At 31.8% G+C, this 164,726-nt stretch carries 152 protein-coding genes, 5 tRNA genes and 1 riboswitch; of the genes, 98 read left to right on the top strand and 59 right to left on the bottom strand.

What is annotated here, in order from left to right:
- Positions 1–726 precede the first annotated feature (726 nt).
- The 11 genes from thrS (at position 727) to HNP35_RS22015 (ending at position 12,611) form a co-directional block, all read left to right on the top strand.
- Complete coding sequence (gene thrS, locus HNP35_RS22065; protein WP_184167065.1) at positions 727–2,673, top strand: threonine--tRNA ligase; 1,947 nt, start codon at positions 727–729, stop codon at positions 2,671–2,673.
- A gap of 22 nt (positions 2,674–2,695) precedes the next feature.
- Positions 2,696–3,247 carry a translation initiation factor IF-3 gene (gene infC, locus HNP35_RS22060; protein WP_184167516.1) on the top strand — a complete coding sequence of 184 codons (552 nt, stop codon included), beginning with the start codon at positions 2,696–2,698 and terminating at the stop codon, positions 3,245–3,247.
- Between the two features lie 127 nt (positions 3,248–3,374).
- The gene (rpmI, locus tag HNP35_RS22055) at positions 3,375–3,572 is read left to right on the top strand and encodes a 50S ribosomal protein L35 (RefSeq protein WP_007810722.1); all 198 of its coding nucleotides are present in this window, start codon (positions 3,375–3,377) and stop codon (positions 3,570–3,572) included.
- Between the two features lie 173 nt (positions 3,573–3,745).
- Positions 3,746–4,090, top strand: a complete 345-nt coding sequence (gene rplT / locus HNP35_RS22050; protein WP_008464948.1) for a 50S ribosomal protein L20 — start codon at positions 3,746–3,748, stop codon at positions 4,088–4,090.
- A 155-nt stretch (positions 4,091–4,245) separates the two neighbouring features.
- On the top strand, positions 4,246–4,818 hold the full coding sequence (locus tag HNP35_RS22045; RefSeq protein WP_184167068.1) for a Crp/Fnr family transcriptional regulator: 573 nt from the start codon (positions 4,246–4,248) through the stop codon (positions 4,816–4,818).
- Positions 4,819–4,897: 79 nt separating this feature from the next.
- Entirely contained in the window at positions 4,898–5,332 is a 435-nt protein-coding gene (locus HNP35_RS22040; protein WP_184167071.1) for a carboxymuconolactone decarboxylase family protein, read from the top strand.
- A 421-nt stretch (positions 5,333–5,753) separates the two neighbouring features.
- A complete protein-coding gene (locus tag HNP35_RS22035) occupies positions 5,754–7,226 on the top strand; it encodes a tetratricopeptide repeat-containing sensor histidine kinase (RefSeq protein WP_246453643.1) in 1,473 nt (490 codons plus the stop codon).
- A gap of 68 nt (positions 7,227–7,294) precedes the next feature.
- Complete coding sequence (locus HNP35_RS22030; protein WP_184167077.1) at positions 7,295–8,908, top strand: tetratricopeptide repeat protein; 1,614 nt, start codon at positions 7,295–7,297, stop codon at positions 8,906–8,908.
- A gap of 92 nt (positions 8,909–9,000) precedes the next feature.
- Positions 9,001–10,752: a hypothetical protein gene (locus HNP35_RS22025; protein WP_184167080.1), complete on the top strand. Its 1,752-nt coding sequence runs from the start codon at positions 9,001–9,003 to the stop codon at positions 10,750–10,752.
- A 9-nt stretch (positions 10,753–10,761) separates the two neighbouring features.
- Positions 10,762–11,430, top strand: a complete 669-nt coding sequence (locus HNP35_RS22020) for a response regulator (RefSeq protein WP_184167083.1) — start codon at positions 10,762–10,764, stop codon at positions 11,428–11,430.
- A 377-nt stretch (positions 11,431–11,807) separates the two neighbouring features.
- The gene (locus tag HNP35_RS22015; protein WP_184167086.1) at positions 11,808–12,611 is read left to right on the top strand and encodes an endonuclease/exonuclease/phosphatase family protein; all 804 of its coding nucleotides are present in this window, start codon (positions 11,808–11,810) and stop codon (positions 12,609–12,611) included.
- A gap of 1 nt (position 12,612) precedes the next feature.
- Here the strand turns inward: HNP35_RS22015 and HNP35_RS22010 are convergent, their stop codons facing one another.
- From HNP35_RS22010 to tgt, 9 genes are all read right to left on the bottom strand, one after another.
- Positions 12,613–13,872 carry an asparagine synthetase B gene (locus HNP35_RS22010; RefSeq protein ID WP_184167089.1) on the bottom strand — a complete coding sequence of 420 codons (1,260 nt, stop codon included), beginning with the start codon at positions 13,870–13,872 and terminating at the stop codon, positions 12,613–12,615.
- Positions 13,873–14,222: 350 nt separating this feature from the next.
- Positions 14,223–14,888 carry a response regulator transcription factor gene (locus HNP35_RS22005; protein ID WP_184167092.1) on the bottom strand — a complete coding sequence of 222 codons (666 nt, stop codon included), beginning with the start codon at positions 14,886–14,888 and terminating at the stop codon, positions 14,223–14,225.
- Positions 14,889–15,004: 116 nt separating this feature from the next.
- Complete coding sequence (locus HNP35_RS22000) at positions 15,005–15,796, bottom strand: sensor histidine kinase (RefSeq protein WP_184167095.1); 792 nt, start codon at positions 15,794–15,796, stop codon at positions 15,005–15,007.
- A gap of 650 nt (positions 15,797–16,446) precedes the next feature.
- Positions 16,447–16,827, bottom strand: a complete 381-nt coding sequence (locus HNP35_RS21995) for a hypothetical protein (protein WP_184167098.1) — start codon at positions 16,825–16,827, stop codon at positions 16,447–16,449.
- Positions 16,828–16,962: 135 nt separating this feature from the next.
- Positions 16,963–18,507: a replicative DNA helicase gene (dnaB, locus tag HNP35_RS21990; RefSeq protein ID WP_184167101.1), complete on the bottom strand. Its 1,545-nt coding sequence runs from the start codon at positions 18,505–18,507 to the stop codon at positions 16,963–16,965.
- Positions 18,508–18,647: 140 nt separating this feature from the next.
- Positions 18,648–19,601, bottom strand: a complete 954-nt coding sequence (locus HNP35_RS21985; protein ID WP_184167105.1) for an acetyl-CoA carboxylase carboxyltransferase subunit alpha — start codon at positions 19,599–19,601, stop codon at positions 18,648–18,650.
- A 112-nt stretch (positions 19,602–19,713) separates the two neighbouring features.
- Positions 19,714–20,604: a DMT family transporter gene (locus HNP35_RS21980; RefSeq protein WP_184167108.1), complete on the bottom strand. Its 891-nt coding sequence runs from the start codon at positions 20,602–20,604 to the stop codon at positions 19,714–19,716.
- The gene (locus HNP35_RS21975; protein WP_184167111.1) at positions 20,591–21,679 is read right to left on the bottom strand and encodes an LptF/LptG family permease; all 1,089 of its coding nucleotides are present in this window, start codon (positions 21,677–21,679) and stop codon (positions 20,591–20,593) included. Before HNP35_RS21975 ends, HNP35_RS21980 begins: the two co-directional genes overlap by 14 nt.
- 87 nt (positions 21,680–21,766) lie before the next feature.
- Complete coding sequence (gene tgt / locus HNP35_RS21970; protein ID WP_026727521.1) at positions 21,767–22,897, bottom strand: tRNA guanosine(34) transglycosylase Tgt; 1,131 nt, start codon at positions 22,895–22,897, stop codon at positions 21,767–21,769.
- A 242-nt stretch (positions 22,898–23,139) separates the two neighbouring features.
- Here tgt and HNP35_RS21965 point away from each other — a divergent pair, with 242 nt between their 5' ends.
- From HNP35_RS21965 to HNP35_RS21955, 3 genes are all read left to right on the top strand, one after another.
- Positions 23,140–23,442, top strand: coding sequence for a hypothetical protein (locus HNP35_RS21965; protein WP_184167114.1), 303 nt, complete (start codon positions 23,140–23,142; stop codon positions 23,440–23,442).
- A 228-nt stretch (positions 23,443–23,670) separates the two neighbouring features.
- Complete coding sequence (locus HNP35_RS21960) at positions 23,671–24,519, top strand: transketolase (RefSeq protein ID WP_184167116.1); 849 nt, start codon at positions 23,671–23,673, stop codon at positions 24,517–24,519.
- A 73-nt stretch (positions 24,520–24,592) separates the two neighbouring features.
- Positions 24,593–25,546 (top strand): transketolase family protein, encoded by a 954-nt coding sequence (locus HNP35_RS21955; RefSeq protein WP_184167119.1) that lies wholly within the window; start codon positions 24,593–24,595, stop codon positions 25,544–25,546.
- 147 nt (positions 25,547–25,693) lie between these two features.
- On the opposite strand, the gene HNP35_RS21950 is transcribed toward HNP35_RS21955, so the two are convergent.
- Positions 25,694–26,896 (bottom strand): FKBP-type peptidyl-prolyl cis-trans isomerase, encoded by a 1,203-nt coding sequence (locus HNP35_RS21950; protein ID WP_184167122.1) that lies wholly within the window; start codon positions 26,894–26,896, stop codon positions 25,694–25,696.
- A 79-nt stretch (positions 26,897–26,975) separates the two neighbouring features.
- Between HNP35_RS21950 and HNP35_RS21945 the strand changes: the two genes are divergently transcribed.
- Entirely contained in the window at positions 26,976–27,371 is a 396-nt protein-coding gene (locus HNP35_RS21945; RefSeq protein ID WP_184167125.1) for an RNA-binding S4 domain-containing protein, read from the top strand.
- A 132-nt stretch (positions 27,372–27,503) separates the two neighbouring features.
- Positions 27,504–28,004: a phosphoribosyltransferase domain-containing protein gene (locus tag HNP35_RS21940; protein ID WP_184167128.1), complete on the top strand. Its 501-nt coding sequence runs from the start codon at positions 27,504–27,506 to the stop codon at positions 28,002–28,004.
- Here the strand turns inward: HNP35_RS21940 and HNP35_RS21935 are convergent.
- Complete coding sequence (locus tag HNP35_RS21935; protein WP_184167130.1) at positions 27,996–28,514, bottom strand: shikimate kinase; 519 nt, start codon at positions 28,512–28,514, stop codon at positions 27,996–27,998. The genes HNP35_RS21940 and HNP35_RS21935 overlap by 9 nt on opposite strands.
- A gap of 126 nt (positions 28,515–28,640) precedes the next feature.
- Between HNP35_RS21935 and HNP35_RS21930 the strand changes: the two genes are divergently transcribed.
- From HNP35_RS21930 to HNP35_RS21870, 13 genes are all read left to right on the top strand, one after another.
- Positions 28,641–28,713, top strand: a tRNA-Lys gene (locus HNP35_RS21930).
- 40 nt (positions 28,714–28,753) lie between these two features.
- Positions 28,754–28,826: transfer RNA gene (locus tag HNP35_RS21925), tRNA-Lys, on the top strand.
- 43 nt (positions 28,827–28,869) lie between these two features.
- Positions 28,870–28,952, top strand: a tRNA-Leu gene (locus HNP35_RS21920).
- A 195-nt stretch (positions 28,953–29,147) separates the two neighbouring features.
- Positions 29,148–30,023 carry a hypothetical protein gene (locus HNP35_RS21915; protein ID WP_184167133.1) on the top strand — a complete coding sequence of 292 codons (876 nt, stop codon included), beginning with the start codon at positions 29,148–29,150 and terminating at the stop codon, positions 30,021–30,023.
- Between the two features lie 215 nt (positions 30,024–30,238).
- Positions 30,239–30,311: transfer RNA gene (locus HNP35_RS21910), tRNA-Lys, on the top strand.
- Between the two features lie 172 nt (positions 30,312–30,483).
- Positions 30,484–31,512 (top strand): hypothetical protein, encoded by a 1,029-nt coding sequence (locus tag HNP35_RS21905; RefSeq protein ID WP_184167138.1) that lies wholly within the window; start codon positions 30,484–30,486, stop codon positions 31,510–31,512.
- A 105-nt stretch (positions 31,513–31,617) separates the two neighbouring features.
- A complete protein-coding gene (locus tag HNP35_RS21900) occupies positions 31,618–32,118 on the top strand; it encodes a tetratricopeptide repeat protein (RefSeq protein ID WP_246453641.1) in 501 nt (166 codons plus the stop codon).
- 213 nt (positions 32,119–32,331) lie between these two features.
- Entirely contained in the window at positions 32,332–33,231 is a 900-nt protein-coding gene (locus tag HNP35_RS21895) for a MerR family transcriptional regulator (protein WP_184167141.1), read from the top strand.
- Positions 33,232–33,270: 39 nt separating this feature from the next.
- Positions 33,271–34,737 carry a phytoene desaturase family protein gene (locus tag HNP35_RS21890; protein ID WP_184167159.1) on the top strand — a complete coding sequence of 489 codons (1,467 nt, stop codon included), beginning with the start codon at positions 33,271–33,273 and terminating at the stop codon, positions 34,735–34,737.
- 2 nt (positions 34,738–34,739) lie between these two features.
- Positions 34,740–35,579: a phytoene/squalene synthase family protein gene (locus HNP35_RS21885; RefSeq protein ID WP_184167162.1), complete on the top strand. Its 840-nt coding sequence runs from the start codon at positions 34,740–34,742 to the stop codon at positions 35,577–35,579.
- Between the two features lie 234 nt (positions 35,580–35,813).
- On the top strand, positions 35,814–36,254 hold the full coding sequence (locus HNP35_RS21880; protein WP_184167177.1) for a sterol desaturase family protein: 441 nt from the start codon (positions 35,814–35,816) through the stop codon (positions 36,252–36,254).
- A 15-nt stretch (positions 36,255–36,269) separates the two neighbouring features.
- Positions 36,270–36,740, top strand: a complete 471-nt coding sequence (locus HNP35_RS21875) for an SRPBCC family protein (RefSeq protein ID WP_184167180.1) — start codon at positions 36,270–36,272, stop codon at positions 36,738–36,740.
- A gap of 161 nt (positions 36,741–36,901) precedes the next feature.
- A complete protein-coding gene (locus tag HNP35_RS21870; RefSeq protein WP_184167183.1) occupies positions 36,902–38,197 on the top strand; it encodes a cryptochrome/photolyase family protein in 1,296 nt (431 codons plus the stop codon).
- 291 nt (positions 38,198–38,488) lie between these two features.
- Here the strand turns inward: HNP35_RS21870 and HNP35_RS21865 are convergent, their stop codons facing one another.
- Together HNP35_RS21865 and HNP35_RS21860 are read right to left on the bottom strand one after the other, a co-directional pair.
- The gene (locus HNP35_RS21865) at positions 38,489–39,793 is read right to left on the bottom strand and encodes an ABC1 kinase family protein (protein WP_184167186.1); all 1,305 of its coding nucleotides are present in this window, start codon (positions 39,791–39,793) and stop codon (positions 38,489–38,491) included.
- Entirely contained in the window at positions 39,793–40,452 is a 660-nt protein-coding gene (locus tag HNP35_RS21860; protein WP_184167189.1) for a TetR family transcriptional regulator C-terminal domain-containing protein, read from the bottom strand. The genes HNP35_RS21865 and HNP35_RS21860 overlap by 1 nt, the downstream gene beginning before the upstream one ends.
- A 98-nt stretch (positions 40,453–40,550) precedes the next feature.
- On the opposite strand from HNP35_RS21860, the gene HNP35_RS21855 reads away from it, so the two are divergent.
- Entirely contained in the window at positions 40,551–41,462 is a 912-nt protein-coding gene (locus HNP35_RS21855) for a TIGR01777 family oxidoreductase (RefSeq protein WP_184167192.1), read from the top strand.
- A 3-nt stretch (positions 41,463–41,465) separates the two neighbouring features.
- Here HNP35_RS21855 and HNP35_RS21850 read toward each other — a convergent pair whose 3' ends face one another.
- From HNP35_RS21850 to rmuC, 4 genes are all read right to left on the bottom strand, one after another.
- Positions 41,466–42,032, bottom strand: coding sequence for a YceI family protein (locus tag HNP35_RS21850; protein WP_184167195.1), 567 nt, complete (start codon positions 42,030–42,032; stop codon positions 41,466–41,468).
- A gap of 209 nt (positions 42,033–42,241) precedes the next feature.
- A complete protein-coding gene (locus HNP35_RS21845; RefSeq protein WP_184167197.1) occupies positions 42,242–42,637 on the bottom strand; it encodes a VOC family protein in 396 nt (131 codons plus the stop codon).
- A 41-nt stretch (positions 42,638–42,678) separates the two neighbouring features.
- Positions 42,679–43,227, bottom strand: a complete 549-nt coding sequence (locus HNP35_RS21840; RefSeq protein ID WP_184167200.1) for an acyl-CoA thioesterase — start codon at positions 43,225–43,227, stop codon at positions 42,679–42,681.
- A gap of 108 nt (positions 43,228–43,335) precedes the next feature.
- On the bottom strand, positions 43,336–44,709 hold the full coding sequence (gene rmuC, locus HNP35_RS21835) for a DNA recombination protein RmuC (protein ID WP_184167203.1): 1,374 nt from the start codon (positions 44,707–44,709) through the stop codon (positions 43,336–43,338).
- 186 nt (positions 44,710–44,895) lie between these two features.
- Here rmuC and HNP35_RS21830 point away from each other — a divergent pair, with 186 nt between their 5' ends.
- The 5 genes from HNP35_RS21830 to HNP35_RS21810 are packed head-to-tail and all read left to right on the top strand — an operon-like array spanning position 44,896 to position 48,970.
- Entirely contained in the window at positions 44,896–45,771 is an 876-nt protein-coding gene (locus tag HNP35_RS21830) for a protease complex subunit PrcB family protein (RefSeq protein WP_184167206.1), read from the top strand.
- A gap of 7 nt (positions 45,772–45,778) precedes the next feature.
- The gene (locus tag HNP35_RS21825) at positions 45,779–46,177 is read left to right on the top strand and encodes a hypothetical protein (RefSeq protein WP_184167209.1); all 399 of its coding nucleotides are present in this window, start codon (positions 45,779–45,781) and stop codon (positions 46,175–46,177) included.
- 51 nt (positions 46,178–46,228) lie between these two features.
- A complete protein-coding gene (locus HNP35_RS21820) occupies positions 46,229–46,780 on the top strand; it encodes an RNA polymerase sigma factor (RefSeq protein ID WP_184167212.1) in 552 nt (183 codons plus the stop codon).
- Positions 46,777–48,396 carry a hypothetical protein gene (locus HNP35_RS21815; protein WP_184167215.1) on the top strand — a complete coding sequence of 540 codons (1,620 nt, stop codon included), beginning with the start codon at positions 46,777–46,779 and terminating at the stop codon, positions 48,394–48,396. The genes HNP35_RS21820 and HNP35_RS21815 overlap by 4 nt, the downstream gene beginning before the upstream one ends.
- Positions 48,397–48,442: 46 nt before the next feature.
- Positions 48,443–48,970 carry a MepB family protein gene (locus HNP35_RS21810; protein ID WP_184167217.1) on the top strand — a complete coding sequence of 176 codons (528 nt, stop codon included), beginning with the start codon at positions 48,443–48,445 and terminating at the stop codon, positions 48,968–48,970.
- Positions 48,971–49,019: 49 nt separating this feature from the next.
- On the opposite strand, the gene HNP35_RS21805 is transcribed toward HNP35_RS21810, so the two are convergent.
- The 3 genes from HNP35_RS21805 to HNP35_RS21795 form a co-directional block, all read right to left on the bottom strand.
- A complete protein-coding gene (locus tag HNP35_RS21805; protein ID WP_184167220.1) occupies positions 49,020–52,427 on the bottom strand; it encodes a T9SS type A sorting domain-containing protein in 3,408 nt (1,135 codons plus the stop codon).
- A 283-nt stretch (positions 52,428–52,710) separates the two neighbouring features.
- Positions 52,711–53,463, bottom strand: coding sequence for an SDR family NAD(P)-dependent oxidoreductase (locus HNP35_RS21800; RefSeq protein WP_184167223.1), 753 nt, complete (start codon positions 53,461–53,463; stop codon positions 52,711–52,713).
- A 155-nt stretch (positions 53,464–53,618) separates the two neighbouring features.
- Complete coding sequence (locus HNP35_RS21795; protein WP_184167226.1) at positions 53,619–53,993, bottom strand: hypothetical protein; 375 nt, start codon at positions 53,991–53,993, stop codon at positions 53,619–53,621.
- 152 nt (positions 53,994–54,145) lie between these two features.
- Between HNP35_RS21795 and HNP35_RS21790 the strand changes: the two genes are divergently transcribed.
- From HNP35_RS21790 to HNP35_RS21775, 4 genes are read left to right on the top strand one after another with little or no spacing between them, the layout of a single operon-like run.
- Complete coding sequence (locus tag HNP35_RS21790) at positions 54,146–54,352, top strand: hypothetical protein (RefSeq protein ID WP_184167229.1); 207 nt, start codon at positions 54,146–54,148, stop codon at positions 54,350–54,352.
- Between the two features lie 45 nt (positions 54,353–54,397).
- Positions 54,398–54,970 (top strand): pseudouridine synthase, encoded by a 573-nt coding sequence (locus HNP35_RS21785; protein ID WP_184167231.1) that lies wholly within the window; start codon positions 54,398–54,400, stop codon positions 54,968–54,970.
- Positions 54,971–54,992: 22 nt separating this feature from the next.
- A complete protein-coding gene (locus HNP35_RS21780; RefSeq protein WP_184167234.1) occupies positions 54,993–55,451 on the top strand; it encodes a tRNA (cytidine(34)-2'-O)-methyltransferase in 459 nt (152 codons plus the stop codon).
- A 55-nt stretch (positions 55,452–55,506) separates the two neighbouring features.
- Positions 55,507–56,316: a hypothetical protein gene (locus HNP35_RS21775; RefSeq protein WP_184167237.1), complete on the top strand. Its 810-nt coding sequence runs from the start codon at positions 55,507–55,509 to the stop codon at positions 56,314–56,316.
- On the opposite strand, the gene HNP35_RS21770 is transcribed toward HNP35_RS21775, so the two are convergent.
- The 3 genes from HNP35_RS21770 to HNP35_RS21760 all read right to left on the bottom strand — a co-directional run bounded on the left by HNP35_RS21770 (position 56,313) and on the right by HNP35_RS21760 (position 59,377).
- Positions 56,313–57,089 carry an ABC transporter ATP-binding protein gene (locus tag HNP35_RS21770; RefSeq protein ID WP_184167240.1) on the bottom strand — a complete coding sequence of 259 codons (777 nt, stop codon included), beginning with the start codon at positions 57,087–57,089 and terminating at the stop codon, positions 56,313–56,315. The two genes, HNP35_RS21775 and HNP35_RS21770, sit on opposite strands and share 4 nt — an antisense overlap.
- A 115-nt stretch (positions 57,090–57,204) precedes the next feature.
- A complete protein-coding gene (locus HNP35_RS21765; RefSeq protein ID WP_411268075.1) occupies positions 57,205–58,233 on the bottom strand; it encodes an iron chelate uptake ABC transporter family permease subunit in 1,029 nt (342 codons plus the stop codon).
- 1 nt (position 58,234) lies between these two features.
- Positions 58,235–59,377, bottom strand: coding sequence for an ABC transporter substrate-binding protein (locus tag HNP35_RS21760; RefSeq protein ID WP_184167243.1), 1,143 nt, complete (start codon positions 59,375–59,377; stop codon positions 58,235–58,237).
- 93 nt (positions 59,378–59,470) lie between these two features.
- On the opposite strand from HNP35_RS21760, the gene HNP35_RS21755 reads away from it, so the two are divergent.
- The 7 genes from HNP35_RS21755 (at position 59,471) to HNP35_RS21725 (ending at position 66,888) form a co-directional block, all read left to right on the top strand.
- Positions 59,471–59,833, top strand: coding sequence for a DUF5522 domain-containing protein (locus HNP35_RS21755; RefSeq protein WP_184167246.1), 363 nt, complete (start codon positions 59,471–59,473; stop codon positions 59,831–59,833).
- Between the two features lie 78 nt (positions 59,834–59,911).
- Entirely contained in the window at positions 59,912–60,418 is a 507-nt protein-coding gene (cobU, locus tag HNP35_RS21750) for a bifunctional adenosylcobinamide kinase/adenosylcobinamide-phosphate guanylyltransferase (RefSeq protein WP_184167249.1), read from the top strand.
- Between the two features lie 116 nt (positions 60,419–60,534).
- Positions 60,535–62,214 (top strand): nicotinate-nucleotide--dimethylbenzimidazole phosphoribosyltransferase, encoded by a 1,680-nt coding sequence (gene cobT, locus HNP35_RS21745; protein ID WP_184167252.1) that lies wholly within the window; start codon positions 60,535–60,537, stop codon positions 62,212–62,214.
- A 180-nt stretch (positions 62,215–62,394) separates the two neighbouring features.
- The gene (locus tag HNP35_RS21740) at positions 62,395–63,180 is read left to right on the top strand and encodes an adenosylcobinamide-GDP ribazoletransferase (protein WP_184167255.1); all 786 of its coding nucleotides are present in this window, start codon (positions 62,395–62,397) and stop codon (positions 63,178–63,180) included.
- Positions 63,165–63,698 carry an alpha-ribazole phosphatase gene (gene cobC / locus HNP35_RS21735; protein WP_184167258.1) on the top strand — a complete coding sequence of 178 codons (534 nt, stop codon included), beginning with the start codon at positions 63,165–63,167 and terminating at the stop codon, positions 63,696–63,698. Before HNP35_RS21740 ends, cobC begins: the two co-directional genes overlap by 16 nt.
- Positions 63,699–63,767: 69 nt before the next feature.
- A riboswitch (cobalamin riboswitch) is annotated at positions 63,768–63,974 on the top strand.
- Positions 63,975–64,002: 28 nt separating this feature from the next.
- Entirely contained in the window at positions 64,003–65,856 is a 1,854-nt protein-coding gene (locus HNP35_RS21730; protein ID WP_184167260.1) for a TonB-dependent receptor plug domain-containing protein, read from the top strand.
- A gap of 3 nt (positions 65,857–65,859) precedes the next feature.
- Complete coding sequence (locus tag HNP35_RS21725) at positions 65,860–66,888, top strand: YncE family protein (protein ID WP_184167263.1); 1,029 nt, start codon at positions 65,860–65,862, stop codon at positions 66,886–66,888.
- Between the two features lie 83 nt (positions 66,889–66,971).
- Here HNP35_RS21725 and HNP35_RS21720 read toward each other — a convergent pair whose 3' ends face one another.
- Positions 66,972–68,420: a S41 family peptidase gene (locus tag HNP35_RS21720; RefSeq protein ID WP_184167266.1), complete on the bottom strand. Its 1,449-nt coding sequence runs from the start codon at positions 68,418–68,420 to the stop codon at positions 66,972–66,974.
- 165 nt (positions 68,421–68,585) lie between these two features.
- Here HNP35_RS21720 and HNP35_RS21715 point away from each other — a divergent pair, with 165 nt between their 5' ends.
- The 4 genes from HNP35_RS21715 to HNP35_RS21700 are packed head-to-tail and all read left to right on the top strand — an operon-like array spanning position 68,586 to position 70,627.
- Positions 68,586–69,095 (top strand): RNA polymerase sigma factor, encoded by a 510-nt coding sequence (locus HNP35_RS21715; RefSeq protein WP_184167269.1) that lies wholly within the window; start codon positions 68,586–68,588, stop codon positions 69,093–69,095.
- The gene (locus HNP35_RS21710) at positions 69,082–69,543 is read left to right on the top strand and encodes a hypothetical protein (RefSeq protein ID WP_184167272.1); all 462 of its coding nucleotides are present in this window, start codon (positions 69,082–69,084) and stop codon (positions 69,541–69,543) included. Before HNP35_RS21715 ends, HNP35_RS21710 begins: the two co-directional genes overlap by 14 nt.
- Positions 69,544–69,558: 15 nt before the next feature.
- Positions 69,559–70,086 carry a DUF4252 domain-containing protein gene (locus tag HNP35_RS21705; RefSeq protein ID WP_184167275.1) on the top strand — a complete coding sequence of 176 codons (528 nt, stop codon included), beginning with the start codon at positions 69,559–69,561 and terminating at the stop codon, positions 70,084–70,086.
- A 1-nt stretch (position 70,087) separates the two neighbouring features.
- Positions 70,088–70,627, top strand: coding sequence for a DUF4252 domain-containing protein (locus tag HNP35_RS21700; RefSeq protein ID WP_184167278.1), 540 nt, complete (start codon positions 70,088–70,090; stop codon positions 70,625–70,627).
- Positions 70,628–71,184: 557 nt separating this feature from the next.
- Here HNP35_RS21700 and carB read toward each other — a convergent pair.
- Both carB and rpmH read right to left on the bottom strand, forming a co-directional pair.
- A complete protein-coding gene (carB, locus tag HNP35_RS21695) occupies positions 71,185–74,040 on the bottom strand; it encodes a carbamoyl-phosphate synthase large subunit (protein ID WP_184167296.1) in 2,856 nt (951 codons plus the stop codon).
- Positions 74,041–74,185: 145 nt separating this feature from the next.
- A complete protein-coding gene (gene rpmH, locus HNP35_RS21690; RefSeq protein WP_008464848.1) occupies positions 74,186–74,347 on the bottom strand; it encodes a 50S ribosomal protein L34 in 162 nt (53 codons plus the stop codon).
- Between the two features lie 169 nt (positions 74,348–74,516).
- On the opposite strand from rpmH, the gene HNP35_RS21685 reads away from it, so the two are divergent.
- Positions 74,517–75,032 carry a DUF2892 domain-containing protein gene (locus HNP35_RS21685; RefSeq protein ID WP_184167299.1) on the top strand — a complete coding sequence of 172 codons (516 nt, stop codon included), beginning with the start codon at positions 74,517–74,519 and terminating at the stop codon, positions 75,030–75,032.
- 61 nt (positions 75,033–75,093) lie between these two features.
- Here HNP35_RS21685 and HNP35_RS21680 read toward each other — a convergent pair whose 3' ends face one another.
- Entirely contained in the window at positions 75,094–75,591 is a 498-nt protein-coding gene (locus HNP35_RS21680) for a hypothetical protein (protein WP_184167302.1), read from the bottom strand.
- A 139-nt stretch (positions 75,592–75,730) separates the two neighbouring features.
- Entirely contained in the window at positions 75,731–76,390 is a 660-nt protein-coding gene (locus tag HNP35_RS21675) for an alpha/beta hydrolase (protein ID WP_184167305.1), read from the bottom strand.
- 291 nt (positions 76,391–76,681) lie between these two features.
- On the opposite strand from HNP35_RS21675, the gene HNP35_RS21670 reads away from it, so the two are divergent.
- A complete protein-coding gene (locus HNP35_RS21670; RefSeq protein ID WP_246453638.1) occupies positions 76,682–76,984 on the top strand; it encodes a GNAT family N-acetyltransferase in 303 nt (100 codons plus the stop codon).
- Here HNP35_RS21670 and HNP35_RS21665 read toward each other — a convergent pair.
- The 3 genes from HNP35_RS21665 to HNP35_RS21655 form a co-directional block, all read right to left on the bottom strand.
- On the bottom strand, positions 76,981–78,411 hold the full coding sequence (locus tag HNP35_RS21665) for an anion permease (protein WP_184167308.1): 1,431 nt from the start codon (positions 78,409–78,411) through the stop codon (positions 76,981–76,983). The genes HNP35_RS21670 and HNP35_RS21665 overlap by 4 nt on opposite strands.
- A gap of 21 nt (positions 78,412–78,432) precedes the next feature.
- Positions 78,433–79,578 carry a porin gene (locus HNP35_RS21660; protein WP_184167311.1) on the bottom strand — a complete coding sequence of 382 codons (1,146 nt, stop codon included), beginning with the start codon at positions 79,576–79,578 and terminating at the stop codon, positions 78,433–78,435.
- A gap of 234 nt (positions 79,579–79,812) precedes the next feature.
- Positions 79,813–81,447, bottom strand: coding sequence for an ABC-F family ATP-binding cassette domain-containing protein (locus tag HNP35_RS21655; protein WP_184167314.1), 1,635 nt, complete (start codon positions 81,445–81,447; stop codon positions 79,813–79,815).
- A gap of 249 nt (positions 81,448–81,696) precedes the next feature.
- Between HNP35_RS21655 and HNP35_RS21650 the strand changes: the two genes are divergently transcribed.
- Complete coding sequence (locus HNP35_RS21650; protein WP_184167317.1) at positions 81,697–82,140, top strand: PepSY-like domain-containing protein; 444 nt, start codon at positions 81,697–81,699, stop codon at positions 82,138–82,140.
- Positions 82,141–82,256: 116 nt separating this feature from the next.
- Here the strand turns inward: HNP35_RS21650 and HNP35_RS21645 are convergent, their stop codons facing one another.
- Positions 82,257–83,432 (bottom strand): GlmU family protein, encoded by a 1,176-nt coding sequence (locus HNP35_RS21645; protein WP_184167320.1) that lies wholly within the window; start codon positions 83,430–83,432, stop codon positions 82,257–82,259.
- Positions 83,433–83,594: 162 nt separating this feature from the next.
- Positions 83,595–83,849, bottom strand: a complete 255-nt coding sequence (locus tag HNP35_RS21640) for a type B 50S ribosomal protein L31 (protein WP_007804523.1) — start codon at positions 83,847–83,849, stop codon at positions 83,595–83,597.
- A 245-nt stretch (positions 83,850–84,094) separates the two neighbouring features.
- On the opposite strand from HNP35_RS21640, the gene HNP35_RS21635 reads away from it, so the two are divergent.
- The 5 genes from HNP35_RS21635 to HNP35_RS21615 all read left to right on the top strand — a co-directional run bounded on the left by HNP35_RS21635 (position 84,095) and on the right by HNP35_RS21615 (position 90,320).
- Entirely contained in the window at positions 84,095–84,628 is a 534-nt protein-coding gene (locus HNP35_RS21635) for a DUF4199 domain-containing protein (RefSeq protein WP_184167322.1), read from the top strand.
- A gap of 27 nt (positions 84,629–84,655) precedes the next feature.
- A complete protein-coding gene (locus HNP35_RS21630) occupies positions 84,656–85,612 on the top strand; it encodes a glycosyltransferase family 2 protein (RefSeq protein ID WP_184167325.1) in 957 nt (318 codons plus the stop codon).
- A gap of 85 nt (positions 85,613–85,697) precedes the next feature.
- Entirely contained in the window at positions 85,698–87,425 is a 1,728-nt protein-coding gene (locus HNP35_RS21625) for a phospho-sugar mutase (RefSeq protein ID WP_184167328.1), read from the top strand.
- A 237-nt stretch (positions 87,426–87,662) separates the two neighbouring features.
- Positions 87,663–89,492, top strand: a complete 1,830-nt coding sequence (locus HNP35_RS21620; protein ID WP_184167331.1) for an ABC transporter ATP-binding protein — start codon at positions 87,663–87,665, stop codon at positions 89,490–89,492.
- 126 nt (positions 89,493–89,618) lie between these two features.
- A complete protein-coding gene (locus HNP35_RS21615; RefSeq protein WP_184167334.1) occupies positions 89,619–90,320 on the top strand; it encodes a DUF2971 domain-containing protein in 702 nt (233 codons plus the stop codon).
- Between the two features lie 450 nt (positions 90,321–90,770).
- Here the strand turns inward: HNP35_RS21615 and HNP35_RS21610 are convergent, their stop codons facing one another.
- Genes HNP35_RS21610 through HNP35_RS21595 form a run of 4 tightly spaced genes read right to left on the bottom strand, consistent with a single transcriptional unit; the run spans position 90,771 to position 96,324 of the window.
- Positions 90,771–91,490, bottom strand: a complete 720-nt coding sequence (locus HNP35_RS21610) for a hypothetical protein (protein WP_184167337.1) — start codon at positions 91,488–91,490, stop codon at positions 90,771–90,773.
- Positions 91,491–91,520: 30 nt separating this feature from the next.
- Positions 91,521–92,171: a hypothetical protein gene (locus tag HNP35_RS21605; RefSeq protein WP_184167339.1), complete on the bottom strand. Its 651-nt coding sequence runs from the start codon at positions 92,169–92,171 to the stop codon at positions 91,521–91,523.
- Positions 92,168–94,633, bottom strand: a complete 2,466-nt coding sequence (locus HNP35_RS21600) for a TonB-dependent receptor (protein ID WP_184167342.1) — start codon at positions 94,631–94,633, stop codon at positions 92,168–92,170. Before HNP35_RS21600 ends, HNP35_RS21605 begins: the two co-directional genes overlap by 4 nt.
- A gap of 11 nt (positions 94,634–94,644) precedes the next feature.
- A complete protein-coding gene (locus HNP35_RS21595; RefSeq protein WP_184167346.1) occupies positions 94,645–96,324 on the bottom strand; it encodes a M23 family metallopeptidase in 1,680 nt (559 codons plus the stop codon).
- A gap of 180 nt (positions 96,325–96,504) precedes the next feature.
- Between HNP35_RS21595 and HNP35_RS21590 the strand changes: the two genes are divergently transcribed.
- From HNP35_RS21590 to rny, 3 genes are all read left to right on the top strand, one after another.
- The gene (locus tag HNP35_RS21590; RefSeq protein ID WP_184167349.1) at positions 96,505–96,795 is read left to right on the top strand and encodes a hypothetical protein; all 291 of its coding nucleotides are present in this window, start codon (positions 96,505–96,507) and stop codon (positions 96,793–96,795) included.
- Positions 96,796–96,800: 5 nt separating this feature from the next.
- Positions 96,801–97,094: a cell division protein ZapA gene (locus tag HNP35_RS21585; protein ID WP_057117751.1), complete on the top strand. Its 294-nt coding sequence runs from the start codon at positions 96,801–96,803 to the stop codon at positions 97,092–97,094.
- A gap of 209 nt (positions 97,095–97,303) precedes the next feature.
- The gene (rny, locus tag HNP35_RS21580) at positions 97,304–98,863 is read left to right on the top strand and encodes a ribonuclease Y (RefSeq protein ID WP_091497308.1); all 1,560 of its coding nucleotides are present in this window, start codon (positions 97,304–97,306) and stop codon (positions 98,861–98,863) included.
- A 69-nt stretch (positions 98,864–98,932) separates the two neighbouring features.
- Here rny and HNP35_RS21575 read toward each other — a convergent pair whose 3' ends face one another.
- The 5 genes from HNP35_RS21575 to HNP35_RS21555 all read right to left on the bottom strand — a co-directional run bounded on the left by HNP35_RS21575 (position 98,933) and on the right by HNP35_RS21555 (position 103,597).
- Positions 98,933–100,381 (bottom strand): sensor histidine kinase, encoded by a 1,449-nt coding sequence (locus HNP35_RS21575; RefSeq protein WP_246453636.1) that lies wholly within the window; start codon positions 100,379–100,381, stop codon positions 98,933–98,935.
- A 222-nt stretch (positions 100,382–100,603) separates the two neighbouring features.
- Complete coding sequence (xerD, locus tag HNP35_RS21570) at positions 100,604–101,500, bottom strand: site-specific tyrosine recombinase XerD (RefSeq protein WP_184167355.1); 897 nt, start codon at positions 101,498–101,500, stop codon at positions 100,604–100,606.
- Positions 101,501–101,604: 104 nt separating this feature from the next.
- Positions 101,605–102,186, bottom strand: coding sequence for a porin family protein (locus tag HNP35_RS21565; RefSeq protein ID WP_184167358.1), 582 nt, complete (start codon positions 102,184–102,186; stop codon positions 101,605–101,607).
- 142 nt (positions 102,187–102,328) lie between these two features.
- Positions 102,329–102,901 (bottom strand): porin family protein, encoded by a 573-nt coding sequence (locus HNP35_RS21560; RefSeq protein WP_184167360.1) that lies wholly within the window; start codon positions 102,899–102,901, stop codon positions 102,329–102,331.
- A 183-nt stretch (positions 102,902–103,084) separates the two neighbouring features.
- Positions 103,085–103,597 carry a hypothetical protein gene (locus HNP35_RS21555; RefSeq protein WP_184167363.1) on the bottom strand — a complete coding sequence of 171 codons (513 nt, stop codon included), beginning with the start codon at positions 103,595–103,597 and terminating at the stop codon, positions 103,085–103,087.
- Between the two features lie 283 nt (positions 103,598–103,880).
- Here HNP35_RS21555 and HNP35_RS21550 point away from each other — a divergent pair, with 283 nt between their 5' ends.
- From HNP35_RS21550 to HNP35_RS21540, 3 genes are all read left to right on the top strand, one after another.
- Complete coding sequence (locus tag HNP35_RS21550) at positions 103,881–104,438, top strand: porin family protein (protein ID WP_184167366.1); 558 nt, start codon at positions 103,881–103,883, stop codon at positions 104,436–104,438.
- Between the two features lie 113 nt (positions 104,439–104,551).
- Positions 104,552–104,965 carry a type II 3-dehydroquinate dehydratase gene (gene aroQ, locus HNP35_RS21545; RefSeq protein WP_184167369.1) on the top strand — a complete coding sequence of 138 codons (414 nt, stop codon included), beginning with the start codon at positions 104,552–104,554 and terminating at the stop codon, positions 104,963–104,965.
- Between the two features lie 171 nt (positions 104,966–105,136).
- Positions 105,137–107,626 (top strand): DUF5686 and carboxypeptidase regulatory-like domain-containing protein, encoded by a 2,490-nt coding sequence (locus tag HNP35_RS21540; protein ID WP_184167372.1) that lies wholly within the window; start codon positions 105,137–105,139, stop codon positions 107,624–107,626.
- A 154-nt stretch (positions 107,627–107,780) separates the two neighbouring features.
- On the opposite strand, the gene HNP35_RS21535 is transcribed toward HNP35_RS21540, so the two are convergent.
- The 4 genes from HNP35_RS21535 to HNP35_RS21520 all read right to left on the bottom strand — a co-directional run bounded on the left by HNP35_RS21535 (position 107,781) and on the right by HNP35_RS21520 (position 111,176).
- Positions 107,781–108,659, bottom strand: coding sequence for a cation diffusion facilitator family transporter (locus HNP35_RS21535; protein ID WP_184167375.1), 879 nt, complete (start codon positions 108,657–108,659; stop codon positions 107,781–107,783).
- An 87-nt stretch (positions 108,660–108,746) separates the two neighbouring features.
- The gene (murA, locus tag HNP35_RS21530; protein ID WP_091497287.1) at positions 108,747–110,060 is read right to left on the bottom strand and encodes a UDP-N-acetylglucosamine 1-carboxyvinyltransferase; all 1,314 of its coding nucleotides are present in this window, start codon (positions 110,058–110,060) and stop codon (positions 108,747–108,749) included.
- A gap of 89 nt (positions 110,061–110,149) precedes the next feature.
- Entirely contained in the window at positions 110,150–110,875 is a 726-nt protein-coding gene (locus tag HNP35_RS21525; protein ID WP_184167378.1) for a DUF4290 domain-containing protein, read from the bottom strand.
- Between the two features lie 4 nt (positions 110,876–110,879).
- Positions 110,880–111,176: a DUF493 family protein gene (locus HNP35_RS21520; protein ID WP_035649758.1), complete on the bottom strand. Its 297-nt coding sequence runs from the start codon at positions 111,174–111,176 to the stop codon at positions 110,880–110,882.
- A 263-nt stretch (positions 111,177–111,439) separates the two neighbouring features.
- Between HNP35_RS21520 and HNP35_RS21515 the strand changes: the two genes are divergently transcribed.
- The 7 genes from HNP35_RS21515 to HNP35_RS21485 all read left to right on the top strand — a co-directional run bounded on the left by HNP35_RS21515 (position 111,440) and on the right by HNP35_RS21485 (position 117,986).
- A complete protein-coding gene (locus HNP35_RS21515; protein ID WP_184167381.1) occupies positions 111,440–112,351 on the top strand; it encodes an alpha/beta hydrolase family protein in 912 nt (303 codons plus the stop codon).
- 16 nt (positions 112,352–112,367) lie between these two features.
- A complete protein-coding gene (locus tag HNP35_RS21510; RefSeq protein ID WP_184167384.1) occupies positions 112,368–112,979 on the top strand; it encodes a hypothetical protein in 612 nt (203 codons plus the stop codon).
- Between the two features lie 423 nt (positions 112,980–113,402).
- Positions 113,403–113,936, top strand: coding sequence for an AAA family ATPase (locus HNP35_RS21505; protein ID WP_184167387.1), 534 nt, complete (start codon positions 113,403–113,405; stop codon positions 113,934–113,936).
- A gap of 65 nt (positions 113,937–114,001) precedes the next feature.
- Positions 114,002–115,897 carry a RecQ family ATP-dependent DNA helicase gene (locus HNP35_RS21500; protein ID WP_184167391.1) on the top strand — a complete coding sequence of 632 codons (1,896 nt, stop codon included), beginning with the start codon at positions 114,002–114,004 and terminating at the stop codon, positions 115,895–115,897.
- Positions 115,897–116,844, top strand: a complete 948-nt coding sequence (fmt, locus tag HNP35_RS21495; RefSeq protein ID WP_184167394.1) for a methionyl-tRNA formyltransferase — start codon at positions 115,897–115,899, stop codon at positions 116,842–116,844. Before HNP35_RS21500 ends, fmt begins: the two co-directional genes overlap by 1 nt.
- A 180-nt stretch (positions 116,845–117,024) precedes the next feature.
- The gene (locus HNP35_RS21490) at positions 117,025–117,297 is read left to right on the top strand and encodes an HU family DNA-binding protein (RefSeq protein WP_008464760.1); all 273 of its coding nucleotides are present in this window, start codon (positions 117,025–117,027) and stop codon (positions 117,295–117,297) included.
- Between the two features lie 128 nt (positions 117,298–117,425).
- Positions 117,426–117,986: a YqgE/AlgH family protein gene (locus tag HNP35_RS21485; RefSeq protein ID WP_184167397.1), complete on the top strand. Its 561-nt coding sequence runs from the start codon at positions 117,426–117,428 to the stop codon at positions 117,984–117,986.
- Here HNP35_RS21485 and HNP35_RS21480 read toward each other — a convergent pair.
- Positions 117,983–118,819, bottom strand: coding sequence for an aminotransferase class IV (locus HNP35_RS21480; RefSeq protein WP_184167400.1), 837 nt, complete (start codon positions 118,817–118,819; stop codon positions 117,983–117,985). The two genes, HNP35_RS21485 and HNP35_RS21480, sit on opposite strands and share 4 nt — an antisense overlap.
- Before the next feature lie 54 nt (positions 118,820–118,873).
- Positions 118,874–119,266 carry an START-like domain-containing protein gene (locus tag HNP35_RS21475; protein ID WP_184167403.1) on the bottom strand — a complete coding sequence of 131 codons (393 nt, stop codon included), beginning with the start codon at positions 119,264–119,266 and terminating at the stop codon, positions 118,874–118,876.
- A gap of 155 nt (positions 119,267–119,421) precedes the next feature.
- Between HNP35_RS21475 and HNP35_RS21470 the strand changes: the two genes are divergently transcribed.
- The 9 genes from HNP35_RS21470 (at position 119,422) to HNP35_RS21430 (ending at position 136,725) form a co-directional block, all read left to right on the top strand.
- Positions 119,422–119,495 (top strand) — tRNA-Met (locus HNP35_RS21470).
- A 367-nt stretch (positions 119,496–119,862) separates the two neighbouring features.
- Positions 119,863–120,360 carry a hypothetical protein gene (locus tag HNP35_RS21465; RefSeq protein WP_184167406.1) on the top strand — a complete coding sequence of 166 codons (498 nt, stop codon included), beginning with the start codon at positions 119,863–119,865 and terminating at the stop codon, positions 120,358–120,360.
- Between the two features lie 123 nt (positions 120,361–120,483).
- Positions 120,484–121,212: a DUF6577 family protein gene (locus HNP35_RS21460; RefSeq protein ID WP_184167409.1), complete on the top strand. Its 729-nt coding sequence runs from the start codon at positions 120,484–120,486 to the stop codon at positions 121,210–121,212.
- Positions 121,205–123,214, top strand: a complete 2,010-nt coding sequence (gene mads2 / locus HNP35_RS21455) for a methylation-associated defense system DNA methyltransferase MAD2 (protein ID WP_184167413.1) — start codon at positions 121,205–121,207, stop codon at positions 123,212–123,214. The genes HNP35_RS21460 and mads2 overlap by 8 nt, the downstream gene beginning before the upstream one ends.
- A gap of 6 nt (positions 123,215–123,220) precedes the next feature.
- Positions 123,221–124,588, top strand: a complete 1,368-nt coding sequence (gene mads5 / locus HNP35_RS21450) for a methylation-associated defense system restriction endonuclease subunit S MAD5 (RefSeq protein WP_184167416.1) — start codon at positions 123,221–123,223, stop codon at positions 124,586–124,588.
- The gene (gene mads6 / locus HNP35_RS21445) at positions 124,573–129,036 is read left to right on the top strand and encodes a methylation-associated defense system protein kinase MAD6 (RefSeq protein WP_184167419.1); all 4,464 of its coding nucleotides are present in this window, start codon (positions 124,573–124,575) and stop codon (positions 129,034–129,036) included. Before mads5 ends, mads6 begins: the two co-directional genes overlap by 16 nt.
- 2 nt (positions 129,037–129,038) lie before the next feature.
- Positions 129,039–130,598: a methylation-associated defense system protein MAD7 gene (gene mads7, locus HNP35_RS21440; protein ID WP_184167422.1), complete on the top strand. Its 1,560-nt coding sequence runs from the start codon at positions 129,039–129,041 to the stop codon at positions 130,596–130,598.
- Positions 130,599–130,609: 11 nt separating this feature from the next.
- On the top strand, positions 130,610–136,030 hold the full coding sequence (gene mads8, locus HNP35_RS21435; protein ID WP_184167425.1) for a methylation-associated defense system ATP-binding protein MAD8: 5,421 nt from the start codon (positions 130,610–130,612) through the stop codon (positions 136,028–136,030).
- Positions 136,030–136,725 carry a PP2C family protein-serine/threonine phosphatase gene (locus HNP35_RS21430; protein WP_184167428.1) on the top strand — a complete coding sequence of 232 codons (696 nt, stop codon included), beginning with the start codon at positions 136,030–136,032 and terminating at the stop codon, positions 136,723–136,725. Before mads8 ends, HNP35_RS21430 begins: the two co-directional genes overlap by 1 nt.
- A 204-nt stretch (positions 136,726–136,929) precedes the next feature.
- Here the strand turns inward: HNP35_RS21430 and HNP35_RS21425 are convergent, their stop codons facing one another.
- The 4 genes from HNP35_RS21425 to HNP35_RS21410 form a co-directional block, all read right to left on the bottom strand.
- A complete protein-coding gene (locus HNP35_RS21425) occupies positions 136,930–138,222 on the bottom strand; it encodes a tyrosine-type recombinase/integrase (RefSeq protein WP_184167431.1) in 1,293 nt (430 codons plus the stop codon).
- A complete protein-coding gene (locus tag HNP35_RS21420; RefSeq protein ID WP_184167434.1) occupies positions 138,219–138,599 on the bottom strand; it encodes a hypothetical protein in 381 nt (126 codons plus the stop codon). The genes HNP35_RS21425 and HNP35_RS21420 overlap by 4 nt, the downstream gene beginning before the upstream one ends.
- Before the next feature lie 311 nt (positions 138,600–138,910).
- Complete coding sequence (locus tag HNP35_RS21415) at positions 138,911–139,474, bottom strand: hypothetical protein (RefSeq protein ID WP_184167437.1); 564 nt, start codon at positions 139,472–139,474, stop codon at positions 138,911–138,913.
- A 25-nt stretch (positions 139,475–139,499) separates the two neighbouring features.
- The gene (locus HNP35_RS21410; protein ID WP_184167440.1) at positions 139,500–140,294 is read right to left on the bottom strand and encodes a hypothetical protein; all 795 of its coding nucleotides are present in this window, start codon (positions 140,292–140,294) and stop codon (positions 139,500–139,502) included.
- Positions 140,295–140,721: 427 nt separating this feature from the next.
- Here HNP35_RS21410 and HNP35_RS21405 point away from each other — a divergent pair, with 427 nt between their 5' ends.
- Positions 140,722–141,981, top strand: a complete 1,260-nt coding sequence (locus HNP35_RS21405) for a hypothetical protein (protein WP_184167442.1) — start codon at positions 140,722–140,724, stop codon at positions 141,979–141,981.
- Between the two features lie 71 nt (positions 141,982–142,052).
- Here HNP35_RS21405 and HNP35_RS21400 read toward each other — a convergent pair whose 3' ends face one another.
- From HNP35_RS21400 to HNP35_RS21390, 3 genes are all read right to left on the bottom strand, one after another.
- A complete protein-coding gene (locus HNP35_RS21400) occupies positions 142,053–142,439 on the bottom strand; it encodes a hypothetical protein (RefSeq protein WP_184167445.1) in 387 nt (128 codons plus the stop codon).
- A gap of 3 nt (positions 142,440–142,442) precedes the next feature.
- Positions 142,443–142,652 (bottom strand): hypothetical protein, encoded by a 210-nt coding sequence (locus HNP35_RS21395; RefSeq protein ID WP_184167448.1) that lies wholly within the window; start codon positions 142,650–142,652, stop codon positions 142,443–142,445.
- A 98-nt stretch (positions 142,653–142,750) separates the two neighbouring features.
- A complete protein-coding gene (locus HNP35_RS21390) occupies positions 142,751–143,641 on the bottom strand; it encodes an FISUMP domain-containing protein (RefSeq protein WP_184167451.1) in 891 nt (296 codons plus the stop codon).
- Positions 143,642–143,873: 232 nt separating this feature from the next.
- Between HNP35_RS21390 and HNP35_RS21385 the strand changes: the two genes are divergently transcribed.
- The 8 genes from HNP35_RS21385 (at position 143,874) to HNP35_RS21350 (ending at position 150,317) form a co-directional block, all read left to right on the top strand.
- On the top strand, positions 143,874–144,116 hold the full coding sequence (locus tag HNP35_RS21385; RefSeq protein WP_184167454.1) for a helix-turn-helix domain-containing protein: 243 nt from the start codon (positions 143,874–143,876) through the stop codon (positions 144,114–144,116).
- Positions 144,117–144,163: 47 nt separating this feature from the next.
- On the top strand, positions 144,164–144,481 hold the full coding sequence (locus HNP35_RS21380) for a hypothetical protein (protein ID WP_184167457.1): 318 nt from the start codon (positions 144,164–144,166) through the stop codon (positions 144,479–144,481).
- The gene (locus tag HNP35_RS21375; protein ID WP_184167460.1) at positions 144,468–145,154 is read left to right on the top strand and encodes a hypothetical protein; all 687 of its coding nucleotides are present in this window, start codon (positions 144,468–144,470) and stop codon (positions 145,152–145,154) included. Before HNP35_RS21380 ends, HNP35_RS21375 begins: the two co-directional genes overlap by 14 nt.
- Positions 145,155–145,598 (top strand): hypothetical protein, encoded by a 444-nt coding sequence (locus tag HNP35_RS21370; RefSeq protein ID WP_184167463.1) that lies wholly within the window; start codon positions 145,155–145,157, stop codon positions 145,596–145,598. It begins immediately after the preceding gene.
- Between the two features lie 171 nt (positions 145,599–145,769).
- A complete protein-coding gene (locus tag HNP35_RS21365; RefSeq protein WP_184167466.1) occupies positions 145,770–147,731 on the top strand; it encodes a DUF5131 family protein in 1,962 nt (653 codons plus the stop codon).
- A 208-nt stretch (positions 147,732–147,939) separates the two neighbouring features.
- Positions 147,940–148,344 carry a hypothetical protein gene (locus tag HNP35_RS21360; RefSeq protein ID WP_184167468.1) on the top strand — a complete coding sequence of 135 codons (405 nt, stop codon included), beginning with the start codon at positions 147,940–147,942 and terminating at the stop codon, positions 148,342–148,344.
- A 303-nt stretch (positions 148,345–148,647) separates the two neighbouring features.
- Complete coding sequence (locus tag HNP35_RS21355) at positions 148,648–149,256, top strand: hypothetical protein (protein WP_184167471.1); 609 nt, start codon at positions 148,648–148,650, stop codon at positions 149,254–149,256.
- A 332-nt stretch (positions 149,257–149,588) separates the two neighbouring features.
- The gene (locus HNP35_RS21350) at positions 149,589–150,317 is read left to right on the top strand and encodes a hypothetical protein (RefSeq protein WP_184167474.1); all 729 of its coding nucleotides are present in this window, start codon (positions 149,589–149,591) and stop codon (positions 150,315–150,317) included.
- Between the two features lie 60 nt (positions 150,318–150,377).
- Here the strand turns inward: HNP35_RS21350 and HNP35_RS21345 are convergent, their stop codons facing one another.
- From HNP35_RS21345 to HNP35_RS21330, 4 genes are all read right to left on the bottom strand, one after another.
- Entirely contained in the window at positions 150,378–151,067 is a 690-nt protein-coding gene (locus tag HNP35_RS21345) for a hypothetical protein (RefSeq protein ID WP_184167477.1), read from the bottom strand.
- Complete coding sequence (locus HNP35_RS21340) at positions 151,057–151,584, bottom strand: hypothetical protein (protein ID WP_184167480.1); 528 nt, start codon at positions 151,582–151,584, stop codon at positions 151,057–151,059. Before HNP35_RS21340 ends, HNP35_RS21345 begins: the two co-directional genes overlap by 11 nt.
- A 733-nt stretch (positions 151,585–152,317) precedes the next feature.
- Positions 152,318–152,953: a recombinase family protein gene (locus HNP35_RS21335; RefSeq protein ID WP_184167483.1), complete on the bottom strand. Its 636-nt coding sequence runs from the start codon at positions 152,951–152,953 to the stop codon at positions 152,318–152,320.
- 285 nt (positions 152,954–153,238) lie between these two features.
- The gene (locus HNP35_RS21330; RefSeq protein ID WP_184167486.1) at positions 153,239–153,658 is read right to left on the bottom strand and encodes a hypothetical protein; all 420 of its coding nucleotides are present in this window, start codon (positions 153,656–153,658) and stop codon (positions 153,239–153,241) included.
- Between the two features lie 407 nt (positions 153,659–154,065).
- On the opposite strand from HNP35_RS21330, the gene HNP35_RS21325 reads away from it, so the two are divergent.
- The 9 genes from HNP35_RS21325 to HNP35_RS21285 all read left to right on the top strand — a co-directional run bounded on the left by HNP35_RS21325 (position 154,066) and on the right by HNP35_RS21285 (position 164,357).
- Complete coding sequence (locus HNP35_RS21325) at positions 154,066–154,965, top strand: helix-turn-helix transcriptional regulator (protein WP_184167489.1); 900 nt, start codon at positions 154,066–154,068, stop codon at positions 154,963–154,965.
- Positions 154,965–155,441, top strand: a complete 477-nt coding sequence (locus HNP35_RS21320) for an exonuclease domain-containing protein (RefSeq protein ID WP_184167492.1) — start codon at positions 154,965–154,967, stop codon at positions 155,439–155,441. The genes HNP35_RS21325 and HNP35_RS21320 overlap by 1 nt, the downstream gene beginning before the upstream one ends.
- Before the next feature lie 22 nt (positions 155,442–155,463).
- Positions 155,464–157,029: a DUF262 domain-containing protein gene (locus tag HNP35_RS21315; RefSeq protein WP_184167495.1), complete on the top strand. Its 1,566-nt coding sequence runs from the start codon at positions 155,464–155,466 to the stop codon at positions 157,027–157,029.
- A gap of 10 nt (positions 157,030–157,039) precedes the next feature.
- On the top strand, positions 157,040–159,364 hold the full coding sequence (locus HNP35_RS21310) for a DUF262 domain-containing protein (RefSeq protein ID WP_184167498.1): 2,325 nt from the start codon (positions 157,040–157,042) through the stop codon (positions 159,362–159,364).
- A gap of 79 nt (positions 159,365–159,443) precedes the next feature.
- The gene (locus HNP35_RS21305) at positions 159,444–160,706 is read left to right on the top strand and encodes a PD-(D/E)XK nuclease family protein (protein WP_184167501.1); all 1,263 of its coding nucleotides are present in this window, start codon (positions 159,444–159,446) and stop codon (positions 160,704–160,706) included.
- 136 nt (positions 160,707–160,842) lie between these two features.
- Complete coding sequence (locus tag HNP35_RS21300) at positions 160,843–161,073, top strand: hypothetical protein (RefSeq protein WP_184167503.1); 231 nt, start codon at positions 160,843–160,845, stop codon at positions 161,071–161,073.
- A gap of 79 nt (positions 161,074–161,152) precedes the next feature.
- Complete coding sequence (locus HNP35_RS21295) at positions 161,153–161,878, top strand: hypothetical protein (protein ID WP_184167506.1); 726 nt, start codon at positions 161,153–161,155, stop codon at positions 161,876–161,878.
- A 231-nt stretch (positions 161,879–162,109) separates the two neighbouring features.
- Entirely contained in the window at positions 162,110–163,381 is a 1,272-nt protein-coding gene (locus HNP35_RS21290; protein WP_184167510.1) for a hypothetical protein, read from the top strand.
- Between the two features lie 10 nt (positions 163,382–163,391).
- Positions 163,392–164,357: an HNH endonuclease gene (locus HNP35_RS21285; protein ID WP_184167513.1), complete on the top strand. Its 966-nt coding sequence runs from the start codon at positions 163,392–163,394 to the stop codon at positions 164,355–164,357.
- The last annotated feature ends 369 nt before the right edge of the window (positions 164,358–164,726 follow it).

The following is a 164,726-nucleotide window of genomic DNA, read 5'->3' as shown; positions in this document are numbered from 1 at the left end:
GCGGGTGCAAAAGTAGAACCTTTTTCCAGTTATCCAATACTTTTTCCAAGCTTTTTTCAATCTTTTTTCGATCTTTTTCTTAACCTGCTGATAACTCATTCTTTACAGTTTCATTTTTTTTGATGACTTGTGGGGTTTTTCTGAACCATGGTGCGGTTTCTTTATTTTTGCTCCTGCTTTTGCCTGCAGTTCTGCGGAGTTTTTATCTTTTTTGGCGCTTTTCTAAACACCTATCAGGTTTTGGAAAGCCGTATTTGCACCGATTTGATCTCGCAAAGACGCTAAGGCGCTAAGTTTTTTTCCTTTCTTCTTCTCTATTTCCTGCCCAAACCTGCCTGCTTCCCAGAATTTCTTCTGAAAACCGGTGCCCTAGCCCCGATAGGAGCGGAAATCCTTTTTGTGGTGGGGTTCACCACAAAAAGATTGCAGCGGATAGCGGGATCAGCTCCTCATTAAAATTACAACACTTAAATCCCAAATTCCAATAGACAATATGCAATAGACGCACTGCGGTGCGCCTCTACAGTAAAACTGGATTTTATGCCATACTATATATGTAGAAAAAACAAACCCGACTGCATTTGGAAAACTGTCGAATTCCAATGAGTAAAATCTACTATTATATATTGTATCATTTTATACATATATATAATAGAGTAATCTTCTTAATATATATTGTGTGTATTTTTCTAATACGTTATATTTGCATTCACAAAATTATAAACAATGATCAAGATTACTTTACCCGATGGGTCAATTAGAGAGTTCGCTTCAGGCGTAACTCCAATGGAGGTCGCTAAAAACATTAGCGAAGGTTTTGCAAGAAATGTTATTTCTGCATCTTTTAATGGTACAACTATTGAAACCGAAACTCCATTAACGACCGACGGTAATCTTATTTTATATACTTGGAATGATGCTGAAGGTAAAAAAGCTTTCTGGCATTCAACTTCACACGTAATGGCTCAAGCTCTTGAGGAGTTATATCCTGGAATTAAATTAACTTTAGGACCTGCAATTGCTAATGGGTTTTATTATGACGTGGATTTTGAAGATCAGAAAATTTCTGAAGCTGATTTTAAAAAGATCGAAGATCGTATTCTTGAAATCGCAAGAGGAAAGTTTGATTTTAAAATGCGTCCGGTAACTAAAGCGGAAGCTTTAGAAATGTATAAAGACAACGTTTACAAGACTGAATTGATTTCAAATCTTGAAGATGGAACTATTACATTTTGCGATCACGCTACTTTTACTGATTTATGCCGTGGAGGACATATTCCGAATACTGGAATTATCAAAGCTGTGAAAATCATGAGTGTTGCAGGTGCTTATTGGAGAGGTGACGAAAAGAACAAGCAGTTAACTCGCGTTTACGGAACTTCTTTCCCTAAACAAAAAGACTTAACTGAATATCTTGAACTTCTTGAAGAAGCAAAACGTCGTGATCACCGTAAACTAGGAAAAGAACTTGAATTGTTTGCCTTCTCTCAAAAAGTAGGTCAAGGGCTACCTTTATGGCTACCAAAAGGAGCTGCACTTAGAGAGCGTTTGGAGCAATTCTTAAAAAGAGCACAAAAGAAAGCTGGATACGAGCAAGTTGTTAGTCCACATATTGGACAAAAGGAACTTTATGTTACTTCTGGACACTATGCAAAATATGGAGCAGACAGTTTCCAGCCAATTCATACTCCTGCGGAAGGCGAAGAGTTCTTATTAAAACCAATGAACTGTCCTCACCACTGCGAGATTTACAATGTGAGACCTTGGTCTTATAAAGATTTACCGAAGCGTTACGCTGAATTTGGTACTGTATATAGATACGAGCAGTCTGGAGAATTACATGGTTTAACTCGTGTTAGAGGATTTACTCAGGATGATGCGCACATTTTCTGTACTCCAGAGCAATTGGATGAAGAATTCAAAAAAGTAATTGATCTTGTATTATATGTATTCGGATCTTTAGGTTTTGAAAACTTTACAGCTCAAATTTCATTGAGAGATCAGGAAAATAGAGAAAAATACATTGGAACAGATGAAAACTGGGAAAAAGCTGAAAATGCTATTATCAACGCAGCAAGAGACAAAGGACTTAACACTGTTGTTGAATATGGTGAAGCTGCTTTCTATGGTCCAAAACTAGATTTCATGGTAAAAGATGCATTGGGAAGACAATGGCAACTAGGAACAATTCAGGTTGATTATAACCTTCCTGAACGTTTTGATTTGACTTACAAAGGCGCTGATAATGAATTACACCGCCCTGTAATGATCCACAGAGCTCCTTTTGGATCTATGGAACGTTTTATAGCAATTTTACTTGAGCATACAGCAGGAAATTTCCCACTTTGGCTAATGCCGGAGCAGGCTATAATCTTGTCTTTGAGCGAGAAATACGAAAATTATGCTAAAAAAGTTTTAGATTTGCTAGAAAATCACGAAATTCGCGCCCTAATTGACAATCGAAACGAAACAATTGGCAAAAAAATTAGAGATGCAGAAATGCAAAAAATCCCATTTATGCTGATTGTAGGTGAAGAGGAAGAGAAAAATGGTACAATTTCTATTCGCCGTCACGGACAAGAAGGAAAAGGTAATATTACCGTTTCTATTGAAGAATTTGCTTCGATTGTAAACGAGGAAATAAAAAAGACATTAAAAGTATTTACAGTTTAACTTAAATTAGAAAGTCATAGCAATAAGAAGCAACAGAGGTTTTCAACCTCGAGTAGAAAAAAAAGACGCACACAGAATAAACAATAATATTCGTGGTGTACAAGAAGTAAGACTAGTGGGTGAAAACATCGAACCAGGTGTTTTTAAACTTGCTGACGCTTTACGATTGGCAGATCAATTTGAATTGGATTTGGTTGAAATTTCACCAAATGCTGAGCCGCCAGTTTGTAAAATTATGGATTATAAGAAATTTGTTTACGAACAAAAGAAAAGAGATAAAGCATTAAAAGCTAAATCTTCTCAGGTTGTTGTAAAAGAAATTCGATTTGGTCCTCAGACTGACGAGCATGATTACGAATTTAAAAGAAAGAATGCTGAAAAATTCTTAAAAGAAGGAGCTAAATTAAAAGCTTTTGTATTCTTTAAAGGTCGTTCTATCATTTATAAAGATCAAGGTCAAATTTTATTGTTGCGTCTTGCTCAGGATTTAGAAGAACATGGTAAAGTTGAAGCTATGCCTGTTCTTGAAGGAAAGAGAATGATTATGTTCATTGCTCCTAAAAAGAAAAAATAATTATTTGCTATAAGCAGTAAGCAGTAAGCTTTAAGCAAAAAAACAAACATTTGCCTAAAGCTTACTGCCTAAAGCCTAAAGCTTAAAAAATATAAGTAAGTAAGAATAAATTAAAACACTAGGAAAAATGCCTAAAATGAAAACAAAATCTAGCGCTAAGAAACGTTTTAAAGTTACTGGCTCTGGAAAGATTAAAAGAAAGCATGCTTTTAAAAGTCACATCTTGACTAAAAAATCTAAAAAACGTAAATTAGCTTTGACTCACTCAGCGCTAGTTCACTCAACAGATATGAAAAGCATTAAACAACAATTAAGAATTATCTAATAAGTCTAAAGTTAGAAAGTCTTAAAGTCTAAAGTTTTTTCTTTTGACATTTGACTTTTGACATTTGACTGTAGAATTCTTTAGGTTAAAAAATTATTTATATAACCTTGGAGTATGGCTTTAAGTTCCTTTGATTCAATTCAGGACGCCTGCTACAAAAAAACATTAAAATTATGCCAAGATCGGTAAATTCAGTTGCTAAAAGAGCAAGAAGAAAAAAAATAATGAAGCAAGCCAAAGGTTTCTTTGGTAGACGTAAAAACGTTTGGACAGTTGCTAAGAATGCGGTAGAGAAAGCGATGAGCTACGCTTACCGTGACAGAAAACAGAATAAAAGAAATTTTCGTTCATTATGGATTCAACGTATTAACGCTGGAGCTAGATTAGAAGGAATGTCTTATTCTCAATTCATGGGGAAAGTTAAAGCTAACGGAATCGAATTGAACAGAAAAGTTCTTGCAGATTTAGCTATGAACCACCCAGAAGCTTTCAAAGCTATTCTTAATAAAGTAAAATAAAACGTTTTATAAACTCAATTTAAGATTACTTACTTATTATAAAAAAACCATTCGCCGCGGCGAATGGTTTTTTGTTTTTATTTACATTACTAAAACTTCGTCGAAATAGTTTCAATTAAATAATTAAAGTAAATTTACAGAAACAAAACTTTTCTATGCACGACGCAATTCTCAATCACATCCAAAAGTTTATCCATCTTGAACCTTCAGAAATTGATTTACTGGAATCATGTTTAAGCATTTCACAAATCAAAAGAAAAGATCATGTTTTACAAGAAGGACAAGTCTGCAACACAATGTATTTTATTGTAAAAGGATGCATGCGTCAATATATTATTAATCCTAGAGGAACAGAACAAACTCTTCAATTTGGAGTTGAAAATTGGTGGATAACAGATTATTTAAGCTATCATAATCACACACAATCTCATTTCTATATCCAAGCTGTTGAAACATCTGATGTAATTGCTATTGAAAAATCAGTTTTGGAATCTATATTAATTCAAATTCCAAGTCTTGAAAAATACTTTAGAATTGTAGCTCAAAAAGCATTTGGTGCCGCACAAATGAGAATTAAATTCTTATTTACTATGTCTGCTGAAGAACGATATAATCATTTTAAAAATCAGCAACCTGATTTCGTACAGCGTGTTCCGCAATATATGCTTGCCTCCTATTTGGATTTTTCTGCCGAATTTATGAGCAAAATTAGAGCGGGAAAAGTCTAATTTGTATTTCTTGAAGTAGTTCAAGTTTTTAGAAGTATTGATTACTGACCTTTGTAATGAACTTTTAAAACATATAAAAATGAAATCAAGAATTGTTATCCCGAATGTTGCCCCAGAAGCTTACAACGCATTGTTGAGTTTAGAAAAATATATTTCTTCAACTTCACTAACTCCCGTTCATAAAGAATTAATCAAAATCCGTGCTTCGCAAATTAACGGTTGTGCATTTTGTATCAACATGCATACTGCAGATGCAAGAAAACATGGTATTTCTGAACAAAGAATTTATCTAACAAGTGCTTGGCGTGAAGCTGATGTTTACACTGAAGAAGAGAAAGCAATCTTAGCTTTAACTGAACAAGTAACCTTAATTGGCAATCATGTTTCTGATGAAGTTTATCAGAATGCTGCACAATTATTTGACGAAAAATATCTTGCCGAAATCATTCTTGCTATCATCACCATTAACTCTTGGAATAGACTTGCAATTACAACCGGATTGAGAGCTTCATAAATTTTATAAGGATAAATTTTACAAGCTAAAAAAGATGTAAAGCCCTTGTTTACAAAGGGCTTTTTGTATTTATCTATAAATGAGAGCCAAAAAATATTGAATTTAAAAATAATTAAAAATACCGTATTTATACGCTTTTGAGATTTCCAGAAATATTTATTTTTGGCGCATGATACCCAAAAGAATACCATTTCCCTTTTACCTACTAGTCACATTTTTAGTACTTTTCTCTTGTCAAAAGAAAAAAAATATTTCAGAAATCAAGACTAATAACAAAGCTGAAATTAGCCGATTAATAGGTATTGCGGATACTTTTTTTGACAATAAGAAATTTGACAGCGCTTTTTATTATTATAATGAGGCAATAATCAAATGCTCACCTTCAAATGATACAGAGAACTATATAAGTTCACTAAATCGCATGGCAATTATCCAAGAGACTCATGGAGATTATGCCGGAAGCGAAGCAACCATTACGAAAGCACTTCCTTATACTAAATTGGTAAAAAATCAACTTCATGTTTGGAATCTCTACACTACTTTAGGACTTAATTACTTAAATACATTTGATTATAAAAATGCTCTTTTGTATCATCAAAAAGCTTTAGAGTTAAATGTGAAACTGGAGAAAAAACTAGCTTCAAAAAATAATATTGCTACTACATTAATTCAAAGCAAAAAACATAACGAAGCGCTTGATCTTCTACTTCCATTAGAAAATAAAAATGAAGCAAATAAAGACCTGGAATTTTATGGCGCTTTACTAGACAATATTGGCTTGTGCTATCAACAAATTGACAATTATGAAATTGCTTCAGATTATATGCAAAGAGGCTTGGAAATTAGAAAAAAGCTAAACAATCCTTTTGGTTTGGGAAAAAGCTATCTTCATTTAGCAGAATTAAATGAGATTAAAAACCCTTTATTAGCCAAAAAATACATGAATTTGAGCTATAAGGAATTTTCCCAAATAAATCATACTGACGGTCGATTATCTGCTTTAAAGATGATTCTTAAAAATAGTTCTGGTTCAGAGCTTAAAGCAAATTCAGATATCTATATCAATTTAATTGACAGTACATATGAAATTACTCAAAAAGCAAAAAACCAATTTGCTAGAATAAAATACAATTCTAAACGAGAAAAAGAAGAAAACCTTAGACTAAAAACACATAAAGCCGAAAATGAATTAAAGCTTGAAAGGCAAAAAAACAGAAATATTATTTCTTACATCATTATTGTTATAAGCTTATGCCTAATTTTAATTTTATATTATTATCTGACTTCTAAAGCAAATCGCGAAAAAATAGAAGCTGCATACAACAGTGAAACCAGAATTTCTAAAAAATTGCATGATGAATTAGCAAACGACATCTATCATACAATGGCTTTTGTTGAAAATAGAAATTTGTCCGTTACTGAAAACAAAGAGCATTTATTAAACAATTTAGATGCTATTTACTCTAGAACAAGAGATATTTCGAAAGAAAGCTGCAGCATTGTTACCGATCAAAATTACATTTCATCTCTGAAAGAAATGATTTCTGGTTTCAGCACTTTAAATATTAATATCATTTTAAATGGGCTTGACAGTATTATATGGGACGATGTCAATAAAAATAAAAAAGTTACTATTTACAGAGTTTTACAAGAATTACTTGTCAATATGCGTAAATACAGTGAGGCAACATTGGTGGGAATTAATTTTAAAGAAACTGAAAAAAACATCTTAATTAATTATACTGACAATGGAAAAGGCATCAACACCGAGAAAATTATATTTAAAAATGGTCTATATAATGCAGAAAATCGAATTCATAAAATAAAAGGGAAGATTGATATTTCTTCCAGTCCAAATCAAGGCTTTAAAGTTTTCATCAAACTTCCACTTTAATTTTAGAATTGCTTTTTTAAAACCCAAAAATGAAAATTTACTCTTTATCCAAAATTTTGTTCATTTTAATGGCTTTATTTTTTCTTATCGCCTCTTGCGAAAAGAAAAAACAGATCTATACTAAAAAAACAGAAAACACGGCTGAAATATATCAATGGGTAAAAAAAGGCGAACGATTAAGCGATTCTTTGCAAGATGATAGTGCCATTTTTTGTTTTAATAAAGCCCTTGCGCTTTGTGTTCCTAAAAAAGATTATGCTAATCAATACGTTTACATTTTAAAAAAGAAAGGAGATATTTATAATAGAAATGAAGATTATTACACAAGCGAAAGTATTGCTTCGAAAGCTCTTCCGTATTTAAAATATACTTCGAGACCTCGATTTTCTCAAATGATTTACAAGTTAATAGCTGATAATTATTATGGTATGTACGATTATGACAATGCTTTAATCTATCATCAAAAATCACTAGAGACTGCTATCTCTCAATTTAGAAAAGAACAACTAAAATGTGACATCGCGTTTATTTATCTGCAACAAAAAAAATTTTCAATGGCAATAAATCTATTAGAAGAGCTTGCGAAGAAAAAAACAGAAGACAAAACCGATTCTTTAAATACCGAGTATCAACATGCTTTTGTGTTATACAATCTAGGACTTTGCTATCTGCGAACTGACAATCCAAAAAAAGCTTTAGATAATCTCAATGAAAGCTTAAATATAAATCTAAAAGCAAATGATGAATCTTATGTTGTCGGCAATTATCATGCACTTTATTTGTACTACAAAAAATACAACAATCCTAAACTCAAAAAGTTTTATGCGAGTAAAGGATATTATGCTGCAAGCAAAGCAAAGTACTACGAATTGAATGCAATAAGTGAAATAATCGAAGCAGAAGAAGGTGAAAACCTAAAAAAATATGTTGATCTGTATATTAAACTTAATGATAGCATAATGCTAAGCAAGAGAAAAGCAAAAAACCAATTTGCTACCAGCATATACGATTCGCAAAAAGACAAAGAAGAAAATTTAGAACTTAAATCACGAAAAGCTGAAACTGAAGTGCAGCTTGAAAAACAAAAAAATAGAAGTTTTATATCCTATATTATCATTTCAACAAGTATTGTCTTTTTAGTGTTTTTAGTTTTTTACATAACCACGAAAGGGAAAAGAGAAAAAAACGATATTGTTTTAGAAAGTGAAATTCGAATTTCGAACAAATTGCAAGAGGAACTTTCAAAAAATGTTTTTCAAACTTTTCTATTTGCTAAAAATAATGGTCTGGAAAACGATGATAATAAAGAAAAATTAATTTCTGACCTGAACGATATTTATATAAAAACAAGAAAAATTTCTAAAGAAAACAGTAAAATCCCGACAAACGAAAAATACCTTTCCGCATTAAAAGAAATGATTTCGGAATACAAAACACAAGATGTAAATATTTTACTGAATGGTTTTGATACTATTTCTTGGAATGCAATCAATAAAAATAACAAAATAGTTCTTTTTAGGATTGTACAGGAATTATTTCTCAACATGAAAACTCATAATTCTGCCAGTTTAGTTAGCATCACTGTTAAATCTCAACATAAAAATTTAGATCTTGTTTACATTGATAACGGAAGCGGAATAAAAACAATAATACATTTTTTAAAAAAGGTTTACAAAATATAGAAAATCGAATCAAATCAGTTAACGGACAAATAGACATTCATTCTTTAAACAACAGCTTTAAAGTTTTTATTAAACTACCGATTTAAAACCAAATGAAAATTTCTCTTTTTATTAAAATTTCAATTTTGATTTACACACTACTTCTTGTCACATCTTGTGAAAAGAAGAAAGAGAAAATCGTGGCAAAAATTGATAATACAGCAGAGATAAAAAGACTAACAATTATTGCCGATGCCGATTTTGACAAAAATGAATATGAAAAGGCTTACAAGAATTATCAAACAATAGTACAGCTTTCTGATCCTGAAAAGAACAGAATAGATTATGTAGATGCCCTAGTTTCTATTGCATTAATCCAGCAATTTGAAGGCAATTATCTGAAAAGCGAAATCACAGCAACCAAAATATTACCGCATCTTAAATATCTAAAGAAGCCAAGATTTGCATGGGAAACCTATAAAATTTTCTCAGATAATTATTTAGCGACAAAGGATTATGAAAATGCTTTAATCTATGCAAAAAAAGCATATGCTCTAAATGCAAGCCCAAGAAGAGATGCAAATGCCTTGGCTAATATTGCACTGGTCTACATGCATCTGGGAGAACACAAAAAAGCTATAGAAATTTATAAAAAAGTAACAACTACTGGATATTATGGAAACAAGAATAAGGCTAACACTTTAGAAGGTTACGAATTAATGGATTATGGTATAATGATAAGCAATATAGGTATTTCATCTTTTCAGTTACATGACCCAAAAACTATAGATTACTTTAACGAAGCACTAAAAATAAGGCTTAAATCTAACGATAGACAAAAACTTCCAGATAGCTATTCTAATCTTTCCGATTATTATCTAGATAAAAACCTTCCTTTAGCAAAAAAATATGCTGAAACTGCATATAAATTAGCTTGTGAAATAAACATTTACAGCGCAAAAAGATATGCTATGCTTTGTCTTATAAGGACGAGCGAAGGAAATGATTTAAAGAAATACACCAATCTTTATATCAATTTTACGGATAGCATGACCAAATCAAGATTGATAGAAAAAAATCAATTTGCTAATATAAAGTACAACTTTAAAAAAGATATTGATGAAAACTTACGACTTAAAACTCAAAAAGCTGAAAATGAGTTGCAATTAGAAAGACAAAAAAACAGGAGCTATATTTTATACTTCATCATAATTATAAGCATTTTTAGTTTGGTTTTTATAGTTTTTCATATCACTGCAAAAGGAAAAAGAGAAAAAAATATAGCTGCTTTTAAGAGCGAATTACGTATTTCTCAAAAACTTCGAGCTGAATTAACAAATGAAGTTTTGATGTTATTTACAAAAATTCAGAATTCTAACATTGAAATTAGCCCTCAAAAAGAAGAACTACTAAACAGCTTAGATCATCTTTATGCTAAAACCCGAAAGATTTCTAAAGAAAATAGCATTATTCTAACCGATGAACATTACGTTTCTGGTTTAAAAGAAATGATTTCAGACTATGCCAATAGCAATTTAAATATTATTATAAATGGTATAAATAGTATTTCGTGGACAAAAATAGATCGAATTAAAAAAATTACTGTCTTTAGAATCTTTCAAGAATTATTTGAAAACATACAAAAGAACAATAATGCGTCTTTAGTAAGCATCAATTTTAAAAAAGATGAAAAAAATATTGAAATAATATACATTGATAATAGTACAGAAATCAAGGAAGAATCTATCAAATTAAAAAAAAGACTACAAAATGTGGAAAACCGTATTAAAACAATAAAAGGAACTCTTAATTTTGAATCAAATCAAGAGAGTGGTTTTAAAATAAGTTTCACATTCCCATTATAAAACAATAATATGTTTAAGAAAGTTTTAGTTGCAGAAGATTTAGATAGTATAAGTATTGCAGTAGTACAAGTACTTGAAGACCTAAAAGTTCCAGTAATAGATCACGTAAAATACTGTGACGAAGGTCTGCTTAAAATAAAAAAAGCAGCACTAGATAATGAGCCGTATGATTTATTAATCACCGATTTATCATTTAAGTTAGATCACAGAAAAGCTACTCTTACTAGTGGAGATGAACTTATTGAGGCTGTAAATAAAGTACAGCCCAATTTGAAAAAAATTGTTTTTTCTATCGAAGACAAGAGTTATCGCATTAAATCTCTTTTTAATGATTTGGGAATTAACGCATATGTTTCTAAAGGAAGGAATAGCATTACGGAACTGAAAAATGCAATCGAATCAACATTCAATAATGAAGAAAAAATACTTTCTTCTGATTTGTCTTTTTCATTTAATGACAAAAGTTTAATTGAAATAGAATCTTACGATATCTCAATATTAAAACTTTTATCACAAGGTTATATTTTAGAAAGTATTTCGAAAGAATTCAAAAATTTATCAATTACCCCAAACGGAACGAGCAGTATCGAAAAAAGAATCAATAAGTTAAAAATATATTTCAAGGCTAATAATAATGTCCATTTAATTGCTATTGCAAAGGATTTTGGACTAGTATAAAGATTTCGCTTACGGGTTTCCGTAAGGAATAGCCACTTAATAAATTTAAATTTGTTCAAATCTATTACCTACTAATGAGACCAAAAAATAGAGTGGCAATTTTATTGTCAAAAATTAATACAACCCAAAATAAAATCGTTATGAAAACAATGTTACTTTGTCTTTTTTTATCAATAAGTTTTGCTTTTGTATCAGAAAAAACCGGCTGGCTAGAAATTGATTGGAAAATAATATTTATTCCGGCATTACTAGTTTTGCAAATTATAATCATCGGAACTGCCTTAAAAAACAGATATAAAAAACACTAACTAAATTGTGATTAGACTGAAATTACAGGAACGAAAAATGCCTATATTTGATTTTTATTAAATTTTTGCATGAAAAACGTTCTCTGCCTTTTCTTTCTATTCTTTACATTTTTATCTTTTTCGCAAACCAAAGTCCTATCCTGGAATTTGGAAAATTTTGGCAAATCAAAATCAGCCTCTACACTTAATTATATTGCAAAAAAAGCTTCGGGCTATGACATAATTGCAATACAAGAAGTTGTTGCCGGATCTGGTGGTGCTCAAACCGTAGCTAAACTTGCGCAACTATTAAATGAAAAAGGTTTTAAATGGGAATATACAATTAGTAATCCTACTACAAGCAGCAGTTATAAAACTGAACGCTATGCTTTTATTTGGAAAACGAGTAAAGCAAAATTAAAAAACCAACCTTGGTTAGAAAAACAATATAGCATAGAAATTGATCGCGAACCTTACTATGCAACGTTCGAAATCAACAAAAAAAGCATTACACTCGTTAATTTTCACGCTATTACAAAAAAGAAACAGCCAGAAACCGAAATCAAATATTTTAAATTTCTGCCCGCTGTATATCCTAATTTAAACTTGGTTTTCTTGGGAGATTTCAACTGCCCTGAGACGCATTCTGTTTTTAATCCGTTAAAAAAAATGGGATATGCATCCGTTTTAAAAAACCAAAAAACCACTTTAAAACAAAAATGTAAAAATAATATCTGCCTTGCATCTGAATTTGATAATATATTTTACAAAACTTCAAGTCTTAAAGTTCTCAATTATGGTGTAATTAAGTTCTACGAAGATTTTGAATCACTTCAAGAAGCCAGAAAAATTTCAGATCATATTCCAATCTGGTTTGAGTTTTCTTTAAATTAATTTATGTTTTAAGTTTCTTTTTTCTAGCAGCCGGAAACAAAACATTATTTAAAATCAATCGATACCCTGGTGAATTTGGGTGCAAATCTAAAACTGTTGGCGGGTCTCCAACTTGGTGCTGAAAATCTTCAGGATCATGACCTCCAAAAAAAGTAAACATGCCTTTGCCTTTTTCTCCATGTATATAACGAGACTCTCCATTTAATTCACAAGTTCCCATAATCAAAACATTAGATTTTATCAAAGCAGTATCAAATGAAGTAGTTTGCCCCATAAAGCCTTTTACCAATTGTGTATGATTTTGGCAAAGCATACTCGGAATTGGATCCCATTTTGCAGAAAACTCCATTAGAGTAAAATAATCTTTCTCCATCGCAACACGTCTTTTAGTAGTCATATCGATATCTGAAAACTCATAAACTTCAGGCCTTCTTTCTAAAGTAAAATTTTTAAAAGCAAATGAATTATTGTAATTCAGTTTTGACTGATAATTAGATTCGCTTGGATCTCCGTCAAACATTGTTTCACAAATATCAACTCCATCTGCTGCAAGCGCTATATCAAAGCTATCTGTTGCAGAACACATTGCAAACATAAAACCTCCACCAACGACAAAATCTCTAATTTTTTTTGCAACAGCCCCCTTTTCTTGAGAAACTTTAGCATATCCTAATTTAGCAGCAAGTGCTTCAGAATCTCTTTTTTGATCAATATACCAAGGAGTATTTTTATATGCGGCGTAAAATTTTCCGTATTGTCCCGTAAAATCTTCATGATGCAAGTGAAGCCAATCGTACATAAGCAGTTGATCACTTAAAACTTCTTCATCATAAATTGGTGTAAATGGAATTTCAGCATAAGTCAAAACCAAAGTTACGGCATCATCCCAAGGCTGTTTTCCTTTTGGCGTATAAACTGCAATTTTAGGTGCTTTTTCTAAAATTACCGATTCCATATTCTGAGAAGGGCTTGAAATTTCATTTAGAATTTCTGCCTGTTCACTGTCTGAAATAATCTCAAAACTAACTCCGCGTATTTTACACTCTTTTCTAATTTCTTCTGCATCCGGAAGCAAAAATGAACCGCCTCTATAGTTTAAAAGCCAGCTTGCTTTATAGTCACGACTTAAACACCAATATGTTATGCCATAAGCTTTTAAATGATTCTGTTGCGTTGATTCGTCCATCGGAAGTAAAATAAACGACGCACGAGTACTAAGTGTAACTAAAAGTATTAAAATGCAGAATAAACTCTTATTCATCCGAAAAATTATTTTAGTAAAGATATAAAGGAAGAATCTAAAAAAAGAATGAGAAGAATATTTTCTAACCTAATAGAATGTTAAATATATAAACAGGGGTAAATACCTGATTTACAATACTTCAAAAAACAGGTAAAAACACCTATAGTGTCATTAAATATTCTCTCTACATTTGCTATCCCAGGTCATCAAACTAATCAATGTAAAAAACAAACCACCATGAAGTTTAATGATAGTAATAATCAAGATAAGGGTATGAATGTAATTCAGAAAATAGGTTTATGCGTTTTAGTATTAACAATTATTGTTTATTATGTATTGTCAATCCAGTTTTTGACAGCATAAAAAAATTAAATTGTTAAATCGGCTAGTTCATTTTGAATGGCATAGACTACTAAACCAGCGATATTTCGCGATTCTGTTTTAAGCAGAAGATTATTTCTGTGCCCTTCAATAGTTCTAGGACTTAAAAAAAGTAGTTCTGCAATTTCAGCAGTAGTTTTCTGTTGGCAGATTAACTGAAGAATTTCAATTTCTCGAGGTGAAAGAAAATTAGTTTCTAGTCCGCCTCTAGAGTTTTTAGGAGACACTATAGTTTCCTGAATTGTTTTTAGAACATTTTCATTGTAATAAAAACCTTTTGCCGCTACTTCATTAATTGTGAGAATTAAATCTTTTGGAGTTGTATTTTTTATCAAATAAGCCACAGCTCCTACTTGAATCATATTGGCTATAAACGACTTCGTATCATAACTTGTCAGCGCTATAATCTTAATTTCTGGAAATGATTTTCTAATTATTTTCGTGGCTTCGACACCATTTAAAACTGGCATCTTCAAATCCATAATAATTATATCGGGCTTTATTTCATTATTATTAAGTTGAGAGATAAGTTCTTCTCCATTTGAAGCCTCAAAGAGAACATCTATATTTTCTTCTCTTTGTAATAAAAAAGAAATTCCTTTTCGAAACAAAATTTCATCATCGACTAGAGCAATTTTAATAGCGGGATTCATCTTATTTGATTTTGGTAGTTTGTTTTGGTCTGCCGAATTTACGAAATTATGGTTTACAAAAAACGTGATTACCTTATTTTATTGACTAAACACTTGTTAAAAATCACTTATTAAAGTTAAAAGGTAAAATTAACTGCTATTCCATTATCAATTTCTGATGTAATTTTGATAGTTCCTTCCAAGAAAGATATGCGGCTATCAATATTTTTCATTCCAAGACCTTTTTGATTCTCTGCATTTGCGCTATCAAAACCAATTCCGTTATCTTCGTAATTACAATTATTTACTCCATCTTTTTCGGTAAACGAAATCCAGACTTCTGTTGCTTTTCCATGTCTAAGCGAATTATTCATTAATTCTTGCAAAATCCTGAAAACATGCAAATGCCTATCTATGTCTTTTTCGTCAAAATCAATTTCGTTTTTATAATGTGTTTTAACCGATTTACTGGTTTCAAATTCTTCACACAGTTCTTCTATACCTGCATTTAAACCAAATTTTTCAAAAACAGGAGGCAATAGATTATGAGCTATTTTTCTAGAATTATCTAATGCTTTGGTCGTCAAATTGATTATATTCTCTGTAATTTCTGCTGTTTCAGCTTCTGTAAGATTAGGAGCAGTAAGCAAATGGCTATTTAGGGAAACTATATTCAATTTTGAACTAATATCATCATGTAGATCTTGCGCAATTCTTTTACGCTCTTCTTCCTGTGTAAAGATTATGGCATGCAATTGCTCTTTTTGATATTGCAAAACCAAATCTTTCTTTTCTAATTCTTTCTGAATAATTTTCTTTCTAGAAAAATAAAAGAATACGATTAAGACAACCGACAAAATCATTAAAAAAAGAGAAGTGTACAAAATAATTGCAACAATCTCTTTTTCTGGTAATGAATGTACATCCATAATTTTGTAAAATAATTCTAAGTATCTGGGTTATTTGGAGAAGCTCTTTTTCCACTCGTACAAAATGAAAAAGTAATAAATAATAATTAAAAAAGCATTAAGTTGCCAACTCAAAAATTTAAATTCATTACTCAAATTATGAGTTAAATTTCCAATAAAATAAAGCACCGTACTTGCTAACAAATAAAATACTACCCCAATACTTGCATAATAATATGTTTTACTTTCGGTTAACATATTGTAGAAATGTATTAGTGCATAAACCACAATCAGCAATGATGTTAATGCAATTGCAAACAAATTGAATCGTAAAAACTGACTCCAATCCATCATAAATTGAAGTCCCAATATAAGCAATGCAAGGCCTATACTAATTAAAACAAAACTTTTTTGGCTTTTTAAAGTAAACAAGGAATTATAAAACAGTCCTAATAAGATCAACTGACCGATAATAAATATATTCGACAAAAATAAATTATTCGTGTGCAGATGATACATAATTTCCATAGAGTATTGCATTACACATGAAAATGCAAGATACCCGAGAAAAAAAACGTTAACTTCTTTTTTTCTAAAAAAACTAAATGAATAGAAAATCAGGTTAATTAATAAAATTAAATAACCTGAATATATCAAAAAATCAGACATTCTTATGGATTTAAAGGACTTTCTGGATCTCCATAAGGTGGAACTGGACGAGTACCATCATAAACTAATGGAACACCACCTTCAACACCTTCTTCTCCTTTTTCTTCTTTGAACACATCAACATAGATTCCTTTTTCAGCGTCCCATTTTGCTCCAACAAGTATTAAAGTTTGTTCGCCGGCTTTATTAATTCCTTTGTAAGCGCGAACAGCTTGAATATCTTGATCCATAACTAACTTTAAAGATTCTAAAGGAATTAAGTAACCGTCAACTTGTTTTTTTCTTCCTTCTTCAGTTGTCATGTCTTTGCGGTATTTATCTGCCCATTGAATACCCTCAGTTAAAGTAATTACAACACTTCCTAAATCTAATTTTTGACTCATAATTTAATTTGTTATTGGTTAATAATTTAAAAAATTTCGTTCTTTTATATTTGGTTACGCTAAACTAGTCAATTTTATTAAAGAATTAACTTTCAAACAAAAAAAAAGCCTTAAAAATAAGGCTTTTATAATTTATTAAAATGGAACATCACTATCGTCATCGTCATCATTAAGATTGCTTCCAAAAGCTTCATTAGCCGAAGGCAGATTATTAGTAATAAACGGGTTATCATCATGATTCATTTTTGAAGGTAAATCATCGTAACTTCCCGAAAATTCATCAAGATTATCAAATTTTCCTAAGTGTCCTAAAAATTTCAAACGAATATTTTCAATACCACCATTACGGTGTTTTGCAATCATAATTTCAGCCTGACCCGCAGTTGGAGAGGCCTCTTCATCATCCCATTCCTCAATTTTATAGTATTCTGGTCTATACAAGAACGAAACGATATCGGCATCCTGCTCAATTGCTCCAGATTCACGAAGATCGGATAACAAAGGACGTTTACTTGATCCACGGGTTTCTACAGCACGCGAAAGCTGAGAAAGTGCAATAACTGGAACGTTAAGTTCTTTTGCCAAAGCTTTTAAGTTTCGGGAAATTGTTGAAATTTCCTGCTCACGATTTCCGCCTCCTTTAGCATTTCCTCCTGCAGTCATCAACTGCAAATAGTCAATAATGATAATTTTAATACCATGTTGCGATGCTAAACGACGGCATTTTGCTCTTAAATCGAAAATAGAAAGTGATGGTGTATCATCAATAAACAATGGCGCTTTCTCTAAATCTTTTACTTTCGTACTCAACATTGTCCATTCATGCGCCTCTAATTTTCCGGTACGTAATTTTTCTGATGACAATCCAGTTTCAGAAGAAATAAGCCTCGTAATTAACTGAACAGATGCCATCTCTAGAGAGAACAATGCTACTCCATGCCCATATTGAATAGCAATATTTCTTGCCATCGAAAGGACAAACGCTGTTTTTCCCATCGCTGGTCTGGCCGCGATAATAATTAAATCACTCGGTTGCCATCCAGATGTTAGCTTATCTAAATTATGAAAACCAGTTTCTACACCACTTAATCCCTCTTTTTTAGAAATCTCTTCAATTTTCTTTTTAGCTTGTAAAACTAAACTCTGTGCAGTTTCAGAACTACGCTTGATGTTTCCTTGTGTAACTTCGTATAATTTAGATTCAGCTTGATCCAATAAATCAAAGACGTCTGCACTTTCATCATATGATGCTTCAATAATTTCTGAAGAAATTCTAATCAAACTTCTTTGAATAAATTTTTGAAGAATAATACGAGAGTGAAATTCGATATGCGCCGAAGAAGCAATTTTCTGCGTAAGCTGAATCAAATAAAAATCTCCACCTGCCAAATCCAACTTTCCGTTTTTCTTTAACTGAGTCGAAACTGTCAAGATATCAATTGGCTGTGTTTCGGTAAAAAGTTGCAGAATCGCTTCAAAAATATGTTTGTGTGCATCTTTATAAAAAGCTTCTGCCTGCAAAATATCAATTACATCATCTACCCCTTTTTTATCAATCATCATCGCACCTAGCACAGCCTCCTCCAAATCAAGAGCTTGCGGTGGCAACTTACCTTTTTCTAAGTTGATAATTGTGGTTTTGTCGACCTTTACAGGGCTAAAGTTTTTGAAATTTTCCATATAGCGAAAGTAGCAAAATTTAAAAAAAATCTGCTATCGAGTTATAACTAAAAATTGTTTATAAATAATATTATTTTGTTCATAACCAAAAAAAAATCCGAAACTGTAAGGCTTCGGATTGTAAGTTGTTTTTGATGAATTTACTCCTTATACTCGCCCATATTACTGTATTTGTCCATTCTTTGGGCAATTAAGTCGGCTGTTGATAAGTCTTTCAATTCATTATATCCTTTAGTGATGTATTCTGCTACTGTTTTAAAAGTAGTTTCTCTGTCATAATGCGCTCCACCTAGTGGTTCAGGAATAACATCATCAACTAATTTTTGTTTTTTCATGTCAGAAGAAGTCAATTTTAAAGCTTCTGCTGCACGTTCTTTATATTCCCAGCTTTTCCATAAAATAGAAGAGCAAGATTCTGGAGAAATTACAGAATACCAAGTATTCTCTAACATGTAAACACGATCTCCAACACCAATTCCTAAAGCTCCTCCTGAAGCACCTTCTCCAACAATAATGGTAATAATTGGCACTTGCAGACGAACCATTTCGAAAATATTTCTAGCAATTGCTTCTCCTTGTCCTCTTTCTTCAGCTTCAAGTCCTGGATATGCACCCGGAGTATCTACTAAAGTTAAAACTGGAATTCCGAATTTCTCTGCCATTTTCATCAAACGTAAAGCTTTACGGTATCCTTCTGGATTAGCCATACCAAAATTACGGTATTGACGTGTTTTTGTATTAAAACCTTTTTGCTGACCGATAATCATAAACGATTGTCCGTTTATTTTACCAAGACCGCCAACCATCGCTTTATCATCTTTAAAACCTCTGTCTCCATGAAGTTCTAAAAAAGTATCACCGCAAATTGCTTTGATATAATCTAAAGTATAAGGTCTATTTGGATGTCTTGACAATTGTACTCTCTGCCAAGCCGTAAGATTTTTGTAGATATCTTTCTTCGTTTGCTCTAATTTCTTGTTGATTTCCTGACAGGTAGGCGTTACATCAACATTAGATTCTTTCCCAATAACAACACACTTTTCTAACTGTTCTTCAAGTTCTTTAATGGGAAGCTCAAAATCTAAATATTCCATGGATTTTTGAATTTTGTTTGTAAATCGAACCGCAAATATAAAAATATTATATCATTGGCGAAGTTAATTGTTATTTAAAGTATAAAAATGCATTTTAAAAATAAGGAAACTATTACAAGTTTTCTTTCTTATTCTGATAATGTTTGAAAACACCATTTAGAATGACGGTGATAATAATTATGACCGCTCCTATATAAAATTCGACACTCATTTTTTCTTTTCCGCCTAAGATAAAATACGCCAAAACAATTCCGTAAACTGGCTCTAAATTAGTAGTTAACATTACAGTATAAGGTGTCAATCGTTGCATAACTTTTACCGAAGCTGTAAAAGCGTAAGCTGTGCAAATTGAGGCTAAAATCAATAGCAAAACCCAGTTATTTAAAGACATTTGGAAGAAATCTGCATTAAATTTCCCTTGAAATAAAAAATAAATTGTGATAAAGAAAACCCCAGCTCCAAATTCGTAAAATGTAATAACCGAAGGCTCGTGATCTGAAATCAATTTTCCATTCATTAAAGTAAATAAAACACCTAAAATGATGGCTGCCAAAGCATAGTAAACTCCAGAGAGATATTTTATTTCAACTTGAAGAATCAATCCTAAACCGGCAATAATTACCAGTCCAAAAAGCACTTCATACCAAAGCACTTTTCTTCCATAAAATAATGGTTCTAATAACGAAGCAAAAAATGCTCCTAAAGAGAATATGGAAAGTGTTATAGAGACATTAGAAACATGAATGGCTTTAAAAAAGAAAATCCAATGAAGGGCAATTAATAATCCGACAAAAATTAATTTAAAAAATTCTTTTATCGGAACTTGAAAAGACTGTTTTTTGAATGCAATAAATCCGCCAAGAAAAATCATGGCAATTAGCATTCTGTACCAAACCAAATTTTCGGCATCTATAGTAATTAAAGCGCCTAAAATGGCTGTAAAACCCCAGATAAAAACAATTAAATGAAGATTTAAATAACTTTTTAAATTATCGTTTCGCATTACGTAGTAGGTAAACTGCTAAAATTCCGAAGACAATATTCGGGAACCAAACAGCTAATAAAGGTGAAAAGGTAGATTTTTCGGCAAGGGTACCAAATATTTTATCAAAAAATACAAATGAGAAAGCAATGGCAATACCAATTGCTAAGTTCATCCCCATTCCGCCTCGTCGTTTCATAGAAGAAACGGCAACAGCAATAATGGTTAAAATAAATGCAGAAACTGGCACACTGTATTTTTTGTAAAGAACAACTAAATATGTGTTGATATTTCCAGAACCTCTTTTTCTTTCTTTTTCAATAAAATCTATTAATTTACCTAGAGTCAAAGTTTCGGCGATATAAACCACTGGAGTTAAATCTGCCAATTCAAATTTGAAGGCAACATTTTTTTCTGGAACTTTTTCAATGACATCATTTAATTCGCCAAGAGTTCTTTTTGTATAATCGTATAAAACGTAAACTTTTTTCTTTGGATCCCATTTTATGCGACTTGCAGTAATTTTATAGGTTAGCCTTTCTTTTTCAAAATGTTCTAAAGAAAAATTGAAAGCAGTCTTGGATTCTTCATTAAAACTATTTACAAAAATAAAATCATGGTCGTTGATCTGTCTATAAACGTTTGTGTTCTCACCTCGCATGAGCTCTTTTCCATTTCCTTTTAAATAAGTATATCGAAAATTATTATATCCTTCACTCGCAGCAGGAACGATAAAAAATCCCATTAGCAACACAAAAAGAGAAACAATTGTTGCTCCTATAATATAAGGACGTAAGAAACGAGTATACGAAATTCCCGAACTTAAAACGGCAATAATCTCTGTATTATTTGCCAATTTTGAAGTAAACCAAATTACCGACAAAAACAAAAATATCGGGAAAAGAGAATTGATAAAATAGATGGTAAAATTGTAATAATAGAATGCAATATCTCCAAATGGAATTTTGTTTTCCAGCATTTTATTCACTTTTTCAGAAACGTCAATAACGATTCCGATTGGCGCAAATAAAAGAAGCATCACAGAAAAAGTCCCAAGATATCTTTTTAAGATGTATTTATCTATTATTGAAAGCATATAGTTTTTTGTTTTTTATTGTTTCAGGTTTCAAGTTTCACGTTCTCTACAGAACCTGAAACTTGAAACCTGAAACTTGAAACTCTTTTATAGTCTTTGACTCATATTTTTAACCATCATTTCTTTCCATGGTCTAAAATCTCCGGCTAAGATATGTTTTCTTGCTTCACGAACCAACCACATATAAAAACCAAGATTATGAATCGTAGCAATTTGTTTTCCTAAATATTCATTGGCCGCAAATAAATGACGTAGATATGCTTTAGAATACTCGGTATCAACAAAAGTGTGCCCCATTTCATCTATTGGAGAAAAATCAGCTTCCCATTTTTTATTTTTGATGTTGATTGTTCCGTTTGCTGTAAACAACATTCCATTTCTAGCATTACGCGTTGGCATAACACAATCGAACATATCAATTCCTAACGCAATATTTTCCAAAATATTTATTGGAGTTCCAACTCCCATTAAATAACGAGGTTTGTCTTCTGGAAGAATCTCGCAAACAACTTCAGTCATAGCGTACATTTCTTCTGCTGGTTCTCCAACCGAAAGTCCACCAATTGCATTTCCTTGCTGCCCAGCATTTGCAATATATTCTGCTGACTGGCGGCGTAAATCTTTATAAGTACTTCCTTGAACAATCGGGAAAAATGTTTGCTCATACCCATATTTATAAGGCACTTTTTCTAAATGATTGATACAACGATCTAACCAACGATGTGTCATGTGCATAGAACGTTGTGCATATCTGTAATCGCAAGGATACGGCGTACACTCATCAAAAGCCATAATAATATCGGCTCCAATGGTACGCTGAATTTCCATTACATTTTCTGGAGTAAAAAAGTGATAAGAACCATCTATATGTGATTTGAACTTTACACCTTCTTCTTTAATTTTTCTATTTGAAGAAAGAGAATAAACTTGGTATCCTCCTGAATCGGTCAAAATATTACGATCCCAATTCATAAATTTATGCAATCCACCAGCTTTTTCAAGAATTTCGGTTTGCGGACGTAAATATAAATGATAGGTGTTTCCAAGAATAATATCCGGATTAATCTCTTCTTTAAGTTCACGCTGATGCACTCCTTTTACAGAAGCAACCGTCCCAACAGGCATAAAAATAGGAGTTTCTATAACTCCATGATCTGTAGTAATACTACCCGCTCTAGCTTTAGACTGCGGATCTTTTTGTAATAAATCAAACTTCATCTGTGTCTTTTTTCAGAGCGCAAAGATAGTTTAATTTCAGGGAAATTTTAGTAATTAGAAAATTTGTCCATTAGAAAATTAGCTAATGTTTTCTTAATATCTCATTTTAACAACCACGAGAATTTACTTTTTAAAATAATAATGTAAAAACTGCAATATCAAACAAAGAAAGTATAACATGATAAAACTTGATGTTTCGTAATTTTAGATAAAACATTCTCACAATTAAAATTATAGAAATCATGATAAACGCTGATGAAAAATTAGATCAAATCAAGGATGATCAAATTGAAAAAAATCTTGAAAACATGAATTATCCTGCAAACGAAGATATTTACAATCAAGACAACAAACTGGAAGACATTAATCCTGAAGAAATTTCAGGCGAACGCATCATTAATCAGAACAATCACGAATGGAAACAAAACAGCGATAAAATCGGCAACGATTTAGATGTTCCAGGTTCCGAATTAGATGACGAACAAGAAGATATTGGCTCAGAAGATGAAGAAAATAATTTCTATAGTGAAAGCGACACTAATTAAAATGCAGCCATTTTACAAACAAACTAGAAGTCCTTTTTATTAAGGGCTTTTTTTATTTTTGAACTAAATCATTTTTGTTTAAAAATGTCTCAATCCGATTTATTTTTCTCATTTCATTAAAAAAAAGAATGAAAAATTTAACAATTGAAGCAAACTAAAGCAAAAAATGATTTGTCTTCCCGCAAAATAACCTTTACTTTTGCTTCAGTTTAAACTTTTACATATAAAATGAAGCCTAACACACAACAATTAAGCGATTTAACGATCCAAGTAAGAAGAGATATTCTTAGAATGGTACATGCTGTAAACTCTGGACACCCAGGTGGTTCATTAGGTTGTACTGAATTTTTGGTTACACTATATCAAAATATTATGGACCGAAAAGAAGGTTTTGATATGAACGGAATTGGAGAAGATTTATTCTTCCTTTCAAACGGACACATCTCACCTGTATTTTATAGCGTTTTAGCAAGAAGCGGTTATTTTCCAGTTTCAGAATTGGCTACTTTCAGATTATTAGATTCTCGTTTACAAGGACACCCAACAACTCACGAAGGTTTACCTGGAGTTCGTATTGCCTCTGGTTCATTAGGACAAGGTTTATCTGTAGCTCTTGGAGCAGCACAAGCTAAAAAATTAAACGGAGATAATCATATTATCTATACACTACATGGCGATGGAGAATTGCAAGAAGGTCAAAACTGGGAAGCAATTATGTACGCATCTGCTAAAAAAGTAGACAACATTATCGCAACTGTCGACCTTAACGGAAAACAAATCGACGGAACAACTGACGAAGTTTTAGCAATGGGAAGCCTGCGTGCAAAATTTGAAGCTTTTGATTGGGATGTTTTAGAAATTAAAGAAGGAAACAGTATCGACGCTATCCTTGCTGGTTTAAATGACGCAAAATCAAGAACAGGAAAAGGAAAACCAGTTTGTATTTTATTACATACAGAAATGGGTAACGGTGTAGACTTTATGATGCACACTCATGCTTGGCACGGTAAAGCTCCAAACAACGATCAGTTGGCAGCTGCTTTAGCTCAAAACGTTTCAACTCTAGCCGATTATTAAAAAATGCTTTAAGCTTTAAGCAGTAAGCTTTATGCCTATTGCCTACAGCCTATTGCATATAGCAAAATATACAATGAAAAAATACGAAAATACAGGAAGTAAAGATACTCGTTCAGGTTTTGGAGCGGGAATGACTGAACTAGGTCAAAAAAACGAAAATGTTGTAGCATTATGTGCTGATTTAATTGGTTCATTAAAATTTGATGAATTCAAGAAAAATCACCCAGAGCGTTTTTTCCAAATCGGAATTGCAGAAGCAAATATGATTGGAATTGCTGCAGGATTAACAATCGGAGGAAAAATTCCTTTTACAGGAACTTTTGCCAACTTCTCTACAGGAAGAGTTTATGATCAAATTCGTCAATCTGTTGCTTATTCAGATAAAAACGTAAAAATCTGTGCTTCTCACGCTGGTTTAACTTTAGGAGAAGACGGAGCAACTCACCAAATCTTAGAAGATATTGGTTTAATGAAAATGCTTCCAGGAATGACTGTAATCAACACTTGCGATTACAACCAAACTAAAGCAGCAACTTTAGCATTGGCAGATCACCACGGTCCTGCTTATTTACGTTTCGGACGTCCAGTTGTACCTAACTTTACTCCTGCTGACGAACCATTCGTAATTGGAAAAGCGATTATGCTAAACGAAGGAACTGATGTAACAATCGTTGCAACTGGTCACTTAGTTTGGGAAGCTCTTATTGCTGCTGAAGCATTAGAAGCAAAAGGAATTTCTGCTGAAGTAATCAACATTCATACTATCAAGCCTCTTGATGAAGAAGCAATTCTAAAATCAGTTGCGAAAACAAGATGTATTGTTACTGCAGAAGAGCATAATTACCTTGGAGGTCTTGGAGAAAGCATTTCAGGTGTGTTAGCTTTAAAAAATCCAACTCCACAAGAATTTGTAGCTGTTAATGATAGTTTTGGTGAATCTGGAACTCCTGAGCAATTAATGGAAAAATACAAATTAAACAATCAAGCAATTGTTGAAGCTGTAGAAAGAGTTATCAAAAGAAAATAATTTTTACATTTTCATACTTATAAAAAAACCTCGAAAAGCAATTTTCGAGGTTTTTTATTTGAATCAAAATTAATTCAAAAGATTATTTAAAAGCATAAAAAAAAACCCCGAAGTTTAATTCGAGGTTTTCTTTATAAATGTGTAAACTTATTTCTTTTGATAAGGATAAGTATTGTCAAGATAAATTCTTTTTCTTCCTTGCGCTGTATAATCTTCAGGAACAAATGAACGAGGATTTGTAATAGACTCTTCAAGCTTATCATTCTTAAGCGGACCTGTTGGTCTTCTAGGAACTCCCCAAATTTCAGTTTCATCATAATTTGGAGTCGCAGGATTGTCTCCAATCGGATCATATGGATAATATTTACTTAAACCTGAAAATGCTGCATCTGTTGGCTTTGTAATCTCATAACGTGTAAAGAAACCGTCTCCATCATCATCTTTATCTAAGAAGTCTGGAATTCCGTCTCCATCTGTATCATCTGGATTAACTGGCGAATTTGGATACAAAGTAGTGTTTCTAAAATCGCGAACATATCCATCTCCATTAAGATCTTCTTGATAATCATAAATACCATCTGGATCCTCTAAAAATTGACCATTAGAATAGCCATTATTTTCATGATCCATTCTTTTATAATCGTATAATTTAATACTGAAAATTAGAGGTGAATAAGCTGGAATTGAACTTCCAGATGGAGGATAAGCATAATATCCTAAACCAGAAGGTATAAATAAAACCCCTGCACCAAAATCTTTATAACTTGCTGTACCGTCAGCATTGTATGTTGTAGTTCCTGTTTTGAACTGGGGAAAAATTTCACTCCAACCCATAACTGTACCATATAAATCCAAACTTCCTTTTGGATATATTACTTGCTCGAAAAAAGTAGTAGTTAAATGAGACGGCTCTGTGTCTGTTTTGTCAACACGTTTTAAATATTGCCCATAGTATGACGTTACAACTCCATCTGTATTCATTGGCGAAGTACCCACACCTTCTCTTAGAACCAAATAATACATTTTATATAAGATTCCATGATAATCAACATTTCTAACCAATAACTTAGGAAACGTAGCATTGTTTAAATACGACATAATAGGTGTCTGTGTCGCAGGATCTGTAATTTTAGTAAAAGTAACATCCTGATCAGTTTGCCCTCCAGGATTCTGTGTTACAGTTATATAATTGGTGTTTAAATATTCTTCAATATCTGCATTATCTGTATTAAATTGTTCTTGATAATCTCTCAAAGGAGCAACTTCTGCTTCATCATCATCCTTTTTATTACAAGAAACGATGGCAATACCAGCAAGTAATAAAACAAAATAATATTTAAATTTATTCATTATTATCTTTTTTTTAGGTGCGCAAGATACAATATTGATTTATTTTTGTAAAGAATTTAACTTCTATTTTAGAAAAATTATGAGAATAGATAAATACTTATGGTGCGTTCGATATTATAAGACCAGAAACATGGTTACTGAAGCTTGTAAAAAGAATCACATCACTGTAAATGGGCAGATTGCAAAACCGTCAAAAGAAGTTTTTCCTACAGACAGAATTACTTTTAGAAAAGATCAGATTACACAGATAATTACTGTTTTAGATATTCCAGAAAGTCGCGTTGGCGCAAAACTGGTAGACATTTACCGTAAAAACGAAACTCCGCCAGAAGCATACGCGCATTTAGAATTATTAAAACTATCTAAAGAACACTATCGTAAAAGCGGCACAGGGCGTCCAACTAAAAAAGATCGTCGCGACATTGATGATTATGGAGATGAAATTTACGAAGATGACGAAGATGAAAATATATAAACATTTAAATCCCAAAATTCAAATTCTAAATCCCAACTAACAAAACTAGAAAGTACAATTATTTAAAATTAGAATTTGGAATTTAAAAAATTGAATTTTCTATAAATTTGTACTTTAGCAAAAAATTAAATCATGAGCAGCAATATCATCCTTACCCATCAAGAAATTGAACATAAAATAAAGCGTATTGCTTATCAAATCTACGAAACTTTTGTTGACGAAGAAGAAGTTGTTATTGCAGGAATTGCCTCTAACGGATTTGTTTTCGCCGAAAAAATTGCTTCAGCACTAAGCAGCATTTCAACTTTAAAAGTTTCCATCTGCGAAGTCACTGTAAACAAACAAAATCCGCAAGATGCAATACAAACTTCATTAACGCCCGACGAATACAAAAACAAAGGCTTAGTTTTGGTTGACGATGTATTAAACTCGGGAACAACATTAATATATGCTGTTCGTCATTTCTTAGACGTTCCGCTTAAGAAATTCAAAACAGCAGTCTTAGTTGACCGAAATCATAAAAAATATCCAGTAAAAGCAGATTTTAAAGGAATTTCACTTTCTACATCATTATTAGAACATGTCCAAGTTATTTTTAATTCTGAAAATGGAGATTACGCTTCTTTAAGCTAAAATTCCTAAAATATCCTGAACCGTTTCTTCGACAGATTTACCATCTACAACAACTTTATGCTGTGCTTGATTGTAATAAAAACTTCTGTCGAATAAATGTTTCGCGATAAATTCTCTCATTTCTTCTTCGTTCATGTTGGCAATCAATGGTCTTTTACTCTTATTATAGACCAATCTATTATATAAAGTATCAATAGATGCCTTTAAATATACCGAAGCTACATTTTCTCCTTTTAATAATTCGTGATTATTTGCATAACACGGAGTTCCCCCTCCCAATCCGATTATTACATTTTCTGGAGAATTGAGTAATTCTACAAACATTTCGTGCTCCAATTTTCTAAAATACACTTCTCCGTGTTGAGAAAAAATCTCGTTTATAGATAAATTTGCTCTTTTTTCGATGCATTCATCCAAATCTAAAAACGGAATTTTGGTAATTTTTGACAAATTTTGGGCGATTGTAGACTTTCCGCAACCCATGTAACCTAACAAGACAATTTTTCTCATATTAATAAAACCTTATAAACTAAGCAATTGGAGATTTTTCCAAAAAAAAGACAAATTTATGATAAAATTGCTTGGAAACTTCAAAAAAAACTCCTTATATTTGCACCCGCATTCAAGAAATTAAATGACTCGATAGCTCAGTCGGTAGAGCACATCACTTTTAATGATGGGGTCCTGGGTTCGAGCCCCAGTCGGGTCACAAATTTTGTGATAAACAAATTAAATTTCTTGAAAGCAATGACTCGATAGCTCAGTCGGTAGAGCACATCACTTTTAATGATGGGGTCCTGGGTTCGAGCCCCAGTCGGGTCACAAAGGTCGGGTAATTTATTTTACTCGACCTTTTTTCATTTTAGGCCATGTGGAGAAACGGTAGACTCGCCATCTTGAGGGGGTGGTGCTCGCAAGGGCGTGAGGGTTCAAATCCCTCCATGGTCACTAAACAAACTACAAATCCTGCAAAAGATTTTTTTTTGCAGGATTTTTTTATGGCTTCAAAATTTCTCCTTTGATCCACTAAGTTCAGCAGGCTCATCACTCCAGCAATACTTATTTAGCAATTCATACAATTCACAATAAGAATATTAATAATATATTTGTTTTAATACCAAACAAAATAGTAACGTAAGTAAAATGATAAGAAAAATATTTTTAATCTTAATCTTTGCAATTACTCCTTTAAGCATTCTTGCAAGTCCACAAATGCCTGATTTTATCATTTACAAAAAAGACACTATTGCAACTTACAACCTCATACTCGAAAAGTATTTACAGAAAAAAGACACAGCAAACACCAATACATTATTTGGATTAAGCTTTCGAGGCAATTCTTCTTTTAATTGCTGGAGAGGCTATCAAGCCATTTATAAAATAGAAAACGATAGTTTATTTATTGTTGACATAATTAATTGCGGAGAACTCATTAATAGAAAAATCGACAAAACTCAATCTTTAGAAAAACTCAAATCGATCTTTGGAGAGAAATTAAAAAACGACAGAGTTCATATTGACTGGTTTGAAGGGATTTTAAATTTCCCAAGAACAAATGAAGTATTACGATGGGATGGCGTTTTCTATAAAATATTCGAAAAAGAAAAATTGATCACCATTTCAAATGGAGTTGTTTTAAAAACTGAAGATGTAAGCAACTATATTGATGATCCTAAAAGAAAAAACAGAAAAGACCAAAAAAAGATTTCTGACATTTTCTTCAAAAAGCTTAAAAAAGAAAAATGGCAAGACAAAAGTGGCGCAGACTGCGGTAGCAAATATCTTGTTACAATTGACTCGAATGGAAACGTTTCAAAAGTACGAATGGCGTACACAGACAAAGAAATCGAAGAGTTTTTTAAAAAAGACGAATTAGACTTTTGCACAAGCAAAATACTTAATGCCTTGAAATCTTTAAAATTTGATATAATAAAAGACAAAGGGAAACCGATATCAGAAGAGATTTATATCCAAATTTTCTTAAACACTAATGGCAAAATTGAAAATTGGACTAATTAAAACGTATTCATGAAAGAGAAATCTGTAAAATCTTTAAAAAGCACAACTTAACTTGAACACTTTACCTAAAAGCCACAAAAAAACAAAAGACTTATTAGACTGTAAAATAGAGTTTTATCATCCTTCTTAAAATTTATTGCAAAATTCATTTCAAAAAAGGCTTAACAAGCTAAATAAAGTACTTATATTTGCACCCTCATTGAAGAAAACAAAAAGACTCGATAGCTCAGTCGGTAGAGCACATCACTTTTAATGATGGGGTCCTGGGTTCGAGCCCCAGTCGGGTCACAAAAGGTCAGGTAATATTTTACTTGACCTTTTTTATTTTCTAATCATAAACAAAAAAGAATTGCTGGTTTAGAATTACGAAAAGCTTTTATTGAAGTTGTAAGAATAAATACTTAGTTTTGAAAGAATTCTAACTTTACACCTCTTTAAATCTATTACTTCTTCTTAATTAATGAAAAACACTTTAGCATTCTTTTTACTTTTATTGCATCAGCTAAGCTTCTGTCAATATAGCAAAATCAATAAAAACCTATACACCCCTCAACCGCAAAACATCGAATTCAAAAAACAAGTTAAAAAAATAATTCTCAAGGATTATGCTATTGACTACAAGAAAGACACTATAAAAAATATATCTGAAGTCAGTTTTTCTATAAAAGGAAAAATAGAAACCGTAAAAAACAGCAATAAATTCTTGGGAGATTCATGGCAAATTGTCGAATTGGACGATTTGGAAAGAATCAAAACAATATCTTATCAAGAGGAAGCAAGTTTTAAAACTTTCGCTAGACAATATTACAGCACAAAAACAGTATTTCCTGACTCTACTATAATTGACAGAGGAAATTCTCAAGAAAAATACATTAATTATTTCGCTAACAATTTAGTCACTAAACAGGATCATTATGTCAACAATAAATTGCAAGACTACAGAACTTACAAATACAACAATCAAAACCAACTGATTGAAGATTTATACAACAATCCCAAAAACCCAAGCGGCAAAACACTTATTGTTAATGAGAATCAATTGTCTTTTTTTCCCGAACAACAGACACTTTATGAGTATCAAAAAATAAAAGATACTTCAATTGTTATAAAATCTACCGATGCAGGCGCCAGAAAAGAAGTTACAAAAAGCTTCAAGAACAGCAAATTCTCTTTTGAAATAGAAGAGATATTCGAGAAAGGCTTCCTATACAGCTCTACATCGACGTACAAATACAAAGACTCTACTGTAACTAACAGCAATTACTACTTTGGAAACAAACAATTAAGCCGATATTATAATTACTACGTTTATCCTCAAAAACTAATCAACAAATGGAAGTCTGACATAACTGCAAAAGAAGAAGATTTAGAAATTACAGACATTACTATTGAATATGATAAATTTAAAAACTGGATTAGAAAAACTTACACAAAAAATCAGTCCGTAATTAGAACTGTAAATCGGCAAATTGAGTATTATAATCCTTAATATTTTTAATTTACTAACCTTAATTTTATCGAGAAGATTCTCTTACAAAACAAAACTTTCTTAAATTCGTTTGGAAATAATTAATCACTAATCCCAAATTAGTTTATGAAAAACCTACTAATAGCATCAATCATGATGCTTACCTGCTCTACTTGGGCGCAATCTGCAACTGCTTATTTTGACAAAGCAATGAAAAAGGCCGAAGCTGGAAACACCAAAGGCGCTATCGCCGATTACACAAAGGCTATTAATATGAATACTAAATTTGCCGAAGCTTATTACAACAGAGGTGTAGCAAAATTCAAGTTAAACGACCTAAAGGGTGCTCAAACAGATTTTAGCAAAACAATTGACCTTGACAGCATGAATGCTGATGCTTTTACAGGAAGAGCAAACGTCAATTACAAATTACAAAATTTTCAAGGCGCAATAGACGATTGCACTTCTTCATTAGGTTTAAACCCGAAAGATTATATCGCTTACAATCTTAGAGGTCTTGCCTACAACTCTATAGGAGATAAAAAAAACTCCTGTAAAGATTTTACAAAAGCGATAGAATTAGGAAGTCAAAGTGCCGCCAAAAATAAAGCCACTTTCTGCAAATAATTTCAAATTAAGAATAAGCAGTTTGTGTAGATTTTATTCTTACAGACTGCTTACTTTTTTATCAAAGTAATAATTTTCTTAAAAAATAATATACTTTTTTTATTGTAAAAATATATTTTAAATACCAAAACCACCAAATCTCTATCTTTTTAATGTAGTTTTAAGGATACATCTAAGATTTTGTTTTACATTTGTTGACCTTAATTGCAAAAAATGATAAACAATATTAAAACTGTTTTCAGTATTAAAGATCTGGAGAACTTATCTGGAATTAAAGCACATACCATTCGCATCTGGGAAAAAAGATATAATATTCTTGAACCAATGCGTACTGATACGAATATCCGATTTTATAATCTTCATAATTTACAGAAGCTTTTAAATATTACATTATTGCATGAATATGGATATAAGATTTCTAAAATTGCAACATATCCAGAAGAAAGAATACCGCAATTGGTACGCGAAATAATTTCTAAGAAAAATTCGCAAAACTATGCCATCACCTCTTTCAAAATGGCGATGATGAATTTTGACCAAGAATTATTCTTCAACACTTTTGATTGGCTTATTTCTGAAAAGACTTTTAAAGAGGTTTTTAAAGAACATTTTTTGCCGCTTTTAAAAGAACTTGGATTATTATGGCAATCGGAAACAATTACGCCAGCAAATGAACATTTTATGAGTCATTTGATTAAACAAAAAATCCTAATTTATACCGAAGCGCTTCAAATTAGAAAACCTACCAAAACAGATAGAATTTTTGTTTTATCGCTTCCACTAAACGAAATTCACCAAATTGGATTATTGTATCTGCAATATGAAATTTTAGACAAAGGATACAAAACCATCTATTTGGGAGAAAGTATGCCGATTGAGAATTTACAGGATTTAACCAAACATTTTGAAAACATTACATTCGTTTCATTCATGACTATTCAGCCAGACAGAAGCGTAATCAATCAATATGTAAAATCAATGGGGCAAAAATTACTGCAAAAGAACAATGAAATCTGGCTTATGGGGCAAATGGTAGAACATATAGATCAGAAAGTTTTACACGAAAGAATTCGAATTTTTGATTCTATGGAGGAAACTATTAACATGATCTAATTTTATTTTGTTTAAGTTTTTCTTATATTTGTTAAACAAATGAGAAAAACTATCCAAATAATAGGTTCTGGCTTCTCTTCTTTAGCGGCCGCGTGTTACCTTGCCAAACAAGGAAACGAGGTTACTATCTATGAAAAAAACTCAACTATCGGAGGTCGCGCAAGACAATTCAAAAAAGACGGTTTTACTTTTGACATGGGCCCAAGCTGGTATTGGATGCCAGATGTTTTCGAACGTTTTTTTCAAGACTTCAATAAAAAACCTTCAGATTATTATGAGCTTATAAAATTAAATCCTGCCTATCGGGTTTATTTTGGAATTAATGATTTTATTAGCATTTACGATAATCTCGAAGAAATAAAATACACTTTTGAAACCATCGAGAAAGGCAGCGGTCAAAAACTGCAAAACTTTATCGATCACGCTAAAAGCAATTATGATATTGCTATTAAAGATTTGGTATATCGTCCAGGAATTTCTCCTCTCGAGTTAATTACAAAAGAGACAGCATTAAAACTCAATCAGTTTTTTAAAAATGTGAGTGCTGATATCCGCAAGAATTTTAAAAACGAACGCTTAATTCAGATTTTAGAATTTCCTGTTTTATTTCTGGGGGCAAAACCTACCAAAACTCCTTCTTTTTATAATTTTATGAATTATGCCGATTTTGGTTTAGGAACTTGGCATCCAAAAACGGGAATGTTTGATGTCGTTCGCGGAATTGAAAAATTAGCTCTAGAACTTGGCGTTACAATCAAAACCAATTCACCAATTGAGAAAATAATCGTTGAAAACAAAACAGCAAAAGGAGTTGTTATAAACGGCGAAATCATAAAAGCAGATATAGTTTTAAGTGGTGCCGATTATCAGCATTCCGAAACTTTACTCGAAAAAGAGCACAGAATGTACTCTGAAAAATATTGGGAAAATAGAATTTTTGCTCCTTCTTCTCTCCTATTTTTTGTTGGTTTTGATAAAAAAATAGAAAACGTTTCGCATCATGCTTTATTTTTTGATGTCGATTTCAATCAGCACGCTGTTGATATTTACGATAATCCAAAATGGCCTGAAGCTCCTTTATTTTATGCCAATTTCCCATCGAAAACGGATAAAACCGCTGCTCCAGACGGAATGGAATCTGGATTTTTCTTAATTCCGCTTGCTCCCGGAATTGAAGATACCGAAACACTTCGAGAAGAATATTTTGAAAAGATAATCACTCGTTTTGAACAACTTACACAACAAAAGATAAAAAATAACATTATCTTTAAGAGAACATTCTGCAAAAATGATTTTGTAACAGATTATAATGCATACAAAGGAAATGCTTACGGAATGGCAAATACATTATTGCAAACGGCTTTTTTAAGACCAAAATTAAAAAGCAAAAAAGTCAAGAATCTGTTTTTTACAGGACAATTAACTGTTCCTGGCCCAGGTGTTCCGCCTGCTTTAATTTCAGGAAAACTAGCAGCTGAATTAATTCAAAAATCACTAAGATCTTAAAAATGAAATCACTATTCGACGCCGTTTCTTTCAAATGCAGCAAATTAGTAACTAAAAGTTACAGCACTTCATTTTCGCTTGCTGTAAAAATGCTTTCGCCAAGTATTCGCGATGCCATTTACAGCATTTATGGATTTGTTCGTTTTGCTGACGAAATCGTAGATTCTTTTCACGAATATGAAAAAGAATATCTTATCGATGATTTCGAAAAAGAATATTACAAAGCAATGGAATTAGGCATTAGCTTAAACCCAATTTTAAATTCGTTTCAGCATACTGTCAAAGAATATAATATTACAGACGATTTGGTTCAGGCTTTCTTAAAAAGCATGAAAATGGATCTGATAAAATCAAACTATCAAACACAAGCAGAATACATCGACTATATCTATGGTTCTGCCGATGTTGTTGGGCTAATGTGCCTGAAAGTCTTTGTTTCTGGAAAAGAACATAAATACGAACAATTGAAAAATGAAGCTATGCGTTTGGGTTCTGCCTTTCAGAAGGTAAATTTCTTGAGAGATTTGAAAGATGACAATACGATCTTAAACCGAACATATTTTCCGGGAATTAATTTGAATAATTTCAACGAAGATTCTAAAACACAAATCATTAAAGAAATTGAAGAAGATTTTAGAATTGCCTATCAAGGAATTGTAAAACTTCCGATTGAAGCTAAATTCGGCGTTTATACAGCTTACATTTATTATAGAAAATTACTCAAAAAACTCAAAAACACGCCTTATTATGAAATTGGAAATTCTAGAATACGAGTTTCTAATTATACAAAAGCGGGACTTTTGGCGCAGTCTTTTGTGACTTATAAATTGAAGTTGGTTTAATTTAAACCAAACGTTTGTCATCCTGAGCGAAGTCGAAGGACCACGGGAAGCTCGACAAAGATTGTCGTCTAAGATTGCGGAGCTACTTGCGGTCCTTCGACTTCGCTCAGGATGACAAAAAATGCGTTAATAATCATTTATAAAAACAAAAACTTTTTGAGTCAACAATTTATAATTTGCAGTTCAACTCAAAAAAAATTAAATAATACTTTTATTAATTCAACATTATAAAGAATGATTTCTTTCTTAATATTTTTAGGCGTTTTTCTCTTCATGGAATGTGTTACTTGGCTCACCCACAAATACGTTATGCACGGATTTATGTGGTATTTTCACGCCGATCATCATCAGCCAAAATATGAAAACACTTTTGAGCGCAATGATATTTTCTTTGTCATTTTTGCCACTCCGAGTATTATCTTATTTTATTTCGGCGTTCAAGGCGGATTTAATTATTTGTTTTTCATCGCATGCGGTATTACACTTTATGGTGTTTGCTATTTTTTAATTCACGATGTGTTAATTCATCAGCGTTTTAAATGGTTTAAAAACACCAAAAACAAATACTTAATCGGACTCAGAAAAGCACATAAAATTCATCACAAACATTTACAGAAAGAAAAAGGAGAATGTTTCGGAATGTTGTTCGTGCCTTTTAAATATTATAAAATGTAAATTGACTTTAAGGAGATGAAATTATACAAAATAGTAACCATACAGCATATTAATGCAAGTGTAGAAGACTGTTGGGATTTTTTCTCAAGCCCAAAAAATCTCCAGACTATTACACTCGATAATATGAGTTTCGAAATTCAGGATTTTGATGATAAACGCATGTATCAAGGACAGATAATTACTTATACTTTAAAACCGCTTTTCGGAATAAAAGTTTCATGGGTTACCGAAATTACGGCTTGTAAAGAAAATGAGTATTTTGTAGATATTCAGCAATTTGGTCCATACAAATTATGGCATCACAAACACTTTTTTGAGCGCACGCAAGATGGCGGAACCAAAATGACAGATGTTGTTCATTACGCCCTTCCTTTCGGAATCTTAGGTCGAATCGCGAACCAATTAGTAGTAAAAAACAAACTTAAAAGCATTTTCGATTATCGATATAATAAAATCGAAGAGTTGTTTAATTCGAAAAATGCTTAAAAATTCAAACACATAGAAACATAGTTTTTTTAATTGAAAAAAGGCGTTTCACTTATATAAACACACATAGCTATGTGTGAAGAAACGAGTTTCTTTTTAATTAACTTTCTAAAGAAAACTAAAACTTATGTCTCTATGTGTTTAAAAAATAACACTCAACAATGACAAAACAAAAAGTTTCCTTTTTCTGGTTCAGACGTGATTTACGTTTAGAAGACAATACGGGATTATTTCACGCTTTACAATCTGATTCACCAGTAATTCCGTTATTTATTTTTGATGAAGATATTTTGGAACATCTTCCAAAAAATGACGCTAGAGTAACTTTTATTTATGATTCGCTTGCAAAAATAAATTCAGAATTAGAGAAATTAGATTCTTCAATCTTAATCAAAAAAGGAAAAACAAAAGATGTTTGGAGATCACTTATTGATGAATTTGACATTCAAAATGTATTCTTTAATAAAGATTATGAACCTTTTGCCATTAAACGTGACACAACAATTTCGGCTTTATTGAAAGAAAAAAACATCGAATGTTTTTCATATAAAGACCATGTTATTTTTGAAGAAAAAGAAATCACAAAAGCAGATGGACTTCCTTACACGGTTTACACTCCTTATAAAAATAAATGGTTGGAGAAATACCACTTTTCAGGTTCAGCTCCAGAATATGATGCTGTTCCGTTTCAATCTAATTTTACTAAAAAGCAATTCAAATTTCCCGATTTATCTGAAATTGGTTTTGAAAGAAGTGCTATCAAAGTCCTTCCGCATAATTTAACACAAATTGCCAATTATAAAGAAACTAGAGATTTTCCAGCTTTAGACAGCACTTCTTATCTTTCACCACATTTGCGTTTTGGTACAGTCAGCATTAGGAAATTAGTGAATTGGGCAAACCGAAAAAATCATACTTTTTTAAGTGAATTAATTTGGAGAGAATTCTTTATCCAGATATTATTTAGTTTTCCAAATTGCGTCAATCATAATTTCAAGTCCAATTATGACGGAATTCAATGGCGAAATAACGAAGAAGATTTTAAACGCTGGTGTTCGGGTACAACAGGTTACCCGATGGTAGATGCAGGAATGCGTCAGTTAAACGAAACAGGATATATGCACAACCGCGTTCGTATGGTTGTAGCGAGTTTTTTGTGCAAACACTTACTGATTAACTGGCAATGGGGCGAAGCTTATTTTGCCGAAAAATTATTAGATTTTGAATTGGCTTCTAATGTCGGAAACTGGCAATGGGCTGCAGGAACGGGTTGCGATGCTGCGCCTTATTTTAGAGTTTTCAATCCAGAGATTCAGCAAAAAAAGTTTGACGAAAAAGGAGAATACATTCGCAAATGGATTCCAGAATTTGATTTCGGATATGCAGAACCTATGGTCGATCATGCTTTTGCCAGAGATCGAGCGATTGCGACTTATAAAGCTGGGATTTTGAAATAAAGTTATTTTGTTTCAGGTTTCAGGTTTCAGGTTTCAGGTTTCAGGTTTTTACTGGACGGTTTTTTTTACGCAGATTTATACGCAAACTTGTCATCCTGAGCGAAGTCGAAGGATCGCAATCCGAATCGACAATCTTTGTAGAGCTACTTGCGGTCCTTCGACTTCGCTCAGGATGACAGCTTAAACAAAAAAACTTTGTCAAAGTTTTAAACTTTGACAAAGTTCTATACATAAAGTTGAGCCAACTTGAAACTTGAAACTTGAAACTTTAAACCAGAAACAAAAAAACTTCTAATACTTCAAATAATTCTCAACCACAATTTTCGCTTTCAAATCGAACATTAAATTATAAAGTCCGAAGAAAGTACGGTTCATGTAGATGAAGTGTTTAGAACCACGATTTCCATTCATTTTTTTCAAATTGGTATCGGCTGAGAAACGTTTTCCTAATTCTGCAATTGCGTTGAAAAATTCTTCATCGGCAAAATCGAAAGTTTCGTTTTGGAAAGGTTTCGTAAAAAGCGATAATAATTCATGAAACATTTCAGTAAAATATTCAATTTCAGCAGGCGTGTCGTCTAGTCTAAGAATTTCTAATTCGAATAATTTATCATTGAAAAGCTTTGCGTCAGTAATTACATTTTTATTAATTAATTCGAAATACGGCGTATAAAATTCTTCTGGAATTTGCTTCATACAACCGAAATCTAACGCAATTAACTGGTTTTGATCATCAACCAAAAAATTCCCTGGATGCGGATCGGCGTGTACTTTTCGCAAAACATGAATCTGGTACATATAAAAATCCCAAAGCGCCTGACCTAACTTATCTCCTATTTCTTGATCTGTATTTTTGGCTGTGAATTCAGAAAGATGAATTCCTGTCATCCAATCCATTGTAATAATTTTTTCGGATGAAAACTCAGGATAATAATTCGGAAAAGTGATATTCTCAATTTTACTGCAAGCGTCAACGACTTCCTGACTTTGTTTCAACTCTAACAAATAGTTTGTCTCTTCTATCAGTTTATCTTCAACTTCTTTAAAATATTTATCAGAATCCTTTCCTTGCAAATTAAACATTCGAATAGCAATTGGTTTCACCAAAGCCAAATCTGAAGAAATACTGTTGGCAACACCAGGATATTGAATCTTAACTGCCAGTTTTTTGTCATTTTTCTTTGCCAAATGCACTTGACCAATACTTGCCGCATTTACCGAATTCGGATTGAATTCATCAAAAATTTCATAAGGCGTTTTACCAAAATTGCTTTTGAAAGTTTTTAAAACTAAAGGAGCAGAAAGTGGCGGAACAGAAAACTGCGAAAGTGAAAATTTCTCTACATAAGCTTGCGGAAGAAAATTCTTGTCCATACTTAACATCTGCGCTACTTTCAGAGCACTTCCTTTTAAGCTTTTCAATCCATCATAAATATCTTCAGCATTATTTTCGTTCAATTTATCGCGGCTCAAATCTGGATTAACTATTTTTTCGGCATAATGCTTCACATAATTTACTCCGATTTTAGCACCTGTTTGAACCAATTTTCCAGCTCTTTCAATTTTTGAGGTCGGAATATAATCGATCGTTTTCATTATCTGCTGTGTACTTTTTCTTTAAACAAAAATTTTCCAAAATCTATCAGATGATTCATTGGCGCCACATTCATCAATTCAAATGAAGCATTTACCGATTTCTCGATAAAAATGTCTGTTTTTTCAAAAGCAGCAGATTCATCTTCCATCCAGAATTTAATCGTTAACATTAATTGTAACCAAGAAGATTCTTGAATGGCTTTTTCCTGAAATTTCTGAAATCTCTCTTGTTCCAGTCTATAATCATCAGTTAAGATTTCAGCAACATATTCTTTGAAACTATTTCGAAGTGTAGTTAACTGCACTAAGTTTTTTAATGGATTTCTATCAATTTTAAGTGTTTGAAGTACATAACTTCTATTGGCAGTCAGAATTTCGAAGAAAGTAAAATAGAAGCTCAGCATTTTGTTTTTCATGTCATATTGCTGATACTCTTCATTTTTGTGAAGAAGATTTACAGTGTTTTCAAAAAACAATCGAAATATTTCTTTTTCTAAACCTTCTAATGTTCCAAAAAAAGCATAAAACTCAGCTTCGGTAAAATCATTTTCTTTGGCAAAATGATAAACCGATTTTGGTTTTTGACCTTTTTCTAAAACCTCATCCATATATTTTGAAACGATATCATCTTTGGTAATTACCTTCTTTTTAGTCGTCATCTTATTAAAATTTAGAATTTGGTATAAAGGTAAACATTGTTTAACTACCTTTACTCATAACCAAACGCAATACACTGTTAAATATATTATAAACTATTATGTTTCAAAACGTTCTATTAACTGGAGGAAGTGGCTTCATCGGGAAACATCTAACAGATGTTTTAATTGAAGCTGGATTTTCTGTATCCGTTTTGAGTCGTTCCGATAAAGAAGATACTGCAAGAGTAACTTTTTACAAATGGGATTTAAAGAAGAATTATATTGACGAAAATGCCGTTTTAAATGCCGATTATATAATTCATCTTGCTGGCGAAGGAATTGTAGAAAAAAGATGGACGAATAAAAGAAAAAAAGCCATTTTAGAAAGTCGCACAAAACCAGTCGATTTGATTTTTTCTGTTTTAGAAAAACACAATAAAAAACTCGAAGCTTTTGTTTCAGCATCGGCAGTTGGAATTTACGGAGCTTTTACCAGCCATAAAATATGCAAAGAAGAAACGCCTCCAGCAAATGATTTTTTAGGAACCGTTTGCCAAAAATGGGAAAGTGCTGCAGATAAAATTGGCTCTTTAAATATTCGAACTGTCAAAATAAGAACGGGCATCGTTTTAGGAAAAGACGAAGGTTTCTTGAAAAAAATGACTCCATCCTTTAAATCTGGTTTTGGCGCCATTCTAGGTTCTGGAAAGCAATATTTACCTTGGATTCATGTCGAAGATTTATGCCAGATTTATTTAAAAAGCCTCCAAGACACAAGACTTGAAGGCCCTTATAATGCATGTATTACCGACAATACTACAAATTCAAGACTTTCTAAAATAATAGCCAAAATCTACGGATATACCATTTGGCTTCCTAAAGTTCCTCCTTTTGTTTTAAAAATACTTTTGGGAGAAATGAGCATTGTCATTCTGACTGGACAACGAGTTTCCTCAGAAAAAATTCAGAAAACGGGTTTTGAATTTTACTGTAACGATCTCGAAAAAACTTTAATAAATTGCCTGAAGTAGGTTTTATTTCAACGTCAGCAGCATTTCTTCTGTGCGAATAATGCCCGTCAGTTCTGTATTTGCCGTTTGTGAAATTTTAGAAGCGATTGCTCCAGGAATTTTGATGTTAAAATCTGAAACTAAGATTGGAAAATCTGAAATAATCTGAATTCCGTTATCTACTTTTTTGATAAAAGCGTTTACTACGATTTCTTTTGCCTTCCCTCGTAAATAAAGTTTTCCTTTAATTTCATACTTCTTTTCGATTTCATCAATATCTTTCAAATCGAACTTTTGTATTTTTCCTTTAAATACGGCTTTAGGATAACGATCACTTTCCATATAATTTTCGTTAAAATGCTCTTGCATTAAATCGAGTTTAAAACGAAAATCTTTGATGGCAACAGTACAGATAAAAGTACTGGATTTAGGTTCCAAAAGAATAGAAACCTGTCTGTTTACAGCTTTTACTTCTTCAAACAAAGGAACAGAAGCTTCAAAATTTACAGTTCCTGAATTGGTAAAAAATTTGTCTTGGGCAAGGACAGAAATAGCGGTAAAAAATAAAAATAATAAGGTAGTTGTTTTCATAATCGTCTACAGTTAAACAATTATGTCATTCTATTTATTTTAGTGAATAATATAGAACGGCAGTACTCAGTGAAAAAATTCCGTAACCCAATTGTTATACTTAAAGTTACGGAATTTTTACTTGTAAAGTTTTATTAGTACTGCTAAATATTTGTGAATATTTTTGTGTTGTAAAATGAGGATTGTGAAATGTAAAACTCTTTCGAAAATTAGCTTTTTACCTCTGTACAAATTTCAATTAAAAAGCCATTTAAATCCCTTACGTATGCAACAATTTGTCCCCACGGTTTTTCTACAGGCTCAGAAACAATAACTGCTCCAAAAGAAGTTGCTTTCTGCAAAACTTCAGGTACGTTTTCTGTTATAAATCCGATTTCGATTGCAAAAGGTTTGTCTTCTAAACTACTTTCTATAAAACCATCTTTTAAATTGCTTTCTGCTAATTTTTTAGAAGCAAATGAAAGTGTCGTTTCACCCGTTATTAATTCGCCATAATCGTTATCGGGCGAAACAAATTTTCTCGAAAAATCGAATGCGTTTTCATAAAACGAAATCGACTCTTCGACATTTTCAACGTATAAAATGGTATATCCAAACTTTATCATAATTTCTAGTATTTAATGTGTAATACATAAATATAAGAAAATTAGCTTATTTCTAAAAGAACATTATATTTTTCTAAACTCGCTAAATCTTCTATCGAATTAATGCTAGCCAATTTTTCATGTTCTTCTACTTCTTTTCGAACTTCGATATGTTTGATTGCTTTTCTAAAACGGCGAACTTCTTGCAGATTAGACAAAATTAATCCAGGAACCTGAACACTTTTTCCTTCTTTGTCTTTAGCAACCATTGTAAAATATGACGAATTACAATGTTTAATTACGCCAGTTTGAATATTTTCTGCTTCAACGCGAATTCCGACAACCATAGAACTTCTCCCAACATAATTTACAGAAGCTTTCATTGTTACTAATTCTCCAACTTCAATTGGTTTTAAAAAGTTTACAGTATCTACTGAAGCCGTAACGCAATAATTACCACTAAATTTAGATGCCGAAGCAAAAGCGATTTGATCTAATAATTGCAAAATATATCCTCCGTGAATTTTACCACTAAAGTTGGTATGCGACGGAAGCATTAATTCTGATATGCTAACTTTTGACGAAGAAACGGGTTTAAAATCTGTACTCATGTTTTTGTTTTTGGTATTTTTTTGATTAGTTGTATTCTGTATTCTTTTCGGTCTTTTTCTATGTTCTTTCTTCTATACTCTTTCTTCTATACTCTTTCTTCTTTTAATCTAATTCAATAATTCATTTTCATCTGAATTTATAGCTCTTGCAATAATATTTTCTGGAAGCGATTTCTTAGCCTTCGCTCCCATTTTTTTTAATCTTTCTACGCTTGAGATTAGGTTTCCTTTTCCGTCGACTAATTTATTCATAGCGCTTTCGTATTCTGTTTTGGTATCTTTAATTTTATTTCCAATTCGAACTAAATCAGAAACAAAACCTTCAAACTTATCATATAATGCGCCGGCTTGTCTTGCAATCTCGAAGGCATTTTCCTGCTGTTTTTGATTCGTCCACATGCTGTCAATCGTTCGTAAAGTAGCCAAAAGTGTACTTGGCGTTACAATTACAATATTTCGATCAAAAGCTTTGGCATATAAAGTCGGATCTTCATTTAAAGCAATGGCAAATGCGGGTTCCATCGGAATAAAAAGCAGAACAAAATCTGGACTTTCGATTTGATATAAATCGTGATAATTTTTGTTTCCTAGCTGTTCTACGTGTCTTTTTATAGAAATTACATGTTCTTTTAGTAATTCTATTTTCAACAAATCAGATTCTTCATTTACCCATTTTTCATATGCCACAAGCGAAACTTTAGAATCGACAATCATTTTCTTTCCGTCTGGAAGATTTATTACAACGTCTGGAAAAACACGATTTCCTTCGGCATTGGTAAAACTTTGCTGTACCTCGTATTCTCTTCCTTTTTCAAGACCAGATTTTTCAAGAACACGTTCTAGAACCAATTCGCCCCAATTTCCTTGCATTTTAGAATCGCCTTTTAGTGCTTTTGTTAGGTTTAAGGTTTCTTTGCTCATTTGCGCGTTCATTTCACTCAAACCAATAATCTGCTGACGAAGGGCCGCATGATAATCAATACTTTCTTTGTGAGTCTGATCTACTTTTTGCTCAAAAATGTGAATTTTATCCTGAAGTGGCAGCAGAATATTTTTCATGTTCTCGCTGTTTTGTTCGGTAAACTTTGCCGATTTTTCTTCGAGAATTTTATTGGCTAGATTTTCAAATTCTTTGGTAAATTTTTCCTGAAGCTCATTGATTTCGTTTTTTTGTTCTTTATGTCTTTCCCATAAATTTTCAAAATCAACTTCTTTTTTAGAAAGCTGAATTGCTAAACTGTCTTTTTCTGTTCGAATGTTTTCTTTCTCTGCATTATTCAATTGCAATTGTTTCTGAAAATTATTTTTTTCACTTTCAAATTGCTCTTTCTGCATTTGCAACTGACTATTTATTGCCTGTAATCTTTCTTCAGAAATGGCTTTTTCTGCATGGTTTTTAGACGCAGAAAGCAATTTTCCTACGTATATCCCAATAAATAACGCTACTATAAAACCCAACAAAAACGGTAGATAATCCAACATAACTAAGTTTATTTTACGTAAAAGTACGCAATAATACGTAGTACTTAGTTTTAAAAATAAAAATTTCACGAATTCAGAATTAATCCAAACTAAACCAACATTTTATTTTTAAAAAAAAATTTACACCTCAACGCAACCTTTTTTTAAAACCCTTATCTACAAGATATAACCTATTACAAAATATTCATGAAAAAATTAATGCTTGGCTTGTTTGTAGCCTTCGGAATTAGTGCTTGCTCATTAGGAGACGATACTAAATATGCAGATTGCGGTGCTAGTACACTTGTAGAATTTACAGGATTCCCTTTATTATGTAACTATAGTGTAAAAACTCCTCCTACTACAGCTGCAGTAACTGTAGTTGGTAGTCAGACAAAAATGGATGATTTATTCTCAAAACATGCAAATAGCTGTAATGTTTCAAGCGATCCCAATATTGATTTTACAAAAAATTATTTAGTGGGAGTTTTTGCTGGACCAAAACCTACAACGGGTTACTCTATAAAAATTACATCGATTGTAGAAGATGCTTGCCAAGTTGTTGTAAATTATTACGAAAAAGCGCCTGGAGCTAATGAAAATGTTTCACAAACACCAACTAACCCATTTGATGTCGTTTTAATTCCAAAAACATCAAAACCATTTATTTTCTTTAAAAGAGAAGAAAGTTCAAATAATATAATTGTGGGAAGTTATTCTAATCAATGTACTGGTGCAGATTGCCAAAAATTCTTCCAGATCAATGATTACAATACTTTAAAATTCTTAAACGTTGAGGCTGGACAATACGATTTTAGCCAATATAAATATGTCCCAACTATTAAAAGAGGAGAATATACTTTATTGCTAAAAGATGTTCCAGCAGAGATTTTAGCTCTTAATGGACAAACTAAAACATACGGTACTCCAAACGAATCTGCTCAAGGTGGAGTTTATTTTGAATTGAATCAAAACGCTGTTATTACTCGAGTTTATATTGATAACGCTGATACTGCAGATCAAACTGCAGCTATTAAAGCTTTCAAAAAAATAATTCAAGATAAAATTACTAGCTTAAAATAATCCAATTATGAAAAAACTTTTGTTATCATTTATCGTTTGCTTTCTATTTACGACAGGTTATTCTTTAGATGCTTCTAAAGTGGCTTCAGGATCAATAGTAAATACTTGGACTTGGGAAAAATCTATTGGAGGAAATACAAATCCGTATATGGCAACGCCTAAAACAATTGGATTTAATAAGAAAATCGCCTTTACTCCTAATGGAAGAGTAATTACTTATAAAAATAATGTTGAGATTAGAAATAGTGCTTATCAAGTAGAAAAAGGAATTGGTATTTTAGATCAGTCAGAACACGATCTAATTTCGTTCGAGGGTAAAACTTACATCATAGAAAACCTTGACAATCAAAACCTAACAATTGTATCAAACGATGAAGATGGTGCTCGAACTATTTTTAAAAGATAGTTTTGTAAACTATTATAAACTATTTTTGCAAAATCAAATTTGAACCATTTCTTGAAAGACGACGTAGAAAAATATATCAAACTGTGCATGAAAAATGACAGAGAGGGACAACTGAAAATATATCAGTTGTTCTCTCCTGTTTTGTATGGAATATGTTTGAAATATATGAAAAATGAGGACGATGCCAAAGACGTTTTTCAGGAAGCTTTTGTGATTGTTTTTCAGAAAATAAGCCAATATAAATTTGAGGGAAGTTTTGAAGGATGGATGAAACGGATTTTCATTAACAAGCTCATCGAAACTTTAAATAAAAAGAAGAAAGAAAGTTTTTTTCTAGATGTATTTGATCCCGACACCGATTTTGTCGAAGAGGAAGAACTAGAAGTTATTCCGATGGAACAAGAAAAACTACTAGAATATATTCGGGATTTGCCAGATCAATATCGAACGGTTTTCAACTTGTATGTTTTCGAAAAAATGAAACACAAAGAAATAGCCGAATTATTGAAAATCTCCGAAGGAACATCAAAATCAAATTTAAACCGCGCCAAACACATTTTACAAAAGCGAATTTTGAGTATCAAAAATTTTAAGACAGCATGAAGAAGCATAAAATAGAAGATATTTTTTCATCAATGGAAGACTTTTCGAGTGTTCCGCCTCCAGAATTGTGGGGTCAGATTGAAGAAAAACTAGATAAACCTAAAAAGAAGAAGAGAGCTATTCTTTGGTGGTCGGCTGCTGCATGCTTATTATTGGGGCTGCTTCTGCCTTCAATTTTATATTTTACTGGTTCGCCTCAAAACAACAATTTAAACAATGGCGGTTTTGATACTAATAGCGTAGTTCTAGACAACAATAAAAATCAGCATAACAAAACAACATCTGATGAAAATGCTGATAAAACTTTAGATACAACAGCAAATGAGGTTGTATCAACAAAAGAACAATTAGATAATCAACAGCCAAATCAAAATCAAGAAAATGCTGTTGCTCATTCGGATTCAAAAAGCAAGGAAACAAATAGCAATTCTAAATCAGAGGATAAAATCAATAGAAATACTCCAAATCAAAATTTCTCCAATCAGAATTTTATTGCTTCAGAAGAAAAAACAACGGTTAAATCTTCTGCGAAATCTCCTTTAGAAAAAAACAAAAAAACAGCAAACAAAGGAATTTCGGAAGAAAGGATTGCTTTTGGTAAACCAAGTAAATTTAATTCGACAGCTCAAAAACAGCTTTCAAATTCGATTTTTGATGAACAGTTTATTCCAAAAAACAACAAAAATTTAGCTCTTAACAACAATAATGCTTTTGTAAACAACGGTAATTCTAAACAAAACTTGAATAATCCTAAAAACAATAATGCTGAAAAAATAGCAAACACTGTTGGAAAAGAGAATTCAAAATTTGGAATGCCTTTAACTAAACAAGATTCTGTACAACTTGCAGAACTTCAAAACTTAGAAAAAGGTATTTTGCCTTTAGAAGAGAAAAAGGATAAGAAAGAGAAAAAAGATAAAAAACTGGATTTAAAAGACAGATGGGCTTTGGCAGTTTTTGCTGGTGTAGCAAGTTCTGAAAACACTAAAAACGAAAAAACTTTAGGCAACGTAAACGATTCTAAACAATCGAATTCATACGGAGTTAAAACCAAATATAATATTAGCAACAAATGGGCTGTTAGTTCTGGATTTAAATTGAATGAATTAGGACAAAGTGTTGCCAACGTATCTTATGTAAGTGCCAAAGGAAATACTCTTTTTGTACCTGGAGTTGCTGCAAGTAATAATGCGGCTTCTGTAGCGGGAAATTCAGAATATATTTTAATCTCAAACAGTACGAAAGAAGCTCTAAAAAGTGATAATATACAAAGTGGAAAACTGGATCAGAATTTAAGATATATCGAAATGCCTCTTGAGGTTTCTTATTCTGTTTTTAATCGAAATAAAGCCAGTATAAATGTAAATACTGGTGGTTTTGTTGGTAAGTTAATATCAAATAATGTTGCTTTAGACGGTCATAATATCGGACAGAATGTAACTGCAAACGATTATGTTTATGGTTCAACTTTAAGTAGTACGGTTCAATATCGCGTCTATAAAAAAACAAATGTTTTTGTAGAACCGGCAATGAATTATTATATTAATCCATTAAACAATCAGTCTTTCAACCAGTTTCAGTGGGGTTTAAATTTTGGTTTAAATGTTTCTTTCTAAGTTTAATTTGTAGTACTTTTCAGAAAAAAAATAAAATTCATTTTTCATGGACATTACAATTTCTGAAATAAATTCAAAATCAATTTCAAAAGACTTATTTAATGCTAAAGAAATTATTTTTGATAAAGTTGGTTTTGAATTAACTAATCTTCAAAAAGAAGATGAAAGTGACGAATACAGTGCTTTTCGTTTTTCTTTAAACAACAAAAAAATCTGTTACAGAGAAGCCAAAATAACACCAACTAAAACGGGCCAATTTGTTACTTTATGGAAGCGTAATACTTCTGGAATTATTGAACCTTTTGATTATTCTGATGCAATTGATTTTGTAATTGTAAGCGTTAGAAAAGATCAAGATTGGGGACAATTTATTTTTCCGAAAAGTATTTTACTAGAAAAAGGTGTTTTTTCTACCGCAACAAAAGAAGGAATTAGAGCAACAAGAGTTTATCCGCCTTGGGACGAAACGACAAGTAAACAAGCTCAAAAAACACAAAAATGGCAATTGGATTACTTCTTTCATTTTACAAATAATGAAATTGATTTCGATCGACTAAAAAAAATATTCGCATAAAAAAAGGCAGTCTTTAAATGACTGCCTTTCCTTTTATGGTGAAGATTTATTATTTTTTGATAATCTTATCTTTAAAAATCACCTTGTTGTTTTCGGTAACTGTGTAAATATAGAATCCAGAAACTAAATTGTGAACAGACATAACTGCTGTACTAATTTCAGATTCGCTTTGTACGCTAATCGGATTTCCAATTACATGTCCGTTGATATCATAAAGTTTAATTTTTAAATCTCTTCCTTGTGCTGTTTGCAAATCAAAATTAACAACATCGGTTGCAGGATTTGGATACGCACGAACAACATATTTGTTTTTACCTCCAAAATCAGGAACAGCCAAAACATCTTGTTTCAATTCGAAACGAGCAATTACAGGTCCGTGATCTGAAGTTGTTGTCGTATAACTTGCTATATCATTTCTTGGGTCATAAACTGCTGTTGAATTTGCAATATAATCATCAAACAATTCATTAGAAATTGTAATATGATCTAAGAATCCGCCTGAGCTTAAGAAACTGTACGCACCAGCTTGACTGATTTCTAAAGTCAAAGCTTTGTAATTATTAGTATCATTTACAAAAGCTTCATAAGAAGAAGGCTGACCAGCAATTACAGAAGCTTTTACGTCATCATTATAATCTCCCAAAAGAATGATATTTGAATCTGCATAATGTGCATCTAAACTATCTTTTAGAACTTGCGTATCGTATTTACGCATGTTGTAACGTGAAATATCTGTTCCGCTATTTGCACGTGCGTGAAGATCAATTAACTTAATTTCATTTTTAACTCCATTCAGATTCGTTTCTAAAGTTACCATATAAGGCAAACGTCCAGACGAGAAGAAACTGCTGCTAGATCCGCCAGGATAATTAGCTAGCGTTTTTGTACCAGCGCGTAGTTCATCGTAAAACTCTTTAAACATTACACGCGTTTTCTTCAATGTAGTTGTTTTTGTATTATAAAGAACAACTAATTTTTGTGGCGGGAAAGTCGGATCTGAAGTTGGATCCCATGAATAAGACCAAGAAGTTGAAACTGATTTTTCGAATGTCTTACCATTTACGTTTATTTTTGTAATTAAAGCATCAATCTGAGCATCGCTAGAAACCTCTTGAACAACATAAACGTCTGCATCTAATTTGTTCATCACTTTAGAAACATTTTCCAACTGTAAAGTTTTGTCTGCTGGACCATAAGCAGAAGTTGGAGCGCCGAAAAATTCTAAGTTATAAGTCACAACATCAAAAGTATCTGCTTTTGGTAAAGAAGAACCTGTTAGTGAACCAATTTGTTTGTTTAATGAAGTTCCAGTTACCGTAAGTACACCAGAAATTTTCAATTCTTTTGTTGTTGGAATAAATCTTGCGTAAAGTGTAGTTCCGGCAGCAGCTGTCGCAGAAGGAACTACTATGCTTGAAGCAAATGAAGCATTATCTAATGATAATTGATATGAAGCTGGAGCCGTAAGAGTTAAATCTCCGTAACCATCAGCTTTAAATGCAAAAGACTGGCTCGCAGAAACTGTATTTTGAGCTACATCTCCAAAATCTAAAACTGGATTTGAAGCTACGTAACCTGATTCGTTTGTAATAGCAAAATCATCAAAAGACCATTCAGAAGCGTTATTAGTTCCGCCAGCTGTAGTTTCGTAAACCCAAGCCAAATAAGTATGATCTGTTTTGTAAGCTCCTAAATTGATGAACTCCGATTTTACATAACTTCCTGTAACGGTTGGAAAATTACCATCAATTTCTGTCCAAGTTGCCGAAGTAGGATCGCTTACACCATCGTAATTTGTAGAAACCATTAATTTTAAAGATGGTCCAGCATAGAATTTACGAGTGTAAAAAGACAATAATGGAAATTGTCCAAAAGAATCTAAACGTAATTTTGGAGAAATTAACCAATCTTTACTTGGCACATTTGTATCTGAGAAACCATTCATAAGAACTGCACCAGTTCCAGAATTTACATTTCGCGTTACATTGGTGTAAGTCCATTTATTTAAAGGTCCAGAAACATTGTACTGTGTCCATCCGCTGTTTGAAAGCACATTCGGATCATCAAAATTTTGGATATAAGGATTCGTTCCAATTCCAGAAACAGCAACTGTTTTGCTCAAAGCGCCAGTAGCTTCTTGTGTTATTGTTCCTGATAAAATACCCGCAGCACTTGGTTTAAAGCGAACATAAACTGTCGGTGTTGCATTTGAAGCAAAATCTACTGCATCATAAGAAACAGAAGATTGGAAAGTAGTATTGTCTTTTGAAACTGTAAAATTAGCCGTTGCCGTTACAATTACCGGAGCACTAATATTTGTTCCCTTAATTTGATAATTTAAACTAGCTGAATCTAAATTTTGTTCTACACTTCCAAAATTAAGTGATGCGGTTGTAGTTCTTATAGAAGGCACTAAAGCATTCGCAGTTGTAACCTCTAATTTGTTAACTGTTGTTTGAAGATTTTCAGAAATGTCTTCAGAAACAGAATAAACAATATAACCTGTATTTAAAGTTAATCCAGTAAAGATTTTTGAATACTCTAAAGATTTGTCAGCAATTGTCAATGATCCTGACTGTAAAGCTGCAACTCCTGTAGCATCAAAACCAGCTTTTACTTGTGCTGGAGTAGGTTGTGCGCTTCCTGAAGCAGTTAAAACGAAATATGTTTTACCTGTTTCATTAATTTTATTGATAAAATCAAAACCATCAGATAAAATTTCGACAGCTTTTGGATAACCTGATTCATTAACTGGAGGAGTTGAATCTCCTCCCACTTTTATATTATCAATTGCAAAAGACGGTCTAGAACCTCCTCCTCCGTTTTGTTTGCTAATCCATCTAATTTGCACTAAAGGCTGATTATCGCAATCTGCGGGCAAAGTAACGTTTATAGTCTGCGGATTTTGTGGAGTTGTTACTCCTGAACCTGTTTGCAAAGTAGTTCCGCTTACATAAGATGTTGTTGGTAAAGTCGTAAAATCACTTGTTTGCCCAACTCTATATTGCAGCACCATTTCGTTTATACGAGTGTTATTAGTTCCATCATAAGGATTACGAATAACCATCGCATCATACTGAATTTGAACAGCACTTTGACCAGTTGTAGAAAATGCGAAAGCAATAGTTAAATCTAAAGATCCGCTATTTAAGAAACCTATTTTCCCATTATAATTATGAAAATTTCCACTAGTAATTGATGCTGAACTACTAGCTGTAAGAGCTCTGTCTGCAACTAGGGTTGCACTAGTATTAAATGCAGAACCTGGAGAAGTAGAAGCTGTCCACCCTTGAAATCCATCTGGATACGCTGTAGCCGTCGCTGCTAGCGTATTAAAATTCTGTGTGTAAGGTAATGCTTGTGGAGTTGGCATTGTCTGGGCAAAAAGATTTCCAGAAAAGCAACCTAACAAACATAGAAAAGCCAGAAGCTGGCGCGAAAAGTAAAGTTTTTTCATACTGTTAAAGAATAGAGTTTTTAGAAGTCAAATTTATCGCCTTTAAAGTTAAGCCAATATTATAAAACCTTAAACTTAACGTTTGCTTATTTATCAATATTATTCAAAAAACCTTAAGACAATATTAAAGTTACTAAAATAAAATCAATCAAAAAGAAGAAACACCAAATATTATTCAAAACAAAACTATTAGAGAAACTCCTTTAAAAACTCTATATTTCTTACAAAAAAAAGCAGCAAACTTTCGTTTACTGCCTTCTCACTTTGTTATGTAGTCTAAAAATTATACTGCTGTATAACCTCCATCGGCTATAAAATAACTTCCTGTTGTGAATGATGATTTATCCGAATTTAAGAAAACTACCAACTCGGCAATTTCTTCTGGAGTTCCTAAACGGTTCATTGCCGATTTAGCGGCAACCGCATTCATCATATCTTTATTTAAATTATCTTTTAAAAGAGCTGTTTCTATATAACCTGGTCCGACAGCATTACATCGAATATTTTTCTGAGCATATTCAACTGCAATATTTTTAGTCAAACCAACAACACCATGTTTACTTGCTGTGTAGGCAACACTGTTTGGAGCTGCAACCTGACCATGAATTGAAGCGATGTTGACAATACTTCCTCCTCCATTTTTTTCCATTTGCTCTAATTGATAACGACAAGCGTAAAAAACACCGCTTAGATTAAGCGCTATTACTTTGTCCCAAGCTTCTGGTTCGTATTCTCCAGTTGGTTTTGCAGGCCCACCCATTCCTGCGTTGTTGCAAGCAATGTCAAGTCGACCGTATTTCGAAACCGTAACCTCAACCATATGTTTATTATCAGCGGCACTCGACGAATCTCCCTTTACAAAAAAAGCTTCTCCGCCTTTGTCTTTTATATATTTTACGGTTTCTTCACCGTGATCTACATTAATATCAGATACTACTACTTTTGCTCCTTCTCGAGCGTATGCTTCTGCAACTGCTCGTCCGATTCCTGAACCGCCTCCAGACACAAAAGCTACTTTATTTTCTAAAAGTGCCATTTTTTATATATTTTAAATTGATACCTCTAATTTACGAAGAACATCAATGAAAACGGCACTTTAGAGCAAGTTTACAATAAGATTAACGCTTACCGCTAATGTTTTGTTATTTGATATTAAAATGACTTTATTCTGATGAAAATTTCGTATTTAAATTACTCGTCTTCGTCCAATTTCATGTTTCCGCGATCTTCATGATTGTCTGGATGAGAGTTTGGATATCGGTTTGGAGTAATATCAGAATTGCGATCTTTATTTTCTACCGTTTTATTGGCTTCTTCTTCAGTTGAAACACCTCGATTTGCATTTGGATTTTTAGAATCCGTTTTAGAAATTTTAGATTTAATATCCTCATTTTCGTTTCTAGCTCTTTCCACAATCTTTTTATCTCCATCTTTATCAGACACCAATTCTTTATTGAGTTTTGCGTCTTTTAAATCTTTATCGTGCGAAACGTTTTTTCCTTTAGATTCATCAATATTTTTTTGCGTTCCGTTTATCTTTTTTGTTCCTAATTTATTCGTTTCCATGGCATTTTTCTTTTGAGTTTCTTACCTAATATTACGAATTATAAATCTTAAAACTAAGCGGTTTAACATTGCTTTGGGTTTATAACAGTTCATTTTTCATAATTCACTATCTTTATTTACAACATTTTACGATTTAATTTAATTCTTAGCTTATGAATTTCTTCAAAATCAAAACCAGCTGGTCAAACGCCGAATTCATTTTAATCAAAATTTGTATGGCTTCTATTTATATTTCTGTTGGAAGCTATTTTCATGATTTTTTTCAAAACTATTATTGGGCTTTACTTGAGATTTTTGCTTTTAGCGCCGTATGGTTTATATATCAATGGCTGAAAAAAATGAAAGCGCAAAAGCAATAATTGGTTTCATTTTAAGAAAGAGACTATCTTTGCAAAAAATTAAAAATGCACAGACACTTCATTCTTTTTAAACCGTACGGCTATTTGAGCCAATTTATTTATGAATTAAAAAGAAAGAAAAAGCTTTTGGGCGAATTGCATGATTTTCCAGAAGGAACAATGGCAATTGGAAGACTCGACGAAGATTCTGAAGGTTTGCTTCTACTGACTACCGAAGGAAACATGAGCGAACTCGTGCGAAGCAAAAAAGTCGACAAAGAATATTATGTTCAAGTGGACGGCTTAATTACTCCTGAAGCTATTGAAAAATTACAAAAAGGTGTAGAAATTGGACTTGACGGAGGAAAATATAAAACAAAACCCAGCAAAGCTTTTATTGTAAATGAAATTCCCGATTTTGGAGTAAGAGCCAAAAAAATCAGAGACGAACGTCATGGTCCAACTTCTTGGGCTTCAATCACGGTAAGAGAAGGGAAATTTCGCCAAGTCAGAAAAATGACTGCAGCTGTAGGTTTTCCAACATTGCGTTTGGTTCGTGTACGAATAGGAAATGTATATTTGCAAAACTTAAAAGCGGGCGAGGTTTTAGAAGTTTCGGATTTTCGATTAAACGATTAAACAAATTAACAAATAAACGATAATGCTAAATATAGTTCTTGTAGAACCTGAAATACCAAATAATACTGGAAATATCGGAAGATTGTGCGTAGGCACAGAAAGCCGATTGCACTTAATTCATCCATTCGGATTTGTTATTAATGATAAAAATCTAAAACGTTCCGGATTGGATTATTGGGTTCATCTTGATGTTACCGAATATCAAAACGTTGAAGAATGGATTGCACAGATTCCAGATCATTCTCGCGTATTTTTAATGAGTTCACATTCTGAAAAATCGTATTTGGAAAATGAATTTCAAGATGGCGATTGGCTGGTTTTCGGGAAAGAAAGTGTTGGGTTAAGTAAGGAATTCATGGCGAGATTCGAAAATCATTTAACAATTCCGATGTCACCACTTATTCGTTCTTTTAATATTGCCAATTCTGTCGCTTTTGTAGTTGGCGAAGCTAAAAGACAAATTGGATTACAGAAAATTTAATTGTTTATTTGCTTAATCGGAATAATAATACAAATTAAACTCCTTCTTTAAGCATATGAAAGAAAACATTACTGTAGAGCAAGCATTGAGCAAAGGCAGATGGCAATTAAAACATTTGCCAATGATTGTTACTTTTAGCATTATCTTCGTTTCAATTTACCTTACTTATGCTAAAATAGTAGAAGGATGGATTATTCTTCCTATTGGCTTTCTTTCTGGATTTATATCTGGCTGGCTAGTATGGAGCTATTTTGCAGCTAATTGGAAAATATGGGCTTACGAAAATGTTAGAAATGTTCACGAATTACAGAGAAAAGCTGTTGAAGAAAAATTGATTTGGGAAAAAGGAAACTGGTTAGAAAAAACAGAATTTAAAAACGATCTGCAAAAACAAAAATTAAAACAGTTAGATAAGAAATTTCTAGAAAAAGACATCTTCAAGGATGACATTTCAGTTCCTAATGAAACCCTAATATACTATTCGAAAACTTCAATAATTTTTTCATTAATTATTTATGTAATTATCGGCTTAACAGGTATTTTTCTTGTATTTATAAAACAATATTTTGGACTATTATTTATAGGTTTGAGCTTATACCTAATATACGGAGAAATTAAAAAACTATCCGACAATAAACCTCAGATTATAATTAATGCTCAAGGAATACAATTGAAAGACGATGAACTTGTTTCATGGAAAGATATATACAATGACAGCGTTTTTTTAGATAGAAACCAAAAAAATGCAAAACAGTATTTGGCTTTTAATGATGAAAAAATTGAAATTAACGACTTAGATATAGCGCTTGAGGATTTAGAAAATCTACTTCATGTTTATAGAGTCCGTTTTGAAAAAAGTCTTTAATTCACAATAAACTTCCCTTTTTCAGCATCAAAAACAATATTTTCATCTTTAAATAAATTGCTGAAACTTCCATTCGAAATCAAATTACAAGGCTGATCTTGTGTAATATTTTCTGGCGTCATCATAATCATTTCGTCACTTAACTGAATAGCAAGATCAATATCATGCGTAGAAAACAAAATGCACTTTTGAGTTTCTTGTGTTAGTTTCTTCAATAATTTAAATAAAGAAACTTTATGCAGTAAATCTAAATGAGTTGTTGGTTCATCTAAAATAATTAGCGGCGTATCTTGTGCCAAAGCTCTTGCAATTAAAACTTTCTGCAATTGTCCATCGCTAATTTGAAAATGTTTTTTTGAAGCTAAATGCTCAATTTGCGTTAATTGCATTGCTTCTTGAACTTTTACAACATCTTCATTTGACAATTTATCAACCCAATTGGTATAAGGCTGACGACCTAAAGCAACTAATTCAAAAACCGACAAATTACTTGGTGGCAATTTTTCGGTTAAAACCAGACTTAAATTCTGTGCTAATTCTAAAGGTTTATAATTCGAAATCTCTTTTTCATTCAAATAAACATTTCCCGACAAAGGCTTTTGAATTCCAGTAATCGTTCTCAATAAAGTCGATTTTCCAATTCCGTTTGCTCCGATTAAAGTAATTAGTTTTCCTGCTTCTAAATTCAAATTCAGATTCTCAGCAATATTCATAACACCTTTCTTGGATTTATATCCGATATTTAGATGCGATGTAGTTAGAATTGATTTCATTTTTAAAGGTTCTAAGATTCTGAGATACTAAGGCTCTAAGTTTTTTTTATCTAAATAATTAAAAAATCTGTGCTAATCTTTATATCCCGATCGCTATCGGGAGTGGCTAAACAAATTATTGAAAATTTCTTTTTCTAACTAAAAGCCAAATAACAACCGGCGCACCAATTATAGATGTAATGGCATTTATAGGAAGCGTAACATCTAAACCAGGCATTTGCGAAACAATATCACAAAACAACATTATAATTGATCCAAAGAATAAAGTACTCCAAAACAATATAGTGTGATTACTGGTTTGAAAAGTCAATTTTGCAATATGTGGCACAGCTAAACCAATAAATGCAATCGGACCCGCAAATGCAGTAATTGCTCCAGATAAAATACTAGTTGCAAAAATGATTATTAATCTTGCCTGTTTAAAATTCAAACCCATGCTTTTGGCGTAATTTTCTCCAAGAAGTAATGCATTTAAAGGTTTTATGCTTTTGGCACTTAAAAGCAATCCGATTACAACACAAGTTGTTAAAATTCCGATTGTAGCCCACGAAAGATTCCCAAGACTTCCCATTGACCAAAAAGTAAATTTTTGAAGCTGTTCTGCTGTACTGAAGTAAGTTAGAACACTCACAATTGCTGTGGTAAAACTTCCAAACATTAATCCGACTATCAAGATTGCCATAGTATCGCGCAAACGCTGTGAAACCAATAAAACGAGTAATAAAACTAATGTACTTCCAAAAGTAGAAGCCAAAACAATTCCATACGAAGACAATGCAATTGCACTTAAAAACGAAGGCAAAAACCCAGCTCCTAAAATTACAAAGGCAACTCCTAAACTCGCGCCAGAACTCAATCCTAAAACGTAAGGTCCAGCAAGTGGATTTCGGAACAAAGTCTGCATTAAAAGCCCGCTGATTGATAATCCACTTCCGACTAAAACTGCTGTAATTGCTTTTGGCAAACGGTAATTAATAATAATATATTCCCAAGTCGATTTTGTGGCATGACCTCCAGTCAGACTTGCCACAACATCTTTTAGCGGAATAGTAACCGATCCTAAACTAATGCTTGCAAAAAACATCAATAAAAGACCTAAAGTCAAAACTGCAAATAAAATGGTATTTCGTTTTTTATTTGCCAAATTAATTCAGTTTTGATGCGAAAGTAAATTCGTAACTCGCCAATAAATCAGGATGAAAAATCTTGATATAATCTTTCAACACCAAATCTGGACGGCTTGGCGCTAGTTCGTAATAAACTGTTCCGCCTGTTGCACCTAGTTTTCCTTCAAAATTATAAACACTTTTATTTTTAAAAGCATCAAATTCTCCGTAATGCGGGTTTGCTTTTTGTAGTTCGTCAAGACTTTTAAAAGATCCCGAAGCAATCCAAACATTAGCTGTTTTGGCTTTGTCTAAAACTTTTTCGAATGATAAACCTTCGCTTCCACTTCCCTTTAAATCTGCCCATAAATAAGTTGCTTGAGCATCTTTCATAAACTGTGCGACCCAGCTATTTCCTTTGGCAACATACCAAACATCTTCGTACATTGAACCATACAATACTTTAGATGTTGCAGGTTTATCGGCAACTAATTTCTTAGCCTGATTGTAACTTTCTACGATTTTATCAAAAAGTTCTTTTGCTTTATCTTCTTTTCCGAATAAAGCTCCGTAAAGTTTTATCCATTCTGCTTTTCCAAGAGGAGATTGTTCCATCCAATCACCTTGAATTAGAACATTTAAACCACTTTTTTTCAGATTATCCAACATCGGATTGTTATTATCAACTCCAAAAGTGACAATTAAATTTGGTGCCAATTCTATTAATTGCTCGATATTCAATTTTTCATTTTGTCCAACGTTTTTCACAGAACCTTTGTCAATTAAAGCTCTGGTTTTTTCCGAAGAAATATAATCGGTATGCGGAAAACCAACTAATTTGTTTTCTACTTCCAACATTTCTAAAAATGGAATATTAGTTGTTGAAGTAACCACAACAGACTCTAGCGGAACCTGAATTGAAGTATAAGATTGAAGACTATCTGGAACTTTTGCGTCTTTTTCTTTTAAGATATATTTGAAATCTTTATCTGCATTTGGCCATGGATTTGAAACAGTTACAACAGAATAATCGTCATATTTTACGATTGAAAGTCCTGATGCATATTCGATACTATTTTTGGCATTTATTGTTTTTACAGGTTCTGTTTTTTCGTTCTTCTTACATCCTGTAAGGATAAAAAAAACTGCTGCAAAAATCATTTTAGGGAATATTTGTCTCATGGTTTAGGTTTTGGATGGCACAAAGGTAAAGTATTTTCTATTTTTTTTGTTTACCTTTATTCTTACAAATTTAAACAATTGTATCTTTACAACATGAATACCACAAAAATGAAAATTTGCTCAAGCTGTGATTCTGAATTCAGCTGTGGAGATATATCTGTAGAAACCAAATGCTGGTGCAATGATTACCCGCCAATATTTAATCTTTCTGAAGGAGGCGATTGCCTTTGTCCAATTTGTTTCAAAGAAGCTTGCGAAGATAAAATTGATGCTTATGTCGAAACCATAACTCCGCAAAACGCACCTAAAAACAAAGCCATTTCTTTACCTAAAACTGAAAATTTAATTGAAGGAATCGATTATTACATTGAAGACGGAAAATATGTTTTTAAAACTTGGTTCCATCTCAAAAGAGGAACTTGCTGCGGAAATAACTGCCGACATTGCCCTTATTAATTGTTAATTATAAATTGTTAGTTGTTAATTATTAACTTGGCAGACATATTCTAACTTATAATTTACAAACGAATTAAAATGATTTTTTTAATAACTGGTGGCGAACGCTCTGGAAAAAGCAGTTACGCTCAAAAACTAGCTTTAGAACTTTCCAATTCGCCTTTATATATTGCAACAGCAAGAAAATGGGATTCTGATTTTCAAAACCGAATTGATAGACATCAAAAAGAAAGAGACGAACGTTGGACAAATATCGAGGAAGAAAAATATTTAAGTAAAATTGATTTTTCAGAAAAAACCGCTTTAATTGATTGCGTTACACTTTGGCTGACAAACTTTTTTGTGGACACTAAAAACAATGTTGAATTAAGTTTGGAAGAAGCCAAAAAAGAATTTCTTGCAATTGCTAATCAAAAAAACACTAATATCATTATTGTGACCAATGAAATCGGAATGGGTGTTCATGCAGAAACTCATATCGGAAGAAAATTTGTCGAACTTCAAGGTTGGATGAACCAGTTTCTTGCCGAAAATGCAGATGAAGTGGTTCTGATGGTTTCTGGAATTCCAGTTAAAATCAAATAAAAATATCCAAATTATAAATTCCAAATTCCAAAACTATACTGAGCTTTGGAATTTGGAATTTTCTTTTTTAGAGTTTGACCTTGGAATTTGGGATTTAAAAATTGTAATTTTATAGCATGAGCAATCTAGACGACATATTAAAATCACGCCGTGACACCCGACATTTTACAACCGATGAAGTTCCTGACGAAGTAATTCAGAAAGCTTTGCAGGCAGGTCATTGGGCGCCTTCTGTCGGATTGACCGATGCGACTAGATATTTCCTCATAAAATCTAATGAAGTAAAAACTTCGATTAAAAATCTGTTTTTAGATTATAACAAAAAAGCGGCTGAACTTACCGATAACGAGAAACAAAAAGAATTGTACAATTCGCTAAAACTGGAAGCAATTGAAGAAGCGCCAATCGGACTCATAATTGCTTACGATCGCTCGGTTTTGAACCAATTTACGATTGGCACAATTGGCAGTAATGAAGCCGTAAAATTCAGTTCGGTTTGTGCTGCGCAAAATATTTGGCTTTCGTTAACAGAACAAGGTTACGGAATGGGCTGGGTTTCTATTCTAAATTATTATCAGTTTAAAAAAATCCTCGATTTGCCTGAAAATATAGAGCCTCTTGGCTATTTCTGCATCGGAAAACCAGCTACCAATTACAATAATCAGCCAATGCTCCAGCAATTGAATTGGAAACAGAAATCGGAAGCTCCAATCTGCAAAGAAATTACTGAAATCCATAAAATAAATATTTCTGATTTTGATTTAAAATCGAAAACTGAGATCGAAAATAAAACTGATTTCAATATTCGTTTACAAGAAAAAATAGATTCTAAAACCAAACCTGTTGGTTCTTTGGGAACGTTAGAAACTCTAGCTTTTCAAATGGCAACGGTTTTTGAGACTTTAAATCCGAAAATTGAAAAACCAAACATAGTAGTTTTTGCTGCAGATCACGGAATTGCTAATCATGGCGTAAGCGATTATCCGCAAGATGTGACGCGACAAATGGTAACTAATTTTCTTGATGGCGGTGCAGCAATAAATGTTTTCTGCAAACAAAACGACATACAATTATCTATTGTTGATGCTGGCGTAAATTATGATTTCCCAACAAATACAAAATTAATTAATGCGAAAATTGCAAAAGGAACCCAATCGTTTCTTCATGTTTCTGCTATGAGTGAAACTGAAGTTCAATTGTGTTTGGATAAAGGGAAATCGATTGTAGAAAATATTGCAAAATCTGGTTCTAACTGCATTGGTTTTGGCGAAATGGGAATTGGAAATACTTCTACCGCTTCTGTTTTAATGAGCCTTTTAACAGGATTCTCGATTGAAGAATGTGTTGGAAAAGGAACTGGAGTTTCGGATGAAAAACTAATTCAAAAGCAAAATATTCTAAAAAAAGCTATAGAAAATTATTCCGGTCAAGCCGAATTGATGTCACAACTTGCTTATTTTGGAGGTTTTGAAATTCTTCAAATGGCTGGCGGAATGCTGTCGGCGTTTGAAAACAAAATGCTCATTTTAGTTGATGGTTTTATTTGTACTGTCGCATATTTGATAGCTTTAAAAATAAATTCGAACATTTCAAAAAATGCTGTTTTCTGTCATTGCTCTGCTGAAAAAGCTCATATAAAACTCTTAAATTATCTCAATGCAAAACCAATTTTAAATCTCGATTTACGCTTAGGCGAAGGAACAGGATGTGCTGTCGCTTTTCCTATTTTAAAATCGGCTGAAGTTTTTTTGAATGAAATGGCGAGTTTTGAAAGCGCAGGAATAAGTAAGAAATAGTATTCAATATCAGTTTTCAAAAAAAATGTTCCCTATTATATTTATTCGCATTTTTGTCATTTCGACGAAGGAGAAATCTTCGCAAGTAGCTCCATAACGAAAAGCCAATCTTTGTAGAGTTTCTTATGGAGATTTCTCCTTCGTCGAAATGACATACTAGATCTAAAAAAATCATCTTAAATGAAAAAAGAACTCCATATTTTCTTTACCTGTTTAATGTTCTACACAAGAATTCCATGTCCCAAAAACATTACACATCAGCCAGATTATTTAAATAAAGCCACCAGATATTTTCCCTTTATTGGATGGATTGTTGGGAGTATTTCATTTTTAGCTTTTTATCTTTTTTCATTTTTTCTTTCCACAGAAACCGCTGTAATTTTTGCTATAATAACTTCTGTTTTAACAACTGGAGCTTTTCATGAAGACGGATTTGCTGATGTATGTGATGGTTTTGGCGGCGGTTGGACCAAAGAAAAAATTTTAATTATAATGAAAGATAGCGCTATTGGAGCGTATGGCGCAATTGGATTGGTTTTGCTTTTCCTGGTAAAATTTAAATTGCTTTCAGAATCCATTTCACTTTTTACAACTAACTTTTTTCTCATTTTTCTACTATTTATTTCTGCTCATTCTTTGAGCCGATTGGCAGCAATCAGCATTATTTTTACTCATGAATATTCTCGCGAAGATGCTTCGAGCAAAAGCAAACCTATAGCCAAACAATATACTTGGAAAGAAGTTTTTGGTTCATTTTTCTTTGGATTAGTTCCTTTATTAGCATTCTCTTGTTTTGATCCTAAATTGTTTCTGGCAGTAATTCCAGTTTTCATAACAAGATATTTTCTTGCGAGATATTTTCAGAAATGGATTGATGGTTATACAGGCGATTGTTTGGGCGCAACACAGCAAGTTTGCGAAGTTGTCTTTTACTTAAGTACTTTATTTTTATGGAAGTTTATCTAGTTCGCCATACCGAAACTATTTGCAAGAAAGGTGTCTGTTACGGACAATCTGATGTCGATATTGCTGAGCCTTTTGATGAAATTTTCAGTCGAATTGTTTCAGAATTGCCTTCTGAAGCTATTATTTTTTCAAGTCCTTTAAAACGTTGTACGCTTTTAGCAAAATATATTCGAGAAAATATAAATACCATTTCGTATCAAGAAGACGATCGACTAAAAGAAATGAATTTTGGCGACTGGGAATTAAAAAACTGGAACGAAATTCCGCCAGAAGAACTTAATCCTTGGATGGAAGATTTTGTCAATATTAAAGTTTCAAATGGAGAATCTTTTGTCGAATTACACGAAAGAGTCGGTGATTTTTTATCAAATGAAATTTCAAAAATAAAAGAGCCAATTGTTATCGTTGCTCATGCCGGAATTATAAGAAGTATTTTATGTCATCAAACTTCACTTCCTTTAAAAGATGCATTTAATAATAAAGTTGATTTTGGAGAAGTTATTAGAATCGAGCTATAAATATTCAATTTGTTTGATTATTAAATCTTAAAAGTGAAACAAATTTGAATATTCAATATTTTTAACTTTATCTTTGCAGCAAATTAAGGTTGTGTTTTTAAATTAAAAACACATTAAAAGGGAATCAAGTAATTTCTTGAGCTGTACCCGCAACTGTAAGCTTAGTTCTAAAACGAATGCTTGTTGTAAACTACAAAGCCACTGCCACGCCATGCGTGATGGGAAGGAAAACAACAAGACGCAAGCCAGGAGACCTGCCTTTATAACAAATTATCGAGCTCTCGGGAAAAAGAGTGTAGAAATTATGACTATAAAACTAAAGGTTGTTTTTTGTTTTCTATTGTTGTGCCAGATTACTTTGGCGCAGAAAGATTCTATTAATACTCTGCAAGAAGTCCTAATTTCAGATAAAAATTTAAAAAAATATTCGGTTTCGCAATCTGTTTTAAAACTAAATGATTCTGTAATTAGTAAAAATGAAGCTCTCCTAACCGATTTATTAAATTTCAATTCTACTCTCTACTTTAAAGAATACGGACGCGGAATGCTTTCTACAGTTTCTTTTAGAGGAACAACTTCTTCACAAACTGCAGTGATTTGGAACGGAATCAACATTAATTCCCAAATGAATGGAAGCACCGATTTCAACACTATTTCGGGTTCAGATTATAATTCTATAAGTGTAAAAGCTGGAGGCGGAAGTGTCATTTACGGAAGTGGAGCAATTGGCGGAACAGTACATTTAAATAACGATTTGGTATTTTTTAATCGTTTTGAGAATAATTTAAAACTAGATTACGGTAGTTTTAATACTATTGGGATTAATTATAAAACTTCTATCTCTAATAAAAAATGGAGCACTCAAATCGGATTTTCTAAAAATAGCTCCACAAACGATTATAAATATCTCAATCGCTATACTTGGAGAGGTGAACAACGTTGGAACCAAAACGGACAATATGATATTATAACGCTGAGTGCGAATGTTGGATATAAATTTAACGAAAACAATATTTTAAAACTTTACAGCCAGACTTCCAACACAGACAGAAATACTTCATTAATTACTGAAACAGAAACCAAAAGCAAATACATCAATGGTTTTAATAGAAATTTACTGGAATATGACGGGAATTTCGGAAAGCTGAAAACCAATTTTAAAACTGCTTATATTTTCGAAAACTACCAGTATTTTGCTGATAATAGCACTAAAGATTTTACTTACGGAAAAACCGAAAATCTAATTACCAAGTTAGATTTAGATTATGACTTGTTTGAATCTACCCATGTTAACGGAATTGTAGATTACAGCAGAACCAATGGTTACGGAACGAGTTTCGGCAATCATGTTCGCGAAATCAGCTCGGCTTCATTGCTTGTGAGACAGGATATCGGCAACAACTGGAAAAACGAAATTGGTATTCGAAAAGAATTTACAAGCAATTATAAATCGCCGCTTTTATTCAATTTAGGTTCTTCGTATAAATTTAATGAATGGTACAATTTAAAATTGAATGTTTCTAGGAACTTCAGAATTCCGACTTACAATGATTTGTACTGGGACACAGGAGGGAATCCAGATCTAAAACCTGAAAGTTCCTATCAGGCAGAAATTGGAAACGTATTCACTTTCAAAACCTTTACTTGGACACAGCAATTTTATTATATGAAAATAAAAGATATGCTACAGTGGGTTCCAGGAGCAAACGGAATTTGGACACCTCAAAACCAAGACAAAGTAAATAGTTACGGAACTGAAACATTATTAAGCTGGAAAAAAAGCTACGGCAAAAATAATTTTGTTGCAAATGCTACTTACGCTTATACAATATCGCAAGACGAAGCAACCAAAAATCAATTGTTTTTTGTTCCGTTTCACAAAGCCACCGCTTCTGTTTCTTATTCTAGAAATAAATTAAGCGCTTATTATCAAACGCTTTACAATGGTTTTGTTTATACAAGAGCAGATAATAATCCTGACGAAATCATAAACGATTACCTGATTTCGAATATCGGAATCGATTATGATCTTAAATTTTTAGACTCTTTCAAATTAGGCTTTCAGGTTTTAAACCTTTTCAATAAAGATTACGAAAGTCTAGAAAACAGACCTATGCCGGGTCGCAATTTCAATATGTATTTAACCTTAAAATTTTAAAATATGAAGTTTAGTAAATTACTTTTAATAGCGTTAAGCATTTCATTATTCGTTTCTTGTTCGAGCGACGACGATGACACTCCAAAAGGTGCTTATGACAATGGTTTTTTTATTTTGAATGAAGGAAGTTCAAACGTTGGTTCTGTTTCATTTTCAAGTGATGATTTCACTACTTTCACAAAAGACGCTTATACAGCTGAAAACGGAAGCGATTTAATTGGGAAATTTGTTCAAAATATCTTTTTTGACGGAGATAAAGCATACATCATTTCTGGTGGATCTAATGTGATTAACGTTGTAAATCGTTACACTTTTAAATTAATTGCAAAAATCGATTCTGGACTTGCAAATCCAAGATACGGTGTTACAAAAGATGGAAAAGCTTACGTAACAAATGCAAATACTTATTCGTATATCAATCCAACAACTGGAGATACTGATGATTATGTTGCTGTAATTAACTTGGCTACAAATAAAGTAGAATCAAAAATTGAACTAAACGCAACTGCAAACAGATTGATTTTAGAAAACGGTAAATTATACATTACAGAACCAAACAGCAGCAGCAAATTATTGATTGTAAATATCGCTACAAAAGCAATTGAAACTGTTGAAGTTGGTTACAGCGCAGATTGTTTAGAAGAAGAAAACGGTACTTTATACATCTTAAGAGCTCCTTATTCTGGAAGCGGCGAACTTGTAAAAGTTAAAATGTCTGATAAATCTGTTTCTAAAATTGCTTTCCCAGCTGGAACTGGTTTTATGGATATTGAAGATAAAACAATTTACTATACAGCCGGAAGTTCAGTTTACGCAATGGCAATCGACGCAACTGTCGCTTCTACGAATGCAATTACAACAACTCCTGCTGGATACATCTACGGATTTGCAGTAAACGACAAGCGTATTTTTGTTGCAGATGGCGGAAATTTCACAGCAGACAGCAAAGCTTATGTCTACAACTTAACTGGAACTTTATTAAAAGAATTAACTGTTGGCGTAGGACCAAATGGTTTTTACTTCAACGATTAATTTTAGAATTAGTTATTTGTTTTTTAATAGAAAAGGCTTTCACAAATGTGAAAGCCTTTTTTTAATATATTTTAAATTAATGCTTAAAATGCTTTTGGAGCTGTTTTAAGATACATTCCATGTCTCAATCCGTTTAAGATTTTTGAGTCTGTTACATAAGGACGTAAAGGTTCAGAATCTGTTTGGATTTTCTTAGCCGCATTTCCAGTGATTTTCGAAATAGCATTACTTAGCAAAGGTTCTGTCGCCTCTCCTAAAACACCGTAATTCAAAACTGATTCATATTGTTGGTAAGTTGGCACCAAACCTTGTGTATAATCTCCAAAATTAGCAGAATTTGTAATTTTAAGAACCAAAGGTTGCATTGCATATTTATGATTTGGATTGATTCCTTTTTTAGTCGTCAAAGTTTCTGAATCATAAACAGTGAAAGATCCAACATTTTTCCCAACTGTAGTTTCTCCAATTTGAACAACATTAATATAAGGTTTTAAGCCATTAATGATTAATTCACTTGCCGAAGCCGTACTTGCAGTTGTAATAACGTAAACAGTAGTCATATTTAAGCTGTTTAAATTTTTAACAAATCTTACATTCAAATCTTCCATATCTGCTGCAGACAAACCTTGCATTTGTTTGCTATTGAAAGTCATTTTCGAGAAAATCTGCGTATCAAATTGACCTGTAATCATACTAGCCAATTTAGCAGACGTTGCAATAGAACCTCCTCCATTATAACGAAGATCTAGAATAAAATCGGTAACGCCTTGTCCTTTCAATGTACCAAAAGCTTGATTCAATCGGTCGTCATATTCAGAATAAAAACCGTTGTACATTAAATAACCAATTTTATGACTTCCAGAAACAAAAACTTTATTGATAAAAATTGGATTTTCTTCTAAAACAGTTTTTGTCAAAGCAACTGATTTTCCATTCAAAACAAATGCACTTCCGTTATAATCTGCTAAGTTCAAAGTATAACTGTCACTATTTATCAATAACGACTCGTAATTAGAAACCGTCAGTTTAGTTCCGTTAACGCTTGTAAACAAATCACCACGTTTGATTGCTTTTGTTGAAGCATCAGAATTTGGAATAATATAACGAACATATCCAACCAAATCATTTGATCCTGAAGCAACTCGGCTTAATCTAAAATCAACTCCATTGTTTTTTGATATTCCGCTTAATTCTTGTTCCAAAACAGTATAATCATCAACAATCCAGCTGAAACGGTCAATTGCGTCTCCGTTTGGATATTTGCTTTCTGGTTTATTCAATAAATCTTCAAATAAATCTTCTGGTTTTGCATAACCTTTCAAAAAGTTATTGAAATCATTTTCAGTCGCAAAACGATTATCAGCTAAATTAGGAACATCAGCCTGCCATAAATAAACTGCGTTTAATCCTTTCCAGATAAAACTATTAATCTGCACATCTGCTGGAGCGGCAACATCATCATTATCTTCACATGATTGTAAAGAAAAAGCGAATAAAAAAAGAAAAAGTGCACTCTTTAAAATTGTTTTCATATCGTTTGGTTTCTATATTCTATAAACGTAAAAGTAGTATCTTTAGTTTTAGCTTTATCATAAAAGCAGTATTTTTTTTACATATAAAAAATTTTTCTTTTTTGTTGTAACAAATAGAATTGTGTCTCGTCTTGAATATATAAGCTAACGATTAACCATCAGATAATGAACCAAGTTGTATTTATAGAATTAATAAATCCTTTTAAAGACAAAGTTTTTCGTCTGGCAAAAAGATTGCTCACAAGTACTGAAGAAGCAGAAGATGCCACACAGGAAGTAATGGTGAAATTATGGAACAAAAAAGAAAGCCTACAAAGCTTTAATAGTGTTGAAGCACTAGCTATGACAATGACCAAAAATTATTGTCTGGATCAGTTAAAATCTAAAAGAGCCAGTAATCTTCAAATTGTTCATAATAATTTTACAGATCGTGAGCCAAGATTAGATAAAAAAATTGAAGATGAAGATACTTTAGAATGGGTTGAAAAAATTATAAACGATATGCCCGAACAAATGCAACTGTTAATTCAACTCCGGGATGTCGAACAATATGAATTTGAAGAAATAGCCAAAATCGTCAATATGAACGAAACCGCTATTCGGGTGGCACTTTCGAGAGCAAGAAAAAAAATTAGAGAATCAATGACAAATACACACCTTTATGGAACCAAATAAAATAGAAGATATATTAGAAAAATACTTTGAGGGAGAAACTTCTATTGCTGAAGAAAATCAATTGAGAGAATACTTTTCTTCACCAAATGTTGCGCAGCATTTGGAGCAATACAAACCAATGTTTGGCTATTTCTCTCAAGCAAAAGAACAGAAGTCGACGCATGAGATTCCACTACAAACTAAGAAACGCAACGTAGCGTGGTTATCTATTGCTGCCTCAGCTGTTGTTTTACTGGGAATTGGAACCTACTTTTTCGTAAGCGAACAAAAAGATACCACTGCAGTAGCTTCGCAAACAGAATTAGGAACCTACGATGATCCCGAAGAAGCGCTAAAAGCAACTCAAAAGGCTTTGGCATTATTATCAAACAATGTTAATGTAGGTATCGAAAGTGTACATTACATTAAAGAATACGAACAATCAAAAAACAAAATTTTTAAACAGTAATTAAATTCAATAAAAATGAAAAATTTCATCATAACTCTAGTTTTCGCATTCGTTACAAACGTTTTTTATGCACAAGGTGCTTTTGACAAATTTGACGGTCAAGACGATGTAACTTCTGTAATCGTAAACAAAAAAATGTTCGATTTAATGAGTAAAGTAAAAGTTGATGCTTCTGATAAAGAAACACAGCAATATATTTCACTTATTAAAAAATTGGATTATTTAAAGGTGTTTACCACTAAAAACCCAAAAATCGAAGCCGACATGAAAGCTTCTGCCGATAAATACATCAAAACTGCCGGTCTTGAAGAATTAATGCGAGTAAATGATAGCGGCAAAAACGTCAAAATCATGGTAAAATCTGGCGCAAGCGACACGCAAATTAAAGAATTACTAATGTTTGTTGACGGTGCAAAAAACGACGAGACGGTTTTATTATCTCTAACAGGTAATTTTGACTTGAACGAAATCTCTGTTTTAACAGACAAAATGAATCTTCCAGGCGGTACAGATTTAAAGAAAGCTTCTAAAAACAAAAAATAACATGAAAGCGACTGTTTTTATCTCGACCTTATTCTTCTTACTGACTTTGGTAAGCTGTAATTCTGAACCTACGCTTCAAAAATATTTTGTTGAGAATTCGGAGAAAAAAGATTTCATTGCCTTAGACGTTTCTCCAAATATTTTAAATGTTGATAAAACAAAATTATCAGCTGAACAAAATGAAGCTTTAAATTCTTTTGATAAAATGAATATTCTAGCTTTTAAAGCGGATAAAAATAATCAGGCTGAGTTTGAAACAGAAAGAACAAAGGTAAAAGCCATTTTAAAAGATTCGAAATATCAGGAATTAATGAAATTTGGCTCAGGCAAAGACGGTGCTTCTGTAAGCTATGTTGGAAGCGATGATAATATTAAAGAATTTGTCATTTTTGCCAACAGAAAAGAAAATGGTTTTGCTGTAGTTAGAGTTTTAGGCGAAGACATGAACCCTAATAATATCATGACTTTAATGTCGATTTTACAAAAATCAAAAATAGACATGGAGCAGTTGAAACCTTTACAAGAATTGCTTAAAAAATAAAAACATCTTATTTATAATTAAGAAAGCTCCAAAATTGGAGCTTTTTTGTTTTTTAAAATATTCCACATAGTATATCTGTAGAGACGCACCACAGTGCGTCTTATGCGCAACAGAAATAAATACCGGACGTAGACGCACTGCGGTGCGTCTCTACGGAAAATTGGAATGATTTTCAAATTACCTTTAAAAACAAAAAAAAGATTCTAAAAAATAGTATTTTTCTTATTTTTAAAATCAACTAATTATAAAAATATGGGAAAAACATTTTACGACTTCAATTTAAGTTTTCTAATATGGCAAGTATTAACCGTTCTTTTTTGGATTGCTGTAATTTATTTACTCTACAAAATCTATAAAAAGAAATAAATTAATTCTAATCACACACCGCACATCTGTAGAGACGCACCGCAGTGCGCCTTATGCGCAACAGAAATAAATATTGGACGTAGACGTACTGCGGTGTGCCTCTACAGAAAATTGGGACTAATTTCAAATTAACCCAAAAACAAAAGGGCTCCAATAAAAATTGAAGCCCTTCCTTATAATAGAATCTGAGATTATTTACTCAAATACATTTTTCTTCTAGAGTACAATTCGTAGAATTGATCGTCTTTCAAGTCATCAATAAACAAGATACTTTCTCCTGTCGATTTCATTTCTGGTCCTAACGCTTTGTTTACGTTCGGGAATTTACTGAAAGAGAAAACAGGTTGTTTGATTGCATAACCGTTTAATTTCGGGTTGAAATCAAAATCAGTTACTTTATTGTGACCCAACATTACTTTTGTAGCGTAGTTTACATAAGGTTCTCCATAAGCTTTTGCAATAAACGGAACCGTTCTAGAAGCTCTTGGGTTTGCCTCGATGATGTAAACTGTATCATCTTTAATTGCAAACTGAATATTGATTAAACCAACCGTTTTTAAAGCTCTAGCAATTTTATGCGTATGATCTTTAATTTGCTGCATCACAAATTCTCCTAAGTTGAAAGGAGGCAATGTTGCGTTACTATCTCCAGAGTGAACTCCACAAGGCTCGATGTGCTCCATAATTCCAATGATGTACACATTTCCATCAGCATCACAGATTGCATCAGCTTCAGCTTCGATTGCTCCAGCTAAATAGTGGTCTAAAAGTAATTTGTTTCCTGGAATTGCTTTCAACAAGTCGATAACGTGCTCTTCTAATTCTTTTTTGTTGATCACAATTTTCATTCCCTGACCTCCTAATACATAAGAAGGACGAATTAAAAGTGGGAAATCTAAAGTATCCGCTAATTTTGAAGCTTCATCAGCAGTTTCAGCGATTCCGAATCTTGGGAAAGGAATATTTAACTCAGTCAATAAGTCTGAGAAACGTCCTCTATCTTCTGCTAAGTCAAGTGCGTCAAAACTAGTTCCGATGATTTTTACACCGTATTTAGATAATTTATCTGCTAATTTAAGTGCTGTCTGACCACCTAACTGAACAATTACACCTTCTGGTTTTTCGTGTTGAATAATGTCATAAATATGCTCCCAGAAAACTGGCTCGAAGTACAATTTATCAGCCGTATCAAAGTCAGTAGAAACCGTTTCAGGATTACAGTTAATCATGATCGTTTCGTAACCGCATTCTTTAGCTGCTAAAACTCCGTGTACACAAGAGTAATCAAACTCAATTCCTTGTCCAATTCGGTTTGGTCCAGAACCTAAAACGATCACTTTCTTTCTATCTGTTACGATACTTTCGTTGTCTACAAAACGTTCTCCATTTGCTTTTTCAATTTCAGCCTCAAATGTTGAGTAGTAATAAGGTGTTTTTGCTTTAAACTCTGCCGCACAAGTATCAACTAGTTTGAAAACACGGTTGATGTTCATATTTGTACGTAAAGTATGCACTTCGCTTTCCAAACAGCTCATCATGTGAGCTAATTGTCTGTCTGCGAAACCTTTTTGTTTTGCTTCAAGCAATAATTCTTTTGGAAGGTCTGCAACTTTGTAGTTTGAGATTTCTTTTTCTAAAGTATAAAGCTCTTCATATTGTCTCAAGAACCACATATCGATTCTTGTAATTTCATGAATGGTGCTCAATGGAATTCCCATTGCAATTGCATCGTAGATTACGAAAACTCGATCCCAACTTGCATAAGTCAGTTTCTCGATAATTTGTTCGTAATTTTTATACCCTTTTCCGTCAGCACCTAAACCATTTCTCTTAATCTCTAAAGATTGAGTTGCTTTGTGAAGTGCCTCTTGGAAAGAACGTCCAATTCCCATAACCTCACCTACAGATTTCATCTGAAGACCTAAAGTTCTGTCTGAACCTTCAAATTTATCGAAGTTCCAACGTGGTATTTTTACGATTACATAATCTAAAGTTGGTTCGAAAAGAGCCGAAGTAGATTTTGTAATTTGGTTTTGTAATTCATCTAAGTTGTATCCTAAAGCTAATTTCGAAGCAATTTTAGCAATTGGGTAACCCGTTGCTTTTGATGCTAAAGCAGAAGAACGAGATACACGAGGATTGATCTCGATTGCTACGATATCTTCTTTTTCGTCTGGCGAAACTGCGAATTGTACGTTACATCCTCCAGCAAAATTTCCGATACTTCTCATCATTAAGATAGCGTAGTCACGTAATTTTTGGAAAGTTGTATCTGATAATGTCATCGCTGGCGCAACTGTAATCGAATCTCCAGTATGGATTCCCATTGGATCCATATTTTCGATAGAACAGATAATTACAACGTTGTCATTTTTATCTCTTAAAAGCTCTAACTCGTATTCTTTCCATCCCATTAAAGCTTTATCAATTAAAACTTCGTGAATTGGAGAAGCTTCTAGTCCGCGAGTTAAAAGCTCATCAAAATCTTCTTTTTTGTAAACCACAGCCGCTCCAGTTCCTCCTAGCGTAAATGAAGGACGAATTACAAGCGGGAAACCAAATTCCTGAGCAATTTCTTTTCCTTCTAAGTAAGAAGTAGCCGTTTTTGCAGGTGCAGTTGGCACATTAATTCTTTCTAAAAGCTGTTTAAACTGCTCTCTGTCCTCAGTAATATTAATTGCGTTAACATCAACACCGATTAATTTTACTCCGAAATCTTGCCAGATTCCTTTTTCTTCAGCTTCCAAACACAAGTTCAAAGCAGTCTGACCTCCCATTGTTGGTAAAACCGCATCAATTTGTGGATGTTCCTTAAGAATTTCAATAATCGATTTTGTCGTTAAAGGTTTCAAATAAATATGATCGGCCATAGATGGGTCGGTCATAATAGTCGCTGGGTTTGAGTTAATCAAGATAACCTCAATTCCTTCTTCACGAATCGAACGAGCAGATTGTGATCCTGCATAATCAAATTCGCAAGCTTGGCCAATAACAATAGGTCCTGAACCTATAATTAAAACTGATTTTATTGATGTGTCTTTAGGCATTTTTTATGTATTGTGTAGTTATTTACGATTTTAAAAAACTGTTCTAGTACGCTATAAACTAGAAAGTTGAGAAAATTTTTACCGACAAGGTATAAAAAAAGGCGATACTAAAAAAGTAATCGCCTTATGTATGTTTATACAAACATTATTTTTTGTGTCTAGGCTCGCTAGAAACAGTTAATTTATGTCTTCCTTTTGCTCTTCTACGCGCTAGAACTTTTCTTCCATTCGCAGAAGCCATTCTGTCCATAAATCCGTGCTTATTTCTTCTTTTTCTTTTCGATGGTTGAAATGTTCTTTTGCTCATTGCTTTGTATCTTTAAAAATGGTATCTATTAACTCTTTATTATGGCTTTGGATATCGTTATTCAAAAACCGAGTGCAAATATACAAAGACTTTTTTTTCTGGCAAGCACTTTTATAAAAATATTTTTAATTCCTTTTACTATCTTTGCAATCACAAATTTACATTAATTATGTTTCACAAAAATATTAAACTTATTTTGGCCGGACTTCTTGTAGTGGCGGGCATTTGGCAATTTACAGAAAGTAATATCGGGAATGGCGTTTTCCTTATTTTATTAACTGCAATTCCAATTTTTCTTTATTTTAAAAACGAATTCATCCTTTTAGCCTTCCTTAAATTAAGAAAACAAGACTTTGAAGGCGCTAATAAATGGTTATCATATATCAAAAATCCGGAAGGTGCATTAGTTAGAAAACAACAAGGATACTTGAATTATTTACAAGGTATCATGTTATCTCAGACTAATATCAACCAAGCAGAGAAACATTTTAAAAAAGCAATCGAGCTTGGACTATCAATGGATATGGATTTAGCTGTAGCTAAATTAAACCTTGCAGGAGTTGCAATGTCACGCAGAAGAAAGCTTGAAGCTACTAATTTATTAAACGAAGCTAAAAAATTAGACAAGCAAGGAATGCTGAAAGAGCAAATCACGATGATGAAAGAACAAATGAAGAAAATCTAAATTTTCTAAATTACAATATTATAAATCCCAAATTCCAAAAAGGAGTTTGGGATTTTTTTTATTATTTAAGGGAATCAATACGTGGCACAAATTTCACTTCCGAAATAACCATTTTATTAATTTCTTTTAGATCTATTTTCTTATTTGTTTTAACAAATTGGAGATTAAGCTTAATTCTTTCTAATGTTTCTCCAAAAGACCAAAATTGATTAGGGCCGGAAAAACCATGAATCTTAACCTTTCTACATTCTTCTTTGTTCTTTAATACAAATGCGTTCGTCTCCCCATCATCAACTTGACTTTCATAAGTTTCATTTTTAGGAAAAGTTATAGTATCTAATATATTTTGTATTCTCTCTTTCTGATCTTTATTCAAAATTGCAAAAGAAGTTTCTTCTTTAAATCCATATGAATCTACGCAGTAAAGTGTATCTGAAGAATTAAACTTCAAATAATAAGATTCATGGATATTCCATTTAAAGAAAGTAAAATCGTAATCTTTCTTTGGAGATTTACATCCTACCAAAATTAACACCAAAACAATTATACTAATTCTCATATTTTCTTCATGAATTACTTTGTAGAGCCACTTGCGATCCTTCGACTTCGCTCAGGAGGACAAGCATGATGTTTACTCTACGTACATCTTTGTCAAAGATTTGGAATTTGGAATTTTTAAAATTGGAATTTTATTTTAACTAATCCTCCAATATAATAGAAGGTAGATTCTCATTCAGCCATTTATATTTATTAAGAATCATAATATGAGTTCCTCCTTTGACTAAAATACATTTATCAATATATTTAATTGGAAAAACGTCATCTTTATCTCCATGAATATGAATTACATTTTCGTCAATTTTATCTCGATCCCAAAGAATTACGCTTTCTACAGCCCATTGCAAATAGCCTAAATCACGAACCGACAAAAATTTCTCGTAAAGTTTGATTCTTTTATTGACTTTTTCTCCAAAAGAAAATTTAGCTAACTTTTCAATATTCAAAATTAATTGCATCGGAATTAGTTTGTAAGCTTTTGTTCGCTTCCCTATTTTCATTCTTCTAGGAAATTCAAGATTACTTCTAACACTAGAAATAACAATTACTTTTCTCGTTTTAATGTGTTTGGAAATTTCTTGCACCAGAATTCCACCAAAAGAAACACCTATTAAAACCGGATTTTCATCTTTTATTTTTTCACTAATTCTAAGCGCGTAATCCGATAAAGATTCTTTTTGCTTTGGAATTTCCCATTCTAAAAGATGTGTTTCAAAAATAGTTTCATCCAATTTTATTCTTTCAAAAATAGATGAACTTGCCGCCAGACCTGGCATAAAATAAACTGGAATTTTACTCATAACATTCAAATGAAATTACCATTGCGATATTTATTTTAAAAAAAATAAAGTTACCTTTTTAATTTCATGATAATCAAATTTCAGACCTAATTATTATAGTAAATCAAAAAAAATCAAATTAGAAACAATTGTTTAAAGTTTACATCTTGAAAAAATAATTTATTATTGAAAATCAAATGATTACCTTTGCATTTCGGAGTTTTTCTGCTTTTAATAAGTTATAAAGAATTTTCTTTCAGAATTATTTCGTTTCCCAAATTCACCATTTACCAATAATCTAACAAATAAATTATGGAAGCTTCTGCAACTATGGAAATCAAGGACAATACTTTTGCACGCCAATTTGAAACTGTCATTCCTGAAGGAATGTTGGCAGTTGAATATTCATTTCAAGAAAAGAAAATCTTTTTGACAAAAATCAACAAACCAGAATCTTACGAAAACGAAGAGACAATAAACACCTTACTTAAAAACGTTTTGGATTTAAGTGCCGAAAAAAACTACAGAGTGGTTCCTATTCACCCAAAAATCGTTTCGTTTTTCAAAAAAAATCCTAGATACAAAGAACTTCTTCCTCCAGGAATTAGAATCTAAAAATCTCCAATAATACGGAGCCACAATCCTCCGATTACCATATAGATAAGAAGCATAGTCAAACCGGTTACAAGCCCTTTTACCCACCAGCTTTTTAAGTCAACATAGCCGCTCCCAAAGAATACGGGTGCCGGACCATGACCATAATGCGTTAAAGTTCCGTAAAGCGAACCTATAAAGCCAAGCATAAAAGCCAATAACAATCCCGGAATTCCCAACGAAACCCCAACTCCTAGCAAAGCCGCATACATTGCTGCTACGTGCGCCGTTGCACTAGCAAAAAGATAATGGCTAAAGAAATAAACCAAAACAATTATAGGAAAAGCCATTTGCCAGCTTAATCCGCCAATTTGTGCTTTTACCAAATCACTAAACCAGGCAATAAAACCTAATTCATTAAGCGAACTGGCCATCATTACTAAAACTGAAAACCATACTATAGTATCCCAAGCTCCTTTTTCGGCTTTGACATCATCCCAAGTTAAAACTGAAGTTAAAAGTAAAATCACCAATCCGATGAAAGCTGTTGTTGTCGCATCGATTGAAAATAAATCTCCCGTCATCCAAAGAAAAAGCAGAATAAAGAACGTCAAAAGCATCATCCATTCATTTCTAGTTATGGCTCCCATTTCTTTTAATTTTTCTCTGGCAATCTGCGGAGCATCACCTGTCTTTTTTAATTCTGGCGGATAAATTTTATATAACACAAACGGAATTACAAAAAAAGCACACAATCCTGGAACAATTGCCGCAACTGCCCAAGACATCCAAGTAATTTTAATCCCTAAATTCAAAGCAAATTTTTGACACATCGGATTACTGGCAGTTCCAGTCAAAAACATAGACGATGCAATCAAATTCATATTATAACTATTCAAAGTCAAATACGAACCTAATTTTCTATGCGTTTCTGGCTGATCTGGCATAGAACCAAAACTCATTGACATAGATTTCATGATAGGATAAATAATTCCTCCTCCTCTAGCGGTATTACTTGGAACGGCCGGCGCCAGAACCAAATCGGCTAAACCTAGACCATAAGCCAATCCTAGAGAACTTTTTCCAAATATTCTAATGAACAGAAAAGCAATTCTGTTTCCTAAACCTGTTTTTATAAAACCTCTCGCAATAAAGAATGAAATTCCAATCAGCCAGATTACTTTATCCCCAAAACCTTTTAATGCCAACGTAATGGATTTGCCCGGATCTCCTGGCGCTAAAACCTGTGTAAAAGCCGTCAAAGCAATTGCAATCATACACATTGTTCCCATTGGAGCTGCCTTTAGAATAATTCCTAAAATGGTTGCCACAAAAATAGCAAACAGGTGCCAAGCTTCAATAACAACGCCATTTGGAGCTGGAATAAGCCAAATTGCAATTCCAACAGCAAGCGTAATCAAGGTTTGAGGAATCTGTACTTCTTTCATAATAAAGGATTTTTATATTAATTAAAGTCGGAGCTGTAATTGGATTAAAAATAATTCATCATTATAAGTCGATGAATCAGGCACATTTCTATCAAATCGATCAATTTCAAATCCCATCTCGATTCGGCCTGTGTAGGCTTTTCCAAATTCTAAACTGATCATTGGCGTATAAGTCTGCCTTACATTTGAATTTACTTTATAACTTGGATCAAAAGTTTCGTAACGACATGACAATTCAAATGCGGTTAATTTTTTATAATTTACTATATATCTTAAATTAGGCAGGAAATAAACACCTCGCATTTGATAATTAGAAACGTCTCCCACTCTATTTTCTGCAGGAAGAGAAAAGTATAAATTATGATTGGTTCCTTGTTTGTATTCAATTTGAAGATCAAAACTCATTCGGTCTGTCAGTTTAAAGTCACTGGTTATATCTGCTCCAACAGCAAAAACATTTTCTTTGAACACTTTTCCGAAACCACCGTTTAAACCCAGATTTATTTTATGCTCTTTTGATAATTCGAAAACCCAGCGTGTAGAATACTGTTTGCCGTTATCTTTATCCATTTCAACATTTTTTCCATTTCCATTTAAAACAGAAACCGCATAATTCACAGGAATTTTACCAATATCAAAAGCTCCGGTTGCCGAAGCTCCAATCTGGAAACTGGTCCAGCCATTTTTTCCAAATTCATAATATTGGTTGGAAAAATCGAAAGATTTAATGATATCAACCGGAACAAGCTCTTCTATACCGAATGCCGGACGAAACTGACCTCCTGTTAAAGCAATGTATTTACTAAAAGTATATTTTCCATAGGCATTTTCAAGAACTTTACCCTTGGTATCTGATTTGAAATCGGCTAAATTGACTAGGATTACAACTTCTGTAGCTTCGCTCAATTTTGTATTTAAACCGACACGCATTCTTTTAATATCAAAAGACTGCTGTGTAACATCTCCCGTAGAATGATGAACTCCTAAAACATCAACATTATCGCCAAAGCTTTCCAGATATCTTGCCTGCAAAAGCCCTTTGATCTGATATTGTGGGTATTTCACTTCATCTTCTTTTTTTTCTCCATCATTTACATCAATTTGAGCTTGAAGATAAATTGGAGACAGAAAGAAAAAAATAATCGGAACTAGTAGAATTTTACTCATAGACTTCAAATAGATAAAATGTTATTTTTATACAACTGAATTCAAAATCAGCATTACACTTTCCGAGAATCAGAAAGCCAACTACTTACAGTCAACACGAAATGGGATTACTAAAATAACAAAAAAATGCGTGGCCTGTAAAAAAAATTGCATTAAAATTCTGTTATCAAAAAAACCAAATAAAAAAGGCACAAGAATTAACTTGTGCCTTTTCAGTTATTTAAGTCGAAAAAATTACTTTTCTATTTCTCTCATAGAATCCATTTTTTTATGAGCAAGGAAACCTGCCACATCTTCGAAATGTTCTTTTACTCGTTTATTTCCGAATTCAAAAACCTTAGTTGCTAATCCGTCAAGGAAATCACGGTCGTGAGAAACTAGAATTAATGTTCCGTCAAAATCACGTAAAGCATCTTTGATAATATCTTTGGTTTTCATATCCAAGTGGTTTGAAGGCTCATCCAGAATCAACAAGTTAACTGGCTCCAACAATAATTTGATCATTGCCAAACGTGTTTTCTCTCCTCCAGAAAGCACTTTTACTTTTTTAGTAATATCGTCTCCCTGGAACATGAAAGCTCCTAAAATATTTTTGATCTGCGTTCTGATATCTCCAACTGCAATACTATCGATGGTTTCAAAAATAGTTGCATTTTCATCTAAAAGCGCTGCTTGATTTTGAGCAAAATATCCAATTTGGGCATTATGTCCGATATCAACACTTCCAGAATCAACACCGATTTCTTTCATGATTGCTTTAATCATGGTAGATTTTCCTTCACCATTTTTTCCAACGAAAGCTACTTTTTGGCCACGTTCAATTACGATGTTCGCATCTTTAAATACAACATGATCTCCATAAGATTTAGACATTTCTTTCACAATAACCGGATATTGTCCAGAACGTGCAGCCGGTGGGAATTTTAATCGTAATGCAGAAGTATCTACTTCATCAACTTGAACGATTTCTAGTTTTTCCAACATTTTCACACGTGACTGAACCGCGTCTGTTTTAGAGAAAGTTCCTTTGAAACGCTCAATAAATGCACGATTTTCTGCAATCATTTTTTGTTGTTCATCATAAGCTTTTTGCTGATGAATACGACGATCTTTTCTTAATTCTAAGTAATGTGTATATTTTGCTTTATAATCGTAGATTCTTCCCATTGTAACCTCGATAGTACGATTTGTAATATTATCAACAAACGCTCTATCGTGAGAGATTACTACAACTGCTTTTGCCTGATTCAATAAGAAATCTTCTAACCATTGAATACTTTCGATATCCATGTGGTTTGTAGGCTCATCCAGCAAAATTAAATCCGGTTTTCTTAAAAGAATTTTAGCCAATTCGATACGCATTCTCCAACCTCCTGAAAATTCAGAAGTTTGACGCGTAAAATCTTCACGTTCAAAACCTAAACCAACTAAAATCTTCTCAACTTCAGCTTCATAATTCACTTCTTCGATTGCATAAAATTTCTCGCTTAAGTCAGAAACTCTCTCGATTAATTTCATGTATTCGTCACTTTCATAATCGGTACGAACTGTCAATTGTTCATTGATTTCGTCGATTTCAGCTTTCATTTTAAAAATCTCACTGAATGCTTTTGAAGCTTCTTCCATAACAGTAGCTCCATCTTCAGTTAACAAATGCTGAGGCAAATAAGCCACTACAGCCTCTTTTGGAGCCGAAATGCTTCCAGTTGAAGGTTTGTTTACACCAGCAATTATTTTCAAAAGTGTAGATTTTCCTGCACCATTTTTACCCATAAGGGCAATTTTATCATTTTCATTAATAGCAAAAGAAACATCGCTAAAAAGTGTAGTTCCACCAAACTGAACCGAAATATCGTTAACTGTAATCATTTGTTTTTTCTGTGAATTTGTTTTATTGGTTCATCGTTTAATCGACTGCCCTTTTTTTTGTGCTGCAAAGATAGATTTAATTAGATAATGTGCCAATTTGAAAATTAGATAATTTTGAGAATCTGTTAATTTGAGAATGTGACAATTAGATATTTTTTTAAACCTGTTTAAAAATTGAAACCTAACCCATTTTCTCTTGTTTCAAAATTTTAATCTTACCTTGTATAGAAATTTATAAATCAGCAAAATATGAAAGCGAAATTAAAACTGACCGTTTACTTAATTACGGGATTATTATTTGGAATTTCTGCGAATGCACAAAAAACTGTAATTAAAAAGGAAGCACTACCGGCAAATGCTCAAACTTTCCTAAAAACTCATTTTGGATCAAAAAAGCCGAGCTACATATTAGAAGACAAAGAAATGTTTTCTACAGAATACAAAGTTCAATTTGACAAACAGCTTGAAATCGAATTTGACAAAAAAGGAAACTGGAAAGAAGTGGACGGCAAAAACGAAAAAATACCAAAATCTATTATCCCGAAAAAGATTGCTTCATACATCAAGACCAATTTTCTTAAAGAAAAAGTAACCAAAATAGAAATAGGAACTTCAGGTTACGAAACAAAACTGACTAATGGTTTAGAATTGAAATTTAACCTGAAAGAGGATTTTATCAAAATAGACAAATAAGTTGAATTTGAAAATTAGAAAATTCTCAAAAAATTAAATACAACAAAACCCGACAGGTTCCAAAAACCTATCGGGTTTAAAAATTATCTAATTATCAAATTGACTAATTATCTAATTTAGTCTTTTCTCCATTTTTTTGTTTCTTCGAAAATATGTTCCATAATAGCCGCTTCCGTAGCATCGAACTCTATATTTCTTCTTGACATTACTAAACGAGCCGTTTCAAAAGCTTTTTTAGTTACGTAAGTTGTAAAACCTGCTGCTCCGCCCCAAGAGAAACTTGGAACAAAATTTCTTGGAAATCCTGAACCAAAAATATTAGCGCTTACACCAACAACGGTTCCAGTATTAAACATCGTATTGATACCGCATTTACTGTGATCTCCCATCATTAAACCGCAAAACTGAAGTCCTGTTTTTGCAAAACCTTCTGTTTCGTAGCTCCATAATTTTACTTCTTCGTAATTATTCTTTAAGTTCGAATTATTAGAATCAGCGCCAATATTACACCATTCACCTAAAACAGAATCTCCTAAAAACCCTTCGTGTCCTTTATTCGAATTAGCAAAAAGAACAGAATTTTTAACCTCTCCTCCTATTCGAGATCCAGGCCCGACAGTTGTCGCACCATAAACTTTAGCCGACATTTTCACCATTGCATTTTCGCATAAAGCAAAAGGTCCTCGAATTACAGTCCCTTCCATTATCTCGGTATTTTTACCTATATATATAGGACCGTTTGAAGCATTCAAAGTCACGAACTCTAATTTCGCACCTTCTTCAATAAATATATTTTCTGGAGCAATTACATTTACGCTTTTAGGAATTGGCTGTGATTTTCTATCCTCTGTTAAAAAATCAAAATCCTGACGTATTGCAGCGTCGTTTTTAGAGAAAATATCCCAAGTATGTTCAATTGTAATACAATCATCGTTGTATTGAATGATTTCATAAGAATCAAAATCGACTTCCTCTTGATTTTCGCTTGCAAAAAATGCTATAACATCTTCACCTTTAAAAATGGCTTGATTTTCTGTTAAATTAGAAACCATCTCTGCAAGAGTATCATTTGGCAAATACGCTGCGTTGATCATTACATTTTCTTCCATTTCAACCATTGGAAATTTTTCGGACAAATATTCTTCGGTAATTGTAGTAATTGTAGAACCTAAACGTCTTTCCCATTTTTGACGAATAGTCATAATTCCAACCAAAATATCAGCCACTGGTCGTGTAAAAGTAAAGGGCAATAATGCATTCCGAACGGGACCGTCGAAAAGAATGTAGTTCATAAATAATTGAGTGTTTGTTAAAATATTGATTTGGTTACCTAAGGCCAAAGTTACAAATATTTTACGGGTTTCATTTAAAACCACTTTAACGAAAAGTAATATTTAACGCATAAAAAAAGCCTTCCAGAAATTGGAAGGCTTTTGTATAATTTTAAACAGCTATTATTTTTTAGCGTGTTTAGCGTATTTAGTTTTGAATTTATCAATACGTCCTGCAGTATCAATAAGTTTAGATTTACCAGTATAAAAAGGGTGAGATGTTCTAGAAATCTCCATTTTTACAACTGGATACTCAACTCCGTCAACTTCAATTGTTTCTTTTGTATCTGCAGTAGATTTAGTGATAAAAACGTCATCATTAGACATGTCTTTAAATGCAACTAATCTGTAATTTTCTGGGTGAACTCCTTTTTTCATCTTTTCTTTTTATTTATTGTTTAAAGCACTTTCATTTCGAAGCTTTTTCATGGTTAGAAAAAGGTATAAATAAATAATGCTCCTTTTTGTTTAAAAATTTAATTATTTTTGAGTGTGCAAATTTACAATTCTTTTTTAATAAACAAACAGTTAGCTCACTTTTTTTTAGTTTATTTCGAAAAGCTTTTTTTATATCCGATTATACAGGGAATTACTATATTTGTGAACTAATTAAATATAACTTTATGGATGTAAAAATATCTCCTGCAAAGTCAGGAACCCCTTATGGTGTTTTGTTCGGTGTTATAATGATTCTAGAATTTGTCGTTATGTATGTAATTGGCATGAAATCTCTAGTTAATTCAAGTTTTGGAATAATTGTCAATTTGGCTAATTATTTGGTTTTACCAATTTTGTTTATCTTTTTAGGATGCAACCAATACAAACAAAAAGTTAACAACGGTTTTATTTCTCTTTCAGAATGCCTAAAAACAGGTATTTCCATAACAGTATTAGCTGCCGTAATCTATGCAGCATTCAATGTTATTTTTAATTTAATATTTCCTGATTTCGTTAATGAAATGCTTGACATCACAAAAAGCGAAATGATTTCAAAAAACCCACAGATGACTGCAAAAGAGTTGGAAATGGGACTTAGCATGGTAAAAAAATTCATGAATCCATTCATTGTATTTCCAGTTACCATTGTTATGTATGCATTAATCGGTTTAATATACTCCTTAATAATAGGAGCAATCGTTAAAAACGAAAAACCTTAATAAAAAAAAGTCTACAATAAAATATAAATGAATTTATCTATACTTATACCGCTTCTAAACGAGGAGGAATCACTTAAAGAACTCTACACATGGATTATTAAAGTGATGCAATCTAACAATTACTCTTATGAAATCATTTTTGTAGATGATGGTAGTACAGATAATTCTTGGCAGATTATTGAGGGTTTTTCTAATGAAAATCCGAATGTAAAAGGCATTCGTTTCATGAAAAATTTTGGTAAATCTCAAGCTTTACACGCTGGTTTCGCAAAAGCAAAAGGTGATGTTATCATTACTATGGATGCCGATTTGCAAGACAGTCCAGATGAGATTCCAGAATTGTATGAAATGATTACAGCTCAGAAATACGATTTGGTTTCTGGCTGGAAAAAGAAACGTTATGATTCTGTTGTAGCAAAAAATCTTCCTTCAAAATTATTTAACTGGGCAGCTAGAAAAACTTCTGGAGTTGAATTAAATGATTTCAATTGCGGATTAAAAGCGTACAAAAATGTAGTTGTTAAAAACATTGAAGTTTCTGGCGAAATGCATCGCTACATTCCTGTTCTGGCTAAAAATGCTGGATTCGGAAAAATTGGCGAAAAAGTGGTCATTCATCAAGCTAGAAAATATGGTGAAACTAAATTCGGAATGGAACGTTTCATAAACGGTTTTCTAGATTTAATTACCATCTGGTTTTTATCACGTTTCGGAAAAAGACCCATGCATTTATTTGGAGCAATAGGTTCTATCATGTTTATTATCGGATTTTTATCTGCAGGATATATTGGAGTTTCAAAACTATACCACATGTACAACGGAATGAAGTATAGTTTGGTAACAAATAACCCATGGTTTTATATTGCCTTAACAACAATGATTTTAGGAACCCAGCTTTTCTTGGCTGGATTTTTAGGCGAAATAATTTTAAGAACTAAGAACAACGAAGAACGTTACAAAGTATCACGTGAAGTGAATTTTTGACACCAATCAGGAAAAAATAATCTTTTTGAGTCAAAGTAAACTTTGAAGAAAAACTATCTTTATTTAAAATATAAAAGAAATTTACATGAACATTGCACCTAATATTTTAAGCGCAGTAAACGAATGGTTGACACCAACATTCGACCAAGAAACACAGGCTGCCGTTAAAGAATTAATGACAACTTCTCCAAAAGAACTTGAAGAAAGTTTTTATAAAAATCTAGAATTTGGAACTGGAGGTATGCGTGGCGTTATGGGCGTTGGAAACAACAGAATCAACAAATATACTCTTGGAAAAAACACTCAAGGACTATCTGATTATCTGCATAAAGTTTTTCCAAACGAGCCTTTAAAAGTAGTTATTGCTTACGATTGCCGTCATAACAGCAACACATTAGCAAAAACTGTTGCAGATGTTTTCTCAGCAAACGGAATTCAAGTTTATTTGTTTTCTGATTTAAGACCAACTCCAGAATTGTCTTTTGCACTTAAATATTTGAAATGCCAATGCGGAATTGTTCTAACTGCATCTCACAATCCACCAGAATACAATGGATATAAAGTATACTGGCAAGATGGAGGTCAAATTGTCCCTCCTCAAGATAAAGAAATTGTCAATGTAATTGAAAGCTTGAGCTACGATAAAATCAAATTCAATGCGAATGAAAGTTTGATTCAATATATTGATACTGAAATCGACAAAGAATTTGTAAAATCTTCAATTGAAAATGCAAGTTTTAACACTCCAGCTGAAGCAAAAGACAATCTTCACATTGTTTTCACTTCATTGCACGGAACTTCTATAAAATCTATTCCAGATGTTTTATCTCAAGCTGGATATAAAAATGTACACATTGTTCCTGAACAAGCTGTACCAGATGGAAATTTCCCAACTGTAAAATCTCCAAACCCAGAAGAACCAGAAGCGCTGACAATGGCTCTGGCTTTGGCAGACAAAACAGATTCTGATATTGTTGTTGGTACAGACCCTGACTGTGACCGTTTAGGAGTTGCTGTTCGTAACAACGATGGCAAAATGATTTTACTTAACGGAAACCAAACTATGGTTTTAATGACTTCTTTCTTATTGAAACAATGGAAAAAAGCTGGTAAAATTAACGGAAAACAATTTGTAGGTTCAACAATTGTTTCCACGCCAATGATGATGGAATTAGCAAACAGTTATGGCGTTGAATGCAAAGTTGGATTAACTGGCTTTAAATGGATTGCCAAAATGATTGTAGATTTCCCAGAACTTCAATTTATTGGAGGTGGTGAAGAAAGTTTCGGTTTTATGGTTGGTGATGCTGTTAGAGATAAAGATGCCGTTGCTGCTACTTTATTAATTTGCGAAGTTGCTGCACAAGCAAAAGCTGCGGGAAGCTCTGTTTATAAAGAACTTTTACAACTTTATGTTGAAAATGGTTTCTACAAAGAACACTTGGTTTCTTTAACTAAAAAAGGGATGGAAGGTTTAGAAGAAATCAATCAGATGATGATTAATTTACGTGAAAATCCTTTGAAAGAAATTAATGGACAAAGAGTTATTATGGTTGAAGATTATCAATCATCAAAAGCCTTAAATCTATTAACAAATGAAGAAAGTACGATGGATATGCCAAAATCTAACGTATTAATCTACTACACAGAAGATGGATCTAAAATCTGCGCAAGACCAAGCGGAACTGAACCTAAAATTAAATTCTACATCAGCGTAAATGCTGCAATAGAATCTGTTTTAGAATTTGACGAAGCAGAAAAATTCTTAGATGACAAAATCAAGAATATCATTGCAGACATGCAATTGAGTTAATTCTTCAATACATTTTCAATTATGCAGACAGTTCGTGCATAATTGAAAAACTAGATTATAACGAACTCTGATTTACATTATTAAAATGCAAGTCAGAGTTTTTTTTATAAAAAAAAGCAAAAAGAAATTGAAAACACCTGAATTGGATTAATTTTGTGCAGTGAAAATTGCTTATCAAATAATTAAATATTTAGAAAAGCCTTCAACCCAAAAAGAAAATAACATCAAAAAAAATAAATGAGTAATTTCAAAAAAATAGTTCCTTTTATATATCCTTATAAAAGATATGCATTCTTAAATATCTTTTTCAATATTTTGTATGCGCTTTTCAGCACACTTTCTTTTGTTGCTTTAATACCAATGCTTCAAGTACTGTTTGACCAAGCAAAAGAAAGAAAAACAAAACCTGTATTTCAAGGAATTTTAAAACTTCAGCAATATGGTGAAGACTATTTAAGCTATTATATTACCACCACAAAAAGCAATCACGATCCAGGCTATATCTTAGCCATAATGGTGACGATTATAATTTCAATCTTCTTATTAAAAAACTTAGCTGATTATTTGGCCATGTTTTTCATAACATTTTTGCGAAATGGGGTTTTAAAAGACATGCGAAATGCTATGTATAAAAAAACATTGGAACTTCCGTTAGCTTTTTATTCTGAAAAAAGAAAAGGAGATGTTATATCCAGAATTTCAGCTGATGTAAACGAAGTACAAAACTCGTTTTTAGCTATATTAGAGCTTATTGTAAAAGAGCCTTTAACAATCATCTTCACCATTACAACAATGTTGATTATCAGCACTAAATTAACATTATTCGTATTCATTTTTATTCCGATTTCCGGCTATATCATCTCTTTAATTGGAAAACAATTAAAAAAACAATCTACAAAAGCACAAGAAGAGCAAGGTACTTTTTTATCTACTATTGAAGAAACTATTGGAGGATTAAAAGTCGTAAAAGGATACAATTCTGAAAATTATTTCAATACTGTTTTCCAAAATTCAACTCAACGCTTTTTCAATTTATCAAATAAAATAGGAAACCGCCAGAACTTAGCTTCGCCCGCAAGTGAATTTATGGGAATTACTGTTATTGCCATTTTATTATGGTACGGAGGGCAAATGGTTTTGATTGACAAAACTCTAAGCGGACCTTCGTTTATTGCCTACATGGGACTGGCTTACAACATTCTTACTCCTGCAAAAGCAATTTCTAAAGCTTCTTATGGTGTAAAAAGAGGAAATGCGGCAGCAGAACGTGTTCTTGAAGTACTAGACCAAGAAAACACTATTGTTTCTAAAGAAAATGCAATCGAAAAAACGACATTTAATGATAATATCAGCGTTCAAAATATCAACTTTAAATATGAAGATGAAAATGTCTTAAAAGACTTTTCTCTTGATATTAAAAAAGGACAAACTGTTGCACTTGTTGGTCAGTCTGGAAGTGGAAAAAGTACAATCGCCAATTTATTGACTCGTTTTTATGATGTTACAGACGGTTCAATTTCTATAGACGGAATCAACATCAAAGATATGAGTCTTTACTCTCTTAGAGGCTTAATGGCATTGGTTACACAGGACATTATCTTATTTAATGATACGATTAAAGCTAATATCGCCTTAGGAAAATTAGATGCTACAGACGATGAAATTATCGAAGCATTAAAAATTGCCAATGCTTATGAGTTTGTAAAAGATCTTCCTAAAGGAATTTATACTAATATCGGAGACAGTGGAAACAAGCTTTCAGGCGGACAAAGACAACGTTTATCTATTGCTCGTGCAGTACTAAAAAACCCGCCAATTATGATTCTGGACGAAGCAACTTCAGCTTTGGATACAGAAAGTGAAAAATTCGTTCAGGTAGCGCTTGAAAACATGATGCAGAACAGAACATCTATAGTAATTGCGCATCGTCTTTCTACAATTCAAAAAGCAGATGTAATTGTCGTGATGCAAAAAGGAAAAATTGTAGAACAAGGAACTCACGAAGAATTAATTGCTCACAACGGAACTTATAATAAATTGGTTACGATGCAGTCTTTCGAATCGTAAATAAATATCCAGATAAAAGTTTTACACAGATTAAGGAAATATTAAAACTCAGTTTAATTTCTTTAATCTGTGTTTATTTTTATAACTTTAGGTTAGTTAAAGAATAAATCATTTAATCACCTCAAAATGTATCTTAACAACCCCAACATTACATTGCCCGAAGATCCCGACACCATAGTTTGGAAATACTTAGATTTATCCAAATTCCTTGATTTATTACTTTCAAAGAAGCTATTCATGTCGCGTTCAGACAAGTTCGAAGATCAATACGAAGGCACATTCAGCGAACCGACTTATGAAGAGATTAAAAAGCTGGCTATCGACAATCCAGACTTTTTAAAATACTACAAAACCCAACGCGAACAGGTAGCAATAAGCAGCTGGCATATTAACGAATATGAATCGTTTGCAATGTGGCAGATTTTTACTCAAAACAGCGAAGGCTTAGCAATTCAATCTACTATTGGAAGATTGCAAAAGGCCTTAAAACCCGAAAATAATTTCACTCAATATATTGGCGAAGTAAATTATATCGACTACAGAAAAGAATACATTCCGTTTGATGATTTGTTCTTTCCTTTTTTGTTTAAAAGGAAAAGCTTTCAGTACGAAAGAGAAGTCCGAATTCTAACTGACACTTCCAAAAGCGACATTAAATTAAACGACGGATTAAAAATAAACGTCGATATCAACCAATTAATCGAGAAGATTTACATTCATCCGAAATCTGAAAACTGGTACAAAAAACTGGTTATCGAATTGGTTGAACGATTAGATTTTGGGTTCGAAATAGAAAAATCAGATTTAGAAAGTGATATATTAATTTAAGAGTCTGAGATACTAAGATGCTAAGGTTCTAAGTTTTTTTTTAGCCACAGATTAAAAAGATTAAAGAGATTTCTCCTAATATATATTATGTTCCGTAGGAACATTTCATTGGTAGAAAATTATATTGACAGCATTATTTTACGTTCCGTTGGAACGTTTGATATGCAGGGTTATTTAATAATTATACCAAAATCAAACATTCCTACGGAACGTAAATTTTATTGTCCATAATTTTTTTCTACCAACCAAACATTCCTACGGAATGACAACTTAGCATAAAGATAGACTCTTAGATGCTATCAAACCAAAATGGTTATTACAGCAAAAGGCGATATCAAAAAGTTGATATCGCCTTTTCTATTCATCTAAAATTAAAAAAATCTCATTAATCTTTTTAATCTGTGGCTGAAAAAAAGCTTAGCTCCTCAGAACCTTAGCATCTCAGAACCTCTAAATAGGTTTATAAGCCTTAACTTCCCATTTCTTTGAAGCTAAGTCAATATAATTATAGTGTAAAACATCATTTTTATCAAACTGACCATTTTGATTAGTGTCTTCAATAGTTCTAAAATACAAACGATTTTTAGATTCAATCAAACTCCAATCTACCAATTCTTCCAAATCAGCCGAAACTTTGGTAAAGTTTTCTCCGCTGATATCACTTAAATACAACGTTTTAATATCGCTCGTATCAATTTTTCCGTCTTTATTGGTATCAGAATCCGTCAAGGTATAAACCATAACTTTATTTTGCGTTTTGTCTGCAACAGGTTTTAGATAAGTCGCCGTTAAAATCAAAATTGGCTTATCTGATAAAGGACGAATAGAATCTGAATCGACAGCCTGAAACTTTAGATTCTGCAAATAACCTGTAATTTCGTATTCTCCTAAATTAGAAATCGTAAAACTTACATCATTTACGCTAGACGATCCGTAACGCGCTTTAGTACCTCTTTCATAAACTCTCAAATCACCAACTGGATGAATCAGATAATTCGTTCCTTCCATTTGAATTGGCAAATCTGCTATTTCAATTTGCGATGAATCTGCTTTCGTAATACTTACTTTATTCGAAACATCATAACTTACTTTTGGCTTTTTAACTTCTTCTCGACAGCTAATTACTGTTCCGACAATGACTAGGGCGATATATTTAAAATACTTTTTCATCTACAAGATTATATACGATTATCAAATATACTATTTTTGATTGTATTTTTTGTTTTTATTGAATTTTACTAACGCAAAGATGCTGATTAGCACAATTCCGAAATAGCCTAGAAAAACAAGCCATTGTTGTTTTAAAAATGCTTTTTGAAAAATACGAAGTTCTTTCTTTCGATTTTCTTCTTCCATTAAACGCGTATACCTTAACGTCGCTGCACTTGTTCCACAAACAAATGGACGTTTTTTATTAGGATCTGGTTTAGCAAAAGCGAACGCATACAGTTCATTTGAAAATTGAGCCCAAAAAGGCATGTTTTCTTCAGTCATAATATCCAACACGCTAACAAAAGTATCATAATCCATTTTTGGTCCAAAATAAATTTTAGCACCATTTACACTATCATATCTTTTTACCAAATCACGTGTAAAAAACCGTAATTCTCTTAGATTCTGTTCTTCTTTTGATTTCTGATCATTGAAATAAAACGACTTATATTTTCTTAATTCACCTACTTTATGCTTTTCAAAATCTTCTTTATATGGAACTGAATAATCTAGAGAACCATAAACCTTGAATGCGCCTGACTGATAAAAATAAAAAAGACAAAACAAAGGAATCAAAACCAGAGAAATCATTCCTGGCACGTAAAAAATCTTTTTCCTTTTTTCACGTCTTTCTATCATAACCTCGCATTAATCTTAACGTTAAAAACTCTCGAAGTCATATAATTCGGAATCGCATATTGATTTTTAGAATAAACATCGCGAACCCAAGTATTGGTAATAGCATTTTGATTATTGAAAAGATTAAAAATCTCCAAACCAACTGCCAATTCTTTAAAATTTTTCAGCCAGCCCGTTTTGGTGTTTTGCGTACTGCTATCTACAAAAACTTTAGCAAAACCAATATCAGCTCTTCTATAATCATTTAACCTATTTTGGTATAAATACGGATCAGAATATGCTGGCGCTCCACCCGGAAGACCCGTATTATAAACTAAATTTAAATAGACTTTTACACTCGGAATATTTGGCATATAATCCTGAAAAAGCATTGCAAATTTTAAACGCTGATCTGTTGGACGCGCAATATAACCTTTGTTCTCGTAATTTTCTTCCGTTTTTAAATATCCAAAACTTACCCAAGATTCTGTTCCAGGAACAAATTCTCCATTTAATCTAAAATCCAAACCTTGCGCGTAAGCTTTTGCATTATTATTGGCAACATAACGAATTCGCACATTATCAATCGAATACACATTTACATCCGAAAGTGATTTATAATAAATCTCAGTTACCCATTTAAATGGACGATTCCACATTTTAAAATTATAATCATTTCCTAAAACAACATGAATGGCTTCTTGCGCTTTCACATTCGGATTCACGACGCCTTCTAAATCACGAAGTTCCCTATAAAATGGTGGCTGATGATATAATCCTCCAGAAATTCTAAAAACCATATCGCGCTCCCAATCGGGTTTTATAGCAAACTGTCCGCGAGGACTAACAACAAATTGAGTTTTTCCTTCTTCTAAAGCTCCTTCGACATTCCACCCTTGAAAACGAGCTCCTAAATGATACCAAATCTGGCTAGAACCAATTAAAGATTGCTTGTTCCATTGTGCATAACCTGAGAAACGATTAATCGTATTGAAATTTGTAGCTCGAATATCATTATAAGGCAAAAGCGGACCAGTGTATGGCGTATACGGCTGATTATTTTCTGGCAGAATATCAATTGGCGGATTTATAGAAAATCCAGCAGAATCAATCATTTCCCACTCTACAATTCTATCTCGTATAGATTCTCTAGTATATTTTAACCCAAATTCTAATTGACTTTCTTTCCATTCTTTGGTTCCCTTCAATTCGATATTAGCAATTAAAGCATCTAAATCATTTCTTGCATGATTTAATTGAGAACCAATTCCGCGAGTAAAATCAATTGCTGAACCATCTGTTGGATTTTCGGCATCAACATTTCCTAAACGATATTGAGCTAAAATATCAAAATGCTCTTTTTCTGTGGTATGAAATAAAGAACCTATTAATTTTAAAGTTAATGTTGGAGAAGCTTTAAAAGTAGTTTTCAAAGCACCAAAATAAGTATCATATTGATCTTTTTCCTGACCATCATAATAAACTGCAAGCGCCATTGGCTGATCAATAGTTCCAAATTTTGTTTGGCGAACTAACGGCTGATACAAATATTTATTTTCAGAAATATTTCCTAAAAAACTCATTTGCCATTTTGAAGAAATATCATAATTAATATTTGTTTGAATATCTGCAAAAGTCGGCGTATAATTGGTTTGTGTATCTTGACTATTTACGAGCAAACTATTGTTTCGATAACGAACACCTGTTACGGCAGACCATTTTTTGTTTTTAGAAACTAAATCGACAGAAGCACTTCCTCCCAAAAAACTAGCTTCAAATGAAGCGCCAAATTGAGTTGGTTTTCTATAAGTAATATCTAAAACAGAAGATAATTTATCTCCAAATTTCGCTTGAAATCCACCCGCTGAAAAATCAACATTTTGAACCAAATCCGTATTGGTAAAACTCAGACCTTCTTGTTGACCCGAACGAATTAAAAACGGACGATATACTTCAACTTCATTTACATAAACTAAGTTTTCGTCAAAATTTCCTCCACGAACCATGTATTGTGTACTTAATTCGTTGTTTGAATTTACACCAGGTAGTGTTTTTAAGATATTTTCGATTCCAGCATTTGCTCCCGGAATTTTTTTGATTGTTTCGGTATCGATTGTTGCAATTCCTTGGACCCGTTTTCTGTTTTTAGAAGAAACAAAAACCTCCCCCATTTGTTCTTGAGAATTATTCATAATCGGATTAAAAATAAAAACTTCATTTGCTTTTAAATTAACCGTCAAACTAATCATTTTCAAAGAAACATGGGTAAATATCAGCGACGTTTTTTTATTTGAAGGAACTGCTATTTCAAAAAAACCATTCGCATCTGATTGCACAACATTTCCCTGCGCAGCGATATTTACACCTGGAACCACATGTTTATCTGCGTCTAAAATCACTCCTTTTATAAGAGCGTTTTGAGCCAAAGCAACACAGCTAAAAAATAAAAAAAGAAACGCGAATATAAACCTGTTGTTATTCAAAGATTTGGATTTTATTTTTGACTTCTAAAAAAATGAGTTTCAAAGATAGTAGTATTTCCTACATTATCTACTACTTCAATTTTTAAAAAGTTTTCTCCTTCAACCAAATATTGCGGATCAAAAGTGTGCGTAATTCTTCTTGCTTTGTTTTCGTATTCAAATAAAACCCAGCTGCCATTTAAATAACCATTGTACGATTTTATTCCAGATAGAGAATCTCCAATTGTAAAATCAATTTTCTTTTGATCACTTATCCATTTTCCTTCAATAGGTTTTGCAATTTTTATTACTGGCGGAATAGTATCTAAAACCAAACCATACGTTCCTAAAATTTTTGCTTTAGCAGTAAAAACATCTCCTTTTCTAATTGTTCCGTTATGGCTTGTCCCTCTTCCGATATACAATTTATCTCTTAAATTTTCAGGATAAAAATCATCTTTTATAGTTATTGTAAAATTGGAATGAACTGGAACGGTATCATCGTGAATGTAAAGTTTTTTATTTCGAACATCAAAGTTCATATTAAAATCTTCATAGAAAGTTCCGGCAGGAAAAAATACCGACATATTATCTTTTTCGAAATTAGAATCTTTATTATATCTAACAAAATAAGGAGCAGTAACGGGCTCTGCCTCCACAATTGGAGTTACGCTGTCAAACTCAACAGGAACAGTAATCGTTCTTAAATTTCCAAAATAATCCGAAACTTCTATTCTGTAAGTCGAAGCCAAATTCGGTTCGGCTTTTACAATACCACGAAGCGAATCTGTTTTAATAATGCTCAAAGCAAAAGGCGTTTTCATGAAAAGCTTCTGCACACGCTGACTTGTTTTTTTATAACGCGAATAATCAATGAAAGCGTTTATGTAGCGCATTTCATCAAAAGAATACGTATTAAATTGATAATTGTAGTTTTGATTTCCGTTTAAAAAAGTAGAGACATTAAAAACGCCGTTTTTATTAAAAGAAACATCATCGGTATCTACAGCATTAATTCCAAAACCAATTTTTCCGTTGGTCTTAACCTTACTCGCCAAATAATTTCCGTCTTTCTGAAGCGTCATATTGACAAGCAAAGGCTGTTTTGATTGATTTACGATTGCATTATCCAAAGGATAAACATACAAACTAGACAAAGTTGGTTTCTTAGTATCTTTTATATTTTGGTCAAAGCCAAAGAAAATTGGATTGATAACAAACTCCGTTTTAGTATCGCGAATTTCAAAATGAAGATGCGGACCTTCAGAAGAACCAGTATTTCCAGAAAGCCCGATTATATCTCCTTTTGTAACAGGAAGTTCTCCAGGTTTTGGAAACATTTCAATTTCATACGCTTTTTCTTTATAATGAGTCGCTTTTACATAATCGAGAATTGCACCAACTGGAGTTTGCAAATGACCATAAACAGAAGTGTACCCATTTGGATGCGTAATGTAAATACATTTTCCATTTCCAAACGTCGAAATTTTAATTCTTGAAACATAACCGTCAGCAATTGCATGCACACTTAAACCTTCTCTTTGATTTGTTTTTAGGTCGAAACCTGCATGAAAATGATTGGGTCTTAGCTCTCCAAAATTACCAGAAAGCTGCATTGGAATATCAAGGGGAGGGCGGAAATAATCTTTAGGATATTGCGTTTGAGCAAATAGAAAATTACAAATAAAAAGGGCTAGTACAGATAATCTCATAAACAACATTTTTGCTAAGATAAGCAAAAATAAGCCAATAAAAGCAAGTAAAAGACTACAAATTCACAATTAATTGAATTACATCTATTTATCTATTTTAATGCAAAAAAATCGATAAAAAATTGCATTAATAAAAAGGAATATTAACTTTGTAGGATTAAGTAATGAATAGGATGTATAATGAGTGTAATTGCCGAAATAATTGATACTCTTGAATATAAAGTCAATAAACTTTTTGAAAAATCAAAAGGTTTAGAGAAAAACAATCAAGAATTACGATTAGAATTAGCCAAAGCTGCGCAAATTATCCAGAAACAATCTGAGGAAATGGAAGCTTTGAAAAAGCAAAATGAAACACTTAAGATCGCCAATTCGTTACTTGGCAGCGACAATAACAAGAGAGAGACAAAGCTTAAAATAAATTCATTAATTCGCGAAATTGATTACTGTATAGCACAATTATCAGATTAATAATTATGGACGGAAAGCTTAAAATAAAAATATCAATTGCAGACCGCGTTTACCCACTAACGGTTGAACCCGCTCAAGAAGAAGGACTTAGAAGTGCTTCTAAAAAAATTGATGCCATGATAAAGCAATTCGAAGAAAATTATGCAGTTCGTGACAAACAAGATGTATTAGCCATGTGCGCCCTGCAATTTGCATCGCAAGTGGAACAAAAACAAATTGATAACGCAATCGATGGAGAAGAGACTATCGAGAGAATTAAAAAATTAAACCTGCTTTTAGATCAATATCTCGAAAATTAAACGTTCTTTACAGAAACTAAGATACTGCCTACATTAGTTCACAATTGGTAAACTCAACACTAACAATTTAGAATGAGCAAATCGTCGCTACTATAGTATGCCCTCCTTATGGCTGGGAAACTTGAACAGTGAGTTAGCTCAAAACTTGTCTTTACGAGTTTATACAAGCAATTAATGTAGGCTTTTTTTATATATAAACCCTAACAAACATGGACATCATAACGATCATTATTGGTATTGTAGGTATTGCAGCAGGATTTGCGATAGCTAAAATTATCGAGAAAAGTAATATTTCAAACCTAATCAAAAACGCTAAAAAAGAGGCAGCTTCAATTTTAAAAGACGCTAATTTAGAAGCAGAAAACATCAAAAAAGATAAAATTCTTCAAGCAAAAGAGCGTTTTATCGAACTTAAATCTGAACACGAACAAGTTATTTTAGCACGAGATAAAAAAGTTGCCGAAGTAGAAAAACGTGTACGCGATAAAGAATCTCAAGTTTCTAACGAACTTTCTAAAGCTAAAAAAGTTAACGATGACTTTGAAGCTAAAACTGCCGAATACAATAATAAAATTGAAGTTTTAGACAAAAAACAAGCTGAAGTAGATAAACTTCACAAAAGCCAGTTACAGCAATTGGAAGTAATCTCTGGTCTTTCTGCAGAAGAAGCTAAAGAACAATTAGTTGAAGGGTTAAAAGCTGAAGCTAAAACGAAAGCAATGTCTCATATTCAAGAAACTATTGAAGAGGCAAAATTGACTGCGCAGCAAGAAGCAAAGAAAATCATCATTAATACAATTCAAAGAGTTGGAACAGAAGAAGCGGTTGAAAACTGTGTTTCTGTTTTTAACATTGAATCTGACGATGTAAAAGGTAGAATTATCGGTCGTGAAGGACGTAACATTAGAGCACTTGAAGCAGCAACTGGAGTTGAAATCATTGTTGATGACACACCAGAAGCTATCATCCTTTCTTGTTTTGATCCTGTTCGTAGAGAAATTGCTCGTTTGTCTTTACATAAATTAGTAACTGACGGACGTATTCACCCTGCAAGAATTGAAGAAGTTGTTGCAAAAACAGCAAAACAAATTGACGACGAAATTATCGAAGTTGGAAAACGTACGGTAATCGACTTAGGAATTCACGGTTTACACCCAGAATTGATAAAAGTTGTGGGTAGAATGAAATACCGTTCTTCTTACGGACAAAATTTATTACAGCACTCGAGAGAGGTTTCTAAACTTTGCGGTATTATGGCTGCAGAATTAGGACTAAACGTAAAATTAGCTAAAAGAGCTGGTTTACTTCACGATATTGGTAAAGTGCCAGATACAGAAAGTGATTTACCACACGCATTATTAGGTATGCAGTGGGCTGAAAAATATGGTGAAAAAGAAGAAGTTTGCAATGCGATTGGAGCACACCACGACGAGATTGAAATGAAATCGTTACTTTCTCCAATTATCCAAGTTTGTGATGCTATTTCTGGAGCAAGACCAGGCGCAAGACGCCAAGTTTTAGACTCTTACATTCAGCGTTTGAAAGATCTAGAAGATGTAGCTTACGGATTCAGCGGTGTTAAAAATGCTTATGCAATTCAAGCCGGTAGAGAACTTCGTGTAATTGTAGAAAGTGAAAAAGTTTCTGATGATAACGCAGCAAACTTATCTTTCGAGATTTCACAAAAAATTCAAACAGAAATGACTTATCCTGGTCAAGTGAAAGTGACAGTTATTAGAGAAACTAGAGCTGTTAATATTGCTAAATAATCAGGGATTCAAATAAAAAATAAAGGCTGTCAATCGACAGCCTTTATTTTTTATATTCACTTTCAAGTTTTACATATCATTAAAAACAATTTTAAAACTTGTTCCCACTCCTACTTCACTTTCTACCAAAACAGTTCCTTTCATGGCTTCAATTTGATTTCTGGTAATATACAAACCTATTCCGCGCGCTTCTTCATGTTTATGAAACGTTTTATACATTCCGAATAACAATTCACCATAAGTCTTCAAATCGATTCCCAGACCATTATCCGTAATCTTTAGCGATTTAAATCCCTCTGGTTCGATTGCAAAATCGAAAATAATAACCGGATCTCTATCTGGATGCGCATATTTTATCGCATTGGTCGTAAAATTCAACAAAACACTTTCCATATAGGCCGGATTAAAATTAATCGTCAAATACTTCGGTACGTTATTTACAATAGTCACTTTACGTTGTTTATCGTAACCCTTAATCGTTGAAATAGTTTTTTCGATATACTCACAAAGCATTAACGGAACAACAGCAATATTGATATTACTCTGGGTTTTTACAATTTGCGTAAGATTTGAAATCGTTTCGTTCAAATCGTTTGAAACCGTTCTTAAATGCTCCAACATTTCCGAAACGGTCTGCTTATCTACATCGGCGTCAATAAAGTCTAAAATTGACTTTATATTACCTGCCTGTGTATTCAAATTATGCGAAACGATATGCGAGAAATTCAACAAACGACTGTTTTGATCGCTGTATAATTTCATTGTTTTTATCAATTCCAGCTCTTTTTCTTTTTGAGCAGAAACATCCGTATGTGTTCCAATAACCCTTAAAGGTTTTCCATTTTCATCACGCTTGATAACTTTTCCGCGATCTAGAATCCATTTATAATTGCCACTAGATGTCATAACACGGTGGTAATTTTCATAATAAGGAATCTTGTTATCAAAATGCTCTTGAATATCCGAATAATATTTCGGCAAGTCATCTGGATGCACAATTTTATCCCAACGTTCAGGATCATCAAAAATATCTGTCGATTCTAACTCTAAAATTTTAAGAGACAATGAAGAATAAAAAACACTATTTGTAACCATATCCCAGTCCCAAACACCAGCTGTTGAAGCGTCAAGAGCAAACTGAAAACGTTCTTCTGATATTCGAAGCTTCTCTTCTTTGTCTTTTAAGTCTGTAATATCTGAAACATGTCCGTAAAAAATCACATTTCCATCTAAAGCAGATTCTGTTTTAGAAGAAATTTTAAACCAACGAATTCCTTTTTTAGGAAGAATCGCTCTAAACTCAATATCCCAAGGCTTAATTTCTTTTCTAGCTGTTACCAATGATTGAAAAAAACGTTCGCGGTCTTGCTGTAAAATTCGATCATAAATCACAAATTTTATATCATTAGTAAAGTCTGCAGCGGTAAGTTCAAATATTTCATCGGCTGATTTACTCACGAGGGGAAATGAATAATTATTGTCAGCATCAATAACAAATTGAAAAAGTAAGTCAGGCATTTCGGCCAACAATTTTTTATAAAAATTATTTACCTCCAAGCAATCGTCATTCCCATATAAATCAAAAACCATATTATACTTTTTTATGTAAATAAAATATTCAAGATTTTTCCTTTAAAAGAAGAAGAAAAATCACAACTTTTTATTCTTTTGTTTTTATTACAACAAAATTTTAACACAATATATAAATTTTTGCAATATTACATATAAAATTGCTAAAAATTATTTTCTGGGGTGAAAAGTATGCATTACTTCTTTCAAAAAACTTCGATCTAAATGAACATAAATCTCTGTGGTTGTGATTGATTCGTGTCCGAGCATTAATTGAATAGATCGTAAATCTGCTCCGTTTTCTAACAAATGAGTGGCAAAAGAATGGCGTAGAGTATGGGGACTGATCCTTTTTTTTAATCCAATTTTCTGTGCAAGATCCTTAATTATAGTAAATATCATGGCACGTGTTAGTTGATTGCCTCTCCTATTAAGAAACAAAGTATCTTCAGCACCTTTCTTAATATTTAGATGAGTGCGAATTTCTTTTCTGTAAAGATCGATATATTTTTGTGTTAAAGGCCCAATTGGAACAAATCTTTCCTTATTACCTTTTCCGGTAATTTTTATAAAACCTTCATCAAAGAATAAATCAGAAATTTTGAGTGTAATTAATTCCGAAACGCGAAGTCCGCAGCCGTATAAAGTTTCCAGCATTGCACGATTTCGTTCACCTTCGTTAGTGCTTAAATCTATGCTTTCTATTAATGCATCTATTTCATCAAGAGACAAAGTATCTGGCAATTTACGTCCTGTTTTCGGAGCTTCAATTAACTCTAGCGGATTATCATTTCTGTAATCCTCAAAAACCAAATAATTAAAAAAGCTTTTTAATCCAGAAATAATTCTTGCTTGTGATCTCGGATTTACTTCTTTGGCAACATCATAAACAAATTGCTGTAAAGTTTCATCTGTAATTTTTATTGGAGAAACATCAATTTGATTATTTTCTAAAAAAACACATAAACGTTCAATATCGAAGCCATAGTTTTCAATCGTATTTTTAGACAAACCTCTTTCTATCCTCAAATACGACTGGTAATCTTTTATATATCTGCTCCAATTCATATGTACAAAGTAAATGATTTTTTGGCATAAAATTGTCTCATACAATAAGGTTAAAAAAAACCTTTCTCAAAAGAGAAAGGTTGATACAATATTAAATATTGAATTTATAATTTATATCCCAGAACCAAAGAAAATAGACTGTTTTTAATTTTATAATTTTCATCTCCAACATGAAAATCTATAGGATTTGACAAACCTAAGTTATAACGAAGATCTACCGAACAATCCTGCAGAAAATTATAACCTAAACCAAAACTCAAACCAAGATCAATAGTCTTAACATGATCCGTAATATTTATACCATTTTCTTCAGCTTTCATTAAAAACCCAATTTGCGGACCAGCTTGAACGCTTAACCCTTGGGTGACAAAATATTTAGCCAAAATTGGTAAATTTAAATAGCTCAATTTAACGTCATTATTGTACGCTATACCTTCTTTGATAAATTTATTTTCCACTTTGTGAGTTGAGTATATCAATTCAGGCTGAATACCGAATCTTTCATCTGTCTTAATTTCCGAAAAAATACCCACTTGATACCCTATTAAATTTTCATTTTCATGGAAATCACTAGAGGTATTTGGAAAATTAACACCTGCTTTAATTCCAAATCTACTTCCGGTTCCTTGAGCATTTGCAAAACCAAATGCCATAACTAAAAGAGCAGATAAAATATTTTTTTTCATTACGTCTTAAGGTTAAATTTGTTTGCCAAATATAAAAACATACTTGCGATATATTGATTTTTATTTTAATAATAAAAATATTATATAAACAAAAAAGCCTCCTTGTTTAAGGAAGGCTTTTTATATTTTTTTAAAATCCTTATTAGAATTTGTAAGCTAAAGACAATGCAAGGTTACCATTTCTAATACTGTAATCGTAATAATCTTCAACATTATCAAATTCAGTATCATCAATATTCGAAATACCCACTGTATAACGTATTCCCGCAGAAAGATTATCTGTAAAATTATAACCAGCACCAAAATTAAAACCTAAATCAACAGATTTTAAATCGTCTTTAAAATTATCATAACCGTTTTGTTTGGCTGAAACTAAGAAACCAATCTGAGGACCAGCTTCTACAGTAAATTGTTTTGTAATATAAAACTTAGCCAAAACGGGTATATTAATGTAATCCATCTTAACATCTGGAGCTCCATATTTAAATTTTGAACCTTGTGTAGAATACAAAAGCTCTGGCTGAATTGCCAATCTTTCAATTACTTTAATTTCTGCAAAACCACCAACATGAAAACCTATTAATGATTTATTATCAGAAACATCTCCAGTTAATGTTGAAATGTTAAGTCCTCCTTTTACTCCAAATCTAGTCTCCTGAGCATTCGAAAATGCAAAAGCCATCATTGCAATGGCAGATAAAATTATTTTTTTCATTCTAATTTGTTTTGGGTTAAATTAATTTTCGATATCAAATATAAAACTATACTTATTAAAAACATACTTGCAATTTAACAAAAATTGTTATAAATATAAGAACACCTTTTCTCCCGCAAACAAAAAGCCTTTCCTAATAAAAGGAAAGGCTCCGAAAAAAAACACTATTATTAACCAAATAATTTAGAAGTGTAATGCAAATCCAACATTTAATTGAAAAACATCTTTACCATAATCTTCATTTAAAGTAACATTATAGCGCAGACCTGGCTCAATAGAAATATTTTTTGAAACGAACCAAGCATAACCTGCTTGCAAACCTAAATAAGAAGGGTTTTCATTTGCATCTTTAATACTAGCACCAGTGTAAGAAGCTTCAAGAGGGAATTTATTTAATAAATAATATTTAGCACCAACTTTGTAAGAAAATGCATTTGAGCTATGACCAAAGTCATTGTACCCCATACCTAACTTTACAGCTAAATTATCAGCTACGAAATAACCTCCTTCAGCACCAATACTCCATGAACTTTCTCCATCAGAAGAATATAACTGAAAACTAGTATTACCAGTGTTAGTATCCCCTCCAAATCCTGTATTAGCCTCAATTAACCATTTCCCTTTTGCCGTTTGTTCCTGAGCATTTGCAAATGTAAAACCCATTACTGCGATAGCAGCTAAAATTACTTTTTTCATGTTTATTTTTTTAATTACGAATGCCAAAAATAAGATTAGACTTACAAGAAAAACTCCATAATAAGCCCAAAAAACAACAAAATAAGACAGAGAAAAAACATCAAAAACAAAACTGAAAATCAAGAGTATAACTGCAAAAAGCCTCGTTAAACTACCTAAAAAACACATTATAGTGGGAATTTTATTAATTATTTAATCTAAAATATAAGGCAATAAAATGCTAAATATGTAGTTTTGAACTTTAGAATAACATTTAAATACCAAAAATTTAAAAAACATTTTTATGAAAAAAATAATTGTAGCCGCTGTATTGTTCTTAGCAACATCAGCAACAATGAATGCACAATTTTTAAAATTAGGGGTTAAAGCGGGGGTAAACTTTGCAAGTCAAACTGGAGATGCATTTCCAGAACAAGATTTTGACAAAGAAGGTATTACAAGCTTTCATGCTGGTCTTGTTGCTGAATTAAAATTATTAGAAAAATTTTCTATTCAGCCAGAGCTTTTATACTCAACTCAAGGAGCAAATTATAAAGAAGCTGGTCAAGAATTTAAAAATAAATTAGGGTATTTATCTATCCCAGTTATGGCAAAATTCTACTTAACAAAATCTGTAAGTTTAGAAGTAGGTCCTCAAGCTTCTTTCTTATTAAGCGAAAAAAATGATTTTGATGTTAAAAATGCAGAAACATTTGATTTTGGTCTAAATGCTGGTTTAGGTTTAAAAATTACAGAAGGCTTATTCGTTCAAGCACGTTATGGATTAGGATTAACAGAAGCTTCAAAAACTGCTGACATTAAAAACTCTGTAGTTCAACTTTCTGCTGGATTCATGTTCTAAAAGAATATCACATACTTTTATAAAAACCGTTCTATTAATTAGAGCGGTTTTTTTATTTTTACAACATTCAATGACATTTGCAATGTCAATATTTCAACATAAATAACTTAAATATGAAAATCTGCATTATCAACGGACCTAATTTGAATCTCTTAGGAAAACGCGAACCTGAAGTTTATGGAAGCGAAACTTTTGAAGATTATTTTGAAACGTTGAAACAAAAATTCCCAAACATTGAACTTTCATATTATCAAAGCAATATTGAAGGTGAATTGATTGGTAAAATTCAGGAAGTAGGTTTTTCATTTGATGGAATTATTTTGAATGCTGGTGCATACACTCATACTTCAATTGGTTTAGGAGATGCTATGAAAGCTGTAACAACTCCAGTAATTGAAGTTCATATTTCGAATACATATGCACGCGAAAGTTTCAGACATCAGTCGTATTTGTCTGGAAACGCAAAAGGTGTTATTTTAGGTTTCGGACTTAAAAGTTACGAATTGGCTATACAGTCTTTTTTATAAAAAAAATTTTCATCTGAATTGAAGTTGAAGTTTTTATAATGCACTTCAACTTCAATTAGCGCGATAAATTGGACTCAAAAAAATTAGTCATTAGCCTCTCACAGAATTTAACAAATTATTAATAGGCTCAGATTTAACTTATTCTATTTTTGTAAGATATACCACACTTACATGAGAAACTTTACTTTATTTGCCTTTCTATTTTTTTCGATTTCAAACTTTGCACAGATCAAAGGGACTATCACAGACGACAAAGGAAATCCACTTCCTTTTGTATCTGTGTTTGAAGAAAACACTTACGCTGGAACTACTTCAAATGAACAAGGAAAATATCAGCTGAATGTAAAAGAAATTGGTAAAAACAAGATTGTTTTTCAATATTTAGGTTTTAAAACTCAAAAATTAACCGTTGCTTCAGGAAGTAAAACAATCACATTGGACGTTAAACTTCAAGAAGAAAGTTTTGCTCTAAACGAAGTAATTATAGATCCTAAAAACAATCCTGCAAATGCGATTATCAAAAATGCAATTGCGAATAAAAAAGAAAACTCAGATAAAACAGCGCGTTACACAGCCGATTTTTATTCGAAAGGAATGTTTAAAGTAAAAGATCTTCCAAAAAAAATTCTTGGACAGAAAGTAGATCTTGGGCCAGATATGGCTTCTAATTTGGATTCTACAGGAACAGGAATTTTATATTTATCTGAAACTATTTCTAAAGTTACTTTTGAAAAACCATCCAAACTAAAAGAAAAAATTATTGCCTCGAAAATTTCTGGAAACAATCGAGGTTACAGTTATAATACTGCTGCATTGTCAACTTATGATTTTTATGACAATACTTTAGATTTTGATGTCAAAATGATTTCCCCGATCGCTGATAATGCTTTCAGTTATTATAAATATAAGTTAGAAAGTTCTTTTTATGATGATAACAAACAGCAGATTTATAAAATTAAAGTAATTCCGAAACGCGACAAAGAACCGGTTTTTGAAGGCTACATCTATATTGTAGATGATAGTTTTGCTATTTACGCGATCGATTTTGAAATTAAAGGCTATAGAATGAAAAATGAATTTACAGAATCGATGTTTTTAAAACAAAGTTTCAGCTATAATCTAAAAAATAAAATCTGGTCAAAAAATGCTCAAACACTTTCTTTTAATGCAGGACTTTTTGGAATAAAGTTTTCTGGAAATTTCAACTATGTTTATTCTAATTATGAATTTCCTACATCTTTTGAAAAGAAAACTTTCGGCAATGAAATTGTTGCTTTTGAAGCAAATGCCAATAAAAAAGATGACGCTTTTTGGAATGAAATTCGACCAATTCCTTTAACTATTGAAGAAAGTAGCGATTACGCTAAAAAGGACAGTCTGCAAACCATTAGAAAATCAAAAAAATATACCGATTCCATTGATGCGAAAAACAATAAGTTTAAAGTTTGGGATATTTTAATGGGTTACGATTATAAAAACACCTTCGAGAAATATTCTTTCGAATATAAAGGGTTGTTGAATATTTCTTCTTTAAGTTTCAACACTGTTCAAGGATTCAATTTAGATTCTGGTTTTTCTTTTAGAAAATGGAATGATGAAAATGGCAAAAGCACTTCGATTAGCACAACATTTAATTATGGTTTTTCAGATGAACGTTTCCGCGTAATCGGAGAATTTAGCCATCGTTTTAACAATATTAATTATGCTACAATTTGGGCTTCTGGAGGAACTAAAACAACTCAATTCAACAATGCTGAACCAATTACTAAATTTGTCAACTCGATTAGTTCTTTATTCTTCAAAGACAATTATATGAAACTGTATAATTTGGAGTTTGCTCAAATCAATTACGGTCAAGACATTGCAAACGGGATTAGTCTAACTGGAAGAATCGGCTACGAGCAGCGTAAACCTCTTTTTAATACAACCGATTACTCTTTCTTTAAAAAAGATGATTTGTATAGCTCCAATAATCCTTTAGCGCCAAATGATTTTACAACACCTGCTTTTAATCAGCATCATTTATTTAAAGCGCTTATAACGACAAGAATCAACTTTGGCAATAAATACATTTCAAGACCAGATGGAAGATATAATTTCAAAGACGACAAATATCCGACGATTTATTTAGCGTTCGAAAAAGCTTTCGCGGCAAGCGAAAAAAAATATGAATATGAAAGAATCGGTGCCTCTGTACAATACGATTTGTCATTAAATAACAAAGGTGTTTTAGGAACTAATTTTAGAGCCGGAAAATTCTTTAATGCAGAAAATATCTCTTTTATAGATTACAGACATTTTAATGGAAACCAAACCCATATCGGAACAAGCGACAGATATTTAAATGTGTTTAATCTGATGCCTTATTATTCAAACAGCACCAATGACAGCTATTTTGAATTACATTCAGAATACAATGACACTGGTTTCATTATGAATAAAATTCCACTTTTAAATCTTTTAAAATCGACTTTAAACCTTGGGTTTCATGCTTTGGCAATTCCAGACAGAAAACCTTATTCTGAATTTACTGTTGGATTAGATAATTTAGGTTTCGGAAAATTTAAATTATTCCGCGTAGATTATGTACATTCTTATAAAGGAGGAATTCAGCAAAATGGTGTCGTATTTGGAGTTAAGATTTTGAATGCGTTGGAGTAAGATGCTAAGGGACTAAGGTTCTGAGATACTAAGATGCTAAGTTTTCTCTTTGTCAAAGTTTAAAACTTTGACAAAGATTAATTAGTGTTAAAATCTATTTCAATCCGTATGAAAAAAAACTTAGAATCTTAGTACCTCAGAACCTTAGCAACTTTTAACAATGATAATCATCTGGCTCTATATGAATCAAAACATTTCCTAACTGCGGAATTTGTTCTTTTAAAGTATCTTGTAATTTATGAGATAAATCATGCCCTTCTTTTACCGAAATTTTAGCCGAAACAATAGCGTGTAAATCTACGTGATAACGCATTCCTGCTTTACGAATAAAACACTTTTCTGTTCCTAGAATTCCTGGGACTTTTAAAGCAACAACTCTAATTTCTTCTACTAAATCATCATTTAAATTTTCATCCATGATTTCGCCAAGCGCTGGTCTGAAAATTTTATAACTGTTATAAAGAATAAAAAACGCTGCGAAAAGAGCAGCCCAATCATCTGCCGATTCGTAGCCTTTTCCCATAACCAAAGCAACTGTAATACCAATAAAAGCTGCGACAGAAGTTATCGCATCACTTCTATGATGCCACGCATCAGCCGCTAAAGAAGAACTATTAGTTTGCTTGCTTCGTTTCATTACCAAACGAAAAGAATATTCTTTCCAAATAATGATTGCTCCCAAAACATATAAAGTCCATGATTTTGGCAAATCGTGCGAAGTTCCAATATTGGCAATACTTTCGTAACCAATAATAGTGGCTGAAGTGATTAAAAATCCAACAACTAAAAATGTAATTAAAGGTTCTGCGCGACCATGCCCATACGGATGATTTTCATCTGCAGGTTTATTTGAGTATTTGATTCCAAACAAAACCAAACAAGACGAAAATATGTCTGTAGTCGATTCAATCGCGTCTGCAATCAAGGCATAAGAATTGCCAAAAAAACCTGCGAGACCTTTTACAAGGGCCAGGCAGGTGTTTCCTATTATACTAAAAATAGTAGCTTTTACAGCTTTTTGTTCGTTTGTCATTCAGACTATTTTTTTCGCCACGAATTCACGAATTTTTATTTTCAAAGATTATAAAAAATAATTCGTGAATTCGTGGCTATCAACTTTTTAAGCTCTTACGATTTTTGCACCGATTGCTCTTAAACGCTCGTCGATACGCTCGTATCCGCGATCGATTTGCTCAATATTTTGGATTGTACTTGTTCCTTTTGCAGAAAGCGCCGCAATCAATAATGAGATTCCTGCACGAATATCAGGAGAAGACATTGTTGTTGCTTTCAATTGAGATTCGAAATTATGTCCCATAACCACAGCTCTATGCGGGTCACATAACATAATTTTTGCTCCCATATCGATTAATTTATCCACGAAGAATAAACGACTTTCAAACATTTTTTGGTGAATTAAAACATCTCCTTTTGCTTGAGTTGCCACAACTAAAACGATACTTAACAAGTCAGGTGTAAATCCTGGCCAAGGTGCATCGGCAATAGTTAAGATAGAACCGTCGATATCTGTCTTTACTTCGTATCCGTCTTTGTGAGCAGGAATGTAAATATCGTCGTTACGTTTTTCGATTGTAATTCCAAGTTTTCTAAAAGTATTCGGAATCAAACCTAAATTCTCCCAGCTAACATTTTTGATTGTGATTTCGCTTTTTGTCATAGCCGCAAGACCAATCCAAGAACCAATTTCAATCATATCTGGAAGAATTCTGTGCTCGCATCCGCCAAGGCTTTCAACACCTTCAATAGTCAACAAGTTTGAACCAACTCCAGTGATTTTTGCTCCCATTGAGTTCAACATTTTACACAATTGCTGTAAATATGGCTCACAAGCAGCGTTGTAAACTGTAGTTTTTCCTTTTGCTAAAACGGCGGCCATTACAATGTTTGCAGTTCCAGTTACAGAAGCTTCGTCAAGAAGCATATCTGTTCCTTGTAATCCTTCTTCTGGAGATTCTACTCCGTAAAAGTGATCTTCTCTATTATATCTGAATTTTGCTCCAAGGTTAATAAAACCTTCAAAGTGAGTATCTAATCTACGACGGCCAATTTTATCTCCTCCAGGTTTTGGAATATATCCTTTTCCGAAACGAGCCAAAAGCGGTCCAACAATCATAATAGAACCACGAAGCGCTCCACCTTCTTTTTTGAAAGCTTCTGTTTCTAAATATCCAACATTCACTTCGTCAGCTTGAAAAGTAATTGAACCTGGCTCGTTGCGTTGAATTTTTACCCCTAAATTCCCCAACAAAGTGATTAATTTATTGATGTCTATAATATCAGGAATGTTATTAATTTTTACTTTCTCTCCTGTTAGAAGCACGGCACATAAAATTTGTAATGCCTCATTTTTTGCTCCTTGCGGAGTGATTTCTCCTTTTAAAGGAGTTCCTCCTTCGATTTTAAAAATTCCCATAGATCTTGTTTAGGTTCTAAGGTTCTGAGATTCTGAGGTTCTAAGCTAAAAATCTTAGCATCTTAGTTCCTTAGTATCTTAGCCCCTTTTTATTTCTGATTATTATTTTTTTGAAACGTCTTTTTTTGACCGCCTTTATTGTTATTGTTTTTGTTATTCTGATTTTTTGGCTGAGCTCCAGAAGCAGTTTTATTAGACATACGTTTATTGGTACGCATTAAATCTGTCGTGTTTAACAACTCTTCTGTACTTTGCAATAAATTGATCTTTCCTCCAGACAACTCATACAAATGCTCAAAAATAACGTCATCTTTTACGGTGTCTTTATTCCAACTTAAGAAAGATTTTTTCATGTGATTGGCAATAACCATTACCAAAGCATTTTTCATTTCTCCTTCCTCCCACTTGTTCGCAACATCAATCATATATTTGATGTTGTTTCCATAAAATCTGTATTTTGGAAAATTCTGAGGATATTGTAAAGCATCAGGTTTTAACTCCAAAACTTCTCTTGACGGAATTGGATATGGTGAATCTACATTCAGTTTAAAATCAGACATAATAAAAAGCTGATCCCAAAGTTTATGCTGAAAATCTGGAACATCACGCAAATGCGGATTCAAACTTCCCATAACCTGAATGATGTATTTCGCTGCTTTATTGCGCGTTTCATCATCTTCGATTGCAGTTGCCTGATCGATCAATTTTTGTAAATGACGACCATATTCTGGAATAATTAAACGCTGTCTTTCAGAATTATATTCTAAATTATAGACAACATCGCTTGCGGCTTCTCTTTTATATTTTTCGATCATAAGTCTATAATGAAACTATACCTTCAATTGTAGAAACTTCTTTGTATTTGCTAATCACATCGTCTGAGCTGTGCATTGTAACATCTACAGAAACACTGGTAAATTTACCCGTTTTTGACTTTGTTGTTTTAATAACAGCACCCATTCTATCAAAAGCTTTTTCGACACGCTCTACATTATCGGCTACAGAAGGCACAATAAATTTGTATAAATATTCTGCTGGCCAAGTATTTGCGTTATCAAGCTCTAATTTTAATCTTTCGTAAAATTCGGCTGTATTTTTTTCTTTATCGTTCTCCATTCGTAATTAAAAATAAACGCAAATATACGGTTTTGATTTCAGATTTCAGATTTTAGATTTTAGATTTTTTGACTCTAAAAATAACGATGTTTTTTTGCCACGAATTACGCTAATTAACACAAATTATTCAATCCTAAAATTCAATTTCATCAATTTTAAGTAACTTGGCGAATCAAAAAAATAAAAATTAGCGAAAATTCGTGAAATTCGTGGCAAAAAAAACTTTGCGACTTCGCGACTTCGCGAGATTAAAAAACATTCCAATGAAAAAACTCCTTTTACTTTTTATCGTTCTTACGCTAAATTCAATTCAAGCACAAGAAGTCAAAACCTTAACGTATTTCCAAAATGACACTTTAAAACTAGATTTAGATTTATATCTGCCAAAGAAAAAAGCTAATGAAAAAATTCCGTTGATCATGTTTGCTTTTGGCGGTGGATTTTCTGGTGGAGAACGTACAAGTGAGAAAGACTTTGGGAAATTCATGTCTCAAAATGGCTATGCCGTTGCGAGCATTTCGTACAGTTTATACATGAAAGGAAAAGATTTTGGATGCAAAGGAACTTTAACCGAAAAGATAAAAGCCATCAGAATTGGCGTGAGCGATATGTGGCAGGCAACTGCTTTTTTAATCGAAAATGCCGATAAATACAATTTAGATACTTCAAAAATCTTTATTTCCGGAATCAGTGCAGGTGCCGAAATTGGTTTTCATGCTTCTTTTTGGGATTATAAACTGATGAATCTTTACAAAAGCAATTTACCCGAAAACTTTAAATACAAAGGTTTCATTGGAGGTTCGGGAGCGATTCAGGATATTAATTTGATTACAAAAGAAAAAGCGATTCCGATGTTGTTGGCGCACGGAAGTAATGACGACACGGTTCCATACAGCGCGGGTTCGCATCGTTCTTGCCCAACAAATGCTTCGGGTTGGCTGATTCTTTTTGGTTCTTATGCAGTATACAACCAAATGAAAGATTTAAATAAAGACATTGAACTGATTACTTTTTGCGGTGGCGGACATGAATTCTCAGGTTATCTTTTCCATGAAGGACAACAATATGTTTTAGATTTTGTGAATGATGTTTTGAATGGGAAGAAATTTGAGTCGCATTTGATTCAGTCTTCTAAAAAAGGGAAAGGTTCTGGGAAGTATTCTTTTTGCGAGTAATTTTTAAATTAAAATAATGAAAGTTGATTATAAAAATTTCGAGATTGAAGTTATTGATGACAAAAATTACAATTTGAATTCGACCTATAATTTACGTCAATATCAAAAAACTTATTTTGAAGAAAATGAATTTCGCCCAAGCAGTAAACATGCAATCATTATTAAAGAACATGGAATTGAGATTGCAAGCGTATTAATATGTGAAACTAATGGAGCTACTGAAATATTTGACAATTCTTTCATTATAGAAAATGATAAAATATGGATTATAGTTTCTAATAAAATTTACTGTTTAGAAATTCCCTCATTAGAAATAATTTGGAGAAAAGAATTTGATCAATTTACCAATTTTCACATTCATAAACTAGAAGAAGATTTTGTAATTCACGGAGAATTAGAAATATTCCGAATTACAAAAGAAGGAGAAATCATATGGCGTTTTGGAGGACTAGACATATGGATAAATCCTGAAGGAAAGAATGAATTTACCATAGAAAATCATTTTATAAGATTATTTGATTTCGAGTCAAATGAATATGTTCTTGATTTCAATGGAAAGGAATTAGAATTCAATCCCAGAACAATTGAAACCGAGACCAAAAAGAAATGGTGGCAAATATTTAGCTAAAGCCAAGATCTAAAATCATTTAAACCTGTTGGTTAAAACCAACAGCAATCCAAACAAAAAATGCTCCAGAGGAGCAAAATATTTATAGCAAATACAATTCCCCAGCATCAAAAAGCTCCAGCGGAGCGACATATAAATAGTTCAAAATATGTCGCTCCGCTGGAGCTTTTTTTATAACGTTCATTTTTTCTATAAATATTTCGTCCCTCTGGGACTTTCTTTTTTTTCCCAAAAACAAAACCATGCATCTCCTCTAGCCCTGATGGAAGCGGAAATCCTTTTGCTTTTTCCTTTAAAAAGCAAAAGATTGTAGCGGACAGCAGGAACCCATGACTGCAAAAAATGCCAAATCTTTCGCTTCTAGTAAAAATTCTTTTTAATTACGAATAAGTTTAGGTAAATTTGCCCTTTATTTTTAGAATAGTGCAAAAAGAAATTATAGTCCTGCTTGGCGGACCTGGTACTGGAAAATCAACACTTATTAACGAATTGGTAGCTCGTGGCTTTTGTTGCTATCCTGAAATCTCAAGACAGGTTACCATGAAAGCGCAACAAGAAGGCATCGAACAATTGTTCTTAGAACAGCCTCTTTTGTTTAGCGAAATGCTTTTGGAAGGACGCATTGAGCAATATAAAAATGCTCTTAACGAACCTGACAATGTAGTTTTTATTGATAGAGGAATTCCTGATGTTGTGGCTTATATGGATTATATTGGCGATGAATATCCAGAAAATTTCACGAAAGCTTGTGAAGACTATAAATATACTAAGACTTTTATTCTGCCGCCTTGGGAAGAAATTTACCAAAGTGATGCAGAACGCTATGAAAATTTTGAGCAGGCAGTTAAAATTCAGGAACATCTTGTTGAAACCTATAAAAAATATGGTTACGAACTGATTGAGGTTCCAAAAGATACGGTTGAAAACAGAATTCTTTATATCTTAGACAAAATTTAGCGAAAGGTTTTAAAGTTGCAAAACAAAGAACTATTTTCTAGATTTTTAACTTTAAAACTAACGCAATGCTTGGAGCGCAGGATATTCTTCTAAAATACTGGAAACACGACAGTTTTAGACCTTTGCAAAAAGAAATTATCGATTCTGTTCTTGAAGGACAGGATACTTTTGCTGTACTTCCGACAGGTGGCGGAAAATCAATTTGTTTTCAAGTTCCCGCCATGATGCAAGATGGAATTTGTCTTGTAATTTCTCCTTTAATTGCCTTGATAAAAGATCAAGTAATGAATCTCCAGAAAAGAGATATTAAAGCAATTGCGCTTACCGGCGGAATTCATACCGAAGAATTAATTGATCTTTTGGATAATTGCCAATACGGAAATTACAAATTCTTATATCTTTCGCCAGAACGTTTGCAATCGGACTGGATTGTAGAACGCATTAAAAATTTACCCATCAATTTAATTGCTATTGATGAAGCACATTGTGTTTCGCAATGGGGGCATGATTTCAGACCTGCATACCTTAAGATTTCTGAACTCAAAAAGTTTTTTCCAAAGATTCCTTTTTTAGCTTTAACCGCTACAGCAACTCCGAGAGTTATTGAAGATATTCGAACGCAGTTAGAATTAAAAAATCCGAGACATTTTCAGCAATCTTTTGAACGTAAGAATATTGCTTATATGGTTTTTGAAGTGGAAGACAAATTATATAGAACCGAACAGATTCTCAAAAAAAACCCACAGCCTTCTATTATTTATGTTCGAAACAGAAAGGCTTGTTTGAATATTTCTTCGCAATTACAATCTCTTGGATTTACCGCAACTTATTACCACGGTGGACTTTCTACAAAAGAAAAAGACAAAAACATGGAATTGTGGATGTCGGAGCAAGCGCAAGTTATCGTGGCTACAAATGCTTTCGGAATGGGAATTGACAAGGACAATGTAAAAACGGTTATTCATACCCAACTTCCAGAAAACTTAGAAAACTATTATCAAGAATCTGGACGAGCGGGGCGAAATGGAGCTAAAGCTTTTTCGGTTTTGCTTTATAATAATTCAGATGCCATTCAGACAGAACAGCAATTTATCAATATTCTTCCAGATAAGAAGTTTTTAAAAACCATGTATGTCAAACTCTGTAATTATTTTCAAATTGCTTACGGAGAAGGTTTAGACGAATCTTTTTCATTCAAAATGAATCATTTCTGCAACAAATATGACTTCCCTACTGTAAAAACTTATAATGCATTACAGTTTTTAAATCAACAGGGAATTATTACAATGTCTCAGGAATTTTCAGAGAAAATCAATATTCAGTTTATAATCGAATCGAAAGAAGTGATTCGATATATGAGTTTAAATTCTAGTGATGAGGAAATTATTTTAGCGATTTTAAGAACTTATCCTGGCGTTTATGAAGTAAAAACTAATCTAAATTTGGCCTTAATTGCTAAAAAATCAAATCGATCGGAAGAACAAGTTATTGCTCTTTTAGAAAAACTGAAAGAAAAAGAAATCATAGAATACAAATCTAAAAATAACGACGCTACCATATTATTTAACGAAATCCGCGAAGACGATCTCACCATTAATAGAGTTTCAAAATATTTAGAAAAACAAAATCTAGTTAAAAAAGAACAGCTTCTGTCTGTTTTACATTATATAAAAGACACTAAATCTTGCAAAAACAGATTGGTTCTGGATTATTTTGGTGAAGAAACCAAAGAAAATTGCGGTATTTGCTCGTATTGCATTACACAAAAAGGAAAAATAACCGAAGCCGATTCTATTGCTGACAAGATTTTATCTTTACTAAAAACAGCTTCTTTAACTTCGAGAGAAATTGAAAACCAAATAAAAATGGATGCGAAAGACATTATTTCGGTTCTTCAGGAATTACTCGAAAACAATCATATCATTATACAAGCGAATAATAAATACACTTTAAAATCATAATGGAGAAATTGAGAATTATTTTTATGGGAACGCCAGAATTTGCCGTTGGCATTTTGGATACCATACTTAAAAACAACTACGAAGTTGTCGGCGTTATTACAGCTGCAGACAAACCTGCAGGACGCGGACAAAAAATAAAATATTCAGCTGTAAAAGAATATGCATTGGCTAACAATCTTACTTTATTACAGCCAACCAATTTAAAAGACGAGAATTTCTTAGCAGAATTAAAAGCCTTAAATGCCAATTTACAAATTGTAGTTGCCTTTAGAATGCTGCCAAAAGTAGTTTGGGAAATGCCAACTTTAGGGACATTCAATCTTCACGCTTCATTACTGCCAAATTATCGTGGTGCTGCGCCAATTAACTGGGCTATTATTAATGGAGAGACTAAAACTGGTGTTACGACTTTCTTTATTGATGATAAAATTGACACTGGCGCGATGATTTTAAATTCTGAAATCGCAATAGAACCAGAAGAAACTGCAGGTCAATTGCACGATAGATTAATGCATTTAGGAAGCACCACAGTAATTGACACTTTAAAGGTTATTGAAAACGGAAATGTAACTACCACTATCCAGGAAGATCATGACGATATTAAAACTGCTTACAAATTAAACAAAGAAAACTGCAAAATAGATTGGACAAAATCTGGAGCAGAAATCAATAATTTGATTCGTGGTTTAAGTCCGTACCCTGCGTCATGGTGTTTCTTAAAAGATCAAAATGAGGAATTAAACATTAAAATTTACGAAGCAAAACTAGTCTCAGAATCACATTCTTACGAGATCGGAAAACTGATTAGCAGTAAAAAAGAAATCAAGATTGCAATAAAAGACGGGTTTATTCAGTTATTAAGTCTACAATTTCCGGGAAAAAAGAGAATGCTAGCTTCCGAAATATTAAATGGAGTTAGCTTTTCCGAGGTTGCAAAAGTGTATTAATGTCAGTAAAACAGGGGTTTGCACATGGGTTTCATCGATGAACAACACTCTTTATGAACAAAAAAAGCAAGTTATTAACAATTTTTGCTAAAATTAAAGAAAACACTTGCACGCAACGGATTTCCTACTAAATTTGTGTATTAACAATTTTTTTTAACCAACAATTAATAACTAATTATTATGAACAAATCAGAATTAATCGATGCTATCGCTGCTGATGCAGGAATCACAAAAGCTGCGGCGAAATTAGCTTTAGAGTCATTTTTAGGTAATGTAGGAACTACTTTGAAAAAAGGAGGAAGAGTTTCATTAGTAGGATTTGGATCTTGGTCAGTTTCTTCAAGAGCGGCAAGAGATGGAAGAAACCCACAAACAGGAAAAACTATTAAGATCGCAGCTAAAAACGTTGTAAAATTCAAAGCTGGAGCTGAATTAGAAGGTGCAGTGAACTAAGTAAGAAAGTTCTCTAAACTTATAATATAATTAAAACCTTCCTTATGGAAGGTTTTTTTATGCGGTTTAACGATTTTTTTTGTGATATTAATTTTTTTATAACTAAATTTAATAAAAATTGTAACCGTATGATTTCAGAAAAATTAAAAAAAGGACACCTGCTTATTGCCGAGCCTTCAATAATTGGAGATTTATCTTTTAACAGATCGGTAATTTTATTAGCAGACCATAACAAAGAAGGATCAATAGGTTTTATAATTAATAAGCCATTAAAATATACCATTAATGACTTAATACCTGAAATTGAAGCCAACTTTAAGATATACAACGGAGGACCTGTAGAACAAGACAACCTTTATTTTATTCATAATATTCCAGATTTAATCCCGAACAGTGTGGAGATTTCAAACGGAATTTATTGGGGAGGTGATTTTGAGTCTACGAAAGACCTTATAAACAGTGGAGCCATTAGCAAAAATAATATTCGTTTTTTCTTAGGCTACACAGGTTGGGACGAGAATCAGCTTGAAAATGAAATGCAAGGAAACTCCTGGATCATTGCTGATAATAATTATAAAAATAAAATTATTGGAAAATCTACTACTCACTTTTGGAAGGAGCAGATTATTGAACTTGGCGGTGATTATCTTATATGGTCAAATGCACCCGAAAATCCATATCTGAATTAATTTTCAGAAATGGATTCGTTAAGTTTCTGCACCAGTAAATGAGCCAGATTCGCTGTAAAATCTTTTTTTCGATATTTAGTTATCGGCTGTATCCCTGTGATTACATTAGTCAGGAATAATTCATCAGCTTTTTGAAGATCAAATGGTGAAATTATTTCTTCTGAAACTTCTATGCCTTCTATCTTCTTAGCTAAAGCTAAAATTTGCTTACGCATTATTCCGTTTAAAGCTCCTTCTGAAACTGGAGGCGTAATAAGTTTATTTCCAGAAACCATAAAAATATTTCCCTGAAGCACTTCCACTACATTTTTGCTATCATTCAGTAAAATACAATTGGCAAGACCATTTTCGTCTGCAAAAATACTCCCCGTTATATTAATCATCTTATTGGTTGTTTTAAGAGATGATAATAATTGTTTTGTAACATAGAAGTCTTTATACAAATCTACTTCGTATTGGTTTGTATTTATAGTATAAGCTTTATTTCCAAGAGAAATGGCGTTTATCAAGAACGAAATCTCATTAGTTTTAGGAAGATACATACCTCCATCATTTCTAAAAACGGTAATTCTAGCTCTAGCTGAAGAGGCAATATTCAATTGATTTACTAGAGTAAGAATTTGTTCTTCAAAATACTCCATAGTAAAATCCATAGGAATCATCATTCTAACAACACGCATTGAGGCCATCAATCTAAAATAATGATCTTCAAGAAACAAGATTTTTCCGTTGACAATTTTTACTGTTTCGAATACTCCGTCACCATACAAAAAAGCGCGATTTAAAGTTAGCAAATTATCTTCCTGCGCTATGTTTCCATTAAAATTAATCATAAAAAAACCCTGAATTTTGTTCAGGGCAAATATAAGGTATAAAATAGACTTTTACTAAACAGAACCTATAAGATGTTTAAGGTCTGAAATTTGATTCTCCCACAATTGTTTAGCTTCGCCAATTTCTTCTTTCTCAGCAAAATCAACAACCATAAGCGAAACATCTTTAGTTAATTCATCAACTAAAATGTGCAATTCGAAAAAATACTCTGTATCCTTACTGCTATCATCAACCCATTTGAATTTAACTTTTTCTCCAGATTTTTTTGAAGCTAAGCGTGCTTTTTCTTGTGAGTCATTCCAAATGAATGTAAAAAACTCACCTCTTGAATTAACATTGTCAGCAAACCATTCTGATAAACCTGACGGTGTTGATATATATTGATACAATAATTGCGGCGAAGAATTGATCGGAAACTCGATTTCGTAACGTATTTTTGAATCCATGTGCTACTTTTAATTTTTTTGGAAATATAAGAATATATGTCCAAAAACAATGCGTTTTTAAAAATATTTTTTTTTCTTCAAAATATTCTTGTGTGCTTTAATATTATTTCTATCTTTGCACCCGCAATGAAGGAAACATTCCTACTAGCAGTCCAGGCGAGGTAGCTCAGTTGGTTAGAGCGCAGGATTCATAACCCTGAGGTCACGGGTTCAACTCCCGTCCTCGCTACAAAAGACAAAACCCTTAAACAGAAATGTTTAAGGGTTTTTTATTTACTTTTCATTTCAAAATTACAAACTCTAAGTTGCTCGAGTGAGGAGCTCAAGTGAGGACATTAATCATTTACAGATACAATATTTGATTCTAAACATCTAGCCAGACAAATTTCCGAACTTACAAGATCATTCAAACAACTTTCATTTAATCACTTCAAATCACGTAGTTCTACTTGAAATTCCATATTAAAAATTATCGAAATTTGCTATCCTGAAATGAGAAATGTATGGATACAAAAGAAATTTTATAGTCTTTACGGAAAACCTTTTTTAACTAAAATCCTTATTTTATAATTTTCAAAATATTCTGTAAGCAAAAAATGGAAATAAAAAGCTTAAAAATATCTGGCGATTCAACAAAAAGAGAATGGGCTGTATATTTATTGATCGCTACCCCAAAAACTAAAAAAGGAATAATAAAACTGTATGTTGGAAAGGTTGGGGACAATCGCAAAGGTTGCAATCCCATAATTTCTAGAATAGGGAATCATTTTTCATATAACAAAATACATTCACAAATCAGAAACAAATTAAACAATCCAGAAGAATATAATTATGAATACTTTTATTGTCATTTTGGAAAATATGATGACCCTACAAAAAACATAGTTAAAAGCAAAGAAAAAATTAATGAATTAGAAAGAGAACTTAATCGAAAAGTTCAAGCAAAAATAATAAACAACCCAAATTACCAATTACTCAATCCATTTATTGGCAAATATGTCTCTAATTTTAAAAAACAGAGTAGAAATATTTTAGATGAAAGTGAAATGGCAATATTACAGAAACTCACAGAACAAGCTATATTACTCACCTAATAGATGATAATTTGATATTTTCAATAGTTGTTCAAAAATCAAAATATTGGCATATTTTAAAAAAAACTGCCAAAGTTTTGAAAAACAAAAACACTTAACTATATTTGTTGTTCAACATTTTATATGAAAAACTCTGACTTAGCATTAGCAATAAACACAAAGTTTTCAAAACAAAGTACAATTACTTCAAAAGAGTTAGTGTCATTTCTTTCAAATCTACTCCCAGACTTAACTACAAATACAATTGTATGGAAAATTAATCAATTAAAATCTGAACACTTTATTTATCAATCAGGAAGAGGGACATACACCTTTGATTTTAAGCCCGAATTTAATATCGAAATAAATTTAAAAACTAAACGAGTCTATAACAAAACAAAAACATTCATTCCATCTCAATTAGTTGCTTGGGATACCGAAATGCTTGATTCTATTATAGAAAAAGAAAACAACAAAAGAGCAGTTTTTCTCTTAGCACAAAAGGATCACCTCACTGAATTATTTAATCAAATGCAATTATTTAGCAAGCCAGCGTTTTTAGAGCCTAATCATGAAATTATTCAGCGATACATTCTTCCGCAAAATGATGTGATTTTACTATATCCTTTAATCTCGGAAACTCCTACACAAAACAATGGCGATTACACCCTTCTGACATTAGAAGGTATTTTAGTTAATGCATGGCTACTTTCCGAAAATTATCTAAAACCTATAGGATATTCTATAGAAGAAATTTTTAAATGTGCTTTTAAAAAATACAATGTAAACAAAAATAAGCTTCTTCGTTATGCCACAAGAAGAGACCAACGAAAAAAAATTGAACAACTGATACAAACAATTGATAATGAGTAACGAAACTACACCCCAAGAAGAAATAATTTTAGACGATAATCAAATATTGTGTTTATTAACTTCTGAAGCCAAAAAGGCGACTAGTGCTGAAGTAAATCTTCAATCTGTTATTCGTATGCTGAATGAAGAATATGGATTTGATTTGAACGATATGGAACGTGATTTCAAAATCGACTTTATTGATCCTGCTAATGGAAAAGCAAAAAAACAGAAAGTAGAGTTAGTTGTCTTTGAAAAAAGCAAACTTCATTTACAAGACAACATTATTCGAATTTGTATTATTCAAGATGATAAAATAAAAGAAACTGACAGCAAAAAGGGATTAGCAGTTACTCTTGAAAATGCGATGGCCGCTGTTGAAAATTGTCAGTTCGGTTTGTGGGCTAATGGTTCTAGCTATCATTTTTTACAAAAAGAAGAGGACGCAATAGGCTATGAGTTTGACTTTACTGATCTATCTGATTTTCCTGGAGAAGGGGAAACTTTAGCAGATATTGATCGAGCAGATCGCTCTTATAGTAAAAAGCCAGCAAATGACTCTTTGATTAAAGTGTTTAAACGAGCACATGATTATATTTATGGAAATGAAGGGAGAAAGAAAGATGCTTTTTGGCAATTATTAAACCTTATATTCTGTAAACTTTATGATGAAAAAAGAAGATTTATTGAAACAGATATTAGCTACCGTAGAGAATTTTGGGTTGGTGTAAAAGAACAAAATACAGAAGAAGGAAGAAGGGCCGTTGCAGACCGAATTAAGGCTATCTTTCAAAAATTAAAAGATAACTCGATGTTCTCAGGAGTATTTACCGGAAACGAAGGAATAGAATTAACAGATAAAGGAGTTGCCTTTATTGCTGGAGAACTTGCCAAATATTCTTTCCTCGATGCTTCTATTGACGTAAAAGGAATGGCATACGAGACAATTGTAAGCAACACTTTAAAACAAGAAGCTGGACAATTTTTTACACCAAGAAATATTGTAAAAGCTATGGTTGAAATGTTAAACCCAACTGAGAAACATCGTGTCTTGGATCCAGCATGTGGATCCGGTGGCTTTATTGTGATGGTATTGGATCATGTGAGAAAACAAATCGCTCAAGAATTGTTTCCTGATTTATTTGGTCCTTTATTAGCAGCAAAATTTAATTCTTTCGAAGTTAATGAACGAGTAAAAGAATATGCGGAAAACAGCATTTTTGGTTTTGATTTTGACCCTGATTTAAAAAAAGCTGCACGAATGAATATGGTAATGGCCGGCGATGGACATGCTAATGTTTTTCATGTAAACTCTCTTGCATACCCAAAATGGGATCATCCAGAAGAAATCGCTAAAATTGAAACTGCTATAAACCGAAGTTTAGAAATTATGGGGGACGTTGAAGATCGTTACTATAATGATGCTCGCGGTACTTTTGATGTGATTTTTACTAACCCTCCTTTTGGTGCCAAAGTAAAAGTAGAAAAAGAAGTGGCGGAACGTTACGAGATTTCAAAATTTAGTGATGCTCCAGAAGTATTATTTATTGAGGCCTGTTATAACTTTTTGAAACCTGGTGGAAAAATGGCTATTGTGTTGCCTGATGGTATTTTAGGAAATCCTAATATGCTTAAAGTTAGAGAATGGATTCTTAATAAATTTAAAATATTAGCTTCTGTTGATTTAGCAGTTGAAGCTTTTTTACCTCAAGTCGGGGTTCAAGCATCCTTATTGTTTTTGGAAAAGAAAACCGAATTATCAAGACAACTGGCACAGGAAAGTGATGAAGATTATGAGGTATTTATGGCTATAGCGGAAAAACTCGGCAAAGATCGAAGAGGAAATCCGATTTTTCTTAGAGACGAGGATGGGGCGGAATTATTGTTTGAAACGATCACCGAATACTTGTTTTCAAAAAAAGATGGAACACAGGAAGTAAAAGCTAGAAAAGAGAAATTAAAACATTTGGATGATGATTTGCCAAAAATTTCAGAAGCTTATCTTAATTTCTTAAAAAAATAGTTAGTTATGGAATTTGCAGCAGTACCATATAAAAGTTTACAAGAAGGCTCAAACATCATTAAGCCAAATTTTCATTTAAATTATGGAAAAAGTAGAATCAGTAATTCCAAAAGAAATGGCGCTTCATTTAAGACATTAGGTGAATTAACAAATCAAATTTACACAGGAGGCATATTTAAGAGAATGTTTGTTGAAAGCGAAAAATTTGGATTACCATATATATCTGCTACACACATGATGAATACTAGTCCTTTAGAAGTTTCAAAATTAATTTCTCTAAAGCATACTCCAAGGCAGGAAGATATGACATTAAAGGATAACCAAATATTGGTTAGTTGTGCAGGAACAATTGGAAATGTTCGATTGATTACAAAAGATCTTGAGGGCATTATTGGATCGCAAGACATCATAAGAATTATATCTGATGATAACAAAGCTCTTTTTGGTTTTATCTACGCCTATTTGTCTTCCCCAACAGCATATAATTTTATGCAGTCATATATTTATGGATCGGTTGTACCTCGTATCGACCCAAAAACACTATCGAGCTTACCAGTAATTGAGATGCCAAAAGAAAAACAAGCATATGTTCATAATTTAATACTAAAAGCATCTTCATTAAGGGTCAATGCTAATAAATTATTAATCGAAGCTATTTCCATTTTCGAAAATGAATTGCCGAAAATTGAGTCTAAATTAATTTATACTTCTAAAATATCGCAGAGATTAAGCCACACATCAAGATTGGAGGCTACATACAATGCTAATCTAATAGATAGTTTTAAAAATAAAGCGATTGAAAATGGAGCAGAATTAAAAACAATTTCTTCTTTATCAGAATTAGTTTTTACTCCAGGAATCTTCAAAAGAATAAGGGCAAATAATAAAGATGTAGGAATACCATACTTGAGTGGCTCAGAATTATTAAATCAGATGCCTGTTTTTGATAGTTTTCTTTCGAAAAAAATGAAAAATATAGACGATTATATTTTAAAAGAAGGTTGGCTTGTTATCCAAGATGCAGGAACTATTGGTTATCTATCTCTTATAACTAAATTTTTAGACGGTGTTTCTGCCACAAATAACTTAGTAAGAATTAAACCAAAAAAAGATAATTATAATTATTATATATATTGTTTTTTCAAAACTAAAATTGGTCAAAGACTTTTAAAAAATCTAGAATATGGTAGTGTTCAAAAACATATAGATCACCATCAGATAAGTTCATTTGAAATTCCTATTTATCATTCAATATTTGAAAATATTTCAGAAAACATCAAATTGATGTTGGAGAAAACAAGTGACGCATGTTTTCTTGAGCAAGAAGCAATAGATCTTATCGAAAAAGAAATTGAATCATGGCAAAAATCTTAAAACCACCTTATTTTGAAGCGGTTGTAAATGTTGGAGAAAAGCGTTTGTTAGATTTTCTTGAAGTAAATCTTCCAGAAAATTATTTCTTAATTCCTAATATAGAGATTGCCTCTACCAACCCAAGAAACAATAGAACTCAATATTGGGAATATGACCTTATTGTCGTAGCTCCTCATGCCATTTTTAATATCGAAAACAAAGATTGGAAAGGCCGCATAGAAGGTGATGACAATTACTGGTATTTGAATGACCGTCAGATACAAAATCCTTTAAAGACAGGTCGTCAAAAAACAGCTATTTTGGCTTCTAAATTAAAAGAAGAAGATTCTAGTTGGGGTAAAGCATGGATACAAAATATGGTTTCACTTTCTTATCAGAACTCATATCAACCAATTATTTCTCGTGAAGCTCAAAAACTTACTTTTGAATTAAATAGTAAACTAATTGATTTTATCACAGATTCATATAATAGCGGACAATTAAAAGATAATATCCTCTCCATTCAACAAGATATCGTTAATTATCTAATAGGACAACAAAGCAAGAAATTACCCAATGAAAAACGAGAGATTGAAGGTTATGAGATTATTGAAGTTCTTGAACAAGAACCTAATTTTGCAGAATATTTGGTGAAGCCCAAAGGGGTTAATTCAACAGTAAGAAGGCGCGTTAAAGAATATTCACTTCAAATTAGCGGTCTTTCTAAGGAAGAATTGCAAAAAAGGGAAGAACGAATAAAAAATCAATACAATGCTTTGAGCAAAATCAAAGCAAAACCCTTTATCCTAAATGTAGAATTTAGAATTGACGAGGTCAATCATCTGTTTTATGAAATCACTGATTTTCTTGAAGAGAATTCTCTTCGTTCTGAAGCCAGACATAAAACATTTACTTTTCCGGAAAAGATTACTATTATCAGAAATATTATGGTTGCTTTGAAAGAAGCGCATAAAGAAAATATTTATCATAGAGACATCAATCCTGATAATATTTATTTAAGTAGTGGGTATGCCTATTTAGGTAACTTCGGAAAATCTTATTTTGTAGATCATAGCGATGAGGGTTACACTGTGATGCCTACCATTAATGCTAATAATGCTACAGCTTATCATCCATTGGAATTAACTGTTGGTGATGCCAATCAAGCCTCCGATATATATTCTTTGGGAGTTTTGATTTACTGGTTGTTTACGGATGTAGAACCGATTAAAACTCCTTATGAATTAGATAAATTGGGAGGTAAATTAGCGAAAGATAAATTGCCTTCAAAACTTAACTCTAATTTACCAAAATGGCTGGATGAAGTTTGCTATCAAACTATTCAAACGGATGACACTTCACGAATTGAAAGTATAGATGCGCTGGAAGAATTTATCCTTAAATCTTTAGAAAGTTCTTCTACAGAACATCCGAAACCTTTACCAGTAATATCGGTTCCAACTTCTAACAATTATGAAGAATTGAAGGAAGGTGATACTGTTGGTTCTTTTACTATCTATGAAACTTTAGGAAAGGGTGGATACTCTAAAGTTTTTAAAGTAAAGCACCGAATTCAGGATGCTTATTACACTTTAAAATTATTTAATGAAAGTGTTACTTTTTCTTCTGTAAAAGACGAGTATGAAGCTTTAAAAGATTTAAATCATAATAATATTGTAAAATTCGTTTGGAATGATGAATCTCCTACTGGTCAGTTTTATACTGTTATGGAATATCTTGAAGGAGAAAATCTAAGTAATTATACTCGCACTGATGCCCGATTACCTATTCATAGTGTTTATCAGGTTGGCAAGGATATACTGTCCGCTTTGATTGCCATGCAATCTAAAGAGAAACCATTAATGCACCGTGATATTAAACCTCACAATATCATTTGGGATAATTCTACCCGATTTGTACTCATTGATTTTAATGTTGCTTCTTCTAGTACTGAAAACAAAGATTTTGTTGGAACAAACCCTTATTTGGCGCCAGATCTAATTACAGATAATTACAAGGTTAATTGGGATTTATCAGCTGATACTTTTGCTTTGGGTGTAACGCTTTATGAATTGATTTGTAAACAATATCCTTGGCACCCCAGTAAAATGCCTTTTACCAGTAAAACGCCAAATAATCCAAAAGATATAGAGCCAAGGATCTCTTATGAACTTGCAAAATTTTTGCTTAAAGCGATTGACACAAACCGTGAAGAGCGTTTCGGTTCTGCTCAAGAAATGTATGAGGCACTACTTTCATTAGAAGACAGATTACTAGATATTGCCCCCAGTCACGAAGATGAAATTAGTGTTCGCAATAAATTATATCACACCCAATTGATTATTCATCAAGGAAGCTCATTCAATTTGAAATTGTATGATAAAATGAACACCTACGTAGATTTGCATGAGGCTGTTGAAAATACTCTTTTACGTTTTAAAGGAAAACTTGAGAATTACAAGACGACCATTGATCTAGGAAATCCTATTAAAATATTATTGAAAGTAGATGATGAGACTATTATCAGTGATATTTTCTGGAAAGGTGGCGCTAAGTCTTTTACCACAGGTAATATAGACCGGGTTTACGATAGTATGAAACTCCTTTTTGATAATAACAAAGATAAAATTAAGGCTTTCAAGATAAGCATAGAAGGTGCAAATATTGTTGATTATTTGAACTCGTTATACAGTCAATCTCGCTATGGAAATGCTGGAACCAGGGTAAACTTTAATTCTAGTGAATTTGATGATCTTACCTATACGCCTACAAAGTTGGACAAAAGTTTAATTCCAGCTATTGTTGACGGTCAGTATAAATTGCTAATCATAACAGGAAATGCCGGTGATGGTAAAACAGCCTTTATTAAAAAAATTGAGAATGATCCGAATGTAAAAGAAGTTATTCAACACTCCCATAGAAATGGTGCTAAATTTAAAATTAATGGTATTACCTTCGAAAGTAATTATGATGGTTCACAGGATGAAGAAAACAACATCAACAATGAAGTTTTGGATACCTTCTTCTCTCCTTTTGAGGGATTAACAAATTATAACCAAGCAAAAGAGGGAAGAATCATTGCAATTAATGAGGGAAGATTGGTCGAATTTTTAACAACTTCAGCGAAACACTCTAAACTAGCCACTATAATTGAAAATTATTTTTACGAAGAAGGCCATGCCAAACTACCAGATGGCGTGATGATTGTAAATTTGAATTTACGTTCTGTAGTTGCACAAAATGATGAAGGTGGCAGTTTATTCCGTAATCAGTTTAAAGCACTAACTAAAAAGGAACTTTGGAAACAATGTGATAGCTGTTCTTTAGCCAAAGAATGTTTCATAAAATATAATGTAGAAAGTTTTAATGATAGTGCCGCTGGAGAGACAATTACTTCAAGAATGGAATGGTTGATTAAAACTGTAAGCCTAAAAAGAGAACTCCATGTCACTATGAGAGATATGAGGTCTTTAATAGCCTATACTTTAACTCGTGATTATTCTTGTGAGGATCTAAAACTTTTAGCACAATCAACCAATAGTGATCCGGAAAAATATTGGCAATATTATTATTTCAATATTACCAATCCTTCTGCAGAGGATAGTGCAAATCAAGATAGACTTATTAATTTATTAAGAGAAACAGATATTGGTGAGGTAGCAATACCGCACTTAGATAGGGATTTGTTTTTTGGTAAGCATTTGCCTAAAAATTATCTTGAATTTGCAGAAAGAGAATTCTCTTTATTAGAGGTGTTTAATGCAAATAAACTATATATTCCAGCTCATGAACAAACCTCGGATGTTATAAATAAAATTAAGGATAAACATAAAAGTTTTGTTAGACATCAATACTTTGAAGGTAAAGCAGAATTGATAGAAACTAATTTTAGAGACGCAAAATCTTCCGAATTACTCAAAATGCCTTCTTATCTATTGAGATTACCTTATCATTCGGTATTTACTTTTGTTAATATTCTTAATAGTTCAAATAATGAAGAGTCAATTAAACGAAGTATTTCGAGAGCTGTTTCGTTAAATGAAGGCTGTAATAACGAAAATTTAGATATAAACAGTTTGGTTTTGTCCTCTTCAGATGTTAAGGATCCAATTGGACAGTCCTTTAAATTGTTTAAATTAAGTGATTTTGAATTATTTGTTAATAAAACGGAACACTTAGTTAAGTATCTAGAATATGAACCAGATAGTCTTATATTCAGACATAAAGATGAAAAACACATTCGCTTAACCATATCGCTCGATTTGTATGAGATGTTGTATTTTATTCAGCAAGGCTTTAGTCCATCTTTAAATGATTTAAAAGGTAAATTCATTGAATTAATTGTTTTTAAAAATTTACTAGAAAATTTGAGCTACAATGAAATTGTGGTAACCCGAGATAATATTACTTTTTATACTATCAAGAAAGATAGTTCCAATCATATTAATGTAGAACCTGTAATTTTTTAACTATGGCTATCAAATTAAATAAAGACGAGAGTATTTTTAGAAATGAGTTGCTATTTACTGCTGATGCTAAAGCCATTAATATTGATTATACTATGGTTAATTTATTTATGTTGTTACGTCATGACGGAATACGCCCTAGACAACGCAACAGAGCTGGTGATAATGCTTTTATCGAGATTGATAAATTAAAAAAAGTATTCGGAATCCTTGAGGAAGAAGGTTATATTACAGGATTCAATCAGTATCCTGAAGCAATTGAAATTTGGATGCGTACTAATTTAGTAAATATGGTATTTAGGGGGAATTTGGACAAAGAAAAAATATCTTCTTTGAGACCAATTCACCTGGAAAGTTATCGCATTAGAAATGCTCAAAATACCCGAGATTATTTTTCAGCTGACCAGGTTTATTTGATGTTAGGGCAAAACCAACAAGTTAAGGAAGATTTAAAGCAATTTTTAATGGAAGGTTGGGATAAAACTACGAATAACATGAGCAATACCAAAACTTTAGATGTGGACAGCCTCGGAATTTTACATTTAATAAAAAAAGTCAAGCCAGGTTATCTAGATAGTCCAACAGCTTTAAATCAGATAAAACCAGTTTTGAAAGAACAAGCTGAATTATATTGTGACGATGTTAGAAGACTTTTGGTATACAAAAGAGAAATTCCGCGAAATGTATTGATTGATTATTTAAAAACAATTACTTCTTTTCATTTGTCTTTATATATTCAAAAACTGATATATTTATTGCCTAAAATGGTCACTGAAGGCAGTTTTAACGTACAAGACGATTGGAGCATTGTTTTAGATATTACCGATAATTTTGAAAGTAAAATTTCTAAAGTTGCCATAGAAGATACCGATAGAATGTACAATTCTATTTACGATTATATCAAAGCCACTTTCCAGATAAATGCGGTGTTAAAAAAGGAAAATTTAGAAAAGAATAATTCTAAGCATTTGGATCGTGCTTTAGAAGTATTAAAAAATCCACCTGCTGATTTTGATGTATATTTTAAAATGAGATGGGACTTTATTTTAGGTTCAATTGACAATGATGAGGATAAAAAGCATTTAAATTCCATGGTCAAATATGAGACTTCTTATTTTGACAAATATATTGAATTACTTGTAAAAATAAGGGGACCTTATCAGTACAAGTACCACGTTCAATTTATCGATAATTTGTCTCAAAAGAATAATGAGAGGGGATTTATTGCGCAAGGGAGAAGCAAAAAACATCCAAGACGATTTGTCTTAGGAACACGATTATTGGAGGCTTTAGTGCAAATTCAAGTTTTGCATAGAGAAGATGATGCTTTTATTACTAGGAGTTTATCTATAGAAGAACTTACCGGAAAAATCAAAGATCGTTATGGCTTGATTATAAATGGCTTATCTGAATCAAGATTTAAAGATTCCGATTTGAATACTCATTTGGCATTTAAAGAAAACGTAGAGGCCTTTAAACATAAATTAAGACAAATCGGTTTTTATAACGATTTGAGTGATGCGTATATATTACAGAAGATTAGACCTCGTTACGAACTAAAATAACATTTTTTCCTATGGAACTTATAACGATTAATTCCTATTATCAAAATATTATAGATCTGGTGATCTCTCTACATCATAATGAACTTCATAATGCCAAAGCTGGTCATTGTATGAAAATTACAGGTTTTGGAAATAATGAACTTTTATATCTATGGAATGAACTTTCTGAGAAATATCAAGGCATAAATACTTTTATTGTTTCTGAAGAAGATAAGGGAGACTGTTTTATATCTGCTACTAAATTGATTGAATTTAGAAACCAACAAGAAAAACCTTTACTTGTTCTTATTCCTTCTAATAGCAGAACGGCTGCTGAAGACTCTTATGGCAATGCCACTTTTAAGGAAATATCGCTCGATGGCATTGAACACAAGTTAAAAGATAAATTAATAGCAAAAATACCCAAAAATAAAAAACATATAATTCAGTCTATATTTAATTACCTATCTATTAATAACATAGAAACTTCGAAGATTATAGATTATTTAATCTCGATTGAAGAAAATGATTATGATACTCGAGCTATAGGTAAAAATCTTTTCCATCTAGATTTATTACCTGATGAGGAATTATTGCAACACGAAGATTTAATTCGTTCTCGATTAAATTTCAATCAAACTAGCATCGGATTATTAAGTTCATTTAATAGACCTTTATATGACCGAATCAATGAATTGCCTATTGAGCAAGATACACTTCAAAAAGATTTTATTAATTTCTTCAGAACAGAAAATGAAGCAAAATCTCGTGACCGTATTTGTCAGCTTATTGCATCTTCCTATCCCGATTTATGCTTTGATAATTGGTCAATACCTAATTTGAATTTTAAAGAAATCAAACTTTCCATTGAAGAGATTAGATCTACTGATTTTATTAGTGAAGAAGGGAAAAAAGTTTTAATTGCTAATCCGAATCAAACCTCAAAAGTTACTATTCGTTACAGTACCAATCCACCACCAAAGGATATTGAAGATTTAAAATTCTTTAGAGTTGTGTTAATGTCTGTAGATGGTCGTTCGGGAGAAGAGATTTCAACTTTAAGAAAATTAAAAAACACCAATTCGAATAGATCTTATCAGGAAGCAAAGATTGAATTGAACCCAAATATGTTCGATGAAGGTTCTTATTTTTTGAAGGTTTTAGCCGAAGATGAACACGGAAATATCTTAAATTCAAACGATGATTTTAAAGATGCTTCGATTCAAAAGGCATGGGAATTAGAGAATAAAACTCCAGAAACAAAAAGCAACTATAGTTACAAGTTAACATGTGATTCGGATGACTTTGATTATTTTTTTGATGAAAATCCTGAAAAAGAAGAAACACAAAGAAAAGATAAATTAAATAATGTTCTACAGGCTTTTTTCAAATACAATATTGAACGATTAAAGAACGGAGAGGCTATCGAATCTCCTCTAGCAAGTGATCTATCTAATGTATGGTTAAATGATCAAAAGCCTAAGCATGTATCTACATTTCATATTAATTATTCTTCAATACATAATTATCAAATCAATTTATCTTCTAAGTTACGTTTATTAGAAAATGAATTTTTAAAGCATAGTCATCAATTAGGTCATATTAATTGTTTGTTAAGTAATAATCTTGCTTTTGTAGGATTACAGGGGGTAAGTTTTCAAAATAGTGATCTAACCGATATTGCACCAAAAGAACTCATTCAATTGCGATATCAGTTTTTCGAATCAATTAAAAACTCAAATGAAAATGCCAATGGTATTATTGAAACCTGCAATTTGTATCTTTTTAAATCAGAGATTAAAAATTATTTAAAGGCTTATGATGAATGGTTATCACAATTAAAAAACAATCTTTTTAATGAATCTTTAAATGAAGATGAAAAGGAAACTGTTAAGCACTTATTAAGTGAAATTCAAGTCTTAGATTTAATAAAAGTTAAAACAAAGCTTCCTGACGGGAACTCTGTCTCTTGTTTTTTAATGTCACCTTTACATCCTTTGCGTTTATCATGGTTTTTACAATTAATTGAATTGTTTGATGATTGGTATCAAAAAACTATAAATTATCAAGTGCATTTGGAGGAATGGAATCAACTCGAAGAACTTTTCTTGGGAAGCTTATCTCCTGAAATTAATCCATTGGTTTATGTTGAGCCGAGTACTTTCAAAAATTTTGAATACACTGGAGAGTTGTCTTTTGGATGGGCTATCTATTTGGATAATTCAAATTTTATCTCTAATGAATCTTTAGTACCAGCCACTCAACAAATCAAACATTATTTTAGATCACTTTTTAATATTTCAACTGATAATTATGTTGAAACGGACATCAGTAAGAAATTAGTTGTAAAACATATTAAGAATTTCCTTCTCCAGCATCCATACACAGATAAGCTTATTGTAAATCTTTTTAATGTAGGTGATGCAAGTATATTTTCCGATTCTTTTGTTGAAATTGGCAAGAATCCAGATTATGTAGACATCAAATTTGAAGTTCGTGTTTTTATTGGTGGAGATTCAATTATAGAACACGGTAGGGAATTAAAGAATTTATTAAATCCAGAAACTAATATTTCTGAAGAAGCTGAATTATTTTCACAGCCCTCTAAAAACAGATTGTTTCCTAAATTAAGATTCTCTATTAATAAAATTAATGAATATTTACACAATCCTTCAAAATATGCAGCTCATTTAAGCTTTTTAGTTAATCCTTTTGCGGTTAAAGTTACTCTTTTCAAACCACATCGCGATGTAAAATCATTTTATTTAAATGGTTTATTGTTAGAACATTCTATTGAAGTTGAAGAAGTTGACGATAATATTAAATGGAATAGATATATTGACGTTGATGTAGTTGACACTTATAAACAAGATCTGTTATGTTGTTCTTTATTTTCATCATTGCAATTTTTTGTGGCGGGTTCTTTAGCCATAAATTCAACAGAGGCAATTCCATCAATAGAATTAAGACTCTCAAACAGAGATAAAGTATTGCTTTCACAATTACATGAGTTTTCTGATTGGGTTGTTACTTTTGATAAAAATTTAGGACCACAAATATTTGACCAACCTTCAAAAGATGGAAACATACCATTTCTTTTAGATTATGTACCCGGAGAAGAAATATCGGGTATATCTTCTTTCTTAACTACTAAACCATCATCAGAAGTCCTAGGTCTGTTAGGTCCCCATTTTGCGGAATTTAATTTAAATATTCACAATGCCAAAGATGAAAAGAAAATTAAAACAATTTTAGAGGATCTAAGAGCTGTAAGCAGCTCACTTGTATTACAGCTTAATTCAACAAAGAATAAAGCATTCGAGGTAATTGGCTCTGCTTTTACTAAAAGAGTGTTGGAGAAGAAAGGATTTCTTGAAGAAGCAGTCTTAGTACCTATTGATTTACATCAAAATATTTTTGAGAATCTTTCTTCTAATTCAAAAAGCAGAGCTGACAATATGCTGTTTTCAATTGATAAAGACAAACGCGAAATTTCGATATCTGTAATTGAAATAAAATGTAGAAAATCTATTGGAACTGCTGAGAAGGAAGATTTAAAATTGAAAATGAGAGAGCAGATAGAGAATACTATTTTAGCTATAAAGCATCATTTTGATCCAAATGATTATACCTCAGTAGATAGACTGGATCGAGAAATTAAAAATAAGGAATTAAAAGCGTTGTTAAGTTTTTACATAGAAAGAGCCTATCGTTATAGTTATCTTTCTGAAAATGCTTATAGCATTTATTGTTCATTCCTTCAAACACTTGATTTGGGTTTTAATTTAAAATTTAATCAATTAGGATTTATTTTTGATTTTTCGTTTACAAAAAGACATGAAAAAGAAGTTGTTGATGACAGCCTTACCTTCTTTACTTTTGGTGCAAAACTAATTGAAGATATTTTAGATCCAGATTCCGATTTAAATACTATTCGATTAGAAGAAAAAGAGTTTGACAGAGAACTGGGAGTTGCTTTAGGAACAAATGAAGCTTTAAAACCTTTCTTACAAAGATTTAAATCAAAGATTAAGCAACAACCTAAAGTATTAGCAATAGAACAAGCTCCTTTTGAAAATAAAGATTTAATTATAGAATCACACCCTTGCAATGAAATTGATAGCAATGGTAATAATGATATTGATCATGAATGTCCGATTGTTCCGGAACCAGACGGCCTAAATGAAGTTGTAAATAAGGAAAAGACTGAGATTATAAATATTGCAAGTGATCACGTTAAACCTAATTATGATATTATTGTTGGGAAAAGTTCCGAAAGTCCACAATTTGGTATCTTAGGAAAGAGTATTCAAAATAAGAAAATTGCTATAGACTTGAGTGAAACCAATACCATAAGTTTGTTTGGTGTACAAGGTGGTGGTAAAAGTTACACTATAGGCACTATAGCTGAAATGGTTTTAAAGCAGTTTTCGAATATTAACACTTTACCATCACCATTAGCTGGAGTAATTTTTCATTACAGTGAGAGTATGGATTACGAGCCGGAATTTACTTCAATGATATATTCTAATGATAAGAGAACAGAATTACAAAAACTGAAAGATGAGTATGGCGCGGAGCCAGATTCAATCAAAGATGTCATTTTATTAACGCCTAGAGATAAAATAGAAGATAGACGTTCTGAATATCCATCCATTGATATTAGACCAATCTCATTCAACTCAATGGAGTTAAATGTTCAGGATTGGATGTTCTTGCTAGGTGCTGTTGGTAATGATTCTGCCTATATCAAACAATTGAAATCTCTAATGAGAGAACAAAGAAGAAATATTAATATGGAAGGATTACGTGAAAGTGTTGAGAATTCGGAATTACTTTCAAATGGTCAAAAAGCTTTAGCAAGACAAAAATTAAGTTTCGCACGAGAATATATCGACGATAGTTTTTTCATTCGTGATATTTTGAAACCTGGAAGATTAATCATCGTTGATTTGAGAGACGAATTTATTGTTAAAGATGAAGCACTTGGACTATTTGTTATTATGCTTAACATATTTTCAGGAGTAAAGACTTTTAACAATACACATTTCAATAAGTTTATTGTTTTTGACGAAGCTCATAAATATATGGATAATAAAGATCTTACTGGAAATATTGTTACAGCTATTAGAGAAATGAGACATAAAGGTGTAAGCATAATGATAGCTAGTCAAGATCCTCCAAGTTTGCCAAACGAAATTATTGAATTGAGCAGTATAGTCCTATTACATAAATTCAATAGCCCACAATGGCTTAAGCATATTCAAAAATCAATTACTCAACTAAGCGCTCTAACCCCCGCTGACATGAGCATCTTAAAACCTGGTGAAGGGTTTCTTTGGTCTACAAAAGCTTCAGAACAAAGTATTACTTTGAAACCTGTAAAAATATCAACTCGTCCCAGAGTTACAAAACATGGTGGAGCAACTAAACAAGCAACAGGTGAATATTAATGGAATATACATTTTCACATAAAGGGAAAAGAAAAAGCAATCAAGATTATTTGTTTTCACAATCAATAAATCCTAGTTGCGTTTTGCACTTAGTTGCAGATGGTATGGGAGGTTATGATTATGGAGATATTGCTTCTAAACTTGTTGCGGAAAATGTTTACACATATCTGTCCACTGTAAATGAGATAAATGAAAAAGAAATTCAAAAAGCTGTTAACAAATCAAATTTAATAATAAAACAAAAATCAGATGACTTAAATACGAAGATTGGAGCTACTTTAGCTGGTGTCATTACTTTTAAGAATAGGGTATTTTTATTTTGGGTTGGTGATGTAAAAATTGTTTACGTTAGAAACCGCGAAATACTTTTCGAAACACATTCTCATACTTTAATTAATGATATGATTAAAAATGGCAATACGATAAATAAAATTGAACGCTACAAGCATATTGTTACAAGATCTGTCTCAGGGAATATAAAAAACAGTTTCATCGATTATCATTCTATTTCTCACCAATTTCCAAATGACTTAATCTTAATTTATTCTGATGGTGTATCTGATCTATTAAGTTCTTACCAAATATGTAGTATTTTAAACAGCTCATTTACTGTTCAAGAAGGGATTAAAAAAATTGAAACTCTATGTAAATCAGAAGCTAAAGATAACTTCTCGATGATAATTATTGAAAAATGATTTCTAAATTATGACAAAACAATACAAAGCAAGATATGTTATTACTTAAATAAGATATTAGAATATATATCTAAAATATAAAAACGACACAGGAAAAATTAATTCTAATTAAATAAACTAGATAAATAATTTTGATTACACACGATTTAGTATCTTCTAATGTACTAAAGCAACCTTTGCCAAAAATGGCAAAGGTTCTTGTCTTCAACCAAATATCTTAATTTCCAACGCACCTTTTTCAATAGCTGTTAAAACGGTTCGATCTAAATAATACTCTCTTAGAACTCCATCTGTTGAATGGGATGACAAAATTTTAGTATCTTGATTCATTACTTGATTTACCCAGGTTAAATATGTTTTCCTCAGATGTCCTAATTTAATATCTCTTTTAATTCCAGCTAATTTTCTAAAATGTGTAAACCCTTTTGATAGATCATTACATATAGTTAAAGATTTCATGTCTTCTCTTTCTGGATATAAAATGTAATCTTTTGAATTCAATTTTTTATCATAATCCAATTTCTTTAACAGGTCAAATAAATCTTTGTTTATAGGAATGTATTTATATATCTTTTCTGATGTTTTTTTAGAGCGCGTAACTTTTAAATTTTCTATTCGAAAAAACATTGTTCCATTTGGTGACAAATAAATATCACTCCAGCGTAAATCAACAACCTCCTCACGTCTACCTCCTACTAGCAAGAATAATTTAAATCCATCTATTAAGTAAGATCTATACATATTTTTATGCTCTCCTTTACCACCTAAAACTGATATTGATTCGCGCTTATCCTTATACTTCTCTACTGCATTTAGAATCGAATCAAACTCTTTTTTTGTGACACATTTAATCTCAGAATTTACAATTTGTTTAACTGTATATTTCCTGAAAGGATTTTTCATCTCAATACCTTCCTCATCAATCAAAAATTCGAAAAAACCTTTCAAGCCGACCATACACTTATTAAATGTTTTTTCACTATAATGTTTCTCTGCCCAAATATAAAAACTTGAAACTTCTTCCCTACCTACATTTTTAACTCTGAATGTTCGAATATCTTTAGTTTTCTTAATATTTTTTAAAAAATAATCACAAAATCTCAGAAGCTCATCTCTATGTCCCTTACTTATATTTTTTTTCAAATGGGCGTACTCACTCTCTCCATCTAAAAATTGTCTATATTTTAGAACAGAATCAACTACAGAATAATCATTACCTTGATCCTCATTTATCTTACTCTCAACAATCTTTCCAACAGTCGTAAATTCAGTCGCATTCAATGCCTTTTCAAATGCAATTGCTTCAACAACAGCATCAGCATAAATAGTAGATTCTAATTTTTTAGTTTTAACTGTATTTTTACTACCAGGAACATGGATTCTCACTCTAAAAACTTGACTTTCATAATGTTTGCAATTAGTGTTATCAGAATTACAAACTCGACAAAAAACCTTAATTCCACGATATGGATTTTTGGGAAGAACCAACTTGTTCATGACATTAATTTTTGATATAACTCTTCATCTTTTTTACTTCTCTTAACTTTAGTTGTCGGCTGAAAAGCTGTTTCAACTTCCAACTTTAGCATAATCAAACTGAATAAGGCCTCATTCTTAATTGTTTTTTGATAATACCTTTCCCATTGAGTCGGAAATGTTCTTTTAAAATCTTTAACTTGTGGAAGAATCATTGCGCATTCAAAATCAATTTTATATACAAAAATTAATTTAGGCATTCTATGGATTGTGACATTATTCGCATTCAGCCACTTTACGACACATTCTTTATCTTTTCGCCCAATTTTAACACCGACTTCTTTTATACTCATAATTTCAGTCAAAACCGCTTTTTCCTCTTTATTTAAACCATCCATAATTATAATTGTTATAGAGGTTATATCATTTTTTAAGCAAAAAGTTTTGACAATTATGAAAATAAATTGAATAAAATTTCAAACTAAAAAACAATCAGCTAACAATCAACATTTTACACATTAATTTCTTTTTGGATATTTTCAGATATTTTTGGATATTTTATTTTTTTTTAATCTTAAATTTTTTTACGATCCTTTCCATCACAAAATATTGACAATCAACATTTAAAACCAAATTTATTCTAAAAAGAAGTGTATTTCGATTTTTTTCTCTCAAAAAGATCATTTGGGAATTTTTTATTTCTAAAATTTTATTTTAAACCATCTTCTATCTCAGTTATTAAAGAATTAAAAGCCTCTAGATCAAAAGTGTTACTATCGTTCCATACTGTAAAAAAGTTTTGGTACTTGAAAATCACATCTAGGTGATTGGCGTTTTGAGAAATTTGTTCTGGAAGAATTTCATCTCTTTGATCTGTAAGTTGCAGCAAAATAACTTCTTCAAAATCACTATTAATATCACCTGTAAACAGTGATTTTGTATGATTATCAAAAATAAAACGCTTTGCCTTCTTCGGTAAATTTTCAAGCGAGTTTAAATCATTGAAAGAACAATTAAATGTTCCTCCAACGTATTTAGGTGATCCTTTTAGTGTCCTTAAACTCAATTTTGAACAGTCAAAATTCCCATTAACTTTATCAAATTTGAGAGGCAATTCAGTGAGATTATCCATGCATTCTGCGAATTTCACATTCCCGTCAACAGTAATACTTCTATCACAATTAATCGTGAATGAATCAATATTAATCCAGTAGTCTCTAATTATTTGTTGCACCTCACTCCTGAAATCAGAAAAAACATTATCTAGATCCATTTTTTTTAAATTTTTAGAAGGAAAATCATCTTAAACCCTCTTTTACATCTAAGAGAAAATCATTGAATAAATTCATATCAAATTCTTTACTCTCAGAATCCGGTTCAGACTTATACAAACTCATATATTTTCCATACTTAAAAAGAATCGGCAGAAACTTACATTGATCAATTACATCAAGAGAAATGGCAGATTTAGTAAAATTTTCCTTGATTTCAATTTCGACTTTATTGACATGACAATTTTGCTGTCCAAAAACAAGTTCCACAGTATTATCAATCGCAAGTATATTTATCCTTTCAGGACAATTTTCTAGATTTTTTATAAAGTTTGATGTTATAAAAAAAGATTTCACTTGTTTTGGTGCGCCTAGTAAATTTATCAGTAAATTATTATTTGCATAATAGTTTCCAGAAACAATTTCAGGCCCGTGTTCAAGTGTTTGTAATTGATTAATGAAGCAATTAAAATTTCCGCTAATTATTTTAGGTGCACCTCTCAAACTTTCGAGTTTATTCTCATTACAAAAATAATCTGCGCCAACACAAATTGGACCAAATTCCAAGGACTTTAATTGATTCCCGTAACAATTAAAAATACCGCCGACGAAATCCGGACAACCTTTTAGTGTAACTAGCATGTTTGAACTACAATAAAAATTACCACTTACTTTTTTAAAACGTAAGGGTAATTTCTTCAATACTGTATTGGTGATGTAAACATCTCCTGTCACATTGATAAACCCACTTTTATCAATAGAGAATAGACCTATTCTGATGTTATACTTTTTAATGATATGGTAAACTTGTCTTTTTATCATCTAACTTTTTTACTCATATGTTTCAAATAACCGCTAATATATACCGCTGGAATCACATCCGCCAGCTTTACGGTAATTATTTTGCTAATTATTGTACTTAGCCGTCACTATCAAAACAAAAACATACCACATAAGAGGCTATAATATAATCTAAAGAATTAATTCAATTATTAGGTTAACTATATAAAACATACGACATAAGAGGGTTATATATTCAATAATATTATAGCTCTTAAAATCCAAATATTAGAGAAAAAAACAAAGGATTTATAATCGATATCAAAGTCACTTGTTAATCAATTACTTCATTAAAATCTAAAACAAAAAAACAACTGAAAATCAAGCAAATAATAATAAGCAACAAAATATTTTTAAAATCCAAAAACTTTTACCCTTCAATCCTGTATAATTTAAAATATCTATCAAAATGAATAAATTATACAGATACATCCCTGAAGAAGTGAATAACAAAATCCAAAAAGGCAGCTACAGATTAAAAGAACACCTATACATAATTTGTGATATGATCTATCGTGTTGGAATTTTTAGAAAAGAAGGTCAATATTACTCAAATACATATGTGGATATACCATATTCTTATTTTAGGGACATTATTACTTTTAGTCCAAACATTACAAAAGCGAAAGATTACTTAATTTCAGAAGGAATAATTGAATGTGACAATCATTCTAGCAAAAAAAATGGCAAAGCACTAGGATACAGATTTAGAAGCGATGTCATTTCTAAACTAATTCCAGTAGAAATAAAAAAAGGAACGTTAAAAAAACAAATAATTAATAATCGCCAAAAAAGAAATAATCTTGTGAATTCTAAATACAAAGAATACAAAAATCATTTTTTGGATACATTCAAAATTGACACAGATGCTGCTTTAGATTATATTAACGCTCTATTTGATAAAAGGATATCAGAATTGAGATTAAACCATGCAAATAATGACATAACTGATTTTCTGAAGGAATTCAATAAAATAACTATTCAGTTTAATTATCTTTACATGAGTATACATACTATTAAGGATGGTCAGTTATTTTTCAATCAAAACGACACAAATAATAGAATAGACACCAATCTCACCAGCCTCAAAAGTGAATTAAAGCAGTTTATCATTAGTTCGTCTAATCTCATACAAATTGACATAATAAATTCTCAACCTTTTTTATTATCAATAATTCTAAATGAAGAAAAAAATTCAAGTATTGATCGAAAGGAACTGATAAAATATACAAATTGGACAAGAGGGGGATTATTCTATGAAAAATTCACAGAGGAATACATAAAAAAGCATAACAGCAAAATCGCCAGAAAAGAGATAAAGGAATTGATGTTCTGTATTTTTTATTCAAAAAATGAAAGCTACGTAAAACAAAAAGCAATATTTAAAAATATTTTTCCAACAATTTCGCATTGGATTCAACAACAAAAATTACAAAATCATAATGCATTGGCCATAAAAATGCAAAAGTTTGAAAGTGAAATTTGCATCAATAAAATATGCAATAAATTAGACATTCAAAAAATTAAATATTACACAATACACGATGCATGGCTGGTTTCACAAGAATATGTAAATGCTACTATACATATTATCGAAGATTGTTTTATGAAAACACATGGAACAAAACCAAAATTAGACTCAAAAGAAATTGGTAACCGAAAAGAATAAATAAATATTCTAAACGTAAGAAAGCCATCTTACAATGGCTTTCTTATAATATAATAGAAAACTAATCCATATTACAATTGAATGTTTTTGAGTATATCTTCGCTCATTTGAAATCTAAATTCCTCTTTAGTGTCAAAATCTAAAAAAACAACAATCTTACTTCCGTCGCCGTGTCTTAACGCTATTGATAACGACTTTAAAAATTGCGATATTATGTTATTATCTTTGTTTAAAGTAAGCCTGTCTATTACAACATCAATATCAAATACGAAATTACTATTAGTTTTTATTGTATTTATTTGATCAACATCAATCATCTTCCCATTGATCCTCAGTTTAAAAAAACCATAGTCTTCGATTTCCTGAGATACTTTTTTCAAATCCCCCGAAAATGATTTCAGTTTAGGGGTAAGAATTGATATTCTACGGCCCTGCAAAAAATCAATAAGCTCAACCATGGCCTATATATTTGTATAATTAGAGGTAGAAGTATAGCTTCGAACTTTGCCATCGGATAAGTAAACATTTAGTACATTGCCTGACCAAACCGCGTTAGCAACATCTTTTCCAATATTAATATAAATGTGATTGCTTGCTGTTGAATACAATTTTACTTTTTGTCCCTCGATTTTAATTATTCCATAATTAATAAATTTGCTTTCGAATCCCATATTTTGCTTTATTTAATTATCCCTACTCATTTGGCTTTTCAAGTTCCGCCCCGTTTAAATAGTTTCTAGACTCTATTTTCTAAAATTATATAAACGTGCTAGTTTTTTATACATCTAATCGAGTAGCCAAAACTTCTTTTACTTACGTTACTAGCCGTTGAAGTGTTTAAGAAATATCGCATCTTTGCTAAGCTACCATCTACAGAGCTTGTCCAATAGTATCCATTTCTCCCTTCAAAATCAAGAATTCCATTTCGACCATCTCTCATACCAGCCGTAACAAGTTTTAAAGGCGAGTTAAAAGCTGTAATAGCATTGGTTATTCCTGCAGCTTTTACTTCGGCATCAAATTCCGCCTCTGTTGGAAGTCGAAATCCGCAAGGGCAGGGATTATTAATGCCGTTCACGCTTTGCCAAAGATTATCATTTCCAGGTTGTCGCCAATCAGTCGAAACATTCGAATCTTTAGTAATTATAAAGGATGGGCTACTTGGAATATCATTATTTGCTAATACATTTGTAGCAATGTATTTTGAAGAACCATCTATGTTAGACATCCACCTTATTTCTTCATGACCATCATTTGATCTTCCCCATTGAAAATTATTTCCATATGCATCCTTATCATTTGCAGTTGTCGCAATTTTAGAAGCACCGAGATTGTATGCCATCCAGGTTTTTCCAGCTGCCCCAATCACCGTAGGGATAACACCATTATCTCTCACGCTAACAACTACTGAGTTAGAAACAACTTCTTTTCTGCCTTGTGAAATGACTACATCGTAATTTCCAGCATCTGCTACTGTAGTATTGATCAGAGTTAAAGTTGACGTTCCTTGGCCCTGTACAATTTGACTATTTAAAAGTTCTATACCATTTTTTCGCCATACATATTTAAAATTTACCCCTTCGACTGAAGCTACTGAAACAGACATAATTTGTCTGCCTGATTCTGCACAAATTCTATCAGGTGACGTAGGCTGAACCAATATCGTCGGAGTTATTTCGGGCATTTCTTCATTGGACTTTTCACTACTGCAACTTATAACGTTTAAAAAAACAATAATGATTGAAATCTTTTTAAGTAATCTGAGCTTGTTCTTATACATTTTTTTGGTTTTAAATTGTTCATATATTCATCAAACAAATTTAAAATAAAATTCGACTTATAAGTCGAATTGAATTGTAAAATTCATAGTCTCAGTTTTTTTTCTTTGTGAGATGCAAAAGGAAATTGATAAAATTGAAGCTCAAATTATTGAAAGAATATACAAACTCTTTCAAGAAAAGTATGACGGAAATAAGTCTGCTTTTGCAAAATCTGCTGAATGCTCGGAAACTACTATTCGTAGAATTTTACGAAATAAACAAGGCATTACAATAAATCTTCTTTTACGGATGGCTAAGGCACTTGAAACTACAGTTAGTGACCTGATGGAGGATTTAAAAATTCAAGAAAAATAGCAAATCATGTTATTACTTTAACTACGGCTCAATAGCCTTATATAACTATGACTATTCATCAACATACTGAAATAACAGGAATTTTACAACAGTATCAAATAAAATTCATCAACGACAACATATTGCAGATTGAATCGGATCAAAACCTAAGTATAATTCCAAGCGAAGAAATTATAAAGATATTAGGTTTAAGACAAGACAATGGACATCAAATCTTTATTGAAAAACTAAGCGAAATTGAAAATGAATGGTTGAATATTTTTCTTAAGTACGAAAAATATTATGATGTATATAACAACATAGGAGAAATTAATTTGGATAGTTTTTTTAACTTATTACATGAAATAATAGATGGACTTAAGTAAACAAAATGAATATTTACAAAATAGGTCAGAATTATTAAAACTTGCAGATGAAGAATTAATACACAAAATTATTGAGGATCAAGAATACATCTCAGTAATATATGAAAAATTCTACGCGAAATACACAAATGATTTTGCTCGTAAGTACAGAGATTTAGACTATGACATAATTGATTATTTTGTAAGTGAAGCAATTGTAATTCTACTTTATAAGATTAAGGAGCATGGGGCTACATTGTTAGAACGAAAAGAACCAGGTAAAACTCGATATACCATCGCCAGCTATCTTTCGGGCATTTGTAGGAATCAAATTTTAAAGGAAAGAAATAAAACTAATAACTTAGAACCTCATTATGATAATCATGGTGATTATTATAATGATGATTTAGACGAAAGTACAATTTATCCTGAACCAGTTACAGTAAACCAAGAACAAGAATTTACATTCGATATAGACCAGAAAACTGATATTATGGTAAAGTCATTAAATTTATTGAAAGCTAAGGGAAGGAGATGTTACACACTAATAGTTTTATCTTCATCAAAAAACAGACATAAAATCCAACATATAACTGAGTTCTTCCAATATAAAAGTGATAATGTTACCAGAACTCAAAAATACAAATGCATACAACGCCTTAAAAGGATTTATAATAATTTTCAATTGACTTAAATGGAATTAGCTATAAAAATTGTTCAAGAATATGCATATTCTAAAATAGAGAATATCGATAATTTTGTAAACGCGGAATTAAATAATGACTTCTGGGAAAATATCACATTGGGTTTGCTTTTATTCGAAAATGCTCCAAAACTGCTTTACAAACAAATTTTGCAATCAAAATTAAATTCTGAAATCAAAGACAAAATCATCTCAGAAATTCCAGATATCTTCATTTTTTTGATTACGCAATTAGCAGAAGATCACATTAAAGGTATTAAGTCGGAAGCGATTGATATATTAATTAATTCGAAAGGGAATTTATTTTCCGATGAAATAAGCTTTTTCAGAACTCTTGATCGAGCTGTTGAAATCGTAGAACACGAAAGAATAAGATCGGAACTACCAACGATGTTTGAAAAACTTCAAAGAAAAATATTAGGAGACGACATTTAATTTTTCTAACCTATTTAAAAAAACTTCCTAATGGGGTACAGTACTACGCTGTACCCTTTTCTTTAATCCTAAATGTTAAAAAAAAATCAGATTGGGTTACTTTTTTCACTTTTTAGGTATTAGTAGGTATAAGGTAACTTTTTACAAACTAATTTTTAAAAATTGAGAACTATGGGATCAAAAATCGAATGGACATCAAAAACCTGGAATCCAACAACTGGATGTACGCATTATAGCAGTTCAAAAAACGGCGGTAATGAATGCCTGAATTGTTATGCAGAAACTGAGACAAAAAGATTACAATTGATGGATAATAAAAAATACAACCAAGGTTTTGATGTAGTGGTAGAACATCACGATGAACTAAAAAAACCATACGAATGGAAAAAGCCAACAACAGTATTTGTTAATTCGATGTCTGATTTATTCCACAAGGACGTTTCAGATACTTTTATTGAAAAAGTTTTTGAAGTGATGAATGATAATAAACAACACATTTTTCAAATTTTAACCAAAAGACATGATCGAATTCAAAAATTGCCAAAAAATTTAAATTGGTCAGACAACATATGGCTCGGAGTATCATGCGGTACCCAATACGCAACTAAAAGAATTCCTGCACTCGTATCATCTCCAGCAAAATACAAGTTCTTATCAATAGAACCACTCGTTCAAGAAATTACTGAAATTGAATTGGACGGAATTGATTGGGTAATTGTGGGAGGTGAAAGCGGAAATACTTCCTATAAGATTGAAAAAGATAGCAATGGTCAGGAAAAGTATCAAATCAGTGATGGTAAAAAAAAGTTCATTCATCAGTTAGATAAGGCTGGAAATAAGATTATTAAAAATAAAATCCGTCCTTTGAAAAAAGAATGGGTTGAAACTATTCGTGACAAATGTATTAAGAAAGACGTTCCTTTCTTTTTTAAACAGTGGGGTAAAACAAAAAATAATCCTAACCCAAATGATCCTTCCATTCATAATAAACATCGATACCATGCAAAGGGAGGCTGCGAACTGGATGGCAAAATTTACTGGTCTAATCCTACTATTTCCGATCATTCTATTCCAAAAATTAATCTTTTTGGCACAGATTATTTAATAATGGATGAGATAAATGATCTTGTAACAATTTGGGAAATAAAAACACATTTACCATCAGCAGAACCAAATTTACTTAATAGTATAAAAGAAAGCATTCATAAAAATGGTTTACACAATCCTATTTTATATGTGAAAATGCAAGATGGCAAAAAACTTGTAATAGATGGCCATACACGTTTGGACGCTTTACTTGAACTTAAAATTAAAGATATACCCACTAAGCAAGTAGATGAGACATTTAATTCCCTTGAAGAAATAAAATTATGGATAGTAAAAAATCAACTAGGAAGAAGGAATTTAAGTATAACTGAAAGAGTTAAACTAGCACTATTATCAAAACCAACCATTGAGAAGCTGGCAAAAGAAAATTTATCTAAAGCTGGAAAGATATCCACAAAAAAATCATCTGAAAATTCTTTAGAAATTAAGCCTATTGATACAAACGCAGAAATTGCTAGAATCGCAAATGTTAGTAAAAATACCGTCGTTAATTATTCTACAGTAATGAGAAAAGGTAGCGAAGCATTAAAAAAGGATTTATCAGAAGGAACAATTTCAATTGGCGCAGCCTATAATTCCCTAAAAAACAAACCCGAAATAACCAATGAAATTCGCCCACAATCTTTAGCTCAAAAGGTGAATAAGATAAATGAAGCTCACGATATCAAAACATTTGGAAATCTCACAGAAGAAAAATGTAAAATTTTCGAAAACGAAGATGCCAGAGAAGCTAATATTATTACCATTTTAAATTTAGAAGAAAGACAAGACAAAATTTTCAATAATGGAAAGATAAATGACTATTCAAATATTCCTGTGCTTATAAACCTCGAAGAAGAAAAACACAAAATTTTCGAAAACGAAGAAATAGGTGAATCCAATATTATTACCCTTTCAAATCTGGAAGAGGGAAAAAGTAAGATTTTGAAAAACGAACTTGATATTATAATATTGAGTAAACCGGACAAAATCGACATTTTAAAGAAAATTTCAAATGTTAAAATTGGTATCTATTACATTAATTAAAATATGCAACAACCTTTACCAAAAATGGTAAAGGTTGTTTTACAAAAAAAAGATCTGCATTTCCTGTAATAGAAAATGAAATTATTTCTAAATTTTATTTCAAGCATATCTTAAAAAACAAAAATTATAGATCAAATAGATTATTTTCTAAAATAGGAACAACTTTTTCAGGATTACATTGCATAATTGATAATACTATAATTCAAAAATGATCGAAATAAAAAAAGCAATTTTAAACAACTATATAGATTTATCTGAGAATGTGAGAGATGAATCGAAAATTACAACTCCTTATAATGATCCAAAAGACAAAAACTGGGGAGCAAAAATCCTGGTTTATGATACACTCAAATACATAGAAAAATTATACTTCGACTTTAAAAATTATAAGTTCAATATTCAGGATATTTATAAAGGCAATGTTTTAGAAATAATACATGAAAGAGAAATATGTTCTAGTACAAGCAACTTATTTCATGAATATTACTTAATCATCGATAAAAGTGATCTGATTATAATGCAAAAGTATGAGTCTTTAGCAAAAGCAGTGAAAGCCCAAAGAAAAAATGCAAAATCATACAATTTTACGCCTATAACAAATAGAAGTAAATAGAAAAAATACGAAAAACATATATTAAAGTAAAAGCTTTAAAGTTTCACTATTGATAATAGAAACTTTTTGTATCTGATCATTAACCACTCTTCATCAGCAATAACAAAAAGTATCTCGGAATTGGTCAGGAGGAGTTGGATTCCATCTACATGAATTTATAAACTTATTCTATTATCTATCTTCAGTTTGAAACAGTTGTTCACAATTTGTATTTAAAATAAATATTAAAAAAAGTAAACTTTTAGCATTATTTACAATATAACAATATAGAAATTCTATAAAAAAATTTAATCTAAAAAATAAATGAAAACAGAAATAGAAATAAGAAGAGAATGCGAAAAATTTGATATAACCAACTACATAATAAATGATGATGGATCAATTGATGTAGATGGGTCTGTAATTATCTCAAATACAGAATTAACATCCTTGCCAATAAGATTTAATATAGTAAGTGAAGATTTTGATTGTGGTCGCAACAAGTTGACGACCTTGGAAGGCTGTCCTAAAGAAGTTGGCGGTTCCTTCTACTGTGATGATAATGACCTAACTTCATTAGAGTATTCTCCTATACTTGTTGGGGACAATTTTTCATGTGCATTAAATAAAATAACATCCCTAGAATATTGTCCTGCCGAAACAAATGATTTTGACTGTGCAGCAAATAAATTAACAACATTAGAATATTGTCCAAAGGAGGTATGGGGTTACTTTAATTGTAATAGTAACGAAATTAACACAATAAAATATTTTCCTAATAATATCGATGGCAATTTTCATTGTCGTAAAAATAGAATTGTTCTTGAAGATATTGTTTTCTCAGAGTTTGCCAAAAATTTTGATCTGACGCAATCATTTGGTTTCAGCGAAAATGAGATACGAATGACAAAAATTAAGATTATCACTAGTTAACTATATCTTTTAAGAATCATCTTAGAGTAGCTATCTTAACATTACAATCTAAGATATGGAAAAATATTAAAGTGAAAGCGATAAAGCATTACTTTATCTTAGTGAACTTTTCAACCACTCTTCACCTGCAATAACAAAAAGGTATCTCGGAATTCGTCAGGAAGAGTTGGATGACATCTATATGAATTTATAACTTATTCTACTTCGCTAAACGAAACAATCGTTTACCGTTTATATATTTAAAATAAATATTCGAAAAAAGTAAACTTTTAGTATTATTTAAGATATAACTAATATAGAAATTCTATAGAAAAATTTAATCTAAATAATATATGAAAACAGAAATAAGAAGACAATGTGAAAAATTTGACATAACCAACTATATAATAAATGATGATGGATCAATTGATGTAGATGGATTTGTCGTTATCTCAAATACAGAATTAACATCCTTGCCCATAAAATTCAATAAAGTAAGTGAGGATTTTTTTTGCAGTAGCAATAAGTTGACGACCTTGGAAGGTTGCCCTAAAGAAGTTGGCGGTTCCTTTTGTTGTAGTGATAATCATTTAACTTCATTAGAACATTCTCCTACATCTGTTGGCGATGATTTTTCGTGTGCAGATAACAAAATAACATCGTTAGAATATTGTTGCTCTGAAATTTATGGTAGTTTTGACTGTTCACGAAATGAATTAATATCTTTAGATTATTCTCCGTATGTTGAGATTTATTATAATTGCTCTTTTAATAAGATAACCTCTTTAGAATTTTGTCCAGAAAAGGTGGATTACAATTTTGATTGTTCTTATAACAAATTAACATCATTAGAATGTTGTCCAAACGATGTTGGAGGTGATTTTAATTGTAAAGGCAACGAAATAAACACAATACAATATCTACCAAATAATGTCAAGGGCGATTTTTATTGTTCTAATAATAGTATTTTACTTGAAGACATTGTTTTCTCAGAGTATACTGAAAAATTTGACCTGACGAAATCATTTGGCTTTAGCGAAGATGAAATAAGAGTAGCAAAAATTAAGGTTATCACTAGTTAAGAATCATAATAGATTGAGGACAGCTTTTATCTTTCTTATTTAACCCACCAATTTGTGTGATTATTCCAGTATTTTTAAAATTTTTTCCAATAACATGGGATATCTGTCTTTAACCACAAGTGGGTGAATATGCATAGAAAGTATTTCACTGCTCTGTTTGTGATCAATTAATTTCTGCAGTTCTTCTTTCAGATAATTTTTCACGGCATCGTCTGAATTCAATATTTCTTCTACTATCGAAGTCCTGTTATCCATCACATAAATTATGTCTTCAAAATCATGACTAAAAATGAAATCATTATTGCCACGGTCTTTGAAAGCCTCAAACTTTGTAGCCAAGAAATAAGGTGCTGGCAGTATTCTAATATCCAGATCGTCGCTAAGGGTTATTTGCTCAAGGTAATCAAAACCTGGTTTATACCATTTGTTCGAGATTCCCATACCGCTGTCCCCTGAAGGCATGATGTCAATCGCAATATTTTTGTATACATAACTGACAATAGAGTGCCCTTGGGGATCAGGATTAAAACCTAAATCGATTAGCCTTTCCTGAAAGTTGGCCATCTCCGTGTAGTTCGCGAGGTCAACTGTCATGTCAATATCTGCCGTAGGCCTTATTTCTTCAGCAGCAGGATCATCCGTATACAGACTTATTACGGCGCCTCCTATAAAAACGACTCTTTCCCGTAATTCCTCAAGGCCTTTAGCAACATCGGCCACTAAAGCTAGGTTTATAGTTTTATTCTTCATGCAAAATTCTTTTTCGTAGTTCTTTTTTAGCTATTTCTTTTTCTCTGGCCCTTCCTACCCGAAGGGCATCAATAAGAGTCATATATTCATAAAACATGTTATCCATTAATGATGCGTTTACTACAGCCGGATACAAAGGCTCCACTGCCTGACCCCGTTCTGTTCCACGGTGGTGTGGCCATACAAAAGTTTCCTGACTATTGATAAAAAAGTTGTTTAAAGGGGGGGCTGAATGAGCCGTTGGAATACCACGCACTATTGCTCCAGGCTGTTGGGGAAAGACATACTGAATACCATGCAGTAAAAACTCGGTAAAGGCAAATCTGTTTACTTTCTTTTTATCAGCGTCAATTAGTGTTGCGTATCTGCATCTGTTCAATGACTGGCTTATTTCAGACTGGCTCATTTGAAGTTCAAATGCAAGTGTTTCCTGACTCCATGGCTTTAGGTCAAAAACAATGATTTTAACCAAAATTGCCACATCCTGGGGTTTTAGATTATTTTTTATCTGTGCCATTATTATAAATATTGCATATTGCGATATTAGTGATTTATTTATTAAACATCAATAGCATTTAATAAAATATTGCATATCGCGATATGCGATACTAGCAATTTATTTACTGAATATCAATGTGTTTAATAAAATATTGCATATCGCGATATGCGATATTAGCGATTTATTTACTTAATATCAATAGTGGTTAATAAAATATTGCATATTGCGATATGAGATATTAGTGATTTATTTACTGAATATCAATAGAATTTAATAAAATATCGCATATCGCGATATGCAATATTAGTAATTTATTTACTGAATATCAATAGAATTTAATAAAATATCGCATATCGCGATATGCAATATTAATGATTTACTTACCTGAATATTAAATACATTTAGCAATTTTTCCAGAACGGTAATGAAACATTAATCTTCGGATCATTTTATTCATTGATTTTTTATTCAAACCAAGTATCAATCCCGAACCTATTAATAAGGATTTAGTTTTTTTTTGTAAAACTCTCAAAGTAGCCATTATTATTTGTACTCAGTAATAAATGGAGTATCCCGCACATTATAACAATATTTAATTATAGGATGATTTTGCAACCAAAGTTCGACTGTTGAAATATCTTTAAAAACCGCCTTATTTTACGGCAATAAAAGTCTCTGCTCAATTGTTTGTGTTCAAGATTATGAAACCAAATTCAGAATACTTATTTTCTTATTATTATAGATTAAACTATTACAATTTACTTTTTTCCAGTATATTTTTTACTTTTTTAACTGTGTTTGGACTCGCCTGATATCCTCTTTCCTTATCAACCGATAATTTTGAAAGACTCCTTAAAGATAATTTCGGATTTGCTTTTATAATTTTAACTAATATTCTGTGTTTCGAAAGAACTTCATCATCTGTATCTATAGTACCTTTCAATCTACCTTTATATGTATTTGGATTTTTTCTAATAGCCGCTTCAATGCCTTCACGTTGCCTTTCAAGTAGGCTCAAGCGTTCCATCGAGGCAACGTTGGCTAGAACGTCAGTTATTATTTTAAAGATTGGATTCGGTTTCTGATCAACAATTGAACAAATTCCAAGATTATCAATAAATACATTTACTTGGTAATTATTTAGTTGATGCAATGTCGATTGTACGTCAAAACTATTACGTCCAAGTCGATCTACACTTGAAACAGATAGTGATTTAATATTTCCCACTGCTAATTCGTCATATAATTTCCGAGCCTCTGGCCTCTCGTTAAACGGAATAGAACCAGAACATATATCAATAAACAACTTTTCATCGGAATGTGCTTTTACTAATTGCCGCAATATTGATTGTGTTGCTGTACTTATTCTAATATAACGTCCTTTCATAACATTTTAATTACCAAGTATAAATTAACTTTTCAAAGATACATTATTCCAACATTTTGAGCAAATTTAGATTAGTGGCTTTTGCACATCTTTTTAACGCATTATTATTGAAAAATATTGTGCCTCAATTGTGCATTGTATAATTATAATCTAAATTTGCTCACACTTGTCATCTACTATAAAATCTTTTATATTCAGATGCATTATTATTAAAAGCCCGAAAGGATGAAATTTTACAATATTTAGGGTAGAAATTACACCTAAACAAATATCCCATTAATTTCCTCAACCAGGTAAGTCCTCCACTATCACTTTAATTTTTAAATTACTAAGTTGACGCAATCTATTAGCATCTTCATTTTTAGAACGACTAATTAAATAAAACCATTCCTTCATACTTATCATAATAATATTTAAATCATTAAGCAAAGATTCATATTTAAAGAGAGGAGAAAAGACTATATAATATACTCGTCGTACATCCTTAATTTTAAGGTAATTTTTATTTACATAACCAACAGAAAAAAGAATAACGACCTTTAATTCGTCATTGAAAATCTCTATTGAATTAAGGCCGCTTATTATATACAAATTGTCATATTGTCTACCGCAAACTAAATAGACCAAAGACGAGGCAAATTCGTTACTTTGAAGCAACCAATGTAATGTCTTGTGCTCTTTTATCTCATAAACTAAATCAGCCATAACTTATAACTTTAATGATTTTAGAAAAAACTAATAATGCAAATAAAGCAATACTTAATGCCATAGCACGTCGGTGTAAAAATATTTGAATGTGTAAAAAACAACATTGTTTCATTTAATTTCACTTTCGAGAGTCAATTTGTATTTTATTATATAAATACCTTTATGATGTCTGAATTATTTTTCATATAATGATCTAAAATCAGGTAGTTTTACTATAAAATGCAGATGACGGAATTGCGAAATTTGTTGATATTAACAATACAAGGCCTTATTATAGAAAACAATACTATTTTACGGAAAACCGTATTTCACTCAGTACCTTATTTCTTATTTTCACATCTATATTACTCTGCCACAAAATGACAGACATGTGATTTATTTTTGAAAAATAAAACCAACTAACTATGTCCAAATTAATATATTTCAAAAGATACCTGTATATTATAGATCGCTTAAGAAGCCACAACTGTGACTTTAAAGATTTACAAAGGCTTATTATTCGTAAATTAGAAAATGAAGACATTGACACTAATTTTGAATATTCCGTTCGAACGTTTGAGCGTGACAAAAAAGATATACTAGATATTTTTGGAATTGTAATTAACTATAACCGAAAAGATAAAACATATAGTATTGATGAAGAAGAAATAGAAGATCAATCGGTTACACGAATAATGGATGCCTTTTCTATTCATCAGGCATTGCAAGAAGGAAACAAGTTGTCTCCAAGCGTTTTTTTAGAAAAGAGAAAATCATCTGGCACAGAAAACATTCATGGTATTATTCATGCCATACAGAATCTTTACATCATAAAATTTACGCACCAGAAGCACTGGGAAGATTTTAACACTAACCGTGAAGTTTACCCTATTGCAATAAAAGAGTCCCATCAGAGGTGGTATTTAATTGCCTTAGATAAAAAAGACGAAAAAATAAAAACTTTCGGACTTGATAGAATTTCAAATTTAAATGTTACAGACACTAATTTTAAGCCGATTAGATATAATGTGGAAAAAGAATTTCAGCATGCCTTCGGTGTAGAAACTTATTCTCCTGCTGAAAAAGTAGTACTCGAATTTGTAAATAAGCAAGGAAATTACATTAAAACCTTTCCTCTTCACGAATCTCAAAAGATTATAAAAGAGAATGAAGATACGCTTCTTTTAGAAATTTATATTCATACGACCAATGATATTGTAATGGAACTAATGAAATACGGTGCAGATGTAAAAGTCATTTCTCCTGCCAGGCTTCAGAACGAGATAAAAAATAGAATTTCAAAAATGGCTAATCTTTATATTTAATGAACACATTTACTGCGATAGATTTTGAAACTGCCACAGGTTATAGAAATAGCATTTGTCAAATCGGATTGGTTAGAATTGAAAATGGAATAACTGCTAAAGAAATAGATTTACTAGTGCAACCACCCGGAAATTTCTATTGGAGCCAATTTAGTGACATTCATAGAATATCATCAAAGAAAACAATTAACGCTCCTAATTTTAATCAAATCTGGCAAATCATACAGCCATTTATAGAGAATCAAAATGTAGTGGCTCATAATGGTTTTGGATTTGATTTTCCTGTTCTAGAAAAAACACTTCTGCATTTTAATTTACCTATTCCTAACTACAATAAAATCTGTACTTATAAGATTTACAGATCAAACTTATCTAACTTGTGCAAGCAACATAACATTCTTCTGAACCATCACGATGCACTGAGTGATGCGAAGGCTTGTGCAGAGTTGTACTTAAGATATTTATATAATAAATAAATTTTAGATCAAATCGTAAAATATGAAAAGTGATAAAAATATTAAAGAATATTTTGATTTAGGGAAATTCAAGATCCCAAATTATCAAAGAGGATATAAATGGGGTGTTCCTAAAGATAACGAATGTGCGGTTAGCATATTAATGGACAACTTGATTGAAATAAAAGATAATTCTTCTGATTATTATATTCAAGGAGTAACAGTTAGCGAATCAGAAGGCTATGTAATTTTAATCGATGGGCAACAAAGAACTACAACTTTTTATTTATTATTAAAATATTTGGAATACCACTATCTTCCGGAAATAAACTATGAGATACGTGAAGATTCTGATAAATTCTTAAAAAATTCAAGAATAACCGGAGGGTTAATTGAATATATAGGAAGTGAAAAAATAGATGAAGAATCACAAGACATCTACTATTTCAAAAAAGCAATCAGAACTATCCATACAAAATTAAGTGGCATCGATAAACACAAATTCAAACAGAATATTCTAGAAAAGGTTAGGCTCTTTTATATAATAATTAAAATTGAAGATTCAACAAAAGTTTTTTCGATGATGAATGGCCAAAAAGCTTTTATGAAAGACGATGAACTTATAAAAGCAACTTTGTTAAGTAAATCTTCTAGGATAATTACTGACAAGGAAATAACGACAGCAGAAGAATGGGAAATAAATTCTTTAAGAAACAAGTATGCCCGTGAGTGGGATAAATGGCTCTACTGGTGGAACAAAAAAAGCGTAAAGGAATTTTACGGCTGTGGGAACAATCCTATGGGCTTATTGTTGGAATATTTCTATTATTCAAAAAGGATTGACATTACAAAGGAGTATAATTATAAACACTTTGATGAACTATTCTTTAAAAATAATAAAGATGCCAAATTAACTTATAAAGCTATTAGAGACCTACAAAAAACATTTGAAGATTGGTTCAATGATTATAATTTTTATAATCATCTTGGACTGATTTTTAAAAGTGATGTTAATAAGAAAGATGCTATTTTATATTTATTGGAAAACAATTCAATAGATGTAATCAAGACATATTCAAAATGGGCTCTTGTTAATGCAACCCACAGACAAATTACAAAAAAAGCAGATGAATTAAGAGCAGAAGAGATTACAAAAGAAGAAAAAAGCTTAGAAGTATTTAGAAACCTGAATGCAAAAGAAGTTTATGGATACAATAACAATCAGGCTTTATTGCAACTCCTTCGAAGAAATGTAGAACTAGATTGTACGCTAAAAAGGAAATTCGATTTTAGCTTATTTGGCGAAAAATCCTTGGAACATATTTATCCCAAATCTAAAGCAAAGGATTTACTATTTGATGAAAAATTAAACTATAGTATTCATAGCATCGGAAACCTAGTATTATTAGATCGCAATACAAACTCTAGTTTCAATGATGCTCTTCCGGAGGAGAAAACATTAAAATATTTTAATTTAGAAAATGTAAGATGGAGCCTAAAACTCTTGCACACCATTTCAGTTTTCACAAAAAAAGAATGGCATGTCAACGCAATTATTGAAAATCAAAATCAGTTTTTAAGCGAATTTAAAAAATATTACAATCTATAATTATTTAAAAATGGCAAAATTAGAAAGTGGGAACACATATAAAATAACTGATCTTTTTAAAGACAACCGACATATTATAATTCCTGATTTGCAACGTGATTATTGCTGGGGAGACAAAAGTCATGGAGACAGCAACAATGATTTAGTAACAGCCTTTTTACAAAATTTAAAAAACATTTTTAAAGAAGATAGACATATCAAACTTGGTATGATCTACGCATATGAATATCCCCTAAATTCAGACCGTATTTATCTCTGCGATGGCCAGCAAAGAATAACCACATTGTTTTTAATACTAGGAATTATAAATCGACAATTTATAAAGAACAATATTGCAAACAAAGACGTTCGCAAATGTTTGATTTCAGAAGTAGAATTAAATGACGATAGAGAACCCAGATTATTATACGCTATTAGAGAATCAACTCTTTACTTTCTTAGTGACTTAGTTTGCAACTTTTTCTTAAAGGATATTGATTACAAAGTATCTGATATAAAAAAACAAAACTGGTATTTCCGAGAATATAATTTAGACCCAACAATTCAAAGTATGATTTCTGCAATGGAAATCATTGAATATGAAATTGAAAATCATGATGATTTACAAGGTTTTGCTGAATTTATTTTGAATAAAATAAGTTTTTTTTATTTCGATATGAAAAATAGAGAAACAGGAGAAGACATGTTTGTCGTAATAAATACAACTGGTGAGCCTCTAACTTCTACTGAAAACATTAAACCTCTCTTAATTGGAAATATTATTGACGAAAAACAAAGAGAGGAAGCTAGTAATATATGGGAAAAGTGGGAGAAATACTTTTGGGAAAATAGATCTGAAAAAGAACATGAAGCAGATAATGGCTTAAATAAATTTTTCATTTTCTATTGGCAAATTAAATTGCTTCAAGAAAAACAATGGAAAGAGAAGAAATCTTCTGAAATTAATCCTTTTCAACTATTCTCACAAACCTCTGAAATAAAACCAAATGAAGAAAACACTACATCAATACTTAGTGATGATTTAAATAAAATTAAATCAATCAGTGAGATAGACAGATATTTTAATGCGTATAAAGATCTTTACATTGAGATTTCTCAAAATGCAATGAATCGAAAAATCATTAACAATATTACAGATTTAGATTTAAAAAAGCCTCATTTTTTAAGGGACCTTCCAATAAATATCATATTACCGCTTATTCAATTCAAAGTAAAATATCCAGAAGGACCTATTTACTTTTTTCTGCGTCGTTTAAGAAAGAATTTCTTTGACCAAAAATGGGAAACCAGAAAGAACAATTACGTTGATTGGAGACATGTATTGCAATTGATTGACAAATCAGATAATATCGATAATTTATTAACTTACTCAGAAGGTTTTAATTTTAAGGAAATTCCTAATATTCCCAATAATGTAAAAAAATGGTTCAATACTGAAGAAAAGCTTAAAGCTAAATTAAAAGAACAGAATAGAGAGACAATAGAATCTTGGGAAGATTCGCAAATCTTTATGGGTGATATAAGTTTTTTATTTCAAGTATTTCTAAAAAGACATGAAGGAATAACTAATAATTTTTCAAATCTAAACAAAGAATTTACTGATATTACAATTACAGATACACATTTCGATTACCTTCAAAAAATCAAAATGGAAGAATTGCAGCATTGCATGGATACATATAATAATATGACCCAAAATCCTTTATTTAAAGTTTTAGAAATCCGTTTCAATAGAGTAAATCACCTATGGGCAGGAAATTGGTCATTTGGAAGAGATTATTTTGACTATAAAAGATGGCATAAAAAACACACTAAGCTGATCTATCAAAACTGGGTTTATTATATTATTTGTGAAATATTAAATAATGAGGCCGATATAGATAAAATACTAAAAACGTATATCCAAAATATTTTTTCGCAATCTTCCAAAATGTTCTTCGAAACAGATTTGGCACTAGATGGAATATACGATTTTAAACAGTTGGAATTAAATTTAGAAAACAAATCCAAATCAGAAAACAACAACGGATTTTATCATTGGAATGGGTTTTTATGGCACTATCTATTGGCAATCTATGAACCTACAAAGAAAATAGATTTTGAAATTATTTTCGATCTTTTTGATAGACAAAAGAATCGATACAAGATTGGAAATCAGTTTATCTGGACAAAGGAATATTATGACAAGAAAATCAAGACTTTTGATTTAATGGAAAATTCAAATTGGCTCAACTGGCAAAAAATTAAAGACAATGAAACTGAACTACAAGATGCATTCGTAAATCAGCGAGAAGAAAAAATAAAATTTTTATACGAAAAATCATTTGATTTATAACTTATAAAAAACAAGCTTTACGTAGCAAACATAAAGAGCTATAGTTCACTTAGAACACTTAACCAAATTCAGTTAGCATATGAATAAAGTAAATGAGCTTTTAAATCAAATTACTAAGATCAAAAATAAGCATGATAATAAAGCGGGGGCAACTGGAGATAATTACAACATATTTACTGTAATGAATATGGAACGCAGTGAAGTCAATACCCATTCCTCAATTATTGGCGATTTACTAAACCCTAATGGTACGCATGGCCAAGGACGAATCTTCTTGGATCTTTTTATTGAAGAATTACGCAATTCATTCGGCTCTGATATTGAATTGGATGATTTTGGCCCCTTGGTACGCGATAAAATCTGCGAACGTACAATAACAAAAGAAATAAATTGGGAAAATGTATCTGGCGGAAGAATTGATCTTATTATCGAAGATTATCGCACTTTATTAATAATTGAAAATAAATTAGATGCAATTGATCAAGAGTATCAGCTGATAAGATACAATAATTATGCAAAAACCAAAAATACTAAGAAAACTACTTTGCTATACTTAACTCTCGATGGTAAAAATCTAGAACATGAAAATCCATACACCAGCGAAGGTGGCTTGTACATTGAGGGGCAAAATTTCATTTATAAGGATAGAGAAGTATATGAAAATACCTCAGAGAGAGAAAATTTCTTCAAATGCTTATATTTCCCTATTTCATACAAAATTCACATAAGAGATTGGATTGCGAAATGTATTGAAAAAACAGACAAAAATCCTTTTCTTCAAATAATACTTAGACAATATCTAGCATTAATAAAAAAAATAACTTTTCAAACTATAAGCGAAAAAATGAAAAAAGATATAGTTAGTGCAATCTTAAATGATTCAAACGAAAAAAAAGAAAATATAGAAAGTGCTTTTGCAATTTCCGACAGCATATGGAATTTAAAAAAACGACTATATTATGATTTAATTCAGAATTTAAAAAATAATGAAGAGGGATATAACATCGTCGATACAGATCATACGGAATATTATGGAGTTGACATTATTTTCGAAAATAGAATCAGGGTACTTTTTGGAAAGAACAAAGATAAAGATAAAGATCTTTGCAATAGTGTTTCCTGCGGATATCAGATAAGTAATGAACTATCACAATTAAAACTTGATAGATATCGTTCATTGGGTTTTGAAATTAATTTCGGATGGGTATATAAATGGATTAACAATGCTAATTGGGGCTATTCCCCAGAAATTTGGGCTGATGTATCAGAAGGAAAAAATGGGAAAACTTTCAAGGAGATAATTTCAGTAATAAATGAAATTATTGAAATTGAAAAATCATAAGAAGAGGCTTACTGCCTCTTTTTTTTATTTATTACTTTTTTTTACGTCATATTTTGGCATACTACTATAATTTCTTTGTCTTATGGGAAAGCCGAAAACCAAATCTAGAGTAGGCATCAACTAAAACAGAAAAACTATGTCTCAAATGATTACCAAAGACAACGAATTGATTAGAATTAATCCTAGCAACACTAATAAGATTGAATACTCAACAACTTCCGGCAGGTCATGGCATGTTAGATATTCGGGATCTTCTTACGGGAGTTTTCAGGATTTAACAGACAACGGCAAAGAAATACTAGCAACTACTTCAAAAGGTCTTTACTATTCAACTACAAATGGAAGAAGCTGGCATAAACGAAATTAAAATATATCATCTAATTATGATAAACGACACACTTTGACAGTGTGTCGTTTTATTTTTACTCAGTAAAAAATAGCTATCTATGATTCTGAATTATAATGAACTATTGATTTGTGTAAAAAGGATAGAAAAACAAATCTCTGATCTTAAATTTGAACAACGTAACCATATTCATAATCTTAACTTTTCTAAGACAAGGCAAACATTTGTCCAACAACAACTTCTGGAACTTCAAATTCTAAATTATATCACTTATTATCAGGAGAAAATAAAAAGCAACCACTTAGAAAGCAAAATTTACAGTAATGAACTACGTGACTTAAAAGAAAACTATCAGCCAAAAACAAACGCTAATGATTTTTTTGTCTGCTTGAAAGAATTGACCACGGAATACAATGATCTACTAAAAGACCTAAAGCTTTTTTATAAATTAAATAGACTAAAGGATATAGATGCTATAAAGGAAAAAATAAAAAATCTGACTTCACGTATGGAAGAAATTTTTCTAGAATTATCTCGAATAATCCTTCTTCCACACTCAAACATTGACGACAATCAAATTAAGGATTTTAATTCTTACACCTTATTTTTTCAAGAATATTATACTTCAAAACTACTCAATCTCGAAAAAGAATTGCACTCAAAACAAATAGAATTAAAATCGTTTAAGGTATTTCTCAACTTTAAGCTAGCAAAATCAATTAGAAAAGAAATAAAAACAATACAAACTGAACTTGAAGCAATTCATTACACCAAAAACAATTTAAAATTTATAGACCAAATTAAATGGGAGTATATTATTACCTAATGTATTTGATTTTGAATATTTTGACATTTATTCAAATTTAAGGATTAACTAGTCCAATCCCTTAATTTAAACGACACAAAATGGCAGTAATTCAATGTACATTGGGAAAAAAATAAAATCACATTATAACAATTGAATTGTTAATAAAAAGAATATTAAAAAAACCATCAGTATTATTAGTCTTTATCTTCCAAAATAACATTAGATTTACCCTATCAAAATTAATTTACAATGACAAGAAAATCACTTTTTATATTATCACTTTTATTCACAATAGTTATTTTTATTTCATGCTCAAAAAATGAAGATCAGAAAAAAGTATCCTCTGCAGAAATTACAACTTATCTTTTAGTCAATGAACAAGTACCCGTTAAAATTCTTTCGAATGCTTTAGAAGTTCCCGAAGATATAATAATTGAAGTAAATTTAGGTCTGATCAGGCTTAATGAGAATGGAGAAGAAAAATTTAATGATATTTTAGAAGAGTACTTAAAAGATGGTAAAAATGATTTTATTAAAGATAATGATGAAAAAAAATGGGATAATTTTTCCAAAAGTGATTGGATTGAAGGCGACGCCACAAAAATTTCGATGGTAAAACTTAATGAGATAAAAAAACTTGAGTTCAAAAACAACGAAATAATTCAAAATAAATTAAACCTCTTTATTCCTAGCTACATAGAAAAACAAACCGACGAGCTGTCCAAGAATGAATTTAGCTTTTTTTCAAAAGGATTTTGGAATAATATAGGGCAAATTGCTTGGATGCATATAAAAAGCTTTCCGGAAAAAATTTCGTATAGAGATATCAATTACTTAAAACCTGATTTCAAAGATGAACTTCAATTGAAATGGCAAAACAAATTCAATCTTTATTTTTCACCAAAGAAAGTTAAATTAGAGATGGATAAAATACTATCAAATTATCAAAATTTAGTAGCTACAAAATATAAATATTTGTCAAATCTTACTAAAAAGGAATTTAACCAAAACCCGAATATATCATTAAATTTAAACAAATTGAATAAAAGCGAGATTATTAATGTAAAGCCTATAGTTACTCAATTCAATTTAATCATGTTAGATAATTTTGGGCAATTGTTTATTGAATTGTTAATAGGTTTATTAATCGCTACAATTTTAAATTTTTTTCTCCGTCGAATTACAAAAGATGAGGATGAAAAAAGAAATCATATTGTTTTAACCTTTTTTAAAACTAGCCTTTCTCCTTTTCAAGTTTTGATAAGTGGCACAGCATTATTAGGTAATATAGTAACTAGCAATCAAGCAAGAGAAAGATATAAATCTACAAGTTCAATTATAAACAAAATAATTGGTTTCTTACTTTTACTTTTTTCATTCTGGTATATATCTCGGAAACAAAGTGAAATTGAAAAGGAAATAAATGGTGATTTTAAAAGTAATTTTTCATCACGTTTTGATAAAACATCATTTCAAGTCCTTGATAATTTAAACTTAAATTCAGAATTATTTTTTATTTAGATAAAGCAAAATGAAATCACACTTCCATTTTAAACTTCTACTTGCCTCCCTATTTTTCATAGTACTTTCCGGATGTAAAAAAGCCAGCGAAGAAGTTCTAGAAAATATTGGAAAAAAAATCACAAAAGAAACTCTTGAAACGTCTGCAGAGGCGGGTACAAAAGCTCTCATAAAAACATTATCTAAAAAAGAAATTGAAAATATTGTTTTAGATAATGGATTAAATAAAGCTGTTTCAAACAAAATTTTAAAAAATCTTTCTTATAATGAAACTTCAATTTTCATAAATGATTTAAAAAAATTAAAATCTAATACTACTCAAATCAATAATAATCCTGATTTAATAATTGCTTACAAAAAATTATTTACGTCGGAATCTCATCGAACTAATATTAGCTACTTGTTTCAAACAGAAAATTGGATAAAAAAAGGATCTAAAGGTAATTTGGTATTAGAAGTCCCTCATAACATCAATAAAACATTATTAGGACAAGAATTAAATGAAGTCAAATTCATCAAAAAAGTGATTCCGTGTGAAGGGCTAAATTTATCGGTTATTGTACCTAATTTTAGTAGATTTAAGGTCTATACCTCTCCACCTTTAAATCCTGTCTTTTACAAAAGTTCTGACAAAATTCAATTTAGTATCTGTAGAGCAAATTTGAGAAAAGAGTATCTTCAAAATCCAAAAAAAATAGAAAAAACATTAATGGTCCAAAATGAAAGGTTTGCTGCAAACGGAGGTATTTTCTCTGATGGCAAATACATAACAGATCCTCTGGAAATGTTAGAAAAACAAAAAAAAGATATTCTTCAAATACATTCTGGTATACAACAAGAAAGAATTTTGGGATTTGTATGGCACCATAACGAAAATATTGGTATCATAGATCTTGTGGCTTATGACAAGCATAATTCCGTAAAACATATTGGCGGGAGGAATATTTGGGGAGGAGGCTCACTTGCTAGAAGATAATAGAAAATATAATTCTATTGAGCTCTAATTAATTTCGACACTTTTAAATATAGCTCAAATTGAGGCAAACTATAAAATTGATAACGTAGCTGGATAAAATGCAATTTTGGTTTGGGTCAAATTGACCACTTAATACTGGCAAATTTCCTCGATATATTAACGAGTTTCTCATGACGTTAGATTAAAAAAAAAAAATTAAGCATTTCTTTGAATAATGTTTATATCTTTACATAACATAATAACTTATATACTAATAATATACAAAAAATTCCATTGGAAAAAGCGGTCAAATTGACCACGCTTTTTCAGCATAAAGTGACCACCGATTTCGGGTCAAACTGACCACTCCTTTTCAATTTAAACTGACCA

Origin of the sequence: Flavobacterium notoginsengisoli (assembly GCF_014207905.1) — a bacterium.
Lineage (GTDB): Bacteria > Bacteroidota > Bacteroidia > Flavobacteriales > Flavobacteriaceae > Flavobacterium > Flavobacterium notoginsengisoli_A.
This window is presented reverse-complemented; position numbering and strand designations above follow the sequence as displayed.

Coding starts and splice junctions, on each gene's coding strand:
- thrS (WP_184167065.1), top strand. CDS start 727: ATGATCAAGATTACTTTACCCGATGGGTCAATTAGAGAGTTCGCTTCA.
- rpmI (WP_007810722.1), top strand. CDS start 3,375: ATGCCTAAAATGAAAACAAAATCTAGCGCTAAGAAACGTTTTAAAGTT.
- rplT (WP_008464948.1), top strand. CDS start 3,746: ATGCCAAGATCGGTAAATTCAGTTGCTAAAAGAGCAAGAAGAAAAAAA.
- HNP35_RS22045 (WP_184167068.1), top strand. CDS start 4,246: ATGCACGACGCAATTCTCAATCACATCCAAAAGTTTATCCATCTTGAA.
- HNP35_RS22040 (WP_184167071.1), top strand. CDS start 4,898: ATGAAATCAAGAATTGTTATCCCGAATGTTGCCCCAGAAGCTTACAAC.
- HNP35_RS22035 (WP_246453643.1), top strand. CDS start 5,754: ATGGCAATTATCCAAGAGACTCATGGAGATTATGCCGGAAGCGAAGCA.
- HNP35_RS22030 (WP_184167077.1), top strand. CDS start 7,295: ATGGCTTTATTTTTTCTTATCGCCTCTTGCGAAAAGAAAAAACAGATC.
- HNP35_RS22025 (WP_184167080.1), top strand. CDS start 9,001: ATGAAAATTTCTCTTTTTATTAAAATTTCAATTTTGATTTACACACTA.
- HNP35_RS22020 (WP_184167083.1), top strand. CDS start 10,762: ATGTTTAAGAAAGTTTTAGTTGCAGAAGATTTAGATAGTATAAGTATT.
- HNP35_RS22015 (WP_184167086.1), top strand. CDS start 11,808: ATGAAAAACGTTCTCTGCCTTTTCTTTCTATTCTTTACATTTTTATCT.
- HNP35_RS22010 (WP_184167089.1), bottom strand. CDS start 13,872: ATGAATAAGAGTTTATTCTGCATTTTAATACTTTTAGTTACACTTAGT.
- HNP35_RS22005 (WP_184167092.1), bottom strand. CDS start 14,888: ATGAATCCCGCTATTAAAATTGCTCTAGTCGATGATGAAATTTTGTTT.
- HNP35_RS22000 (WP_184167095.1), bottom strand. CDS start 15,796: ATGGATGTACATTCATTACCAGAAAAAGAGATTGTTGCAATTATTTTG.
- HNP35_RS21995 (WP_184167098.1), bottom strand. CDS start 16,827: ATGAGTCAAAAATTAGATTTAGGAAGTGTTGTAATTACTTTAACTGAG.
- dnaB (WP_184167101.1), bottom strand. CDS start 18,507: ATGGAAAATTTCAAAAACTTTAGCCCTGTAAAGGTCGACAAAACCACA.
- HNP35_RS21985 (WP_184167105.1), bottom strand. CDS start 19,601: ATGGAATATTTAGATTTTGAGCTTCCCATTAAAGAACTTGAAGAACAG.
- HNP35_RS21980 (WP_184167108.1), bottom strand. CDS start 20,604: ATGCGAAACGATAATTTAAAAAGTTATTTAAATCTTCATTTAATTGTT.
- HNP35_RS21975 (WP_184167111.1), bottom strand. CDS start 21,679: ATGCTTTCAATAATAGATAAATACATCTTAAAAAGATATCTTGGGACT.
- tgt (WP_026727521.1), bottom strand. CDS start 22,897: ATGAAGTTTGATTTATTACAAAAAGATCCGCAGTCTAAAGCTAGAGCG.
- HNP35_RS21965 (WP_184167114.1), top strand. CDS start 23,140: ATGATAAACGCTGATGAAAAATTAGATCAAATCAAGGATGATCAAATT.
- HNP35_RS21960 (WP_184167116.1), top strand. CDS start 23,671: ATGAAGCCTAACACACAACAATTAAGCGATTTAACGATCCAAGTAAGA.
- HNP35_RS21955 (WP_184167119.1), top strand. CDS start 24,593: ATGAAAAAATACGAAAATACAGGAAGTAAAGATACTCGTTCAGGTTTT.
- HNP35_RS21950 (WP_184167122.1), bottom strand. CDS start 26,896: ATGAATAAATTTAAATATTATTTTGTTTTATTACTTGCTGGTATTGCC.
- HNP35_RS21945 (WP_184167125.1), top strand. CDS start 26,976: ATGAGAATAGATAAATACTTATGGTGCGTTCGATATTATAAGACCAGA.
- HNP35_RS21940 (WP_184167128.1), top strand. CDS start 27,504: ATGAGCAGCAATATCATCCTTACCCATCAAGAAATTGAACATAAAATA.
- HNP35_RS21935 (WP_184167130.1), bottom strand. CDS start 28,514: ATGAGAAAAATTGTCTTGTTAGGTTACATGGGTTGCGGAAAGTCTACA.
- HNP35_RS21915 (WP_184167133.1), top strand. CDS start 29,148: ATGATAAGAAAAATATTTTTAATCTTAATCTTTGCAATTACTCCTTTA.
- HNP35_RS21905 (WP_184167138.1), top strand. CDS start 30,484: ATGAAAAACACTTTAGCATTCTTTTTACTTTTATTGCATCAGCTAAGC.
- HNP35_RS21900 (WP_246453641.1), top strand. CDS start 31,618: ATGAAAAACCTACTAATAGCATCAATCATGATGCTTACCTGCTCTACT.
- HNP35_RS21895 (WP_184167141.1), top strand. CDS start 32,332: ATGATAAACAATATTAAAACTGTTTTCAGTATTAAAGATCTGGAGAAC.
- HNP35_RS21890 (WP_184167159.1), top strand. CDS start 33,271: ATGAGAAAAACTATCCAAATAATAGGTTCTGGCTTCTCTTCTTTAGCG.
- HNP35_RS21885 (WP_184167162.1), top strand. CDS start 34,740: ATGAAATCACTATTCGACGCCGTTTCTTTCAAATGCAGCAAATTAGTA.
- HNP35_RS21880 (WP_184167177.1), top strand. CDS start 35,814: ATGATTTCTTTCTTAATATTTTTAGGCGTTTTTCTCTTCATGGAATGT.
- HNP35_RS21875 (WP_184167180.1), top strand. CDS start 36,270: ATGAAATTATACAAAATAGTAACCATACAGCATATTAATGCAAGTGTA.
- HNP35_RS21870 (WP_184167183.1), top strand. CDS start 36,902: ATGACAAAACAAAAAGTTTCCTTTTTCTGGTTCAGACGTGATTTACGT.
- HNP35_RS21865 (WP_184167186.1), bottom strand. CDS start 39,793: ATGAAAACGATCGATTATATTCCGACCTCAAAAATTGAAAGAGCTGGA.
- HNP35_RS21860 (WP_184167189.1), bottom strand. CDS start 40,452: ATGACGACTAAAAAGAAGGTAATTACCAAAGATGATATCGTTTCAAAA.
- HNP35_RS21855 (WP_184167192.1), top strand. CDS start 40,551: ATGTTTCAAAACGTTCTATTAACTGGAGGAAGTGGCTTCATCGGGAAA.
- HNP35_RS21850 (WP_184167195.1), bottom strand. CDS start 42,032: ATGAAAACAACTACCTTATTATTTTTATTTTTTACCGCTATTTCTGTC.
- HNP35_RS21845 (WP_184167197.1), bottom strand. CDS start 42,637: ATGATAAAGTTTGGATATACCATTTTATACGTTGAAAATGTCGAAGAG.
- HNP35_RS21840 (WP_184167200.1), bottom strand. CDS start 43,227: ATGAGTACAGATTTTAAACCCGTTTCTTCGTCAAAAGTTAGCATATCA.
- rmuC (WP_184167203.1), bottom strand. CDS start 44,709: ATGTTGGATTATCTACCGTTTTTGTTGGGTTTTATAGTAGCGTTATTT.
- HNP35_RS21830 (WP_184167206.1), top strand. CDS start 44,896: ATGAAAAAATTAATGCTTGGCTTGTTTGTAGCCTTCGGAATTAGTGCT.
- HNP35_RS21825 (WP_184167209.1), top strand. CDS start 45,779: ATGAAAAAACTTTTGTTATCATTTATCGTTTGCTTTCTATTTACGACA.
- HNP35_RS21815 (WP_184167215.1), top strand. CDS start 46,777: ATGAAGAAGCATAAAATAGAAGATATTTTTTCATCAATGGAAGACTTT.
- HNP35_RS21810 (WP_184167217.1), top strand. CDS start 48,443: ATGGACATTACAATTTCTGAAATAAATTCAAAATCAATTTCAAAAGAC.
- HNP35_RS21805 (WP_184167220.1), bottom strand. CDS start 52,427: ATGAAAAAACTTTACTTTTCGCGCCAGCTTCTGGCTTTTCTATGTTTG.
- HNP35_RS21800 (WP_184167223.1), bottom strand. CDS start 53,463: ATGGCACTTTTAGAAAATAAAGTAGCTTTTGTGTCTGGAGGCGGTTCA.
- HNP35_RS21795 (WP_184167226.1), bottom strand. CDS start 53,993: ATGGAAACGAATAAATTAGGAACAAAAAAGATAAACGGAACGCAAAAA.
- HNP35_RS21790 (WP_184167229.1), top strand. CDS start 54,146: ATGAATTTCTTCAAAATCAAAACCAGCTGGTCAAACGCCGAATTCATT.
- HNP35_RS21785 (WP_184167231.1), top strand. CDS start 54,398: ATGCACAGACACTTCATTCTTTTTAAACCGTACGGCTATTTGAGCCAA.
- HNP35_RS21780 (WP_184167234.1), top strand. CDS start 54,993: ATGCTAAATATAGTTCTTGTAGAACCTGAAATACCAAATAATACTGGA.
- HNP35_RS21775 (WP_184167237.1), top strand. CDS start 55,507: ATGAAAGAAAACATTACTGTAGAGCAAGCATTGAGCAAAGGCAGATGG.
- HNP35_RS21770 (WP_184167240.1), bottom strand. CDS start 57,089: ATGAAATCAATTCTAACTACATCGCATCTAAATATCGGATATAAATCC.
- HNP35_RS21760 (WP_184167243.1), bottom strand. CDS start 59,377: ATGAGACAAATATTCCCTAAAATGATTTTTGCAGCAGTTTTTTTTATC.
- HNP35_RS21755 (WP_184167246.1), top strand. CDS start 59,471: ATGAATACCACAAAAATGAAAATTTGCTCAAGCTGTGATTCTGAATTC.
- cobU (WP_184167249.1), top strand. CDS start 59,912: ATGATTTTTTTAATAACTGGTGGCGAACGCTCTGGAAAAAGCAGTTAC.
- cobT (WP_184167252.1), top strand. CDS start 60,535: ATGAGCAATCTAGACGACATATTAAAATCACGCCGTGACACCCGACAT.
- HNP35_RS21740 (WP_184167255.1), top strand. CDS start 62,395: ATGAAAAAAGAACTCCATATTTTCTTTACCTGTTTAATGTTCTACACA.
- cobC (WP_184167258.1), top strand. CDS start 63,165: ATGGAAGTTTATCTAGTTCGCCATACCGAAACTATTTGCAAGAAAGGT.
- HNP35_RS21730 (WP_184167260.1), top strand. CDS start 64,003: ATGACTATAAAACTAAAGGTTGTTTTTTGTTTTCTATTGTTGTGCCAG.
- HNP35_RS21725 (WP_184167263.1), top strand. CDS start 65,860: ATGAAGTTTAGTAAATTACTTTTAATAGCGTTAAGCATTTCATTATTC.
- HNP35_RS21720 (WP_184167266.1), bottom strand. CDS start 68,420: ATGAAAACAATTTTAAAGAGTGCACTTTTTCTTTTTTTATTCGCTTTT.
- HNP35_RS21715 (WP_184167269.1), top strand. CDS start 68,586: ATGAACCAAGTTGTATTTATAGAATTAATAAATCCTTTTAAAGACAAA.
- HNP35_RS21710 (WP_184167272.1), top strand. CDS start 69,082: ATGGAACCAAATAAAATAGAAGATATATTAGAAAAATACTTTGAGGGA.
- HNP35_RS21705 (WP_184167275.1), top strand. CDS start 69,559: ATGAAAAATTTCATCATAACTCTAGTTTTCGCATTCGTTACAAACGTT.
- HNP35_RS21700 (WP_184167278.1), top strand. CDS start 70,088: ATGAAAGCGACTGTTTTTATCTCGACCTTATTCTTCTTACTGACTTTG.
- carB (WP_184167296.1), bottom strand. CDS start 74,040: ATGCCTAAAGACACATCAATAAAATCAGTTTTAATTATAGGTTCAGGA.
- rpmH (WP_008464848.1), bottom strand. CDS start 74,347: ATGAGCAAAAGAACATTTCAACCATCGAAAAGAAAAAGAAGAAATAAG.
- HNP35_RS21685 (WP_184167299.1), top strand. CDS start 74,517: ATGTTTCACAAAAATATTAAACTTATTTTGGCCGGACTTCTTGTAGTG.
- HNP35_RS21680 (WP_184167302.1), bottom strand. CDS start 75,591: ATGAGAATTAGTATAATTGTTTTGGTGTTAATTTTGGTAGGATGTAAA.
- HNP35_RS21675 (WP_184167305.1), bottom strand. CDS start 76,390: ATGAGTAAAATTCCAGTTTATTTTATGCCAGGTCTGGCGGCAAGTTCA.
- HNP35_RS21670 (WP_246453638.1), top strand. CDS start 76,682: ATGGAAGCTTCTGCAACTATGGAAATCAAGGACAATACTTTTGCACGC.
- HNP35_RS21665 (WP_184167308.1), bottom strand. CDS start 78,411: ATGAAAGAAGTACAGATTCCTCAAACCTTGATTACGCTTGCTGTTGGA.
- HNP35_RS21660 (WP_184167311.1), bottom strand. CDS start 79,578: ATGAGTAAAATTCTACTAGTTCCGATTATTTTTTTCTTTCTGTCTCCA.
- HNP35_RS21655 (WP_184167314.1), bottom strand. CDS start 81,447: ATGATTACAGTTAACGATATTTCGGTTCAGTTTGGTGGAACTACACTT.
- HNP35_RS21650 (WP_184167317.1), top strand. CDS start 81,697: ATGAAAGCGAAATTAAAACTGACCGTTTACTTAATTACGGGATTATTA.
- HNP35_RS21645 (WP_184167320.1), bottom strand. CDS start 83,432: ATGAACTACATTCTTTTCGACGGTCCCGTTCGGAATGCATTATTGCCC.
- HNP35_RS21640 (WP_007804523.1), bottom strand. CDS start 83,849: ATGAAAAAAGGAGTTCACCCAGAAAATTACAGATTAGTTGCATTTAAA.
- HNP35_RS21635 (WP_184167322.1), top strand. CDS start 84,095: ATGGATGTAAAAATATCTCCTGCAAAGTCAGGAACCCCTTATGGTGTT.
- HNP35_RS21630 (WP_184167325.1), top strand. CDS start 84,656: ATGAATTTATCTATACTTATACCGCTTCTAAACGAGGAGGAATCACTT.
- HNP35_RS21625 (WP_184167328.1), top strand. CDS start 85,698: ATGAACATTGCACCTAATATTTTAAGCGCAGTAAACGAATGGTTGACA.
- HNP35_RS21620 (WP_184167331.1), top strand. CDS start 87,663: ATGAGTAATTTCAAAAAAATAGTTCCTTTTATATATCCTTATAAAAGA.
- HNP35_RS21615 (WP_184167334.1), top strand. CDS start 89,619: ATGTATCTTAACAACCCCAACATTACATTGCCCGAAGATCCCGACACC.
- HNP35_RS21610 (WP_184167337.1), bottom strand. CDS start 91,490: ATGAAAAAGTATTTTAAATATATCGCCCTAGTCATTGTCGGAACAGTA.
- HNP35_RS21605 (WP_184167339.1), bottom strand. CDS start 92,171: ATGATAGAAAGACGTGAAAAAAGGAAAAAGATTTTTTACGTGCCAGGA.
- HNP35_RS21595 (WP_184167346.1), bottom strand. CDS start 96,324: ATGAGATTATCTGTACTAGCCCTTTTTATTTGTAATTTTCTATTTGCT.
- HNP35_RS21590 (WP_184167349.1), top strand. CDS start 96,505: ATGAGTGTAATTGCCGAAATAATTGATACTCTTGAATATAAAGTCAAT.
- HNP35_RS21585 (WP_057117751.1), top strand. CDS start 96,801: ATGGACGGAAAGCTTAAAATAAAAATATCAATTGCAGACCGCGTTTAC.
- rny (WP_091497308.1), top strand. CDS start 97,304: ATGGACATCATAACGATCATTATTGGTATTGTAGGTATTGCAGCAGGA.
- HNP35_RS21575 (WP_246453636.1), bottom strand. CDS start 100,381: ATGCCTGACTTACTTTTTCAATTTGTTATTGATGCTGACAATAATTAT.
- xerD (WP_184167355.1), bottom strand. CDS start 101,500: ATGAATTGGAGCAGATATATAAAAGATTACCAGTCGTATTTGAGGATA.
- HNP35_RS21565 (WP_184167358.1), bottom strand. CDS start 102,186: ATGAAAAAAAATATTTTATCTGCTCTTTTAGTTATGGCATTTGGTTTT.
- HNP35_RS21560 (WP_184167360.1), bottom strand. CDS start 102,901: ATGAAAAAAATAATTTTATCTGCCATTGCAATGATGGCTTTTGCATTT.
- HNP35_RS21555 (WP_184167363.1), bottom strand. CDS start 103,597: ATGAAAAAAGTAATTTTAGCTGCTATCGCAGTAATGGGTTTTACATTT.
- HNP35_RS21550 (WP_184167366.1), top strand. CDS start 103,881: ATGAAAAAAATAATTGTAGCCGCTGTATTGTTCTTAGCAACATCAGCA.
- aroQ (WP_184167369.1), top strand. CDS start 104,552: ATGAAAATCTGCATTATCAACGGACCTAATTTGAATCTCTTAGGAAAA.
- HNP35_RS21540 (WP_184167372.1), top strand. CDS start 105,137: ATGAGAAACTTTACTTTATTTGCCTTTCTATTTTTTTCGATTTCAAAC.
- HNP35_RS21535 (WP_184167375.1), bottom strand. CDS start 108,659: ATGACAAACGAACAAAAAGCTGTAAAAGCTACTATTTTTAGTATAATA.
- murA (WP_091497287.1), bottom strand. CDS start 110,060: ATGGGAATTTTTAAAATCGAAGGAGGAACTCCTTTAAAAGGAGAAATC.
- HNP35_RS21525 (WP_184167378.1), bottom strand. CDS start 110,875: ATGATCGAAAAATATAAAAGAGAAGCCGCAAGCGATGTTGTCTATAAT.
- HNP35_RS21520 (WP_035649758.1), bottom strand. CDS start 111,176: ATGGAGAACGATAAAGAAAAAAATACAGCCGAATTTTACGAAAGATTA.
- HNP35_RS21515 (WP_184167381.1), top strand. CDS start 111,440: ATGAAAAAACTCCTTTTACTTTTTATCGTTCTTACGCTAAATTCAATT.
- HNP35_RS21510 (WP_184167384.1), top strand. CDS start 112,368: ATGAAAGTTGATTATAAAAATTTCGAGATTGAAGTTATTGATGACAAA.
- HNP35_RS21500 (WP_184167391.1), top strand. CDS start 114,002: ATGCTTGGAGCGCAGGATATTCTTCTAAAATACTGGAAACACGACAGT.
- fmt (WP_184167394.1), top strand. CDS start 115,897: ATGGAGAAATTGAGAATTATTTTTATGGGAACGCCAGAATTTGCCGTT.
- HNP35_RS21490 (WP_008464760.1), top strand. CDS start 117,025: ATGAACAAATCAGAATTAATCGATGCTATCGCTGCTGATGCAGGAATC.
- HNP35_RS21485 (WP_184167397.1), top strand. CDS start 117,426: ATGATTTCAGAAAAATTAAAAAAAGGACACCTGCTTATTGCCGAGCCT.
- HNP35_RS21480 (WP_184167400.1), bottom strand. CDS start 118,819: ATGATTAATTTTAATGGAAACATAGCGCAGGAAGATAATTTGCTAACT.
- HNP35_RS21475 (WP_184167403.1), bottom strand. CDS start 119,266: ATGGATTCAAAAATACGTTACGAAATCGAGTTTCCGATCAATTCTTCG.
- HNP35_RS21465 (WP_184167406.1), top strand. CDS start 119,863: ATGGAAATAAAAAGCTTAAAAATATCTGGCGATTCAACAAAAAGAGAA.
- HNP35_RS21460 (WP_184167409.1), top strand. CDS start 120,484: ATGAAAAACTCTGACTTAGCATTAGCAATAAACACAAAGTTTTCAAAA.
- mads2 (WP_184167413.1), top strand. CDS start 121,205: ATGAGTAACGAAACTACACCCCAAGAAGAAATAATTTTAGACGATAAT.
- mads5 (WP_184167416.1), top strand. CDS start 123,221: ATGGAATTTGCAGCAGTACCATATAAAAGTTTACAAGAAGGCTCAAAC.
- mads6 (WP_184167419.1), top strand. CDS start 124,573: ATGGCAAAAATCTTAAAACCACCTTATTTTGAAGCGGTTGTAAATGTT.
- mads7 (WP_184167422.1), top strand. CDS start 129,039: ATGGCTATCAAATTAAATAAAGACGAGAGTATTTTTAGAAATGAGTTG.
- mads8 (WP_184167425.1), top strand. CDS start 130,610: ATGGAACTTATAACGATTAATTCCTATTATCAAAATATTATAGATCTG.
- HNP35_RS21430 (WP_184167428.1), top strand. CDS start 136,030: ATGGAATATACATTTTCACATAAAGGGAAAAGAAAAAGCAATCAAGAT.
- HNP35_RS21425 (WP_184167431.1), bottom strand. CDS start 138,222: ATGAACAAGTTGGTTCTTCCCAAAAATCCATATCGTGGAATTAAGGTT.
- HNP35_RS21420 (WP_184167434.1), bottom strand. CDS start 138,599: ATGGATGGTTTAAATAAAGAGGAAAAAGCGGTTTTGACTGAAATTATG.
- HNP35_RS21415 (WP_184167437.1), bottom strand. CDS start 139,474: ATGGATCTAGATAATGTTTTTTCTGATTTCAGGAGTGAGGTGCAACAA.
- HNP35_RS21410 (WP_184167440.1), bottom strand. CDS start 140,294: ATGATAAAAAGACAAGTTTACCATATCATTAAAAAGTATAACATCAGA.
- HNP35_RS21405 (WP_184167442.1), top strand. CDS start 140,722: ATGAATAAATTATACAGATACATCCCTGAAGAAGTGAATAACAAAATC.
- HNP35_RS21400 (WP_184167445.1), bottom strand. CDS start 142,439: ATGGTTGAGCTTATTGATTTTTTGCAGGGCCGTAGAATATCAATTCTT.
- HNP35_RS21395 (WP_184167448.1), bottom strand. CDS start 142,652: ATGGGATTCGAAAGCAAATTTATTAATTATGGAATAATTAAAATCGAG.
- HNP35_RS21385 (WP_184167454.1), top strand. CDS start 143,874: ATGCAAAAGGAAATTGATAAAATTGAAGCTCAAATTATTGAAAGAATA.
- HNP35_RS21380 (WP_184167457.1), top strand. CDS start 144,164: ATGACTATTCATCAACATACTGAAATAACAGGAATTTTACAACAGTAT.
- HNP35_RS21375 (WP_184167460.1), top strand. CDS start 144,468: ATGGACTTAAGTAAACAAAATGAATATTTACAAAATAGGTCAGAATTA.
- HNP35_RS21370 (WP_184167463.1), top strand. CDS start 145,155: ATGGAATTAGCTATAAAAATTGTTCAAGAATATGCATATTCTAAAATA.
- HNP35_RS21365 (WP_184167466.1), top strand. CDS start 145,770: ATGGGATCAAAAATCGAATGGACATCAAAAACCTGGAATCCAACAACT.
- HNP35_RS21360 (WP_184167468.1), top strand. CDS start 147,940: ATGATCGAAATAAAAAAAGCAATTTTAAACAACTATATAGATTTATCT.
- HNP35_RS21355 (WP_184167471.1), top strand. CDS start 148,648: ATGAAAACAGAAATAGAAATAAGAAGAGAATGCGAAAAATTTGATATA.
- HNP35_RS21350 (WP_184167474.1), top strand. CDS start 149,589: ATGAAAACAGAAATAAGAAGACAATGTGAAAAATTTGACATAACCAAC.
- HNP35_RS21345 (WP_184167477.1), bottom strand. CDS start 151,067: ATGAAGAATAAAACTATAAACCTAGCTTTAGTGGCCGATGTTGCTAAA.
- HNP35_RS21340 (WP_184167480.1), bottom strand. CDS start 151,584: ATGGCACAGATAAAAAATAATCTAAAACCCCAGGATGTGGCAATTTTG.
- HNP35_RS21335 (WP_184167483.1), bottom strand. CDS start 152,953: ATGAAAGGACGTTATATTAGAATAAGTACAGCAACACAATCAATATTG.
- HNP35_RS21330 (WP_184167486.1), bottom strand. CDS start 153,658: ATGGCTGATTTAGTTTATGAGATAAAAGAGCACAAGACATTACATTGG.
- HNP35_RS21325 (WP_184167489.1), top strand. CDS start 154,066: ATGTCCAAATTAATATATTTCAAAAGATACCTGTATATTATAGATCGC.
- HNP35_RS21320 (WP_184167492.1), top strand. CDS start 154,965: ATGAACACATTTACTGCGATAGATTTTGAAACTGCCACAGGTTATAGA.
- HNP35_RS21315 (WP_184167495.1), top strand. CDS start 155,464: ATGAAAAGTGATAAAAATATTAAAGAATATTTTGATTTAGGGAAATTC.
- HNP35_RS21310 (WP_184167498.1), top strand. CDS start 157,040: ATGGCAAAATTAGAAAGTGGGAACACATATAAAATAACTGATCTTTTT.
- HNP35_RS21305 (WP_184167501.1), top strand. CDS start 159,444: ATGAATAAAGTAAATGAGCTTTTAAATCAAATTACTAAGATCAAAAAT.
- HNP35_RS21300 (WP_184167503.1), top strand. CDS start 160,843: ATGTCTCAAATGATTACCAAAGACAACGAATTGATTAGAATTAATCCT.
- HNP35_RS21295 (WP_184167506.1), top strand. CDS start 161,153: ATGATTCTGAATTATAATGAACTATTGATTTGTGTAAAAAGGATAGAA.
- HNP35_RS21290 (WP_184167510.1), top strand. CDS start 162,110: ATGACAAGAAAATCACTTTTTATATTATCACTTTTATTCACAATAGTT.
- HNP35_RS21285 (WP_184167513.1), top strand. CDS start 163,392: ATGAAATCACACTTCCATTTTAAACTTCTACTTGCCTCCCTATTTTTC.